We start from the raw sequence: 194,046 nt of genomic DNA on the forward strand, positions 1-194,046 counted from the left end.
CGACTTCGGGGCGCTGCTGCCGTACGACGTGCGGGTCGGCGACGAGCCGATCGCGGACCTTCCGGCGCCCTGGGACCGGCCCTATCCGAGTCCCGCGGGCCGAAGGGTCGCGCTGGCCCGGCACTGCCACGACCTGTTCGGGTTCACTCCGCTGGACTCGATCGACCTGGACGTGCCGGTCGCCGGGATCCGGGGCGTGGCCTACGTCCTGCCGTCGGCGGTCAGCCCGGCCCAGCGCGCGAGCCATCGCGTGCACCTGAAGGGCATGCTGCTCACCGAGCGGGCCGAACAACTGCTGCCCGACTGGGCGTTCTTCGTGCGCTGCGTCCTCGACACGGACAGTCTGCGGCCCACCGCTTCGCGCGAGTCGCTGTACGAGGACGAGACCCTCGCCGCCGTACGGGAGGCGCTGGGCGAGCGCATCCGGTCCTGGCTGACGGGGCTCGCGGCGGGCGATCCGGAGCGACTGGCCGCGTTCCTGTCGGTGCACCACCTGGGCGTTAAGTCGCTGGCGCGGCACGACGCGGAGATGCTGCGCACGATGCTGCCGTGGCTGCCCTTCGAGACGACCGACGGACGGCTGTCCCTGGAGGAGTTCGCGCAGCGTCACCCGGTGGTGCACTTCACCCGGACCGTGGAGGAGTACCGGCAGGTCGCGCCGATCGCCTCCGCGCAGGGCGTCGGAGTGGTCAACGGCGGCTACACGTACGACAGCGAGCTGATCGAGGCGTTGCCGGCCGTGCGCCCGGGGACGGTCGTCTCGGAGCTGGACGCGGACACCGTGACGGCTCACCTGGACGCGGTGGACCCGGCCGAGGAGCTGGCCCTGTCGGCCTTCCTGGGGGTCGCGCGGGCCAGACTCGACCCGCTGAACTGCGATGTGGTCCTGCGCGCCTTCCACCCCCTGTCGGTGCCGGCCCTGCACCTGGACGACCGGGCGGCCCGCCACGAACAGGCCCGCGCGGAGGCCGAGGAGCAGGCGGACGATCTGTGGGCGGGCATTCTCGGCTCGCTGCGCGGCAGCGCCCCGCGCGCGCGTCTGGTCCTCAACCACCTCAACCCGCTGATCCGCAGGATCAGTTCACTCGGCGATCCGGACCTGATAGGCACCGCGACGGAGTCCCTCTACGGACAGGCCCTGCTGATGTCCCAGCGTCCGCTGCGGCCCGCGGACTCGGCGCTCCTCAACCGTGCCTTCATCGGCCTCCTGGAGTGGGCCACGCACACCGACCCCGGAAGGGACGACCGCCGATGAACCCGGCCATGGACTTCGACACGCTGCGCCGGGCGATGGCGGACAACTACGAGCAGCCGGAGGGGCCCGGCCGCAACGCGCGCGCGGAGCAACTGCTCGTGGAGGCCGAGCGGCTGAACATCCCGCTCGCCGTCATCGAGGCGCTCGGACACCAGCTGAAGGTCTACAGCTACAGCTCCGAGAAGGACAAGAGGTTCGTCCCCTTCGCGCGGCTGCTGCGCATGTGGGACGAACGCCCCGAGGACTTCGACGAGTTCGAGATCCACTCGCTGCACTGGGTCTTCAAGTGGATGTCGGCGGGCATGCTCGACCAGCCGCACGTTCCGCTCGCCTCCATAGAGAAGTGGCTCGGCGAGATGGAGCGGCGCTACCGTCTCGCCGGTCACTCCGAACGAGCCGTGCGCAGTGCCGAGTTCAGCGTCGCCGCCCATCTGGGCGACCTGGAGCGCGCCGAGCGGGCGTACACCGCCTGGATGGCCGCGGACCGTGACTCCATGGCCGACTGCCACGCGTGCGAGCTGCACGGGCAGGGCTGGTGGCGGGCGGTGCGTGGCGCGGACGGGGAGGCGCTGGAGCTGTGGGCGCCGGTACTGGAGGGCCAGTACACGTGCGTCCACGAGCCGCACACCGTCCTCGCGTCCTCCCTGCTGCCGCTGCTGCGCCTGGGGCGGGCCGACGAAGCGCGCGCCCATCATCTGCGGGGTTTCCGGCTGGTGCGGGCCATGGAGAGCATGCGGTCCGCGTACGCGGACCATGTGGAGTTCTGCGCCCTCACCGGCAACGAGGCGCGCGCCCTGGAACTGCTCGCGGAGCGCCCGGCCTACTTCACGGACTCCGGGGACCCGCGCAGCAAGCTGGACTTCATGGCGGTGGTGGCGCTCACGATGGACCGGCTGACCGCCCTCGGGCTCGGCGCGCAGCCGGTTCCCGGGCCCGCGGGGCGTGGCTGGACGGCGGCGGAACTCGCCGTCCACGCGCGCGGGGAGGCGCTCGCGCTGGCCGCGCGGTTCGACGACCGCAACGGCACGTCGTACGTCAGCGAACGCGCCGTCGCGCGCATGGACCAGCCCGCGCTCGTGGACCGGCTGCCGCTGGGCGTGCGATCCACGCGCCCGGCGCGCACCGGACTTCCCGTTCCGTCGACGGCCCCCGCTCCCGTGCCGCAGGCCGTGACCGAGGACGCCGTACCCGATCTGGACGCGCTGCTCGCCGAGGCCCGGCGGCTCTCGGCGCGGCGGAACCCGGACGCGGTGGAGGCGTGGGCGGCGGTGTCGCGCGCCGCCGAGGGCCAGGAGCTGCAGGTCCGCGACCGCGCGGAGATCGCCGATCACGCGGCGATGGGCCGAGGGCCGCAGGGCGCCGACCTCTTCCTCCACGCGGCCGAGCTGTACGCCGAGGCGGGCGACCCCGGCGAGGCGCTGGCGGCGCGTTCCCGCGCCGCGTACGTCCGGGCGCTGTCCGGCGGGGCCGCGGAGGCCCTGGGCACCGTCGCGGAGCTGCGCGAGCGGGTGCTGGTCCTCTTCGCGGAGGGCGGGACCGGGGTGTCGCAGACGGCGTCCGTGCTGGTGGGACGGGCGCGGACGCTGATGCATCGGGTGGACGAGCTGGAGGCGGGTGCGGAGGACGGGCAGCCGCTCGCCGACACCGGCTCCGCTTCCGGCACCGACTTCGGTTCCGAGGGCGAGGTCATGGTCGCCGCGGAGGAGGCCGCGCGGGAGCTGCTGGCCCTCGCGGAGCCGCATGCCGGGGACGACGTGGCACTGGCGTCGCGGGCCGCGGAGGCGTACGCGATGCTCGGGGAGCTCGCGGCCCGGGCCGACGACGCCGAAGGAGCCGCCGAATTCCTCTCGCGCGCCGTCGACGGGTTCGTGGCGGCCGGACTCCCGTGGTTCGCCGTCGAGTACGACTCCCGGCTCGCCGGGATCGCGATGCACCTCGGCGACACCGAGGCGGCCGAGCGGGCGACACGCGCGGCGCTGGACCACGGAGGGTCCCACCTGGAGCCGGCCGGCCACGCGCAGCTGCATCTCCGGCTCGCCGAGACACTCGCCGCGACCGGGCGGTTCGGCCCCGCCTCGGAGCACGCCCTGGAGGCCGCGCACTGGGCCGACGAGGCGGGAGAGGCCGCCACCTTCGGTGCCTGGGCGCGCCACCAGCTCGGTGGTTTCCTGGTCCGGCGGGGGCGGTGGGCGGAGGCCGCCGAGATCCTGGAGTCGGCGCTGCCGGATCTGACCGGCGAGATGCACGGCGACGGCGTGATCGTGCAGACGCGCTGGTGGCTCGGCGACTGCCTCACCGAGCTCGGCGGGCACCGCGAGGCCGCCGAGCACTGGCTTCGTGCCGCCGACATCGCCCGGCACTGGCCCGAGCAGCGCGACCACGCGACGCTCGCGCACCTCGCGGCCGAGGCCCTCGGGCACGCCGGGATGACCGCCCAGGCGGATCAGGCGTACGCCCGCGCGGGCGACCTCTGGCGCGAAATGGGCAACGTCCACGGGCTGGTCCGGGCGCTCCGGGCACGCGCCTGGGGCGCGGCCATGCGGGACGGGCGGCTCGACGGGGCGCGGGAGCTGATGGGCGCGGCGGTCCAGGAGTGCGAGTCCGCGATGGAGGGCTGGGCGGCTGCACCGGTCTCGCCGGGCTCGCCGGTGGGCGAACCCTCGGGCGCGCCGGACGGCTCCGCCGCTTCCGGGGCCGAAGCGGGCTCCGGCACCGAGTCCGAAGTCGAAGCCGAATCCGGAATCGGACTCGGACTCGGACTCGGACTCGGACTCGGACTCGGCGATGGGCTCGGAGACGAGGAGGCGCGGCGCCGTATCGTCGCCGAACTCGGGCACACCCACCGTCAGTTCGGGGATCTGGTGGCCCGTTCCGTGCCGAACGACGCGGAGGAGGGCGCTTCGCGGGACGCGTTCGAGGAGGCCGTCGAACACCTCACCCGGGCGATCTCCGTGTTCGCCTCCCTCGGGGACGCCCTGCTCGACGCCCGGACGGGCGCCGAGTTGGCGGCCGGCTGGCTGGAGGCCGACCTGGGGCGGCACGACGCCGCCACGGCACGCGCGCGCACGGTCCTCGCCGCGTGCGAGCGGCTGGACGGGGAGGTCGCCGAGGCCCGGCGGGCCGACGCCGAGAGGATGCTCACGCTGGTGGAGAAGGCCGGCAAGGCCTGACCGGTGCCGAGGCGCGGGATCCCCGCGCCTCGGGGTCGGGTCCCTGCGCCTCGGCCAACCCGGGTGTCGCGGACCGCTGCGCGGGTCTCACCGGCGGATGGCGGAGCTCACCGGCGGATGGCGGGGCTCACCTAGGACCGGTGGCGGGAGTTGTCCCGGCGGCGTCGGAAGCCGCCGCGTCGCCGCCGCGGATCGCCTCCGCCGCGCGGCGCAGTTCGTCGAGCACCGTCCGTACGGCCTTGCGTGCCACGCGTTCGGGACGGTGGAGCACGTCGATGCGCCGTATGGCGTGGACCCCGCTGAGCGGTCTGAGGACCAGGGCGGGATGCGCGGGCGTGGTCCAGCGGGGCATCAGGGCGAGCCCGCCGCCCGCGGCGACGGTCTCCGCGACGACCGCGAACTCGTTGATGCGGTGGACGATGTCGAGCCGCCGGTTCGCGGCCGTCGCGATGGCGTCGATGGTGGCCATCAGCGGAAATCCGTCGTGCACGGTGATCCAGGGCAGGTCCGCGACATCACGCGGGGTCAGCCGCTCCGCGCGGGCCAGCGGGTGGTCGGCCGGCATGGCGACGTCGAGCGGTTCGCGCAGCAGCGTGGTCGCGGTGACGGTGCGCGGCCAGGGCTGCGCGTGCGCGAGGTGATGGGCGAGCACGAGGTCGTAGTCCCGCGTCAGCCGGGGAAAGTGGTCCTGTGCCACGTCCTCGTCGGCGAGCGAGAGGCGTGGCGCCCGCGGGTCCCGGCCGCGCAGCAGGACCGGGAAGAAGGTGGCGGCCGCGCTGTGGAAGGCGGCCACCGACACGTCTCCGGCCGGCTCGTCGACGAACTCGTCCACGGAGTGCCGCGCCCGGGCGAGGGCACTCTCCACCTCGATCGCCGCGCCGGCCAGCGCCCGCCCGGCGTCCGTCAGCACCAGCCGTCGTCCGTCGCGTTCGGTGAGCGGGACGGGGATCGAGCGTTGCAGCAGCCGCAAGTGCTGCGAGATGGCCGAGGGGGTCATCAGCAGCGCCTCCGCCACGGCGGTGACACTGCCCAGCTCACCGAGTTCACGAAGGATCCGCAACTGCCGCTCGTTCATCCGCGCATTGTAGTGATGCTTAAAAGACGGTGAAGAACTTGGCTCTGGGCTTCAGAGTCGGGGTGGGAGAGCGTGTGGGCGTGTCCCGAGTCCGCAGCACCGACACGGTGCTTCTCCTTGTCGCCGCCGTCTGGGGTTCCAGTTATCTGGCCGCCAAGACAGCCACTTCGGCGCTCCCCGTCCTCCTCGTCCTGTTCGTGCGGTACGGCATCTCGGCCGCCGCCTGTGTCGCCCTCCTCGCCGCCCGGCGCCGGACGAGGCGCTGCACGCGTGACGAACTCCGTGTCGGATCGGTCCTGGGGATCACCCAGGCCGCGGTCCTGGTCCTGGAGACGTACGGTGTCGCGCACACCAGCGCGGCCAACGCGGGCCTGATCATCAGCCTCACCGTCGTCCTCACCCCGCTGCTGGACCGCGCGTCCGGCGCGGCGGGGCTGCCGCTTCGCTACTTCGCCGCCACCGGCCTGTGTCTGCTGGCCGTCGGGCTCCTGGTGTCCGGCAGCGGTTTCCACTCACCCCGGAGCGGTGACCTGCTGATCCTCGCCGCCGCGCTGGTCCGCGCGGCCCACGTGGCGCTCGTCGGGCGGCTCACGGCCCGCCGCACCGTACGGCCGCTGCACGTCACCGCCGTCCAGACGGTCGTCGGCACCGCCCTGTTCGCGGTGCCCGTCGCCGGCACCCTTCCGACGCTGGGCGGGGTCGATGCCGCGGGCTGGGCGCGGCTTCTCTATCTCGCCCTGTTCTGCAGCGTGTTCGCCTTCCTCGCCCAGACCTGGGCGGTGCAGCGCGGTTCCGCCAGCCGGGCCAGTCTGCTGCTGGGCACCGAGCCGGTCTGGGCCGTCGCGGTCGGCATCGGCCTGGGCGGCGAACGCCTCACAGCCCTGACCGCCCTCGGCGCCGTGCTCATGGTCGCCGGGACCTACTGGGGGCAGGCCGTCGAACGCGCCCACCGGACGGCCGTACGCGGGGAGTCCTCCCCGCGGGACACGCTTCCCGTGGGCGTCTGATCGCCCCGGGCGGGTCTCCCGCCGCTACTCGACCCCGATCAGCAGCAGCGCGCCCTGGCGCCCGCCCCGGTACACCACGGTGTCCACCGCGAGGTACGACTCCCGTACCCGGGACTCCAGATGCGCGGCGATGGTCTCGGGGGCCTCGTCGCCCAGGACGAGGGTGACCATCTCACCGCCCGCCGAGAGCATGCGGTCGAGGACGGTCTCGGCCGTGGTGGTGAGGTCGGCCCCGATGACGGCGACGTCGCCGTCGATCAGGCCGAGGACGTCCCCGGCCTGGCAGATCCCGGCCATGGTCCAGGACTGCCGCTCGGCGACGGCGACCTCGGCATAGCGGGTGGCGCCGGCCGCCGAGGTCATCGCGACGACGTCCTCGTCGAAGCGGCGCTCCGGTTCGTGCACGGCCAGCGCGGCGATGCCCTGGACGGCGGAGCGGGTCGGGATCAGCGCGACCCGGACGCCCTCGGCGCGGGCCTGTTCGGCGGCCGCCGCCGCGGTGTGCCGCAGATCGGCGTCGTTGGGCAGCAGCACCACCTCGCGCGCGTGGGCCCGCCGTACGGCCTCCACGAGCTCCCCGCTGGCCGGCGGCTCCCCCGGCCGGGCCAGCACGGTGGTCGCCCCTGCCTCCGTGTACAGCCCGGCCAGCCCCTCGCCCGGCACGACGGCCACCACGGCTCGCTGCGCCCGTTCCCGGGGCGGACGCCCGACCCCGGCTCCGGTGTGCACGTCACCGAGCCCGAAGTGGGTGATCCGGATGCGGTACGGCCGCCCCGCCTCGACGCCCGCCTCGACGGCCGCGCCCGCGTCGTCGACGTGCACGTGGACGTTCCACAGCCCGTCGCCGCCGACCACCACGAGGGAGTCGCCGAGTCCGTCGAGCCGGGCCCGGAGACGGTCCACGGCGGCGTCCTCCGCCTCCAGGAGGTAGATCACCTCGAAGGCGGGATGACCGTCCTCCGCCACCCCGTCCGCGCAGGTGCCCGCCACGTCGGCCACTCCGCCCTCCGGCACGTCCGGCCGATCGGCCCCGTACCCGCGCGGACCGGAGGGCCCGCCTGCACCGGCTCCACCGGTTCCAGCGGCTCCGGGACGGGTGTCCGAGGGGTCGACGGTTCCGGGCGCCGGGATGACGGCCGTACCGGCCGCGCCCCTGGCGCCGGGAACGGTCTCCTTCCCCGGTTCATGGCGGGCGGCAGCCCCCGCGGGTGTCCTCGGGGCCTCCCCCGTGAACGTCTCCACCAGGGCCGCGAGCACCGCCACCAGTCCTCGCCCGCCCGCGTCGACCACACCGGCCCGCTCCAGGACGGCGAGCTGGCGGGTGGTCGCGGTGAGCGCCGCGCTCGCTCCCTCGTACGCCGCGAGCGCGACCGTGCCGCAGTCCCCGTCGGCGCCGGATGCGGCGTCGGCGGCGGCGGAGGCGACCGTGAGGACCGTGCCCTCGACGGGGTGCGCGACGGCCTCGCGGGCGGAATCGGCGGCGTTCCGCAGGGCGAGGCGCATGCTCCCGCCGTCGGTGTGAGCCCTCTCACCGTCGGCGGCGAGCACCTGTGCCATGCCGCGCAGAAGCTGGGCGAGGATGGTTCCGGAGTTGCCACGGGCCCCGATCAGGGCTCCGTGCGCCATGGCCCGAGCGGCGTCGGCGAGGGAGACACCGCTCCCTCCGGCGGCCCCGGGCGCTCGGGCGGTCCCTGTTCCGCCGGCCGCCCCGTTCCCTCCGTCGGCCTCGGACGCCGGAGCGGCCACCGCCTCGTACCCCGCGAACACCGCCTCGACCGCCGCCGCCGCCGACTCCACCGTCAGATACAGGTTCGTCCCGGTGTCCCCGTCCGCGACCGGGTAGACATTGATCGCGTCGATCTCCTCGCGCGCGCGGCCCAGGGCCTCCAGCGCGAGCCCGCACCAGGTGCGCACCGCGAGAGCATCGAATGTCTGCGGCACCTGCGGCACCTGCGCCTCCTTGAGCTGCTGGACGTGGGACGCAGCGTAGACCCAGAAAGGGTTACTGCCGGTAGTGGGCCCCGAGGTGGGCGCAGTGGCAACCGGCAGGTCATGGTAGTTTCGTTCTCCGGACGCAGTCGTTGTATGCTGCTCCAGTTGCCCGATCCGATCGGGCCATCCCCTGGCACCGCCACTCAGATCCTAGATCTTGATTCTCGGCATGCCGGGATCAACCGTAAGTGCATCTGAAGTCTTTGGAGTGACCCGTGGCTGCCAACTGCGACGTCTGCGGCAAGGGGCCGGGCTTCGGCAACAACATCTCGCACTCGCACCGCCGTACACCGCGTCGCTGGAACCCCAACATCCAGCGCGTTCGTACCGTGGTGAGCGGGACGCCGAAGCGCGTGAACGCTTGCACCTCGTGCATCAAGGCCGGCAAGGTCACGCGCTGACAACCGCTAGCGCGCGGCCACTGCTGGTACGTCTGCACTGAACCCGTCCACCTCACGGTGGGCGGGTTTTTTGCTGCCCTCGTGCGTCACACCTCGTGCGTCACACCGCGTGCGCCCAGCGGGACCGTCCGCGCCCGTGGACCAGGGGCCGGATCCACCACGGGCCGGCCCCACACTCATGATCGACCGGGGCGCGGGTAACTCGGGCACGGTCCGGAGCAGTTCCACGGCGATCCGCCCAGCGGGCCGACGGCCCGCGTCATTTCATTCTCCGGACCCCGAAGTCCATCCCTCGGACGGCACGTTGGGCGGCACCGCTGGGCGCCGGAGTCACGCCCCGGCGCCGCGGCCTCAGGACTCGATGTCCCCGAAGTGGTCCCAGCCGCCCTTGCTCGTCCAGGGCGCACCGTCCACGGTGACCTGGGGCAGGGCCGACGGATTGAGGACCTCACCGATCACCTTCCAGCGCGCGGGCAGCTTCACGTCCGGCGGGAAGGTCGCGACGATCGCGTGATCCTCGCCACCGGTGAGCACCCACTGGATGGGGTCGACCCCGACGGCCTGCCCGATGTCGTTCATCTGGGAGGGGATGTCGATGTCCCCGGAGCGGACGTCGATGCGCACCTTGCTCGCCTCGGCGATGTGTCCGAGGTCGGCGATCAGGCCGTCGCTGACGTCCGTCATCGAGGTCGCGCCGAGCCCGGCGGCGGCCGGACCCGCGTGGTACGGCGGCTCGGGCCGGCGATGGGCCTCGACGAAGGCGCGCGGCGAGCGGAAGCCCCGGGAGAGCACCGCGAACCCGGCCGCGGACCAGCCCAGCCAGCCGGTCACGGCGACGACGTCGCCGGGCTGCGCGCCGCCCCGGGTGACCGGCTCGTGGTTGCGCAGATCACCGAGCGCGGTGATCGCGATCGTGATGGTCTCGCCCCGTACGACATCCCCGCCGACCACGGCCGCCCCCGCGACCTGGCACTCGTCACGCAGCCCGTCCATCAGCTCGGAGGGCCAGGTGGCCGGGAGCTCGGCGGGCACGACCAGGCCGAGCAGCAACGCGGTCGGGACGGCGCCCATCGCGGCGATGTCGGCGAGGTTCTGTGCCGCCGCCTTGCGGCCGACGTCGTACGCCGTGGACCAGTCGCGGCGGAAGTGCCGTCCCTCGAGGAGGATGTCGGTGCTCGCCACGACCCTGCGGTCCGGCGCTGCCACCACCGCGGCGTCGTCGCCGGGACCGACCCGGACCGCCGGGGTGGTGGTGAGACGCGAGGTGAGCTCTCGGATGAGCCCGAACTCCCCCAACTCGCCCACGGTGCCCTTCATGATCGTCGTGCTCCCTCTGTCGCTGCCCGTGCCCGGTCGCGAGCCGTCTGAGTACTCGGTACGGTCGAGTTGACCGTCAACTTGCGCAGTCCCTCCACCCCGGCGCGCGAGCCCCAGTCACCGCGGGTCTCCCCGCGGCGAGCGGCAACGCGATACCGTGGCGTTCCTTTTCCCCACATGATCCTCGTGGCCGCCCTGGAGGTTCCGTGGTACAGGCGTACATCCTGATCCAGACGGAGGTCGGCAAAGCGTCGACCGTCGCCGAGACGATCAGCAAGATCCCGGGGGTGATCACGGCCGAGGACGTGACAGGACCGTACGACGTGATCGTGCGCGCCCAGGCCGACACCGTCGACGACCTGGGTCGCATGGTGGTCGCCAAGGTCCAGCAAGTGGACGGCATCACCCGCACCCTGACCTGCCCGGTCGTGCACCTGTAGCCCCCGTCTACCCTTGGCCGGTGAACTCCTTCCGTCACCGGCACACCGCTCTCCTCGGGCCGCCCGCTCTCGCGGCGCTGATCGCGATCGCGGGCTGCTCCTCAGCAGACGACAGCGCGTCCGTCGCGGTTCCGAGCCCGGACACGAAGGTCACCGAGCTGTGCCAGAACCTGGACAAGGTGCTGCCGCGGACAGTGGACGGCCAGAGCCGTGAGGACCCGGAGCCCCGGTCCGCGCTGACCGCGGGCTGGGGAAGCCCGGCGATCATACTGCGCTGCGGTGTCGAACGGCCTCCGAAGATGGTCGACCCGAAGGTGGCGACGGGCGACGACCCGAAGGCGGTCGGCGGAGGTGTGAACGGCGTCGACTGGCTGATGGAGAAGCAGGACGACGGGACGACCCGCCTCACCACCGCTTCGCGTCTGGCGTACGTCCAGGTCACGGTGCCCGGAAGTGTCGATGTCTCCGGGGTGCTCGTCGACCTGGCCGCATCCGTCAAGAAGGCGATCCCCAAGGGGATCGCCGACTGACACCGTGGTCCCGCGGGATGCTCAGCGCAGTCCCGTGGACCGCCGCAGCGCCGCCTGGATCAGGCGGTCGACGAGCTCCTGGTAACCGACGCCCGTCTCCCGCCACATGCGCGGGTACATGGAGATCGGCGTGAAGCCCGGCATCGTGTTGATCTCGTTGATCACGAACTCGCCGTCCTCGGTGAGGAAGAAGTCCGCGCGGACCAGGCCCTCGCAGGAGGCCGCTTCGAAGGCCTCGACGGCCAGCCGGCGGACCTCGGCGGTCTGCTCCTCGGTGAGCGGCGCGGGCACGATCCCGTCGGCCGCGTCGATGTACTTGGCCTCGAAGTCGTAGAACGCGTGCGACTGCACGGGCGGGATCTCGGCCGGGACCGAGGCGCGCGGCCCGTCCTCGAACTCCAGGACGCCGCACTCGATCTCGCGGCCGCGCAGCAGCGCCTCCACGATGATCTTCGGGTCGTGCCGCTGGGCCTCCGCGATGGCCTCGTCGAGGCCCGAGAGGTCGTCGACCTTGGTGATGCCGAACGAGGAACCCGCGCGCGCGGGCTTCACGAAGAGCGGCCAGCCGTGCTCACCCGCGAAGTCGACGATCTTCTTGCGGGCGGCGGACTCGTCCTGCTGCCACTCGCGCGGCCGGATCACCACGTACGGGCCCACCTTCAGGCCGAACGAGGTGAACACCCGCTTCATGTAGTCCTTGTCCTGGCCGACGGCCGAGGCGAGCACGCCCGAGCCGACATAGGGGACGCCGGACAGTTCGAGGAGGCCCTGGAGGGTGCCGTCCTCGCCGTACGGGCCGTGCAGCATGGGGAAGACGACGTCGACCTCGCCGAGCGCCTTGGGGACCGAACCGGGTGCGTTGTAGACGACCTCGCGGTTGGCCGGGTCGACGGGGAGCACCACGCCGCCCTCGCTGGACTCGGCGAGCTGCTCGACGCTGGGCTGCTTGCGGTCGACGATCGCCATGCGTTCCGGCTCGTCCGCGGTGAGCGCCCAACGGCCGTCCTGGGTGATGCCGATCGGCAGTACGTCGTACTTCGTACGGTCGATGGCGCTGAGGACGGCGCCGGCCGTGACCACGGAGATCCCGTGTTCGGAGCTGCGGCCGCCGAACACGACGGCCACGCGCGGCTTGCGAGGCGGCTGCTCAGGGTTCTGGGAGAGGTTCTCGGTGCTCATATCGGGTTGAGAGTACCCGGTGGTACGGCGCTGAGTCAGCGCCCCACGGCGGCCGTTGCTCAGCGTCGCACCCACCGTTGCGGAGCGTCGCCCACCTGGGGGTTCGGCCTGGCCGGTTCAGCGGCGTTCGGACTTGGCGCTGCGCGACATCAGCTCCTTGAGGGCGACCACCGGGGGCTTGCCCTCGTGGACGATGCTGACGACCGTCTCGGTGATCGGCATGTCGACGCCGTGCCTGCGGGCCAGATCCAGGACGGACTCACAGGACTTGACGCCCTCCGCGGTCTGCCGGGTGACCGCGATGGTCTCCTGGAGGGTCATTCCCCTGCCGAGGTTGATGCCGAAGGTGTGGTTGCGGGAGAGCGGCGAGGAGCAGGTCGCGGCGAGGTCGCCGAGGCCGGCGAGGCCGGAGAACGTCATCGGGTCCGCGCCCATGACGAGCCCGAGCCGGGTGGTCTCGGCCAGGCCGCGGGTGATCAGCGAGCCCTTGGCGTTGTCGCCCAGACCCATGCCGTCGGCGATGCCGACGGCGAGACCGATCACGTTCTTGACGGCGCCGCCGAGTTCGCAGCCCACCACGTCGGTGTTCGTGTACGGGCGGAAGTACGGCGTGTGGCTGGCGGTCTGGATGCGCCGGGCCACCGCCTCGTCGCGGCAGGCGACGACCGCGGCGGCGGGCATCCGCTGCGCGATCTCCTTGGCGAGGTTGGGTCCGGTGACCACGGCGACGCGGTCCGCGGAGACCTTGGCGACCTCCTCGATGACCTCGCTCATCCGCTTCACGGTGCCGAGTTCGACGCCCTTCATGAGCGAGACGAGCACGGTGTCCGGGGCGAGCAGCGGCACCCATTCCGCGAGGTTCCCGCGCAGGGTCTGGGAGGGCACGGCGAGCACGGTGAAGTCGGCGTCGCGCGCGGCCTCGGCCGGGTCGGCGGTGGCCCGCAGGTTCTCGGGGAGTTCGATCCCCGGGAGGTAGTCCGGGTTCATCCGCGTGGAGTTGACCGCGTCGGCGAGTTCGGGACGGCGCGCCCACAGGGTGACGTCGCACCCCGCGTCGGCGAGCACCATGCCGAAGGCCGTACCCCACGATCCGGTCCCGAAGACGGCCGCCCTGACCGGCTTGCTCACGTGCCCTGCCCTTCTTCCTGTTGTGCTTTGCCCTTGGCCGCGGCCTTGCGGCGCTGCGCGATACGCACCTCGCGCGGGTCGTACACGTTCTCGGGCGCCTTCTCGCCGCGGATCAGCTCCAGCTGCGCGGTGACGGCGGCCATGATGACCTCGGTGGCCTCCTTCAGGAGGTCCGGGTTCATCTCCCTGTCGTAGAAGCGCGAGAGGTCCACCGGCGGCCCCGCGAGCACGTGGTGGGTCTTGCGCGGAAGGACGTTGGGCTTCTTGGCATAGGGGGGCAGCAGTTCGTTGGCGCCCCACTGGGCGACCGGGATCACCGGGCACTTGGTCTGCAGGGCGACCCTGGCCGCACCGGTCTTGCCGGTCATCGGCCAGCCGTCGGGGTCACGGGTGAGCGTGCCCTCGGGGTAGAACGCGACGCACTCGCCGCGGTCCACGGCGTCGATCGCGGCCCGGAAGGCGCTCAGCGCGTCGGTGCTCTCGCGGTAGACGGGAATCTGTCCGGTGCCCCGCATCGCGGCACCGACGAATCCCTTCTTGAAAAGACCGGCCTTCGCCAGGAAGCGCGGAACACGCCCGGTGTTGTACTGGTAGTGCGCATACGCGAACGGGTCCACGTGGGAATTGTGGTTCACCGCGGTGATAAATCCGCCCTCGGCCGGAATGTTCTCCATTCCTTGCCAGTCCCGCTTGATCAGAACCACCAGCGGCGGTTTGCAGAGAACCGCTGCGAAGCGGTACCAGAAGCCGATTCTGCGGCGGGGCACGCGGACACCTTCCTCTAGAGCCTGGGGGGCCGCACAAGTGTCGCCCGAGGCCGCCTGTCTGTCGAGAACACCGTACGCCCCGGCGCCCGGACCGCCAGGGTGACCGGGTCACAATAGGGCGTGACTGGAGAGGGCGGAGCGCTCGTGCGGTGGACCTTGGTCGTACCCCTCAAACCTTTGGCGCGGGCCAAGAGCAGGCTGGCGGACACCGCCTCCGACGTACTGCGCCCCGGCCTCGCCCTGGCGTTCGCGCAGGACACCGTGGCGGCGGCGCTGGCCTGCGCCGCGGTACGGGATGTGGCGGTCGTCACGGGCGACGCGCTGGCCGGGCGGGAGTTGTCCGCGCTGGGCGCCCACATCGTCGCGGACGAGCCGGGAGGGGGTCTCAACGCGGCGCTGGCGCACGGCGCGGGGGTCGTACGGGCCCGGGATCCCGAAAGCGCGGTTGCGGCCCTGAACGCCGATCTGCCCGCTCTGCGGCCTTTGGAATTGGCCCGGGTACTGGCCGCCGCCGGTGAATTCCCCCGCGCTTTTCTGGCCGATGCCGCCGCAATCGGCACCACTCTCCTGGCCGCTTCCCCGGGCATGCAATTGCTCCCCGCTTTCGGCGGCGATTCCCGGGCCCGTCATCGCGCCTCGGGAGCCGCGGAACTCCGTCTCGACGCGGTGGATTCCGTACGCCAGGACGTGGACACCCGGGACGATCTGCGGGCGGCGCTGACCCTCGGCGTGGGGCCGCGCACGGCCGCAGCGGCGGCGCGCCTGCTGATTCCCGGGCAGTAGCCGGCGGCAGGACCGGGCCGGGGGTCCGCGCGCCGATTCGGGGGCCGTGCGGGCCGATTCGGGGTCCGTGCGGCCGGGCGATCCCGCGTCCCTCGCACGGCGCCCCGCGCGGCGGGGTCAGTAGGCTGCCCCCATGCAGGCGACCTCGTACACGTACGACCCCGAGACCCGCAGCGGACAGGTGCTGCTCGACGACGGCACTCCGGTGCCCTTCGACGGGCCGGCGTTCGACGCCGGCGGGCTGCGGCTGCTGCGGCCGGGCCAGCGTGTGCGGATCGAGACCGAGGGCGAGGGCGCGGAGCGCCGGATCACCCTGATCACGCTGCAGACGTTCTGACGCAGACATTCTGAACGTGCCGCGGGCCGGGCTCCCGGTGGGAGCCCGGCCCGGCGCGTGAGGTGCCCCTGCGCCCGGCTTCTAGCGGGCGGTGGCCTTCTTGGCGGTGGTCTTGCGAGCCGTCGACTTCTTGGCGGGGGCCTTCTTGGCGGTGGCCTTCGTCGCCGGGGTCGTCTTGGCCGCGGTCTTCTTGGCGGTGGTCGTCTTGGCCGCGGTCTTCTTCGCGGCGGCCGTCTTCGCCGTCGTCTTCTTCGCCGCCGTCTTCTTCACGGCGGCCGTGGTCTTCTTCGCGACCGTCTTCTTCGCCGTGGTCTTCCTGACCGCCGCCTTCTTGGCGGTGGTGGCCTTCTTGGCCGCGGCCTTCTTCACCGTCGCGGAAGCTCCGCCGGAGAGGCTGCCCTTCGGGGCCTTCTTGACCGCGACATCGTTCTTCGGGAGCTTCTTCGAACCGCTCACCAGGTCCTTGAAGCCCTGGCCGGCACGGAAGCGCGGCACGGAGGTCTTCTTGACCCGAACACGCTCACCGGTCTGCGGGTTGCGGGCGTAGCGAGCCGGACGGTCGACCTTCTCGAAGGAACCGAAGCCGGTGACCGAGACCCGGTCTCCGCCGACAACCGCACGGACGATGGCGTCCAGTACCGCGTCGACCGCGTCGGCGGCCTGCTGACGCCCGCCGACCTTGTCGGCAATCGCTTCTACGAGCTGCGCCTTGTTCACGTCTTCCCCTTCGGAGACATTGCCCGAACGAATGCGTTCAAGCTTTTTCGCACGTTAGGCAGATATATACCGCAAATCAAACACGAAACGGGCTAATCACCCTTGTGCCGCAACGAACTCGGGCCGCAGCGAAGTCCGTCAGCGTTCCTCTTCGAGGAATCGGCCCTCGTCGAGGTCGTTGGTGAACCGCTCCAGACGCCTTGCCGCATCGGCGAGATCGTGCTTGGCCGCGGCCGTAATGACCAGCAGCTTCCGGGTCAGCGCCATCCGTACGCCCTCCGGGACTTGCAGTGCGCGCACTCTTGTGTGCGCTTCCTTGAGTTGGGCGGCGACTGCCGTGTAGAGCTCGAGTTGGCCGTCACCTTCCATGCACAGATTGTGCCATCTGGGGCGAGTTGTCGCCTGCGCAGGGGGTAACTGCCGCCCCCCGGAAGCCTCCTGACCACCCTGGCCGGAAGTCGCCCCTGCGTGCGCATACCCAGGCAACCTCCCTTGTAACTAAGGGAGTTGACATGGTTCTCAAGGGCACGCGGGACCTGTCCGGAAGCGGAAACAGCTGTACCCCCAACCGTCCACGATTGGGGGTACAGAGGGGTGTTGCGGTGGCTGAAATCCGTCTTGACCCGGCCGCGACGGCCGGGAGGTCAGACCTGCAGCGTCTTCGGCTTGTGCGACGGCCGCTTGGCCTCGTACGCCGCGATGTCGCCCTCGTTCTGGAGGGTGATGGAGATGTCGTCCAGCCCGTTCAGCAGCCGCCAGCGGGCGTTCTCGTCGAGCTCGAAGGCCGCGGTGATGCCCTCGGCGCGCACCTCACGCGCCTCCAGGTCCACCGTGATCTCGGCCTCGGGGTCCCGCTCCGAGAGCTCCTGGAGCGCGTCCACGATCTTCTGCTCCAGAACCACCGTGAGCAGGCCGTTCTTGAGTGAGTTGCCGCGGAAGATGTCGGCGAAACGGGACGAGATGACGGCCTTGAAGCCGTAGTTCTGGAGCGCCCAGACGGCGTGCTCGCGGGAGGACCCCGTACCGAAGTCGGGGCCTGCCACCAGAACAGTGGCGCCCTTGCGCTCGGGCTGGTTGAGGATGAAGGACGCGTCCTTGCGCCAGGCCTCGAAGAGACCGTCCTCGAAACCGTCCCTGGTCACCTTCTTGAGCCAGTGGGCGGGGATGATCTGGTCGGTGTCGACGTTGCTGCGGCGCAGCGGGACGGCCCGGCCGGTGTGCGTGGTGAATGCTTCCATGGCTCTCAGACTCCAGCGGGCACAGGGGCGTCGGACAGGTCGGCCGGGGCGGCCAGGCGGCCGGCGACCGCCGAGGCGGCGGCGACCTCGGGCGAGACCAGGTGCGTACGGCCGCCCTTGCCCTGCCTGCCCTCGAAGTTGCGGTTCGAGGTGGAGGCGGAGCGCTCACCGGGGGCGAGCTGGTCGGGGTTCATGCCCAGACACATCGAGCAGCCCGCGTGCCGCCACTCGGCGCCGGCCTCCTTGAAGACCACGTCCAGGCCCTCGGAAACGGCCTGCAGACCGACCCGCGCGGAACCGGGGACGACCAGCATCCGTACGCCGTCGGCGACTTTGCGGCCCTCGACGACCGCGGCGGCCGCACGCAGGTCCTCGATACGGCCGTTGGTGCACGAACCTACGAAGACCGTGTCGACCTTGATGTCACGCAGCGGCTGTCCGGCGGTCAACCCCATGTATTCCAGGGCCTTTTCGGCGGCCATGCGCTCCGAAGCGTCTTCGTACGAAGCCGGGTCGGGGACGTTCGCCGAAAGCGGCGCGCCCTGGCCGGGGTTGGTGCCCCAGGTGACGAACGGCGACAGGGAGGCGGCGTCGATGACGACCTCCGCGTCGAATTCGGCGTCGTCGTCGGACTTCAGGGTCTTCCAGTACGCGACCGCGGCGTCCCACTCCTCGCCCTCGGGGGCGTGCGCACGGCCCTTGAGGTACGCGAAGGCGGTCTCGTCGGGGGCGATCATGCCCGCGCGGGCGCCGGCCTCGATCGACATGTTGCAGATGGTCATCCGGGCCTCCATCGAGAGCTTCTCGATGGCGGAGCCGCGGTATTCCAGGATGTAGCCCTGGCCGCCGCCGGTACCGATCTTGGCGATGATCGCCAGGATCAGGTCCTTGGCGCTGACGCCGTCGGGCAGCTCGCCCTCGACCGTGATGGCCATGGTCTTCGGGCGGGCCAGCGGCAGCGTCTGGGTGGCCAGCACATGCTCGACCTGCGAGGTGCCGATGCCGAACGCCAGGGCGCCGAAGGCACCGTGCGTGGAGGTGTGGGAGTCACCGCAGACCACCGTGGTGCCCGGCTGGGTCAGACCCAGCTGCGGTCCCACCACGTGCACCACGCCCTGCTCGACGTCGCCCAGCGAGTGCAGCCGCACGCCGAACTCGGCGGCGTTCTTGCGCAGCGTCTCCAGCTGGACCCGGGAGACCGGGTCCGCGATGGGCTTGTCGATGTCGAGGGTCGGGGTGTTGTGGTCCTCGGTGGCGATGGTGAGGTCGAGGCGGCGCACCGGGCGTCCCGCCTGACGCAGACCGTCGAAGGCCTGCGGGCTGGTCACCTCGTGCAGCAGGTGCAGATCGATGAAGAGGAGGTCGGGTTCGCCATCGGCGCGCCGGACGACATGGTCGTCCCAGACCTTCTCCGCGAGTGTCCTACCCATCGCTTTCCCTCCGGCCGGCTTGTGTGGCGCCGGCCCAACTAGAGATTTCCGGGGCGGTTGAACGTCCGTACCCCTCGTACCGGACGTCGTCCGCCGGGCCCGTTGGTTCGCGGGCCGCTGTGTCTACAAGGGTGGCGCGTTCCACCGGAAATTGAACTTGCGTTTCACAGAGTGAGACGCGAATATCGTTTCATGGACAACAGTAGCGGCGTCGGCGTTCTGGACAAGGCAGCCCTTGTCCTGAGCGCTCTGGAGTCCGGTCCGGCCACCCTCGCGGGCCTGGTCGCGGCGACCGGACTGGCACGACCCACGGCACATCGCCTCGCCGTGGCACTTGAACACCACCGCATGGTGGCGCGCGACATGCAGGGCCGTTTCATTCTCGGACCCCGGCTCGCCGAACTGGCGGCAGCGGCGGGTGAGGATCGTCTCCTCGCGACGGCGGGCCCGGTGCTCACGCATCTGCGGGACATCACGGGCGAGAGCGCGCAGCTCTACCGCCGCCAGGGCGACATGCGCATCTGCGTCGCCGCGGCCGAGCGGCTGTCCGGTCTGCGGGACACCGTCCCGGTCGGCTCCACCCTGACCATGAAGGCGGGTTCCTCCGCGCAGATCCTGATGGCCTGGGAAGAGCCGGAGCGGCTGCACCGCGGTCTGCAGGGCGCCCGCTTCACCGCCACCGCCCTGTCGGGGGTACGGCGCCGGGGCTGGGCCCAGTCGATCGGTGAGCGCGAGCCGGGCGTGGCGTCCGTCTCCGCGCCGGTCCGCGGTCCCTCGAACCGGGTCGTGGCCGCCGTCTCGGTCTCCGGACCGATCGAGCGTCTGACCCGTCACCCGGGCCGTATGCACGCCCAGGCCGTCATCGACGCCGCAGGCCGCCTCTCCGAGGCCCTGCGCCGCACCGGCTGAACCTTCGCTCCACCGCTCCACTCCCGCGCGTGACGGGACGGGCCGGCCTCAACGCCGCGGCAGGCCCTCCCCGAAGCGCACGTCCCGTACGCGGGGTGTGCCGGCCCCCGAGGCCCGGCGCACCCCGCGCCGTCCTGTCCGGCGTGACCGAACTCATGACGGTGTACGCCGAGTTGATCTCCGGCCGGCGCGGGCGAAGCCGGTCCCCGGCCGACAGCCGGTGCGGGCGAAGCCGGTCTCGACGGCCGGCGCGGCACGGGAACGCGTCCGGGAACGCCGAAAGGGCCCCCACCGAAGTGGAGACCCTTTCGGACCGTGTACCCCCGACCGGATTCGAACCGGCGCTACTGCCGTGAGAGGGCAGCGTGCTAGGCCGCTACACAACGGGGGCCTGAATCGTGCGTTTCCGCAGATCAGAAGCTGGGCTACCAGGACTCGAACCTAGAATGACGGTACCAGAAACCGTAGTGTTGCCAATTACACCATAGCCCATGGTGGTTGAGACCGTACCCCCGACCGGATTCGAACCGGCGCTACTGCCGTGAGAGGGCAGCGTGCTAGGCCGCTACACAACGGGGGCCCTAGCGATCCTGCATGAGGGGCAGCGGGTGCGACCCGAACTGCCTCCCTGGGAAGGATCTGTACCCCCGACCGGATTCGAACCGGCGCTACTGCCGTGAGAGGGCAGCGTGCTAGGCCGCTACACAACGGGGGCGTTGCGGATCTGGATCTCCGCGTGTGCAGATGAGCTCTGCGAGCTGGCCTACCAGGACTCGAACCTAGAATGACGGTACCAGAAACCGTAGTGTTGCCAATTACACCATAGGCCACTGAAACGCAACCCCACAAGGGGATTTTGTTTTAGCTAGCTCCTCCGGGCTCCGGCCTTTCGGCCCGCTCCCGGCGGCGCAGAAGGAACATTACCCGAAGGTGGACCACGCTCCAAAACGGGTATCCGAGCCGAGGACCGCGGGCAACTCGGCCAGCGAGTGGATGCGACGCGGACCCGTCCCCCCGACGGCGCCGGCGGTGTGAGCGCCGCCACGGTCGATCCAGACCGAGAGCAGACCCGCGTCGGCCGCGCCCTGTCCGTCGATCTCCGGATGGTCCCCGACGTAGGCGACCCGGTGCGGCGGCAGACCCAGGGCGTCGCAGGCCGCGTGGAAGGCCTCCGCGGCGGGTTTGGAGACGCCCAGCTCGGCGGCGCACAGGATCGCCTCGAAGCGGTCGTGCACGCCGAGGACGCGCAGCTTGCGGTCCTGCACGAGGAGGCTGGAGTTGGACAGGACGGCGTGCCGGTGGCTGGCGCCGAGCGCGTCCAGGGCGGGCAGGACGTCCGGGAAGAGGGTCCAGGCGCATTCGTAGTGCGTGATGTACCGGTCGAACCACGCGTCGGCCTCGGTGTCGCTCAGCGGCTTCCCCAGGAACACCCGGACGCGTTCACGGCGCTGGCCCGGCCAGTCCGTCTCGCCTGCCGAGTACCTCGCCCACTGAGCGTCGGTGACCTCCCGCCAGCGCGCGAGGGCCTGCTCGACGGGCGTACGGCCGTCGAGCAGGCCCTCGGCCGCGAGATGGTCCCGCATGCCCGCCCGGTCCGCGGCGGTGTAGTCGAAGAGCGTGTCGTCGATGTCCCAGACCACGGCGTCGATGCCCATGGACCGACCGTATCCCCGGGCGCGGCCCGCTGTCCCCCGGCCGGTCCAGTTCGTACGTGCTCGGCCGCCGGTCCAGTTCGTACGCGCTCGGCCGCCGGGCCGGCCGCCACGGGTCCGGGGCGACGGGCCGCCGTACGCGCCGCGCGACACACGACACGCGAAGGGGGGGTGGTGCCCGGTCCGGGCACCACCCCCCTCCTTCCTCCACGTGTTCCGGCTACGCGGCGAGCCGCTCCAGCGCGGCGTCGACGCGGGCCAGCGTCTTCTCCTTGCCCAGGACCTCCAGGGACTCGAAGAGCGGCAGGCCGACCGTGCGGCCGGTGACGGCGACGCGGACCGGGGCCTGCGCCTTGCCGAGCTTGAGGCCGTGCTCCTCGCCGGCGGCCAGGACGGCCTCCTTGAGGGACTCCGGGGAGGACCAGTCGGCCGCGTCCAGCTTCTCGCGGGCCGTGCGGAGCAGGGCGTCGCTGCCGTCCTTCATGGCCTTCGTCCAGGACGCCTCGTCGACGGCCGGCTCCGGCAGGAACAGGAAGTCGACGTTGTCCGTGATCTCGGAGAGCACCTTCATCCGCGACTGGGCGTGCGGGGCGATCGCCTGCCACTTCGCCTCGTCGAAGTCCTCCGGCGCCCAGGGCGCGAAGGGGGCGCGCAGCCACGGGGCGCAGCGCTCGGTGAAGTCCTTCACGTCGAGCATGCGGATGTGGTCGGCGTTGATCGCCTCGCACTTCTTCAGGTCGAAGCGGGCCGGGTTCGGGTTCACGTCCGTGACCTCGAACGCGGCGACCATCTCGTCGATGGAGAAGATGTCGCGGTCCGCCGCGAGCGACCAGCCGAGCAGGGACAGGTAGTTCAGCAGGCCCTCGGGAAGGAAACCGCGCTCCCGGTAGAGGTTGAGCGAGGACTCCGGGTCGCGCTTGGAGAGCTTCTTGTTGCCCTCGCCCATCACGTACGGGAGGTGGCCGAAGGCCGGGGTCTCCTTGGCGATGCCCAGCTCGGTCAGCGCCTTGTAGAGGGCGATCTGCCGGGGGGTCGAGGAGAGCAGGTCCTCGCCGCGCAGGACGTGGGTGATCTCCATCAGGGCGTCGTCGACGGGGTTGACCAGCGTGTACAGCGGCGCGCCGTTGGCCCGGACGATGCCGTAGTCCGGGACGTTCTCCGGGAGGTACGTGATCTCGCCGCGGACCAGGTCGTCGAAGGTGATCGCCTCGTCGGGCATCCGGAAGCGGACGATGGGCTCGCGGCCCTCGGCCTCGTACGCAGCCTTCTGCTCGGCGGAGAGGTCGCGGCAGTGGCCGTCGTAGCCGGAGGGCTTGCCGGCGGCGCGGGCGGCGTCGCGGCGGGTGTCCAGCTCCTCGGTGGAGCAGTAGCAGTGGTACGCGTGGCCCGCGTCCTGCAGCTTGCGGGCGACATCCCGGTAGATGTCCATGCGCTGCGACTGGCGGTACGGCGCGTGCGGGCCGCCGATCTCGGGGCCCTCGTCCCAGTCGAAGCCCAGCCAGCGCATCGAGTCGAGCAGCTGGTCGTACGACTCCTCGGAGTCGCGGGCCGCGTCGGTGTCCTCGATGCGGAAGACCAGGGTGCCTTCGTTGTGCCGGGCGAACGCCCAGTTGAACAGGGCGGTGCGGACCAGGCCCACGTGGGGGTTGCCGGTCGGGGAGGGACAGAAACGTACGCGGACAGTCGCGTTAGCCACGCTTGATCACCTTGTTGGTGAGAGTGCCGATGCCTTCGATGGTGACGGCGACCTCGTCGCCGACGTTCAGGGGGCCGACCCCAGCCGGGGTGCCGGTGAGGATCACGTCGCCGGGGAGCAGCGTCATGGCCTCGGTGATGTTGACGATCAGGTCCTCGATGGAGTGGATCATCTCGCTGGTGCGGCCGAGCTGCCGCTGCTGCCCGTTGACCGTGCACTGGATCGTGAGGTCGGCGGGGTCCAGGTCCGTCTCCACCCAGGGGCCGAGCGGGCACGAGCTGTCGAAGCCCTTGGCCCGGGCCCACTGCTTCTCACGCTTCTGGACGTCGCGGGCGGTGACGTCGTTGGCGCAGGTGTAGCCGAGGATGACGTCCTTGACCCGCTCGCGCGGGACCTCGCGGCACATGCGGCCGATGACGACCGCGAGCTCGGCCTCGTGGTGCAGCTCGCTGGAGAAGGAGGGGTACTGGATCGGGTCGCCGGGACCAATCACCGAGGTCGACGGCTTGAAGAAGGCGAACGGGGCGTCGGGCACCTCGTTGCCGAGCTCCTTGGCGTGCTCCGCGTAGTTGCGGCCGAAGGCCACGACCTTGTTCGGGAGCACCGGCGGCAGCAGCCGGACCTTGCTCAGCGGGACCTTCGTACCGGAGAGCTCGAAGTCCGCGAACGGGATGCCCTTGATGATGTCGAGGACGAGCTCGTCCGGCTTGTCGCCCTCGACCGCGCCGAAAGCGACGTTGCCGTCGATGGAGAATCTGGCGATGCGCACGGGATCCTTGCGCCCCTCACTGAGCTGGCTGGAGTCTGACGCTCCAGGCTAACGCGGCAAGGGCTGTGGGCTTCGCGTATATCCGCCGAGACGGTGAGCGGGGCGGCGGGCAGGGCGGGGAGCGGGGCGGGTCCGTCCGGGCCGTGGACGACCCGAGGGGACCGCGCGCCGGGCGCGGGGCCCCTCGGGTCGGGGACCGTCCGCTTCGCTCACTCCGCGGCGGAGGCCGCGGCCGGGATGTCCATCAGGACGGTGCGGCGGGGGTTGGCCGTCTGCAGGGGGAGGTGGACCGAGTGCTCCGGCCGCTCCGGCGTCCGCAGGGCATCGGCGTCCTCGAGGTGCGCCAGCGTCGTGCGTCGCGGATTGGCTATGTTGCGGAACATCATCGTCGTCTTCACCGTTTTGCTCGACCTTGTCGTCCTGGGCGCCGGTCGGGGTCAAAGAGCCCCACATAGGCGCGGGTTGTCGGATTCGCCATCCCTGTAAAGCGTCAGGCTAAACATTCAATTCCCGGGCGATGCCGTGAAGACGCCATGATCGCCGTGTGAGTTTCCTCACTCACCGAGGAACAAACCGGTCAATCACGACCCTCAACCTGGGCCGACCAAACGGACATTGCTCCACTGAACCAATCATTCCGCTCCTGATCATCGCGACTGGGACAGGGTATATACGCCAACGGCTCGTAGGTATACGCCCGGTATGTACGGGATCCCCTTACACACCTCGTGACGTGGCCCTCACATGCTGTCACGGAGGTCACAGCCTGGTACTCGGCCCTTGTTGGAGATCCTGCACTGTGCTGGAATTCCTCGGACCGCCGCGGAATCACGAATCCGGCGCGCAGGGGCGCTTCGCAGCGCCGAGTGGCGGCGGGATAGGGGGAGCCTGCGCCGGTCACTCAGACCACATACGAGATGCGCATCTGCGTATCCCGTACAACGCCGACACCGTCCCGCCGTTCCAGCGGAGGGGCGCCTGGTCCAGAGGTTGCGACGCTAGTGCAGGGACGTTTCAAGAGGGATGGCAGCGCTTCGGCGGAGCCGGAGCCGCGCGGCGGGACCGACCGCGGTTCCTCGCCCCAGCACGCCCAGAACCCGGGACCGGCAGAGGTCGGCGGCAGCGGTGAACACTCCGCTCGCGCCGGCTCGAAGGCCAAGGCTCCCGCCACGACAACGGACGCCACACCGAAGAGCACACCGGGCCCCGGCTCGCGCGTAGCCCTGCGGAACTGGCGCATCTCGACACGACTGGTGTCACTGCTTGCTCTCCCCGTGGTCGCCGCGACCTCGCTGGGTGCGCTCCGCATCAACCAGTCGATGGACAACATCCAGCAGCTCGACAACATGCGACTGCTGACCGAGATGACCAAGCAGGCCACCGAACTCGCCGCCGCGCTCCAGGCGGAGCGCGACGAGTCGGCCGGTCCGCTGGCACACGGTGCCCTGGCCAACGACTACACCGTCAAGCAGGTGCGCGACAAAACGGACGTCGCGAAGAAGAACTTCCTCCAGGGCACGCAGCAGGTCGACGACGCCACGGCCACGGGCCAGCTGGCCGGTGTGCACGACAGCCTCGTCGGTGTCGTCAGTGAGCTGTACAACCTCAACACGATCCGCCGCGACGCCTACGCCGACCCCCAGAACTCGACCCAGACGGTGGACGCGTACCACCGCCTGGTGACCGAGCTCCTCGCGCTCTCTCAGGACATGGCCGAGGCGACCAGCAACCCGGAGATGATCCAGCGCACCCGTGCGCTGTCGGCCTTCTCCGCGGCCAAGGAGTACGCCTCCGTCCAGCGGGCCGTCATCGCCGCCGCGCTTCCCGAGCAGCCGAAGACCTTCGGTTCCCTCTCCAAGAACGACCAGCAGTACGCGCTCTCCGCGCAGCAGAGCCAGTCCTCGGAAGTGGACTCCTTCAAGAACATCTACGGTGTTGGCAACGCGGAACTGCTCCAGCCGATCGAGGGCGACAACCCGACGATCAAGTCCGCCGACCAGTACGCCAAGCGCGTACTGAGCAACGCCGACGGTCTGAAGACGCAGAACAAGCGCTCTTACAGGGACTGGGTCGACGACGACTCCGCCAAGATCGACCAGATGGCGAAGATCGAGACCACGCTGCTCGGCGAGATGGAGCAGAAGGCCCGTGAGCTGCGCAACCAGTCCCAGAGCGAGGCGATCGTCTCCGGTGTACTGATCCTGCTCGTCCTCGGTGTCTCGCTCGTCGGCGCCTTCGTGGTGGCCCGCTCCATGATCCGCTCGCTGCGCCGCCTCCAGGACACCGCGACCCGGGTCGCCCAGGACCGCCTGCCCGAGCTGGTCAAGCAGCTCTCGGAGTCGGACCCGCAGGACGTCGACACCTCCGTCGAGTCGGTCGGTGTGCACTCCCGGGACGAGATCGGCCAGGTGGCCGCGGCCTTCGACGACGTGCACCGCGAGGCCGTCCGCCTCGCCGCCGAGCAGGCCCTTCTGCGAGGCAACGTCAACGCGATGTTCACCAACCTCTCGCGCCGTTCCCAGGGTCTTATCCAGCGTCAGCTCTCGCTCATTTCCGAGCTGGAGTCCCGTGAGGCCGACCCCGACCAGCTCTCCTCGCTGTTCAAGCTCGACCACCTCGCGACCCGCATGCGCCGTAACGGTGAAAACCTCCTCGTTCTCGCCGGTGAAGAGCCCGGTCGCCGCTGGACCCGTCCGGTCCCGCTGGTCGACGTGCTCCGCGCCGCCGCCTCCGAGGTGGAGCAGTACGAGCGCATCGAACTCGCCTCGGTCCCGACCACCGAGGTCGCCGGCCGGGTCGTCAACGACCTCGTCCACCTGCTCGCCGAGCTGCTGGAGAACGCCACGTCGTTCTCCTCCCCGCAGACCAAGGTCAAGGTCACCGGTCACGCCCTGCCCGACGGCCGGGTGCTGATCGAGATCCACGACACCGGTATCGGTCTGTCGCCCGAGGACCTGGCCGCGATCAACGAGCGGCTCGCCGCTCCGCCCACGGTGGACGTCTCCGTCTCCCGCCGCATGGGTCTGTTCGTGGTCGGTCGTCTGTCCCAGCGTCACGGCATCCGCATCCAGCTCCGTCCGTCCGACTCCGGCGGTACGACCGCACTGGTCATGCTGCCGGTGGACGTCGCGCAGGGCGGCAAGAAGCCCATGCCGAACAAGCCGGGCCAGGGTGCCCCCGGTGGCGGCCCCGCGGCGGCGCAGGCTTCGGCCGGTGTGGCCGCGGCCCGTCGCTCGAACGGCACGCCGAACGGTCCCTCGCTCGGTGCCGGAGCCCCCTCCGCTCCCGGTGGCCCCCTCGGGGCCCCGCCTCAGCGCGGACAGGTCGGCGCCGGCCAGGGTGCGCGGGCCGCACTGCCCGGAAGCAACCAGGGCGGTCGCCCCGGTACTCCCGGCGGAGCACGTGGTCCGCAGGGCCAGGGTGCCGGTCAGCAGGGCAGGCAGGCTCCGGCCGGTGCGAACGCCTTCGGGCAGAGCCCGCAGGGCTACCAGTCCGGCAACGGCGGCCAGCAGGGATTCGGCGGCGGATCGGCTTCTCCGAACGCCTTCGGTGACACGTCCGGCGGCCAGCAGAACTCGTTCGGCAACGGATCCGGCGCCGGGCAGAACGCCTTCGGCGACAGCAACCCCGCGCCCGCCGCTCCGGCGCCCGCGCAGGCACCGGCCAGTGGCAAGGGCAGCCGTCGCCGGCCGCAGCTTCCGGGCCGCGGTGGCGCACGCGCCGAGCTTCCCGGTGGCAACACGGCTTCCCGCACGCCGAGCTGGAGCGACGACAACGCGCAGCCGCCGGTTCCGCGTACGTCCGCCGACACCCCGCGCGGTCACGAGGACCACGACGCCACTTCGCGCATGCCGCGGATCGACGATCGCCAGGGCCCCGCCTCCACCGCGGAGTTCGCCCGTCCCGACTTCGACGCCCCGCGCCCCGGCACGGGTGCGCCGCAGAACAACGGCCAGAACAACGGCCAGTACGGCTACGGCTCCGGCAACCAGTCCTCCGTCGGCCAGAACCCGGCCGGCACGGGGCAGTTCGCCACCCCGGGCTACGGTGCCTCCCAGGACCCGTCGTCCACCGGCCAGTTCGCCCAGCCGGGCTACGCGCCTTCCCAGGACCCCTCGTCCACCGGGCAGTTCGCGATGCCCGGGTACGGCAACGGGCAGGGCTCGTCGTCCACCGGACAGTACGAACGGCCGGCCTCCCCTCAGCCGCCCGTCCGTCAGGAGCCCGAGGCGCTTCCGCCGGCCTCGAACCCCGGTGACGGCCGTACCCCGCTGTACGACACGCTGGAGACCAACTGGTTCCACGGTCAGGCGAACGGCTCGGACGGTGCTCCCACCAACGGCACTCCCCAGAACAACGGGTCCCAGGGATTCGCGCCGGCTGTCCCCCAGCAGCCGCAGACTCCCCCGGCTCCGCAGCAGCGGCCGGCCGCCGCACCGGCCGCTACCACGTGGCGCAGCTCTCCGAACGACGATCTCGTCAAGCAGGCGGAGCGAGCCCGTAAACCGTCGGCAGGCGGGGTCACCACCTCAGGCCTGCCGCGCCGCGTCCCGCGAGCCAACCTCGTCGCGGGCACGGCACAGCAGCAACAGCACCAAAGCGGTCCGCAGGTCTCGCGTGCGCCTGATGACGTACGCGGCCGGCTGACCAATCTCCGTAGGGGCATTCAGCAAGGTCGACAGGCCGCTCCCAACGGCCAGACCGGCAGCTTCCCCAGCCCCACTCACCAGCAGGAGCGTTAGTTGAGCCCGATGAGCCAGGCGGCACAGAACCTCAACTGGTTGATCACCAACTTTGTGGACAACACCCCCGGGGTGTCCCACACCGTCGTCGTGTCCGCCGACGGACTCCTTCTGGCAATGTCCGAAGGCTTTCCCCGCGACCGCGCGGACCAACTGGCGGCCGTCGCCTCCGGACTCACCTCGCTGACCGCCGGGGCCTCCCGGATCTTCGAAGGTGGGGCCGTTGCCCAGACGGTCGTGGAGATGGAACGCGGTTTCCTCTTCCTGATGTCGGTTTCGGACGGATCGTCCCTCGCGGTCCTCTCCCACCCGGAGTGCGACATCGGTCTCGTCGGCTACGAGATGGCACTGCTCGTCGATCGTGCGGGCGCTGTCCTCACGCCGGACCTGCGTGCCGAGCTACAAGGCAGTCTGCTTCACTGACCGCCGCCGGATCCAGACACCGCACGAAATCACCGTCCGGCCGCCACAATCCCCCCACCGGCCCCAACAGACGGCACGACTGACCGACTTGCTGTCCCGCCCGGAGGATTCATGACACCGCCCACCGCCTCTCATGATCCGTACGCTGAGCCGTACGGGGACGAAGGCGACCAGCCGCTGGTACGTCCGTACGCGATGACCGGCGGCCGGACCCGGCCGCGGTACCAACTCGCCATAGAGGCCCTGATCAGCACCACGGCCGATCCGGCCCAGCTGATGGGACTGCTCCCCGAACACCAGCGCATCTGCCACCTGTGCCGGGAAGTGAAGTCGGTGGCCGAGGTGTCGGCCCTCCTGTCCATGCCTCTCGGTGTGGCCAGGATCCTCGTCGCGGACCTCGCGGAGGCCGGACTCGTCGCCATTCACCAGCCTGGCGGCGATGAGAACAACGGCGGCGTGCCGGCCGTGACACTGCTCGAAAGGGTGCTCAGTGGACTTCGCAAGCTCTGACGGAGGCCGGGCGACCACCTCCGCGAAGATCGTCGTAGCGGGTGGCTTCGGTGTCGGCAAGACCACGTTCGTGGGTGCCGTCTCGGAGATCAACCCGCTGCGTACCGAGGCCGTCATGACCTCCGCTTCGGCGGGCATCGACGACCTCACCCACACCGGGGACAAGACGACCACCACGGTGGCCATGGACTTCGGCCGTATCACCCTTGACCAGGACCTGATCCTGTACCTCTTCGGTACGCCGGGCCAGGACCGCTTCTGGTTCATGTGGGACGACCTGGTCCGCGGCGCCATCGGCGCCGTGGTCCTGGTGGACACCCGGCGTCTCGCCGACTGCTTCCCGGCGGTCGACTACTTCGAGAACAGCGGCCTGCCGTTCGTCATCGCCCTCAACGGCTTCGACGGACACCAGCCGTACAACCCGGAGGAAGTGCGCGAGGCCCTTCAGATCGGCCCGGACGCTCCGATCATCACGACGGACGCGCGACACCGTGCAGATGCGAAGAGCGCTCTGATCACCCTGGTCGAGCACGCCCTCATGGCCCGGCTGCGGTAGCAGCAAGTAGACAGCTCCGTATGGAAGTTGTCGTAGACGCATTGGAGCCGACTGTGTCGTTTGACACGGTCGGCGTCAGTGTTCATAACGTTTCGACAGAGAATTTCACCGACCCCGACACGCATCGCGGTCACCCGGTACCACTGCGCTCATGAAAGCCCCGCCTTTTGGCGGGGCTCGCTCTTTATGACCGTTTTATGTGTGGCCGGAGCCACTCGGAATCATCGATTCCGAGTGTTTGGAAGGGCGCCGCTCGACGTGCTGGAATGCGCTGAACTGCCCAGTAGTCAAGGGCGCTGGTAGATACCGCGGCACAACGTAGGTGCCGACGCCGAGAGGTTGTTGGTCGAGTGAGGCGAAGCATGAACGGTCCCGAGCCGTCGGCACGGGGCAACTTCACCCCGCCGCAGCGCGGAGCGGCGCCCGTACAGGTGCCCGGCCCGGAGCCCGTACCGGCGCCCGCGCCGAGCGGCAGTCGTTTCTCCCCGCGCAACTGGCGCGTGCCGACCAGGCTGAACGCGATCCTGCTCATACCCGTGGTGGTCGGCCTCGTCATGGGCGGCTTCCAGGTGAAGAGCTCGATCGACACCTGGCAGGAAGCCCAGGACGCCGAGAAGACGGCCCGCCTGGTCCAGGCCGCGCTGAACTACGGCGACAAACTGTTCGTCGAGCGCGACCTCAGCGCCTATCCGCTGCTGACCGGCGCCGGCACGAAGGACGCCACCGTCGTCAAGGTCCGCAAGCAGACGGACCTGGCCGCCGACGAGTTCGACCAGGCCGCCCAGAACATGCCCAAGACGCCGGGCCTGGAACGCCGCCTGGCCGTCTTCCGCAACGTCGAGCCCGGTCTCGAGAAGCTGCGCAACGAGGCGTACACCAACAAGCGTCCCGGTGTGAGCACCGAAGAGGGCTACCTCCAGATCCAGCACCCGCTGATGGAGTTCGCCAACGAGCTCGGTCTGGGCACCGGAAACATCACCAGCTACGGCCGTACGGTCTACGCGATCTCGCTGTCCAAGGCCGCGCTGTCGCTGGAGCGGTCCATCGGCATGCACATGCTGATCAAGCCGGGTCCCGGTCTGAGCAGCCTCGCCAGCCAGCGCGTCGCCCTCTCCTCGTACGCCTACCTCGAAGGCATCGCCGTCGAGGAGTACATCGGTGGTGGCACCGAGGCCGACGCGAGCAAGCTCGAGGCTGCCCAGTCGCGGATCAAGTCGGATCTGACGGCGCAGGCGCGGGATGCCGCGGCCGCCGACCCGAACTACGTGAAGCCGCCCGCGGAAGCGAACGGCATGGTCACGGCTCTGGCGACGCTCCCGTCCCCGCTGGAGAGCGACCGCGCCGCGTTGGCCGCGAAGGGCGTCACCGCGCAGAACTGGATGGCGGTCAACACCGCCAAGTACAACGCCTACCGGCAGATCGAGTCGGACCTCGCCGACAAGGCGGTGGCCGAGGCCGCTGACATCTCGGACACGGCCAAGACCGACGCCTTCATCACCGGCGCCGTCGTCGTGATCGCCCTGCTCGCCGCGTTCATCCTGGCCGGCATGGTGGCCCGCCAGATGAGCCGCGCGATGCGCCAGCTCCGCAACGCCGCCTTCAACGTCGCCGAGCAGCGTCTGCCGATGCTGGTCGACCAGCTCTCGCGCACCGACCCCGGCCGGGTCGACACCCGCGTGCAGCCGATCCCGATCACCACCACGGACGAGATCGGCGAAGTCGCCCGCGCCTTCGACCAGGTCCACCGCGAGGCCGTACGACTGGCCGCCGAGCAGGCCCTCCTGCGAGGCAACATCAACGCGATCTTCACCAACCTCTCGCGCCGCAACCAGTCGCTGATCGAGGGCCAGCTGACCCTGATCACCGACCTGGAGAACAACGAGGCCGACCCGGACCAGCTGGAGAACCTCTTCCGCCTGGACCACCTCGCGACCCGTATGCGCCGCAACGGCGAGAACCTCCTGGTCCTCGCCGGCGAGGAGCCCGGCCGCCGCTGGGACCAGCCGGTCCCGCTGGTCGACGTGCTGCGCGCCGCCTCCTCCGAGGTGGAGCAGTACGAGCGCATCGAGCTCTCCGGCGTCCCGGAGGCCGAGATCCACGGCCGCTCCGTGACCGACCTCGTGCACCTGCTCGCCGAGCTCCTGGAGAACGCGACCACGTTCTCCTCCCCGCAGACCAAGGTCCGCGTCACCGCGACCCGTCTGCCCGACGGCCGCATCATGGTCGAGATCCACGACAAGGGCATCGGCCTCACCGCCGAGGACTTCGCGGACATCAACCACAAGCTGGCCAACCCGCCGACCGTGGACGCCGCGATCTCTCAGCGCATGGGCCTGTTCGTGGTCGGCCGGCTGTCCGACCGCCACGGCATCCGCGTCCAGCTCCGCCCCTCCGGCGAGCAGGCCGGTACGACCTCGCTGGTCATGCTTCCCGACGCCATCACCCACGGTGGCGGCGGCGAGCACCAGCCGATGCGCGACGAGTTCACCGTGTCCCAGATCATTCCCGAGCAGCAGCAGCAGCAGTCGTTCCAGGGCGAGAGCTTCGGCGGCCAGCAGCAGCAGAAGCCGGTCCTGACCGCCGCGGACCTCGGTTTCGACGACAGCCGCTACGAGGTCCCGGACGACGCCCGGGATCTGGACCCCGTGGGCCGCTCCCTGATGCGCGAGGAGCGCCGTGCGGCCCTGGAGGCCCAGGCGCAGGGCGTGGAGGCCATCGAGGGCCCCCAGGCCTTCAGCGACGGCTTCGAGGCCCAGCCCGCGTACGACAACGGACAGGCGTCCTTCAACGGCGCCCCGGCGTTCGACGGCGCTCAGGGTGTGCACGAGGAGCAGCAGACCACCTACGACCAGCAGACGACGTACGAGGAGCCGCAGCAGGCTGCGTACGACGAGGCGTACTTCCCGTCCAACGGCGGCTACCCTGAACCCTCCTACACGGAGCCGGTCCAGCAGGAGCACGCGGGACTGGGCGGCGCCGCCCCGGAGTCGCTTTCGGCCTTCGGTGAGCCGTCCTACCAGGACGACTGGCCGCAGCAGGACGCGTACCAGGGCGGGTACCGGTCCGACTACGCTCCGCAAGCGGAATCTCCGCAGGTCGCCGACGCGGCCCAGCCGGACAGCGTAGGCTTCAGTCGTCCGGGACCGGCCCCCTCGGCCGCCCACACGATGACCGACGCGGGACTGCCCCGTCGCGGAGCAGCTGCCGCCGGCAACGGCCGGCGCCCCGCGGAGCCGGCCCGTGAGGCGGCGCCCGCCTCCTCCGGGAACGCGGGCGACGACTGGCGATCGTCCAACGACGATCGTTGGCAGCGCGCCGAGCAGCTCAAGAAGCCCAAGGCGGGCGGGGTCACCTCGTCCGGTCTGCCGCGGCGGGTGCCCAAGGCCAACCTGGTCGAGGGAACCGCGGAGTCGACCCCCCAGGGCGGCCCCCAGGTCTCCCGTGCTCCTGAGGACGTCCGGGGCAGGCTGAGCAACCTGCGTCGCGGCGTGGAGCGGGGACGTAATGCAGGTAGTGAGACGAACGGTCAGGGCCTCGGTCCTGACAGCACCTACAACCAGGAGCGTTAGTTGTGAGCCCGATGAGCCAGGCGGCACAGAACCTGAACTGGTTGATCACCAACTTCGTGGACAACACCCCCGGGGTGTCCCACACAGTGGTGGTCTCCGCCGACGGACTCCTTCTGGCCATGTCCGAAGGCTTTCCCCGCGACCGCGCCGACCAGTTGGCGGCCGTCGCGTCCGGTCTGACCTCATTGACCGCGGGCGCGTCCCGTATCTTCGAGGGCGGCCATGTGAACCAGACGGTTGTGGAGATGGAGCGAGGGTTCCTTTTCCTCATGTCCGTTTCGGATGGTTCTTCACTCGCAGTACTTGCACACCCTGAGGCGGACATCGGTCTCATTGGGTACGAGATGGCGCTTCTGGTGGACCGTGCGGGCACGGTCCTCACTCCGGATCTTCGTGCGGAGCTCCAGGGCAGCCTTCTCAACTAATAGACAGACGGTGCGAATTGGCGTCCCGGGGCCGTAAGGTTTCGGGACGCGGTCCCACACGTTGGGTGCCCGGCGCAGTCGGAGGAGGAGAGAAAGTGGTAACACCCCCAGGCGGTTCGTCTTCGGGCAATTGGTCGTACGGCCCCGGCCAGGGGCAGGGCGGCCAGGGTGACGGTTCTCAGAACCCGAACCGGTACAACTTTCCCTCCGCACCCAGCCAGCCGCGGCAGCCTTACCCGCCCCAGGGTCCGCAGGGCCCCGGGCCGTCCCCGTACGACCAGCCGTCGGCACCGCGTATCCAGCCCGTGCAGCCGCAGCGACGCTCACCCGAGCCGTCGCCCGCCGGGTCGGCGAGCAATCCCCTGGTGCGTCCCTACGCCATGACGGGTGGCCGCACCAGGCCCCGCTACCAGCTCGCCATCGAGGCACTGGTGCACACCACCGCGCAGCCGCACCAGATGCAGGGCCAGTTGCCCGAGCATCAGCGCATCTGCAACCTCTGCCGGGAGATCAAGTCGGTGGCCGAGATCTCGGCCCTGCTGACCATCCCTCTCGGTGTAGCCAGGATCCTCGTCGCCGACTTGGCGGAAGCGGGCCTGGTCGCCATTCATCAGCCGGGCGGCGACGAGAGCGCCGGCGGCCAGCCAGCCGTGACATTGCTCGAAAGGGTGCTCAGTGGACTTCGCAAGCTCTAGCGGAGGGCCTTCCCGCTCCACCACGTCCGCGAAGATCGTGGTGGCGGGCGGCTTCGGCGTGGGCAAGACCACGTTCGTCGGCGCCGTCTCGGAGATCAACCCGCTGCGTACCGAGGCCGTCATGACGTCCGCCTCGGCGGGCATCGACGACCTCACGCACACCGGTGACAAGAAGACGACGACCGTCGCCATGGACTTCGGCCGTATCACCCTCGACCAGGACCTGATCCTGTACCTCTTCGGTACGCCGGGCCAGGACCGCTTCTGGTTCATGTGGGACGACCTGGTCCGCGGCGCCATCGGCGCCATCGTCCTGGTGGACACCCGGCGTCTCGCCGACTGCTTCCCCGCGGTCGACTACTTCGAGAACAGCGGCCTGCCGTTCGTCATCGCCCTCAACGGCTTCGACGGCAACCAGCCGTACCAGCCCGAGGAAGTCCGCGAGGCCCTCCAGATCGGCCCGGACGCCCCGATCATCACGACGGACGCCCGCCACCGCGCGGACGCGAAGTCGGCACTGATCACGCTGGTCGAGCACGCCCTCATGGCGCGCCTCCGCTAGCGTCTCCCGCTTCGGCGACAACGGCCCCCGCTTCTCCTCCCGGAGAAGCGGGGGCCGTTGTCCGTTGTCGCCCGCCCGTCGTCAGCCGTCCGCGGTCGGCGTGCGCGCGTGGTCCGCGTGCGCCCGCCCGGTACACGTCGAACGGTCTCCGGCCGAACTCCTGGCCCGTACAGCCCCGTTGGACGGCGGGACGGCCGGGGACACTCGAACACCCGCCGGAAAGCTCCCTGTTGGCCCTGGAGGGCGCCGACGGCCTCCAGGACGCACCGCAGCCCCGCCCTCCATCGGGAGGACGGGGCTGTCGGCGTCAGACCCTCAGTGCCAGCTGTGCGGTGCCCGGAAGCCGGGCTCCCGCTCCAGTCGGCGCCAGCCCGCCTTGCGGTGGGCGCGGTGGGCAGGAGCGGCATCAGTGGGAGCGGCCGCGGCACGGGCCAGGAGGATCGCCGTGATGGCGGCGACCTCTTCGGGCTCGGCGTGACCCTTCTCGACGCGGATGTCAGCGTTGCTCATAGGTTTCAGTCTCCATGAGAGAGGTTTCCGCGGCGGTACCGCGGAGAATCCGCAGGGTTACTGCGGGGGGTTGCCGTGCTTGCGGGAGGGCAGGTCCGCGTGCTTGGTGTGCAGCATCGCGAGCGACTTGATCAGGACCTCGCGGGTCTCGGCGGGGTCGATGACGTCGTCGACCAGACCGCGCTCCGCCGCGTAGTACGGGTGCATCAGCTCGGCCTTGTACTCCTTGACCATGCGGACGCGCATCGCCTCGGGATCGGCGGCATCGGCGATCTGACGGCGGAAGATGACGTTGGCGGCACCCTCGGCGCCCATGACGGCGATCTCGTTCGTCGGCCAGGCGTAGGTGAGGTCCGCCCCGATGGACTGGCTGTCCATGACGATGTAGGCACCTCCGTACGCCTTGCGCAGGATGAGAGAGATCCGCGGCACCGTCGCGTTGCAGTACGCGTAGAGCAGCTTCGCGCCGTGCCGGATGATCCCGCCGTGCTCCTGGTCGACACCCGGGAGGAACCCAGGCACGTCCAGCAACGTGATGATCGGGATATTGAAAGCGTCACACATCTGGACAAAGCGTGCAGCTTTTTCGGATGCCTCGATGTCGAGGACACCCGCCAGGCTCTGGGGCTGGTTGGCGACGATGCCCACCACCTGGCCGTCGAGGCGGGCCAGCGCGCAGATGATGTTGCGGGCCCAGCGCTCGTGGACCTCCAGGTAGTCGCCGTCGTCGACGAGCTCCTCGATGACCTTGGTCATGTCGTACGGGCGGTTGCCGTCGGCCGGGACCAGGTCCAGCAGCACCTCGCTGCGGCGGTCGGCCGGGTCGGCGGAGGCGGCCCGCGGCGGGTTCTCGCGGTTGTTCTGCGGGAGCATCGACAGGAGGTAGCGGACCTCGGCGATGCAGGTCTCCTCGTCGTCGTACGCGAAGTGACAGACGCCGGAGGTCTCCGCGTGGACGTCGGCGCCGCCCAGGCCGTTCTGGGTGATCTCCTCGCCCGTCACCGCCTTGACCACGTCCGGGCCGGTGATGAACATCTGCGAGGTCTCGCGGACCATGAAGACGAAGTCGGTGAGCGCGGGGCTGTAGGCCGCGCCGCCGGCGCACGGGCCGAGCATCACGGAGATCTGCGGGATGACACCCGAGGCTTTGGTGTTGCGCTGGAAGATGCCGCCGTAGCCGGCGAGGGCGGAGACGCCCTCCTGGATACGGGCGCCCGCGCCGTCGTTCAGGGACACCAGCGGCGCACCCGCCGCGATGGCCATGTCCATGATCTTGTGGATCTTCGTGGCGTGGGCCTCGCCCAGCGCGCCGCCGAAGATCCGGAAGTCGTGGGCGTAGACGAAGACCGTGCGGCCCTCGACCGTGCCCCAGCCGGTGATGACACCGTCCGTGTACGGCCTCTTGGCCTCCAGGCCGAAACCGGTCGCCCGGTGCCGGCGCAGCTGCTCGACCTCCTGGAACGAGCCCGCGTCCAGCAGCAGCTCGATGCGCTCCCGGGCGGTCAGCTTGCCCTTGGCGTGCTGCGCCTCGGTCGCCTTCTCACTGGGACCCCGCAGCGCCTCCGCACGGATGGCGTGCAGTTCTGCCACACGGCCACGCGCGTCCGTCGGTTCGCCTGCGGGGATCGTGGAGCTCGCGGTGTCGGCCTCGTCCAAAACGGTCATGTAGCGACCATACGAAGTCCACCAAGGAAACAGGCCCGTCGACTCTGCACAGTCTCCGGACCGTTTTCCTGGTGCCCCTGAACAGAACCGCCATCACATGCAGGCGATCCGACTGCCCAGGGGGGCTTGGGCTTGTTGAGTTCACACAAACCGTTCGGCCGAGAGCCACCTCACATTCATGAGGGGCGCATGCCATCGCCAGGGTGACACGGACCCCCGTTCGGCGGTCCGCGCACCCCCGGGGCGCCGGCTCAGCAGCCGCCGCAGTTGTAGTAGAGGACGTCCCAGTGGTTGCCCTCGTCGGCATAGATGTTGCCGGCACCGGACTGGTACTGCGGCGCGCCGTCACCGCGCAGACCGATGTAGGTGAAGGTGTTCTTGATGTAGGCGGTGACGCAGGTGTTCTTGCCGTAGTCCAGCTTGTAGCCGTTCCAGTGCGAGTAGGTGCCGCTCGCGTGACCGGTCTCGGTGCCGCCGGTGATGTTGAGCGCGCAGCCGCCGGCCCCCTTGAGGGTCTGGGCGCCCTGCGCGGTGGCGAGGTTCAGCTGCTCGAACGACGTACACGTGGAGTTGTTGCGGTCGGAGCAGTTGCCGGAGGAGGACCAGGTGATGCCGGCCTGCCGGAACATCGAGGTGGCGGTGGCGTGACTGATCTTGGTGACGGCGAAGGCATCGGTCGCGGTGCCGACGACGGCGACACCGGGAGCCACGACGAGGGCGAGAGCGGTCAGCGCGGACCTGAACTTCATCTGAGGGGGGACCTTTCCTGCGGAGGACCGTCGGGCGGCCGTAGGGACATACGGCCGTGATTCCTGTGGGGCGGCTGTGCAGGGGGTGCACGCAGATGGTGCCCGAGTTCTCCGCGCGTTCGCCAGAGGCCGGACACGTGTAACCCACCGTGACGCGCGAGACACTCTCCGGATGATGTTGAAAGTTGAACGGAATAGGTCTACGGTTGCCCTTGTTGAGCTCGTTGAACGTTAAACAGAATGACGCCGTGGCCCCTCCGGGAACCGCGGCCCGTCCCCAAAGGAGCACGTCATGGGCATCTTCGGCCGCAAGACCACCGACACCGCCGAGTCCGCGGGCACCGCGACGGCCACCGCCGTCAGCCCGGACCTGGCCGCGCTGACCGGCGACTACACCATCGACCCGGCCCACTCGACGCTCGGCTTCGTCGCCCGGCACGCGATGGTGACCAACGTCAAGGGCAAGTTCAACGACTTCGAGGGCACGCTGCACCTGGACGGCGGCGACCCGGCCAAGTCGACGGCGACCCTCGACGTCAAGATGGACAGCATCGACACCGGGTCCGCGGACCGCGACGGTCACCTCAAGAGCGCCGACTTCTTCAAGATCGACGAGTTCCCGGCGATGACCTTCCGCTCCACCAAGGCGGAGGCCCTGGGCGGCGACGACTACCGGATCACCGGCGACCTGGAGATCCTCGGCACCACCCGCGAGATCGCCATCGACCTGGAGTTCAACGGTTCCGCGAAGGACCCGTTCGGCAACGAGCGCGTTGGCTTCGAGGGCAAGGCCGAGATCCTGCGCTCCGACTGGGGCCTCACCTGGAACGCGGCCCTGGAGACCGGCGGCGTCCTCGTCTCCGACAAGATCAAGCTGAACTTCGACATCTCGGCGATCAAGAACGCCGGCTGAGTCACCGGCTTCCGCCGGGCCGCGTCGGCCGGCACCGGCCGACCCGTTCGCCGCGGCGGCACCCCGAGCGCGCCCGCCCGCCCTCCCCGTACGGAGAGGGCGGGCGCTCCCATGTCCGCACGCGGCCACTTCTCCCGCCCGGCCGCTCCAGGGCGGACGGCGGGCGCCGGGGGCCGGGGGCCGGGCAGCGGAGGCCGGGGGCCGGGCAGCGTCACGGCAGGCGAGCGGTGGCGGGTGGCGTCACGACTGACGCTGGGCGGCAGTCGGCGGGCGGCGCGGCAGACGCTGGGCGGCTGTCGGCTTCACGGCAGGCACCGGGCGGCGTCACGGCAGGCGAGCGGTGGCGGGCGGCCGGCAGGGCACGCCCGTGCGCGGCGCCCCTCAGAAGCCGCCGCCGAAGTCTCCCCCGCCACCGAAGTCGCCTCCCCCGCCACCCCCGAAGCCGCCGCCGAAGTCGCCGGGGTCGAAGTCGGCACCGGAGACGTCGCCGCCGTCGTATCCACCGCCGAAGTCTCCGTAACCGGTGCCGTAGGCGGCCCCGTACCCGGGGCTGGCCATCATGCTGCCGAGCACGGTCCCGACGAGGAGGCCCGGCAGCACGCCGCCGCCGAAGTAGCCGCCCGCCCAGGGACCGTACGCCGGGCCCGCGTCCCAGTACGGGCGGCGTCCGAGGTCGGTCTCGACCTCGCGGATCGCCGGGTCCTCGCCGTCGACGAGGCGGATCCAGTCCGCTTTGCAGACCGGCACCTCGCGGGGCGCGCCCCCGGCCGGTGTCCAGGCCGCGTCGGCGACGGACGGGCCGTGCCGGGGGTCGAAGAAGCAGGGTGCCCGGCGTTCGGGGACCGGGCGGCCCTCGCGGCGCGCGGCGAGCACGGCGAGCGAGAAGCGGCCCTCCTCCAGGGACCGGGTGACGGCGCGTACGTCCTCGGGGCGCTGGGCCTTGGCCATGAAGGACTTCGCCTGTTCGTAGGCGTCCAGACCGCGTTCGTAGTCCGCGCGCATCGCGTCGTCGGCGCCCGCCTCCGCGGGGTGGAAGTCGAGCCGGTCCAGTTCCTCGCCGAAGGCGGTGATGTCCTCGTCCACGACCACGCGGAGCCTGTCGAGCGCCGCCCGCTGTTCGTCCTCCTTGCGGCGCCGCTTGCGCCGCACGACCGTGTAGGCGCCCGCGCCGCCGACGATGGCCACCGCGCCGACCGCGATCAGCGCTCCCGCCGAGACGCCTGTGCCGTTCGCGCCGCCGCCCCAGCTCGCGGGGGCCGAACCGTGGATGTTGGCGAGCGCGCGGTCGGTGAATTCGTTGAGCTGGGCGTTCGCGTCCGACACGCCCTGGACGCTGGTGACCAGGTTCTGCACGGCGGAGCGGGACATCACCGAGGAGTCCGCGCGGGCGTCGAAGCGGTCGCCGAGCCTGATCGCGTAGAGACCGGTGATGCCGGTGGCGGTGCGCAGGTTCTGGAAGAGGTTCTGAGTGGGGTAGTTCGCGGGGAGCACGGCGACGAACACCGGCTTGTCCGCCTTCTTGATCTTGGCGGCGAGAGCGTCGGCCTCCGACGAGGAGAGCTGGGCGGAGGCCGCCGGGTCCACATAGACAGGGCCCTTGCGGAGGGCCGCCGCCACGGTGGAGACGTCGGTGGCCGCGTGCGCCGGGGGCGCCGGGAACCACACCATCGCCAGGGCCGCGAGTGTCAGTGCGACCAACAGGCCTGGAAGTCCTCGGGTGCGTGCGGCCCTCATGCCTTTGAAGCTACCCGAACCAGAGCAAAACTGGACATCGGGAGGGTGGCGTCCCGCTCCGGCCGGGGCCCGGCCCGACCGCTCGGCGCGGGGCCTGCCCGTCGGGGCGCACACCATCGGGCCGACACCCCGCAACGATCCGATTCCACCATCCGGAATCGTGACCTCCGTCACAGCGATTTCTGGCATGGACCTGATGAAGTAACCGGATGGTCGGACTCATCCTTCGCGTTCTCCCGTTCTGGGTTCGCGAGCCGCTGCTCATCGTCGTCGGCTTCCCCTTCAGCGGCGCTCTCTTCTATGGCGCGGCGCGGGACGGGTCGGCCTTCGCCGCGCTCCTCGGTGTCGTGATGCTCCTGGTCAGCGTGTTCCGCGTGTACGTCGTGGTCAAGGCGCTGCAGGCCCGCAAACTGGCCAAGGAACTCCGGAGCGCCGCGGCGACGGCACCCGCCGCGGCGGCCGAACCGACGGCACCGACGGCACCGACGGCACCGTAAAAAAACATGGCCCGGAACGCGGGCCGGCCGGGGCTGATGTCCAGCCCCGGCCGGCCCTCCACGCGTTTTCTCACCCCGCTCGGTACGCCTCCGTCAGCTTGGCCACCGCCTCGGCGTAGTGGCCCGTCAGCAGGAGATGGTCCGCGTCCGCGAAGGGTCCCGCGTTCGCAGCGGTGATCGAGGAGCCGATCTTCCGCTGGACGAGCAGGCGGGCCTTCGTCACGGCCGTCCGGGCGATCCCGTCGGCACCGTGCCGCTCCGCAGCCGACGCCACCAGGGCGAGCGTCCGCAGGGCGGCGGTGCCGCCGCCCGGTACGTCCGTGAGCGTCGTGAGACCCCAGCCGTACGGGAACTGCGGGTCGTAGGGGGTGTCACCGACGTTGATCGGCAACTGGGCCTCCGACTTCGGCCAGGTGACCGGGAGCTGCCCGGTGAAGGCGCGCTTTCCGTAGAGGACGTCCGCGACACCGTCGCCCTCGGTGCCCGGCAGCCAGGAGGCGACGAGGGCGTCGACGGCGCCGAGCCGGTCGCCGATGAGCTGCGGGCGGCCCGAGACGATCAGCACCGCGCACTTCATGGCCGCGCACACCTTGTCGACGGCGGCCTTGTCGGCGGCGGTCAGCTCCAGGTCGTTGCCGTTGCCGACATCGCCGACGCCCTCCGCGTACGGGGTCTCGCCGACGACGACCACACCGACGTCGTAACCGCCGGTCGGCGCCGAGGCGTCCTTGGAGTAGGTGACGTCACCGCCGGCGTTCCGCATGCCCTGGAGGATCGTGGTGCCCTTGGTGTTGTTGCCGGACGAGCCCTGCCAGGTGAGGGTCCAGCCGCCGGTCTGGTTGCCGAGGTCATCGGCGTTCGAACCGGCGACGTACACCTTCTGGGACTTCTTCAGCGGCAGTACGCCGTCCGCGTTCTTCAGCAGGACCTGGGACTCGGCGGCCGCCTGCCGGGCCACGGCCCGGTGCGCGGTGGAGCCGATCTTCGACGCACCGCTCGTGTCCGCGTAGGGCTTCTCGAAGAGGCCCAGCTTGAACTTCTGGGTCAGGATGCGCGACACGGCGTCGTCGATCCGCCGCTCGCTGACGCGCCCGGCGTTCGCCTCGGCCATGAGCGTCGTGCGGAAGTCCTTGTACGAGTACGGCACCATCATCATGTCGACGCCCGCGTTGACCGACGTGCGGACGTGCGAGGCGTAGTCGCCGGGGAGCTGGTCGATGGCGTTCCAGTCGCTGATGACGAAGCCGTCGAAGCCCATCCGGCCCTTGAGCACGCCGTTGATCATGTCGGCGCGGGCGTGCATCTTCACCGGGCCCTGGCCGTCGCCGATGATGTCGAGCGAGGAGTAGGACGGCATGACCGAGCCGATACCGCGGTCGACCGCTGTCTGGAAGGGCGCCAGGTGCACGGCCTCCAGCTGCTGCCGGGTGACCTTGGTGACGCCCTGGTCGAGCGTGTACGAGCCCGTCGTGGACGTGCCGTACCCGGTGCCGCCGTCGCCGACGAAGTGCTTGGCGGTGGCGAGGACCTTGTCGTCGTCCTTCAAGTCCTTGCCGTTGCGGGCGCCTTGGAGGCCCTGGACGATCGTCTCCATGGACTGGACGAGCGCCGGGTCCTCGCCGAAGGACTCGTAGGAGCGGCCCCAGCGTTCGTCGCGGGACACGCACAGGCAGGGGGCGAAGTCCCAGGGGATGCCGGTGGCACGGACCTCGGACGCGGTCACCGCGCCTGTCTTCTCTGCCAGTCGGGGATCACGGGTGGCGCCGATGCCGATGTTGTGGGGCATGATCGTCGCGCCGGCCAGGTTGTTGTGGCCGTGCACCGCGTCCACGCCGTAGATCAGCGGGATCTGGAACCGGGTGGCCTGCGCCCTGAGTTGGTAGCCGTCGACCATCTTCGCCCAGGCTTCCGGGGTGTTGGGGGTCGGCGTGGAGCCGCCGCCGGAGAGCAGCGACCCGAGGTCGTAGGAGGCGATGTCGCCGCCCGCGCCGATCGCGCCGCGCTCGGCCTGGGTCATCTGTCCGGCCTTCTCCTCCAGGGACATCCGGGAGACGAGGTCGGCGACCCGTTTCTTCACGGGCAGTTTCGGGTCCAGGTACGGGAGTCCGTGGGCGTCGATGACGACCTGCGGGGTCTCGGCGGGGGCCTTGGCGCCGGTCACCGTGAGCTTGAGGGGGATCGTCTCGGCCGCCTCGGCGGACCGGTCGCGCAGGGTCGGGACCTTGATGGTGCGGCTCGTGCCGGACGTCGTGCCCGCCGGGAAGGTGACCTCGCCCTTGACCTGGGTGTAGTCCTTGCCCGGCTCGGCGGTGCCGCCCGCGCTCTCGTACCCGACGGTCACGGGCTCGTCGATCGGGGCGGAGCCGGTGGTGGCGACGGAGACCTTCACGGTGGCGGTGCCGCCCTCCCGGACCGGGTAGACGGCGGCGTCGGTGGTGACGGAGGCCCGCAGGGACTGGTCGGCCTTGCCGTACAACTCGACGTCGTCCATGGCGAACTGCCCCTGGACGCCGACCGGGAGGGTGACGGCGTACCCCCACATCTGCGTCAGGCCGAGGACCTGGTCGATACCGCCGACCGGCTGGTAGTCCGTGCGATAAGTGAAGTCGGTGAACGGGATCTCGATCTGTTTCCAGCCGGTGAAGTCATCGGTGAAGGAGGTCGTCCACAGCTCGGAGGCCTCGCCGTTGGCGCCGCCGTCCTTGATCTCGAAGGCGACCTTCTTGGCGTTGTCCCGGCCGTCCCACCAGAAGCGGACGCCCTTGTGCGCCGACCAGTCGTGGGCCGGCTGTCCGGCGGCGAAGTCGTGGGTGAACCCGCCGTAGCCGCTGATGTCGTAGTCGCCGGTGAGGACCTTGGCGCCCTCGGGCGCGTCGGACCGCGCGGTCAGGGCGAGTTTCGGCGGGTCGTCGCTGTCGCCGCCCCAGGTGAAGATGCCGTCGGCGGGCTGGCTCGCGAAGGGCACCTCGCCCTCGAAGCGGTCGACCGGCACGGGCGCCGGATCATCGGCCGCCGCCGCTCCCGCCGAAGCGAGCGGAAGCAGTCCGGCGATCAGCGCGGCACCGGCCAGCAGAGCGGTTCTTCGTACGGAGTTCCGATCGAGCCCGGTCAATGGGGTCCCCCCTCGACTCTCACGTTCTTCTGACGACGTGCTTCTCCTGATGACGTGCTTCTTGACCACGTGCTTCTCGCGATCACTCGCTCTTCTTACGACTTAGATCACGGCGTGAGTTAACTGACGTCCCGGCAACCCGTCAAGACTTCACGTCAGAACCGGTACACACTCAAGTCACGTCTGGATCAGGGCAGTTGTTCCTTCAAAATATGAACGCGCAACCCCTTGACGCGGGCTCCCAGCCGTCATTTACTCACGCCTCGCACGCCCCCCACCCCCCACCCCAGAAGGGCGGCGCTCCATGAGGAGATCCACCAGAAGATCCACCCGGGCGGGCCGGCTGATCGTCGCCGGGCTGCTGGCCACCGCGGGATTCACGGCGGCCGCGCCCGCGCACGCCGCGGGCGAGCAGGTCACGGCCTATCTGACGACCACGGACGACGACGGCGGACGCCATGTCGTGCGGGGGCTCCAGGCCCAGGCGCCGTTCGCCTTCCAGTCGGGCAGCGGCGGCGGCGGCGAGAACATCACCGTCGACGAGAACACCCGGTACCAGACCTTCACCGGCGGGGGCGCCTCCTTCACCGACACCGCGGCCTGGCTGATGAACAGCAGCGGCGCGCTGTCGCAGAGCACCCGAGACGCGACGATGCGCAAGCTGTTCTCGCCGACGGACGGGATCGGGCTGTCCTTCCTGCGCAACCCGATGGGCGCCTCGGACCTCGCGCGCTACGGCTACACCTACGACGACGTGCCGGCCGGGCAGAGCGACCCGAACCTGGCGCAGTTCTCCGTCGCGCACGACCTGGCCGACGTGGTACCGCTGACCAAGCAGGCGCTGCAGCTCGATCCCGCCCTGACGGTGATGGCCTCGCCGTGGACGGCACCGGCCTGGATGAAGGACAGCGGCTCGCTGAACGGCGGCTGGCTCAAGTCCGAGGACTACGGCGCGTACGCCTCGTACTTCGTCAAGTACCTTCAGGCGTACAAGGATCAGGGCGTTCCCGTGTCGTACGTGACCGCCCAGAACGAGCCGACGTGCTGCTCCGGCTATCCGTCGATGAGCTGGAACGCCTCGGGCCTCGCCTACTTCACGAAGAGCGAGCTGCTGCCGAAGCTCAACGCGTCCGGTCTGTCGACGAAGGTGCTGGCGCACGACTGGAACTGGGACGTGTACGACTCCTACGCCGCCCAGACCGTCGACGACGCGGCGGTCCGCTCGAACCCCAACTTCGGCGGGATCGCCTGGCACGGATACGGCGGTGACGTCACCAAGCAGACCACCGTCCACAACCAGTACCCCACCGTGGACGCGTTCGGCACCGAGCACTCCGGCGGCACCTGGATCGCCAACCAGCAGCGCGAGGACATGCTCAACATCGTCGACTACACCCGCAACTGGGCGAAGTCGGTGACCAAGTGGTCGCTCGCCGTGGACCAGAACAAGGGCCCGCACAACGGGGGTTGCGGCACCTGCACCGGGCTGATCACCGTGCACAACGGGGACGGGGCGAGCGGGACCGTCGACTACACGGTCGAGTACTACACGATGGGCCATCTGACGAAGTTCGTGCGGCCCGGGGCGCAGCGGATCGCCTCCACGGCGTCCTCGGCGGTCCCGAACGTCGCCTGGCGCAACCCGGACGGTTCGAAGGCGCTGATCGCCTACAACGACGGCTCGGCCGCCAAGTCGGTCACCATCAACTGGGGTGGCCAGCACGCGACGTATTCACTGCCGGGCAAGACCTCGGCGACGTTCACCTGGAACGGGACACAGTCGGGCGGGGGCAGCGGGTCGGGGGCGTTCGTCGGTCTGGCAGCCAAGTGCCTGGACGTGGCGGGCGGTTCGAGCGCCAACGGCACGGCGGTGCAACTCTACGACTGCAACGGGTCCGCCGCGCAGTCCTGGACCGTGCAGGCCGACGGATCGGTGCGCTCGCTCGGCAAGTGCCTCGACGTCACCTCGGGGTCGACGGCCGACGGCGCGAAGGTGCAGCTGTACGACTGCAATGGAACCGCCGCCCAGCAGTGGTCGTACAACTCCGCGACCGGTGATGTGGTGAATACCGCGGCCAACAAGTGCCTGGACGTCACGGACAACTCGTCGGCGAACGGCGCGCGGGCACAGATCTGGTCGTGCACGGGAGCCGCCAACCAGAAGTGGCACTTGCAGTAGCCGTCCGGTACGACGGGTACGCCCGGCCCGCCGGGCGGCCGAAGCGTGGTGAACGCCGGAGAGGCGCGGTTCTCGGCCCTCCGGCGTTTCGCGCATCCGCCGCCTGGAGCGTTCGGGCACGCGCCCCTCCGGCGTGGGGCACGCGCCCTCCCGCGTTCGCGGACGGTTACGACGCGGGTTCCACCCCCGCGCGCAGCAGTCCGTAGGTGTACGCGTCCTCCAGGGCCTGCCAGGACGCGGCGATGACGTTCTCCGCGACGCCGACCGTGGACCACTCCCCCGTGCCGTCGGACGTGGAGATGAGGACGCGGGTGGTGGAGGACGTGCCGTGCTTGCCCTCCAGGATGCGGACCTTGTAGTCGACCAGTTCCAGCTTGGCGAGCTGGGGGTAGAGCGTCTCCAGGGCGACGCGCAGGGCACGGTCGAGGGCGTTGACGGGGCCGTTGCCCTCGGCGGTGGCGACGATGCGCTCGCCCTTGGCGAAGAGCTTGACCGTGGCCTCGTTGGCGTGGCTGCCGTCGGGGCGGTCCTCGACGATGGCCCGCCAGGACTCGACCTCGAAGTACGTGCGTGCCTTGCCCTCGGCCTCGGCGCGCAGCAGGAGTTCGAAGCTCGCGTCGGCCGCCTCGTACGTGTAGCCCTTGAGCTCGCGTTCCTTGACCCGCTCGACGACCCGGCCGACCAGTTCGCGGTCGTCGCTGATGTCGACGCCCAGTTCCTTGCCCTTGAGCTCGATGGAGGCGCGGCCGGCCATGTCGGAGACCAGCATCCGCATGGTGTTGCCGACCTGCTCGGGGTCGATGTGCTGGTACAGGTCCGGGTCGACCTTGATCGCCGAGGCATGCAGGCCCGCCTTGTGGGCGAACGCGGAAACACCCACATAGGGCTGGTGGGTGGAGGGCGTCAGGTTGACGACCTCGGCGATGGCGTGCGAGATCCGGGTCATCTCGCGGAGCTTGCCCTCGGGCAGCACCTTCTTGCCGTACTTCAGCTCCAGGGCGGCGACGACCGGGAACAGGTTGGAGTTGCCCACGCGCTCGCCGTAGCCGTTGGCGGTGCACTGGACGTGGGTGGCGCCCGCGTCGACGGCCGCCAGGGTGTTGGCGACGGCGCAGCCGGTGTCGTCCTGGGCGTGGATGCCGAGCCGGGCGCCGGTGTCCGCGAGGACGGTGGCGACCACGGCCTGGATCTGCGCCGGGAGCATGCCGCCGTTGGTGTCGCACAGGACGACGACGGAGGCGCCGGCCTCGTGCGCGGCGCGCACCACGGCCTTCGCGTACTCGGGGTTGGCGCGGTAGCCGTCGAAGAAGTGCTCGCAGTCGACGAAGACCCGGCGGCCCTGGGCGACCAGGTGGGAGACGGTGTCGCGCACCATCTCCAGGTTCTCCTCCAGCGTGGTGCGCAGCGCGAGCTCGACGTGCCGGTCGTGGGACTTGGCGACCAGGGTGATCACCGGAGCCCCCGAGGCCAGGAGTGCCTTGACCTGGGGGTCCTCCGAGGCCTTGGCACCGGCCCGGCGGGTCGCTCCGAAGGCCACGAGTTGGGCGTGCTGGAAGTCGATCTCTGCCTGGGCGCGGACGAAGAACTCGGTGTCGCGGGGGTTGGCGCCGGGCCAGCCGCCCTCGATGAAGCCCACCCCGAAGTCGTCCAGGTGCCGCGTGATGGCCAGCTTGTCCGCCACGGTGAGGTTGATGCCCTCGCGCTGCGCGCCGTCGCGCAGCGTCGTGTCGAAGACGTGGAAGGAATCGTCGACTTCGCTGGTTTCCGTCATGGTCTCAAGGCTCCTGTATTGAAACTCGGTCTACCGGAATGACCGGCTCCACCGTCCCCCAATGATCCCTCGCGCTGCGCTCCCGGCTGAAGGTGGGCCAGAAATGCGAAAAACCCCTCGCGGGTGCGAGAGGTCTGCGCGCGGGTCGAGGACGACGGTGTCCGCCCGTACCTGGTCGTACGTGGCGGTCACTGCGGACCGGCGCGCCTGCTGCCAATAATCGTGGCGAACGAGAGCACGGGGGCAGTCTGGCACATACCACCCCCGTGATCACAGGGTGTCTCAGGATGCGAGCACTGGGCTACGGGACAGCGTGGACGTACGACGAACACGTCGGCGACGCCGTCGGTGTCGCCGGGTACCAGATCCTCGGCGGTGGAGGCGAGGTCGACGGCTCGGCCGTTCCGGGTCGCCGCGCCCGGCAGGGCGGTCGCCCCCGCCGGTCCGGCCCAGACGTCCGGCCGACCGTCCGCGAACGCCGTTCAGCCCAGCGACTCGTCGAGGAACTCCCGTACGTGGGACAGGACTTGGTCCCGTCCGGTGCCGCGCAGGCCGATCGCCACATGAATGGAGAAGCCGTCGAGCAGGGCGCGCAGCCGGGAGCCGAAGCGGTCCGGGTCGACGGCGCGGAACTCGCCGCGCGAGACACCCTCGGCGAGCAGCGCGACGAGGTCCCGGTGCCAGGCGCCCTCGATGGCGACCTGTCGTTCGCGGGCGTCGTCGTCCGCGTTCTGGGAGTGGTTCCAGACCTCCAGCCAGAGGGTCCAGTGCGGGTCCCGGTGGCCGTCGGGGACGTACAGCTCGACGTAGGCGTCCAGGCGCTCGCGGGCGGTTCCGTGCGCGGCGAGCAGCCGGCCGCGCTCGGCGCCGAGGCGGCCCTCGCTCCACTCCAGGGTGCGCAGCAGCAGCTCGTCCTTGGAGCGGAAGTAGTAGAGGAGATGGCCGCTGCTCATGCCGACCTCACGGCCGAGCGCCGCCATGGTGAGCTTCTCCAGACCGCGCTCGGCGATCATCTCCATGGCGACGGCGAGGACCTCCTCGCGCGGTGGCGCGTTCTTCCGCGCACCGGCCATCCGTGACTCCCGTTTTCAGACCTTCGGCTGCTGCTGGGTGATGCAGTGAATGCCACCGCCCCCCGCGAAGATCGTACGTGCGTCCACCAGTGTCACGGTCCGCTCGGGGAAGAGCCGTCGGAAGATGCCCGCCGCGATCTCGTCGCGCGGGTCGTCGAAGCCGCACAGGACGACGCCGTCGTTGCACAGGTAGTGGTTGATGTACGAGTAGTCGGCCCAGTGGCCGTCGGCCTCCAGGACGGTCGGGGCCGGCACCTCGACGACCTCGATACGGCGTCCGCGCGCGTCGGTCTGCGCCTTGAGCAGCCCGATGACCTCCCGGCTCACCTCGTGGTCGGGGTGCGCGGGGTCCTGCTGGGAGTGCGCGACGATCACGCCGGGCCGGGCGAAGGCGGCGACGATGTCGACGTGGCCGAGCGTGCCGAAGCCGTACGGGGGGTAGTCGCCGGTCAGACCGCGCGGCAGCCAGATGGCCTTCGTGGTGCCGAGCTGGGCGTGGATCTCCGCCTCGACCTGCTCGCGGGTCCAGCCGGGGTTGCGCTCGGGGCCGAGCTGCACGGTCTCGGTGAGCAGCACGGTGCCCTCGCCGTCGACGTGGATCGCGCCGCCCTCGTTGACCAGCCGCGAGGCGTACGTCTTCGCGCCGGCCAGGTCCGCGAGCTCGGCGCCGATCTTGGAGTCGTGCTCCCAGCGGGCCCAGCTCTGGGCGCCCCAGCCGTTGAACGTCCAGTCCACGGCGGCGAGTCCGCCGTGCCCGTTGGTCAGGAAGGTGGGGCCGATGTCGCGCATCCAGGCGTCGTCGAGTTCCCGCTCGACGGTGTCGACGCCGGGACCGAGGAGGTCGGCGGCGGGCCCGGACTGGCCGGGGCCGCACACGACGGTGACCGGTTCGAAGCGGCGGACCGCGCGGGCGACCGCCGCCCAGGCGGCACGCGACTCGGCGAGGTCCTCCGGGTTGTCGAAGGTGGGGTTGGGGCCCGGCCACGCCATCCAGGTGCGCTCGTGCGGGGTCCACTCGGCGGGCATACGGAAGCCGTCGGCGGCAGCAGACATGGGTGATCCTTACAGGCTGTGTCTATTACAAGAAGTACAGGCGGTTGAGGGAGACCGAGTCGGCGGGGCCGGAGCGCAGCGGGTCGCCGTCGAGGGTGACAAGGCCGGTGCGCTGGTCCACGTCGACCGCTCCGGTACGGGAGTTGAGGCGCAGGTCGGCGGGGCCGATGCCGCGGGTGCCGCGAACCGCCACGCGGCGACGGCGGGTCGGCATGCTGTCGTTGCCCTGGTCGAGCGCCGCCTGGGCCACGAAGGCCACCGAGATCTCGGCGGGCGTCGCGCCGTGCGCCCCGAACTGCGGTCCGAGGACCAGGGGTTCGCAGGTGTCGGTGGCGGCGTTGGGATCGCCGACGACTCCGTAGGCCGGGAAGCCGGACTTCAGGACGAGCTGCGGTTTGGCGCCGAAGTACTCGGGGCGCCACAGCACGATGTCGGCGAGCTTGCCCACCTCGATGGAGCCGACCTCGTGGGCGAGACCGTGCGCGATGGCCGGGTTGATGGTCAGTTTGGCCATGTAGCGCAGGACGCGTTCGTTGTCGTGGTCCTCGGGCGCGCCGAACTGGGCCTTCATCTTCCCGGCCATGGCGAAGGTGCGGCGCACGGTCTCACCGGCGCGGCCCATGCCCTGCGCGTCCGAGGAGGTGATCCCGATGGCACCCAGGTCGTGCAGCACGTCCTCGGCGCCCATGGTCCCCGCGCGGATGCGGTCGCGGGCCATGGCGGCGTCGCCGGGCAGGTCGGTCTTCAGGTCGTGGACGGAGACGATCATGCCGTAGTGCTCGGCGACCGCGTCCCGGCCGAAGGGCAGGGTCGGGTTGGTGGAGGAGCCGATGACGTTCGGCACGCCCGCCATCTTCAGCACGTTCGGGACGTGGCCGCCGCCGCAGCCCTCGATGTGGAAGGCGTGGATGGTGCGCCCTTCGAGCACCCTGAGGGTGTCCTCGACCGACAGGCACTCGTTCAACCCGTCGCTGTGCAGGGCTACTTGGACGTCGTGTTCCTCGGCGACCCGCAACGCCGTGTCCAGGGCCCGGGTGTGGGCGCCCATGTCCTCGTGGACCTTGAAGCCGCTCGCCCCGCCCTCGGCGAGCGCCTCGATCAGGGGCGCGCTGTCGGAGGACGAACCCCGGCCCAGGAAGCCGATGTTGACTGGCCAGGCGTCGAAGGCGCCGAAGGCATGGCGCAGCGCCCAGGGCGAGTTGACGCCGACGCCCCAGACCGGCCCGAACTCCTGGCCGATGATCGTCGTCACCCCGGAGGCGAGCGAGGCCTCCATGATGCGCGGCGAGAGCAGATGGACGTGGGTGTCGACGGCTCCGGCGGTGGCGATGAGTCCCTCGCCGGAGACGATGGACGTGCCGGTGCCGACGACGACGTCGACGCCGTCGAGGGTGTCGGGGTTGCCCGCCCGCCCGATCGAGCAGATCCGGCCCTCGCGGATGCCGATGGACACCTTGCGGATCCCCTGGACGGCGTCGATCACCACGACGTTGCTGATGACGACGTCACAGGTGTCCCGGACGGCGGCGGCCTTGAGGTGCAGCCCGTCGCGCGCGGTCTTGCCGAATCCGGCGAGGAACTCGTCGCCGTGCAGCTGGGAGTCGGACTCGACGCGGACGACCAGCCCCGAGTCACCGAGCCGGACCCGGTCGCCGGCCCGGGGACCGTGGGTGGCGGCGTAGGCATGGGGATCGATGCTCATCGGCCGTCTCCTTCGGCTCCGGGGCGTCTGCCGGGCCCCTCGATACCGCGGCGTCCGCCGGGTCCCTTGGCTCCGGGGCGTGCGCCGGGTCCCTCGAACCCGGGGCATGCGTCGGCTCCTTCCGCTCCGGGCTGTCCGGCGGCCCCGACAGCTCCGGCAGCCTCAGCAGCTCCGGCGGTTCCGGCGGTTCCGGCGGTTCCGGCGGCCCCGGCGGCCCCGGCGGCCCCGGCAGCTCCGGCGGTTCCGGCGGTTCCGGAGTGCCCGGCGACTCCGGCGGCCCCGGAGTGACCGGCAGCTCCGGCGGCCCCGGAGTGCCCGACAGCTCCTACGACTCCGAGATATCCGCAGGCGGCGGCCCTGCGCAGGGCCTCTTCCTTCGCTCCGGGCGCGTCCAGCGGGCCGTCGACCAGACCGGCGAAGCCGATCGCGATCCGTTCCCCGCCGATCGGCACGAAGCCGACCTCGGCGCTCTCGCCGGGGCCGAAGCGGACCGAGGACCCCGCGGGCACGGCGAGCCGCATCCCGTAGACGGCCGCCCGGTCGAAGGCGAGCCGCGGGTTGGCCTCGAAGAAGTGGAAGTGGGAGGTGACGGAGACGGGCACGCTCGCGGTGTTGGTGACCGTGAGCCGCAGGACCGCCGCGGGCTCGGTGTGCGCGGCCCCCGGCAGCAGCGCGCCCGGGGCCAGGTCGCCGAGTCCGCCGCCGATGGGGTCGGAGACGACCGCGAGGCGGGAGCCGTCGTCGAAGACGGCCTCGACGTGCACCTCGGTGACGACGTCCGCGACGCCGGGCAGCACGTCCTCGGGGCCGAGGACGGACCGGGCCGCCTCGATGGCCTCGGCCAGCCGCCTGCCGTCGCGGGCGGCCTCGCAGACGGTGTCCGCGATCAGCGCGGTGGCCTCCGGCACGTTGAGCCGCAGTCCGCGCGCCCTGCGCGCACGGGCCAGCTCGGCGGCCGAGAACAGCAGCAGTCGGTCACGTTCCGTGGGGGTCAGTCTCACGCCACGACACCTCCTCGCTTTCCTCCAGTTAGAGCATCACTCTAAACGTCGGATTCATGGAAGCGAAACATTGACGGGCAACCATCGGAGACGGCACATTGAACGCCGCTCTAACCCTTGGTGCTTCCCGCACCACGCCAGGCGGCCGTCAAAGGAGACCAGCCATGCCGATCGAACAGCGCGGAGTCGACACGATCCCGGACGAGGAACGCACCAGCGGACCCCGCGACCTCGTGTCGATCCTGCTCGGTTCCAACCTCTGCCTCGGGGTGATCATCTTCGGCTGGCTGCCGCCCTCGTTCGGGCTCGACTGGTGGTCCTCCGTGAGCTCGATCGTGGCAGGCACGGTCGTCGGGACGGCGCTCACCGCGCCGCTGGCCCTGGTCTCGCTGCGCACCGGCACGAACCTCTCCACCTCCTCCGGTGCGCAGTTCGGCGTCCGCGGACGGCTGGTCGGCTCGGTCGTCGGCCTGCTCCTGGCGCTCGGCTACACGGCGCTGACGGTGTGGATCGGCGGCGACGTGATGGTGGGCGTCCTCGGCCGTCTCTTCGGTCTGCAGGCGAACGGCCTGGCGTACGCGGTCGTGTACGCGCTGCTGGCCGCCGCCACCGTCGCGGGCGCCGTCTACGGCTACCGCGTGCTGCTCGCCATGTCCCGGGCCCTCTCGATCGGCATGACGGCCCTGCTGGTGGTCGGTGTGATCGCGTACGCCCCGCACTTCAGCACCGCGGCGCTCCCGGAGGCCGGCGGCTATCTGCTCGGCTCGTTCTGGCCCACCTGGCTGCTCGCGGCGGTGGCGGCGGGCCTGTCAGGACCGATCGCGTTCATCACCCTGCTCGGCGACTACACCCGCTACATCTCCCCCGCGCGCCACTCCTCCCGTACGGTCCTGCACGGCACCTGGCTTGGCCTGATCGCCGGCCTGCTGGTCCCGCAGCTCTTCGGCACCTTCACGGCGTACGGGGCCCGCGCGGCCCTCGACTACGCGGGCCCGCTGGTGTCCGCCTCCCCCGGCTGGTACCTGGTCCCGCTGCTGCTCGCCGCCTCCGCGGGCTCGGTGGGCAACGCCGGTCTGATGCTCTACTCGATGGGCCTCGACCTCGACGCGATCCTGCCCCGCGCCTCGCGCGCCCGTGCCACCTGCGCGGTCGCCGTCGTCGCCATGCTCTGCGTGTTCGTCGGCCACTACGCCTGGAACGCCCAGTCCGCGATGACCTCCTTCGTCCTGCTGCTGACCGCGATCGGCACCCCGTGGGCGGTCATCACGCTGATCGGCTTCGTCCGCTGCCGCGGCGTGTACGACCCCGACGCCCTCCAGGTCTTCAACCGCCGTTCCCGCGGCGGCGTCTACTGGTACCGGGCCGGCTGGAACATCCGGGCCACGGCGGCCTGGGCCCTGGGCGCCTTCGTCGGTCTGCTGGCCGTGTCCCTGCCGTCGTACGAGGGTCCGCTGCTGTCCCTGACCGGCGGGGTCGACTGCAGCTTCGTCCTGTCCGGTCTGGTCGGCGGCATCGTCTACCTGACGCTCACACCGAAGCAGGCGTCACACGGCGTCGAGTCCGGGCAGGAACCGGCTCGCGCCGAAAGCCGGCTTTAGATCGCTGAACCAGGTGGCGCACTCGTCGTACGCGGCGAAGAAGAGCCGCCCACCGGCCACCTCCGCCGTCCCGTCCACGCAGAACGTACCCGGCACGCCCTCGACCAGGGGCCTCTGGTCGAGGACCCTGCCCTCCTGGGCGCGGCTGATCAGCGGGCCGATCACGAAGACGGTGAACGCCGACGATGTCGGTGCCGAGGTTGAGGGTGAACAGCAGGTCCCCGTAACCCTGTTGGGGTGACGGGGACCTGCGGGGGCCGCGGAATGCCTAGCCCAGCGGGTGCATCCAGCCGTGCTGGTCCTCGGTGATGCCGCGCTGGATGTCGAGCAGGGCCTCGCGGAGGCGGAGGGTGACCTTGCCGGGCTCGCCGCCGGACTGGTGCCACTCGATGCCGTCGCGCTTGACATTGCCGACGGGGGTGATGACGGCGGCCGTGCCGCAGGCGAAGACCTCGGTGAGGGTGCCGTTCTCGGCGTCGGCCTGCCACTGGTCGATGGAGACGCGGCCCTCCTCGGCGGTGTAGCCGAGGTCACGGGCGACGGTCAGCAGGGAGTCACGGGTGACGCCCTCCAGGATGGAGCCGGTGAGGGACGGGGTGACGATCCTGTCGCCGTACACGAAGTACAGGTTCATGCCGCCCAGTTCCTCGATCCACTTGTGCTCGACCGCGTCGAGGTAGCAGACCTGGTCGCAGCCCTTGGCGGCGGCCTCCTTCTGGGCGAGGAGCGAGGCGGCGTAGTTGCCGCCCGTCTTCGCGTCGCCCATGCCACCGGGAACGGCGCGGACGCGGTCCTCGGAGAGCCAGATCGACACCGGCTTCACACCGCCGGCGAAGTAGGCGCCGGCGGGCGAGGCGATGACGAGGAAGAGGTACTCGTTGGCGGGCTTCACACCGAGGCCGACCTCGGTCGCGATCATGAAGGGGCGCAGGTACAGGGACTCCTCGCCACCGTGCGCGGGAACCCAGTCCCGGTCCTGGCGGACCAGCGCGTCACAGGCCTCGATGAAGGTCTCCACCGGCAGCTCCGGCATGCCGAGCCGGCGGGCGGAGGCCTGGAAACGCTTGGCGTTCTTGTCGGGACGGAAGGTGGCGACGGAGCCGTCGGGCCGGCGGTAGGCCTTGAGGCCCTCGAAGATCTCCTGCGCGTAGTGCAGGGTCATGTTCGCCGGGTCGAGGGACAGCGGTCCGTACGGAACGAGCTGGCCGTCGTGCCAGCCGCGGCCCTCGGTCCACTTGATGGTCACCATGTGATCGGTGAAGTGCCGGCCGAACCCGGGGTTGACCAGAATCGCCTCGCGCTCGGCGGCGGAGAGCGGACTGGCGGAGGGCTTGAGCTCGATCGTGGGCTGCGTCATGAGTGGTTTTGTCCTTCACCGGTTGTATGTGACGGGCCGCGCTCACGCCCGAACTGCCAGTGGCCAGTGTCAGGACGTCCGAGCATTCCCTCATTCCGCGGCTCCGCCCTCGATTATCGCGCGCGCGGAACCGTGGACGAAACGGTGTGAATACGGCCCAGGTTTGACCCAGGGATGACCCAGGGATTGATGGTGTCACCCGGCGAGGGCACAGCAAAAGCCGCCGGGTGCGGATGCGACCCGGCGGCTGCTACGGAACGTAGGCGGAGCGGCGGGTCAGCCGGCTACTCGCACGGCCAGCGCGTCGCCGATTTCCTCGGTGCTGCGGGCGGGCTTGCCGACCCGCTCGGCGAGATCGACGGAGACGGCGTCCTCGATGCGGGCGGCCTCGGCCTCGTAGCCGAGGTGGCGCAGCAGGAGGGCGACGGACAGGACGGTGGCGCTGGGGTCGGCCTTGCCCTGGCCCGCGATGTCGGGCGCCGAGCCGTGCACGGGCTCGAACATCGAGGGGAACTCGCCGCTCGGGTTGATGTTGCCGGAGGCGGCGACGCCGATGCCGCCGGAGACGGCCGCGGCGAGGTCGGTGATGATGTCGCCGAAGAGGTTGTCGGTGACGATCACGTCGAAGCGCTCGGGCTGCGTGACGAGGAAGATCGTCGCCGCGTCCACGTGGATGTAGTCGGTGGTGACCTCGGGGAACTCCTCGGCCACCTTGTTGAAGACGTTGGTCCAGAGGTGGCCCGCGAAGGTCAGCACGTTGTTCTTGTGGACCAGCGTCAGCTTCTTGCGCGGGCGGGCCTGCGCACGGGCGAACGCGTCACGGACGACCCGCTCGACACCGAACGCCGTGTTGACGGAGACCTCGGTGGCGACCTCGTGCGGGGTGCCCTTGCGGATGCTGCCGCCGTTGCCGGTGTACGGACCCTCGGTGCCCTCGCGGACCACGACGAAGTCGATCGCGGGCTGACCGGCGAGCGGGGTCTCGACGCCGGGCAGGAGCTTCGACGGACGCAGGTTGACGTGGTGGTCGAAGGCGAAGCGGAGCTTGAGCAGGAAGCCGCGCTCCAGGACACCGGACGGGACCGAGGGGTCGCCGATCGCGCCGAGCAGGATGGCGTCGTGCCCCTTCAGGGCGTCGAGGTCGGCGTCGGTGAGGGTCTCACCGGTGGCGTGGTAGCGCCGGGCGCCGAAGTCGAACTCCTTGGTCTCCAGCTTCACGTCCTGCGGAAGGACGGCGGAGAGGACTTTGAGCCCCTGGGCCACGACTTCCTGGCCGATGCCGTCACCGGGGATCACTGCGAGATCGATGCTGCGAGACATGACGGCACCGTACTCCTTGTCCCATGGGATGACACGCAATGTCCGCCATACGGACAGGCCGGTGTCGCGGCACGTCTACCCTTCGACGGGAGTTCACCCGTACGTATGAACGCCGTTGGCGCACGATGGGAACTTTCCAGACATGACCGCTCCTTCCAGGGGGACTTCCCCCGGGCTCCCCGTCCCCGATGTCGGCATCCCGCACGAGCTCGCACGCGACCTGAGCATGGCGGAGCAGTACGAGTACCTGAGGACGCGGCTCACCCGGCGCCGGGCGCTCGTGGCGGCGAGCGCGTTCGCGGGCGGCGGGCTGGTGGCCGGCTGCGCCCCGGGCACCAGCATCCCCTCCCGGCGGACGTCCGGCTCCTCGCCGAACCCTGCCACCAGCCGGGCACCCGGCTCCGCCGTCACGCCGTTCGGCCGCCATCTGGCCTTCGGCGCGGACCCGAAGACCCAGATGCGGATCTCCTGGCAGGTGCCGTTCGCGGTCAGGAAGCCGTACATCCGGGTGGGCCCGACGCCCTGGGCGCTGAGCCGCAGGATCGAGGCCGAGGTCCGCGCGCTGCACACCCCGGGTCTCGCCGGGCAGCGGGCGGCATTGGACCAGTACTACCTGCACGCGGCGCTCGACGGGCTGCGCCCCGGGACGACGTACTACTACGGCGTCGGCCACGAGGGCTTCGACCCGGCGAGCAAGGAGCGGCACGCCACGATCGGCCATTTCCGCACGGCGCCCGCGCACCCCGGGACGTTCGTGTTCACCGCTTTCGGGGACCAGGGCGTCACCCCCGACGCGCTGGCCAACGACAAGGTGCTCCTCGGCCGCGGGCCGGCCTTCCATCTGCACGCGGGCGACATCTGCTACGCGGACGGCCTCGGACTCGGCCAGACCTCGGACATCTACGACCCGGCCGCCTGGGACCTGTTCCTCCGGCAGACCGAGACGGTGGCGAAGTCGGTGCCGTGGATGGTGACGACCGGCAACCACGACATGGAGGCCTGGTACGCGCCGAACGGCTACGGCGGCCAGTCCGCGCGCTGGACGCTCCCCGGCAACGGCTTCGACGCCCGGCACGCGCCGGGGGTCTACTCGTTCGTCTACGGCAACGTCGGCATCGTCGCCCTGGACGCCAACGACGTGTCGTACGAGATCCCCGCCAACAAGGGCTACTCGGGCGGCCGGCAGACGGCCTGGCTCGACAAGCGGCTCGGGGAGCTGCGCGGGCAGGTTGATTTCGTCGTCGTCTTCTTCCACCACTGCGCCTACTCGACCTCGACGCACGCCTCCGACGGCGGTGTCCGCGACGCCTGGGTGCCGCTGTTCGCCAAGCACCAGGTGGACCTGGTGATCAACGGGCACAACCACGTGTACGAGCGCACCGACGCCATCAAGGGCGGCAAGGTGGGCAAACAGGTACCGGTGGGCGCCTCGACCGATCCGACCCGGGACGGGATCGTCTACGTCACGGCGGGCGGGGCGGGCAAGAGCCTCTACCGCTTCCCCGTCGGGGTGAAGGACAGCTACGAGGGCAAGGTCACGCGGAGCGAGTCCGTGGAGACCTTCCACTGGACGAAGTCGAAGCAGCGGAAGCCGGACACCGTGGAGTGGTCACGGGTGCGGTACACCGGCTTCTCCTTCCTCTCGGTGGAGGCGGAGGCCGGTCCCTCACCCCGGCTCAAGGTGTCGGCGCTGGCCCAGAGCGGCGAGCGCATCGACCACTTCGAGGTGCGGCGCGGGAGCTGAGCACCCGCGCGTGAGGACGTACTTCGAGGTGCGGCGCGGGGCATGACCCCGCGCCGCACCCCTTCGGGTGCGGCTCCCGGTCGAGAGGGCGGCGGGCCTCAGTGGCCCGTCGCTCCGCCGTTGTCCCTGCGGTCGAGGGCGCGCTGGAGCGCTGCGGCGGCGTTCTTGCGGTCGGACTCGCTGCTCGTGCGAGAGAGGTGACGGACTCGGCGGACGGTCGTCTCGGCCATGATGAATCGACTCCTTGCCTCCGGCGGGACCCACGCGGGCGGCCGGAAGTGCGGTGAGGGGTGTGCGAGACGCCGGAAGGGGCGGGGAGCGGTGCCGCAGGGGTTGCCTGCACGGGGCTCCGGCTCACGACCGCCATTCGCTTGGTCGAGCGAGACGTTCGGCTCCTACAAAGCTAGGCGAGGACCGGGCATCTGTCTCCACAATTACTCGGACTTCCTACTATCTGAGACGGCGGATTACGTCACACCACTCCGACCTGCGCTTTCGGTCAGAGCACGTCACCCTCCCGCCAGTCGAAGACCAGCGCGTACGCCGGGTCGAGGGGGCCCACGGCCGCGCCGGGGCGGACGAAGGTGGTGCCCTCCTCGTCGGGGAGCCGGACGGCTCCGCCCGGAGTGAGCACGCAGATGTGGCCCGGCCAGAGCCGCCAGCCCCGCACCGCGTACAGGGCGGCCCCGTCCTCGCTCGCGGAGAGAGCGCCGAGCCCGTACGCGCCCTCGATGATCCGCTCCAGCTCGCCCATCACCCGTCCGCCGAGCCCCGTGCGGCGCACGTCCTCGCGTACGCCGACCGCCTCCACGTACCCGACCCGCAGCGAGCGGCCGCGGTGCAGGACGCGCCGCTGGATCACCGAGCCGTGCGCCGCCAGACCCCGGTCGTCGTGGACCAGGACGTGCAGGCCGCCGAGTCCGTGATCCCAGTCCTCGTCCCTGAAGTCACCGTCGAAGGCGTCCTCCAACAGGGCGCGGGCGGCGCGGAGTTCGGCGGGTTCGAGATCCGCCGTATGGGCGGTCCGCAGTCGGGTGGCCATGCGGCCAGTATTCACACGCGGGCCTGGAATCCCAGCCCTCCTACCTCGTCGGCCACGCGGACGACGGCCGATACGCACAGCCTTCCGGCCCCCGCATCGATCCAGCCCTTTCAGGACCACGGCGCCCCGATCGGGCTGCGCCTGCCACTCGCGCACCCGGAACGGGTGACCGCGATCTCACGCAGAACGGCGACGCGTACGAGGAGGGGCTGGGCGCCGAGGCCTGGGTGCCGGCGCTGATCGCGGAGCGCACGCCCGAGAGCGAGGCACCGGTCCGCGCGATCAGCAGCCCGGGGGAAGTTCGCCCTGGAGACGCACGCGGACCAGGCGGCCGCGCTGATCCGGGACTCCCTCGGCCGGCACGTGTGAGAGGGCGGCGCGTGCCGCGGGGCACGGGCGCGCCCGTGGATTTGGAACCGCCCCCGCTCCACGGACGGGGGAGACCGTGAGGCGGGGGCGGAGTGGGTGACGGGCGGCCGGCCCGGGGGCCGGCGGCCGCGTCGGGCTGTCAGCCCATGTGGGGGTAGCCGTAGTCGGTCGGCGGAACCAGCGTCTCCTTGATGGCGCGGGTCAGCGTCCAGCGCATCAGGTTCTGCGGGGCCCCGGCCTTGTCGTTGGTGCCGGAGGCACGGCCGCCGCCGAAGGGCTGCTGGCCGACGACGGCGCCGGTCGACTTGTCGTTGATGTAGAAGTTGCCCGCCGCGTAGCGGAGCTTCTCCATCGTGTAAGCGGCCGCCGCGCGGTCGCCGGAGATGACAGCGCCGGTGAGGGCGTAGGCGGACGCCGACTCCATCTGGGTCAGCATCTCGTCGTACTTGTCGTCCTCGTAGACGTGCACGGCGAGGAAGGGGCCGAAGTACTCGGTCGTGAAGACCTCGTTCTCCGGGTCCGAGCACTCGACGACGGTCGGGCGCACGAAGTAGCCGACGGAGTCGTCGTACGAGCCGCCCGCGACGATCGTGCAGGTCGGGTCCGCCTTCGCGCGGTCGATGGCCGCCTTGTTCTTGGCGAACGACCGCTCGTCGATGACCGCGCCGATGAAGTTCGACAGGTCGGTGACGTCACCCATGGTCAGCCCGTCGACCTCGGCCGCGAACTCGTCCTTGAAACCGGAGTTCCAGATGGAGGCCGGGACGTAGGCGCGGGAGCTCGCCGAGCACTTCTGGCCCTGGTACTCGAAGGAACCGCGGGTCAGGGCGGTCTTGAGGACCGCGCGGTCCGCCGACGGGTGGGCGACCACGAAGTCCTTGCCGCCGGTCTCGCCGACCAGACGCGGGTAGGAGCGGTACTTCTCGATGTTGTTGCCGACCGTCTTCCACAGGTACTGGAAGGTCTTGGTCGAGCCGGTGAAGTGGATGCCGGCGAGGTCGCGGTGCTCCAGGGCGACCTTGGAGACCTCGATGCCGTCGCCGGTGACGAGGTTGATGACGCCCTTGGGCAGGCCCGCCTCCTCCAGGAGCTGCATCAGCAGCACGGCGGCGTGGGTCTGCGTCGGGGACGGCTTCCAGACGACGACGTTGCCCATGAGCGCCGGAGCGGTGGGCAGGTTGCCCGCGATCGCGGTGAAGTTGAACGGCGTGATCGCGTAGACGAAGCCCTCCAGCGGACGGTGGTCCATGCGGTTCCACACGCCCGGGGAGTTCGCCGGCGGCTGCTCGGCGAGGATCTGGCGGGCGTAGTGGACGTTGAAGCGCCAGAAGTCGACGAGCTCGCAGGGGGTGTCGATCTCGGCCTGCTGGGCGGTCTTCGACTGGCCGAGCATGGTGGAGGCGGCCAGCGTCTCGCGCCAGGGACCGGCCAGCAGCTCGGCGGCGCGCAGGATGATCGCGGCACGGTCGTCGAAGGCCATCGCGCGCCAGGCCGGAGCGGCGGCGAGGGCCGCGTCGACGGCGTCCTGGGCGTCCTGCTGGGTGGCGTTGGCGTAGGTGCCGATGCGCGCCTTGTGGTTGTGCGGCTGCACGACGTCGAAACGGTCGCCGCCGCCCATGCGCCGCTCGCCGCCGATCGTCATCGGCAGGTCGATCGGGTTCTCGGCCAGCTCCTTGAGCCTGGCCTCCAGACGGACCCGCTCGGGCGAGCCGGGGGCGTAGCCGTGCACCGGCTCGTTGACGGGGGTGGGGACCTGGGTCACAGCGTCCATATTGTCCGTAACTCCTTGAGTCGAGCGGGTGGTTCGGTCTCAGCCCTTGGTGAGGATGGAACGAGCACTGTGCCGGTCCGGGGGACAACCCCCGGACCCCCGGCCGAAGCCGCGGCACAGCCAAGTGGAATCAGCCACGTGTGATCATGCTTCGCAGGAAGAACACGAGGTTGGCCGGCTTCTCGGCGAGGCGGCGCATGAAGTAGCCGTACCAGTCGGTGCCGTACGCGGTGTAGACACGCATCCGGTGGCCCTCGGCGGCGAGCCGCACGTGCTCGTCGCTGCGGATGCCGTAGAGCATCTGGAACTCGTACTCGTCCAGTTTGCGCCCGGCCGTCCGAGCGAGCTCCTGGGCGATCGAGATGAGCCGCGGGTCGTGGGACCCGATCATCGGGTACCCCTCGCCCTCCATCAGGATCTTCAGGATGCGGACGTACGCCTTGTCGGTCTCGGCCTTCTGCTGGTACGCGACCTCGGCGGGCTCCTTGTAGGCGCCCTTCACCAGCCGGACGCGGCTGCCGCTCTCGGCGAGGCGGCGGGCGTCGGCCTCGGTGCGGAACAGGTAGGCCTGGATCACGCAGCCGGTCTGCGGGAAGTCCTTCCGCAGCTCCTCGTGGATGGCGAACATCGAGTCGAGGGTGGTGTGGTCCTCGGCGTCCAGCGTGACGGTGGTGCCGATGGCGGCGGCGGCCTCGACGACCGGGCGGACGTTGGCGAGGGCGAGCTCGTGACCGCCCGGGAATGCAGGGGCGGGCCCGGAGGGCCCTCGGTTGAGGGTGGTGGCGGGCGACGGGAGGGACTGCCCGAACATCGACAGCTTGATCGACATCTCGGCCTTGGTGCCGAGGCCGAGCTCCTTGAGGCGGCCGATCAGCTCCAGGTACGCGTCACGGGCGGCGTACGACTGCTCGGGGGTCGTGATGTCCTCGCCGACGACGTCCATCGTGACTTCCAGGCCCTTGCCCGTGAGGTCCTTGATGATCGGGACGACCTGGTCGACGGTCTCACCGGGGATGAAGCGGTCGACGACCGGCTTGGTCACCGGGGCGGCCGAGATCAGACGGCGCATCTTGTCGCTGCGCGAGGCGGCGAGAATCACGGGACCCAGCACGGGGCACCTCCACAACGAAGTCAGCAGGAGGCCGATCCCGACTGACTCGGGTGCGGCACGGAGAACCACCGTGAAACCTAGGGATCTCTCCGATCCTGGGCCATCGACAGCTGTCACGCATCCCTGCCCCGGATCTCAGACATTTGTATGAAGAGCCCTCGGATATGCGCGAGAATGCCCGGGTGAGCGGTGAATACAGAGGCGACTACCAAGAGCTGGTCGACGAGATCTCGGCGCTCCTCGGCGTCCCCGCGACGCTGGAGAACCGCGATTTCGAGCTGATCGTCTTCGGGGCGTACGACAGCGAGGGCGATCTCGATCCCTCCGCCCTGGACCCCGTGCGCACCCGCTCGATCCTCACCCGCCGGTCCACCACGGCGGTCCGCACCTGGTTCGAGGGCTTCGGCATCACCCGCGCGACCGGTCCCGTCCGCATTCCGCCGACCCCGGAGGCCGGGGTCCACCGGGGGCGGATCTGTCTTCCGGTACGCCATCGGGGCGTCGTCCTCGGCTATGTCTGGCTGCTCGACGACGACCCGGGCCTCACGGACGAGCAGCTGGCCGACGCCATGCAGGTGGCCTCCCGCATCGGCGCCCTGCTCGCGGACGAGGCGCAGGCCGGCGCGGACCTCACCCGCGAGCTGCGTGCCGTGCTGACCGCCGAGCGCGGCTGGCAGCGCGACATGGCCGTGGCCGAGCTGCGCACGGCGCTCGGCCCGCGCGGCGACGGCCTGCACACGGTGGTGTGCGTGGCGCCATGGCCCTCGGCCGACCCGGACGACGCGCCCTCCGCCCGTTCGGTGCCGGGGACGACGGCGCTGTGCACCATCCCGTGGGGCACCACCGGCCAGAGCCTGGCCCTGCTGGTACGGCTGCGTTCGCCGGAGGTCCTGACCCCGGCGGTCACGGCGGCCACCCGGTTCGTCCGGGAGGCGGAGGGCGGGCCCGCCGGCTCAGGGCGTCCGGGATCGTCCACCGAGGGGACACCGGCCTCCGCCCCCTCCGGCGGGACGGCCGCCGCCGGGATCGCCGGAGCCCGGGTGGGGCTCGGGGAACTGGGGGCCGCCTGGCACGAGGCGGCCGCCGCCGCGCGTGCCGCACTGGCGGAACCCCGGCTCGGCCCGGTCGCCGAGTGGGGGGCCATCGGGCCCTTCCGGCTTCTCACCGCGCTCCCCCAGGACGCGGCCCACGACCCTGTCGTACGGGCTCTGTTGGCCCCCGCGCACCGCGAACTCGCCCGCACCGCCGAGGTGTTCCTCGACCGGGCGGGCCAGGCCGGGCGCACGGCGGCCGAGTTGGGCATCCACCGCCAGACGCTCTACTACCGTCTGTCCCGCGTGGAACAGCTCACCGGCCTCGACCTGGACGACGGCGAGGACCGGCTGCTGCTGCACATGGCGCTCAAGGGGGCGCGGCTGTGAGGACCGCCGCGCCCGACGGACGGCGGACGCGTCACTTCGCGGTGGCGGCCTCGATGATCTGCCGGAGGGCCTCCGTCAGCACGTCCCCGTCGGGGGCGGTCTTCGGATCGAAGGTCCACTGCGCGATGACGCCCGTCATCAGGGTCATGTAGAAGCGGCCCAGAGTGTCCGCGGTCTCGTCGGACACCTCCTCCTCCGGCACGCCCATGAGAAGCGCGACCAGGCCCCGCCCGCCCTCCAGCTGGGCGCGGGCCAGATGGTCCCGCACCTCGGGCAGCTCGATGGTCATGACCTCCATGCTGAGCCGCCAGATGGAGCCGGGCTCCCGCATGGTCGCGACGATGTTCGACCACACCTCCCGGAACCGCTCCAGCGAGCCGGGCGCGCCTTCGATCCCGGCTCCCCCGCCCCCCTCGAAGGACATCGCTTCGACCAGCGAGATGTACGCCTGCGCGAGGAGCGCGTCCTTCGACCCGTAGTGGTAGCCGATCGACGCGAGATTCGTCCCCGATTCCTTGACGATGTCGCGCGCGGTGGTGCGCGCGAAGCCCTTCTCCAGCAGGCAGCGCTTGGCGCCTTCGAGCAGATCCTCACGGTGTCCCATGCCGACCAGCCTACCGCGATTCAGACAACCGTCCCATACGCACGTCAAGGACGAACGTATTAAACGCACGTACTAGACAAGCGTTTAAGACGCTCGTACAGTCCCTGGCATGACGAACCCGACGAGCACGACTCCCGCCTCCGGCGCCCTGGCCGGCCGCCGCGAATGGACCGCCCTCGGCGTCCTGATGCTTCCGCTGCTCCTGGTCTCGATGGACGTGTCGGTCCTCTACTTCGCGATCCCCTCGATCAGCGCCGACCTGGAGCCGAGCGGCACCCAGCAGCTGTGGATCTTCGACATCTACGCGTTCGTGCTCGCCGGCCTGCTGATGACGATGGGCTCGCTCGGCGACCGCATCGGGCGCCGCAAGCTGCTCCTGTTCGGCGCCGCCGCGTTCGGCACCGCCTCGGTGCTGGCCGCCTACGCGAACAGTGCCGAGATGCTGATCGCGGCCCGCGCGGTCCTCGGCCTGGGCGGTGCGACCCTGATGCCGTCGACGATGGCGATCATCCGCACGATGTTCACGGACCCGGGACAGCGCGCGAAGGCGATCGGCCTGTGGTCCGGCGTCATGACCGGCGGCATCGCCCTCGGATCGGTGATGAGCGGAGTCCTCGTCGAGTACTTCTGGTGGGGCTCGGTCTTCCTGGTCAACCTGCCCGCGATGGCACTGCTGCTGATCCTCGGCCCGTTCCTGCTGCCCGAGTCGAAGAACCCGGAGCCGGGCCGCTTCGACCTGCTGAGCGTTCCGCTGTCGATGGCCGCCGTCCTGCCGGTGATCTACGGCGTCAAGGAGATCCCGTCCGAGGGCTGGAAGACCGAGTACGTCGTCTCGGTCCTCGTCGGCCTGGTCTTCGCCGCCCTGTTCGTCCACCGTCAGCGCACCGCGAAGTCCCCGATGATCTCTCCCGCCCTGTTCCGCGGCCGCGGCTTCGCCCCCGCCGTCGTGCTCAACCTGATCGCCTCCTTCGGCATGCTGGGCTCCGCGTACTTCACCACCCAGTACCTCCAGTCGGTGCTCGGCAAGAGCTCCATGGAGGCCGCCCTGTGGGCCCTGCTCCCCACGGTCCTGGTCGGTGTCGCCGCGCCGGTCTCCGCGCAGCTCGTGCAGAAGGGCGTCCACCGCGCCCATGTCGTCTCCGGCGGCTTCGTCATCGCCGCCTGCGGCTACGGTCTGCTGGCCTTCGCCGGCACCGGCTCCCTGTGGCTGGTGCTGGCCGGAGCGGGCGTCCTCGCCTCCGGAATGGTCATCGTGATGTCGCAGATGATGGATCTGGCCCTCGGTACCGTCCCGGTCGGCAACGCGGGCTCCGCCTCCTCCCTGCTGGAGACCGGGGCGGAGTTCGGCGGCGCCCTCGGCATGGCCGTCCTCGGCTCCGTCGGCACGGCGGTCTACCGCCACGGCGTCCCGGCCGGCGCCCCGGCCGCGGCCCACGAGACGCTGGGCGGCGCGCTGGCCGTGGCCGGAGAGCTGCCGGGCGACGCCGGGCGGGCGCTGGCGGCAACCGCACGCGAGGCGTTCACCCAGGGCATGCAGGCCGCGGCCGTCGCGGGCACCGTCCTGCTGCTGGGCGCCGCGGTCCTCGCCACGGCGACACTGCGCAAGGTGGCGGTGCGCGAGGCCGACGAAGCCCGTGAGGCCGGGCCCGACGGCCCCTTCGGGGCGGCGACGTCCGAGGGGGCGACGGCCTGACACCCCGGGCGGGCGGCCCGGCGCCTGCCCACCACCAACCCGCCCGGCGGGCCGGACGACTCCGGCCCGCCCGGCACCGGCGCGTGCGGCACTCCGGACGCCCCTCGCCGGCCCGCGCACGCAGAGCCGGTCCATCGTTCCGGCCCACCTCCATCGGCCCGCGTCGGGCCTCGGGCCACCCCGCATCCCCCGCTCGGGGGGAGCGCATTCAGGCCTGACGGGCCCGGACACGCGCGTGAGGAGCCGGTCCCCGTTCCGGTCCCACCCCGCATCGGGCGGGTGTGCGACGCTCGGGATCGCTCCGCGTGCGTTCGTGCGCGTCCAGGGTGCGTCGGGCTGTCACGGCGCGGACTTGACCGAGGCGGGCGCGTACGGAACCGGGCCCGGGAAGCCGATGCCGGGGGCTGTCGGCGGGGCGTGCCAGGATGGGCTTGTGGCACAGACATTCGGCACGCCGTTCATCGGCCGGGGGGACGAACTCGCCCGGCTCACCGGTGTGCTGGAGCGCGCGAGGGAGGGCGACCCGCGCGCGGTCCTGGTGGCCGGGGACGCCGGCGTCGGCAAGACCCGCACGCTCACGGAGGCCGCGGCCCACGCGGCCGCCGCGGGGACGACGGTCCTGACCGGTCACTGCGTGGACCTCGGTGACGTGGGCCTGCCGTATCTCCCGTTCACGGAGATCCTCGGCGCGGCGGCGGCCGACGACCGCTTCGCCCCGGCCCTCGCGGCCCACCCGGCGGTGGACCGGCTGACCGGATCCGGTCCGGGGACCGGCATCGCACCGGACCCCGGCGGCCGGCTCCAGCTCTTCGAGGGCATCGCGGGCCTTCTCGCCGACCTGGCCGATGTCGCCCCGCTCCTGCTGATCCTCGAAGACCTCCACTGGGCGGACCAGTCCTCCCGCGACCTGCTGCGCTTCCTGCTCAGCCGGGGGGTGCTCCAGCGGCCCGTGCCCGGCGGCCCCGCCCGCCGCCTCGCGGTGTTCGCCTCGTACCGCGCGGACGACCTGCACCGCCGCCACCCGCTGCGCCCGCTGCTCGCCGAGCTGATCCGGCTGCCCGCCGTCGACCGGCTGGAGCTGCGGCCGATGGCCGACGCCGACGTGGCCCGGCTCGTGCGCGCGCTCGGCACCGGCCCGGTCTCCGACACCACGGTCCGGCGCATCGTCGAGCGCGCCGAGGGAAACGCCTTCTACGCCGAGGAGTTGCTCGCCGCGCTGCCCGGTGAGAACGGCCCCGCCTCCCCCGCCATGCCCAGCGGACTGGCCGACGTCCTCCTCATCCGCATCGAGCAACTCTCCGACACCGCGCAGCAGGTGCTGCGCACGGCGGCCGTCGCGGGGCGCCGCGTCGAGCACGACCTGCTGCGTGACGCCGTACAACTGCCGCAGGACGAGCTGGAGTCGGCGCTGCGCGAGGCCGTCGGCCACCAGCTCCTGGTGCCCGGGGGCGACGCGACGTACTCGTTCCGGCACGCGCTCAGCCGCGAGGCCGTGTACGCGGACCTGCTGCCCGGCGAACGGGTGCGGCTGCACAGGCGGTTCGCCGAACTCCTCGCGGGGCCCGCCCGTTCGGCGCGGAACGCGGCGGAGCGCGCCCATCACTCACGCGAGAGCCACGACCTGGCCGACGCGCTCACCGCCTCCCTCGAAGCCGCCGACCACGCCCAGTGCGTCGGCGCGCCCGCCGAGGAACTGCGGCAGCTGGAGGCCGCACTCGAACTGTGGCCCGCGGTGGACGCCACCGCCCGGCCCGAGGGCGGCGGCACGGTCGCCCTCACCCTGCGCGCCTCGGCGGCCGCCGCCCGCGCCGGTGAGACCCATCGCGCGGTCCACCTCACCCGCGACGCGCTCGCCCGGGCCGGCTCGGACGCCGACTCCGAGCTCGCCGCCCGGGTGCGGTACACCCTGGCGGGCAACCTGATGCGGATCGACAGCCTGAAGGACGCGTTCACGTACAGCAGCGAGGCGCTCGCGATGATCCCCGCCGAGCCGCCCTCGTACACCTGGGTGTGGGCGGCGGCAACCCATGTCATGGCGGCCCGCTATGTGGGGCGCGACCAGGACGCCGAGCGGGTCGCGCGGCAGGCTCTGGCCACCGCCGAGCGGCTCCGACTTGCCGACGCCCAGGCCGACTTGACGATCTCCCTGGTCGGCATCGAGGCGGACAACCGGCGCACTCCGAAGGGCCGCGAACGGCTGCGCCACGCCCGTGGACTGGCGCACGGTGCCGGGAACTTCCCGGTGGAGATGCGGGCGTTGTTCAACCTGGCCATCGGGTGCTACGAGTCCGGTGACCTGGACGAGTGTCTGGCCTGGCTCGGCGACGGCGTGGACCGGGCCCGCCGCGCCGGTCTCCTCTCCTCGCCGTACGCGCTGGAGCTGCGTTACCTCCAGTCCCTGGTGCTCTACACCCTCGGCCGCTGGGACGAGTGCGCGCGGGCGGCCGCCGCCGACGCCGAACTGCTGCCGGTGGCGGGCGGGTTCGCGACGGGTCCCGCCCTGTACGTCGCCCTCGCCCGCGGCGAGCACGAGGCGGCCGTCAGCAGGGCCCGCGCACTGCTCGACCGGCCGTTCGACTGGATGGCGACGCTCGTCGCGAGCATCGTGCTGACCGACGCGGCCGCGCAGAGCGGCGACGCCGAGGAGTCCGTGCGGCGGCTGCACACCGCGGCGAAGGAGCTCACGGACGTCTCCGGCGCCGACCTGCCCCCCGTCGTGGTGCGGCTCGCCGCGCTCGCACTGTCGGGGGTCGCGGACGCGGCCGAGGAATCGCGCCGGTCAGGCGGGCCGGCGGCCGGCGCCCCCTGGGCGGACATCGCGACCGAGCTGGTGGAGCTGGCCAGGAGCACGGCGGCCCAGGGCGGAAAGGGTGCCGAGCAGGGGCCCGAGGGTCTGGCCTGGCTCGCCCGCGCCGAGGCGGAGTGGCTGCGCGCCCGCAGCGGTCCGGACGTGGCGGCCTGGGAGCGCGCCGTGACGGCGTTCGGCTACGGCGATCCGTACGAGCTGGCCCGGAGCAGACGGCGGCTCGCGGAAGCGCTCCTCGCGGCCGGCCGCCGCGAGGAGGCCGCGGAGCAGGCCCGCGCGGCCCGGGACACCGCCCTGAGCCTCGGTGCGGCGCCGCTGCGCGAGGCCCTGGACGCGCTCGTCCGGCGGGGCGGCCTCGCCGGGGCGCCGGCCGGCGAGGAGCGGATCGCCGCGCTGACCGCCCGGGAGAGCGATGTGCTGCGGCTGCTCGGCCGGGGGCGCACCAACCGCCAGATCGGCGAGGAGCTGTACATCAGCGGCAAGACGGCGAGCGTCCATGTCTCGAACATTCTCGCCAAGCTGGGCGCCGCGAGCCGCACCGAGGCCGTGGCCATCGCCTATCGCGAGGGCCTGATCGAGCCGGATACGACACCGTCCGTATGAGGTGCCGCCGGACGCGCGAGGGCCGGGACACCCTCGGGTGTCCCGGCCCTCTGCTGCCGTGTGAAAGGCCGTCGCGGGTGAACCTCAGACGAGGTTGACCGACCGCGCCGACGTCGCGCCGATCTCCTCGGAGAGCTCGGTGAGGACGGTCTGCGGCACCGTGTCGTCGACGGTGAGGACCGCGAGGGCCTCGCCGCCGACGGCCGCGCGGGCGACCTGCATGCCGGCGATGTTGATACCGGACTCGCCGAGGATGCGGCCGACGGTGCCGACGACACCGGGACGGTCCTCGTAGCTCAGCACGACCATGTGGTCGGCGAGCGCGAGGTCCACGTCGTACTCGCCGACGGCGACGATCTTCTGCAGGTGCTTCGGGCCGGCCAGCGTGCCGGAGACCGCGACCTCCTGGCCGTCGCTGAGCGTGCCGCGCACAGTGACCACGTTGCGGTGGTCGGGGGACTCCGAGCTCGTGGTCAGCCGCACCTCGACGCCGCGCTCCTGCGCGAACAGCGGGGCGTTGACGTAACTCACGGTCTCGTCGACGACGTCCTCGAACACGCCCTTGAGCGCGGAGAGTTCGAGCACCTTGACGTCGTGCTGGGTGATCTCGCCGTACACCTCGACGTCGAGGCGGACCGCGACCTCGCCCGCGAGGGCGGTGAAGATGCGGCCGAGCTTCTCGGCGAGCGGCAGACCGGGCTTGACGTCCTCGGCGATGACGCCGCCCTGGACGTTGACCGCGTCCGGCACGAGCTCACCGGCGAGGGCGAGGCGCACCGAGCGGGCCACGGAGATACCCGCCTTCTCCTGCGCCTCGTCCGTGGAGGCGCCGAGGTGCGGGGTGCAGACGACCTCGTCGAGCTCGAACAGCGGGGAGTCCGTGCAGGGCTCCTTCGCGTACACGTCGAGGCCGGCGCCGGCGACACGGCCCTCCTTGAGCGCCGAGTACAGCGCCTCCTCGTCGACGATCCCGCCGCGCGCGGCGTTGACGATGCGTACCGTCGGCTTGACCTTGTGCAGCGCCTCGTCACCGATGAGACCGAGGGTCTCGGGGGTCTTGGGCAGGTGCACGGTGATGAAGTCCGAGACCTCGAGCAGCTCGTCGAGGGTGAGGATCTTCACGCCCATCTGTGCGGCGCGCGCGGGCTGGATGTAGGGGTCGTAGGCCACGACCTTCATGCCGAAGGCGGACATGCGCTGCGCGACGAGCGCGCCGATACGGCCGAGGCCGACGACGCCGAGGGTCTTCTCGGCGAGCTCGACACCGGTGTACTTGCTGCGCTTCCACTCGCCGTTCTTCAGCGCCGTGTTGGCCTGCGGGATGTGGCGCGCGGTGGCGAGGAGGAGGCCGCAGGCCAGCTCCGCCGCGGTCACGATGTTGGAGGTGGGGGCGTTGACGACCATCACGCCGGCCTTGGTGGCGGCGGAGACGTCGACGTTGTCCAGGCCGACGCCGGCTCGTGCGACGACCTTCAGCTTCTTGGCGGCGGCGACGGCCTCGGCGTCGACCTTGGTGGCCGAGCGGATCAGAATGGCGTCGACGTCGGCGATGGCGGGCAGCAGCTCGGCGCGGTCCGCGCCGTTGCAGTGCCGGATCTCGAAGTCCGGGCCGAGGGCGTCTACGGTCGCGGGCGACAGCTCTTCAGCGATGAGTACGACAGGTTTCGAGCTCACGTGAGTCCTCACAAGTCCAATGCGGACGGCCGTCCCGACGGCCGCAGGCGGTGGAGGGTTTGTAGCGGCCCCGGGGCGTGCCTGCACTTCTTGGGGGTCGCTTGAGCCGCGTGGAAGACGCACGACGCTGTGGGCCTGACGCGTTGTTGATGTGGAGCAGTGTAGTGGCGCCGAACCGGTCGTCCTGCGCCTCCGCGGAAGGATCACCCGTCCGTGGCTGGACGGGATGTCCAACACCGCGGCCCCGGGGGTTACCCGGGGTTCGGCGAAGGGGCCGGAGCGTGCCGCCCCGGCCCCTTCCCACGGGGCTTACGCCTCGTCGTCGTTCACCCACGACATGAGCTTGCGCAGCTCCTTGCCGGTGGTCTCCAGGAGGTGGTTCTCGTCCTGGGTCTTGTACTCGTTGTACTTCTTCAGACCCGAGTGGTACTCGTCCATCCAGTTACGGGCGAACGTGCCGTCCTGGATCTCGGCGAGGATCTGCTTCATCTCGGCCTTGGTGGCGTCCGTGATGATGCGCGGGCCGGTGATGTAGTCGCCCCACTCGGCGGTCTCGGAGACCGACCAGCGCATCTTCTCCAGGCCGCCCTCGTACATGAGGTCGACGATGAGCTTCAGCTCGTGGAGGCACTCGAAGTACGCGATCTCCGGCTGGTAGCCGGCCTCGGTCAGCGTCTCGAAACCGGCCTTCACCAGCGCGGCGGTGCCACCGCAGAGGACGGCCTGCTCACCGAACAGGTCGGTCTCGGTCTCCTCGGTGAAGGTCGTCTTGATGACGCCGGCGCGGGTGCCGCCGATGGCCTTGGCGTACGAGAGGGTGAGCGCGAAGGCGTTGCCGGTCGCGTCCTGCTCGACGGCGGCGATGCAGGGAACGCCGCGGCCCTCCTCGTACTGGCGGCGCACGAGGTGGCCCGGGCCCTTGGGGGCGACCATGCAGACGTCGATGCCGGCCGGCGGCTTGATGAAGTCGAAGCGGATGTTCAGGCCGTGGCCGAAGAACAGCGCGTCGCCGTCGTTGAGGTTGTCCTTGATGGACTCCTCGTAGACCTGGGCCTGGATCGGGTCCGGCACCAGGATCATGATGACGTCGGCCTCGGCCGCGGCCTCCGACGGCGTCACCACGCGCAGGCCCTGCTCCTCGGCCTTCGCCTTGGACTTGGAGCCCTCGTGCAGACCGACGCGGACGTCGACACCCGAGTCGCGCAGCGACAGCGCGTGGGCGTGGCCCTGGCTGCCGTAGCCGATGACCGCGACCTTGCGGCCCTGGATGATGGACAGGTCGGCGTCGTCGTCGTAGAACAGCTCGGCCACTGGGGTTCTCCTTGTTATCCGGTATTTCCGGTGTTGCGTCCCACCGTACGGCGGGCGGGGGAATTGAAGTTCTCTGGTCTCGGTATACGGGCGGACCGGGTGTGCGGCCCGCCCGTGCACCGGCGTTTTCCTGACTTAGGCCGACCGGTCCAGCGCGCGGAGCGACCGATCGGTGATCGAACGCGCCCCGCGTCCGATCGCGATCGTGCCGGACTGGACCAGTTCCTTGATGCCGAACGGCTCCAGCATCTTGCGCATGGCCTCCAGCTTGTCGGCGCCGCCCGTGGCCTCGATGGTGACGGCCTCCGGGGAGACGTCGACGGTCTTGGCACGGAACAGCTGAACGATCTCCACGATCTGGGAGCGCGTCTCGTTGTCGGCGCGCACCTTCACCAGAACGAGTTCCCGCTGAACGGAGGAACCGGGCTCCAGCTCCACGATCTTCAGGACGTTGACGAGCTTGTTGAGCTGCTTGGTGACCTGTTCGAGCGGAAGTTCCTCGATCACGTTCACCACGATGGTGATGCGGGAGATCTCGGGATGCTCGGTGACACCGACCGCGAGCGAGTCGATGTTGAAGCCGCGCCGGGAGAACAGGGCGGTGATCCGGGCGAGGACACCGGGCTTGTTCTCGACGAGGACGGAGAGGGTGTGCTTGCTCATGGGTCTGACTCGGCTCTTTCTCTCAGTCGTCTTCGTTGTCGCCGAAGTCGGGGCGGACGTCCCGGGCGAACATGACCTCGTCGTTGGAGGTGCCGGCGGCGACCATCGGCCACACCATCGCGTCCTCGTGGACGATGAAGTCGACCACGACCGGACGGTCGTTGATCGAGTTCGCCTCCTCGATCACCTTGTCGAGGTCGTCCGGGGACTCGCAGCGGATGGCGTGGCAGCCCATCGCCTCCGACAGCTTGACGAAGTCGGGGACTCGGGTGCCGGCGCTCGGCTGCTTGCCGTCCGCGTCCGGGCCGCTGTGCAGCACGGTGTTGGAGTAGCGCTGGTTGTAGAAGAGGGTCTGCCACTGCCGGACCATCCCGAGGGCGCCGTTGTTGATGATGGCGACCTTGATCGGGATGTTGTTCAGGGCGCAGGTGGTGAGTTCCTGATTGGTCATCTGGAAGCAGCCGTCGCCGTCGACCGCCCAGACCGTGCGGTCCGGCTGTCCGGCCTTGGCACCCATCGCGGCCGGGACCGCGTAGCCCATCGTTCCGGCGCCGCCGGAGTTCAGCCAGGTCGAGGGCTGCTCGTACTGGATGTAGTGCGCGGCCCACATCTGGTGCTGGCCGACGCCCGCCGCGAAGATCGTGCCTTCGGGGGCGAGCTGTCCGATGCGCTCGATGACCTGCTGCGGGGAGAGCGAGCCGTCAGCGGGCTGCTCGTAGCCGAGCGGGTAGGTCTCGCGCCAGCGGTTGAGGTCCTTCCACCATGCGGTGTAGTCGCCGGTGATCCCCTCGGTGTGCTCCTTCTGGACCGCCTGGACCAGGTCGGCGATGACCTCGCGGGCGTCTCCGACGATCGGCACGTCGGCGGCGCGGTTCTTGCCGATCTCCGCCGGGTCGATGTCGGCGTGGACGATCTTGGCGAACGGGGCGAAGCTGTCCAGCTTGCCGGTGACGCGGTCGTCGAAGCGGGCTCCGAGGGCGACGATCAGGTCGGCCTTCTGCAGCGCGGTGACGGCGGTGACCGAACCGTGCATGCCCGGCATTCCCAAGTGCAGCGGGTGGCTGTCGGGGAATGCGCCGAGCGCCATCAGGGTGGTGGTGACGGGCGCTCCGGTGAGTTCCGCGAGGACCTTCAGCTCGGCGGTGGCGTGCGCCTTGAGGACGCCGCCTCCGACGTACAGCACGGGCCGCTTGGCCTGGGTGAGCAGCTTGGCGGCCTCGCGGATCTGCTTGGCGTGCGGCTTGGTCACCGGGCGGTAGCCGGGGAGGTCGCTCTGCGGCGGCCACGAGAACGTCGTCTGGGCCTGCAGCACGTCCTTCGGGATGTCGACGAGGACCGGGCCCGGGCGACCGGTCGAGGCGATGTGGAACGCCTCGGCGATCGCCTTCGGGATGTCCTCGGGCCTGGTGACCAGGAAGCTGTGCTTGGTGATCGGCATCGTGATGCCGACGATGTCCGCCTCCTGGAAGGCGTCCGTGCCGATCGCCTTGGTGACGACCTGGCCGGTGATGGCGACCAGCGGGACGGAGTCCATCATGGCGTCCGCGATCGGCGTCACGAGGTTCGTCGCACCCGGGCCCGACGTGGCCATGCAGACACCGACCCTGCCGGTGGCCTGGGCGTAACCGGTGGCCGCGTGACCCGCGCCCTGTTCATGACGGACGAGCACGTGGCGCAGTCGGCTCGAGTCCATCATCGGGTCGTACGCCGGAAGGATCGTCCCGCCGGGGATGCCGAATACGGTCTCGGCCCCGACCTCCTCGAGCGAGCGGATGAGGGACTTCGCACCCGTGACGTGTTCGGGGGCGGACTGCTGTCCTCCGGAACGGGGCCGCGGCTGCGGATGGTGGGCCCCGGTGGCCTGCTCGGTCATCGGCATTCTCTTCTCGATGCTGAGGGTTTTTGCGTCTTTTGTGCAATGTACGACTGGTGCCTGTGCAACAAAAAACCCCTCGTGCCGTGAGGCAAGCGAGGGGAGCGCGCCGGGTGCGGTCGCTGGGTGTCCCGGACCTTTCCGGTGATCACCTAGCTTCAGCCGACGCGCTTTCCAAGTACGAGAATTCGGGTGCGCATGGCATTGACCCTCCCCCCGGCACGCACCGACTGTCAAGTGGGTGGGACGGGAGTCTCATTATGTGAGCGGAGGGCCGTTCCACCCCCCAGAACAGCGGGCACTGCACTCGTATACGCCCCTGCGCCGCCGCCCGCGAACGCAGGCTCGGCGGGTCCATTGGGCACCGGATAGTGGCCGGAAGAGAGCGCTCTGCGCAGCCGGTACTCGTCCAGCGGACCGGAGAACGCCATGCCCTGCCCATGGGTGCAGCCCATCGCGCGGAGGGCGACGACCTGCTCCGGAAGATCCACCCCGTCGGCCACGGACTGCAGCCCCAGATCGCCGGCGATCCGCAGCAGCCCACTGGTGATCTTGTGCAGCCGGGCGGACTCGACGACTCCCTCGACCAGACTCCTGTCGAGCCGCAGTACGTCGACGGGGAGCCGCCTGAGCGCCGTGATCGCCGCGTAGCCGCTGCCGAAGCCGTCCAGGGCGATCCGCACGCCGAGCCTCCTGAGCGCGTTCAGCCGGCGCTCCAGCTCGTCCAGGGGGACCCGGGGATCGGTGTCGGACAGCTCGACGATCAGGCCGCCCGAGGCGAGCCCGTGCCGGGTGAGCAGGGACTCCACGGAGCCCAGCGGCATCGAGCGGTCCAGCAGGCGCCGGGCGGTCATCCGGACCGCGACCGGCACCGCGACGCCCGCGGCGGTGCGCTCGGCGGCCTGCTCGACGGCCTCGTCGAGCATCCAGCGACCCAGTTCGGCGGTCCTTTCGCTGTCCTCGGCGACCCGCAGGAACTCGGCGGGCGTGAAAAGCACCCCTTGGGAGGAGCGCCAGCGCGCCTGCGCGGTGACCGACGCGATCCGGCCGTTCTCCAGCGACACCACGGGCTGGTGCAGCAGGGCGAACTCACCGTCCTGGAGCGCGGAGCGCAGCCGGGTCGCCAGCTCCGCCTTGCGGACCACGTCCTGCTGCATCTGGGGCGCGTACAGCTCGACGCGGCCCTTTCCGGCCGCCTTCGCTCGGTACATGGCGAGGTCGGCGTTGCGCAGCAGCTCCCCGGCGCCCAGGCCGGGTTCGGCGAAGCCGACGCCGATGGACGCGGCGACCCGGACATCGTTGCCGTCGATGCAGTAGGGCTGGGAGAGCCGGATCCGCAGACGGTCGGCGAGTTCCAGTATCTGCTGCTCACGGGCGGTGCGGTCGCGGCCTCCGTCACCGACGATGAGGGCCGCGAACTCGTCCCCGCCCAGCCGCGCGGCGGTGTCGCCCTGCCGGACGGAGTCCTGGAGTCTGCGGGCGGCCTGGACGAGCAGCTCGTCGCCGGCCTGGTGTCCGATCGTGTCGTTGACGGCCTTGAAGCCGTCGAGGTCGATGAAGAGGACGGCGGTGCCCCGGTCGGAGGAGCGGCGCCCCGACAGGGCCTGCTGGACGCGCCGGGTGAACAGCGCGCGGTTGGGCAGGTCGGTGAGCGGGTCGTGCTCGGCGTTGTGCTGCAGCTGCGCCTGGAGCCGCACGCGTTCGGTGACGTCACGGCTGTTGAAGATGAGGCCGCCGTGGTGCCGGTTGACGGTGGACTCCACGTTGAGCCAGCCGCCGTCACCGGACCGGAACCGGCACTCGATCCGGGTGGTGGGCTCCTCGGCGTGGCTGGCCGCGAGGAAGCGCCGTACTTCGTGGACCACGCAGCCGAGGTCCTCGGGGTGGATGAGGGAGGCGAGCTCGGAGCCGACGAGTTCCTCGGCGTCACGGCCGTAGACACCGGCGGCGGCCGGGCTGACGTATCTCAGGATGCCGTTCGGCGCGGCGATCATGATGACGTCGCTGGAGCCCTGCACCAGGGAGCGGAAGTGGTTCTCCTTCTGGGCCAGCTCCTGGGTGAGGGTGATGTTGTCGAGCAGCATGATGCCCTGGCGGACCACGAGGGCGAGGACGACGAGTCCGGCGGTGACGAGCACCACGCGGTCCACCCGGCGGCCGTTCAGGATGTTGTAGAGGATCCCCAGCGTGCAGACGGCGGCGGCCAGATAGGGCGTCAGCGCGGCCAGCGATCCGGTGATCGGACGCGTCGCCGGGTAGCGGCTCTGTCCCGGGCCCTGCGGGTTCGGGTGCGCGGGTCCGCCCTGCTGCCGCTCGTACGGATCTTCCGGCTCCCTGTGCTGCCCCTGGTGTTCGTGGGACCCGGGGCCCTCCTGCGAGGCCGGCGGTGATCCGTAGGGCGGGTGGGTCCCCTGGGGTCCGTGCGGAGCATGGCTTCCCGGGGGTCCGTGCTGGCCTTCCCTGCGCTGTCCCGGGATGCGCTCGTGCACCACGCGCGCGTGCTCCTCCGCGCCCTGCCCGTCCGGCCCGCGCCGGTCCGGGCTGTGCCGGTCGGGTCCGTACCGGTCCGGTCCATGTTCGTCGGTGTCGTGCTCGTCGGTGTCGTTCCCGTGCCGGGTGACGACCCAGGGGGCGTACGCGAGGAGCAGGGAGCCGGCGAACCATCCCGCGTCGAGGAGCTGACCCGAGTGGTAGCTGTTGTGCAGGAGGGGCGAGGTGAACAGGGCGTCGCACATCACGGTCAGCGCGAGCGCCCCGATCGCCGTGTTCACCGCCGACCGGTTCACCGAGGAGCGCCTGAAGTGCAGCGCGAGAACCATGCTGACCAGCGCGATGTCCAGCAGTGGGTACGCGAGCGACAACGCGGTGTGCGCGACGCTCGGCCCGTCGAACTTCGCGGCCTGGGCGAGCGCCAGACTCCAGGACAGGGTGAGCAGTGATCCGCCGATCAGCCAGGCGTCCAGCGCGAGGCACACCCAGCCCGCCTTGGTGACGGGCCGCTTGGCGAGCACCAGCAGTCCGACGATGGCGGGCGGCGCGAAGCAGAGGAAGAAGAGATCGGCGTAGCTCGGGGTGGGAACGGGGCGGTCGAGGACGACCTCGTACCACCCCCAGACCAGGTTCCCGAGTGAGGCCATCGCCGAGGAGAGCGCGAACAGCAGCCACGCGGGTCGAAAACGGCTGCGACGGCTGCGGGCGTAGAGGAAGCAGGAGACCGCCGCGGTGGCCGCCGCGACGCTCAGTCCGAAGTCGCCCATGATCAGGGCGAGACTCGTGGAACCCCAGCCGAGCGCGGAACCGACGGCGTATCCCGCACACAGCAGGGCCAGCACGAGTTGCGGGAACAGGCCCGTCCCGCCGTCGAAGACCGTCCGACGGGTCAGCAGCGCCCCGGGGGAGCTCACCGGGCCCACCCGGTCCGTGCGCCGGGGTCCACCTGGTCCCGGTGTGCCGGGTGCGCGTGCCTCCGGCGGCCTCCGTGCCTGCGGTGGTGATGGCCGCCGTGACCGCGGCTGTGCGTGGCCGCGCGCCAGGGTCGTCGGCGGCGGCCCCGCCGCGTCGGATCGTTGGTCCATAGGCCGTGCATCGCCCGTCGCCCCCCTCGCAGTCTCATGTCCGTCCCCGGCGCCGAACGGTGCGCGGCGCAGCCCCTGTCGGGACGATACACCAGTCTCGTCACTCAGGGACATAGTTCCTCTACGCTCCGTAACGACCAGGGGCTATGCCGGCACCGCCCGCATTCGGGGAACTGCGGAGGGTGCCCGAAGCGGACCGCGAGCGGACGCGTGGTCGCTCAGGTGCCGGTGGTAAGGACCACGTTGCGCAGCGGCTCCCGGTTCACGAAGAGGGTGAGCTGATCCGCCAGCAGCCGCTTGGCGCGCGGCCAGAAAGCCGAGGTGGGCCCGCCGACGTGGGGGCTGATGAGAACGCCGGGCGCATGCCACAACGGGTGCCCCGGGGGCAGCGGTTCGGGGTCGGTGACGTCGAGGGCCGCGGTGACGCGCCCGCTCTCCAGCTCCTTGAGCAGCGCCGAGGTGTCGACAACGGGGCCGCGGGCCACGTTCACGAGGAGCGCGCCGTCCTTCATCCGGGACAGGAAGTCGGCGTTCACCAGGCCATGGGTGGCGTCGGTGAGGGGCGTGGACAGGACGACGATGTCGAATTCGGGGAGCAGGGAGGGCAGTTCGGTGAGGGGGCGCACGGGACCGCGCGCCGTGGCACGGGAGGAGCGTGCGACGCGCGCGACCCGCGCGAGCTCGAACGGCACGAGCCTGTCCTCGATGGCGGACCCGATCGACCCGTACCCCACGATGAGGACGGACTTGTCGGCCAGCGAGGGACGGAAGCCCGTGCGCCACTCCTGTGCGTCCTGGCCCCGCACGAAGTCGGGGACGCCGCGCAGCGAGGCGAGGATCAGGGTGAGGGTGAGCTCCGCCGTGCTCGCCTCGTGCACTCCGCGCGCGTTGCACAACACCACGCCGGGAGGAAGGGACTTGAGGCTCGGCAGGACGTGGTCGACGCCGGCGGAGAGTGTCTGCACGACCCGGACCGACGTCATTTCGGACATCGGCCGCCGCGAGACGGCGGGCGCCTTCATATAGGGCACCACATAGAACACGCAGTCGCCCGGATCCGCGGGAAACTCCTGGCCGCCGTCCCAGAAGCGGTAGCTGAGGCCTTCGGGGAGTCCGTCGATCTCGTCGGCGCGAAAAGGAAGCCAGACATCGGAAGTCATGGTCAGGAGGTTATGCCAGGCGCCCATGCGCGCAGAGGTTAGGTTGGGGGCCAATCGAGGGAGGATCACGGCCAGGTGGAGCGCAGAACGATCGGGGCCGCGGCGCTCGATGTGGGGGCGGTCGGGCTCGGATGCATGCCGATGAGCTGGGCCTACACCGGGTCGCGACAGCGCGGCGAGGAGTCGCTGCGCGCGGTGAACACGGCGCTCGACCGGGGTTCGACGCTGCTCGACACGGCCGACATGTACGGCCCCTTCACCAATGAACTGCTCGTCGGGCGCGTGCTCAAGGAGCGGCGCTCCGAGGCCTTCGTCTCGACCAAGGTCGGCCTGCTGGTGGGTGATCAGCACCTCGTGGCCAACGGCCGCCCCGGCTATGTGAAGCGGGCGTGCGACGCGTCGCTGCGCCGGCTCCAGACGGACGTGATCGATCTCTATCAACTGCACCGCGCCGACCCGGAAGTGCCGGTCGAGGAGACCTGGGGCGCGATGGCCGAGCTCGTCTCGGCCGGAAAGGTGCGCTCGCTCGGGCTGTGCGCGGTGGGTGCCCGGTCCGCCCGACGAGCGGGGGCGCGGCTGCACGACGGAACGATCCGCCAGCTTGAGCGGGTGCAGCAGGTCTTCCCGGTGAGCACGGTGCAGGCCGAGCTGTCGGTGTGGTCGACGGAGGCGCTGGACGCGCTGCTGCCGTGGTGTGCGGCGCGCGGGGTCGGGTTCCTCGCCGCGATGCCGCTCGGCAACGGCTTCCTGACCGGCACGCTGACCCCCGGCGAGGGCTTCGAGCCCGACGACCTGCGGGCCCGGCATCCCCGCTTCACCGCCGAGATGATGGCCGCGAACCAGCCCATCGTCGTCGGTCTGAGGCGCGTCGCGCGACGGCACGGGGGCGGCGGCCCTCCCGTCACGCCGGCCCAGGTGGCGCTTGCGTGGGTCCTGGCCCAGGGTCCGCACGTGGTCCCGGTGCCGGGGGCCAAACAGGAGCGCTGGGTCACGGAGAACGCGGGGGCGGCCGGGCTGCGGCTGACGGCGGAGGATCTCGCCGAGGTGGCGGGGCTGCCGGGGGCGCTGGGATCCTGGGACTGAGCGGCGCTTCGTATCCCGGCACGGATTGCCTGTCCGTGATCGGGAACCCGTGGAACGCGAGCGGTGTATGAACAGGGGGACCGCCGCGTCGAAGGGACACTGATGGTGCAAGTTCGAGCAGTGACAGTCGTGTTGGCCACGACCGCGCTTCTGGTGACGGCCGGCTGTTCGTCCGGCGGCGGAGGGGGCTCGGCCGGTCCGAGCACGCTCCCGGGCATCGGGAGTACGGCGCCGACGTCGTCGCCCTCACGGAGCGCCACCCCCGAGGAGACACCGCCCGCGAAGGGCTCGGTGAAGGTACTGCGCACCGTCACCGAGGATCTCAACAGTCCCTGGGGCCTCGCGCCGCTGCCCGGAGGCGGTCTGCTGGTGTCCTCGCGGGACAAGGGGACGATCACCCGGATCGACGAGAAGACCGGCGGGAAGACCCTGCTGGGCGAGGTGCCCGGGGTGGCCCCGGCCGGCGAGGGGGGCCTCCTGGGGATCGCGCTCTCCCCCGACTTCGCCGCCGACCACACCATCTACGCGTACATGACCACCGCCTCCGACAATCGCATCGTCCGTGTGCTGTACGACGAGAAGAAGCCGTCCGGCGAGCAACTGGGCGCACCGGACACGATCTTCAAGGGCATTCCCAAGGGCGTGATCCACAACGGCGGCAGGATCGCGTTCGGTCCGGACAAGATGCTGTACGCGGGCACGGGCGAGACCGGTGACCGGGGCCTGGCCCAGGACAAGAAGTCGCTCGGCGGGAAGATCCTGCGGATGACGCCGGACGGCGAGCCGGCGCCGGGCAATCCGTTCCCCGACTCGCCCGTGTACTCGTACGGGCACCGCAACGTCCAGGGTCTCGCCTGGGACGACAAACAGCGGCTGTGGGCCTCGGAGTTCGGCCAGGACACCTGGGACGAGCTGAACCAGATCAAGCCGGGCGACAACTACGGCTGGCCGGTGGTCGAAGGCATCGGCCACAACAGCGAGTACCACGACCCGATCGTCCAGTGGCACACCGACGAGGCCTCCCCGAGCGGGATCGCCTACGCCGGGGGGTCCATATGGATGGCGGCTCTGAAGGGCCAACGCCTGTGGCGCATCCCGTTGAACGGCACCAAGGCGTCCGCGGCACCCGAGGCCTTCCTGAAGGGCACGTACGGCCGTCTCCGCACGGTGGTCTCCGCGGGCGGCGACAGACTCTGGCTGACCACGAGCGAGACCGACGGCCGCGGCACCCCGGTGAAGGGCGACGACCGGATCCTGGAGCTGCAGGTGACATAGTGCTGGATTCCTCTTTGACTGGGTATATGTCCTGGTGGCGGGGTAGTTGATGGTGCTCGGGGGCGGGTGCTGGGCGATGGTTTTATGGGCACGACCGGAGCGTGATGAGGACGAGCGGGCCGTCGTTCGCAGGTTGTCGCGGGCACGGAAGGCTCCTCGGGATGTGGTGATGCGGGCCCGGATGATCGAGCTGAGCTGGTCGGGGCTGCGGGTCCCTGCGATCGCCGTGGAGCTGGACTGCAGCCAGAAAACGGTCCGCTGCTGGCTGCACCGCTTCAACCGCCTGGGCCTGCAGGGACTGGATGATCTGGGCGGGCAGGGCCGCAAGCGACGGATCACCGAGCAGGAACGATCCCGGATCATCTCCCTGGTCAAGACCGTGCCGCCGGGACGACTGCGGTGGGAGCCCGTCGGGGAACTGTGGGCCTTCGACGAGTCCGGACCGCCCGAGTGGACGCTGGATTCCCTGGCCGCAGCAGCACGGGCCGAAGGAATCGAGGTGGGCCGCTCACAGGTCCGCCGGATCCTTCTCGCCGAGGGTGTCCGCTGGCGCCGCACCCGGTCCTGGATGCGATCGAAGGACCCGGACTTCGTCCCAAAAGGACACGGATCATCGGCCTCTACACCCAGCCGCCCGACGGTGCGACGGTGATCTGCGCCGACGAGCTGGGACCGGTGATCCCCCGAACCTTCCCGCCCGCACCCGCCTGGTCACCCGACGGGCACCGGATCAAAGCGGAACTCGACTACAGCCGCGGACCGGAGAAAACCTGGGTCTACGGCGGTCTACGGCCGGCCGACGGCCAGGCCCTGACCATGACCGCGTCCTCCCGCAACAGCATCTTCTACCAGCAGTTCCTGCAACAGGTCGAGGACGCCAACCCGGACAGGGAGATCTGGATCGTCACCGACAACCTGTCCAGCCACAACAGCCTGTCCACCCGGACCTGGCTCGAGGACCATCCCCGCATCCACCACGCATTCATCCCCGTCGGCGCATGCTGGCTCAACCTCCAAGAAGGCTGGTGGCGCATCTTCCGCAAAGCCGCCCTCGCCGGCCGCTCCTTCGCCAACCCCGACGACATCGCCCACGCCACAACCCTCGCAACCAACCAGCTCAACTCCCGTGCGAACCCCTGGATCTGGGGCCGAACCGCACCGCCAACCCGCTCCCTACGACGCCGATACGTGTACCTCGTTTGAGGAATCCAGCAATAGGCGCGCGGCACGGCTACGGGGCTTGCGTCGACTCAGAATCGGGTGCGGACTCGGGCGCCGGCTCGGGCTCCCGCCCCGATGCGGACTCGGGCTCCGGGTCCGGGTCCGGGTCCCGCTCCGATACGGACTCCGGCGCCGGGTTCGGCACCGGGACCTTGACCGTTTCAGGATCCGACCGGCTTTCGGGCCGGTCCCCGGGGCGGGGCTCGGGTCGAGGCTCGGGGCGGGGCTGCCGGTCCTGTCGTGGCACCCGTACGACCACCTTGCCCGAGGTCAGGTCGATCGGGCCGCGGCCCGGGTCGCCGTCGTTCAGGTCGACGCGGCTCAGTTCCAGCCGCTTGCGTTCGTCGTCGGTGTGCTTGCGGCCCGGTGCGAAGAGCTCCTCGAACATGTTGAACACGGCGCCTCCCTCGGCCCGGATCCCTCGCAGCGTAGCCCTCAGCCCGCCGCCCGCGCGGCCGGGGTCTCCGGCGGGAACAGCCGGAGTCTGTGGGCCAGTGCCGCCGCCTCTCCCCGTCCTGAGACGTCCAGCTTGGCCAGAATGTTCGAGACGTGGACGCTGGCCGTCTTCGGGGAGATGAAGAGTTCCTCGGCGATCTGGCGGTTGCTGCGGCCGACGGCGACAAGGCGCAGGACGTCGCACTCGCGGCTGGTGAGGCCGAGTGCGGCCGCGGGGTCGGCGGGAGCGGTCCGGCACCGTTCGGGGGCGTGCTCCAGGGTGAGGCGGGCGCGCTGGGCGAGCAGGGCGACGGCGTCGGCGAGCGGGCGGGCGCCGAGGTGGTCGGCGGCGGCGCGGGACAGCCGCAGGAGTTCCGTGGCCCGGGCGCGCTCGTCGTCGTCCGCACCGGTGAGCAGCAGGGCCTCGGCGAGGCGGAGACGGACCCGGGCGAGGTCGTAGGGGCGCTCCAGGGTTTCGAGCGCCTCGACCACCTCGAACCACTGGTCCGGGCTGCTCACGCCGTCGGCCCGCCGGAGTTCGGCGCGGAGCCATTCGGCGTGGGCGAGCCAGACGGGCGCTCCGGTGGCCAGCGTCTTCGCGGCCGTGCGGATGCGTTCCAGGGTCGGGGCCCGGCCGGGTTCGGCGACGGGCAGACCGCGGGCGTCGGCCTCCGCGCCGGCGGCGGCCAGCAGCAGCGGCCAGGCGTAGCGCTGGGTGCCGGGTGGGAAGCCCGCTTCCAGGGCCTGCTCCAGGGTGCCGCGGGCGTCGAGGAAGCGGCCCTCGCCGGCGGCGATGCCGATGCTGGTGCCCAGCAGCGGCAGGGAATGCTGGGGCATCGGGTCGTGGGTGCCGAAGTGGCCGCGGGCGGCGGCCAGTTGACGGCCCGCCTCGATGAGGTCGCCGCGGGCCAGGGCGACGGGCGCGAGGCGGGACGCCCCCACACCGGAGGCCTTGCCGCCGAGTCCGATGGCCAGGGCGCTGCGGGCGGCTTCGGCGGCCTCGTCCCAGCGGCCGAGCGCGAACAGCGATTCCGACAGATTTCCCCAGACCCAGGCCTGGGTGTCCAACAGGCCGTTCCTGCAAGCGAGTTCGATGCCCTCGTTCAGGATCGCGACGGCCTCGCGGGAGCGGCCGACCGATTCCAGGTGGGAGGGCAGGTTGATGTGCAGACGGCCCACGACATAGGCGGCGCCCTGTCGGTTCGCCCGCTCCCTGACCCGGTACATCTCCGCGAGTCCGGCCTCGACCTGCCCCGCGTCGACCATCAGGCCGCCGAGGGTGAGCCGGGCGTTCAGCTCCGTGTCCCGGGCGCCCACCATGTGCGCGTACTCCACGGCGCGTTCGGCCGCGGAGAGGGCGCCGTGGCCCGGTTGGTGGACCATGCACCAGGCGGCGACCATGGACAGGACCTCGGCGTGCACCTGGGAGGGCGGGAGGCCGCGCACCAGGTCCTGGGCGGTGGCGAGTTCCTTCCAGCCGTCGCCGCGGACCTGCGCCTGGACGAGCCGGGAGCGCTGGATCCAGAACCAGGCGGCGCGCAGCGGGTCGCCCTCGTCCTCCAGGAGGTGCAGCGCCCGCTTGGTCGTCTTCAGGGCGCGCTCGCGCTCCCCGCACAGCCGGCCGGCGACGGCGGCCTCGGCCATCAGGTCGAGGTAGCGCAGCGGTGTGGTCGCGGGGTGGTGGCCGCCGGGGGGCGCCCCGAGCCCTTCGGACAGCGGGGGAGGATATGCCTCCACGTAGTCGATGGGGCGCAGTTCGGCCCGTACGGCGTCGGGGACCGCCTCCCACAGCTCCATCGCCCGCTCCAGGAGCCGCAGTTGCTCGGAGTGGGCGTGTCGGCGGCGGGCTTCCACCGAGGCGTCGAGGACGGCGGGCAGGGCCTTCGCGGCGTCGTGGGCGTGGTACCAGTAGCTGGCCAGGCGGGTCACGCGCTCGTCGGCCGGTACGAGTGCCGGGTCGGCCTCCAGGGCCTCGGCGTAGCGGCGGTTGAAGCGGGAGCGCTCGCCGGGGAGCAGGTCGTCGCTGACGGCCTCGCGGACCAGCGAGTGGCGGAAGCGGTAGCCGTCGCCGCCGGGAGCGGCGATCAGGATGTTGGCGCCGACGCAGGCGCGCAGGGCCTCGATGAGGTCGTCCTCGGCGAGCCGTGCCACGGCGGCGAGCAGGGGGTACTCGACGGTGCTGCCGCCCTCGGCGACGATCCGGGCGACCCGCTGGGCGCTCTCCGGCAGCCCTTCGACGCGGACGAGGAGCAGGTCGCGCAGGGTGTCCGTGAGGCCCGTAGGACAGCCTTCGTGGGCGGCGACGGCGAGTTCCTCGACGAAGAACGCGTTGCCGTCGGAGCGGGCGAAGATCTCGTCGGCCTGGGCCGTGTCGGGTTCGCGGGCGAGGATTCCGGCGATCTGACGGCCGACCTCGGCGCGGCTGAAGCGGCCCAGCTCGATGCGCCGGACCGTACGGAGGCGGTCGAGTTCGGCGAGCAGGGGGCGCAGCGGGTGGCGGCGGTGGATGTCGTCGGCGCGGTAGGTGGCGATCACGACGAGGCGGCCGCTGCGCAGTGTGCGGAACAGGTAGGCGAGGAGATGGCGGGTGGAGGCGTCGGCCCAGTGCAGGTCCTCGAGGACGACGACGACCGTGCGGTCCGCGGCGACCCGCTCCAGAAGGCGGGCGGTGAGCTCGAAGAGGCGGGCCATGCCGTCCTCCTCGTACTGCCGTCCCCGGGTCGTCTGCGCGAGTTCGGGGAGCAGACGGGCGAGTTCCTCCTCCTGTCCGGCCGCGGCGGCGGCGAGCTCGTCGGGCAGGGTGCGGCGCAGGGCGCGCAGGGCGGTGGAGAACGGGGCGAAGGGGAGGCCGTCGGCGCCGATCTCCACGCAGCCGCCGCAGGCGACGACGGCACCCTCGCGGGCGGCGGCGGTGGCGAACTCCTCCAGGAAACGGGTCTTCCCGACGCCGGCCTCGCCGCCGAGCAGCAACGCCTGCGGCTCGCCCGCGGCGGCGCGGGCGAGCGCTTCGTTCAACACTCCCATTTCGTCGGCGCGTCCGACGAACACCGGGCTGACGGACCTGGTCTCCACGGGCCCGAGCATGGCACAGGGGTCCGACAGTGCGGCAGCGGTTATCGGGACGGCGGCGGGTGTCCCGCCCGTCGGCCGGCCGTCGCCCGGCGGGAGACGGCCGGACGGCGGGCGGCCGCCTTCCCGCACACCCCGCGGACGGCCGGGTGCCCCGGGTCTGCCCGCGGGCACCGCGGCACTCATACGGTGCGGACGAACCGGTGCCGACGAGGACGGTCGCTATGGGACTGCTCCTCCTCGGCGCCCTGTGCGGACCGGTGGGCGGCCGCGCGGCGGGCGGCCCGGCGGACGCTCACGGCCTCCTTGGCGAGCCGGTAGGTCTGGGCCTTGCGGATCAGTTCCGCGGACCGGATCTGCTGGAGCTCGTACTCGAACATCTCGTACCCCTCGTGAAGAGTCGGTTTCGGCCTCGCTTGTTCGCGATGCCTCAACCTTCGGCTCCGAGGGGGGTGCGCCACATCGGGAGAGTTCCGCATCTTGGGAACGCGAAGGGCCTTAGGGCGGCGGTCGGTTTCCCGCGCCGGCCCTAAGGCCCCTCAGAGTGGTCGGGACTCAGCCCGCGGAGGGCAGTCCGAGGATGAGGTCGGAGTACTTGGCGACCGCGAGCACCAGTCCGACGACGCCGAGCGAGACGCCCGCCCAGGCGACGGACTTGATCCAGGCGGCCTGCGGCTTGCCGGGGGCGCCGAACGCGGGCCGGACCAGCACGACGACTCCGACGATCAGGGCGGCCAGCGCGAAGAGGCCGCCGATCAGCGCGGTGGTCTTCCAGGCATCGCCGTAGACGGCCTTGACCTGCGCGGCGACGCTGGCGGTCGACGAGGTCCCGAGCTGGCCGACCAGGGTCTCGCGGGCCGCGGCCACGGTGGCGACCCAGCTTCCGGTCAGCGACACCACGCCGAGTCCGGCGGACACCACGGCGGCGGCACCCTGGCCGACACCGGCGTCCCGTCCCGCGTCGGCGGAGTCGTCGCCGGCCACGAGGTCCTCGACCGTCCCGTAGGCCTCGTCGGCCTCGTCCTGCTCCTCGACGTCGGCCGCGGCCTCGTTCCCGTCGTCCGTGGACGCCTCGGCCCGGTCGGTCTCGGTGACGTCCACCGTCTGCTCGTCGCGCTTCGCCTCGGTGCCGGTCTCGGCCCCGGCTTCGTCAACTGTCTTGGTTCCCATGGAGCGCACGGTACGGACGCTGTCTGAGAAGTTCCTTAACGTTCTCTGTGAGCGCCGTCCGAGCGGGCGGCACGCCACGCGGGCGCGAGCACGGACCACACTTCGAGGTCGTGCCGGACCCCGCCGTGGGAGTGCTTCTCCCGGAGCACGCCGTCCCGGCCCATGCCGAGCCGCCGGGCCACGTTCAGGCTCGGGACGTTGCCCGCGGCGGCGACCCACTCCACGCGGTGGATCCCGCGCTCCTCGACCGCCCAGTCGATGAGGATCCGCATCGCCCGGGTGACCAGACCGCGCCCGGAGGCGGCGGGTTCCAGCCAGCAGCCGACCTCGCAGTTGCCCCGTTCCGCGTCGAAGTTCAGGAAGAGGACCCCGCCCACGAGCTTCCCCTCCAGCCACAGGCCGTGCAGGGACCCGGTACCGGCGGCGCGCATGTCGGCGTACCTCTGGAGGTGCGCCCGCGCCGACGGCACGTCCGTGGACGTGGACCCGAAGGGGATGAACCGCCCGATGAACTCGCGCCCCCGGTCCAGGTGGGCCAGGAACTCCTCGGCGTGCCACGGCTCCAGGGGACGCAGTTCCGCTCCGTCGTCACCCAGGGATATCGCGTACATCCCGCGACCGCTCCTTCGTCAGTACGTCCGTCACCTCGGCGTCCGCCGCGGCGCGGCCCAGTACGTCCGCCGCCTCGGCGTCCGTGGCCTCGGCCAGCCTCTCATGCGCGGCACGGCACTCGGGCGGCTCGATGCTGAGTCGCGGCAGCCGCCGGTCGAGCCAGCGCGGCAGCCACCAGTTGGCGTCGCCGAGCAGGTGCATGAGGGCGGGGACGAGGAGCGTCCGCAGGATGAAGGCGTCCAGGGCGACGGCGGCGGCGAGGGCGATGCCGAACATCGCGATGACGCGGTCCCCGCTGAGCACGAAGGCGAGGAAGACCGAGATCATGATGACGGCCGCGGAGTTGATCACCCGGCTGGTCTCGGCGAGGCCGACCCGGACGGCGCGCCGGTTGTCACCGGTCTCCAGCCACTCCTCGTACATTCGGCTGACCAGGAAGACCTGGTAGTCCATGGAGAGCCCGAAGAGCACCGACACCATGATCACGGGCAGGAACGGCTCGATGGGACCGGCGGCGCCGAGGCCGAGCAGTTCGCTCCCCCAGCCCCACTGGAAGATCGCGACGACGACTCCGAAGGCGGCGGCGACGGCGGCGATGTTCATCGCCGCGGCCTTGAGGGGGATGCCGATCGACCGGAACGCGAGCAGCAGCAGCACGCAGCCGAGGCTGATCACGACGCCGACGAAGAGCGGGAGCTTGCCGACGATGACGTCCGCGAAGTCGTCGTAGCTCGCCGTCACACCGCCGACCTGGACGTCGAGGTGGGTGCCCGACTCGGCGCGCGGCAGGACGTCGGTGCGCAGTCGGTCGACGAGATCGCTGGTCTTCTGGGACTGCGGCGCGGAGGCCGGGACGACGGTGAGGAAGGCGGTGTCGCCGGTGCCGTTGTACGTCACCGGGGTCGCCGAGGCGACTCCCTCGGTGGCCCGCAACGTGGTGTCCAGGTTGTCCAGGGCGAGCCTGTCCTCGGCGCCGCCGACCTTGGTGACGAGGGTCAGGGGGCCGTTCACGCCGGGGCCGAAGCCGTGCCCGATGAGGTCGTACGCCTGCCGGGTGGTCGTCGTCCTCGGGTCGTTGCCCTGGTCGGACGTGCCCAGGTGGAGGGAGAACGTGGGGAGGGCGAGCAGGGCCATCACGACGACGGCCACGGCACCGAGCAGCTTGGGGTGGCGCTCCACGAAGGCGGACCAGCGGGCGGCGAACCCGGTGGCCATTTCCGGCTCGGGCCCGTGCTCCTCCAGGCGTCGCCGTTCGCGGCGGCTGAGCGCGCGGGGGCCGATGAAGGAGAGCAGCGCGGGCAGCAGGGTGACGGAGGCCGCGACGGTGAGGACGACGGTCAGGGAGGCGGCGACCGCGACGCCGTTGAGGAAGCTGAGCCGCAGGATGAGCATGCCGAGCAGGGCGATGCAGACGGTGGCGCCGGCGAAGACGACCGCGCGTCCGGTGGTGGCGACGGCGTTCTGCGCCGCCTCGGCCACCGGTAGCCCGCGTTTGAGGCCGCGCCGGTGTCTGGTCACGATGAACAGCGCGTAGTCGATACCGACCCCGAGGCCCACCAGCATGCCGAGCATGGGGGCGAAGTCGGCGACGGTCATGGCGTGGCCGAGGAGCACGATGCCGAAGTACGCCGTGCCCACGCCGACCAGGGCGGTGGCGATGGGCAGCATGGAGGCGGCGAGCGAGCCGAACGCGAGGAAGAGGACCACGGCGGCGACGGCCACACCGACGATCTCGGCGAGGTGCCCGCCGGACGGTTTGGTGAGGGCGATGGCGGTGCCGCCCAGCTCGACGTCGAGTCCCTTGCTCTCGGCGGCCTTCGCGGCGCCGACGACGGCCTGGACCTCGCCCTTGTCGAGGTTCTCGGCCCGGTCGGCGAAGGTGATGGTCGCGTACGCCGTCCGGCCGTCCGAGCTGATCCGGCCGTCGGGGTTGCTCCGTCCCGATCCCTGGTGCGCGTACGGGCTGTCGACGGAGGCCACTCCGGGGAGCTTCTCGATCTTGTCCAGGGCGCGGGTGATCGACTGTTCGACACCGGCGGAGCGCACGGTGCCGGAGTCGGTGTGCCAGACGACGGTGTCGCTGTCGCCGCCGAGGCCGGGGAAGCCGGTTTTCAGGAGCTGCGTCGCGTGGCCCGATTCGGTGCCGGGGACCTCGTAGTCGTTCGAGTACGCGGAACCCGTGACGGCAGCGGCGGCGGTCACACCGCCGAAAGCCAGTAGCCAGAGCAGAACGGCGACGAGGCGATGCTGGACACACCAACGTGCTAGGGCTGCCACGAACGAGCTCCCAGGGGGATTTATGGATCTTTACCGGGAACTGCCCGCAAAGAACACATGACTAATGCGTCATCACTCTTACAGCCGGAAGTGATCCTTTGTCGCATTCGTGGGCTTCCTCACAGGACTGCGACGCAGGTCACAGGACATTCCCGGTGACTCTGCAGCCCCACTCGCCGTCGCTCAGTCGAGCTGGTCACCCACGGCCATGACCATCACACCGGCGATCATCAGCCACAGAGCCCGCCGGGTACGGCCCTTGGCCCCGAGCGCCGAGGCGCCGGCGCACAGGACGGCCCCCGAGGCGTAGGAGAGGGGTATGAGGGCGGTCGTGGAGGTGGTGGAGCGCATCGCCGACGCGGCGAGCCCGGCGACGGTCAGCAGGACCCCCGTCCCGACCGCGGTCCAACGAGCCCGACGCACATCGCCGCCCTCATCGCCGTGGTCGTGGTCGTGGCCGTCGCCGTGGTCGTGGTCGTGGTCGTGGCCGTCGCCGTCGCCGTCGCCGTCGCCGTCGGGATCCTCGCCGCCCTGGCCCTCGTCGTCCGAGTCGACGCCGCCCTGGTCGTCGCCGTCCTGGTCCTCGTCGTCCGGATCCTCGTCGTCCAGAGCCTCGCCGCTCAGGTCCTCAGCGTCCGAATCCTCCTGGCCGTGATCCTCGCGGTCAGCATCCTCCGGGTGGTCCCGACCCTCGCCGTCGGACGTCTCGCGGTCCTGATCTTCACGGCCGGGCGTCTCGGGGTCCCGCTCCTCCTGGTCCTGAACCCGCGGGGCCTGCGTCTCCGGGGCGTGCGTCTCCGGGGTCTGAATCTCCGGGGCCCGGACACTGCCTTCAGGCGTCTCGCGGTCGTGCGCCGTGCGGTCGTACGTCTCGGAGTCGGTGCTTCCACTCATGGCGCGGGAGCGTAGCGCGTTGACCTGAGCACGCCGACACAGACCCCAGGGGGTGCGTCGGTCGCGACGCACCCCCTGGGATGTGGGAAAACCCGGACCTCAGCCTTCGCTGACGCCCAGCTTCTCCAGGATGAGCTCCTTGACGCGAGCCGCGTCGGCCTGGCCGCGGGTGGCCTTCATGACCGCGCCGACGAGCGCGCCGACGGCCTGGACCTTGCCGCCACGGATCTTGTCGGCGATGCCCGGGTTCCCGGCGATGGCCTCGTCGACGGCGGCGGTCAGCGCGCCCTCGTCCGAGACGACCTTCAGGCCGCGCTTGTCGACGACCTCGTCCGGGGTGCCCTCGCCGGCGAGGACGCCCTCGATGACCTGACGGGCGAGCTTGTCGTTCAGATCGCCGGAGGTGACCAGCTCGGCCACCCGGGCGACCTGCGCCGGGGTGATCGGCAGGTCCTCCAGTGCCTTGCCCGACTCGTTGGCGCTGCGCGCCAGCTCGCCCATCCACCACTTGCGGGCGGAGGCGGAGTCGGCACCGGCCTCGATCGTCGCGACGATCGAGTCGATGGCACCGGCGTTGAGCATCGACTGCATGTCGTGGGCGTTGACTCCCCACTCCTCGCGCAGCCGGTTGCGCCGGGCCAGCGGCTGCTCGGGCAGTCCGCCGCGCAGTTCCTCGACCCAGTCGCGGGACGGGGCCACGGGGACGAGGTCGGGCTCCGGGAAGTACCGGTAGTCCTCGGCCTCCTCCTTCACGCGGCCCGAGGTCGTGGACCCGGTGTCCTCGTGGAAGTGGCGGGTCTCCTGGATGATCGTGCCGCCGGAGTTCAGCACCGCGGCGTGGCGCTGGATCTCGAAGCGGGCGGCACGCTCCACGGAACGCAGCGAGTTGACGTTCTTCGTCTCGGAGCGCGTGCCGAACTTCTCGCGGCCGTGCGGGCGCAGCGAGAGGTTCACGTCGCAGCGCATCTGGCCCTGCTCCATACGGGCCTCGGAGACACCGAGCGCCTTGATGAGCTCGCGCAGCTCGGCGACGTACGCCTTGGCGACCTCGGGAGCACGCTCACCCGCGCCCTCGATCGGCTTGGTGACGATCTCGATGAGCGGGATGCCTGCCCGGTTGTAGTCGAGCAGCGAGTGCGACGCGCCGTGGATACGGCCGGTGGCGCCGCCGACGTGCAGCGACTTACCGGTGTCCTCCTCCATATGGGCGCGCTCGATCTGCACACGGAAGACCTCGCCGTCCTCCAGCTGGACGTCCAGATAGCCGTTGAAGGCGATCGGCTCGTCGTACTGCGAGGTCTGGAAGTTCTTCGGCATGTCCGGATAGAAGTAGTTCTTCCGGGCGAAGCGGCACCACTCGGCGATCTCGCAGTGCAGCGCGAGGCCGATCTTGATGGCGGACTCGACGCCGGTCGCGTTGACGACCGGGAGGGCGCCGGGCATGCCGAGGCAGGTCGGGCAGGTCTGCGCGTTGGGCTCGGCGCCCAGCTCGGTCGAACAGCCGCAGAACATCTTCGTCTTGGTGCCGAGTTCGACATGGACTTCGAGGCCCATGACGGGGTCGTACGCAGCGAGTGCGTCCTCGTACGACACCAGGTCGGTCGTGGTGGTCACGGTGAAAACTTCCCTCTCAGCCCAGCAGGACGTCGTCGTCGCCCAGGCGCTTGAGCTCCCGGTAGAGGATGGCGAGGCCTGTGACGATGGCGGCGGCGGACACGGCCGCGTCGATGAGGCGCAGCGTGTCGTGTTCGTTGCGGGCCTTCTTGACCTGCTTCGCGACACCGAAGGCACCGAACGCCGTGCCGGCGATGGACAGATACGTGCCGGACTTGGACTTCTTGAAACCCTTGGCCTTGGACATTGCCTTGCTCACAGCGACGGAGCCTCCTCAAGCAGCGGGTGCCCCCACTTTTCCACGAAGGCGGCCTCGACGGCGGCGCCGACCTTGTAAAGGCGGTCGTCCTTCAGCGCCGGGGCGATGATCTGCAGACCGACCGGGAGGTTGTCCTCGGGCGCGAGACCGCAGGGCAGCGACATGGCGGAGTTGCCGGCCAGGTTGGTCGGGATGGTGCACAGGTCCGCGAGGTACATCGCCATCGGGTCGTCGGCGCGCTCGCCGATCGGGAAGGCGGTGGTGGGCGTGGTCGGCGAGACGATCACGTCGACCTGCTCGAACGCCTTCTCGAAGTCGCGGGTGATGAGCGTACGGACCTTCTGGGCGCTGCCGTAGTACGCGTCGTAGTAGCCGGAGCTGAGCGCGTACGTGCCGAGCATGATGCGGCGCTTGACCTCGGGGCCGAAACCGGCCTCACGGGTGAGGGCGGTGACCTCCTCGGCGGAGTGCGTGCCGTCGTCGCCGACGCGCGCGCCGTAGCGCAGGCCGTCGAAGCGGGCGAGGTTGCTCGAACACTCGGACGGGGCGATCAGGTAGTACGCGGAGAGCGCCAGGTCGAAGGACGGGCAGTCCAGCTCGACGATCTCGGCGCCCAGTTCCTTGAGCATCGCGACGGCCTCGTCGAAGCGCTGCACGACACCGGCCTGGTAACCCTCGCCGCGGAACTGCTTGACGACACCGACGCGCATGCCCGTCACGCTGCCGTTGCGGGCGGCTTCGACGACCGGCGGGACCGGGGCGTCGATGGAGGTCGAGTCGAGCGGGTCGTGCCCGGCGATGACCTCGTGCAGGAGGGCCGCGTCGAGGACCGTACGGGCGCAGGGCCCGCCCTGGTCGAGGGAGCTGGAGAAGGCGACCATGCCGTACCGCGACACGGCCCCGTACGTCGGCTTGACGCCGACGGTGCCGGTGACGGCGGCCGGCTGGCGGATGGAGCCGCCGGTGTCGGTGCCGATCGCGAGGGGCGCCTGGTACGAGGCGAGGGCCGCGGAGGAGCCGCCGCCCGAGCCACCGGGGATCCGGGTGAGGTCCCAGGGGTTGCCGGTCGGCCCGTACGCGCTGTTCTCGGTGGAGGACCCCATGGCGAACTCGTCCATGTTGGTCTTGCCGAGGATGACGACGTCGGCGGCCTTCAGCTTCTTGGTGAGGGTCGCGTCGTACGGCGGGATCCAGCCTTCGAGGATCTTGGAGCCGACGGTGGTCGGGATCCCCTCGGTGGTGAAGATGTCCTTGAGCGCGAGGGGCACACCGGCGAGCGGGCCGAGCTTCTCGCCGGCCGCGCGCTTGGCGTCCACGGCACGGGCCTGGGCGAGGGCGCCCTCGCGGTCGACGTGCAGGAAGGCGTGCACCTTCTCGTCGACGGCCTCGATGCGGGCGAGGTGGGCCTCGGTGACCTCGACGGCGGTCAGTTCGCCCGCCGCGATCTTCCCGGCGATCTCGGCCGCGGTGAGCTTGATGATGTTGACGTTGGTGTCCGTCATGGTGATTAGTCCTCCCCCAGGATCTGCGGCACCTTGAAACGCTGCTGCTCCTGGGCCGGGGCGCCGGAGAGCGCCTGCTCGGGGGTGAGCGACGGACGGACCTCGTCCGCGCGCATGACGTTCGTCAGCGGCAGCGGATGAGAGGTCGGCGGTACGTCTTGGTCGGCGACCTCGCTGACGCGGGCGACCGCGCCGATGATGTCGTCGAGCTGGCCTGCGAAGTGGTCGAGCTCTTCGCCCTTCAGCTCCAGACGCGCCAGCCGTGCGAGGTGGGCGACCTCCTCGCGCGTGATGCCAGGCATGCAGCGATCCTCTGGGGTGAGTGCGGTGTGGTGTGGCCCAATCCTATGGGGCTCGGGCCGATGCCCGCGCCCGGGTTTGCCGGGGCAGGCCCGCGGCCCGGCCTCCGGCCGGTCGTCTCCCACCCGCGCACCACCCGTTCACCGTCCCCCGGCAAGCCGAGCTCACCCGTACGGCCGTCCCGCCGTCGGCCACGATCGGCCGAACGACTCCCCGGCCTCCGGCCGGTGTCTCCCACCCCCGCACCACCCGTGACCGCCTCTGGACAGGCGACCTCTCCCGCCAGGTGACCCGCCGTCGGCCACGACCGGCCGAACGACTCCCCGGCCTCCGGCCGGTGTCTCCCACCCCCGCACCACCCGTGACCGCCTCCGGACAGGCGACCTCTCCCGCCAGGTGACCCGCCGCCGGCGCCCGCCGCGTCCGTGTGGTGCACGCGGCAGGCCGGGGCCGGAACCACGGCGCAGCCGCGGACGCCGACGGCGGGACGCGGAACGGGAGGGCTCGGCTTGTCGGAGGACGGCGAACGGGTGGTGCGTGGGTGGGAGGCGCGTCCGGCCGGAGGCCGGGCCGGCGCTACTCGGCAGCGGGAAGGGCGGCTCGCGGGCGCTGCCAGCCGCGGGAACCGCGGGCCAGCAGCCACGCCGTGGCCTCCTCCGGAGGCATCGCCGCGGCGACCAGCCACCCCTGGACGGCATCGCAGCCGAGATCCCGCAGCCGCTCCCACGTCTCGTCGTCCTCGACGCCCTCCGCCACGACGAGGAGACCCAGTGAATGCGCGAGGTCGACGGTGCAGCGCACGATCTCGGCGTCCTCGGTGTCCACGGCGAGCCGTGCGACGAACGAACGGTCGATCTTCAGCTCGCTGACCGGGAGCCGGCGCAGATGGACCAGAGAGGAGTAACCGGTGCCGAAGTCGTCCAGCGACATCTTCACGCCGTGCGCGGTGAGAGCCGCCAGGGTGTCGGCGGCCCGCTGCGGGTCCTCCAGGAGCACGTGCTCCGTTATCTCCAGTTGCAGCGCTCCCGGGGGAACTCCGTGCCGGGCGAGTCGGGCCGCGACGGCTCCGGCGAACCCCGGTGTGTGGACGTCGCGGGGCGACACGTTCACCGCGACCGGCACGTACAGGCCCTGGGCCCGCCAGCGCGCGACCTGCCCGAGGGCCGTCTCCAGGACGTACTCGGTGAGGTGGGGCATCAGCCCGGACGACTCGGCGATGGCGATGAACTCGTCCGGCGGTACCTTGCCGCGCTCGGGATGCACCCAGCGGACCAGAGCCTCGAGGCCGGCCACCTGTCCGTCGAAGCGGACCTTGGGCTGGTAGTGCAGTTCGACGTCCCCGGTGTCCAGGGCCCGGCGCAGGTCGCCCAGCAGGCCCAGCCGGTCGGGGGTGTTGGAGTCCCGCTTGGACTCGTACACCTCCACGCCCGTGCGGTCCCGCTTCGCCTGGTACATCGCGATGTCCGCACGGCGCAGCAGCCCCTCCGCGTCGAGCGCGTGGTCGGGGAAGACGGCGAGCCCGGCGCTGGCCTCCAGGACGAGGGTGAGTCCGTCGAGGTCGAGCGGCGAGCCGAGGGCGGCGACGAGATTGCGGGCGACCCGCGTGGCCGAGGTGGTGGAGTCCGCGACCGGCAGTAACACGGCGAACTCGTCACCGCCGAGCCGCGCGGCCTCCGCCCCGCGCGGCAGGGCGAGCCGCAGCCGGTCGGCTATCTGGAGAAGGAGCCGGTCGCCGGCGAGGTGCCCCAGGGTGTCGTTCACCGAACGGAAGCGGTCCAGGTCGATCAGCATCAGGGCGGAGCGGGCGCCGATGCGCTCGGCGTCGTCCAGCGCCGTCCAGGTGCGCTCCAGCAGCCACTGCCTGTTGGGCAGCCCGGTCAGCGGGTCGCGCAGTTGCTCCTCGGCCCGTGCGCGGGCTATCCACAGGGTGGAGTCGAGGGCGATCAGCGGGATCGAGAACAGTGGCAGCAGCATCGGCTCGGCCATCGCGACGACCCAGATCAGCGGCGCGATGCCGAGCAGGGCCACGGCGACGAGCCCTTGCCTGACCAGGGCCGTACGGGCGACGGTGGGCAGGCCGCCGCGTGGCGTGTTCAGGTACCAGAGCAGGGCGCGGGTGACGGCCAGGTAGGCGCCGGCGACCAGCACCACCTGGGGGGCGGCGTAGAACGTCCAGGTCTTGGGGTCCCAGGGCGTCTCGACGCTCGGGAACCGCCCGAACGACGCGAGGACCAGGGCCCCGGCGCCGATGCCGAGGATGTCGACCGCGCCGTGCAGGACGCCTTGGCGCCAGCGGTTGCGGCGGGCCGTGCCGACCAGGACGACGACGGTCAGGCTGACCATGCCGGCCGGGACCCAGCCGTAGAGCAGCAGGACCGCGAGGGTGAGGGCCGCGCCGGAGCCGGTGCCGCCCCACCAGCGGGCTCGGCCGAGGGCGACCAGATGGCCGACGATGATGCCGGTGAGCAACGCCAGCGACCAACCGACGGCGCCGCACGGGAAGAGCGCGTGGTGACCGGTGAACGCCCGGTAGAAGCCCGCGCCCAGGACGAACACGGCGGTGGCCACGACCACCGACGGCAGTGCGGGCCAGGACGTACGGCGTTCGGGATCGTGACCGGGGAGCCCTGCGCCGCGCTCGGCGGTGAGGCGGCCGACGCCGGGGACGACGGGAGCGGCGAGCGGTGCGGCGCCGAGTCCGCTCGGGGCCGGGCGCTCCGAAGGCCGTGCCGTCCGCAGGCCCGCCAGCCACGCGCCGGTCATCCGGCGCAGGCGCAGCCGTGAGTCGGGAGCGGCGCTCTCGGTCGGTTCCATTCCCGTCCCTCTCACTGCCGGCGGTGCCCACGCCACGCGGTCCGTTGCCGGCGACAACTGCCAACGGTGCCGCGTCGGAAAACCCTTCCCCTGGCTCGTGCGGAGCAGGGGATGCGCCAACCGCAGCCGGGCACGGCAGGCGCACGCCTCAACAGTAGGCCGCAGAAGGCTTCCACGGGCAGCGGTCGTCGACGGTTGCCCGAATGCGACCGAGTCACCCGTATGCAACGGGTATGCGCCGAACGGGTGGTCTTCAACCGCTATTCCTCGACCGGAAGCGCGGCTTCCGCCGCCGCCTCGGGTCCTTGTCCGAGCAGCACGGCGAAGCCCTCCTCGTTCAGGACCGGAACCTTCAGCTGCATCGCCTTGTCGTACTTCGAGCCAGGATTGTCGCCCACCACAACGAAGGATGTCTTCTTCGAAACAGAACCGGTCACTTTTGCTCCACGGCTCTGGAGTTCCTCCTTCGCCCCGTCCCGCGTGTGGTGTTCGAGCGTGCCCGTGACCACGACGGTGAGCCCTTCGAGCGGGCGGGGTCCTTCGTCCTCCCCGGCGCCCTCGTCCTCCATCCGGACCCCGGCGGCCTTCCACTTGCGGATGATCTCGCGGTGCCAGTCCTCGGCGAACCATTCCTTGAGCGAGGCCGCGATGATCGCCCCGACGCCCTCGGTGGTGGCGAGCTCCTCCTCGGTCGCCGCCTCGATGCGGTCCACGGAGCGGAACTCGCGGGCCAGCGCCTCGGCCGCGACCGGCCCGACGTGACGGATCGACAGACCGGTGAGAACGCGCGCGAGCGGGCTCTCCTTGGCGGCCGCGATGTTCTCCAGCATGGCAAGCGCGTTCTTCTTGGGCTCGCCCTGCTGGTTGGCGAAGACCGTGGCGATCTTCTCCTCGCCGGTCTTGGGGTCGCGCTTGGGCAGACCGCTGTCCTGGTCGAGGACATACGCCTTGATGGGCAGCAGCCGCTCGATGGTGAGGTCGAAGAGGTCGCTCTCGTCCTGCAGCGGAGGCTCGGACGGCTCCAGCGGCTTGGTGAGGGCCGCCGCGGCCACGTACCCGAAGTGCTCGATGTCCAGCGCCTTGCGGCCCGCGAGGTAGAACAGCCGCTCGCGCAACTGGGCAGGACAGCCGCGCGCGTTCGGGCAGCGCAGGTCGACGTCGGCCTCCTTCATGGGCCGCAGCGCCGTGCCGCACTCGGGGCACTCGGCCGGCATCACGAACTCCCGCTCGCTGCCGTCGCGCAGGTCGGCGACCGGGCCGAGGATCTCCGGGATGACGTCACCGGCCTTGCGCAGCACCACCGTGTCCCCGATGAGGACGCCCTTGGCCTTCACCACGTCCTGGTTGTGCAGGGTGGCGAACTCGACCTCGGAGCCCGCGACCGTGACCGGCTCGACCTGGGCGTACGGCGTGACCCTGCCCGTACGGCCCACGCCCACACGGATGTTGACGAGCTTGGTGTTGACCTCCTCGGGCGCGTACTTCCACGCGATCGCCCAGCGCGGTGCGCGCGCGGTGGAGCCGAGCCGGCCCTGGAGGGGGATCTCGTCGAGCTTGACGACCACTCCGTCGATCTCGTGCTCCACGGAGTGCCGGTTCTCGCCGTAGTACGCGATGAACTCCCTTACGCCGTCGAGGTCGTCGACCACCTTGGCGTACCGCGTGGTCGGCAGTCCCCAGGTGTGCAGCAGAGCGTAGGCCTCGGAGAGCCGGCCGAGGCCCTCGAAGCCCTCCAGGGCACCGATGCCGTGGACGACCATGTGGAGCGGCCGGGACGCGGTGACGCGCGGGTCCTTCTGGCGCAGCGAACCGGCCGCCGCGTTGCGCGGGTTGGCGAAGGGCTTGTCGCCCGCCTCCACCAGCCGGGCGTTGAGCTCCTCGAACTTCTCCATCGGGAAGTAGACCTCGCCGCGGATCTCCACGAGATCCGGGACGTGGTCGCCGGTCAGACGGTCCGGGATCTCCGTGATCGTACGGACGTTGGGCGTGATGTCCTCGCCCGTGCGGCCGTCGCCGCGGGTCGCCGCGCGCGTGAGACGGCCGTGCTCGTACGTGAGGTTGACGGCGAGACCGTCGACCTTCAGCTCGCACAGGAAGTGGTGGTCGGAGGCGCCTACGTCCTTGGCGACACGCTCGGCCCAGGCGGCAAGCTCCAGGTCGGAGAAGGCGTTGTCGAGCGACAGCATGCGCTGCCGGTGCTGGACCGAGGTGAAATCCGTGGCGTACGCCCCCGCGACCTTCTGGGTCGGCGAGTCCGGTGTGCGCAGCTCGGGGTACTCGTCCTCCAGCGCCTCCAGGGAACGCAGCAGCGTGTCGAACTCCGCGTCGCTGACGACGGGGGCGTCCTTCACGTAGTACCGGAAGCGGTGCTCCTCGATCTGCTCAGCGAGCTGCGCGTGCTTCTCCCGTGCCTCGGCGGGTACCGATGTGGGCTCTGCGTGCTTGTCGCCGGCCACCGTTGTGTCCTCCCGTTACTCTGGGTTGTCCGCGAGGGATCTCGCCGCCCGGACGCAGTGGGCCAGCGCCTTGCGCGCGAAGTCGGGGGAGGCCCCCGCGAGCCCGCACGACGGAGTGAGCGTGACCGCCTCCGCGAGAAGACCCGGTCGCAGTCCCAGCCTGCGCCACAGTGTCCTGACACCCATGACGCTACCGGCAGGGTCCGACAATGGGACGTCCACGCCGGGGATGACACCGGCGAAGAGCCGGGTACCGCCTTCGACCGCCTCCCCGATCGCGTCGTCGTCACGCTCGGTGAGGAGCGAGAAGTCGAACGAGATCGCCGACACGCCCGCCCGGCGCAGCAGGGCGAAGGGGACGTCCGGCGCGCAGGAGTGGACCACGACGGGCCCGCCGCCGTGTACCCCGACGACGTCCCGGAGCCTGGCCTCGGCGACCTGGCGGTCCACGGCACGGTTCGTGCGGTAGCCGCTGGCGGTCGGCACCTGGCCGCGGAGCACGGCGACGAGGGAGGGTTCGTCGAGCTGCAGGACGATCTGGGCGCCGGGAATCCGCCGGCGTACGTCTTCGAGGTGCAGCCGCAGTCCCTCGGCGAGCGATCCCGCGAGGTCGCGGCAGGCGCCCGGGTCGGAGAGTGCGGACTCGCCGTTCCTCAGCTCCAGTGCCGCGGCCAGGGTCCAGGGACCGACGGCCTGCACCTTCAGCGGGCCCTCGTACCCCTGGGTGAACTCCTCCAGGGCGTCGAGGTCCTCCCCCAGCCACGACCTGGCTCTCTTGGTGTCCCGGCCCGGCCGGTCCCCCAGCCGCCAGCCGCTGGGCTCCACGCGCGCGTACAGCTCGACGAGCATCCCCGCGGTCCGGCCGATCATGTCCGCCCCGGGCCCCCGCGCGGGGAGTTCGGCGAGGAACGGGAAGTCGTCGAGGGAACCGATGACGGTCTTCGCGGCCTCCCGCGCGTCGCCGCCCGGCATGGACCCGACCCCGGTGGCGGAACCGAACCTGAACTCGCTGTTTTCGCTCACCCCGGAAGCGTACGTAATCCCTGGGGGAGGTCAGCCGCCCGGCCGCACCGTCAGGTCGTTGACCTCGGCGTCCCGGGGCAGGTCCAGCGCCATCACGATCGTCGTCGCCACCGACTCGGGGTCGATCCACCTGGCCGCGTCGTACTCCTTGCCCTCCTGCTGGTGGACCTTGGCCTGCATGGGGCTGGCGGTGCGGCCGGGGTAGACGGAGGTCACCCGGACCCCGGCCGCGTGCTCCTCGTGGCGCAGGGAGTCGGCGAGGGCCTTCAGTCCGTGCTTGGAGGCGGCGTAGGCGGACCAGTCGGCGTGGGCGTTCAGGCCTGCGCCGGAGTTCACGAAGACCACGTGTCCCTGGGCGAGGCGGAGCTGGGGCAGGAAGTGGCGGGTCAGCTCGGCGGGGGCGACCAGGTTGACGTTGAGCTGATGGCGCCAGGACTTGGGGGTGAGATCGCCGACCCGGCCGAGGTCGACCACGCCCGCGATGTGCAGCAGGGAGTCGATGCTGCCGGGGAGGGTCTGGTGCGAGAACGCCCAGGAGAGCTTGTCGGGGTCCGCCAGATCGCCGACCAGGGTCTTCGCCCCGGGGAACGCGGCGGCCAGTTCCTTCGCGCGGCCCGCGTCGCGCGCGTGGAGCACGAGTTCGTCCCCGCGCGCGTGCAGACGGCGGGCGACGGCCGCGCCGATGCCGGAACCGGCCCCGGTGATCACATGTGTAGCCATGGACGCCATGCTCGCATCACCGGGGACCGGCCTCGAACCGGGTGCCGACGCGTCACAGGATGCCGACGTCTTCGCGGGACGCGCCGACGTCTCGCGGGCGCGGACGCCTCAGCGGATGCCGAGGCTCTCCTCCAGATAGGCCAGCGCCCCCACCGGCTCCTCGGCGAAGAACACCAGGTCGGTGAGCGGGCGCGGCAGGAAGCCTTCGGCGTCCATCCGGCGGAACTGCTCCTTGAGGCCGTCGTAGAAGCCGGCCGTGTTGAGCAGGACCACCGGCTTCTCGGTCTTCCCGTGCTTCTTCAGCTCCAGGATCTCGGTCGCCTCGTCGAGGGTCCCGGTGCCGCCGACCATGACGACCACCGCGTCGGCCTTCGCGAGGAGCAGTGCCTTGCGCTCGGCCAGGTCACGGGCGACGACCATCTCGTCGGCGCCCGTGCGGGCCTTGGCGGACAGGAACTCCACGGAGACGCCCACCAGCCGCCCGCCCGCCTCCTGCACCCCGTCGGCGACCACCTTCATCAGCCCGACGTCGGAGCCGCCCCACACCAGGGTGTGGCCGCCCTTGCCGAGGAGTTCGGCGAACTCTCGCGCGGGGCGCGTGTAGCGGTCGTCGAGATCGGCGGCGGAGAGGAAGACGCAGATGTTCATGACTTCACCGTACGCGGGAACGATTCGGGGCTCGCGAGCGCTTTCCCGGTATGGCTGAAGGACACACGATCACCATCGAGCAAGGCGCACAGCGCGTCCGCGTCGTGCACGGCGGCCAGGTCCTGGCGGAGAGCGACCGCCCCCTGGTGCTGCGCGAGACCGGCTGTCCGGTGCGTTACTACCTACCGCCCGAGGACGTCCGCCTGGACCTGCTGACGCCCTCCGACACCCACACGTACTGCCCCTTCAAGGGCACCGCGTCCTACTGGTCGCGCCCCGACGCGGCCGACCTCGTATGGGCCTATCCCGACCCCAAGCCCGATGTCGCCGAGATCAAGGACCACCTCTGCTTCTACGAGGTCGACGTGTCCTGAGTTCCGGGTGGACCTGGGCCGACGCGGGCGTGGTGACGCGATGAGTTCCCGGTCGCCCGGCAGTCTCTACAAGCATGGACAAGAAGACGATCTCGCGCGACGGGACCCCCATCGCGTACGAACGCTACGGTGACGGCCCGACGGTCGTCCTGGTCGGCGGCGCCATGTGCACGGGCGCCACGCTGGCGCCCCTCGCCGAGGCCCTCTCGGACCGCTTCGGTGCCGTCACCTACGACCGGCGCGGGCGCGGCGACAGCGGCGACACCTCGCCGTTCGCGGTGGCCCGGGAGATCGAGGACATCGCGGCACTGATCGACGCCTCCGGGGGCGGCGCGGCGCTCTACGGCATCTCGTCGGGCGGCGCGCTGGCCCTGGCGGCGACGGCGAGCGGGCTGCCCGTCCGCGAAGTCGCCGTCTACGAGACGCCGTTCGCCGTCGACGAGGAGGCCGGCAGGCAGCGGGCCGAGTACACCGAGCGGCTGACCGAACTGCTCGGCCAGGACCGGCGCGGCGACGCGGTCGAACTGTTCCTGTCCCTGGTCGGCACACCGCCGGAGATGATCGCCGGAGTGCGCATGTCCCACGCCTGGCCGGGCATGGAGGCCATCGCGCGGACCCTGGCGTACGACGACGCCGCGATGGGCGGGGGCCGGGTGCCCCGCGAGCGGCTGGCCGCGCTCTCCGTGCCGCTGCTGTCCGTCGCGGGCGACGCGAGCCCCGCGTGGATGCGCGAGGCGGCGCGGACCATCGCGGAGGCGGCGCCGAACGGGTCGTACCGCACGCTGGCGGGCCAGACCCACATGGTGGACCCCCAGGTACTCGCGCCGGTGCTGGCGGAGTTCTTCGGGACGAACGGTTAGACGCGGGACGGTGGACGGGCCCGGCGAGCCGGACAGGCCCGAAACAGGCCCGGTGAGCCCGACCGGTTGAACGGGCCCGGTGAGCCGGTGGCCCGGACAGGCCCGGTGAGCCGGACAGGCCCGGTGAGCCCGACCGGTTGGACGGGTCCTAGACGTCCGCCGTCGCGCGTGTCGTCGTCGCGATCGTCGCCGACCCCACCACCCGCGTGCCCTCGTACAGCACGATCGCCTGGCCGGGGGCCACGCCGCGGACCGGCTCGGTGAAGCGGACCTCCAGGGAGCCGTCGACCAGTTCGGCGTTCACCTCGGTCTCGCCGCCGTGGGCGCGGAGCTGGGCGGTGTAGGTGCCGGGGCCCGTCGGGGCCGCGCCGCACCAGCGCGGCTTGACGGCGGTCAGCGCGGACACGTCCAGGGAGGCGGCCGGGCCGACCGTCACCGTGTTGTTCACCGGCGAGATGTCGAGGACGTAGCGCGGCTTGCCGTCGGCGGCCGGGGTGCCGATGCGCAGCCCCTTGCGCTGGCCGATGGTGAAGCCGAACGCGCCTTCGTGGGTGCCGAGCCTGGCGCCGGACTCGTCCACGATGTCGCCCTCGGCCTTGCCGAGCCGGTCCGCGAGGAAACCCTGGGTGTCGCCGTCGGCGATGAAGCAGATGTCGTGCGAGTCCGGCTTCTTGGCGACGGCCAGGCCGCGGCGCTCGGCCTCGGCGCGGATCTCGTCCTTCGTCGTGACCGTGTCGCCGAGCGGGAACAGCGCGTGGGCGAGCTGGCGGTCGTCGAGGACACCGAGGACGTACGACTGGTCCTTGGCCATGTCGGAGGCGCGGTGCAGCTCGCGCGTGCCGTCCTCGCGGACGATCACCTGCGCGTAGTGCCCGGTGGCGACCGCGTCGAAGCCGAGCGCGAGCGCCTTGTCGAGGAGCGCGGCGAACTTGATCTTCTCGTTGCAGCGCAGGCACGGGTTCGGGGTGCGGCCGGCCTCGTACTCGGCGATGAAGTCCTCGACCACGTCCTCGCGGAAGCGCTCGGCGAGGTCCCAGACGTAGAAGGGGATGCCGATGACGTCGGCGGCCCGGCGGGCGTCGCGCGAGTCCTCGATGGTGCAGCAGCCACGCGCGCCGGTCCGGAACGATTGCGGGTTCGCCGAGAGGGCGAGGTGCACGCCCGTCACGTCGTGCCCGGCCTCGGCGGCACGGGCGGCGGCTACGGCGGAGTCCACTCCGCCCGACATGGCGGCGAGGACGCGGAGGGGGCGCTGCGAGGTGTCAGTCATAACCCCTCCAGAGTACGGGGCCGCGGGAACCGGAGCCCGCGAGTATCCGTTGAAGATCGCATGGGGGCGAAAAAGGGGAAGCCGCGGAGCAGTAGAACCGCGGCGGGAGGCAAGGACGCGGACCAGCCGGTCGGGCGCCGGGTGCTGCTCATCGGCGGCGCGCTGGCCGCCGTGAGCGCGGCCGGGATCGCCCGGGAGAAGCTGTCGCACCTGTGGTGGCGGCTGCCGGGTGTGGAGAAGGCGCGGGTCGCGGGGGCCGTGGACTTCCGGGGCGCGCGGTGGGTGGCGGCCTCGGCGGCGAACTGGCGGCGGGCCGACCGTCCCGACGACTACCCGATAGACCGGGTGGTCGTCCATGTCACCCAGGGCAGTTTCGCGGGCGCGGTGCAGGCCTTCCAGGACCCGGGGCACGGAGCGGCCGCGCACTACATCGTCGGCAAGGACGGTCATGTCACCCAGATGATCCGCGAGCTGGACGTGGCGTTCCACGCGGGCAACCGCGCGTACAACGAGCGCAGTGTCGGCATCGAGCACGAGGGTTTCGTCGACCGCGCCGCGTCGTTCACGGACGCGATGTACGAGGCGTCGGCACGGCTGACGGCCGGGATATGCGGGCGGTACGGCATACCCGTGGACCGCGAGCACATCATCGGGCACGTCGAGGTCCCGGGCACGGACCACACGGATCCCGGCCGGTACTGGGACTGGAACCGCTACATACGGCTCGTACGACGGGCGCGCACAACCGGCGCGTAGGCGTGGGAGGGGGACGTCGCAGCGGGGTCACAGGCGGCTGCGCCGAGGGTCCACGGCACCGGAACATGATGCTGTGAGGCAGGTCCGGGAGGCGCGTGTCCGTTGCGTCCCGCGCCGCCACCCTGACCAGTGAGACATCAACTCCCCTTTCACCCAAGGGAGTTGACCCTGACTCTAAGTCATCGGTTTTCACAGCGAAGAAGGCGTTCTCCTAAACCGGCCCCATTCGTCGCACAGCCCGTGGGCCGAGAGTCCACGACCATGACGCACTCCACGCAGCCCGCTTCCGGCGCGGGCAAAGACAAGGGCCGGTCCAGGACCAAGGGCATGCACCGCCGCACGTTCCTCGGCCGAATGGCGGGGGCCGGCCTCGCGGCGGCGACCGCCGGCGGCACCGCCATCGCCGTGCTGACGAACGCGACGCAGAACAAGGCGCACGCGGCGGGCACCACGCTGACCATCCCCGACCTCCTGGAGGGGACCGCCTCGGGCGGCACCACGACGTACACCCTGGAGGCGAAGACGGGCACCAGCGAGGTGCTCAGCGGAGTGACCAGCACGACCGCGGGCTACAACCAGTCGTTCCTCGGTCCCACGATGAAGTGGACCTCCGGCGACACCGTCCTGCTGAACATCACCAACAGCCTCACCGAGGACACCACGGTCCACTTCCACGGCGCGCACGTCCCGCCGAGCATGGACGGCGGCCCGCAGAACGCTTTCGCCTCCGGGAAGACCTGGTCCCCCACCTTCACGGTCAAGGACGAGGCCAAGACGCTCTGGTACCACCCGCACGCCCTGGGCACCACGGCCGAGCAGGCCACCCACGGGCTGGCGGGCATGATCATCGTCGAGGACGACTCCGCCGCGTCCGCGGCCCTGCCCAGCACCTACGGCACCGACGACATCCCGATCATCCTGCAGTGTCTGGCCACCGACAGCGCCGGGGAGATCAAGTACAACCTGACCGGCTACCTCGCCAACGGCCTCGACTTCCCCCTTCTGTGCAACGGCACGAACGTCGACGCCACCACGCTCTCCTTCACCGCCACCAAGAAGCGCACCCGCTTCCGGCTGCTCAACGCCTCACCGTCGGACATCATCACCGTCCAGCGCGGCGACGGCGGGACCCTCACCCAGATCGCCACCGACCAGGGATATCTGACCGAGGCCACCGAGGTGAAATCGATCCGGCTCGTGGCGGGCGCGCGCGCCGAGTTCGTGATGGAGCTCAGCGACGCGGTCACCCTGGAGGCCGTGGTGACGACGGGCTGGGTGCGCGGCGGCAGCGGCACCTACGAGTTCCTGACCGTCACTCCGGACACCTCGGACACCCCGGCGGACCTGCCGACCCTCAACACCATCACCCGGTACGACACCACCGACTTCACCGCCCGGACGATCACACTCGGCCAGAGCGGCACCTCGATGACGATCAACGGCTCCGTGGGGACGAGCATGTCCTCGATGGCGATGATCAGCACCACCCTGGGCGCCGAGGAGATCTGGACGGTCAAGAACGGCACGCAGCTTGAACACTCGTTCCATCTGCATGATGTGCCGTTCCAGTTGATCTCCATCAACGGGGCGGATCCGACGGGTGTCCAGTTGGGCTGGTACGACACGTTCGAGGTGGTCGGCGGCGGCACGATCAAGATCGCCATGAAGTTCACCGACTTCACGGACGACACCTACATGTACATGCTCCACTGCCATCTGCTCCAGCACGAGGACGAGGGCATGATGGCCGGCCTCATGGTGACGGAGAGCTAGGCCGGGCTGGACCCTCACGGCCACGGCGAGGGGGCGGCTCGGCGGTGTCAGGTGAGTCCGGCCATCCGGGCCCGCTCCACCGCCGGGCCGATCGCCCGTGTCACGGCCGCGACGTCCGCCTCCGTGGAGGTGTGGCCGAGCGAGAAGCGCAGGGTGCCCCGGGCGAGGTCCGGGGCGGTGCCGGTGGCGAGCAGGACATGGCTCGGCTGGGCCACACCCGCCGTGCACGCCGAGCCGGTGGAGCACTCGATGCCCTGCGCGTCGAGCAGCAGGAGCAGCGAGTCGCCCTCGCAGCCCGGGAACGTGAAGTGCGCGTTGGCGGGCAGCCGGCCGCCGGGGGCCGGGTCGCCGCCGAGGATCGCGTCGGGCACGGCCTTGACGACCGCGTCGGCCAGGTCGTCGCGCAGGGCCCCGATCTCGCGGGCGAACCACTCGCGCCGCTCGGCGGCCAGCCGTCCGGCGACCGCGAAGGAGGCGATGGCGGGCACGTCGAGCGTGCCGGAGCGGACATGGCGTTCCTGACCGCCGCCGTGCAGCACGGGTACGGGGCTGTACTCGCGGCCGAGGAGCAGCGCGCCGATCCCGTAGGGACCGCCGATCTTGTGGCCGGACACCGTCATCGCGGCGAGGCCCGAGGCGCCGAAGTCGACGGGGATCTGACCGAAGGCCTGGACGGCGTCGGCGTGCAGCGGGATCCCGAACTCGGCCGCCACGTCCGCCAGTTCACGGACCGGCATGACGGTGCCGATCTCGTTGTTGGCCCACATGACCGTGGCGAGGGCGACGTCCTCGGGGTCGCGGGCGATGGCCTCGCGCAGGGCGTCGGGGTGGACGCGGCCGTACGCGTCGACGGGCAGGTACTCGACCGTGGCGCCCTCGTGCTCGCCGAGCCAGTGGACGGCGTCGAGGACGGCGTGGTGCTCGACGGGGCTCGCGAGAACGCGGGTGCGGGCCGGATCGGCGTCTCTGCGGGACCAGTACAGGCCCTTCACCGCGAGGTTGTCGGCCTCGGTGCCGCCGGAGGTGAAGACCACCTCGCTGGGGCGGGCGCCGAGGGCGTCCGCGAGAGTCTCGCGGGCCTCCTCGACCGTCCGCCGGGCACGGCGGCCGGCGGCGTGGAGGGAGGAGGCGTTGCCCGTGACACTCAGTCGGTCGGTCAGGGCCTCTACTGCCTCGGGGAGCATGGGGGTGGTCGCGGCGTGGTCGAGGTAAGCCATGGTGGGCTCGATTCTACGGGCCCGTTCGCCCCTCGCCGCGGCCCCCGTCGGCGTGGCCGCCCGCCCCGGCTCGCACAGGGGGTCGTGACGCCCTCACCGGCTTCGTCTCCGGGCCCTGGCCCGGCGTGCCCGGCCGCCACGGGCCGCGCTGGAGCCCCGGCCGTCGCGACCGCCTCAGAAGCTCCAGGACACCGTGTTGTCGAACTGCATGAAGGCGACCAGGACGGCCAGGTCGGCGATTCCCAGGCCGAGGCCGAGGAAGGCGCGGCCCCGGCGGGCCGTGCCGCGCCAGAGGGCGACGGAGGCGAGGACGATGGCGACGGGGCCCAGGAAGACGTTCAGCACCAGGAGCCCGACGAGGCCGAGGATGAAGGAGGCCACGGCCATGCCGTCCGCGTCCTGGACGGCGGTCCGGCGCGTGGAACGGGCGGCCTCGGTCGAGTCGGTGGTACCGGTGATGCGGGTCGTGCCGGTGGTGCGCGTGGTGAGTTCCATGACGTGCGTCAGCTCCCAACGGTCAGGTTGGTGAAGGTGTGGACCGACGGCCGGTCGGCAAAGGTGCCGGACCGACGGTCAGTTGGCGGAGGGGTGGCGTCGGCGGGCGCCGCGCTCACGGAGCGCGAAGATCACCAGCCAGACGCCGATGACGGCTGCGGCGACGAGGCTGACGGACAGTGGCGCGTGCGCCACGGAGCCCATCACAACGCCGAGCAGCAGGAGTGCGGCGACGAGGAACAGCATGAGATGCCTCTCGAAGAAGTCTCGAAGTCCTGTCCCGGAACCGTCCGGGACCTCAACGGTGAGGCCCTTGTGTTTCCGGGACTTGACGACTCAGTGAACGGTTGTAGTAACACTTGTTCACTGACTCTTGAGTCTAGCGCGCTCCACGGCTTTAAAATTCCAGAGAACAGTTGTTAACTGCATGGTATGAGTCACACTCTCGGCATCCGCCAGGCGCAGAAGCAGAAGACCCGACAGGCGCTGCTGGAGGCGGCGTTGGCGCTTCTCGAGGAGCAGAGCCTGAGCAGCTTGGGGCTGCGCGAGGTCACCCGCGCCGTCGGAGTCGCCCCGACCGCCTTCTACCGGCACTTCCGCTCGACGGCGGATCTCGGCGAGGCGCTGGTCGAGGAGGCTCTGGGCAGCCTGCACCCGATGATCGAGGACACGCTGTCCGCGGCGGGCGACAGCGACGAACGCATCGCCCGTGCCGTGGAACTGATCGCCCACCATGTGGGTACGCACCCCGCGCACGTCCGCTTCATCGCGCGCGAGCGGCACGGCGGGGTCCAGCCGGTGCGGGACGCGATCCGCGAGCAACTGGCCCGGTTCGCCGAGGAGGTCAAGGACGCGCTGGCCGAGCATCCCGAGTCGGCGGGGTGGAGCGACGACGATCTGCTGATGCTCGCGGGCCTGTACGTCGACCACATGCTGATGGCCGCCTCGGCGTTCCTGGAGGCGCTGGACGGCTCCGCTGCGGAGCGCGAGCGGGTGGCCCGGGTGGCGAGCCGTCAGATGCGGCTGATCAGCATCGGCCGCCGCCACTGGCTCGGCTGACGGCCCCGGCAGGCCGGCGGACGGCCGCGCGCGGCACACCGCACGCGGCACCGCCGTACGTCGTACGCCGCGGGAAGGCGGGCCTCCCGGTCCGTCAGCCCTGAGCGGCGGCCGACTGGCCCTGCCCCATCCGCCCGCCGCCGGGGCCGCCCCCGCAGCCGCCCTGGCCGCCGCCCATACCACCGCCGGGAGCGCCGCTCGGCATGCCCGAGGGATTGCCGGAGGGGGCCTTGCCGGTAGGCATGCCCGAAGGGGCGCCGGACCGCGAGGGCATGCCCGAAGGGGCGCCGCTGGGGCGCCCGGAGGCGCCGCCCGGCATCCCGGAGGGGCGTGTGCAGTTCTGCCCGCCGGAGGTCTTGGTGTTCGAGGACGACGTGTCACCGGAGCCGCAGGCCCCCAGCAGGGGCGCGAGTGCGAGAAGGGCGACGATTGGAACGAGTCGGGCACGACGGTTCATGGGGCAACTCCCGGTCAGGTCACGTGGGCCGGTCGGCGAAAGCCGGACGAGCGGGAGCCAGAGCACCAGATCCACGTAGGGCCGCGCTGTGCCGGGGCTGTGCCTTGCTGTGCGGCACGGCCCCGGCGCCGGCACTCAACCCCCCTCGTACACCGCGCTGATGGCGGCGGCCGTCGCGGCCAGCTCCGCCCGTGCCTCGGCCGGCGCGAGGACCTCCAGGGCGTCCCCGAAGGCCAGCAGCGTGCGGGTTTCCCGCACCGAGCCGAGATTGAGGCGCACGGTCACCCACTCGTCGGCGCCGTCGTCCTCGGGCAGCTCCGCGAGGGAGGCGGCGTGGAGGCGTACGAACATGTCGAGACGGGAGCGCTGTACCCGAACCGTGACATCGACACCCCCCGGCCGCTCCTCGACCTGGCGGCGCAACACCTCCCAGGCGTCGGCGAGTTCGACACCAGGACGGCGCCGCACCGGGTCCGGGAGCAGGGTGGCCGCGCGGACCCGGTCGGCGCGGAACAGCCGTGGGCTGCCGCGCCGGTCGGCGACCAGGTACCAGACACCGGCCTTGGAGACGAGCCCGTACGGGTCGACGGTGTAGGTGCGCGGTTCGGCGTCCCCGCCGTGCCGGTAGCGCAGCCGCAGCCGGCGGTCGGTGAAGACGGCGTCCTGCAACACGTCCAGATCGACGGCCCGTCGGGGCCCGCCCTTCCAGCGTGTGGCGTCGACCAGGACCCGTCGGCTGGTGACCTCGGCGGCCGGCCGGAAGGGCGCGGGCAGCGCGGCCATCACCTTGCGCAGCGCGGAGCCGAGCGCCGCGTCGAGGCCGAGGGCGGCGTGCGCGCCCTGCGCGGCCAGGATGAACAGCGAGCGGGACTCGTCGGCGGTCAGTCCGGTGACGTCCGTACGGAATCCTGCGAGCAGTTCGATGCCGCCGTGCCGCCCGCGTTCGGCGTAGACCGGGACGCCTGAGGCGGACAGCGCCTCGATGTCCCGGTAGACGGTGCGTACCGACACCTCCAGCCGGTCGGCGAGTTCGTGCGCCGGGACGCGGCCGCGGGTCTGGAGCAGCAGCAGGATCGAGAGCAGGCGGTCGGACTTCACGCGCCCAGGATCGCGCCCGCCGGGACCGTCCGCAAATGTTGACGGAAGCTGTCAGGTTATGCGGCGACAGTGAGGGCACATCGACCCCACGGAAGAGGCAGTCATGAACGCCATGGACCCCCGCCCCCTGTACACCCGCGCCGCCGGGCAGATCGCCTCGCTGATGGCGACCGTCCGGCCGGAGCAGTTGGCCGGCGCCACCCCGTGCGACGGGTTCGACGTACGGCTGTTGCTGTCGCACATGGTCGGCGGCACCCGGCGAATCGCCGTGATCGGGGCGGGCGGCGACGGGCTCGCGATGCCGCCGTTCGCCGACGGGGTACCGGACGACGGCTGGAGCGCCGCGTACGACGCGGCACGGGCCGAGGTCCGCGCGGGATGGGCGGACGAGGCCCGGCTGGACGCGCTCGTCCAGGTGCCCTGGGGCGAGGCCCCCGGGCGCATCGCCCTCGCCGGGTACGTCATGGAGGCCGTCACGCACACCTGGGACCTCTCCGAGGCGCTCGGCCGGCCGCTCGAACTCGATCCGGAACTCGCCGAGTTCGCGCTCGCCATCGCCGGCCGCGTACTGCCCGACGAGGGGCGCGAGGACCCGGAGCTGCCCTTCGGCCCGGTGGTGCCGGTCCCCGAGGACGCCGGCGCCTACGAGCGGCTGGCGGCCTGGACGGGCCGCCGTCCGCTGGTGACCGCCTGACGGCCCGGGACATCGTCACCGAGGACGGGACGGGGACACCGGCGAAGGACACCCCGAGACCGCCACCGCCACCGGCACCGGCACCGGCACCGGCACCGGCACCGGCACCGGCACCGGCCAATGGTGCGGCCGCACCGGCGACACCGGCACAGGCGGCCGGCGCCGCCGAAGGGCACCCCGGCCAGGACGGGAGCGCCGCCCCGTACGGCCGAGGCGGGAACGCCCGGCCGGCACAACCGGGCGGGGATACCCGGGGCGGGTCGACGTCGGCACAGCCGGGGCCGCAGCACCGGCACAAGCGGCCGGGGCCGCCGAAGGGCACCCCCGGCCAGGACGGGAGCGCCGACCCGCACGGCCGAGGCGGGAACGCCCGGCCGGCACAGCCGAGGCCGGGGCGTCCGGCCCGTGGAGCTGGGCCGGGCCCCGGGGCGGGTCAGCGCAGGCGGGCGCGGGCGAGTTGCCTGGACTGGGCGACCAGACGGTCCGCGCTGTCCCAGACCTCCGCGTCCTCCTCCAGGAAGCCCCCGGCGAGGTTGCGGGTGGTGATCGAGACGCGCAGCGGGCCGGGCGCCGGGCGGGACCGTACGTGCACGGTCAGCTCGACGGTCGGCACCCAGCCGGACAGACCGATCTCGAAGGCCGTCGGCGGCAGCGCGTCGACCGCGAGGAGCAGCGAGAGCGGGTCGGCGTCCCGGCCGTCGGCGAGTCCGAACCACGCCCGCATCTCGCCCTTCCCGGACGGAGCGCCGAGCGCCCAGCCGAGGGTCGCGGGGTCGAGCTTGAGGAACAGCCGGTCGGTGATCGCCGAGCTGCCGGGGATGGGGGCGGGCGCGTCCTGCGGGCCGAAGCACTGGTCCATGGGCGGGATCTCGGGCGGCCGCGCGGTCGTCCGGACGTCGTCGGGCAGGGCGTCGAGATCGCCGTACGAGGCGAGCACACGGATCCGCTCGGTCTCGCGGCCCTCGCCGTCGTACTGGAAGAGCGACGCCTGTCCGGTCGACAGCGTCCGGCCGGTGCGTACGACGTCCGTGCGGATGACCGCGGGGCCCGGCTGGGACGCGGTCAGATAGTGCGCGGAGATCGTGAACGGGTCGGAGTGCGGGAGGGCGTCGGCGAGCGCGCGGCCGAGGACGGCCAGCAGATAGCCGCCGTTGACGGCGTTGATGATCGTCCACCCGGCGGAGAGGTCGACGTCGTAGACACCGGCCTCGCGCGGGGTGACGGCGGTGTCCCGGTCGAACTCACTGTCGCCGATCGTGGCCCGCACGGCCTGTACCGAAGCTGCTTCTGGCATACGTGAACGGTACAACAGGAAATTACTAAGCGGTAGCTTTCACTGTTTCGGGCGTATGAACCCCGCGCCACCCTTCCATTCAGGTGAGGATTCGGCAATTTCTTGTCAAGTGTCCGCAATCACCCGTGACCAATCGGTCCGGGTTCTCCTCTGAAGGGACATGAGCCTCACCGGGACACCTTTCCTCCTGACCTCGTTCGTGCTGTGCGCCGTCGCCCTCCTGCTGCCCCTGGCCCTGTGGTCCCGGGTGCCCGGACCGGCGCCGGTCCGCGGCGCGGCGCGGCTCCTGATGCTGATGTTCGCCCAGGGGACGGCGATCAGCCTGGTGTTCGTCCTCGTGAACAACGCCAACAACCTGTACGACAACTGGGCCGACCTCCTCGGCACCGGCAACCACGTCCAGCAGGCCGCCGACCTCGGCGTGGACGGCACCGGAGGGATCTCGCTGAAGAGCCTGCCCCGGATGCGGCAGACCTTCCGGCCGGCCGACGGGCCGCGTATGCGACAGGCCGGGGGTGTGCGCGTCACCGACCTGAAGGGACGGGTGTCGGGGGTGAACGCGGAGGTCTACGTCTGGCTGCCGCCCCAGTACAACGAACCCGCCTACCGGCACCGGAAGTTCCCCGTCGTCGAACTGCTGCCGGGATATCCGGGCTCCGCGAAGGCCTGGTTCGGATCGCTCAGGGTGCACCAGCAACTGCTGCCGATGATGCTCGACGGGCGGGTCGCGCCGTTCATCCTGGTCGCGCCGCGCACCAACCTGCTGGCCCGCGCGGACACCGGCTGCGCGAACATCCCGGGCACCGTGAACGCGGAGAGCTGGCTCAGCATCGACGTGCCGAGGATGGTCATGGACAACTTCCGCGCCGAGTCCGCCCCGAACGGCTGGGCCACCGCCGGGTACTCGGCCGGGGCGCACTGCGCCACCAAGCTGGCCGTCGCCCACCCCGACCGCTTCCGCGCCGCGGTGAGCATGTCCGGCTACAACGACCCCAAGGGCGAACGCAGTTCACTCGCCGGCCGGAGCCTGGAACTGCGCCGCCGGAACAATCCCTACCTGATGCTGCGCGCCGACCGGATCCACCCCCGGATCGCCCTCTACTTCTCCGGCGAGTCCGGTGACGGCTACCAGGCGGGCGTGGCCATCCAGGCGGTAGCGAAGCCGCCGACGAGCGTCGACGTGGTGCTGCTGCCGCGCAGCGCGGGCGGCCACGACATGGGGCTGTGGCGGCCGCAGCTCCCGGAGGTGTTCCGCTGGCTGACCGAGCAGTTCGACGCCGGACCGGGAGGCACGCCCGGCTCCGGACGCGCCCCCGGAACCGGAACCGGCGGCACGGGCAGCCCCGGGGGCGCCGGCGGCGCGGTCGGCGCCGACCGGGTCAGGACGTCTCGTCCTCCCGCACCGTCGAGCGGCGGTTCCACGCGCGCGGCGCTCGCCAGTGGAACCGCATCGCGAAAAGGCGCAGCACGAAGGCCATGACGATGGCGAGGCCGCTGGTGAACGGGGTGAGCGCGTCGTAGCGGATGCAGAGCACCACCATCGTGGCGCCGACGATCGCCGGGACCGCGTAGAGGTCACGGTCCCAGCGCAGCAGGGAGGGGACCTCGTTGGCGAGGACGTCCCGCAGCACACCGCCGCCCACGGCCGTCGCGAGGCCGAGGGCGGCGGAGGCCGTCAGACCGAGCCCGTAGTCGTACGCCTTCACGGTGCCGGTGACGCAGAACAGTCCGAGCCCGGCCGCGTCGAAGACGTTCACGCCGACCTGGATGCGCTCCACCTGGGGATGCAGGAAGAACACGAGCAGGGCGGCGACGAGCGGTGTGGTGAAGTACCCCAGGTCGGTGAAGGCCGCCGGGGGTACCGCACCGATGATCACATCGCGCAACAGCCCTCCGCCCAGCGCGGTGATCTCCGCGAGGACGGCGATACCGAAGACGTCGAAGTTCTTGCGGACGGCCAGCAGAGCGCCGGAGATCGCGAAGACGAAAATGCCGATCAGGTCGAGCGTGTGCTGGACGGAGGGGCTGAAGAGTTGCTGAAGCACCCCCATATTCTCACCTGTCGCGGGGAGTGCACCTTACAAAGGAAGGCTCAGACGGCCGGCTTGCCTGTGGTGAACAGCCAGGTGTGGAAGAGGTCGTCGAGCTGCCGGCCGGAGATCCGCTCGGCGAGGGCGATGAAATCGGCGGTACTGGCGTTGCCGTACCGGTGCAGTTTCGTCCACGCGGGCAGCAGCTTGAAGAAGGCGGTGTCCCCGATGCGCTCGCGCAGCATCTGGAGCGTCATGGCGCCCCGCTGGTAGACCGCCGAGGCGAACATCGTGTCCCGCTGCGGATCGGCGACCTCGGTCTGCCAGAAGGAGGAGTCCGCGGGCCGCTGGTCGTACCCGGCGACGAACGAGTCGTGCGCGGAGCGGATGCCCTTGTGCTCGGCCCACAGCCACTGGGCGTAGGTCGCGAAGCCCTCGTTCAGCCAGACGTCCTTCCAGTGCGCCACCGAGACGGAGTCGCCGAACCACTGGTGGGCCAGCTCGTGCACGATGGTCGACTCCGAACGGACGGCCGAGTACGCGGGCTTGGACTGCACCTCCAGCGAGAAGCCCGCCTCGGGCATGTCGTCGACGATCGCGCCGGTCTCCTCGAACGGGTACGGGCCGAAGACCTGCGACCAGTAGTCGGTGGCCTCCGCCGTGACCGCGTACACGTCGACGCTGTTGCTGTTCGCGAGCACCGGGTCGATGGCGACGTAGATCGGTGTCCCGGCGGGGGTCCTGCCGGTCTTCACGTCGAACTTCCCGATGGTCGCCGTCGCGAGATAGGTGGCCATGGGGCGGCTCTCACGCCAGTGCGTGACCGTGACGGCGCCCTTGTCGCGGGTCGATATCAGACGCCCGTTGGAGACCCCCGTGAGGCCCTTGGGGGCCGTGATGCGGATGTCGTAGGTCGCCTTGTCGGACGGGTGGTCGCTGGAGGGGAACCAGGTGGAGGCGGCGTTGGGCTCGCAGGCCACGAAGACGCCGTCGGTGGTCTTCATCCACCCGTAGTCGGAGCCGAACACGATCGGACCGTTGAGGGCTTCGGGGACTCCGCCGTAGGTGACGGTCACCGTGAACGTCTTGCCTCTGGCCAGCGGGCCGCGCGGGGTGATGTGGATCTCGTCGCCCTCCCGCGTGAAGTGCGCCGCTCTGCCGTTCACCTCGATCTTCGTGACGTCCAGCTTCTGGAGGTCCAGGTCGAAGGCGGAGAGGTTCTGGGTGGCGCGGGCGGTGAGGGTCGTACGACCGTCCAGACGGTCCGTGTCCGGGTTGTACGCCACGTCGAGGGCGTAGTGCCGGGCGTCGAAGCCGCCGTTGCCCAACTGGGGGAAGTAGGCGTCACCGATGCCGTCGGCGCCCGGGGTGGGGGCGGAGGAGGCGGCGATGAGGAGTAAGGAGGCCATCGCGGTCGCGAGAGCCCCCGAACGTGCCGAACGGGAGAGTGCCATCAGCGTCCCTTTCGTACGTGTTCCGATCATTTCTGATCAGACGGACACGCAGGACTCTGCACTCTCCCGTTCGAACATGTTCATGACTTTGCCAAGTCGTCACGGCCTACTTGCCGGTTGACTCCTGACGATCGGCTTCCGCGGCCTCGGAGTCCGACGCGGAGCCGGCCTCCCCGGCGGTGGCGGCGACCTCGGCCGGAGCCTTGCCCGACACCTCGGCGGAGTCCACGGCGGAGACCAGCTCCACCGCTTCGCGCGCCGCCGACAGCAGGACGACATCCTGCGGCGCCTGGTCCGCGGCGTTCTCCGGATGGTGGCAGGCGACCTGCTGGCCGGGCTTCAGCTCGATGAGCGGCGGCTCGGTCGTCTTGCAGATCTGCGTGGCCTTCCAGCACCGGGTGTGGAAGCGGCAGCCGCTCGGCGGGGCGATCGGCGAGGGGACGTCGCCCTTGAGCAGGATGCGCTCGCTCTTGGCGCCCCGGCGCTTGGGGTCCGGCACCGGCACGGCCGACATCAGGGCCTTGGTGTACGGGTGCATCGGCGCCTCGTACAGCGAGGAGCGGTCGGCGAGCTCGACGATCTTGCCGAGGTACATCACCGCGATGCGGTCCGAGACATGGCGCACGACGGAGAGGTCGTGAGCGATGATCACGTACGTCAGACCGAGCTCGGACTGGAGGTCGTCCATCAGGTTGACGACCTGCGCCTGGATCGACACGTCGAGCGCCGAGACCGGCTCGTCCGCCACGACCAGCTTCGGCTTCAGGGCGAGCGCGCGGGCGATGCCGATGCGCTGGCGCTGACCGCCGGAGAACTCGTGCGGGTAGCGGTTGTAGTGCTCGGGGCTCAGACCCACCAGCTCCAGGAGCCGCTGGACCTCCCTCTTCACACCGCCCTCGGGCTCCACGCCCTGGAGCCGGAACGGCGCCGAGACGATCGAGCCGATGGTGTGACGGGGGTTCAGCGACCCGTAGGGGTCCTGGAAGATCATCTGGATGTCGCGGCGCAGCGGACGCATCTTCGAGGCGCTGAGCCGGGTGATGTCCTGGCCCTCGAACTCGATGCTGCCGCCGGTCGGGTCCTGGAGACGGGTGATGACCCGGCCCATGGTCGACTTGCCGCAGCCGGACTCGCCGACGACGCCGAGCGTCTCGCCCTTGCGGACCTCGAAGTCGATGCCGTCGACCGCCTTGACCGCGCCGACCTGACGCTGGAGAACGCCCTTCCGGATGGGGAAGTGCTTCTGCAGCCCCTGGACCCGGAGCAGGACCTCGCGGTTCTCCGAGGACTTCGCGCGGTGCTCGGGAGCCGCCGCCTGCTGCGGGATCACCGCGCCTCCGCCGTCCGTCTTGTTCGTCTCACTCACAGCTTCGGCGCAATCTCTTCGGTCCAGATCCGCGTGCGGTCCTCCTGCGAGAGGTGGCAGGCCGTGTAGTGGCCGGTGCCGACGAGCTGCAGTTCGGGACGCACGGTGCGGGTGACATCGCCCTTGGGCAGGTCCGCGTACGGGCAGCGCGGGTGGAAGGCGCAGCCCGAGGGGACGTTGATGAGGCTCGGCGGCTGGCCCTTGACCGGGATGAGCCGGTCGGACGTCTCACGGTCGATACGCGGCATCGAGCCGAGCAGACCCCAGGTGTACGGGTGCTGCGGCTGCTCGAAGACCCGCTCGACGGAGCCGCGCTCGACGCACCGGCCGCCGTACATCACCAGCACCTCGTCGGCGATCTCCGCCACCACACCCAGGTCGTGGGTGATGAGGACGACCGCGGAGCCGAACTCCTTCTGCAGGTCGCGGATGAGGTCGAGGATCTGCGCCTGGACGGTGACGTCGAGGGCGGTCGTCGGCTCGTCCGCGATGAGCAGCTCGGGGTTGTTGACGAGCGCCATCGCGATCATCGCGCGCTGCCGCATACCGCCCGAGAACTCGTGCGGGTAGCTGTCGGCGCGCTTGGCCGGCTCCGGGATGCCGACGCGGTCGAGCATCTCGATCGCCCGCTTGCGGGCGGTCTTCTTGTCGACCTTGTGGTGCGTGCGGTACGCCTCCACGATCTGGTTGCCGATCGTGTAGTACGGGTGCATCGCGGACAGCGGGTCCTGGAAGATCATCGCCATCTCGCGGCCGCGGAGCTTGCGCACCTCGTCCGGGTCGGCGCCGACCAGTTCCTTGCCGTCGAGCCAGATCTCGCCCGACATCTGGACGTTCTTGCCGCGCGCGCCGAGCCGGTGCAGGCCCATGACCGCGAGCGAGGTGACGGACTTGCCGGAGCCCGACTCACCCACGATGCAGAGGGTCTTGCCCTTCTCCACCGAGAAGGTGAGCCCGTCGACGGACTTGACCAGACCGTCGTCGGTCGGGAAGTGCACCTTGAGGTCGCGCACTTCGAGGAAGGAGCGCGGAGCGTTCGAGGACGAGGTGACGGGCTCGCCGACCGCGGCGCCGGTCTTGGAAAGTTCGGTCATGAGAGCCTCACCCGCGGGTCGGCGGCCGCGTACAGCATGTCCACCAGAAGATTTGCGATGACGACGAAGAACGCGGCGAGGAGGGTCACTCCGAGGATCTTCGGCAGGTCGTTGTCAGTGATGCCGGCCACCGCGTACTCGCCGACTCCGTGCAGGGAGAACACGGTCTCGGTGATCACGGCACCGCCCAGCAGCAGACCGAGGTCCATGCCGAAGACGGTGATGATCGGGGTGAGAGCGGCGCGCAGTCCGTGCCGGACCACGACCTTGCTCTCGCGCAGGCCCTTGGCGCGGGCCGTGCGGATGAAGTCCTCGTTCATCGTCTCCATCATGCCCGAGCGGGTGAGCCGCGCGTAGATGGCGGAGTACAGGAGCGCGAGAGAACACCAGGCGGGGAAGAGGGTGTTGGCCCACTGCGCGGGATTCTCGCTGAACGGGACGTAGGTGCGGCCGAAGATCGGCCACTGGTAGGTGAAGAGCAGCAGCGCCAGGTTGCCCGTGAAGAACATGGGCAGCGAGACACCGGCGAGCGCGACGCCCATGAAGGTGCGGTCGAAGAACGAGCGCGGCTTGAGCGCGGAGATCACGCCGACAGCCACACCGGACACGAGCCACATCACCGCGGCACCCGCGGCGAGCGAGAGGGTCACCGGAAGGCGGGAGGTGAGCTCCGGCCAGACGGCCTGGTGGGTCTTGAAGGAGTACCCGAAGCACGGCGCGCCGCAATGCGCCTTGGTGGGACCCAGGTCATAGGTAGCGCCGCTGACGATCCCCTTGATGAAGTGCCAGTACTGGACGTAGACGGGCTGGTCCAGACCGAGGTTGTGCTTGACCGCGAGAATGTCGGCCTTCGTCGGGCTCTTCCCGATGTACTGCTGCGCGAGCTGGTCGGCGGTCTGGCCTACCAGTCTTGGCAGCAGGAAGAAGATGGCGAAGGTGACCGCGGAGACGACCAGGAGCAGGATCGCTGCCGCTGCCGTCCGACGGAGGATGTACGAGATCACGGGGATCGGCGCTGGTGCCCGCGGGCCGCTAAGCCCGCGGGCACCAATGCCTTCACCTGCCTTCCGGGGCTGCTACTTCTTCGTGGTGCCGATGTTGAGGTAGTCGTACTGACCGCTGAAGGCCGCCGTGGAGACCAGGTTGGTCGCGTACTGCGGGCGGGCCAGCAGAACCTTGAAGTAGGTCAGCGGCACGAGGACGGCGTCGTCCATGGTCTTCTTGTCGATCTCGGTGTACAGGCCGTTGCGCGCGGTGTCGTCCTGCGTGCCGATCGCCTTCTCGAGGAGGGCGTTGACGTCCTTGTTGTCGTACTGCGACAGGTTGGTGTTACCCGAGGCGCCGATCGCGCTGCCGTTCAGGATCTGCTGCAGGAAGCCGTAGCCGGAGGGCCAGTCGGCACCCCACTGCATCATGATCAGGCCGATGTTCTGCTTCTCGGTGAACTTCGGGACACCCGCGTAGTCGGTGAAGTACTTGCCCGACGGGTACTGCTTCAGGGTGGCGTTGATGCCGGCCGCCTTCAGAGAGGCGATGATCGCGGTGGCCGCGTCGATCTCCTGCGGGCGGTCGCTGCGCGCGGTGATGTTGGTGCTGATGGTCGACTTGCCACAGGCCTTGAGCTGGTCCTTGGCCTTGGCCGCGTCACCCTTGTTGCCGGCGGACGCGTAGACGTCCGACTTGGCGTAGCCCGGGATGTCGGGCGGGAGAACCGTGGAGGCCACGTCGCCGCGGATCGGGCCGCCCTCGGCGGTCTGCACCGAGACCTTGTCGATCGCGAACTGCACGGCCTTGCGGCACGCGACGTTGTCGAACGGCTTCACCTTGGTGTTGATCGCCATGTAGACGAGACGGCCACCGTAGGTGTTGTCGGTGTTGGCCTTCTTGTCGGCGGAGGTGAGCAGCTGCGCCTGGGTCGCGGCCTGGACACCGCCACCACCGAGGTCGATCGCGTCGCCCGCGAGGACGTCCTTGTCGATCGTCTCGGCGTTGACCTTCAGGTTGACGACGATCTTGTCCGGGTACTGCTTGCGCAGCGGGTCGGACTTCGCGTCCCAGTTCTCGTTGCGCACGAGGACGGCCTGCTTGCCGTCCGAGTAGCTCTGGAACTTGTACGAGCCCGAGGACACGATGTTCTTGACGTAGTCGACGCCGTTGTCCTTGGCCTGCGGGACCGGAGCCGTCTGCGGCGAGGCGACCAGGTAGTCGAACTCCTGGAACGCGGTCTTCAGGTGGAAGACGACGGTCGTGTCGTCAGGGGTCGCGATCGAGTCGAGGCCCTTGCCGCTCTTGTCCTTGTAGGGACCCTGGTACTTGTCGCCGCCCACGAGGAACTGCTGGAAGTAGTTCGGGCCGAGGGAGAGCACGTCACGCGCGAAGTTCGAGCGCTCCACCGCGTACTTGACGTCCTTGGACGTGATCGGCGTGCCGTCCTGGTACTTCAGGCCGGTACGCAGCTTGTACGTCCAGGTCTTGCCGCCGTCGCTCGGGACGCCCTTGCCGGCCGCGAGGTCGGGGACAAGGGTGTTGCCCTTCTGACCGGCGCCGGGCTGGAACGTCATCAGCGGGCGGGCGTACAGCCGGCTGAGGTTGTACATGTACGCGTAGTACGTGTTGCCCGGGTCGAAGGAGTCCGGGACATCGGAGTACTCGTACGTAACCGTGCCCCCCTTCTTCGTGGAGGCGTTGACGACGCCCGTGGTTGCTGCGTTGGCCCCAGCTGATTTGGCGGTGCCGTCGTTCTTGTTGTCATCGGCCTTGCTGCAGCCTGCAACGAGCAGACTCGCGGAGCCGATGGCCGCTATAGCGGCCAGCGCTGACCTTCGCATAATGGGCGGGTTCCCCTCCATTGTCGGAAACTTGGTGATCTCTCGGTGTCCGTCAGACATCAACGGCTGCGCGGGTCGAGAGCGTCGCGGAGACCGTCGCCGAGCAGGTTGAACGCGAGGACGGTCACGAAGATGGCGAGGCCGGGCACGATCATGAACTGCGGGTCGACCTCGTAGTAGGTGACCGCATCCCTGAGCATGCCGCCCCAGGACGCCTGCGGGGGCTGGATGCCGACCCCGAGGAAGCTGAGGGACGCCTCGAAGAGGATGTTGGTCGGGATGAGCAGCGTCGAGTAGACGATGATCGGGCCGACCAGGTTGGGCAGCAGCTCCCGGAACACGATGTACGGGCCCCTGGCGCCCATACCGCGGGAGGCGTCCACGAATTCCCGCTCACGCAGGGCGAGCGTCTGGCCTCGGACGATCCGGCCCAGGTAGGGCCAGTTGAAGAAGCCGATCACGAAGATCAGAACGCTCAGGTGGAGCGGGAGCCCTTCGAGGCCGAACGCGCCGCCCTGAAGGGTGGCGGAGATGGCGATCGCGAAGAGCAGGAGGGGGAAGGCGAGGAAGGTGTCCATCAGGCGGCTGATGATCGAGTCGACCCGCCCGCCGTAGAAGCCCGCGACGACGCCCAGGATCGCGCCGATCACGTTCGACAGGATGGTGGCGCCGAAGGCGACCACCAGCGACACCCAGGAGCCCTCCAGGATGCGGGTGGCCAGGTCGCGCCCGAACTTCGGGTCGACTCCGAGCGGGTGGTCCGCGCTCATGCCACCCGAACCGCCCGTGGGCAGCGAGGTGTTGGGGTCGATCAGGTCCTGGTGGAAGGCGTTCGGGTCCAGCCCCAGCATCGACTGGAGGGGCCGGGCGAGGATCGCCAGCAGGATGAGCAGTACGACGATGACACCGCCGGCGACCGCCACCTTGTCGCGCTTGAAGCGCGTCCAGGCGATCTGTCCCAGGGAACGGCCCTCGATCTGCCCCTTGCCGACCCCGGCAAGCACAGCCTCTGGCTGCGCTTCCGTTGCCGCCGCGGTGGTCTCGATCGGTGCGGTCACAGTGACCCGACCCCTCTCGCCGGTGGTGACCGGCCTACGCCTGCCGCTGTCTGCGGCTTGGTTCACTTGCTCGCCGGGAAGTTGACCGCAGGTGGTGCGGCCCGATGGCCCGGCTGATGATTCGACTTGCATTCGCTCACAGGACCGAAGACCCCGTGTCTGTTGGGGGAGTCTTCAGTGCCGCCACGATCGGGTGCCAGGCCTCATGGGGAAAGTATGCGCAACCGTGATGCTTGTTGAGGGATTCCGTTATCCGAACAGTGGGTAACAGGATCCGGACGGTTGCCAATTGACACCAAAGTGACCAAAAGGGTCTTTTCGGTCTCAAGTGCCACCAAATCGGGACACTCGGCACAAACGCCCACTTCCCCGCAGGTCAGCAGCATGGGACGCACGACATATGAAGGCCGTGTGCAGGGTCATGATGCCAGCCGAACTCGCACTGGCATCCGACAGGTCCGGGATTCGGGACGCCCTCAGTAGCCGCCACGGGCCGGCGGATAGCCGTAGCCGCCCGCCATCGGCGCCTGTGCGGGAGCCGCGTGCGCCTCACGGTCGTAGAACGGCCGGGCATGGGCGCGCAGCCACATCGCCACCGGGTCGAACTCGTCCGACATCGCCACGGTGGAGACGGGCAGCCCGTCCGGGACCGCGCCGATGGACTGCTGCATCATCGCCCGCACCGAGTCCACAGCGGGCGGTGAAGTGTCGTACACGTCAAGGCCGATGGCCAGATAAGGCGCCCCGAGCGAGGGCTGCACCCAGGCCCGGCGCAACGAGCGCACGGCCGGGGTCAGATGCGCGTTCTGGGTCAACAGGGCGTAGAACTGCGGGATTTCGATGCCGGGCTCGGAGAGCCGGAGCGGGCCCGCGGGCTGCCGCTCCAGGCCCGTGGCGATCCGGCGCAGATCCAGCCAGGGGATGCCGAGACCGCCGCCGGGGGCGTGTGGATTGAGCCACAGGCCGAACTGGTCGGGGTACAGGGTGCGGGCGACGTCCAGCCCGTCCACGACTTCGTACGAGCGGTTCCAGCCACTGGCCGAGAGCTCCTGGGCCGAGGTGACACAGGGCGCGTACCCGAAGCCCTCCACCTGCATGTTCCCGTACTGGGCGTCCGGAGAGCCGGCCTGGCCGTGCCAGAGCAGCATCCACACCTGGCCGGACGACGGGGTCGCGAGCGCGCGAAGGAGCGCCTCGTAGGCGTCGTAACGCCCGGGAGTCACCTGGCGCAGCATGTGCTCGACCTGCCCGGCCGCGGCCGTGCCCGACGCGCTCACCCTCAACCGCCCCTTCGCGAACAATTCACGACGAACTCATCCCTTACGCCCGAGGCGCCGGTTACGAACATGCGTCAACACCTCGACCAGGCCATGAAACCAGCTTATGCGGCGTTCGCGCTCCGCCGGGGGAAGCCGTCGAGAGCGCCGGCCCGCCGCGTGCGGGGCGCCGCGGGCCCCGCGCGGCCGGGCGCACGGTCTCCCGGGCGCCCCGGAGCGGGCGGCGTTCAGAGACCGTGCTGGTAGAAGGGGCGCACCTGGGCTCGCATCCAGTCGCCGACCGGATCCTGCGTCACGTCGAGGAGAACCAGGTTCACCGGAATGTTCATCGGGACGCGGCCGAGGGCCCGGCCCAGCGCGTCGAGGGGCAGGGCGCGGGCCTCGCCCTCCCACACCGAGAGTTCGACACCGATGAACATGACCGGATCGTCGCCCTCGATGCTGGCCAGACAGCGGCGGGCGCTCAGGACGACGCCGGTCCCGGCGAACTCGGCCGAGGCCGCGGCGAGGAAGTCCATCGGGTCCTCCTGCCAGTCGGGCTCGAAGAGCCGCACCCGGCCACCGCCCGCCCCGTCCAGCGGGGTCCGCCCGGCCCGGCACAGCTCGGCGACGGCCATCGGGGGCAGCGGTACGCCGACCACACCGTCCGGGTTGACCGCGATGCCGACCTGCGGCGGAAGTCCGCGGGCGAACTCCACGGCGGGCGCGATCGTGAACGACATGTGACCGCCGGTGACCTGGCGGAACTGCTCCTCGGAGCTGAAGACCGGGACGTAGACCTGGCCCCCGAGGTCCATCGTGGGCAGATCGAGCGGACCGCTCTGCGGGCCGCCGCCGTTGGGCAGCGGCACCCACACGAAGCTGCGGCCGAGCACCTCGACGATACGAGCGGCCGACGAGGGGCCCGCGGGCATGCCGAGGGAGGAGGACAACACCTCCTCCAGCTCGTTGCCGGGCCAACCGCCGTGCGGATGGGGGTGCGCCTGTGCCGGAAAGTCCATCTGTCTACCGCCCGCTTCGAACCACTGTTCCGGCTGGAAAGGTTAGTGGGCCACCGCAACCGGTCAGTGGCCGAAGTCGATCCTGCGCAGGACGCCCGCCGCGTCCCGGTCGATGAGCACCGCCGAGCCGCACCCCGGAGGCAGGTCTCCCCTCTCCGCGGAGCGCAGCAGCCGGGCGACCGCGCCGCGATGACGGGCGAAGGCGTAGCGCGAGACGCCCCGGCCGCGCTCGCGCTGCCCGCGCCGTGCGGTGCCCGGCGTGACGTCGAGCAGCACCAGGTGCAGCGCGCCGCCCCGGCGCCGGGCCTCGCGGGCGAGCCAGCGGCGCACCCAGGCCTGTGTACCGCAGTCGTGCACGACGAGTCCGCCGCCGCCCCGCAGCGCGCGGCGCAGGCCGGCGTAGTGCGCGAGGCGGACGAGGGGACGGTAGAACGCGTACGGCAGATGGCGGGCCATCCGGCCGTCCCAGCGGTCGCGGGTGTCCTGCGAGTCGACGCGCGCGCCCCGCACGGCCCGCCGCATCAGCGTCGACTTGCCGCTGCCGGGCAGTCCGGTGACCACGACGAGGTCGCGCGCCCCGAAGCGGAGACCGTGCGGACTGTGTCCGAGCCGGTCGCGGAGATCCCGCACGACGGGCGCCGGATGCGGGCCGCGCGCCTCCCGGGCCGGTGCTCCGGGCTGCTCGGGCAGCGCGAGACCCGAGGTCGTCGCGTACGCCGTGGTCCTGTTCACCGTGACCGTCCTCCCCTTGGGTGTGGAGTCCCATCCCCGTCGACTGTAAAGAGAAGGTAATGCCCGGCGCTTCCCCTTTTCATGCGCGGACTGCCACAGCCCGGTTACAGATGCCGGGCTGCCGGGATCGGACGGCGCGTGCGATGATGGCCGCGCCAACTGCATACCGGCCGCTTGAATCCGCGCGGGAGAGTCCTGGGTACGTGTACCCGGGCGCCGAAGGAGCAAGTCCCTCCCTTGAATCTCTCAGGCCCCGTTACCGCGCGGGCGAGGCACATCTGAAAAGCGGGCCACTCACCGGTGGCTCCACCCAAGGTGCAAATCAGGACCACCGTTTCGTGGGGTCTTGATGAACCTCTCAGGTTCCGATGACAGATGGGGAGGAACGACCTCGCCGTCATGCCTTGGGAGCCAGACCGATGAGCAGCACCGCACCCCGTCACACCGCGCTCGATGCCCTGCATCGCTCGCTGGGCGCGACGATGACCGACTTCGCAGGCTGGGACATGCCCCTGCGCTACGGCTCGGAGCGCGACGAGCACCTCGCCGTCCGCACGAAGGCCGGCCTCTTCGACCTCTCCCACATGGGCGAGATCACCGTCACCGGCCCCGAGGCCGCCGCTCTCCTGAACCACGCGCTGGTCGGCAACATCGCGACCGTCGGCGTCGGCCGCGCCCGCTACACCATGATCTGCCAGGAGGACGGCGGCATCCTGGACGACTTGATCGTCTACCGCCTCGCCGAGCACGAAGCCGGTTCCTCTCACGCCCCGTCTCCTCACTACATGGTCGTCGCCAACGCCTCCAACGCCCAGGTGGTGCTGGACGCGCTGACCGAGCGCGCCGCCGGTTTCGACGCCGTGGTGCGCGACGACCGTGACGCGTACGCGCTGATCGCCGTGCAGGGGCCCGAGTCCTCCGGCATCCTCAAGGCGGTCACCGACGCGGACCTGGACGGCCTGAAGTACTACGCGGGCCTGCCGGGCACGGTGGCCGGCGTTCCGGCCCTGATCGCCCGCACCGGCTACACCGGTGAGGACGGCTTCGAGCTGTTCGTCGCCCCCGCCGACGCCGAGAAGGTGTGGCAGGCGCTGACCGACGCGGGCACCCCGGCCGGGCTGGTCCCCTGCGGTCTGTCGTGCCGCGACACGCTGCGCCTGGAGGCCGGCATGCCGCTGTACGGGCACGAGCTGACCACCTCGCTGACCCCCTTCGACGCCGGTCTCGGCCGGGTCGTGAAGTTCGAGAAGGACGGCGACTTCGTGGGGCGCGCGGCGCTGACCGAAGCCGCCGAGCGTGCCGCTTCCGAGCCGCCGCGGGTCCTCGTCGGCCTGATCGCCGAGGGGCGTCGCGTGCCGCGCGCCGGGTACTCGGTCGTCGCCGACGGCAAGGTGATCGGCGAGATCACCTCCGGTGCCCCCTCCCCCACGCTGGGCAAGCCGATCGCCATGGCGTACGTCGACGCCGCGCACGCGGCGCCGGGCACCGCGGGTGTCGGTGTGGACATCCGGGGCAGCCACGAACCGTACGAGGTCGTGGCGCTGCCGTTCTACAAGCGCCAGAAGTGACACTGGTCCGCACGGGCCGGACGTGACACCGGTCCGCAAGGGCCGGACATGACACGGATGCCCGTCGGGCTCCGGCACTGACGGGCGAGCCCGTCGGGCGCCGGACGTGACCCTGGGCACATCCGCCCGGGTCACCCACGCTTCCTTCCATCAGCACTCCACCGCGTACAGGAGAATTCAGGTCATGAGCAACCCCCAGCAGCTGCGCTACAGCAAGGAGCACGAGTGGCTGTCCGTCGCCGAGGACGGCGTCGCGACGGTCGGCATCACCGAGTTCGCGGCCAACGCGCTCGGCGATGTGGTCTACGCCCAGCTCCCGGCGGTCGGTGACACGGTGACCGCGGGCGAGTCCTGCGGCGAGCTGGAGTCGACCAAGTCGGTCAGCGACCTGTACTCCCCGGTCGACGGCGAGGTCGTCGAGGCCAACCAGGACGTCGTGGACGACCCGTCGCTCGTGAACTCCGCGCCCTTCGAGGGCGGCTGGCTGTTCAAGGTGCGCGTCGCGGGCGAGCCCGAGGACCTGATGTCCGCCGACGAGTACACCGCCTTCACCGCCGGCTGAGGAGTCACCGCATGTCGCTTCTGAACACCCCCCTTCACGAGCTGGACCCGGACGTCGCGGCCGCCGTCGACGCCGAGCTGCACCGCCAGCAGTCCACCCTGGAGATGATCGCCTCGGAGAACTTCGCTCCGGTCGCGGTCATGGAGGCCCAGGGCTCGGTCCTGACCAACAAGTACGCCGAGGGTTACCCGGGCCGCCGCTACTACGGCGGCTGCGAGCACGTCGACGTGGTCGAGCAGATCGCCATCGACCGGGTCAAGGCGCTGTTCGGCGCCGAGCACGCGAACGTGCAGCCGCACTCGGGCGCCCAGGCCAACGCGGCCGCGATGTTCGCGCTGCTCAAGCCGGGCGACACGATCATGGGTCTGAACCTCGCGCACGGCGGGCACCTCACCCACGGCATGAAGATCAACTTCTCCGGCAAGCTCTACAACGTGGTCCCGTACCACGTGAGCGACGAGACCGGCCAGGTCGACATGGCCGAGGTCGAGCGCCTCGCCAAGGAGTCCCGGCCGAAGCTGATCGTGGCCGGCTGGTCGGCCTACCCGCGGCAGCTGGACTTCGCGGAGTTCCGCCGTATCGCCGACGAGGTCGGCGCGTACCTCATGGTCGACATGGCGCACTTCGCGGGCCTGGTGGCCGCGGGGCTGCACCCGAACCCGGTGCCGCACGCCCACGTCGTCACGACGACGACCCACAAGACCCTCGGCGGCCCGCGCGGCGGCGTGATCCTCTCGACGGCCGAGCTGGCCAAGAAGATCAACTCCGCGGTCTTCCCCGGCCAGCAGGGCGGTCCCCTGGAGCACGTGATCGCCGCCAAGGCCGTCTCCTTCAAGGTCGCCGCCTCGGACGACTTCAAGGAGCGCCAGCAGCGCACGCTGGACGGCGCGCGCATCCTGGCCGAGCGTCTGGTCCAGGACGACGTGAAGGCCGTCGGCGTGGACGTCCTGTCCGGGGGCACGGACGTGCACCTGGTCCTGGTCGACCTGCGCAACTCCGAGCTGGACGGGCAGCAGGCCGAGGACCGCCTCCACGAGGTCGGCATCACGGTCAACCGCAACGCCATCCCGAACGACCCGCGCCCGCCGATGGTCACCTCGGGCCTGCGCATCGGCACGCCCGCCCTCGCCACCCGCGGCTTCACAGCCGAGGACTTCACCGAGGTCGCGGACATCATCGCCGAGGCGCTGAAGCCGGCCTACGACGTGGAGGGCCTGAAGGTCCGCGTGTCCGCTCTGGCCGACAAGCACCCGTTGTACCCCGGCCTGAAGTAGTTCCGTAGGCTTTCTGTCATACGTTGTATTCACCCGTACGGTTCCTTTCGTACGGACATCCGGGGCACCGCGCACACTGGAAGAGCGCGGTGCCCCGTTCCATGCGGTCCCGCACCACCTCCGCCGGACAACGGCGTCCGGCGAAACCACCTAGGAGTTCCCGTGGCCATCTCGGTCTTCGACCTGTTCTCGATCGGCATCGGCCCGTCCAGCTCCCACACGGTGGGCCCGATGCGCGCCGCGCGCATGTTCGCCCGGCGGCTGCGCAACGAAGAGCTGCTCGCCCCCGTCACCGCGATACGCGCCGAGCTGTACGGCTCGCTGGGCGCGACCGGCCACGGCCACGGCACCCCCAAGGCGGTGCTGCTCGGCCTGGAGGGCGCCTCGCCCCGGACGGTGGACGTGGAGGGCGCCGACGAGCGCGTCGAGCAGATCAAGGCCTCGGGCCGGATCAACCTGCTCGGCGAGCACGAGATCGACTTCAACTTCGACGACGACCTGGTCCTGCACCGCCGCAAGGCCCTGCCGTACCACGCGAACGGCATGACGATCTTCGCGTACGACGCCTCGGGCGAGCTCGTCATGGAGAAGACGTACTACTCGGTCGGCGGCGGCTTCGTGGTCGACGAGGACGCGGTCGGCGAGGACCGCATCAAGCTCGACGACACGGTCCTGAAGTACCCGTTCCGCACGGGCGACGAGCTGCTGCGGCTCACCAAGGAGACCGGGCTGTCGATCTCCGCCCTGATGCTGGAGAACGAGCGGGCCTGGCGCACCGAGGAGGAGATCCGCGAGGGGCTCCTCGGCATCTGGCGCGTCATGCAGGCCTGCGTCTCGCGCGGCATGGCCCGCGAGGGCATCCTGCCGGGCGGCCTCAGGGTCCGCCGCCGCGCCGCCCTCTCGGCCCGCCAGCTCCGCGCCGAGGGCGATCCGCTGGCCCACGCGATGGAGTGGATCACCCTCTACGCGATGGCGGTCAACGAGGAGAACGCGGCGGGCGGCCGGGTGGTCACCGCCCCCACCAACGGCGCGGCGGGCATCATCCCGGCGGTGCTGCACTACTACATCAACTTCGTGCCCGGCGCCGACGAGGAGGGTGTCGTACGGTTCCTGCTCGCCGCCGGGGCGATCGGCATGCTCTTCAAGGAGAACGCCTCCATCTCGGGCGCCGAGGTCGGCTGCCAGGGCGAGGTCGGCTCGGCCTGCTCGATGGCGGCCGGCGCGCTCGCCGAGGTGCTCGGGGGCAGCCCCGAGCAGGTCGAGAACGCCGCCGAGATCGGCATGGAGCACAACCTCGGCCTGACCTGCGACCCGGTCGGCGGCCTGGTCCAGATCCCCTGCATCGAGCGCAACGGCATGGCCGCGGTGAAGGCCGTCACGGCGGCCCGGATGGCCATGCGCGGCGACGGCTCCCACCTGGTCTCCCTCGACAAGGTCATCAAGACCATGAAGGAGACCGGCGCCGACATGAGCGTCAAGTACAAGGAGACGGCCCGGGGCGGGCTGGCTGTGAACATCATCGAGTGCTGAGGCGGAGGGCCTGACCGGTCGGCCCGGCCGGGCGGCCGCCCGGCCCCGCCCCGGTCAGTCCGGTCGTTTGTTCTCGGGGTCAGGCGCCGGGCCCGAGCCGACCAGGACGTCGCTGTGCGGGGAACGGGCCTTGGCCGGCGGGGGGACGGCCGGTCCCGGGGTGCCGGCGGGGTCCGGGTACAGCAGGCCGTGGAGCCGGCGGGCCTCGGCCGCGGCGTCGGAGCGCGGCACCAGCGTGTGTTCGGCCCGGCCGTCCGCCCGCAGGGCGGTGACCAGCCGCAGGCCGTCGAGGCGGCGCGCGGTCCGCAGATGCGGGGCCGCGCCCCGCGCTCCGGCCGGCACCGTCAGACACGCCTCGCTCGCGGTGTCGAACTCGGTGACCGTCAGGCCCTCGGCCCGCAGCCGCCCCCCGACCGCCCGGCGTTCCCGGCCGGACCGGAAGCACCACACGTCGCTGTCCTTGTGGACGACGACCGCGGCCGCCTCCGGACCCGTCCCGACGGCGGTCCCGCCGTCCGGGCCCTCGCTCCAGGGAAAGGGACGGCACAGCAGCCGCACCCCTCCGCGCTCCGCCCAGTCCACGGCGCCCTCGTGGACGACCTTGGCGCCGTGCCGGGACATCCGGCGCACTCCCTCGTAGCTGATCCGGGCAAGGGTGCGCGCCTCCGGCACCAGATAGGGGTCGGCGGTGCACACACCGGGCACGTCGGAGAAGAGCTCGCACGTGTCCGCGCCCAGCGTCGCGGCCGTCGCCGCCGCCGAGAGATCCGAACTGTTGCGGCCCAGCATGACGGTCCGCCCGGACGCGTCGACGGCCTGTCCGCCGGGCACGACCGCGATCGGGCAGTCGGCCAGGGCCCTGGACAGCGCCTCGGGACCGGCGGAGACGAGTTCCGCCCGGTCGCCGGGCCCCTCGGCCAGGAGCCCGGTGGCCGCCGCCGGCAGCGGGCACGCGGGCACACCCGCGGCGCCGAGCGCCGCCGCGAGCAGGGCGACGCTGACCGTCTCGCCGGCGGTCAGGAGCATCGCCGCGGCGTCGGCGGGCGGGTCGGCGGTCACGGCGTCCAGGGTCTGCTGGAGTCGGCCCGTCGTACCGGACATCGCGCTCACCACGACGACCAGCGGGCGCCCGTCCTCGGTGCTGCGGCGCACCGCGTACCGGGCCACGCGGTGGTAGCCGTCGAGGTCGGCGAAGGCGGAGCCGCCGAATTTCAGCACCAGTGGACGGCGCCGCGGCGCGGGACGGCCCGTCATCCCAGCCACCCGTTCTTCAGGGCGAGTTCCACGATCTGCAACGCGTTCAGCGCGGCCCCCACCCACAGGTTGTCGGCGACCACCCACAGCGCCACCGCCCGGTCGTCCTCGGGCTCGACGCGGATACGGCCGACATGGACCAGGGCCCGTTCCCCGGCCCGGGCGAAGACGGTACGGGGCATCGGGTACGAGGGGGTCTGCGTCCGGCGGTAGACCCGCAGGCCGGGCGTCGCGGCCAGGGCGTCCTCGACGGACGCGGTCGTGACCGGCTCGCGCAGCCGCAGGTGCACGGCCTCGGAGTGGCAGTCGAAGACCGGCACCCGTACCGCGGTGGCGCTCACCCTCAGGTCCGGCAGGCCGAGGATCCTGCGTGGCTCGCGGACGAGTTTGCGTTCCTCGTGCGTGAACCCCGTCTCGTCCTGCAGCCCTATCTCGGGGACGAGGTTGAAGGACAGCGGCTGCCCGAAGCGCCCGCCGGGGACGCCCTCGGCACGCGGGTCGTCCAGGATGTCCCTGGAGCCCTCCGCCAGTTCCCGCAGACCGCGCACTCCGCCGCCGGACGCCGCCTGGTAGGTCGCCACCACGACGCTCTCCAGGCCCGCGAGTTCGTGCACCGGATGCAGGGCGCGCACGAGCTGGATGGTCGAGCAGTTGGGGTTGGCCACGAGGCCGGACGCCGGCCGGCCGTCGAGAGCCCCCGGGTTGACCTGGGGGACGACGAGCGGCACGTCCGGCCGCATCCGGAAGGCGGAGCTGTTGTCGACGACCAGGACCCCGGCCGCGGCCAGCCGCTCCGCCTCCCGGGCGCTCACCTCCGCGCCCGCGGAGAAAATGGCGACATCCAGACCTCGGGGATCCAGTTCGTCCAGGGTGACCAGGTCCGCCACGGGGAGGGACAGCGCCAGTTCGGTGCCCAGGTCCCGGCCGACGCTGCGCGCCGATCCCACGGGCACGACCTGTTCCACGGGCACGATCCCGCCGTCGAGCAGGGCCAGGCACTCCCGGCCCACCGCTCCGGTGGCGCCCACTACCGCGATGCGCAGCATTCCCGTCCTCCTGTCGCCCCGCGCGGGGGCTCAGTGCGTGGTCGTGTCGGGTGACCGGCCGCGGAAGGCACGCCGGTACGCGTTGGGCGTGGTGTTGAGGAAGTGCACGAACTGGTAGCGCAGGGCGGCCGCGTTGGCGAACCCCGTACGGGCCGCCACCGCCTCCATCGTCTCGTCGGTGTTCTCCAGCAGCCGCTGGGCACTGAGCACCCGCTGGGCCAGCAGCCACCGGTAGGGGGTGGTCCCCGTCTCCGCCCGGAACCGGCGGGCGAAGGTGCGCGGCGACATGCAGGCCCGCGCCGAGAGCTGTTCGACGCTGATCTCCTGGTCCAGGTGTCGCTCGGCCCAGGTCAGCACCTCGCGCACACCGTCCTCCCCGTACTGCGCCACCGGCCGTTCGATGTACTGGGCTTGGCCGCCCTCCCGGTGCGGGGGCACCACCATGCGCCGGGCGATGGCGTTGGCGACGTCGCTGCCCTGCAGCTTGCGCACGAGGTGGAGGCAGGCGTCGATCCCCGCGGAGGTGCCGGCCGAGGTGAGGATCGGGTCCTCGTCGACGTAGAGCACTCCCGGTTCGACATGGGCCTTGGGATAGCGCTCGGCGAGTGCGTCGGCATACCGCCAGTGGGTGGTGCAGCGCCGTCCGTCGAGCAGCCCGGCGGCCCCCAGGACGAAGGCGCCGACACAGACACTGACCACCCGGGCCCCCCGGGCCACCGCCTGGCGCAGGGCCTCCAGGAGAGCGGGCGGAAAGTCGCGGGTGTGGAAGTCGTCCCCCACCGGTATGGCGATGAGGTCGGCCTCCTCCAGCCGGTCGAGTCCGTAGGGCGTGCTGATGGTGAACCCCGGCACCGCCCGGACCGACGGGGATTCCGCGGCGACGAGAGCGAAGTCGTACGCGGGCAGTCCCTCTTCCTGGCGGTCGATCCCGAATACCTCACATACGACACCCAGCTCGAAGGGATGGACGTTGTCGAGCAGGACCGCGGCTACGTTCTTCAGCATGTTTTCCAATGTGGCAGTAATACATGGAGTTCTGACAGTCCCTCTGCTGTCCCCTGGCCGGATCAGCCCTCATACTCACGGCATGGACCCCGAAGCGGTGGTGATTCACTCACTCGCGCTCATGGGCGGAGACACACCATTGACGGGCCCGCCGATGGACACGATCCCGCTGCGGATACCCATGACGACGGCCTGCGTTCGATCGGACGCACCGACCTTCATGAAGACCGCGGACAAATGGTTCTTCACCGTCTTCTCGGATATGCCAAGTTCCTTGGCCACGCGCCGATTCGAATTTCCCTGGGCGATGAGCACCAGAATCTGCCGTTCACGCGCGGTCAGCAGGGAGAGGGCCTCCCGTGTCGCGAGCGCTTCCTCGGAGGGCGGCGGGGCGGCGAGGGACGTCCGGCGGCCGTCGGCCCGTAAGTCCTCGATCAGCTGCTCCTGTGCCTCCAGGGCGTCCTGTGCCTCGCCCAGGGCCTTGTGCACCTTGGCGACGCCTTCGGCCAAGGCCGTCACGGGCTGCCTCGGCGCCCCACAGACCTCGCAGCACTGGCGCCCCCTCAACTCCTCGACCGACCCGCGCACAACAGGCGACATCAGATGAACTCCCTCCACCGATGTGAATTGACCGAACCGCACTTCTCCGTAGGGCTGAGGGTCTGCGGGAAAACCGACGCGACGGGTCAGGAAGGAAGCTCCGCGTGGATCGCCACCGTCTTGCACCGCGTGTATTCGCGCAGCGCCTCCAGCCCCTTCTCCACTCCGATTCCCGAGCGCCGGTAGCCGCCGAACGGCAGCTCGACTCCCCCGGCCGCGCTGTAGTTGTTCACGAACACCTGCCCCACCCGGAGCCGCTGGGCGAGCCAGTGGGCGGTGGTCACGTCGGACGTCCACACTCCGGCCGCCAGTCCGTACGTGGTGTGTTCCGCGAGTCCGACCGCTTCTTCCAGCGAGTCGAAGACCGATACGCACAGGACCGGACCGAATATCTCCTCGTTGAACACCCGGTGTTCCGGGGTGACCTGATCGAGGATGGTGGGCTCCACGTAGAAACCCTCGCCGTACTTCTGCCCTTCGGGGACCCCGCCGCCCGTCCGGACCACGGCGTCCCGTCGGCCCTCGGCCAGGTGGCCGAGCACCCTGTCGCGCTGTTTCGCGGAGATGAGCGGTCCCATGTCGGGATCGCTCGCCCCCGGCCCGATGGTCAGGGCACGGAACCGTTCGACGAGCGCGTCCACCAGTTCGTCGTGAACGGACCGGTGGACGAGCAGCCGGCTCCCGGCCGAGCAGTTCTGCCCCGCGTGCTCGGTGATCGACTCCACGATCTGCGGCACCGCACGGGCGGCGTCGTAGTCGGGGAGCACGAGGTGCGGGGACTTCCCGCCGAGCTCCAGGGTGACCGGCACGATGGTGCGCGCGGCCGCGGTCATCACGGCTTCGCCGACCTCCCGCGAACCGGTGAAGGCCAGGCGGTCCAGGTCGGGATGCGCGGCGAGTGCGGCGCCCGCTTCCGCTCCGTAGCCCGGCACGATGTTCAGGGCCCCCGTCGGGAGTCCCGCTTCCTCAACGATGTCGGCCAGCCGGAGCGAGGTCAACGGCGCGTCCTCGGCCGGCTTGAGGACACAGCAGTTTCCGGCCGCGAGGGCGGGTGCCAGGGTTCTGGCCGCGATCTGCAGCGGGTAGTTCCAGGGAATGATGTGCCCGCACACGCCATAGGGCTCGCGCAGGGTGAAGGCCAGCCGGCCCGGCTGCTGCTGGATCGTTTCGCCGCCGAGCGCCTCGACAGCGTTGCCGTAGAAGTCGAAGTACCGGGCGGCGACGTCGGCGTCGACCAGCGACTGGCTGAGCGGCTTGCCGGTGTCGAGCGTCTCCAGTGCGGCGAGCTCCTCGCGCCGGGCGCGCAGGGCCTCGGCGATGCGATGACAGACACGGGAGCGCTCCACCGGTGTGGCGAACCGCCACACCGTCTCGTAGGTGTGGCGGGCCGCCTCCACGGCCGCCCGGACCTCGGCCGGGCCACAGCGGGCGACGCGGGCGACGCGGCGGGCGTCCGAGGGATCGAGGACGTCGATCCACCGCGCCGTGGGAACCTGCTTCCCCGCGATGACAGCCGTGTACTCCGGTACCTCCGGTTTTGACGCATCACTCACGGGTGCATCCAGCTCCTTGGCGTGGGGGCCGCACTGCTTCGGTGTCAGGAGGTCATCGAACCGGCGATCACTCTCTCGAGATCGCGGGCGGCGACGTCACGCGGGCAGCAGACCAGCAACCGCCGCTGTTTGAGCGCGCCTTCGACGAGTTCGGGCAGATCCTTGGTGGAGTAGCCGAAGTCCCGCAGCCCGGCGGGCCCTCCGGTGTCCGCCACGATGCTCAGCAGCGTGGCCGGAAGAACGTCCGAACCGTTCGCCTCGGTCACACCGTTGAGATTCGCGCCGAGCAACTCGGCGGCGCGCAGATGACGTTCGGGGGACGTCGGGTACGTGAACTCGAAGGCCGCCGCCGCTGTGGAGACGACCGCCGCCCCGTGCGGCACCATCGCGTGGTCGACCTCGTACCCGTCCGGCCGGTAGTCACGCACCATCCCGGCGATGGGATAGGCGCAGGCGTGCGGAATGTGGGTTCCGGCGTTGCCGAAGCCCATCCCCGCGAAGCTCGCCGCCCGGCTCATTCCGGTACGGGCCTCCAGATCGGCCGAGTTGAGGACGGCACGTCTGAGGTAGCGGCCGACCAGCTCCAGGGCCTGCTGCGCCCACACGTCGCTGATCGGATTGGCGCCGATGTACAACGGACGGTCCCCGGGCGTGGGGTACGGGGGGCGCCGGTCGTAGGCGCGGGCCGTGTACGACTCACAGGCGTGCGTCAGGACGTCGTACCCCGAGGAGGCGGTGACCGCCGGGGGCAGCGTCAGGGTGTTCGCCGGGTCGACGACCGCCAGGGAGGGCATCAGCCGCAGGTCGCTGATGCCCGTCTTCACGTTCAGGCCCGTGACGCCGAGGGCAACCATGGCGGTGCACTCGCTGCCGCTGCCGGCCGTGGTGGGGACCGCCACCAGGGGCTTGAGCGGGCCGGGAACCGGGGCTCCGGCGCCGATCGGCGCGTTCAGGTAGTCGCGTACCGGGCGGCCGGGGTAACTGAGCAGCAGGTTCAGCATCTTGGCGGTGTCGATCGAGCTGCCGCCGCCGAGACCGACGTAACCGTCCACCTGCAGGGTTTCCAGTTCACGGGCCGCCTCGGCGCAGCTCTCGTCGGTGGGTTCCACCCGGGCCCGGTCGAACAGGGTGACCGAGATGCCGTCCTGCTCGATCTGCTTGGCCACGCGTGCCGGCAGGCCGAGACCTGCCAGGCCCGGATCGGTCACCAGCAGCACCGACGCGATACCGGCCCTGCGCAGTTCATGACCGATTTCCCGGGTGGCGCCGACACCGAATTTCAGCGGTGGAGCCTGCCAGCTCACTATTCGTTCATGCTCCGGCGCTTCTCCACTCCACCCGAGCGATTCCACAGTCCGTCCCCCGCCTTCATTGGCTTGATCTGGAAATCCGACCGAGAAAATGACACGGCGAACGGCGACGCGCCCAGACGTATCGGCCGACTCGGCGAAATCGACGTCGCCTTCACTCACATTTTCGACCGGGCGAGGGCCACAGTAGCCAGTCGCCCTGGGTCCCGCCATAGGTCCCTTGCCCTATGACAGAAACGGCTCAATCCCTACCAGTGGCGCATTTCGGAAGCGGGCGGACCAACACCCCGGTACGCGCCCCGGCGGCACGCAGTCGGTACCCCTGCCCCAGGGCGCCGACTGGCAGTAAATCGTGGCTGTGTGTCCGTTCCGCCACTGTCGCCGCGGGTACTCCGGCCAGCAGAGTTGAGTCATGAAGTCCACTGGGCGGCGGCACGTGATCGTCGTAGACGGCTACCACATCAGGGACGGAGACGACCGGGGCTTCGCCAGCGCCTTCCGGGCCCGGGGCGTGCTGCCGGTCACCGTCATGAGCACCCCACAGCCTCTGGCGAAATTCGTCAAGAAGAACATCTGGTACCCCGACGACTTCGAGGCCGTGCACTATTACGACGGCGACTTCGAGGCCATGGTGAAACTCGTCGAATCATACGACCCGGTGGGTATCGTCACCGGCAACGAGAGCGGTGTGGAATTCGCCGCCAAGCTCGTCGAACGCCTCATGCCGCAGTTCCAGAACGTACCCGGCAGCGCCAAGGCCCAACGTCACAAAGGGGAGATGGCACTCGCCCTGGAGCGTGCCGGAGTTTCCGGGCCGCTCACCCTGTCGACCGCCGACCCCGCCGAGGCCGCCGCCTGGATCGAGGCCAACGGGCTCACCGACCGGCCGCTCATCCTGAAGCCGCCGCACAGCGCCGGGACCGACAACGTGCACTTCGTGCCGGCCGGCGGCGAGTGGCTCGGCTACTTCACCCACATCCTCGGCCAGGTCAACGGGTTCGAACTCCGCAACGACACCGTCATCGTGCAGGAGTTCCTCGAGGGGCCCGAATACATCGTCGACCTGTACTCGGTGGACGGGCGGCACGGTCTGGTCGACACCTGTGTCTACGCCAAGCACGACCGGGGCCCCCGCATCGGCATCTACGACATCGCCGACTTCCTGGCCCCGGACCACCCCGACGTGGCGGTCCTCGCCCCCTACGTGATGCGTGCCGCCGACGCGGTCGGCATCCGCAACGGCTCCACCCACGCGGAGGCGATCATGACGGCGGACGGCCCCCGCCTGGTGGAACTGGCCGCCCGCTACTCGGGAAGCTGCATGATGATCTCCGGTTCCCTCGCCACCGGCGACAACCAGATCGAGCGCACCGTACGGCACGTCCTCGACGGGGAGTTCGTCCCGTCCTTCGAGCTCGTCAAAGAGGTCCGTACGCTCTGGCTCTGCTCGGACCAGGCAGGCCCCGTGCGGAACATGGAGATCCTCCGGGCGATCGCCGACCTGCCCACCACGTTCTCCCTGTCGATCCCGCCCGAGGGCCGGGAGATGCCGCTCACCAACGACGTGACCACCAGCCTGGGCTGGGTCATCCAGGGCGCCGACGACTGGGACGCCATCGAGAAGGACTCGGCCCGCATCCGCGAGCTGGAACGAGCGTGGAACGCGGCCGCGCAGGACGCGGCCGACACCGGGGGGACCGCCTGACATGCAAGGCCGGCACTACGGGGCCCCTGTGCCCCACCTTCTGCTCATCTGTCCGCGCCACGACATCCTCGGCAAGTTCGTCGGCCTGCCGGTCGCCCTCACCGTGGTCCACCGCCCGGGCGGGGACCGGGCGTTGGAGGAGTCGCTCGCCCTCGCGGTGGTCGACGCCGACTTCACCGACCCGCACGCGCTGCTCACCGTCGCCCGCGAGGTGCACGCCCGGCGCCCGGTGGACGCGGTGCTCGGGCTCACCGAACTCTCCCTGCGCCCGGCGAGCGTGGTGGCCGAGGCACTGGGCGCGCGCGGCAACTCGCCCACCACGCTCGCCCTGACCCAGGACAAGGCCGCCATGCGCGGGCACCTGCGGGACCACGGCCTCGATACGGTCGCCCACCAGGTGTGCGCCACCGCGGACGAGGCCCGCGCACTGCTCCGCCGCTGCCCGACCGGCGTGATCCTCAAGCCGGTCGACGGCAACGGCGGAACGGGCGTGCATCTCGTGCGTACGGAGGAGGAGCTGGCGAAGGCATGGGCCTGGACCAGCGGTGCCAGAACCGGTTTCGCCTGGCCGCAGGGCGAGTCCGCGTCCACCGTGCTGGCCGAGGAGTTCCTCACCGGCCAGGAGTTCAGCGTCGAGTCCCTGTCGGCCGCCGGGCGCCACCGGGTCCTCGCGGTCACCCGCAAGCACACCTCGGGCGGCCCGCACTTCGTGGAGACCGGCCACGACCTGCCCGCGGATCTGCCGGCCGCCCGGTACCGGACGATCGTCGACGCGGCGCTGAACGCCCTGGACGCCGTCGGCTACGCCTGGGGCCCCTGCCACACCGAGGTCATGCTCGCCGAGGACGGCGAACGTGCCACCGTGGTCGAGATCAACGCCCGGCAGGGCGGCGACCAGATCTGGGAGCTGGTGCACCACGTCACCGGCATCGACATGCTGCAGGGCGCCGTCCTCGCCCTCGCCCACGGCGTACTGCCGGGTCCCGCCGCCGGCCAAGCGGGCGGCGCCTCGATCCGCTACCTCACCCCCCGGCCAGGCCGGGTCACCGAGGTGACGGGCCTGGCCGAGGCCCTGGCCATGGAGGGTGTGATCCGTGTCGGTGAACTCCCCGCAGTGGGAGACCGGTTGGCGTCGCTCGGCGACTCCTGGAACCGGGCCGGGCATGTCGTCGCCGCGGGCCCCGACCCCAAGGCCGCGGCCGACGCGGCCGAGGCGGCGGCGGCCAGGATCGTCATACACACCGACGGAGAGGTGGCGCGGTGACCTCCGAGAAGGGAGACGGGGTGACCCTCGCCGGGACCCCCGGAGCGGACGCGGAGCACACCCCGAAGGCGCGGACCGGCCGTTTCGTCACGGGCCGCGGTCCGGCCTACGTCGTCATCCTCGGCCGCTTCACCACCAACATCGGCTTCTTCATGGTCGTGCCGTTCCTCGCGGTGCACCTGACCAAGGACGAGGGACTGAGCAGCTTCCAGACGGGTCTGCTCTTCGCCGTCATGGAGTTCACCCGGCGCGGGCTCGGCATCCCGTCCGGCTGGGTCAGCGACCGCTTCGGTGCCGCCCGGATCCTGACCCTGGGTCTCGCCGTCGAGGCGGGCGCGTACGTCGTGTTCACCGTGGCGGGCGGCAGCGTCGGCGTCTGGGGCGCGGCGGTCGCCCTGCTCGGCGTCGGCGGCTCCCTCAACAACAACGGCGCCCGCAGTGTCCTCGCCTCCAGCAAGTCCGGCGGGGTCGCGGCCAACCTCAGCCGCTACTACGTGTCCATCAACGGGGCCGCCCTGATCGGCCCGCTGATCGGCACCGCGCTGATGGCCGGGGGCGCGATGAAGGCCGGGTTCCTGATCGCGGCCGCGCTGCATCTGGCCTTCGCCGTGACCTCCGCCGTGCTGCTGCGCGGTCTGCACGCCACGAACGCGGCGCCCATCAAGGCCGCCGCCATGGCCGAGGCGCTGCGTGACCGCCCGCTGATGATCTTCTGCTCGCTCGCGGTCGGCGGCTGGTTCCTCATCACCCAGTACCGGGTCGCGCTGCCGCTGACCGTCGTCCACCAGAAGCTCTCCTCCGACCTGGTCGGCTTCCTCACCGCGGGCAACGCCGTCGTGGTGATGCTGACCGTGTGGCTCCTCGGCTCCCGGATCGAGAAGCGCTCCACGATCGGCCGCCTCGACATGTTCATCGCGTCCGGGGTGCTGCTCGGCGGCGGCTGGCTGCTGTGCTCGGTCGACGGGATCAGCCCGATCGTCGCCGCCGTCATCGTCACCTCGATCGGCGAGTCACTGTTCTGCGGCGTGGTCGACGCGGTCGTCGCGGGCCTCGCCACCGAGGGCCGTACAGGCCTCTATCTGGGCTACTCCACCATGGCCTGGGGCGTCGGCGGCATGCTCGGCGGCTTCGTCGGCGGCGGCTTCGACCTGGCCGCCGGCCACGGCGCGCTGACCCTCTTCTGGCTGGTGCTGGCCCTCGTGGGGATCGGGTACGGGGCGGGCACCCGCGTGGTGCGCCGCTCGCTCGCCGGCGAGGTGGAACGGCGCCGGACCCCCGAGCCCGCGCCGGCCGGCACGCCGTCCCCCGCCGACACGCCGTCAGCGTCCGGCTGACCGCCGCGCGGACCAGGTCCGCGCGCCTCGGGTGCTCGTACGCAACGACCCGGAACATCCGAAACCACCGACCGAGAAGGAGGCCGCATGCCGCCCAAGGCGTTGCGCGCACGGGTGCACGAACTGATGGGCCGGGCTCAGGAGGACCTGCGGGACCTCGTCGCGCACCGGTCCGTCGCCGACCCCCGGCAGTACCCCGTGGAAGAGTGCGAGCGTGCTGCCGTACTGGTCGCACGGCTGTTCACCGAGGCCGGCATCCCCGGCATGCGCCTGCTGGACACGCCGGACGGCAGCAAGGCCGTGTTCGGCCATCTGCCGGCCGCCCCCGGCTTCCCCACCGTCCTCCTCTACAGCCACTACGACGTGCAGCCGCCGCTGGACGAACCCGCCTGGACCACCCCGGTCTGGACCCTCACCGAGCGCGCCGACGGCCGCTGGTACGGGCGCGGGGCCGCCGACTGCAAGGGCAACATCGTCATGCAGCTCACCGCCCTGCGGGCGCTCGGCGACCTGACCCGGCTGGGCGTCGGCATCAAGGTCATCTCGGAGGGCGCCGAGGAGCAGAGCACCGGTGGCCTCGCCGCGCTGATCCGCGAGAACCCCAAACTCCTGTACGCCGACACGGTGCTGGTGTGCGACACGGGCAACTCCGAAGCGGGCGTGCCCACATCGACCACCGACCTGCGGGGCGTGGTGCACGCCACCGTCACCGTTCGCTCGCTGGCCGGCCCCGTCCACTCCGGCTCCTTCGGCGGTCCCGCCCCCGACCCGCTCAACGCGCTGATCGCGATGCTCGCCACGCTGCACGACGCCGACGGCAACACCACGGTCGACGGCCTGGACAACAGCGGGCGCTGGCAGGGCGCGGAGTATCCGGCCGAGCGCTACCGCCAGGACATCGGGGTGCGCGAGGGCGTCCGCCTGGTGGGCGACGGCAGCGTGGCGGACATGCTGTGGGCCAGGCCCGCCCTGACCGTCGTCGGCATCGACTGCCCGCCGGTGGTCGGTTCGGCCCCCGCCGTGCTCGGCGAGGTCACCGCCAAGCTCAATCTGCGCATCCCCTACGGAACCGAGCCCGACACCGCCTGGCGGGCGCTCAGCGCGCACCTGACGCAGAGCGCCCCCTGGCAGGTCGACGTGGAGACCGTCCGGCTCTCCTCCAGCCGCCCGTTCCGTGCCCGTACCGACGGCCCCGCCTACGCGGCGCTGGCCGAGGCGATGCGGGAGGCGTTCGGGCGCGAGCTGACGACCGCGGGGCAGGGCGGTTCGATCCCCACCTGCGACGCGCTGCAGGAGACCTTCCCGGACGCCGAGATCGCCCTGATCGGCGTCGAGGAGCCCCAGTGCCTCATCCACGCGCCCGACGAGAGCGTGGACCCGGAGGAGATCGAACGCATGGCACTCGCCCTCGCTCTCTTCCTGGAGCCCACGGAGGAGCGCTCGTGACCGATCTGACGGAACGTCACGTACGGTTCGGCGAGGCCGACATGGCGGACCACCTGAACCGACTGGGCCGGGCGGCACCCGACCTGCACGCGTGCGTCGACCCGGAACGGGCCCGGGCCTGGGCCCGTCGGCTGGCCCGGACCGCCGACCTCAAGGACGACTTCGGCGAGGACGAGGACGGCGGCAGGGGCGCCTCCTACATCCGCGCGCAGGCCCGCAACCTCACCGCACGCGCCCAGGGCATCCAGCACCTGCTCTCCCTGGTGCCGGCCCGGGCCGACCACCGGCCCGCCGTCGTCGTGGACGTGCTCGGCGGCGACGGTCTGCTCCGCAGGGTCGCGAACGCCCGACGCCTCACCGGCCTGTCCCTGCTGACCTGCGACGCGTCCCCGTACATGGTGCGCGCGGCCTGGGCGGCCAACTGCCCGGCGCTGGTGCAGCGCGCCGACCGGCTGCTCATGCGGGACGGCAGTGTCGACGCGGTCCTGGTCGCCTACGGATCCCACCACATCGCCGCCGAGGACCGCGCCGAGCTCGTCCACGAGGCGTACCGGGTGCTGCGGCCCGGCGGCGTGCTGCTGCTCCACGACTTCCTCGTCGGGTCCCCGATGGACGCCTGGTTCCGGGACGTGGTCGACCCGTACTCGCGCACCGGCCACGCCTTCGACCACTTCACCCGGGAGGAGCTGTGGGGCTATCTGACGAAGGCGGGCTTCGAGTCGGGTGAGGTGACCGAGATGGCCGATCCCTATGTCGCGACCGCGGCCACCGCCCCGGAGGCCGAACTGGAGCTGGGGCGCTATCTGTTGGACATGTACGGCCTCACCGGCATCGAGCGGAGGCACCCGGCCGACGCCCCTCGCCACACGGTGGAGCTGGCCAAGACGATCTTCCGTGACGAGCGCGCGGACGGGTCCCTGGAAACGTACTCCGTCGTGTACGACACCACCGCCCGGGCGTGGACGTGCACGATGCCGCGAACGGCGGTGCTCGCGATCGGCCGGAAGGTTCCCTGAGGCCGGGCACCGGTCGGGCCGGAGGTGGACGCCCCGGCCCGACCGGCGCCCGTCGGCGACCACTGCGAGGCCGGTGGGTCCTCCGGCACGGAACACGCGACACGCAGGCGGCGACCACCCCCGGGGTGGTCGCCGCCTGCGGTCACCGGCGCGGTGCCGGCCGGGTCACCCGGCTTCCCACGGCTTGGCGTCGGCGAGGCCGGCGAGGGCCTGGTCGAAGACCTCGCGTGCCCGCTGGAGGACCCGCTCGCGCCAACGGGCGTCCTCCGCGGGGCAGAAGGCCTCGCGGATCAGCCGTTTGAGGTCGGAGCGCACCGCGTCGGCCGGCGGACGGTGCCGGTGCAGCCAGGCGTCGGCGCACAGCGCGAGCAGCACCTCGGGGCCCGGCTGGGTGCCGAACTCCAGGGTGATCGCGGTCAGCCGGCTCCCGGAGCCTAGGCCGTCCGCCACCGCGGTCGCCGTGTTGCCCACGATCGGCGTGGAGGAGGAGGTGCCCTGCTCCGAGGCGGTGAGCGCGTCGCCGTACCACCGGCGGGCCCGCTGGTGGGCGTCGGCGTCACGGCCGCCGCGGAAGATGGGTTCGCCGACGCCTCGGTCGCCGAGCCCCGTGTGCAGGTCGATGTAGCCGACGTGGCCGGCGCCGGCGATCTGTTCGGCCACCACGGTCTCGAACACCCGCCGGGACCAGGTCGGAGCGTGTCCGCCGTAGAACAGTCCGTCGGGGTGGCGGTACTGGCCGCGGGTCACGGCCTCCTGGAGCCGCTGCGGGCCGAGCCGTTCACGGAGCCCGGTGAGGCCCGCGACCAGCTCGCCGGGCGCGAACCCGACGGCGTCCGGCGGCACCAGCGTGGGGTGCACGGCGTCGTAGGCGTCGTTGTGCGGCGGGGCGTCGTGGTCGACGAAGTTCCGGTTGAGGTCGATGTTGTCCTCGTTGACGCGCCGCAGATAGGCGAAGCCGTACGGGTTGAGGGAATGGACGAGCAGCACGCCGGTCGTGGGCCCGACGGCCGCCTTCGCGACGCCTTCGCGCAACAGGATGCCGGTCTGGCAGGCCGAGCCGCAGAAGCCCTCGATGCCATGGGTCCCGGACACCGTCACCAGGAGCTTCGCCGGGTCGGGCGGCCCCAAGTACGCGGTGTCGACGCAGAGTTCGCCGCCGTCGGGGCCGCGGTACCTGGGCAGGGGGAAGGTCCTCAGGCGTGCGCCCGCCTCCTCGGCGGCGCCCAGGAAGGCGGCGCGGGCCCGGGAGTAGTCGAGGGGAAATGTGTCCGCCATGCTGCCTCGCGTTCCTGGAGAGCCTGGAGTGCTTGGTGTGCCTGGAGTGCGGGTGCTTCCCCCGGAGGAGGCCACGGGCGACGGGCCGGAGCCTCTGACGGGCGCCGGACCCGGCCGGTCGAGCGGTGTCAGCTCCGCGCCGAGGGCAGCGGCACGCCCAGGGCCGTGAGGATCGCGTGCGCCCCCGCCTGTGTGGGTATGTGCAGCAGGCACAGCACCCTGTCGCCCGGCTCCGTGTGCTCGGCGAAGTACCGGTTGGCCTCGGGCACATGGCTCAGCGGCCGCTCCCGGTAGAGGTCGAGCGGGCGCCCGATGCCCGGGATGACTCCGCGCGCCGCGTCGAAGCCCGCCCGGGGGGCGAGTGCCCCGGCCACCTCGGCCGCCAGGGACTCCTGGCTGTCGTCCTTGCCCGTGAGGTCCGGGTACATGCTGATGTCCGGATGGCCGCTGAACGCCGACATCGCGCAGTGCACCACGGGGTTGTACGTCTTGAGCGCGATCACCTCGGGGAACGGGCCGCCGTCGGCCAGCAGCCGGCCGAAGTGCTGGGCCCAGCTCTCCTTGAATACAGCGCCGTTGCGGTACGCGTCACCCACGAACTGGATCATGATGTGCAGACAGGGCCGCCCCGACGGGATCTGCGCCCACCGGGAGGTGAGCAGCGAGACGACCCGGTCGCGCTCCCGGTCCACCCCTACGACGACGTGGTCGGCCTCGGTCAGCATCTCGCGCCGGAGCGTGAAGAGCTGCCGGGTGTGGAGTCCCGGCATGGCGAGGACCAGACCGTCCACGATCCACTTCTCGGTCTCGGTCGGCAGCTCCCGGCCGGGCGGCAGGGTCAGTACCTCGACCCCCCGCCGCCCGCCGGGCCGCGTGGCTCGGTCGTCGTCGGCCACCGCTGCCCCGCTCAGACCTCGGCCGAGGTGGGCAGCGGGACCTGGCCGTCGCTCCTGCCGAGCACGGTGAGCTGGTGCAGCTCCACGAAGTAGAGCTTCCACAGCCAGTAGACGTTGTTGAGGTGCTCGACGACCTTCCGCTCGTCGGCCTCCGAGGTGATCAGCGTGGACAGCACGCGCCACACGAAGTCGTCGTGGTCGTCGTCGAGGTCGGTGTTGACGTGGGCGCGGGCGCCCTTGACGTTCTCCTCGCCGAGGACGTCGCCCAGGTTGTCCAGCCAGTCGGGCTGGGTGCGCGTGGTGACGTACTCGACGAAGTACACGCTGGTGATCAGCGCCATCGGGCTGTCCTCGAACTCCATGCCGTACTGGAGGTATCCGGTGAGCAGCTTGGTGGAGAGCAGCGGCTCCGTGGAGTAGATCTGGTCCTTGGTGACCCCGACCTTGGCGAGGTCGGCGGCGAACAGCCGGTCGTGCAGCATCTCGTCGTCGGTGTAGTGCGCCCACGCCTTGGCCTGCACCGGGTCCACCTTGGTGAAGTACTTGATGGCCAGCGCGTCCACGGTCCTCTTGCGGCGCAGCCGCAGGATCGTCTCGATGTTGTGCCGCTTGTAGTAGTCGAGGTTCAGCTCGGAGGCGTTCTTCTGGTGCTGGGCGTACGGGACCGTCTCGTAGAAGTCCTTGATGAAGGTGTCGAGGACCGCGTCGACCTTCTTGCGCAGTTCGGGGTTGATCGTCATGGCGTGTTTCCTCCCTTGGGTCAGTGGCAGCCGCAGTTCGCGCTGGAGACGCGCTGCATCCGGCCACGGCGTACCGCCTTGCGGGCGCCGAGGACGGCGGTTCCGTCCGATGTCACCAGTGAGCTGCGGGGGCAGAGGAAGGCCAGGGCGAAGCGCGTGGCCGGCGTGATCCCCAGCCCGAGGTTCACGACCCCGCTGGTGGCGCCGTACACCTCGTTCGGGCCGCAGTTCGCCGGGATGATCTCCGTGGTGGTGTTGATCCCGAAGCCGAGCTCCCAGATGACGCGGTAGCGCGGATCGTCGGTGAGGAGCTTCTCCAGCTCCATGGCGGCCGACGTCGCCGCCGACGTCTGCGGGGTGACGCCCTCGATGGTTCCGGCGGCGACGTGCAGCGTCACGGCGTTGGAGACGAGCGGCGTGAGCGCTTCGAACAGCCGCTGCTGGTCGGCGCCGTCGGCCGGGTCCTGGTGGCGGTGGACGATCGGCCACCCGCGCAGGGTGAGGTCGCCGTCGAGGCCGAGCAGCCGGGCCTCCGGTTCGAAGGTGGTGATCTCGGCGGCGGTGACGCTCAGTTTGCCCGAGGGGAAGATCTGCTGGTCCCCCTCTTCCAGGACGCCCGCCTGCATGTTCCAGACGCACTCGCCGACGGTGTGGTCGAACTCGGCCTCGGTGCCGGAGGCGTCGTCGACGATGGTCAGCCGGTCGCTGTCGCCCACCAGGTCGAAGAACTCCTCGGCCACACGCGCGTGTTCGGCGACGTCGGTGCGGGCGGCGGTGCGCAGGAAGTAGCGGACGTGCTCGTCGGTCAACGGCGTGGACCCGGCCGGCAGCACGGCCAACTTGCGCCCGCCCAGCTCCTGCGGGGTCGGCGAGTCGAGGAACCGCCCGGGGCAGACCGCCAGCACGTGCGCGTCCGGGGGGACGCTCCGCGCGATCAGCTCACCGAGGCGTGTGCCGGGCGGAAGCGTCAGGTGGAGCACCCGGGAATACCCGTCACCGGAATTCAGGGAGAAGAGCTCGCCGTGCTGTTCGCTCGTGATCAGACAGAAGGTCTCGACCGGCCTGCCGAACTGATCGAAGTCGCTTGTCGTGAGATCCAGCGGTGACACGGGCGCACTCCCTGGTGAAAGACAAAAGGGGAACCCCGCGGCGGGGGATCGTGAAATGCCCCGCCGCGGGTCGGTACTCAGCCCAGGAGCGTGCCCAGGTAGTTGCGGTTCTTCTGCACCTTGATCTTCTTCATGGGGAGTCACCTCCTGTTGGGTGTATTGCCTTGTATTCACCCCGGCCGGCCGGACGGTCGAGCACCGCTATTCGGCGGGCACGACCCTCTCGACGGTGGGGTGGTCCGGGTGGCCGATCACCGCGACTCCATTGCTGGTCAGCACGCGGGTGTCGGGCGAAATGATGTCCAGGTGGTACTGGGTGTACGGAGTGAGGCCGAGGCCGAAGTGCAGGCAGCCTTCCGTGCCGCCGTACACCTCGTTCATGGCGTGGTTTCCGGGCAGGATGTCGTGCGAGGTGTTCAGGGCGTGGCCGATCTCCCACACGATCCGGTAGCGGGAGTCCACGGCGAACATCTGCTCCAGCATCGCCACGGCCGGCGCCGCTCCGGCGTCCAGCGCCTCCAGGCGCGTGATCCTGCCGTCCTCGACGGTGGCCTTGATCGCGTTGTCGTGCATCGCCCAGAGCCGGGAGTGGATGCGGGCCTGGTCGGTCCGGGAGAAGGAGGGGGTGCCGTTGTGCAGGATCGGGTAGCCGCGCAGCGTGATCTCACCCTCCAGCGGCAGCTTCAGGGCCTCGTCGAACTCCCTGATCTCGACCGGCAGCACGCTGATCTCACCGGACGGGACGATCTGCTGGTCGCCCCAGTCCAGCGGGCCGGCCTGCTGGTTCCACACCAGACCCTCGCGCAGATGGTCGAGGGTGGCGCGGGTGCCGTGCACCGGGTCGACGTACACCAACTGGTCCGAGTCCTCGGCGAGTTCGAAGAAGGTGTCGCAGAACGCGGCCTGGTCGGCAGCCGAGGTCCGTTCCATCACACCGAGGAAATGCCGGATCTCGTCGAGACCGGTGGGCGTCGAATTGCACGCCATGCCCATGATCTTCCGCTGCCCCACCAGATCGGGGTCGGGTGATTCGAAGAACCGGTGCGGCGAGACCACCAGGACGTGCGCGGGTTCCGGTATCTTCTTCTCGAGTATTTCCTCGAACCGGTCCCCGGCGTCCAGCGTAATGGTGAGGAACTCCCGGTACGGTGCCGTTTCGACGACTTCGAACCGGTCCACCAGCTCGGAATTCGTGATCAGACAGAAGGTGCTTCCGGTGGCTTCACCGAACTGGCTGAAGCGGCCGGGATCAATTGCTATCTGCGCGGACACGATCACTCCCGTCATGACCTTTGACCTTTTCTCGCCGTGGTCACCAATTTGACGGGTCACCGGGTCCGGGGGCTATAGGACGATGGTCCCTGCCCCTGTTCCACGGCTAGTACTTCCGCCTGGTCCCCATGTGAGCGGAGACGTGAGCGAGCACGTAAGCGGGCACGTGAGCGCCGGGGCCGACGCGGTCGGCGCCGGTGAGCCTTTCCGTACCCGGCAGCCCGCAGGACGGGGTGCGCCGCGCGCTCAGGACGGAAGCGAGGGGAGCGAGATAGGGCCGGAACATGAGAGCAGGGCCCGGATCGTGATGATCCAGGCCCTACCGTGGTCCGCGAGTCGGCGGTGCGGCTCGTTCTGGAGACAGCGAGGAAATCAGGTCACTCCCTCGCCGCGTCCTCGGCATTCGCCTTGGCGAAGAAGTCGTCGGCGATGGCGCGCGCCCGGGGCAGGTCACCGAGCGGCTCCCCGACCATGCGACCCGCGAGCTCGGTCGCCAAGGTGAAGACACCCTCGCGCAGTTCCGCCTCGGCGATGATGCAGTCCGCTTCGAGCTGCGCCCTGGCCGCCGCCACAAGGTTCTCGCGCTGCTTCCGGCCTTCGTCACGCAGTGTGGCGAGAAGGCCGGCTCCCTCTTCCGTGGCGCTCTGTCGAACCTGTGCCGCCTCATGGCGGGCCGCACTGAGTTCTTCCTGGTACTCGGCGTAAATACGCCGAGCCTCCTCCTGAACGGCTTCCGCGCGCTCCATGGTGCCCTCGATCGCATCTTCGCGTTCCGTGAGGGTTCCCTGGATACGCGGAACCAGTAACTTCGCGAACACTCCGAAGACCGAGAGGAAACAAATCAAGCCAACAACAAGCTCGGGGTGAAATGGATTCAATGGTCCCATACCACGGATGATAGCAGCGCACTTTCCATGGCATTTCGCCGCATTCCTTGGGGCGTCAAGACGTGATTCCCGAGATGAAAATGGAGACTTGCAGTCCATTTGCTGGATGCGCCTTTCCCCAGGACAGAGCAAGAAGACGACGGCCGACCGGCCGCACGGCGTGGTTCCGTCGGGGTTGTCGCGGCCGTGCCGGCCCGTGCGGGGGTGGCGGTCAGGCGTGCGAGCGTGGGAGGGGCGAAGTGGGGGAATCCCAAAGGCAGTTGTCCCCCACGAGCTGTCCCCCCACGGACAGCGGCGTTTGTTCCCCTCGGACACCGGGCGTCGCCCCGTGTGGCCCGTCCCCCACGCACGGAGGCTCCACCCATGCTGCGAGGCATCGACGTCAGCGCCTACCAGTCGTCCGCGTACGGCACGGCCGGTCTCTCCTTCGTCTTCGTCAAGGCGACGGAAGGACGCTCGTACGTCAATCCGAAACTCACCGCGCAGGTGAAGACCGCCCGCGACGCCGACTGCGTCGTGGGCTTCTACCACTTCCTGTGGCCCGGCAACATCAGCGCCCAGGCCGCGTACTTCGTGAGCAAGGCCCCCGAGAAGGCCGGTGATCTGCTCGCCGTCGACTGGGAGACCACCGGCGACGGCACCCACGCGAGCAACGCGGAGAAGGACCGCTTCATCCGCAGGGTGAAGCAACTGCGCCCGGACAACCGTGTGGTGCTCTACACCAACCGCGACTTCTGGCTGAACATCGACACCACCTCGTACAGCGGAGACGGACTCTGGATCGCCGACTACGTGACCGCCGGCAAACCCCGCATCCAGGCGACGTGGCGCTTCCACCAGTACACCGCCGATCCGGTGGACAGGGACGTCGCCGACTTCGAGAGCGAGGCCGCCCTGCGCGCCTGGGCCGGCACTGCCTAGGGGCCGGCACCGCGCCCGGGACGAGGACCTGTCCGGTCCCTGGAGTCCGGCAGTCGGCCGGCGCGCCGGCCGCCGTCGGCCGGTCCCCGGCGCCCGGCGCGGACGCCCGGTGCCGGTGGTCCGTCGGCACCCGCGTCGCCCTGACCGCCGGGCCGTCTCCTGAGCTCAAACGAGCGGCGGCCGGTCCGCGAACGGGACCGGAGTACGGTGGCCGTACCGAGCGCACCTCGCACGCCGCCATCCATCGCGGCGTCGCCCTCGGGGAACGGCAAGGCCGGAGCACATCGCGTCCGGCCGGAGATGAGCCGCCCCACATGAGTCCGATGAGCCTCGGAGTACTCGCCTCCTCCCGCAAGGAGAACGAGTTCCGTCTGCCCCTGCACCCCAGCCACCTCGGCCGGATCGCCCCTGACGTACGCGAGAGGATCTTCCTCGAACGCGGCTACGGCGAGCGGTTCGGCGTGACCGACGACGCGCTGCGTCCCCTCGTGGCGGGCCTGCGCTCCCGCGAGGAACTCGTCGCCGCGTGCGACATCATGCTGCTGCCCAAGCCGACGCACGACGACATCGCGGAGCTGCGCGACGGCCAGGTGCTGTGGGGATGGCCGCACTGCGTGCAGGACGAGAAGATGACCCAGATCGCCATCGACCGGCGGCTGACACTGGTCGCCTGGGAGGCCATGAACCACTGGACCTCCACGGGCGCCTTCAGCGTCCATGTGTTCCACAAGAACAACGAGCTCGCGGGCTACTGCTCGGTACTGCACGCCCTGCAGCTCGGCGGGCTGACCGGCAGCTACGGGCGCCGCCTGCGCGCGGTGGTCATCAGCTTCGGCGCCACGGCGCGCGGAGCGGTCACGGGCCTGGGCGCCATGGGGGTTTCCGACGTCACGGTGCTCACCCAGCGCGCCGCCGCGGCGGTGGCCTCGCCGATGCCCTCGGTCGTGATGGGCCACTTCGAGGAGCAGGACGGCGACCCGTCCCGCCTGCAGGCCTCCACTCCGGCGGGGCCCGTGCCGCTGGCGGAGTACCTGGCCGGGTTCGACATCGTCGTCAACTGCATCCTGCAGGACACCGACGCGCCGCTGATGTTCGTCACCGACGAGGAACTCGCCCGGTTCCGGGCGGGGACCTTCTTCATCGACGTCGCCTGCGACGAGGGCATGGGATTCTCCTGGGCCCACCCGACCACCTTCGGCGATCCCATGCCCACCGTGGGAGCGGGCTGCCACTACTACGCGGTGGATCACAGCCCGTCCCACCTGTGGAACTCCGCCACCTGGGAGATCAGTGAGGCGCTCCTGCCCTACCTGCGCACGGTCATGAGCGGCCCCACGGCCTGGGACGCCGACGTCACGGTCCGAAAAGCCATCGAGATCCGCGACGGCGTCGTCCAGAACCCGAAGATCCTCTCCTTCCAGCACCGCTCGGCCGCCTACCCCCACACCCCGAACATCCCGGCGCCCGCGCTGAGCCCGGCGCTCTAGCGAGCGTGTGGGGCGGACTAGCCGCGGAAGTCCGCCGAGCGTTCCGGGGAGGCCTCCGCCAGCGCCTTCGTCACCGCGTCGAGGCCTTCCTGGAGACCGTAGACGGGGCTGCCGGGCTGCTGGCGCCAGGAGTCGTCCAGCCCTCCGGCGTCGACGGTGTCGAAGCCGATCTCGTCGATGAGGTCGCGCACGCGCCGCTTCGCCGCCGCGTCGTCACCGGCCACCGGGAGGGCCATGCGGTCGGCGGCGCCGGCCGGGCGGGCGCGGTCCAGGAGGTCCTGCGCGTAGGTGCCGTTGAAGGCCTTGATGACCGTGTGGCCGATCTGCTGGGCGGTCCAGCGGCTCTCGGTGAGGCCGTCGTCCTCGATCCCGGCGATCCTGCCGTCGCGCTGCTGGGGGTAGTAGTTGCCGGTGTCGATGACGGCGACGTCCTCGGCGGCTCCGTCCAGGATGCCGTCCGGCAGGTTGGGTACGGCCTTGAGCGGGATCGTGACGATCACGACGTCCGCGCCCTGTGCCGCCTGTTCGACCGTGACGGGGGTCGCCCCGGTCTCGTCGGCGAGCGCGCCGAGCGTCTGGGGACCGCGGGAGTTGGCGACCGAGACGTCGTGACCGACGGCCGTGAGCCGCCGGGTGAGGTTGCCGCCGATGTTGCCCGCGCCGATGATGCCGATCTTCATGAGACAGACCCTTCCGGGGTTGACGCTCCTGATGCGCATCACCAACTCCCGGGGCGCACGCGCTATTCCGGGACGTACGGCATCCGGGTGACCGGTACCCGGAACGCCGGGCTCCGCAGACCCCGGGCTCCGCACCGACGGGCCGCCGGACCTGCCCTCCCTGCCCGCTCTCCCCTGCTCTCCCCGCTCTGCCCGCTCTGCCCGCTCTGCCAATGGGTTCCGGCACGCCGAAGGGGCGCCCTCCGGAAGACCGGCGGGCGCCCCTTCGGCGGGCGTCACTTGCTCAGGTGGATCCAGAACTCGTCGAACGAGAGGACCTTGTCGCCGTTGAGGTCGCGGCTGGCGATGACGGCCTCCGCCACCGACTCGGTGACGTTCCAGTCGCCGCCCTGGGCGAGAGCGGTCTTGAACTCGGCCGCGGTGATGAACCCGTCACCGTCCGTATCGATCCGCTCGAACTGCTTGCGTGCTTCCTCGATGTCGGCCACCGATCCGCCCCTTCGTCGTGCATCACTGCATGCGTTACTGCCTTGTGTACGGAGGTCAGATTAACGGTCCGCGCGAGGGCGCAGTACGGCGACCACCCAGGCGAACTCCTCGCGGTGCTCCGACAGCGGGCCGAGGCCGCGGAGCGGTGCCGTCCGCTCCCTGGAGCGAGCCGTCCCGGCAGGCGCCGCGGATGCCGTGCGCGCGAGGACCGCAAACCGGCCGGTGTCGCCTGGCGGTCCGCCGGGCACCTGGTCCTCCTCCGGTGACCCGGGGCCGGCCCCCCGCGTCGGCGCCTCGCCCGCCGGCCGCTCCGGGCGGCTCATGGACCACGGGAACGTGCCCGTGTTCGGCGGCCGACAGCCGCGCCTGTCTGGTCATCCGTGTCAGCTCCTGCGCGGTCGAACCGCGTCGTGCCACGGTCGACAGCACCGCCCGGGCCACCTTCAGCGACCTGATCTGCGCGTCCAGCTCGGCCACGTGGGCGGCGGCCACCTCCGCCACCGTCGCCTCGCCCGCCAGCACCCTGCGCACGTCCCCTAGGCCGAGACCGAGTTCGCGCAGGGTCCGGATCAGCTCCAGGCGGGCCACGGACCCGGCGTCGTACAGGCGGTAGCCGCCCGCGGACCGGGTCACCGGGGGCAGCACGCCCTCGTCCGACCAGAAGCGGACGGTCCGGACGGTCAGGCCGGTCCTGCGGGTCAGTTCGCCGATGGTGAAAAGGCCGGTGCCGTCGTCGATCATGTCTGCGAGTGTGGGCCTTCCAGTAGGTGGAGACTCAAGGGCCGGGGACCATCATGCCCAGTACGCTCGGCGGCATTCTGGACGCCGCCGCCCATGGCGTCTTCCCGCCGCCCGACGGCGCCACCACGGTCGTACGCCAGGACTCCCCCCGCGACGCCGGCGTCCTCGCCTTCACCGCGCACTCCGTCGTCTTCACCGACGAGGACGAGGGGTGGGTCCGCGCGGCGCTGGGGGCCGTCGACTGCGACGCGCTCGCCGCGGCCATGAATCCCCGGTTCCTCGCCGCGTTCATGGAGCGGACGGGGCGGTCGAACGACACGATCGACCTGCTCTCCGTCGCCGCCCCGCTCCCCGGCCCCGCGGCCCTCGCGCTCACGGAGATCGACGACCTCGGTCACCCGCGGGTCGCCGGGTCCCGAAGACGGCGCGACGATGTGCGGGCGTGGGCCGCGGACGGCGGGGTCCTCGTCCTCGGGCGCGGGGTCGGCGGGCGCCTGGAGGCCGCGGTCGAGGTGGACGAGGGCGTACGGCACCGGGGGTTGGGCCGGGCGCTCGCGTCGGCGGCGCGGCACCTGGCGGGCGAGCCGGTCTGGGCGCAGGTGGCGGCGGGCAACGCCCGCAGCCTGCGGGCGTTCCAGGCGGCCGGTTACCGCCCCGCCGGAGCGGAGGCCCTGCTCAGCCTTCGCTGAACCGGCGCGCACCGAACCGGCGCGTACTGAACCGGCGGGCACGAACCGGCCGGACTGAACCGGCCCTGTCGAACCGGGCCGTACCGAACCGACGCGCACCGAACGGACACGCACCGAACCGACGCGGCGGTCTTCGCGCCGACGGCCGCCAGGAACCGGCCGACGGCAACGGCCCGCCGCCACAGGCGGGTTGTGATCGCGCGGAGCACGATCACGGCGCCGCGGCGACGGGTCGTGGAACGTCGCGGTACGACGGCAGGTGAGCCGTTGCCGGTCGACGGGCGCCGTCCTAGCGGAAGATGCCGGTGTGGCCGAGCGAGTACCGGCCCGGCTGGGGGTAGACGGCGAGGCCGTGCGGACCACTGCCGACGTGGATGCGGGCGAGCTGGACACCGGTGCGGGTGTCGATGGCGTACACCTCCGAGTTGTAGCGGCCGGAGAGCCACAGGACCTTGCCGTCCGCCGAGACGCCGCCCATGTCGGGGCTGCCGCCGCCGGGCAGACGCCATTTCTTGGTGAGTTTGTTCTGGGTGAAGTCGAAGATGGAGATGGTGCCTTCACCGCGGTTGGAGATGTACATCTCGCGCGAGTCCCGGCTGACGTAGAGGCCGTGCGCGCCCTTGCCCGTGTGCAGCAGGGTCGGCCGGGTGAACTTGTCGCCGTCCAGGACCCACACGCCGTCGGCCATCATGTCGGCGATGTAGAACTTCTTGCCGTCCGGGGAGATCTTCACGTCCTGCGGCATCGCCCCGTGGAACGGCAGCTTCTCCTGGCCGATCACCTTCATCCGCTCGGTGTCGACCTTCAGGATTTCGCCGCTGAACTCGCAGGACACGATGAAGTAGCGGCCGTCCGGGGAGAAGTCGGCGTGGTTGACGCCGTAGCAGCTGACCGGCTCCGTCCTGACGGTCTTCATGGTGTGCGCGTCGCGGAAGACCAGCTCGCGGTCGAGGGAGGCCATGACGATCGCGTACTTGCCGTTGGGCGTGAAGTAGAGGTTGTACGGGTCGTGCACGTCGACCGGCTTGCCCGCCTCGCCGGTCTTCGGGTCGATGGGGGTGAGGGTGTTGCCCCGGTCGTTGTTGACCCACAGGGTCTTCATGTCCCAGGAGGGGACGACGTGCTGGGGCTGGACGCCCACCGGGATCGTCTCGATGACCTTGTACGTCTTCGGGTCGATGACCGAGACCGTGTTGGAGTTGGTGTTCGGCACGTAGACGCGGGACGGGAAGTCCTTGACCACCGGGGAGAGCCGGTTCGGGCGGTCGGCGGCGTAGACGTCCGCTGGGTCCAGCAAGGGGGGCATGCCGGGCAGGCCCTGGACCGTCCGCTGCTTCGGCTGGGCGGGCTGGACGGCGGCCGCCTTGGTGCCGAGGGCTTCGTCGGCGTGGGACCGGGAGGGGCCGCTGCAGCCCGTGAGGGAGACGAGCGCGGTGAGGGCGGCGCCGGCGATCAGGACGCGGCACGGGAAGGAGGGTGGCGTCAGCATCAGCTCAGCAGCTCCGTGGTGGTGACCGCGCGCAGGCCGCGGCGGTCGAGTTCGTGCAGGAGGGCGGGAAGGGCGGCGACCGTGTCGGCGTATCCGAAGTGCAGGCTCACGACGGAGCCGGGGCGGACTTCGGCCAGGACCTTGCGGGTGACCGCGGTGGCTCCCGGCGAGGTGTAGTCGAGGGAGTCGACCTCGTAGGAGAGCGTGTGCGGGTAGCCCGCGTCGCGGGCGAGGCGTTGGACCAGGGGCGAGGCCCGGGGGCTGCGGGACGGCCTGAACCAGGTGCCGATCGAACCGGTGAGCCGCTTGAGGCGGTCCGCGCAGCCCCGGATCTCCGCGGCGGCCTCGGTCGCCGGCATCGCGTTGATGTCGAGGTGGCGGAGGGTGTGGTTGCCGAGGTCGTGTCCGCCGTCGAGGATGCGGCGGGCGACGTCCGGATGCTCGTCCAGCCAGGTGCCGACGGCGAGGACGGTGACCCTGGCGCCGGCCTTCTCGGCCTCGCCGAGAAGCGAGTTGGCGACGGCGGGGTCGCCCTGGCCGTGGAAGGTGAGGGCCACCTTGGACGGGTGGGTGCGGGGACCGTGGGTGATTTCGGAGGGCTGGGCGGGGTAGCGGCGGGGGGCGGGGGCGAGTACGGGAACTGCGCGGGTCGCGGTGGCGGGGGGTGCGCTGGGCGCGGCCGGAGGCGTCGTGAGGTTGCGGGGGTGGGCGGGGCGCGGGGTGGAACAGCCTGTGGTCGCTCCGGCGGCGAGGGTTCCTGCGGTGAGCGCGATTCCGGTGAGCAGGGCCGCGCGCCGGGGCGGGGCGGGGGCTGCGTGGTCTTCGGCGGGCGTGGTCACCGGACCATTTAAGGGTGAATCGGCCGAAAAACCGGCGATTGGTCCGACCGGGTGGTGGTGCGGGTCGCTTTGCCGCACCCGGATACAGGGCCGCGCGGGGGTGGCGGGACCCATAAGCGGAGGGGGAACCCCTACTTTTGGATCAGTCGGCCGTGTCTGCGATAGTCGGCGATGCGACCTCCACCCATTGACCCGGGCCACGGTTGTCGCCGGTGGCGCGGTTCACACCCCAATTCGTTCCGCGACACCCCGCAGGCCCCGGCTGTCACACGGCCGGGGCTTTCGCGTTCGGGCCGGAACCGGTGGGTCAGCGGTCGGCGACGCGCATCTCGAACCAGGTGGTCTTGCCGCGGGGCAGGAGATCGACGCCCCAGCGGTCGGAGAGCTTGTCGACGAGGAAGAGTCCCCGGCCGCTCAGATCCATTTCCTGGACCGGCATGAGACAGGGAAGACCGCGGGAGGGGTCACGGACCTCGATACGGATCCAGCCGCGACGGCGGCGCATACGGAGTCCGAAAACGCGGGCGCCGGTGTGCCGCACGGCGTTGCCCACGAGTTCGGAGACGAGTAAGACCGCGTCCTCGGTCATCTTCGGGGACAGGCCCCAGTGCCGCAGCACCACGACCTGGGTGAGCCGCCGCGCGGTGGCCGCGGACTCCGGGCGGGACGGCAGCGGCACCTCTCCCTCGGTGGGATTGCCGAACAACTCCAGTGCCTTGAGCGCCCGTTCGTCCTCGACCGCAGGCGTCCAGCGCGCCGCGGTCGCACTTCCGTGCCGCCGCGGCTGTTCGATACCCTCCAGCCCCGCCATGCCCCCATCATGGCCGCCGAGAGCCCGCTTCGGGGCCGTTCCGGAGGAATACGCCCCCCGGAACGCGACATTCCACACCATCCGATCGGCATATGCCAAAGGCAGTTCGGATAGCGCGGGGACCCGTCCGACCTGCCACGACAGGCCCGTCGAGGGCAATCGCCGACTTCTCGCGACAAGGTGCGCTTAAGGTTCCCTTAAGTCTGGGATAAACCGCTCCAACGGGGGACGCCGGGTAGGACATCGCGTCAACCGCAAGTGGATCAGCGGGAATCACGAGGGTGACACCGGCCGCGCCGGCGGCCGTCGGCCGGCCGGCCCGGGGAGGCCCGGAGGCCGTGTCCCGGGCCGGCGCGGCGGACGGGTCAGAGGAACTTCGCCTTGCCGGGGCCCTCTTCCACGAAGCTCCGCATGCCCCGCTCGCGGTCCTCCGTCGCGAACAGCCCGGCGAACCAGTTCCGCTCGATGGTCAGTCCGGTCTCGATGTCCGTCTCCAGGCCCGCGTCGATCGACTCCTTCGCCGCGCGCAGCGCGATGGCCGGGCCCTGCGCGAGCCGGGCGGCCCAGGCGTGCGCGGCGGTGTAGACCTCGGCGGCGGGGACGACCCGGTCGACCAGGCCGAGCGCGAGGGCCTCGTCGGCCTTGACCATGCGGCCGGTGAAGATGAGGTCCTTGGCCTTGGAGGGGCCGATCAGCCGGGACAGCCGCTGGGTGCCGCCGGCGCCGGGGATCAGACCCAGCAGGATCTCCGGCTGGCCCAGCTTGGCGTTGTCCCCGGCGATGCGGTAGTCGGCGCAGAGGGCCAGTTCGCAGCCGCCGCCGAGCGCGTATCCGGTGACGGCGGCGACGACGGGCTTGGGGATGCGGGCGACGGCGGTGAAGGAGTCCTGCAGGGCCCGGGACCGTACGACCATCGCGGCGTGGTCCATCGCCTGCATCTCCTTGATGTCCGCGCCCGCCGCGAACACCTTCTCCCCGCCGTACAGCACCACCGCGCGGACGTCCGGCCGGTTCGTGGCCTCCTCGGCCAGTTCCTTGAGGCGGTCCTGCGTCGCGACGTCCAGGGCGTTCATGGGAGGGCGGTCCAGGCGGATGGTGCCCACGCCTTCGGCCACTTCGAGATGCACAGTCATGGAATCAGGTTAGTGGCCGTTAACGACAACGGGCCGGGTGTGCTGAGTCACAGCACACCCGGCCCGGTGAGGAGCCGTCACCCCGCCCGGTCCGGAGCGGTTGCCCGGTCCGGTCCGGAGCGGTTGCCCGGTCCGGTCCGGAGCGGTTGCCCGGTCCGGTCCGGAGCGGTTACTTGATCCAGTCCGCCCAGGACATGTTCCAGCCGTTGAGGCCGTTGTCCGGGGCGACCGTCTTGTCGTGGGAGTTCTTCACGATCACCACGTCGCCGATGATCGAGTTGTCGAAGAACCAGGCCGACGGCACCTTGCTGTCGTAGCCGCCGCGCACATCGCGCAGACCGACGCAGCCGTGGCTGGCGTTGTAGTTGCCGAAGGCGCCGCCACCCCAGTAGTTGCCGTGGATGAAGGTTCCCGAGTTGGTCAGGCGCTGGGCGTGCGGCACGTCCTTGATGTCGTACTCGCCGCCGTAGCCGACCGTCTCGCCGTTCATACGGGTCACCTTGAGGCGCTCGCTGATGACCATCTGGCCGTTCCAGGTCTCGTAGCCCGGCTTGCCCGTGGTGATCGCGAGTGTCCTGAGGACCTTGCCGTCGCGCTTGACGACCATCTTGTGGGTCTTGGCGTCGACGGTGCTGACCTGGCTGCGGCCGATCGTGAACTTCACGGTCTTCGCCTGCTTGCCGTAGACCCCGGGGCGGCCCTCGACACCGTCGAGGTTGAAGCTGACGGTGACCTTCGTACCGGCCTGCCAGTAGTGCTCGGGACGGAAGTCGAGACGGTCGTTGCCGAACCAGTGGCCCTCGACGTCGACCGCCGGCTCGGTCTTGAAGGTGATGGCCTTCTTGACGTCGTCGGGGTGCGTGATGCCCCGGGTGAAGTGGATCGAGAAGGGCATCCCGACACCCACCTTGGAACCGTCCTCGGGCGTGTAGATGCCGACGAACGTGTTCTTCGGGGTCAGCGTGGTGAACGCGGCCTCCTCGGCCGCCTCACGGCCGCTCGAGTCCTTGGCCACCGCGTGGACCTTGTACTTGGTGGCCGCGGAGAGGTGGGTCGAGGGCGTCCAGGTGGCGCCCCCGTCCGTGATGCTGCCCGCGACCGCCCTGCCCTTGGTGTCCTCGACCTCGACCTCGGTCAACTTGCCCTTGGCCGCGGTCACCTTGAGGGCACCGCTGGTCTTCACGTCGGCGGCGCCGTCCTTCGGGGCGATGGTCACCACGGCCTGCGAGGCCTTGGTGTCCGCCTTGGCGCCGGCGCCCTTGCCCTTGCCGTCGCCGGAGCCGGACCCCTGGTCCGAACTCCCTCCCCCGCCGCAGGCGGCCACGGCGAGCAGCAGAACTCCCAGCAGCAGCGCCAGGATTCCGTTGCTCCCGCGGGTCCGCGCGCCAACCGACGCCCCCGATATCGGTCGCCCGTTCAAAATGGTTTCTCCCCTCGCACGGCCTGATCAGGCCCGCACTCCAGCGCGTCCCACGCGCGTATCGCGCTAATTAATCACACGACCTGGAGTGATGGCTCCCCGGGAAGGTCACCGTTCAGTCCCAACTTCGGCCGTACGGGGCGCGGCTGGAGCCCGTAGTGCGCATACCCGTATATCGGGTTACTTCACCGCCCCACCCCTTTTCCACTGCTTCCAGCCCATGTTCCAGCCGCCGAGCCCGTTGTCGGGGGCGACCAGCTTGTCCTTGCTGTGGACGACCTCGATGACGTCCCCGATGAGGCTGCGGTCGAAGAACCAGCCCGCCGGGGTGTCCGAGCTGCCGCCCTTCACGTCCCGCAGACCCACGCAGCCGTGGCTCACATTGGCGTTCCCGAAGGCGTCCGGCGCCCAGTAGTTGCCGTGCAGGAAGGTTCCGGAGTCGGTCAGGCGCATCGCGTGCGGAACGTCGGGGATGTTGTACTCGCCGCCGAAACCGACGGTCCGGCTGTTCATCCGGGTCACTTCGAGCATCTCCGTGACGACCATCTTGCCGTTGTACGTCGTCGTCTTCGGCGCCCCCGCCGTGATGGGAACCGTGGCGATGAGGTTGCCGTCGCGGCGTACCTGCATGGTGTGCGCGCCTGCGTCGACGAGGGACGTCTGGCTGCGGCCGACGGTGAACGAGAAGGCCCTGGACTGGAGTCCGTACACGCCCGGCGCCCCTTCGACGTCACGCAGCCGCAGCGCCACGGTGACCTTCGTGCCCGGCTTCCAGTACTGCTCGGGACGGAAGTCGACGCGGTCGTCGCCGAACCAGTGCGCGCGGATCTCCACCGCCGGCCGCGCCCGCACCTGGATGGCGCGCTCGACGGCGGCCCGGTTCACGATCTCCCGGTTGAACGACAGCGAGACGATCATTCCGGTGCCGACGACCGACCGGTCCTCCGGAGTGACGTATCCGATGAACCGCTCGTCGGGGACGGCCGTCGTGAACGTGGTGTGCCGCGCCGAGCGGTGCCCGCTCCCGTCCAGGGCCACGGCGTCGACGGTGTACTTGGCGGCCAGCGCGAGCCGCGTCCCGTCCGGTCTCCAGGACAGGCCGTCGTCGCTGATGCGCCCCGGCACCGGGGACTCCTCGGCGTCCTGGGACCTGACGACCTTCACGGACTCCAGGCGCCCGCTGGGCACCCGTACCAGCAGCGCCTCCTGCGGGCGTACGCCCTTGGTGTTGTCGTCGGGGGAGACGTGGATGACGTCCTCGGGCGACCGTGGTCTGCCGAACGCCTCCCCGATCCCCTTCGGGATCCCGCCGGAGGTGCAGCTGGAGGCTCCGGCCAGCAGGCCGGCCCAGGTCAGTACGGCGGCCAGCGCGGCCCCTGCGCGCCGCGCGCGCGTCTGTACGTGCTTCACAAGGGACCCAACGACGCCGCCCCTCCGGGGAAACGTGAGTGCGAGCCACGCTCTGGGCAGAACAGTGGGGAGGACGACGCGACAAGGAGCTGCGGCCGGGACGCCGCGCACCCTTTTTCGTGCCGTTCCACGAGCCGTGGGAGGCTGACCGGTGTCGAGCGCACCCGAGCAGGAGGCGGTCCAGGAGGGACGTGCCGCGGGCGGCGGGCTGCCCGCGCAGACCGCCGCGGACCCGGCGGGACCGTCCGCCGCCGCACCGCCGGCCACGGACCCCGCGGTGGAGCCCGCCGCTCCCCCGGTGAACGGCGCGCGGCGGCGCCCCGCTGCGCCCCCCGTCTCCGTGTGGCCGGGTGCCCCGACTCCCCTCGGAGCACGCTTCCGGGTCGGGCCGGACGGCACCACGGGCACCAACTTCGCGCTGTGGGCGGGCGGCGCGGAGGCCGTCGACCTGTGCCTCTTCGACGAACAGGGCGCCGAGACCCGCGTCCCGCTCACCGAACTCACCCACGAGATCTGGCACGGCTTCGTGCCCGGCGTGCGGCCCGGCCGCCGCTACGGCTTCCGGGTGCACGGCCGCTGGGACCCGTGGACCGGCGCCCGCTGGAACCCGGCGAAGCTGCTCCTCGACCCGTACGCCCGTGCCGTGGACGGCGACTTCGGCTTGCCGCCGGAGGTGTACGGGCACGTCCGGGACTGGCCCCAGCAGCAGGTCGCCGACACCGTGCGCGACGACCGCGACTCGGCGCCCTTCGTCCCCAAGGGCGTCGTCGTCCAGGACGACGACGACTGGTCGGACGACCACCGCCCGAAGACCCCGTGGGCCGACTCGGTGATCTACGAACTGCACGTGCGCGGATTCACCCGTCTGCACCCGGGGATCCCCGAGGACCTGCGCGGCACGTACGCGGGCCTCGCGCACCCGGCCGCGATCGAGCACCTGGTGAACCTCGGGGTGACGGCGGTGGAGCTGCTGCCGGTCCACCAGTTCGCCCACGAGGACCACCTGCTGCGCCGGGGCATGAAGAACTACTGGGGCTACAACTCGATCGGCTACTTCGCCCCGCACGCGGGCTACGCCGCCTCCGGCACGACCGGCCAGCAGGTCGGCGAGTTCAAACGGATGGTGCGCGCGCTGCACGCGGCCGGGATCGAGGTCATCCTCGACGTGGTCTACAACCACACCGCCGAGGCGGGCGAACTCGGCCCGACGCTGTCGCTGCGCGGCATCGACAACCGCGGGTACTACTGGCTCCAGTCGGACGCCCGCCGCTACGCGGACTACACGGGCTGCGGCAACACCCTGCACGTCGTACAGCCGCAGGTGCTGCGGCTGATCACGGACTCACTGCGGTACTGGGTGACCGAGATGGGCGTCGACGGCTTCCGCTTCGACCTGGCGGCCGCCCTGGCCCGGTCCATGCACGACGTCGACATGCTGTCGCCGTTCCTCGCCGTCATCGCGCAGGACCCCGTGCTGCGCCGGGTCAAGCTGATCGCCGAGCCGTGGGACGTGGGTTCCGGCGGCTACCAGGTGGGCGCCTTCCCGCCCCTGTGGACCGAGTGGAACGACCGCTACCGCAACGCCGTCCGGGACTTCTGGCGCGGCGCGCTGCCCGACGTGCGGGACCTGGGCTACCGGCTGTCCGGGTCGAGCGACCTGTACGCCTGGGGCGGCCGGCGTCCGTACGCCTCCGTCAACTTCGTGACCGCGCACGACGGTTTCACCCTGCGGGACCTCGTGTCCTACGAGCGCAAGCACAACGAGGCGAACGGCGAGGGCAACCGGGACGGTTCCGACGACAACCGGGCCTGGAACGGCGGGGCCGAGGGCGAGAGCGAGGACGAGGACGTACAGGCCCTGCGGCGGCGGCAGTTGAGGAACCTGCTGACGACGCTGCTGCTGTCGACCGGCGTGCCGATGCTGGTCGCCGGGGACGAGTTCGGGCGGACCCAGCGGGGCAACAACAACGCCTACTGCCAGGACAACGAGATCAGCTGGGTCGACTGGTCGCAGCTGAACGACCCCGGCTGGCGGGCCCTGTTCGAGCTGACGTCCCGTCTGATCGCGCTGCGGCACGAGCATCCCGTGCTGCGCCGCCGGGCGTTCTTCTCCGGGCGGGCCCATTCCGTCGACGGACTGCGGGACCTGGCCTGGTTCACCGAACGGGGCACCGAGATGACGGAACGGGACTGGTACGCGCCCGCCGCGACCCTCGGCATGTATCTGTCCGGCCGGGACATCCCGGGCCGGGACGACCGCGGTACCCCGGTCGTCGACGACAGCTTCCTCGCCGTGCTGCACGCCGGGGACCGGCCGGCCTCCTTCGACCTGCCGGGGGCGCCCTGGGCCGAGCGGTACGAGGTGGTCGTGGACACCTCGCGGGAGGAGCAGGCCGAGGTGCCCCGGGTCGAGCACCGGGCGGGCACCGCGATCACGGTGCCGGCGCGGTCCGTACTGCTGTTGAAGGTCCACTGAGGGCCCGCCGGCAGAGACCGGGGCGCGACCCGGTCAGCCGAGGATCCCCCGCTCGTACGCCGTCGCCACCGCCGCCGCACGGTCCTTGACGCCCAACTTGGCGTACAGGTGAGTGAGATGGGTCTTCACCGTCGCCTCGCTGATGAACAGTTCGCGGGCGATCCCGCGGTTCGAGGTGCCCTTGGCGACCATCGCCAGCACCTCCCGCTCACGGGCGGAGAGCGGCTCGTTGCCCGGGGCGCGGACGGCGCTGACCAGGCGGGAGGCGACGGCCGGGGAGAGGACGGTGCGGCCCTGGGCGGCGGCGCGCACGGCGGTGAACAGCTCGTCGCGGGGCGCGTCCTTCAGCAGATAGCCGGTCGCGCCCGCCTCGATCGCGGGCAGGGTGTCGGAGTCGGTGTCATAGGTGGTGAGGACGAGGACCCTGGCGCGGGCGCGTCGTCGGGTCAGTTCGGCGATGGCGTCCACTCCCCCGCCGCCCGGCATGCGCAGGTCCATCAGGATCACGTCCGGGTCGAGGGCGGCGGCCCGCTCGACCGCCTCGACCCCGTTCACCGCCTCGCCGACGACGGTGAAGTCGGGCGCGGACTCGAACATGCCGCGCAGACCGTCGCGTACGACGGGATGGTCGTCGACGATCAGCAGCGAGATACGGGGGTCTGTTTCATGACGCATGGCGTACCAACGGTACGCGAGCCGAGAGTGCCGTGCCGTGGCCCGGTTCGGACTCCACGGCGAGGGAGCCGGCCATGCGTTCGGCACGCGCCCGCATGCCGTCGAGACCGAATCCGCCGGCGCCGGTGCGGGCGGGCACGGCGAGCGGATCGAAGCCCCGGCCGTCGTCACGCACGTCGAGGGTGACCTCGTCGCCCATGAAGCTCAGCGTCACTCCGACACGGGCGGCGCGGGCGTGCCGGGAGGCGTTGGAGAGGGCCTCCTGGGCGATGCGCAGGAGGGTGGCCGAGACCTCGTCGTGGAGCTGCTCGCTGGTACCCGTCACGGTGAACTCAGCGCGTATGCCAGTGCGTTCACCCCATTCGGCGACCGTCTTCTTCAGCGCCTCCGGCAGACCGTCGTCGGCCAGCGCCACGGGGGCCAGGTTGTGCACCGACCGGCGGGCCTCGCCGAGGCTGTGGCGGGCGAGCGCCGAGGCCCGTTCGAGGTAGGTGCGGGCGACGGCCAGGTCGGGGGCGTTCGCGACGACCTGGAGCTGGGCGATGATGCCGGTCAGGCCCTGGGCGATGGTGTCGTGGATCTCGGCGGCCAGCCGGCGCCGCTCGTCGGCGACCCCCGCCTCCCGCGCCTGGACGACGAGTTGGGTGTGCAGGGCGACGTTCTCGTCGAGGGCCTGTTGCAGGGCCGCGTTGGTGCGTTCCAGTTCCCCGATGGTCGCGGCCCGTTCGCGGGAGCGCCGTTCCTCCTGCTCGGTGAGGTGCGCCACCACCGTCTGCAGGCCGGAGTTGGCGGCCAGGAGCCCGCCGAACGCGAGCCACTGGGTCACGCTCTCGGGCGGCAGCCCGCCGCTCTGCGCGCCGGCCACGGTGATCGCGCTGGCGAACAGCCCGAGCCGCCGCCACATGCCCGGGATCAGTTCGTCGGCGTCCATGTAGCCGGTGGCCGCGTAGAACGCGAAGAACCCGCTGCTCCAGGTGAGCGTGAAGGCGATCGCCCAGCGGACGACGTAGTACGCCGTCCCGGCCCGGGACGGGGTCCGGCCGTGGGCGGGGCGGCGGGAGCGGGTGCCGTTCCACCACACCTGGAGCAGGACCGCGGCGACGACCAGGCCCGCGTCCAGCTCCCACTCGGCGGGGCCGTCCATCTGGCCGGTGCTGACGGCCGCGAGGACGACGCTGATGCCGAGCAGTCCGTACGGCCCCCAGGCGTGCACCTGCTCCCAGCGTCGCTCGATCCGTCTGTCCGTCGCGGTCATGTCCCCAGTCTGCACAGGCCCTCCCGGACAGTTCCTATTCCCAGCGGAACCAGCGGGAGGCGCCCGCCGTGAGCAGCACGGTCCAGGCGACCAGCACCCCCAGGTGCGACCAGCCCGGCCAGTTCCCCGCCGCCGCCTGGTTCAGCGCCTGCGCGGCGGCGCCGAACGGTGTGCAGCCGACGATCCGGGCGAGCGTGTCCGGCATGGCCTGCACCGGAATCCACACGCCCGCGCAGAACATCATCGGGAAGAACACGACCGACCCGATCGCACCCGCGATCTTCGTCGTCCGGGACAGCGCGGAGACCACCGCGCCCAGGGCGAGCGCGGCCAGGACCGCCAGGAGCAGGGCCAGGAGATAGCCGTACGGCTGCTCGGGCAGTCGTACGCCGAAGGCGAGACGGCCGACGACGAGGGCGCACAGGGCGGAGAGCAGGGCCGCCGCGCCGTAGACCAGCATCTGCGCGAACAGCAGGGCGGACGGCCGTACCGGCGTGGTGGACATCCGGCGCAGGATGCCGCGTTCGCGGTAGCCGGTGAGGGTCTGCGGCATCGACTGCAGCCCGCCGACGATCATGCCGAGCAGCACGGCGATCGGGACGTACGCGTCGATCGTGCGCAGGCCGCCCAGCTCGGCGTGGTGGTGGCGGAAGGACGGGACGGAGCCCAGGATCACCAGGAGCAGGGTGGGGAACAGCAGGATCCAGAAGACGGCGCCCGGTTCGCGACGGAAGAGGCGCAACTCGGTGCGCAGGACGGCGGTGTTGACGCGCGGAACAGCGGTGTTGTCGCGCAGGACTGCGGTGTTCATACGGCGACCTCCGTCAGGTCCAGGAACGCGTCGTCCAACGTGGCTTCGGTGACGCGGAGTTGGTGGGCGGTGATGCGGTGCCGGGCGAGCAGCGTGATGACGGCGTTGACGGTCTCGTCGGTGCCGGACAGCGTGAGCCGGCCGTCCTTGCGCTCCACCGAGGCGAGCGCGGGGAGTCCGGCCAGGTCACCCTCGTCCAGCGGCGCCGACGGCGTGAAGCTGATGACGGTCGAGCCCGTCGAGCGGCGGATCAGACCGGCCGGGGTGTCCAGGGCGGCGACGCGCCCCCTGTCGATGACCGCGATCCGGTCGCACAGCCGCTGCGCCTCCTCCATGAAGTGGGTGACCAGGAGGACCGTGACGCCCTGGGCGCGGATGTCCTCGATGAGCTCCCAGGTGTCGCGGCGGGCCCGTGGGTCGAGCCCGGTGGTCAGCTCGTCGAGCACGACCACGCGCGGGTTGCCGATGAGCGCGAGCGCGATGAACAGGCGCTGCCTCTGGCCGCCGGAGAGCTTGCCGAAGCCGGTGCCGAGCCGGTCGGTCAGGCCGAGGCGTTCGGCCAGTGGGCGCCAGTCGGCCGGGTCCGGGTAGAGGGCGGCGTACAGCTCCAGTGCCTCGCGCACGGTGAGTTTCGCCTGGAGTTCGCTCTGCTGGAGCTGGGCGCCGAGGACGCGGCTGGTGGCCCGGCGGTCGGTGAAGGGGTCGAGCCCGGCGACCCGGACGCGGCCGGCGTCCGGGACCCGCAGCCCCTCGACGCATTCGACGGTGGTGGTCTTGCCCGCGCCGTTCGGGCCGAGGATCCCGAAGATCTCGCCCTCCTCGACGGTGAAGGAGACACCGTCGACGACGGCCCGGCCGCCGTAGGACTTGCGCAGTCCGCTCACTTCGATGACTGACATGGTCCGAGAGTCCCAGCGGGGCCCGGGCCGGCACATCGGCCATCGCGCTCGAACCGGCATCAGCCGATCGGTTGACGCGGCGGTACGACTCCTCGAACGCCCGCCCCGGCAGTGACCGCGAGCGAGGCTCCCGTGCCCTTCGAACGATTCAGGTGCGCCGAAAACTCGGTGGGCACTGTCAGTGGTGAAACGTAGGCTCGCACGTGATGTCCACACCAGATGCAGCCGCCCTCGACCACCCCGACCGTTCGACCGTCCGCAGCCTGCTGCGCCTGTGGCCGTATGTGCGCCCGGTGCGGGCGCGGCTGTTCTGCGCCGCGTTCGTCGCGGTGGTCGCGTCCTGTCTCGCGCTCGTGTTCCCGCTGATCCTGAAGTGGATGGTGGACGGTCCGGTCACCGGGCACGATCCGGCGGGTGTCTGGCTCGGGGCGCTGTATCTGCTGCTGCTCGGCATCGCCGAGGCCGTTCTGTTCGGGCTGCGCCGATGGCTGGTGGCCCGCCCGCTGGCCGGGGTCGAGGCGGCGATGCGGGCCGATCTGTACCGGCATCTGCAGCGGCTGCCGGTCGCCTTCCACGACCGCTGGGCCTCGGGTCAGCTGCTGTCCCGGGCGACCACCGATCTGATGCTCGTCCGCATGTTCCTGGCGTTCCCGCTGACCTTCCTGCTGGTGAACGCCGTGACGATCTCCGCGGGCATCGCCATCATGCTGGCCCAGGAATGGACCCTCGGGCTGGTGCTGCTCGCCCCGGCCGTCCCGGTCATGATCGTCTGCTGGCTCTTCGAGCGGCGCTACGCGGAGGTGGCGCGGCGGGCGCAGGACCAGGTCGGCGACCTCACGACGGTGGTCGAGGAGAGCGTGCTCGGCATCCGGATCATCAAGGGGTTCGGACGCCATCGCAGCCAGGCGCGCGCGTTCCGCGAGCTGTCCCGGACGCTGCGCGGCACGGAGCTGGTCAAGGCCCGGCTGCTCGCCGCCATCTGGGGCGTCATCGTCACGCTGCCCGAGTTCGCCATCGGTGCGGCGCTCGTGCTCGGCACGGTCCAGGTCGCCGACCACCGGCTCTCCGCCGGCACGCTGGTCGCCTTCCTGTCGACCGCGCTCGCCCTGCGCTGGCCGGTCGATTCCATCGGCTTCCTCCTCGCGATGAGCCAGGAGGCGGGGACGGCCACGGAACGGTACTTCGAGGTCATGCACGCGACACCGGAGCCGGAGCTGACGTCCACGCCGGCGGCCGTGCCCGGGCCCGCGTCGGCCGAGGCCAGGGAAGCCGACGCCACGGCCGCCCAGGACGACGGCGGAAGCACCGGGCAGGACGACGACGGGACCGCCGGGCAGGGTTCCCGTGCGGCCGAGGCCGACGCCGGACTGCGGTTCCACGGTGTCGAGTTCCGGTATCCCGACGCGCCCGCGGACACACCGCCCGTGCTGGTCCACATCGACCTGCACATCCGCCCCGGCGAGAGCATGGCGCTCGTCGGCGCCACCGGCACCGGCAAGACCACCCTCACCGCGCTCGTCCCCCGCCTCCACGAGGTGACCTCCGGCCGGATCACCCTGGACGGCCGGGACATCACCGAGATGCCCCGCGCGGAACTGCGCGAACTCGTCGCCGTCGCCTTCGAGGAACCCACCCTCTTCTCGGCCACCGTTGGGGAGAACGTCCTGATGGGCGCCGCGGAGGGCGCGGGCCGCGCGGAGCTGGACCGGGCCCTCGCCGTCGCCCAGGCCGACTTCGCGCACGCGCTGCCCCAGGGCACGGCGACGCAGGTCGGCGAGCAGGGCCTCAGCCTCTCCGGCGGGCAGCGGCAGCGGCTCGCGCTGGCCCGCGCGGTGGTCGGCAGGCCCCGCTTCCTGGTGCTCGACGACCCGCTGTCGGCGCTGGACGTGCACACGGAGGCGGCGGTCGAGGCCGCCCTGCGCCGGGTGCTGGCCGAGACGACCGCGCTGATCGTGGCCCACCGCCCGTCCACGGTCCTGCTGGCCGACCGGGTGGCCCTGCTCTCCGGCGGCCGGGTCACTGCGGTCGGCACCCACCACGAACTGCTGCGCACGCATGCCGAATACGCCCACCTGATGTCGGGTGCAGAGGAGGACGGCCGATGACGGCGGCGCCCAGGACCACCGCGCCGGACAAGGAACCCAACGAGGAACCGGGCAGCGGACCGGGCAAGGAACCGGACCGGCGACCGGACAGGGGACCCGACGAGGGACCGGGCAAGGGACCGGACGGGGAATCTGCCGACGGACCGGGCGAGGACGGAGACGACGGACCGGGCGGCGGACGGAATGCCGGACGGGACGGAGGGCGGGATCGCGGGCGGGATGGCGGGCGGATCGGCGGGCGGGGGCGCGGGCGGCGGAAGGAACGGGCGGGCACGGAACCCGAGCCGTACCAGGACCCGTTCGACCGCGACACCCTTCCCACTCCCCCGGGCGCGACCGCGACGCTGCTGCGCTCGCTGCTCGCCCCGCTCAGGGCCCAGGTGGCCGTGACCACCGTCCTGCTGCTGCTCCAGCAGGCCGCGGTGCAGGCGGGCCCGCTGCTGGTGGCGTACGCCATCGACCGTGCCGTGCCGGCGTTCCGCCAGGACGACCACGGGCCGCTGATCGCCGTCGGTGCCGCCTACCTGCTGTGCTCGGCGGCCTCCGGCGCGCTCCAGTACGCCTTCATCATCGCCTCGGCCCGGGTCAACCAGGACGTGCTGCTCGATCTGCGCGGCCGGATCTTCCGGCATGCCCAGGCGCTCAGCGTCGACTTCCACGAGCGCTACACCTCGGGCCGGCTGATCTCCCGCTCCACGACGGATGTCGAGTCGCTGCGCGAACTGCTCAGCGAGGGCCTCCAGGAGCTCGTCACGGTCATCCTGTCCTTCGTCTACATCTCGGCGATGCTGCTGTGGCTGGACGCCGGCCTGGGCGCGGTCGCGGTGGTCTCCTTCGTGCCGCTGTATCTGCTGATCCGCCGCTACCAGCGCCGGGCGGGCCGGATCTTCGCCGTCCGCTCGACGACGATCGCCGCGGTGATCGTGAAGTTCGCGGAGACGATGAACGGCATCCGGCCGGTGCGCACGTTCCGCCGGGAGGCCGCCAACGAGGCCGAGTTCGGGGTGCTCAACCGGCGGCACGAGAAGACGAACGGCGACGCCCTGCTGGAGATGGCCCGCTATGTCGTCGGCTCCCGGCTCGTCGCCAACACGGCGGTCGCGGGCATCGTGCTGTGGGGCGCCTACCGGGTGGCCTCGGGTTCGCTGGCGCTCGGCGTACTCGCCGCGGCGGTGCTCTATCTGCGCCGGCTGTACGACCCGATCGACCGCCTCGGGATGTTCCTGAACTCCTATCAGTCCGCGGCGGCCTCGCTGGAGAAGATCGCCGGCCTGCTGGCCCAGACGCCGTCCGTGCCGGAACCGTCCGTACCACGGCAGTTGCCGTCACTCGCCTCCGAACACCCCGGCCGCGAGGTCGTGTTCGACGAGGTCCGCTTCGCGTACCGCACCGGTGGGGAGGTCCTGCCGACCTTCTCGCTCACGCTGCCGGCCGGCCAGACGGTGGCCGTGGTCGGCTCGACCGGCGCGGGCAAGTCGACGCTCGCCAAGCTCCTGGCCCGGTTCTACGACCCCTCCGACGGTCGGGTCCTGCTCGACGGCGTCGATCTGCGCGAGCTGTCCGTGCCCGAACTGCGGCGCGGGGTGGTGATGGTGACCCAGGAGGCGTTCCTGTTCTCGGGCACGGTCGCCGAGAACATCGCGATCGGCCGCCCCGAGGCGTCCCGCGAGGAGATCGAGCGGGCCGCGAAGGCGATCGGCGCGCACGACTTCATCAGCGCCCTGCCCGACGGCTACGACACGGACGTACGCAAGCGCGGCGGCCGTATCTCGGCGGGTCAGCGTCAACTCGTCGCCTTCGCGCGGGCGTTGCTCGCCGACCCGGCCGTCCTGATCCTGGACGAGGCGACCAGTTCCCTGGACATCCCGGGCGAACGGGCGGTACAGCGCGCCATGTCGACCGTTCTGCGGGGCCGTACGGCGGTGGTCATCGCGCACCGGCTGTCGACGGTGGCCATCGCCGACCGGGTGCTGGTGATGGAGCACGGGCGGGTCGTCGAGGACGGCACACCCGACGAACTCGTCGCGGGCACCGGCCGGTTCGCGGATCTGCACCGGGCGTGGCGCGACAGCCTCGTGTAGCGGTGGACGGGCGCGGTGGACAGACGGACAGACCGACCGGCGGGCAGAGGGGCGAAGAGAGCGGATGATCGACACGTACGCGGACCCGGGGACACCGGACCGCCGGGGCGGCTGGCGGTTCCTGTGGTGGCTGGTCGCCCGGCAGGCGGGCCGGTCGGTCACCGGCGCGGTGGTCGCCAGCGTGTGGATGGGGCTCACGGCGCTGACGCCGTATCTGCTGTCCCGGGCGATCGACGACGGTCTGGAGCCGGGCGACGGGGTGGCGCTGACCGGCTGGACGGCCGCCGTGCTGGGCGCCGGGGTGATCAACGCCGGTCTGGGTGTCGTACGGCACCGCACGATGACCCAGGTCCGGATGGACGCCAACTTCCGTACGGTCAAGCTCGTCGTCGAGCACGCGGCCCGGCTCGGCGCCGCACTCTCGCGGCAGATCGGCACGGGCGAGATCATCACGGTCGGCGTCCGCGACGTGGACACGATCAGCAGGTCGCTGACCGTCGTCGGGCCCGGTCTGGCCGCGGTCGTCACCTACGCCGTGGTGGCCGCTCTGCTGCTGCCGGTCTCGGTGCAGCTGTCCGCGGTGATCCTGCTCGGGGTGCCGCTGATGGCCGTCCTCGTCGGGCCGTTGATGAGCCGGCTCCAGGGGACCGAGACGGGGTACCGGGAACGGCAGTCCGTACTGACGGCACGCATCGGCGATCTCGCGGGCGGTCTGCGCGTCCTGAACGGGCTGGGTGGCAAAGGGCTGTTCGCGGACGCGTTCCGCCGTGACTCGCGGAAGCTGCGGGAACAGGGGTACCGGGTCGGCTCGGTGACCAGTTGGATCCAGGCGCTGGGCATGGGGCTGCCGTCCGTCTTCCTGGCCGCGGTGACCTGGATCGCGGCCCGGCTGGCCGCTCAAGGAGCGATCAGCATCGGCGAGTTGGTGTCCGTGTACGGGTATGTCGCGGTCCTCGTCCTGCCGGTGTACTTCTTCATCGACTGCGCCTACGAACTCTCCCGGGCCGTGGTCGCCGCCCGGCGCGTCGTACGGTTCCTGTCCCTGGAGCCCCTCGCCTCTCCCCCCGACGCGCTGGACGCTCCGGGGTCCCCGGCCGTGCTGCACGATCCGGAGTCCGGGGTCCGGGTGGTCCCGGGGAGGCTGACCGCGCTGGCCGGGGCCCGCCCCGCGGAGTCCGAGGCCGTGGTCGACCGGCTCGGCCGGTACGCCGTCTCGGACGTGACCTGGGGCGACGTACGGCTCGACGAGGTCGCCCTGCCCCAGGTGCGCGAACGGATCCTGGTCGCCGACCACGAGGCCGACCTGTTCGCGGGCACCCTGCGCGAACTGGTCCGAGGACGCCGGGACCCCGACGAGGAGGGCATCGCCCAGGCCGTGCGCGCGGCCGTCGCCGACGACATCGTGCTCGGCCTGCCGGGCGGTCTCGACTCGGCCGTCGACGCGCAGGGCCGGAGCCTGTCCGGCGGACAGCGGCAGCGGGTGCGGCTGGTGCGCGCGCTCCTCGCCGACCCGGAGGTGCTGCTCGCCGTCGAACCGACCTCGGCGCTGGACGCCCACACCGAGGCGGCGGTCGCGGCCCGGCTGCGCGCCGCGCGCTCGGGCCGTACGACCGTCGTGACCAGCACGTCGCCGCTCGTGCTGGACCGCGCGGACACCGTCTGCTTCCTGGTCGACGGCAAGACCGCGGCCACCGGCACCCACCGCGAACTCCTGAGATCGGAACCGGGATACCGGGCTCTGGTGGCCCGCGACATGGAACCCGACGGGGCTACGGAGACGGGCGGGGAACGGGACGCGGGCCCGGTGGCGGGCGTGGACGAGGAGGTCGTGCTGTGAGTGTCCATCTGCCGGTCGCGGGGCGCGCCGACGTGCGGCGGGCGGCGGTGCGGCTGATCCGGGCGGACGGGCGGGTGTTCGCCGCCGTGCTCGGTCTCAACGCGCTGGCCGCCGCGGCCGGTCTGGTCGGCCCCTGGCTGCTCGGACGGATGATCGACGACGTGCGGAGCGGCGGCGGCGTGGAGGTGGTGGACGGGCCGGCGCTCGTCATCCTCGTGTCCGCGCTGGCGCAGCTCCTGCTGGCGCGCTGGGCCCGGTTCGTGGGGTACCGCTTCGGGGAGAGGACCCTCGCGCGGGTACGGGAGGAGTTCGTGGAGCGGACGCTGACACTGCCCGCGTCGGTCGTGGAGCGGGCGGGCACCGGCGATCTGACGGCCCGTGGCACCGGCGACGTCACGGAGGTCGGCAACACACTGCGGGACACGGGACCGCAGCTTCTGATCTCCGGAGCGCAGGCGCTGTTCATCCTGGTCGCCGTCTTCGTCATCGACCCGCTGCTCGGCGCCTGCGGGGTGCTGGGCCTGGCGGGCATCGGGTTCGCGCTGCGCTGGTATCTGCGCCGGGCGCGCGCCGCTTACCTCGCTCAGGGCGCCGCCACCTCGGAGGTCGCCGAGATCCTCGCCTCCACCGCGTCCGGCGCCCGTGCGGTGGAGGCGTTCGGACTGCGCGAGCGCCGGATCCGGGCGAGCCGGGACGCGCTGGAGGTCTCCCGGCTGACGCGGATGGGGACGCTGTTCCTGCGCAGTGTGTTCTTCCCGGCCGTGGACATCTCGTACATCGTCCCGGTCGTCGCCGTACTCCTGGTGGGCGGCGCGCTGCACGCCCACGGCGCGCTGAGCCTCGGCACGGTGGTCGCCGCGGCGCTCTATCTGCACCGGCTCGCCGAACCGCTCGACCAGGTCCTGAACCAGGTCGAGCAACTGCAGAGCGGCGGAGCATCGTTCGCCCGGGTGGAGGGGCTGGCCCGCGCGCCGCGCGCCGCCCCGGCCGACTCACCGGTACCGGTGGACGACCGGATCGACGTCACCGGCGTGCGGTACGCCTACGACCGCGGCGGGGAGGTGCTGCGCGGGGTCGACCTGACGGTGCGTCCCGGGGAGCGACTGGCCGTCGTGGGTCCCTCCGGCGCCGGGAAGACCACGCTGAGCAGACTGCTGGCGGGCGTCGACGCGCCGGGCAGCGGGACGGTGACGGTCGGGCGGGTACCGGTCGTCGACCTCGACCCCGAGCAACTGCGCCGGCACGTCGTCCTCGTCACCCAGGAGCACCATGTGTTCCTCGGTACGGTCCGCGAGAACCTGCTCATCGCCGAACCGGCCGCCGGCGAGGCCGAGTTGTGGGCGGCGCTCGCCGCGGTCGGCGCCGAAGACTGGGCCGGGGAGCTCCCGGACGGTCTTGACACCGAGCTGGGTCCCGAGGCCCTGCGCGTCGACGGCTCACGGGCCCAGCAGCTGGCACTGGCCCGCGTGGTGCTCGCCGACCCGCACACCCTGATCCTCGACGAGGCCACGGCGCTCCTCGACCCGACGACGGCCCGGCACACGGAGCGCGCGCTGGCCGCCGTCCTCGAGGGCCGGACCGTCATCGCGATCGCCCACCGGCTGCACACCGCCCACGACGCCGACCGGGTGGCGGTGATGGAGGACGGCCGGCTGACCGAACTGGGCACGCACGACGAACTGGTGGCGGCCGAGGGCCCGTACGCGGCGCTGTGGCACTCGTGGCACGGGGACCCGCGTCCCGCCGACGGCTGACCGGACCGCCGCGGCCCGGCGCGGCCCGGCGCGATCCGCCGGGGCCCGGCGCGATCCGCCGCGGCCACCTTGTCCGCAGCGGTCCGGCGCCGTCCGCCGCGGACAAGGTGGCGAGCGTCCTCCGGTTGCCCCCTAGGGCCTCTCCCCGATTCCCGTGAAGGCGCCGTCCGGCTAGCGTCGAACGCAGTGGCGCTTTTCGGCCGACCGATCAATGTCCGCACCTCACGGGTGCTTTACGGAGTTCCGATGAAAGCGATCGCCCAGGACCGGTACGGCTCTCCCGACGCACTGGAGCTGAGGGAGTTCGACACACCGGTGCCGACGGGAAACCAGGTGCTCGTACGGGTGAAGGCGGTCTCCCTCAACGCGTACGACTGGCATCTCATGCGCGGCGATCCGTATCTGGCGCGGCTGTCCTTCGGCGCCCGCCGGCCCCGGCAGCGGATCCGCGGGCGGGACTTCGCGGGGCTGGTCGAGGCGGTCGGCGGCGATGTGAAGCGGCTGCGTCCCGGGGACGAGGTGTTCGGTGAGGCCGACGGGGCGTTCGCCGAGTACGTGTGCGCCCCGGACGACGTGGTGGAGCGGAAGCCGGCGGGTCTGACCTTCGAGCAGGCCGCCGCGCTGCCGCTGGCGGGGAACACGGCCCTCATCGGGCTGCGCGACGTGGCACCGCTGCGGCCCGGACTGCGTGTGCTCGTCAACGGAGCTTCGGGGGGTGTCGGCACGTTCGCGGTACAGATCGCCAAGGCGTACGGCGCCGAGGTGACCGGCGTGTGCAGCGCGCGGAACGCGGACCTGGTGCGGTCCCTCGGCGCGGACCGCGTCATCGACTACGGCACGGTGGACTTCACCCGCGAGGGGCTGCGCTACGACGTCGTGCTCGACCTGGTGGGCAATCGCTCCCTGACCGCGTTCCGGCGCGCGCTGACGCCCAGGGGGACGCTCGTACTGTCCGGCGGCGGGGTGTCCGAGGGCGGCAGTGTCTTCGGGCCGATGGGGCTCATCCTGAGAGGACCGGTGCTGTCGCGCTTCGTCGGTCAGCGGATCCTCACCCTGACCGCGAGGCAGTGCGCGGAGAACCTCGCGACCCTGCGGGAACTCGTCGAATCCGGGAAGATCGCCCCGGTCGTCGACCGGACGTACGCGTCCCTGAGCGAGGTGCCGGAGGCGATCCGCTATCTGGAGGTGGAGCACGCCCGCGCGAAGGTCGTCGTCACCGTGTGAGCCGCGACGGCCCTCGGCTAGCCGGGACCGTCCCTCTCGCCGCTCTCCTAGCCGGGCCCCTCTCGCGGCTTCTCCCCGGCCTCCTCGCCGGGCCCCTCTCGCGGCCTCCCGCCGGCCTCCTCGCGTGCTCGGCGGCGCAGCTCGGCGAGGGCCCGCTCCAGTTCCTCGTCCGCCTGCCGTTGCAGGGCCTCGGGGTCGCGCCCCTGACCGGCCGGTGCCGCGGGCGGGGGTTCCGGGGCGGACGGCTCCCCGGCGATGAGACGGTCGTGGATCCATCGGCAGGCCTCGCCCTCGTCGGCGAACCGCTCGAAGACCTGGTGGGTCCCCCGCTCGTGGACGCCCACGGTCCAGTCCCCGTCGTGTCCTTGGAGGAAGTAGCGGTCGGCCGCGCGGTGGCCGCCGGGGCAGTCCACGATCTCGTAGGACGCGGCGGGAACCCCGGCCGCCGCGAGGGCCCGGCACAACGCGAACCGGTCCATGCCGTGAGCCTTCCGCCGGGGCGGAAGCCGGGCCCGGTCACAGCCGGGGCCGGCTTCCGCGCGGTGTCGCGCACCCCCGGGGGAGGGGGCGGGGTCAGTGGCCGATCCGCACCAGCGTGCCGTTGCTCACCAGGTCACCCACCGTGGTGCGGGGGATGTCCGGGCAGAACTTGCTCGACGTCACGTACTGGGTGCCGAGGCCAGGCTGCTCGAACCCGGGGGCGGTCTTGCCCGCGCAGACCGTCACGTCCTTGGCCAGCCGGTAGAGGTGGTAGTTGTACGGGTAGCGCGGGTCCATCGTGTTGAGGCTCGACGGCGGGATGGACCGCTTCCCGTACTTGGTGCCCGCGGGGGCGAGGAAGCGGCCCGACTCGCCGCCGACGCGGTCGAGCTTCAGTCCGGCGTGCAGCAGCAGAGGGGCGGCCAGCACCGTCTGGTTCTGGTGGGTGAAGCCGTCGTCCGGCGGGTAGCGCCAGTCGCCCTGGCCGGAGTCGAGGGCCGGGTCCCACCACTTGTCGAGGAATTTCACGGCGGTGAGACCGCCGAGCCGGTTGTACCCGTCGAGGATCCTCCCCACCGGACCCCGGGTCGGCAGCCGCCTCGGGCCCAGCCGCCAGTCACCGCAGAAGAAGAGGCGCTCCAGTCTCGGCGGGATGGGATCCGGCACGAGCCCCTCGCACACCCGCGCTTCTTCGTAAGGGCCGTGCTCGTCGCCCGGCTTCACGTGGCCGGGCGCCGGCTTCGGCACCGGGGTGGCGGACAGGGCGTGCGCGACGCCGTTCGTACGGCTGTCGTCCGGCTGCGCGGACGCGGCGGACGAGACGGAGGCGCCGAGCATGAGGGAGCCGGTCAGAGCTCCCAGAGCGGCCAGGCTCGCACACCAATGTGACCTTCTCACCAAACCTCCTGCGGGATTACGTGTCCGGATCGCACCGCCTCGCGCGGCTGAGCGGCTGAGGGCGACGGGAGCGGCCCGGAATGTCGGGGATCACTCAAACCGCAGGGGCCGGAGGCAGGCGAGCGGACGTGCCGGAACACGCCCGAAAGGGTCTGGGCTTCATTCCGTTGCTGCCGGCGGCCCGGTCATCTGGCGGTACGCACCGTCGGCCCGGCGCCCCGCCCCCGGTCGGCGCGAAGAGCGCGGCGTGCCGCTGCACGCCGAGACGAACACCCGAAGGACAGTCCGTATATCGAACATGACTAACCGGACAACGAACCGTTTCCGGCCATTTTGGTGACGCGGTCCTGACAGAAAGGGTTATCTCCTGCCACTCTTCCCACGGCTACTTCACAGCAACCTCACAGCTACGTCCGCTGTGTTGGGCCGTACGACCCCATGCACCTGGTTCCGCGTAACGCCCAGTTCTGCCCGGACGGGTCATCCATCGTCCGGTCTCCCCTGGCCGCGCGACCCGCGGCCATGCAGAAGGAGTCAGTGTTGAGCAGCAGTTCTCCCCACAGACGCACCTCCCACATCACCAAGCGCCGTGTCGCCGGTGTCGCCCTCGTCGGCGTCTCCGCCCTGCTGGCCGCGGCCGTCCAGTCGGGCGCCGCGAGCGCCGCCCCGGAACAGGCTCCCCGGGCGGGCAGGATCAACCCGGGCGCCGTCGCCATGAAGCTCACCGCCTCCCAGCGCGCCGAGCTGATACGCGACGCCGACGCGGCCAAGGCCACGACCGCCAGGGACCTGGGTCTCGGCGCCGGCGAGAGCCTCGTCGCCCGTGACGTCATCAAGGACCACGACGGCACCGTCCACACCCGCTACGAGCGGACGTACCGAGGACTGCCGGTCCTCGGCGGCGACCTGGTCGTCGACACCTCCAAGTCCGGGAGGACCGGGCACGTCTACAAGGCGACGAAGGCCTCCCTCAAGGTCGCCACGCTCAAGCCCGCGGTCGCCGCCGGCAGCGCGGAGAAGCAGGCCCTGTCCGCCGCCAGGGCCGCCGGCTCGAAGAGCACCGCCGCCGACCACGCGCCCCGCAAGGTGATCTGGGCGGGCAGCGGCCGGCCGGCCCTCGCCTACGAGACGGTCGTCGGCGGGCTCCAGGACGACGGCACCCCCAACCAGCTGCACGTCATCACCGACGCCGTCACCGGCAAGAAGCTCTACGAGTACCAGGGCATCGAGACCGGCGTCGGCAACACCCAGTACAGCGGCCAGGTGACCCTGACGACCACGCAGTCGGGCTCCAACTTCACGCTGAACGACAGTGCGCGCGGCGCCCACAAGACGTACAACCTGAACCACGGGACGTCGGGCACCGGCACGCTGTTCTCGCAGACCAGCGACACCTGGGGCAACGGCACCACGTCGAACGCCGCCACGGCCGGCGCCGACGCGCACTACGGCGCCGCGGTGACCTGGGACTTCTACAAGAACACCTTCGGGCGCAGCGGCATCAAGAACAACGGCGTGGGCGCCTACTCGCGTGTGCACTACGGCAACTCGTACGTGAACGCGTTCTGGGACGACAGCTGCTTCTGCATGACGTACGGCGACGGGTCCGGCAACAACGACCCGCTGACCGCGCTCGACGTGGCCGGCCACGAGATGAGCCACGGCGTCACCTCCAACACCGCGGGTCTCAACTACTCGGGCGAGTCCGGCGGTCTCAACGAGGCGACCTCCGACATCTTCGGCACCGGCGTGGAGTTCTACGCCAACAACTCGACCGACGTGGGCGACTACCTCATCGGCGAGAAGATCGACATCAACGGCGACGGCACACCGCTGCGTTACATGGACAAGCCGAGCAAGGACGGTGGCTCCGCGGACAGTTGGTACTCCGGAGTCGGCAACCTCGACGTGCACTACTCGTCGGGTGTCGCCAACCACTTCTTCTACCTGCTGAGCGAGGGCAGCGGCGCCAAGGTCATCAACGGCGTCAGCTACAACTCACCCACCTCCGACGGGCTTCCGGTCACCGGCATCGGCCGCGACAAGGCGCTGCAGATCTGGTACCGCGCGCTCACCACGAAGTTCACCTCGACCACCAACTACGCCTCGGCCCGCACCGGCACGCTCGCGGCGGCGGGTGAGCTGTACGGCACGACGAGCGCCGAGTACACGGCGGTGCAGAACGCCTGGGCGGCCGTGAACGTCGGTTCACGTCCGGGCGGTGGCGGCGGCGGAGGCACCTCGTTCGAGAACACGACCGACGTATCGATTCCGGACAACGGTCCGGCGGTCACCTCGTCGATCGCGGTCACCGGCCGAACGGGCAACGCCCCGTCGAACCTCGCGGTCGCCGTGGACATCGTGCACACCTGGCGCGGTGATCTGGTGATCGATCTGGTCGCCCCGGACGGCTCGACGTACCGCCTGAAGAACTTCAGCTCGTCCGACTCGGCGGACAACGTGAACACGACCTACACGGTCAACGCGTCCTCCGAAGTCGCCAACGGCACCTGGAAACTCAAGGTCCAGGACCAGGCGGCCCAGGACACCGGCTACATCAACAGCTGGAAGTTGACCTTCCCGTAAACCGCGGCGGAAGTCCGCGCGCGGACTGGGTGCCAGGGCGCCGTCCCGGAGTTTCGACTCCCCGGGACGGCGCCCTCCTTTGCCCCGAAGAGGGTTTGCGTTGACCCGTGCTTGGCGTCGGCCGGCCCGACGCCGAGGAACCCAACTGTTCACCTGATCGACGATTTTCGGCCAAGGTCCTTATGGCCTCCTGACATGTACGCGCCCGGGGTGGCACGCTTCCACCGCACGGCTCACCCGCACCGCAACTTCACAACCGTCCGTCCGGCCACCCCACGCCGTTCGGACGCCCCCACAAAAGGAGCTTGCGTGACCCCCCTCTACGCGCGTCACAAGCGCACCACTCTGGCCGTCGCCACCGCCGTCGCCGCCGGAGCCCTGCTCGCCACCGGTCTGACCACCGGTGCCGCCGCCCAGACCGCGGCACTCCCCGCCGGCAAAACCACCCCCCTCGCCGGTTCGCAGGTCCTGCTCTCCAACTCCGCGCGCACCGCGCTCATCAAGAAGGCCGACGCCGCCACGGCGGAGACGGCCCGGCAGATAGGCCTCGGTGCCAAGGAGAAGCTGGTCGTCAAGGACGTCGTCAAGGACGCCGACGGCACCGTCCACACCCGTTACGCACGCACGTACAACGGACTTCCGGTCCTCGGCGGCGACCTCGTCGTCCACGAGTCCAAGGCCGGCAAGACCGAGGGCGTGACGAAGGCGACCAAGACGTCCATCAAGGTCGCCTCGCTCAAGCCGCTCGTCACGACCGCCAAGGCCGAGAAGCAGGCGCTGACCGTCGCCAAGGCCGCGGGCTCGGACAAGACCGCCGCCGACCAGGCCCCCCGCAAGGTGATCTGGGCCGCCACCGGCAAGCCGACCCTCGCCTACGAGACCGTCGTCGGCGGCCTCCAGGACGACGGCACCCCCAACGAACTTCACGTCATCACCGACGCGGCCACCGGCAAGAAGCTCTACGAGTACCAGGGCATCGAGACCGGTACCGGCAAGACCCTCTACTCGGGCACGGTCACCCTCAACACGACCCTGTCGGGCTCGACGTACAGCCTGACCGACAGCACCCGCGGCAGCCACAAGACGTACAACAAGTCGCACACCACGAGCTCCTCCGCGGGCACGCTGTTCACCGACGCGGACGACGTGTGGGGCACCGGCGCGGCCTCCAGCTCCACCACCGACCAGACCGCGGCCGCCGACGCCGCGTACGGCGCGCAGGAGACGTGGGACTTCTACAAGAACACCTTCGGCCGCAGCGGCATCAAGAACAACGGCGTCGGAGCGTACTCGCGCGTCCACTACGGCAGCTCGTACGAGAACGCGTTCTGGGACGACAGCTGCTTCTGCATGACGTACGGCGACGGCGCCAGCAACACGCACCCGCTGACCTCGCTGGACGTGGCCGGCCACGAGATGAGCCACGGCGTCACCGCCAACACCGCGGGCCTGAACTACTCGGGCGAGTCCGGCGGTCTCAACGAGGCGACCTCCGACATCTTCGGCACCGGTGTCGAGTTCTACGCGGGGAACTCCTCCGACGTGGGCGACTACCTCATCGGCGAGAAGATCAACCTCAACGGTGACGGCACCCCGCTGCGCTACATGGACCAGCCCAGCAAGGACGGCGGCTCCGCCAACTACTGGTCCTCCAGCGTCGGCAACCTGGACGTGCACTACTCGTCCGGCGTCGCGAACCACTTCTTCTACCTCCTCTCGGAGGGCAGTGGCGCGAAGACGATCAACGGCGTCAGCTACAACTCCCCGACCTACAACGGCTCGACGGTCACCGGCATCGGCCGGGCCGCGGCGCTGCAGATCTGGTACAAGGCGCTGACCACGTACTTCACGTCCACCACCAACTACAAGTCCGCCCGCACGGGCACCCTCTCGGCGGCGGCCGCGCTGTACGGCTCCGGCAGCACCCAGTACAACGCGGTGGCGGCGGCCTGGACCGCGGTCAACGTCAGCTAGTACTAGTACTAGTACGAACGTAATCGAACTGAGGCGGCACCCGGCACCGACCAGTGCCGGGTGCCGCCTTACGCTTGCCCCCATGCCCTACACGTACGAGGACGTGGGCGCGACCCGCGAGGACCGCTGCCCCCCGGGCTTCCACCGACTGCATGTCCGCTCCCGGATCGGCGAGGGCGAGGCCGTGTTCCGGCGCGCCTCCGAAGCCCTGATGACCTGGGAACTGCACCGCGCCATGGGAATCAACATGGTCTCCGACGCCGACAAGGCGGCGCCGGGGGTCGCCGTCACCGTCGGGATCGGCCCGATCAAGGCCCCCTGCCGCGTCGTCTGGACCGCCGAGGAATACCGGCGGACCGCCTGGGCGTACGGAACGCTTTCCGGCCATCCCGAGTGCGGCGAGGAAGCCTTCGTCGTCTCCCGTACCGGCGACGGCACCGTCTGGCTGACGATCACGGCCTTCAGCCGCGCGGCCAAGTGGTACGCCCGCGCGGGCGGTCCCGCGGTCCGGGGCCTCCAGCACGCCTACGCCCAGCGGTGCGGGAAGGTGATGCGACGGCTGTGCGCGGGGCTCGACAGCTGAACCCTCCCGCGAACGCCGGACCGAAGGGCCGGACGTGGCACGGGCCGAGGGCGTCCGCGCCGAGGGCGGGCCATGGCGCATGGCCCGCCCCTGGCGGTCGCGACCCGGCGCGTCACCGCATCAGCACGCCCGCCCCCTCCCCCAGCTCGTCCGAAGGCACCGCCACCAGCCCCAGTTCCGCGCCGGAGGCCAGCAGGCGGTGGGCCGGCAGGATGCGGACCGTGTAGCCGAAGGAACCCGTGCGGTCGAGGGACAGCGGGCCCTCGTACACCCAGCGGCCCTCCAGGTCGGAACCGCCGGTCGGCTTCAGCGGGACACAGACCGCGTCCGCGATGCGGTCGTCCGTGTCGACGCGGCCCGCGACCGCCTGGACCTCCACGTCGTCGGGGGCGAGGTCGGCGAGGCCGACGCGGACCCGCAGCGACAGGGTGGTGCCGAGTTCGGGGGTCGTGGTGGCCGAGGACGCCTCGACATGGTCGACGGTGATCCGCGGCCAGGCGGTCCGGACCCGCGCCTTCCAGGCGGCCAGTTCGCGGGCCGTCTCGGCGGTGAGGGAGCGGTGGGCCTGGGCCGCGGGTGCGTACAGGCGCTCCACGTACTCGCGCACCATCCGGCCCGCCAGGACCTTGGGGCCGAGGTGGGTCAGGGTCCGGCGGACCATCTCGATCCAGCGGTCGGGCAGATCCGCCTGGCCGCGCTCGTAGAAGCGGGGGGCCACCCGCTGTTCGAGCAGGTCGTACAGGGCCCCGGCCTCCAGCTCGTCCCGGCGGTCGTCGTCGGTCGCGGTGCCGTCCGCGGTCGGGATCGCCCAGCCGAAGTCGGGCTGGAACCACTCGTCCCACCAGCCGTCCAGGACGGAGAGGTTGAGGCAGCCGTTGAGCGCCGCCTTCATCCCGCTCGTACCGCACGCCTCCAGCGGGCGCAGCGGATTGTTGAGCCAGATGTCGCAGCCCGGGTAGAGCTTCTGGGCCATCGCCATGCCGTAGTCGGGCAGGAAGACGATCCGGTGGCGTACCCGGGGGTCGTCCGCGAACCGGACCAGCTCCTGGATCAGCCGCTTCCCGCCGTCGTCGGCGGGGTGCGCCTTGCCCGCCACGACGATCTGGACCGGCCGCTCGGCGTGCAGCAGCAGGTCCATGAGCCGGTCGCGGTCGCGCAGCATGAGGGTCAGCCGTTTGTACGAGGGGACCCGGCGCGCGAAGCCGATGGTGAGGACGTCCGGGTCAAGGACCCCGTCGATCCAGCCGAGTTCGGCCGTTCCGGCGCCGCGCTGGCGCCAGGACGCCCGGAGCCGGTCCCGTACCTCCAGCACCAGCTGTTCCCGCAGCACCCTGCGCAGGTCCCAGATCTCCTGGTCGGCGATCTCGGCCACCGTGTCCCAGCGGTCCGAGCCGCCGACGGTCAGCGCGTCCTCGGTGCGCTGCGCGCCGATCTGCCGGGCGCCGAGGCGGAAGACCTCGGGCGCCACCCAGGTCGGCGCGTGGACGCCGTTGGTGACCGAGGTGATCGGCACCTCCTCGGGGTCGAAGCCCGGCCAGAGCCCGGAGAACATCTCCCGGCTGACCTGGCCGTGCAGCAGCGAGACCCCGTTCGCCCGCTGGCCGAGACGCAGGCCCATCACGGCCATGTTGAAGAGGTTCGGCTCGCCGCCGGGATAGGTCTCCATGCCGAGGGCGAGGACGCGCTCCACGTCGATGCGCGGGAGTTCGGCGTCGGCGCCGAAGTGGCGGGCCACCACCTCCCGGTCGAAGCGGTCGATGCCGGCGGGCACCGGGGTGTGGGTGGTGAAGACCGTGCCGGCCCGCACCGCCTCCAGCGCCGGCGCGAAGTCCAGCCCCTCGTCGGCGAGTTCGGCGATCCGCTCCAGGCCGAGGAACCCGGCGTGCCCCTCGTTGGTGTGGAACACCTCGGGCTGCGGGTGCCCGGTCAGCCGGCAGTACGTCCGGACCGCCCGCACCCCTCCTATGCCGAGGAGCATCTCCTGCAGCAGACGGTGTTCGCTGCCGCCGCCGTACAGCCGGTCGGTGACCCCGCGTTCGCCGAGGTCGTTCTCCTCGACGTCGGAGTCGAGCATGAGGAGCGGGACCCGGCCGACCTGGGCGAGCCAGATCCGGGCGCGCAGGGCGCGGCCGCCGGGCAGCGCGAGGGAGACCAGGGCGGGTGTCCCGTCGTCCTCGCTCAGGGGCACCACGGGCAGTTCGTTCGGGTCGAGGACCGGATAGTGCTCCTGCTGCCAGCCCTCGCGGGACAGGGACTGACGGAAGTAGCCGTGCCGGTAGAGCAGACCCACACCGATGAGTGGGACACCGAGGTCACTGGCGGCCTTGAGATGGTCGCCCGCGAGGATGCCGAGGCCCCCGGAGTACTGCGGGAGCGCGGCGGTGATGCCGAACTCGGGCGAGAAATAGGCGATGGCGGCGGGCAGGTCGGAGGTCTGCGTCTGGTACCAGCGGTCGCCGGTCACGTACTCGCGCAGATCGGCGGAGACCGCGGCGAGACGGCGCAGGAAGCGGCTGTCCTCCGTGAGCTCCGCGAGCCGGCCGGCCGACACGCTGCCGAGCAGTCGTACGGGGTCGCCGCCGCACGCGGTCCAGCGCTCGGGGTCGACGGACTGGAAGAGGTCACGGGTCTCGGCATGCCAGGACCAGCGGAGGTTGCGGGCCAGGTCGCTGAGCGGGTGAAGGGCTTCGGGGAGAACGGGTCGGACGGTGAATCTGCGGATCGCCTTCACGAGTTCCACCTTCACACAGGACGTACGCGGCAGAGGGACGCACGGCGTTGTGCGGCCTTCGTCACCCACGACGTTAGCGGCGAGGATGCCTTCGCGACACGGCGCATCGCGGCACGGCCCCGGATGGGGCCAAGCGTGTGACGTCGGCGAGAAATCGACGCAACCTTCACGGACACCCCTTGGACGGTATGGCCGATTCCGCCCTCATGGGCGGCCTTGTGGTGCTTCGCACCGCACGAGAGGCTCACCGGGTGACGTACGGCCGGACCCCGCCCGCGGCGGCCGGCTCCGGCCTCGGTACGTCGAGTTGAGGAGGGGAACTCAAGTCATGGCACGGACGAGGAAGTGGCGTCTGCGCTGGGCGGCGGGTCTCACCGCGGTCACGACGGCCGCGGTGCTTTCGGCCATCGCCCCACCCGCGCAGGCGGCCCCGGAGGGTCGGATACTCGGAGCGGGGGAGCCCGGCTCCGTCAGCGGGAGCTACATCGTGACGCTCAAAGGGGGTACGCGGGCTCCGTCGTCGGCCGGAACGGGCATTGCCGAGCAGTACGGGGCAAGAATCAGCCACACCTACGGTACGGCTCTGAACGGCTTCGCCGTGCGCGTCGACGAGAGACGGGCCCGGCGGCTCGCAGCGGACCCGCGCGTGGCCTCGGTCGTCCAGGACACCCGCGTGACGTTCGACCGCGTCCAGGGGAACCCGCCCTCGTGGGGCCTGGACCGGATCGACCAGCCGAGCCGGCCACTGGACAAGCGGTACACGGCACCCGGATCGGCGGGTTCGGGGGTCACCGTGTACGTCATCGACACCGGCATCCGCATCACGCACCGGGACTTCGGGGGCCGGGCGAGCTACGGCTGGGACTTCGTCGACAACGACGGGACGGCGCAGGACGGCAACGGCCACGGCACCCATGTCGCCGGAACCGTCGCCGGAACCGCGTACGGCGTCGCCAAGAAGGCCCGGGTCGTCGCCGTCCGCGTCCTCGACGACAAGGGGGCCGGTTCCACCGCCCAGGTCATCGCGGGCATCGACTGGGTCACCCGGCACGCGAGGAAGCCCGCCGTGGCCAATCTCAGCCTGGGCGGGTACGCCAACGCCCAGTTGGACGCGGCCGTCCGCAACTCCATCGCCTCCGGCGTGACCTACACGGTCGCGGCGGGCAACTCCGGGCGGCCGGCCTCGCTCTACTCCCCGGCCCGGGTGGCGCAGGCGCTCACCGTCGGCGCGAGCGACCGCAGCGACGCGCGGGCGAGCTTCTCGAACACCGGATCGTCGCTCGACCTCTTCGCGCCGGGGGTGGACATCACGTCGGATGCGTACACCGGCGATTCGGGCAGGGCGACGTACTCCGGTACGTCGATGGCGAGCCCGCACGCCGCCGGCGCGGCCGCGCTGTATCTGGCGGACCATCCGGGGGACGCACCGGCCCAGGTGGTGAAGTCGCTGGTCACGCGGGCGGTCTCGGGAAGGCTGTCGGGCGTCGGCCCGGGTTCACCGAACAAACTCCTGCAAGTCGGCCGGCCCTGGTAGGACGCTGGTACAACCAGGGTGATTCGGCCACACCGCACCGGCCTCGCCTGCCCGGGACGAGGCCGGTCTTGTGTGTAGACATACGCGTGAGTAGTTAACAAAGTGCCGGAATGCTCACCCGCATAGGGTGGGAAGGCTCCTCCGGTACACCCGCAGGCCCCACCTCCCCACACCCTCATCCGCCCACCCACGTTGACGCGGACAGGAGCGGTCATGCCCGCCACGCACCACACGTCGCCACCCCCGACGACCACCCCCGAGACACCCCGAACACGCAAGGCCGAAGCCGGTCCGCGTCCCCCTGAGAAACCGTCGGCCGCCCCCGGCGGCAGCAGCCCGGCCACCCCCGGCCCGGCCGACTCCACCACACGCTCCACGACCGCCGGCTCCGCCGCCCCGGGCACCGACACCCCCGTCGCCGGTACGTCCGCCACCGATACGCCCGTCACCGGTAAGCCTGCCTCCGGTGCTTCCGGTGCCTCCGTCGCGGTCACGTCCGCCCCGGGCACCTCCGCTCCCGTCACGTCCGCTCCCGTCGCCTCCGCGCCGGACGCGTCCGCTCCCCGCGGCACCGCGTCCAAGTCCAAGCCGGCCGGGTCCCGGCCCAGCGGGGCCAAGCCCGCGGCCAAGACGGCCAAGTCCGCCGCCAAGACGGGCAAGGCCGCTCCGAAGGCGGCCAAGGCCACGCCCAGCACCGGCAAAGCCGCCGCCAGGGCGGCCAAGGCCGCCGTGCCCGCCACCCGCACCCCCGAAGCCCCCTTCGCCCCCGCCGCCGTTCCGGCGACGGCCGTCGGGCGCATCCCCGTCCTCGACGTCCGCCCTGTCGTACAGCACGGGCGTCGTCCCGCGAAGGCGGTGGTGGGCGAGGAGTTCGAGGTCTCGGCCACGGTCTTCCGCGAGGGCCATGACGCGGTCGCCGCGAACGTCGTGCTGCGCGACCCGGACGGCCGCCCCGGCCCCTGGACGCCGATGCGCGAGCTGGCCCCCGGCACCGACCGCTGGGGCGCCGGGGTGAGCGCCGGCTCGGAGGGCCGCTGGACGTACACAGTGGAGGCGTGGGGGGATCCGATCACCACCTGGCGGCATCACGCGGGGATCAAGATCCCGGCCGGGATGGACACGGAACTGGTGCTGGAGGAGGGCGCCCTGCTGTACGAGCGGGCGGTCGCCGCCCTGCCGAAGGGTCCCAAGGGCAAGCGGGGCAGGGACACGGTCCTCGGGGCCGTCGACGCGCTGCGCGACACCGGCCGTCCCGTCGCCTCCCGCCTGGCCGCCGCCCTCACCCCCGAGGTGGACGAGGTGCTGGCCCGGCATCCGCTGCGCGACCTGGTGACGTCCTCCGAGCCCCTGCCGTTGCTGGTGGAGCGGGAGCGGGCGCTGTTCGGTTCCTGGTACGAGTTCTTCCCGCGCTCGGAGAGCGGTCGGTCCGGTCGGAGCGGTCCTGCGGTGCACGGCACGTTCCGCACCGCCGCCGAACGTCTGCCCGCGATCGCGGAGATGGGCTTCGACGTCGTCTACCTCCCGCCGATCCACCCCATCGGCACGACCTTCCGCAAGGGCCCCGACAACACCCTGTCCGCCCGCCCCGAGGACGTCGGCGTGCCCTGGGCGATCGGCTCCCCCGAGGGCGGACACGACGCGGTCCACCCCGACCTGGGCACGATCGACGACTTCGACGCGTTCGTGCGCCGGGCCGCATCCCTGGACCTGGAGATCGCACTCGACTTCGCGCTCCAGTGCTCCCCCGACCACCCCTGGGTGGAGAAGCACCCGGAGTGGTTCCACCACCGCCCCGACGGCACGATCGCCTACGCGGAGAACCCGCCGAAGAAGTACCAGGACATCTACCCGATCGCCTTCGACCAGGACATGCCCGGCCTGGTCCGCGAGACCGTCCGGGTGCTCCGCTTCTGGATGGAGCACGGCGTACGGATCTTCCGCGTCGACAACCCGCACACCAAGCCGGTGGTCTTCTGGGAACAGGTGATCGCGGACATCAACGGCACCGACCCCGACGTCATCTTCCTGGCCGAGGCGTTCACCCGGCCCGCGATGATGCAGACGCTGGCCGCGGTCGGCTTCCAGCAGTCGTACACCTACTTCACCTGGCGCAACACCAAGCAGGAGCTGACGGAGTACCTCACCGAGCTGTCCGGTGACTCGGCCGCCTGCATGCGGCCCAACTTCTTCGTCAACACCCCCGACATCCTGCACGAGTTCCTCCAGCAGGGCGGCCGGCCCGCCTTCGAGCTGCGTGCCGTCCTCGCCGCCACCCTGTCCCCCACCTGGGGCATCTACAGCGGTTTCGAACTCTGCGAGAACGTCCCGCTGCGCGAGGGCAGCGAGGAGTATCTCCACTCCGAGAAGTACCAACTCCGCCCACGGGACTGGGAGTCGGCGGAGCGGGACGGCCGGAGCATCGCGCCGCTGGTGAGCGAGCTCAACGCGATCAGGCGACGCAGTCCCGCGCTGCGCCGGCTGCGTGATCTGCACTTCCACCACGCCGACCAGGAGGCGGTGATCGCCTACTCCAAGTCCGTCACGGACGCGCGTGGTTCGAACACGGTTGTGGTGGTGGTCAACCTCGACCCCCACCACACCCAGGAGGCCACGGTCTCGTTGGACATGCCGCAACTCGGCCTGGAATGGCACGAGTCCGTACCGGTGCGCGACGAGCTCACCGGCGAGACCTACACCTGGGGCAGGACCAACTATGTGCGCCTGGAGCCGGGATCCCGGCCCGCGCACATCCTCACCGTCCTGCGACCGTCCTCACCGCAGATCGGAGGGTCACCCACCACATGATCGTCAATGAGCCCGTCCCGGACACGTTCGAGGACACCCCGGCCAAGGACCGCGATCCCGAGTGGTTCAAACGAGCCGTCTTCTACGAGGTCCTGGT

General features: G+C 70.9%; 156 protein-coding genes, 5 tRNA genes, 2 pseudogenes and 1 riboswitch (1 of these 164 running past the window's edge). Of the genes and pseudogenes, 59 read left to right on the forward strand and 104 right to left on the reverse strand.

The features are described from left to right. Positions 1 to 1,255, forward strand: partial view of an HSP90 family protein gene (locus ACIQRL_RS29640; RefSeq protein WP_401337261.1) — the 3' portion only. 584 nt of this gene lie to the left of the window's left edge; only the last 1,255 of its 1,839 coding nucleotides appear in the window; the start codon falls outside the window, past its left edge; it ends in the stop codon at positions 1,253 to 1,255. Then, positions 1,252 to 4,425: a tetratricopeptide repeat protein gene (locus ACIQRL_RS29645; RefSeq protein WP_401337262.1), complete on the forward strand. Its 3,174-nt coding sequence runs from the start codon at positions 1,252 to 1,254 to the stop codon at positions 4,423 to 4,425. Before ACIQRL_RS29640 ends, ACIQRL_RS29645 begins: the two co-directional genes overlap by 4 nt. A gap of 127 nt (positions 4,426 to 4,552) precedes the next feature. Here ACIQRL_RS29645 and ACIQRL_RS29650 read toward each other — a convergent pair whose 3' ends face one another. Beyond that, entirely contained in the window at positions 4,553 to 5,500 is a 948-nt protein-coding gene (locus ACIQRL_RS29650) for a LysR family transcriptional regulator (protein WP_401337264.1), read from the reverse strand. Between the two features lie 80 nt (positions 5,501 to 5,580). Here ACIQRL_RS29650 and ACIQRL_RS29655 point away from each other — a divergent pair, with 80 nt between their 5' ends. Beyond that, entirely contained in the window at positions 5,581 to 6,507 is a 927-nt protein-coding gene (locus ACIQRL_RS29655) for a DMT family transporter (RefSeq protein ID WP_401337265.1), read from the forward strand. 24 nt (positions 6,508 to 6,531) lie between these two features. Here ACIQRL_RS29655 and ACIQRL_RS29660 read toward each other — a convergent pair whose 3' ends face one another. Next, positions 6,532 to 8,457 carry a DAK2 domain-containing protein gene (locus tag ACIQRL_RS29660; RefSeq protein ID WP_401337267.1) on the reverse strand — a complete coding sequence of 642 codons (1,926 nt, stop codon included), beginning with the start codon at positions 8,455 to 8,457 and terminating at the stop codon, positions 6,532 to 6,534. A 257-nt stretch (positions 8,458 to 8,714) separates the two neighbouring features. Between ACIQRL_RS29660 and rpmB the strand changes: the two genes are divergently transcribed. Further along, complete coding sequence (rpmB, locus tag ACIQRL_RS29665; protein WP_330307541.1) at positions 8,715 to 8,900, forward strand: 50S ribosomal protein L28; 186 nt, start codon at positions 8,715 to 8,717, stop codon at positions 8,898 to 8,900. Positions 8,901 to 9,251: 351 nt separating this feature from the next. On the opposite strand, the gene ACIQRL_RS29670 is transcribed toward rpmB, so the two are convergent. Continuing rightward, positions 9,252 to 10,217, reverse strand: coding sequence for a thiamine-phosphate kinase (locus ACIQRL_RS29670; protein ID WP_351123739.1), 966 nt, complete (start codon positions 10,215 to 10,217; stop codon positions 9,252 to 9,254). 206 nt (positions 10,218 to 10,423) lie between these two features. Between ACIQRL_RS29670 and ACIQRL_RS29675 the strand changes: the two genes are divergently transcribed. Together ACIQRL_RS29675 and ACIQRL_RS29680 are read left to right on the forward strand one after the other, a co-directional pair. Then, a complete protein-coding gene (locus ACIQRL_RS29675) occupies positions 10,424 to 10,657 on the forward strand; it encodes an Lrp/AsnC ligand binding domain-containing protein (RefSeq protein WP_328553205.1) in 234 nt (77 codons plus the stop codon). A gap of 20 nt (positions 10,658 to 10,677) precedes the next feature. Beyond that, positions 10,678 to 11,187 carry a DUF3515 domain-containing protein gene (locus ACIQRL_RS29680; RefSeq protein WP_401337270.1) on the forward strand — a complete coding sequence of 170 codons (510 nt, stop codon included), beginning with the start codon at positions 10,678 to 10,680 and terminating at the stop codon, positions 11,185 to 11,187. A gap of 21 nt (positions 11,188 to 11,208) precedes the next feature. On the opposite strand, the gene ACIQRL_RS29685 is transcribed toward ACIQRL_RS29680, so the two are convergent. From ACIQRL_RS29685 to ACIQRL_RS29695, 3 genes are all read right to left on the reverse strand, one after another. Further along, positions 11,209 to 12,366, reverse strand: a complete 1,158-nt coding sequence (locus ACIQRL_RS29685) for a D-alanine--D-alanine ligase family protein (protein ID WP_401337272.1) — start codon at positions 12,364 to 12,366, stop codon at positions 11,209 to 11,211. Between the two features lie 117 nt (positions 12,367 to 12,483). Further along, a complete protein-coding gene (locus ACIQRL_RS29690; RefSeq protein WP_401337274.1) occupies positions 12,484 to 13,494 on the reverse strand; it encodes an NAD(P)H-dependent glycerol-3-phosphate dehydrogenase in 1,011 nt (336 codons plus the stop codon). Beyond that, positions 13,491 to 14,261 carry a lysophospholipid acyltransferase family protein gene (locus tag ACIQRL_RS29695; protein ID WP_401337276.1) on the reverse strand — a complete coding sequence of 257 codons (771 nt, stop codon included), beginning with the start codon at positions 14,259 to 14,261 and terminating at the stop codon, positions 13,491 to 13,493. The genes ACIQRL_RS29690 and ACIQRL_RS29695 overlap by 4 nt, the downstream gene beginning before the upstream one ends. A gap of 144 nt (positions 14,262 to 14,405) precedes the next feature. Between ACIQRL_RS29695 and cofC the strand changes: the two genes are divergently transcribed. Together cofC and ACIQRL_RS29705 are read left to right on the forward strand one after the other, a co-directional pair. Next, complete coding sequence (gene cofC, locus ACIQRL_RS29700) at positions 14,406 to 15,044, forward strand: 2-phospho-L-lactate guanylyltransferase (RefSeq protein WP_401337278.1); 639 nt, start codon at positions 14,406 to 14,408, stop codon at positions 15,042 to 15,044. A 133-nt stretch (positions 15,045 to 15,177) separates the two neighbouring features. After that, positions 15,178 to 15,381 carry a hypothetical protein gene (locus ACIQRL_RS29705; RefSeq protein WP_261708243.1) on the forward strand — a complete coding sequence of 68 codons (204 nt, stop codon included), beginning with the start codon at positions 15,178 to 15,180 and terminating at the stop codon, positions 15,379 to 15,381. An 81-nt stretch (positions 15,382 to 15,462) separates the two neighbouring features. Here ACIQRL_RS29705 and ACIQRL_RS29710 read toward each other — a convergent pair whose 3' ends face one another. The 4 genes from ACIQRL_RS29710 to leuC all read right to left on the reverse strand — a co-directional run bounded on the left by ACIQRL_RS29710 (position 15,463) and on the right by leuC (position 18,766). Continuing rightward, positions 15,463 to 16,098 (reverse strand): HU family DNA-binding protein, encoded by a 636-nt coding sequence (locus ACIQRL_RS29710; RefSeq protein WP_401337280.1) that lies wholly within the window; start codon positions 16,096 to 16,098, stop codon positions 15,463 to 15,465. A gap of 138 nt (positions 16,099 to 16,236) precedes the next feature. Then, complete coding sequence (locus ACIQRL_RS29715; RefSeq protein WP_401337282.1) at positions 16,237 to 16,467, reverse strand: hypothetical protein; 231 nt, start codon at positions 16,465 to 16,467, stop codon at positions 16,237 to 16,239. A 275-nt stretch (positions 16,468 to 16,742) separates the two neighbouring features. Next, positions 16,743 to 17,336 carry a 3-isopropylmalate dehydratase small subunit gene (leuD, locus tag ACIQRL_RS29720; RefSeq protein WP_401337284.1) on the reverse strand — a complete coding sequence of 198 codons (594 nt, stop codon included), beginning with the start codon at positions 17,334 to 17,336 and terminating at the stop codon, positions 16,743 to 16,745. 5 nt (positions 17,337 to 17,341) lie between these two features. Then, positions 17,342 to 18,766: a 3-isopropylmalate dehydratase large subunit gene (gene leuC / locus ACIQRL_RS29725; protein WP_401337286.1), complete on the reverse strand. Its 1,425-nt coding sequence runs from the start codon at positions 18,764 to 18,766 to the stop codon at positions 17,342 to 17,344. 192 nt (positions 18,767 to 18,958) lie between these two features. Between leuC and ndgR the strand changes: the two genes are divergently transcribed. Next, positions 18,959 to 19,675, forward strand: a complete 717-nt coding sequence (gene ndgR, locus ACIQRL_RS29730) for an IclR family transcriptional regulator NdgR (protein ID WP_028806673.1) — start codon at positions 18,959 to 18,961, stop codon at positions 19,673 to 19,675. 318 nt (positions 19,676 to 19,993) lie between these two features. On the opposite strand, the gene ACIQRL_RS29735 is transcribed toward ndgR, so the two are convergent. The 9 genes from ACIQRL_RS29735 to ACIQRL_RS29775 all read right to left on the reverse strand — a co-directional run bounded on the left by ACIQRL_RS29735 (position 19,994) and on the right by ACIQRL_RS29775 (position 24,190). Then, positions 19,994 to 20,066, reverse strand: a tRNA-Glu gene (locus ACIQRL_RS29735). Between the two features lie 29 nt (positions 20,067 to 20,095). Further along, positions 20,096 to 20,167: transfer RNA gene (locus ACIQRL_RS29740), tRNA-Gln, on the reverse strand. A 15-nt stretch (positions 20,168 to 20,182) separates the two neighbouring features. Continuing rightward, a tRNA-Glu gene (locus ACIQRL_RS29745) sits at positions 20,183 to 20,255 on the reverse strand. A gap of 62 nt (positions 20,256 to 20,317) precedes the next feature. Next, positions 20,318 to 20,390 (reverse strand) — tRNA-Glu (locus ACIQRL_RS29750). A 43-nt stretch (positions 20,391 to 20,433) separates the two neighbouring features. Continuing rightward, positions 20,434 to 20,505: transfer RNA gene (locus ACIQRL_RS29755), tRNA-Gln, on the reverse strand. Between the two features lie 90 nt (positions 20,506 to 20,595). After that, on the reverse strand, positions 20,596 to 21,330 hold the full coding sequence (locus ACIQRL_RS29760) for an HAD family hydrolase (protein WP_401337288.1): 735 nt from the start codon (positions 21,328 to 21,330) through the stop codon (positions 20,596 to 20,598). A gap of 217 nt (positions 21,331 to 21,547) precedes the next feature. Further along, a complete protein-coding gene (gene gltX, locus ACIQRL_RS29765) occupies positions 21,548 to 23,023 on the reverse strand; it encodes a glutamate--tRNA ligase (protein ID WP_401337289.1) in 1,476 nt (491 codons plus the stop codon). After that, on the reverse strand, positions 23,016 to 23,792 hold the full coding sequence (locus ACIQRL_RS29770; RefSeq protein ID WP_401337291.1) for a fumarylacetoacetate hydrolase family protein: 777 nt from the start codon (positions 23,790 to 23,792) through the stop codon (positions 23,016 to 23,018). Before ACIQRL_RS29770 ends, gltX begins: the two co-directional genes overlap by 8 nt. 209 nt (positions 23,793 to 24,001) lie before the next feature. Further along, entirely contained in the window at positions 24,002 to 24,190 is a 189-nt protein-coding gene (locus ACIQRL_RS29775) for a hypothetical protein (RefSeq protein WP_401337293.1), read from the reverse strand. A gap of 603 nt (positions 24,191 to 24,793) precedes the next feature. Between ACIQRL_RS29775 and ACIQRL_RS29780 the strand changes: the two genes are divergently transcribed. The 8 genes from ACIQRL_RS29780 (at position 24,794) to ACIQRL_RS29815 (ending at position 35,274) form a co-directional block, all read left to right on the forward strand. Continuing rightward, positions 24,794 to 28,534 carry a nitrate- and nitrite sensing domain-containing protein gene (locus tag ACIQRL_RS29780; protein WP_401337294.1) on the forward strand — a complete coding sequence of 1,247 codons (3,741 nt, stop codon included), beginning with the start codon at positions 24,794 to 24,796 and terminating at the stop codon, positions 28,532 to 28,534. A gap of 9 nt (positions 28,535 to 28,543) precedes the next feature. Next, positions 28,544 to 28,957 carry a roadblock/LC7 domain-containing protein gene (locus ACIQRL_RS29785; RefSeq protein ID WP_266765867.1) on the forward strand — a complete coding sequence of 138 codons (414 nt, stop codon included), beginning with the start codon at positions 28,544 to 28,546 and terminating at the stop codon, positions 28,955 to 28,957. A gap of 111 nt (positions 28,958 to 29,068) precedes the next feature. Beyond that, on the forward strand, positions 29,069 to 29,467 hold the full coding sequence (locus ACIQRL_RS29790; protein WP_365873159.1) for a DUF742 domain-containing protein: 399 nt from the start codon (positions 29,069 to 29,071) through the stop codon (positions 29,465 to 29,467). Then, positions 29,448 to 30,023, forward strand: a complete 576-nt coding sequence (locus tag ACIQRL_RS29795) for an ATP/GTP-binding protein (protein ID WP_028802395.1) — start codon at positions 29,448 to 29,450, stop codon at positions 30,021 to 30,023. The genes ACIQRL_RS29790 and ACIQRL_RS29795 overlap by 20 nt, the downstream gene beginning before the upstream one ends. Before the next feature lie 350 nt (positions 30,024 to 30,373). Continuing rightward, positions 30,374 to 33,592 carry a nitrate- and nitrite sensing domain-containing protein gene (locus ACIQRL_RS29800; RefSeq protein WP_401337296.1) on the forward strand — a complete coding sequence of 1,073 codons (3,219 nt, stop codon included), beginning with the start codon at positions 30,374 to 30,376 and terminating at the stop codon, positions 33,590 to 33,592. A gap of 11 nt (positions 33,593 to 33,603) precedes the next feature. Then, positions 33,604 to 34,017 (forward strand): roadblock/LC7 domain-containing protein, encoded by a 414-nt coding sequence (locus ACIQRL_RS29805; RefSeq protein ID WP_261709979.1) that lies wholly within the window; start codon positions 33,604 to 33,606, stop codon positions 34,015 to 34,017. Between the two features lie 95 nt (positions 34,018 to 34,112). Then, the gene (locus tag ACIQRL_RS29810; RefSeq protein WP_401337298.1) at positions 34,113 to 34,712 is read left to right on the forward strand and encodes a DUF742 domain-containing protein; all 600 of its coding nucleotides are present in this window, start codon (positions 34,113 to 34,115) and stop codon (positions 34,710 to 34,712) included. Continuing rightward, positions 34,693 to 35,274, forward strand: a complete 582-nt coding sequence (locus ACIQRL_RS29815; protein ID WP_151472110.1) for an ATP/GTP-binding protein — start codon at positions 34,693 to 34,695, stop codon at positions 35,272 to 35,274. The genes ACIQRL_RS29810 and ACIQRL_RS29815 overlap by 20 nt, the downstream gene beginning before the upstream one ends. Positions 35,275 to 35,589: 315 nt before the next feature. Here ACIQRL_RS29815 and ACIQRL_RS29820 read toward each other — a convergent pair whose 3' ends face one another. The 3 genes from ACIQRL_RS29820 to ACIQRL_RS29830 form a co-directional block, all read right to left on the reverse strand. After that, positions 35,590 to 35,784 (reverse strand): acyl-CoA carboxylase subunit epsilon, encoded by a 195-nt coding sequence (locus ACIQRL_RS29820; protein WP_261709981.1) that lies wholly within the window; start codon positions 35,782 to 35,784, stop codon positions 35,590 to 35,592. Positions 35,785 to 35,841: 57 nt separating this feature from the next. Beyond that, on the reverse strand, positions 35,842 to 37,449 hold the full coding sequence (locus ACIQRL_RS29825) for an acyl-CoA carboxylase subunit beta (protein ID WP_401337299.1): 1,608 nt from the start codon (positions 37,447 to 37,449) through the stop codon (positions 35,842 to 35,844). A gap of 251 nt (positions 37,450 to 37,700) precedes the next feature. Next, positions 37,701 to 38,198 carry a hypothetical protein gene (locus ACIQRL_RS29830; protein ID WP_401337301.1) on the reverse strand — a complete coding sequence of 166 codons (498 nt, stop codon included), beginning with the start codon at positions 38,196 to 38,198 and terminating at the stop codon, positions 37,701 to 37,703. Positions 38,199 to 38,490: 292 nt separating this feature from the next. Between ACIQRL_RS29830 and ACIQRL_RS29835 the strand changes: the two genes are divergently transcribed. Next, positions 38,491 to 39,111, forward strand: a complete 621-nt coding sequence (locus ACIQRL_RS29835) for a YceI family protein (RefSeq protein WP_401337303.1) — start codon at positions 38,491 to 38,493, stop codon at positions 39,109 to 39,111. Positions 39,112 to 39,492: 381 nt separating this feature from the next. On the opposite strand, the gene ACIQRL_RS29840 is transcribed toward ACIQRL_RS29835, so the two are convergent. Further along, positions 39,493 to 40,845 (reverse strand): hypothetical protein, encoded by a 1,353-nt coding sequence (locus ACIQRL_RS29840; protein WP_401337305.1) that lies wholly within the window; start codon positions 40,843 to 40,845, stop codon positions 39,493 to 39,495. Positions 40,846 to 41,054: 209 nt separating this feature from the next. On the opposite strand from ACIQRL_RS29840, the gene ACIQRL_RS29845 reads away from it, so the two are divergent. After that, positions 41,055 to 41,342 carry a hypothetical protein gene (locus ACIQRL_RS29845; protein ID WP_401337307.1) on the forward strand — a complete coding sequence of 96 codons (288 nt, stop codon included), beginning with the start codon at positions 41,055 to 41,057 and terminating at the stop codon, positions 41,340 to 41,342. Positions 41,343 to 41,412: 70 nt separating this feature from the next. Here ACIQRL_RS29845 and ACIQRL_RS29850 read toward each other — a convergent pair whose 3' ends face one another. Beyond that, the gene (locus ACIQRL_RS29850; protein ID WP_401337309.1) at positions 41,413 to 44,454 is read right to left on the reverse strand and encodes a glycoside hydrolase family 3 protein; all 3,042 of its coding nucleotides are present in this window, start codon (positions 44,452 to 44,454) and stop codon (positions 41,413 to 41,415) included. Between the two features lie 304 nt (positions 44,455 to 44,758). Here ACIQRL_RS29850 and ACIQRL_RS29855 point away from each other — a divergent pair, with 304 nt between their 5' ends. Beyond that, positions 44,759 to 46,633 (forward strand): ricin-type beta-trefoil lectin domain protein, encoded by a 1,875-nt coding sequence (locus ACIQRL_RS29855; protein ID WP_401337311.1) that lies wholly within the window; start codon positions 44,759 to 44,761, stop codon positions 46,631 to 46,633. A gap of 166 nt (positions 46,634 to 46,799) precedes the next feature. Here ACIQRL_RS29855 and cimA read toward each other — a convergent pair whose 3' ends face one another. The 5 genes and pseudogenes from cimA to ureA all read right to left on the reverse strand — a co-directional run. Further along, complete coding sequence (gene cimA / locus ACIQRL_RS29860) at positions 46,800 to 48,404, reverse strand: citramalate synthase (RefSeq protein WP_401337313.1); 1,605 nt, start codon at positions 48,402 to 48,404, stop codon at positions 46,800 to 46,802. A gap of 482 nt (positions 48,405 to 48,886) precedes the next feature. Further along, positions 48,887 to 49,477, reverse strand: a complete 591-nt coding sequence (locus ACIQRL_RS29865; RefSeq protein WP_401337315.1) for a TetR/AcrR family transcriptional regulator — start codon at positions 49,475 to 49,477, stop codon at positions 48,887 to 48,889. Between the two features lie 15 nt (positions 49,478 to 49,492). After that, positions 49,493 to 50,530: an agmatine/peptidylarginine deiminase gene (locus ACIQRL_RS29870; protein ID WP_401337316.1), complete on the reverse strand. Its 1,038-nt coding sequence runs from the start codon at positions 50,528 to 50,530 to the stop codon at positions 49,493 to 49,495. 25 nt (positions 50,531 to 50,555) lie between these two features. Next, positions 50,556 to 52,232, reverse strand: coding sequence for an urease subunit alpha (locus ACIQRL_RS29875; RefSeq protein WP_401337318.1), 1,677 nt, complete (start codon positions 52,230 to 52,232; stop codon positions 50,556 to 50,558). Between the two features lie 329 nt (positions 52,233 to 52,561). Continuing rightward, positions 52,562 to 53,233, reverse strand: a pseudogene (gene ureA / locus ACIQRL_RS29880) (urease subunit gamma); the annotation flags it as partial. A 164-nt stretch (positions 53,234 to 53,397) separates the two neighbouring features. On the opposite strand from ureA, the gene ACIQRL_RS29885 reads away from it, so the two are divergent. Beyond that, positions 53,398 to 54,831 (forward strand): cytosine permease, encoded by a 1,434-nt coding sequence (locus ACIQRL_RS29885; RefSeq protein ID WP_401337320.1) that lies wholly within the window; start codon positions 53,398 to 53,400, stop codon positions 54,829 to 54,831. Here the strand turns inward: ACIQRL_RS29885 and ACIQRL_RS29890 are convergent. The 3 genes from ACIQRL_RS29890 to ACIQRL_RS29900 form a co-directional block, all read right to left on the reverse strand. Further along, positions 54,778 to 54,996: a hypothetical protein gene (locus ACIQRL_RS29890; protein WP_401337322.1), complete on the reverse strand. Its 219-nt coding sequence runs from the start codon at positions 54,994 to 54,996 to the stop codon at positions 54,778 to 54,780. The genes ACIQRL_RS29885 and ACIQRL_RS29890 overlap by 54 nt on opposite strands. A gap of 103 nt (positions 54,997 to 55,099) precedes the next feature. Beyond that, the gene (locus ACIQRL_RS29895; RefSeq protein ID WP_401337324.1) at positions 55,100 to 56,188 is read right to left on the reverse strand and encodes a branched-chain amino acid aminotransferase; all 1,089 of its coding nucleotides are present in this window, start codon (positions 56,186 to 56,188) and stop codon (positions 55,100 to 55,102) included. A 276-nt stretch (positions 56,189 to 56,464) separates the two neighbouring features. Beyond that, positions 56,465 to 57,508, reverse strand: a complete 1,044-nt coding sequence (locus ACIQRL_RS29900) for a 3-isopropylmalate dehydrogenase (protein WP_401337325.1) — start codon at positions 57,506 to 57,508, stop codon at positions 56,465 to 56,467. A gap of 142 nt (positions 57,509 to 57,650) precedes the next feature. Here ACIQRL_RS29900 and ACIQRL_RS29905 point away from each other — a divergent pair, with 142 nt between their 5' ends. Next, a complete protein-coding gene (locus ACIQRL_RS29905) occupies positions 57,651 to 59,252 on the forward strand; it encodes a purple acid phosphatase family protein (protein ID WP_401337327.1) in 1,602 nt (533 codons plus the stop codon). Positions 59,253 to 59,350: 98 nt separating this feature from the next. On the opposite strand, the gene ACIQRL_RS29910 is transcribed toward ACIQRL_RS29905, so the two are convergent. The 4 genes from ACIQRL_RS29910 to ACIQRL_RS29925 all read right to left on the reverse strand — a co-directional run bounded on the left by ACIQRL_RS29910 (position 59,351) and on the right by ACIQRL_RS29925 (position 63,545). Beyond that, positions 59,351 to 59,482, reverse strand: a complete 132-nt coding sequence (locus ACIQRL_RS29910; protein WP_103550476.1) for a hypothetical protein — start codon at positions 59,480 to 59,482, stop codon at positions 59,351 to 59,353. Positions 59,483 to 59,751: 269 nt separating this feature from the next. Further along, entirely contained in the window at positions 59,752 to 60,294 is a 543-nt protein-coding gene (locus ACIQRL_RS29915; protein ID WP_401337329.1) for a GNAT family N-acetyltransferase, read from the reverse strand. Positions 60,295 to 60,802: 508 nt separating this feature from the next. Then, positions 60,803 to 62,434, reverse strand: a complete 1,632-nt coding sequence (gene pruA, locus ACIQRL_RS29920; protein WP_401337330.1) for an L-glutamate gamma-semialdehyde dehydrogenase — start codon at positions 62,432 to 62,434, stop codon at positions 60,803 to 60,805. Between the two features lie 130 nt (positions 62,435 to 62,564). Continuing rightward, positions 62,565 to 63,545, reverse strand: coding sequence for a proline dehydrogenase family protein (locus ACIQRL_RS29925; RefSeq protein WP_401337332.1), 981 nt, complete (start codon positions 63,543 to 63,545; stop codon positions 62,565 to 62,567). Between the two features lie 164 nt (positions 63,546 to 63,709). On the opposite strand from ACIQRL_RS29925, the gene ACIQRL_RS29930 reads away from it, so the two are divergent. Next, complete coding sequence (locus ACIQRL_RS29930; RefSeq protein WP_401337333.1) at positions 63,710 to 64,966, forward strand: PucR family transcriptional regulator; 1,257 nt, start codon at positions 63,710 to 63,712, stop codon at positions 64,964 to 64,966. 31 nt (positions 64,967 to 64,997) lie between these two features. Here ACIQRL_RS29930 and ACIQRL_RS29935 read toward each other — a convergent pair whose 3' ends face one another. Continuing rightward, a complete protein-coding gene (locus tag ACIQRL_RS29935) occupies positions 64,998 to 65,570 on the reverse strand; it encodes a TetR/AcrR family transcriptional regulator (protein WP_401337334.1) in 573 nt (190 codons plus the stop codon). A gap of 109 nt (positions 65,571 to 65,679) precedes the next feature. Between ACIQRL_RS29935 and ACIQRL_RS29940 the strand changes: the two genes are divergently transcribed. Both ACIQRL_RS29940 and ACIQRL_RS29945 read left to right on the forward strand, forming a co-directional pair. Next, the gene (locus ACIQRL_RS29940) at positions 65,680 to 67,263 is read left to right on the forward strand and encodes an MFS transporter (RefSeq protein ID WP_401337336.1); all 1,584 of its coding nucleotides are present in this window, start codon (positions 65,680 to 65,682) and stop codon (positions 67,261 to 67,263) included. A 394-nt stretch (positions 67,264 to 67,657) separates the two neighbouring features. Then, a complete protein-coding gene (locus ACIQRL_RS29945; protein WP_401337518.1) occupies positions 67,658 to 70,672 on the forward strand; it encodes an AAA family ATPase in 3,015 nt (1,004 codons plus the stop codon). A gap of 84 nt (positions 70,673 to 70,756) precedes the next feature. Here the strand turns inward: ACIQRL_RS29945 and serA are convergent, their stop codons facing one another. From serA to ACIQRL_RS29975, 6 genes are all read right to left on the reverse strand, one after another. Continuing rightward, positions 70,757 to 72,346 (reverse strand): phosphoglycerate dehydrogenase, encoded by a 1,590-nt coding sequence (serA, locus tag ACIQRL_RS29950; RefSeq protein WP_401337338.1) that lies wholly within the window; start codon positions 72,344 to 72,346, stop codon positions 70,757 to 70,759. 309 nt (positions 72,347 to 72,655) lie between these two features. Then, positions 72,656 to 73,657: a ketol-acid reductoisomerase gene (gene ilvC / locus ACIQRL_RS29955; protein WP_365876357.1), complete on the reverse strand. Its 1,002-nt coding sequence runs from the start codon at positions 73,655 to 73,657 to the stop codon at positions 72,656 to 72,658. A gap of 135 nt (positions 73,658 to 73,792) precedes the next feature. Then, positions 73,793 to 74,320 carry an acetolactate synthase small subunit gene (ilvN, locus tag ACIQRL_RS29960; RefSeq protein WP_401337339.1) on the reverse strand — a complete coding sequence of 176 codons (528 nt, stop codon included), beginning with the start codon at positions 74,318 to 74,320 and terminating at the stop codon, positions 73,793 to 73,795. Positions 74,321 to 74,342: 22 nt separating this feature from the next. Next, positions 74,343 to 76,193 carry an acetolactate synthase large subunit gene (locus ACIQRL_RS29965; RefSeq protein ID WP_401337341.1) on the reverse strand — a complete coding sequence of 617 codons (1,851 nt, stop codon included), beginning with the start codon at positions 76,191 to 76,193 and terminating at the stop codon, positions 74,343 to 74,345. A gap of 233 nt (positions 76,194 to 76,426) precedes the next feature. Beyond that, a complete protein-coding gene (locus ACIQRL_RS29970; protein ID WP_401337342.1) occupies positions 76,427 to 79,768 on the reverse strand; it encodes an EAL domain-containing protein in 3,342 nt (1,113 codons plus the stop codon). A 218-nt stretch (positions 79,769 to 79,986) separates the two neighbouring features. Beyond that, positions 79,987 to 80,928 (reverse strand): 2-hydroxyacid dehydrogenase, encoded by a 942-nt coding sequence (locus tag ACIQRL_RS29975; protein WP_401337344.1) that lies wholly within the window; start codon positions 80,926 to 80,928, stop codon positions 79,987 to 79,989. Between the two features lie 75 nt (positions 80,929 to 81,003). Between ACIQRL_RS29975 and ACIQRL_RS29980 the strand changes: the two genes are divergently transcribed. The 4 genes from ACIQRL_RS29980 (at position 81,004) to ACIQRL_RS29995 (ending at position 84,489) form a co-directional block, all read left to right on the forward strand. Then, positions 81,004 to 82,011, forward strand: a complete 1,008-nt coding sequence (locus tag ACIQRL_RS29980; RefSeq protein ID WP_401337346.1) for an aldo/keto reductase — start codon at positions 81,004 to 81,006, stop codon at positions 82,009 to 82,011. Positions 82,012 to 82,113: 102 nt separating this feature from the next. Further along, on the forward strand, positions 82,114 to 83,286 hold the full coding sequence (locus ACIQRL_RS29985) for a PQQ-dependent sugar dehydrogenase (RefSeq protein WP_401337348.1): 1,173 nt from the start codon (positions 82,114 to 82,116) through the stop codon (positions 83,284 to 83,286). A 169-nt stretch (positions 83,287 to 83,455) separates the two neighbouring features. After that, a complete protein-coding gene (locus ACIQRL_RS29990; RefSeq protein ID WP_401337350.1) occupies positions 83,456 to 83,938 on the forward strand; it encodes a helix-turn-helix domain-containing protein in 483 nt (160 codons plus the stop codon). Further along, the gene (locus ACIQRL_RS29995) at positions 83,935 to 84,489 is read left to right on the forward strand and encodes a transposase (protein ID WP_401337352.1); all 555 of its coding nucleotides are present in this window, start codon (positions 83,935 to 83,937) and stop codon (positions 84,487 to 84,489) included. Before ACIQRL_RS29990 ends, ACIQRL_RS29995 begins: the two co-directional genes overlap by 4 nt. Positions 84,490 to 84,517: 28 nt before the next feature. On the opposite strand, the gene ACIQRL_RS30000 is transcribed toward ACIQRL_RS29995, so the two are convergent. From ACIQRL_RS30000 to ACIQRL_RS30075, 16 genes are all read right to left on the reverse strand, one after another. After that, positions 84,518 to 84,895, reverse strand: a complete 378-nt coding sequence (locus ACIQRL_RS30000; protein ID WP_401337520.1) for a DUF6191 domain-containing protein — start codon at positions 84,893 to 84,895, stop codon at positions 84,518 to 84,520. Positions 84,896 to 84,942: 47 nt separating this feature from the next. Next, the gene (locus ACIQRL_RS30005; RefSeq protein WP_401337353.1) at positions 84,943 to 88,026 is read right to left on the reverse strand and encodes an AAA family ATPase; all 3,084 of its coding nucleotides are present in this window, start codon (positions 88,024 to 88,026) and stop codon (positions 84,943 to 84,945) included. A gap of 167 nt (positions 88,027 to 88,193) precedes the next feature. Further along, the gene (locus ACIQRL_RS30010) at positions 88,194 to 88,391 is read right to left on the reverse strand and encodes a hypothetical protein (protein WP_401337355.1); all 198 of its coding nucleotides are present in this window, start codon (positions 88,389 to 88,391) and stop codon (positions 88,194 to 88,196) included. A gap of 175 nt (positions 88,392 to 88,566) precedes the next feature. Further along, positions 88,567 to 89,181, reverse strand: coding sequence for a hypothetical protein (locus tag ACIQRL_RS30015; protein ID WP_401337357.1), 615 nt, complete (start codon positions 89,179 to 89,181; stop codon positions 88,567 to 88,569). 35 nt (positions 89,182 to 89,216) lie between these two features. Beyond that, a complete protein-coding gene (locus ACIQRL_RS30020; RefSeq protein WP_401337358.1) occupies positions 89,217 to 89,792 on the reverse strand; it encodes a GNAT family N-acetyltransferase in 576 nt (191 codons plus the stop codon). After that, positions 89,770 to 92,070, reverse strand: coding sequence for an MMPL family transporter (locus ACIQRL_RS30025; protein WP_401337359.1), 2,301 nt, complete (start codon positions 92,068 to 92,070; stop codon positions 89,770 to 89,772). Before ACIQRL_RS30025 ends, ACIQRL_RS30020 begins: the two co-directional genes overlap by 23 nt. 183 nt (positions 92,071 to 92,253) lie before the next feature. After that, positions 92,254 to 92,964: a hypothetical protein gene (locus tag ACIQRL_RS30030; protein WP_401337361.1), complete on the reverse strand. Its 711-nt coding sequence runs from the start codon at positions 92,962 to 92,964 to the stop codon at positions 92,254 to 92,256. 99 nt (positions 92,965 to 93,063) lie between these two features. After that, complete coding sequence (gene gatB, locus ACIQRL_RS30035; protein WP_401337362.1) at positions 93,064 to 94,578, reverse strand: Asp-tRNA(Asn)/Glu-tRNA(Gln) amidotransferase subunit GatB; 1,515 nt, start codon at positions 94,576 to 94,578, stop codon at positions 93,064 to 93,066. A 16-nt stretch (positions 94,579 to 94,594) separates the two neighbouring features. Beyond that, positions 94,595 to 94,825, reverse strand: coding sequence for a hypothetical protein (locus tag ACIQRL_RS30040; RefSeq protein ID WP_401337522.1), 231 nt, complete (start codon positions 94,823 to 94,825; stop codon positions 94,595 to 94,597). Between the two features lie 8 nt (positions 94,826 to 94,833). Continuing rightward, positions 94,834 to 96,339: an Asp-tRNA(Asn)/Glu-tRNA(Gln) amidotransferase subunit GatA gene (gene gatA / locus ACIQRL_RS30045; protein ID WP_401337363.1), complete on the reverse strand. Its 1,506-nt coding sequence runs from the start codon at positions 96,337 to 96,339 to the stop codon at positions 94,834 to 94,836. Positions 96,340 to 96,344: 5 nt separating this feature from the next. After that, on the reverse strand, positions 96,345 to 96,641 hold the full coding sequence (gene gatC, locus ACIQRL_RS30050; RefSeq protein WP_015036350.1) for an Asp-tRNA(Asn)/Glu-tRNA(Gln) amidotransferase subunit GatC: 297 nt from the start codon (positions 96,639 to 96,641) through the stop codon (positions 96,345 to 96,347). A 574-nt stretch (positions 96,642 to 97,215) separates the two neighbouring features. After that, the gene (locus tag ACIQRL_RS30055) at positions 97,216 to 99,453 is read right to left on the reverse strand and encodes a putative bifunctional diguanylate cyclase/phosphodiesterase (RefSeq protein WP_401337365.1); all 2,238 of its coding nucleotides are present in this window, start codon (positions 99,451 to 99,453) and stop codon (positions 97,216 to 97,218) included. 260 nt (positions 99,454 to 99,713) lie between these two features. After that, complete coding sequence (gene ligA / locus ACIQRL_RS30060) at positions 99,714 to 101,909, reverse strand: NAD-dependent DNA ligase LigA (RefSeq protein WP_401337367.1); 2,196 nt, start codon at positions 101,907 to 101,909, stop codon at positions 99,714 to 99,716. 15 nt (positions 101,910 to 101,924) lie between these two features. Beyond that, positions 101,925 to 102,932: a methionine synthase gene (locus ACIQRL_RS30065; RefSeq protein ID WP_401337368.1), complete on the reverse strand. Its 1,008-nt coding sequence runs from the start codon at positions 102,930 to 102,932 to the stop codon at positions 101,925 to 101,927. A gap of 30 nt (positions 102,933 to 102,962) precedes the next feature. Further along, positions 102,963 to 103,661, reverse strand: coding sequence for an SDR family oxidoreductase (locus ACIQRL_RS30070; protein ID WP_401337370.1), 699 nt, complete (start codon positions 103,659 to 103,661; stop codon positions 102,963 to 102,965). Positions 103,662 to 103,760: 99 nt separating this feature from the next. Further along, positions 103,761 to 104,300, reverse strand: a complete 540-nt coding sequence (locus ACIQRL_RS30075) for a TIGR00730 family Rossman fold protein (protein ID WP_401337372.1) — start codon at positions 104,298 to 104,300, stop codon at positions 103,761 to 103,763. A gap of 50 nt (positions 104,301 to 104,350) precedes the next feature. On the opposite strand from ACIQRL_RS30075, the gene ACIQRL_RS30080 reads away from it, so the two are divergent. Together ACIQRL_RS30080 and ACIQRL_RS30085 are read left to right on the forward strand one after the other, a co-directional pair. Beyond that, positions 104,351 to 104,674 carry a DUF427 domain-containing protein gene (locus tag ACIQRL_RS30080; RefSeq protein ID WP_401337374.1) on the forward strand — a complete coding sequence of 108 codons (324 nt, stop codon included), beginning with the start codon at positions 104,351 to 104,353 and terminating at the stop codon, positions 104,672 to 104,674. 74 nt (positions 104,675 to 104,748) lie between these two features. Further along, the gene (locus ACIQRL_RS30085) at positions 104,749 to 105,534 is read left to right on the forward strand and encodes an alpha/beta fold hydrolase (protein WP_401337376.1); all 786 of its coding nucleotides are present in this window, start codon (positions 104,749 to 104,751) and stop codon (positions 105,532 to 105,534) included. Positions 105,535 to 105,682: 148 nt separating this feature from the next. Here the strand turns inward: ACIQRL_RS30085 and mnmA are convergent, their stop codons facing one another. Continuing rightward, positions 105,683 to 106,804, reverse strand: coding sequence for a tRNA 2-thiouridine(34) synthase MnmA (mnmA, locus tag ACIQRL_RS30090; RefSeq protein WP_401337377.1), 1,122 nt, complete (start codon positions 106,802 to 106,804; stop codon positions 105,683 to 105,685). A gap of 60 nt (positions 106,805 to 106,864) precedes the next feature. Here mnmA and ACIQRL_RS30095 point away from each other — a divergent pair, with 60 nt between their 5' ends. Together ACIQRL_RS30095 and ACIQRL_RS30100 are read left to right on the forward strand one after the other, a co-directional pair. Further along, positions 106,865 to 107,560 (forward strand): N-acetylmuramoyl-L-alanine amidase, encoded by a 696-nt coding sequence (locus tag ACIQRL_RS30095; RefSeq protein WP_401337379.1) that lies wholly within the window; start codon positions 106,865 to 106,867, stop codon positions 107,558 to 107,560. Positions 107,561 to 107,821: 261 nt separating this feature from the next. Beyond that, the gene (locus tag ACIQRL_RS30100) at positions 107,822 to 109,333 is read left to right on the forward strand and encodes a multicopper oxidase family protein (RefSeq protein ID WP_401337381.1); all 1,512 of its coding nucleotides are present in this window, start codon (positions 107,822 to 107,824) and stop codon (positions 109,331 to 109,333) included. A 47-nt stretch (positions 109,334 to 109,380) separates the two neighbouring features. Here ACIQRL_RS30100 and ACIQRL_RS30105 read toward each other — a convergent pair whose 3' ends face one another. From ACIQRL_RS30105 to ACIQRL_RS30115, 3 genes are all read right to left on the reverse strand, one after another. Further along, complete coding sequence (locus tag ACIQRL_RS30105; RefSeq protein ID WP_401337383.1) at positions 109,381 to 110,550, reverse strand: cysteine desulfurase family protein; 1,170 nt, start codon at positions 110,548 to 110,550, stop codon at positions 109,381 to 109,383. Between the two features lie 174 nt (positions 110,551 to 110,724). Next, positions 110,725 to 111,045 carry a DUF4190 domain-containing protein gene (locus tag ACIQRL_RS30110; RefSeq protein ID WP_401337384.1) on the reverse strand — a complete coding sequence of 107 codons (321 nt, stop codon included), beginning with the start codon at positions 111,043 to 111,045 and terminating at the stop codon, positions 110,725 to 110,727. Positions 111,046 to 111,123: 78 nt separating this feature from the next. Then, a complete protein-coding gene (locus tag ACIQRL_RS30115; RefSeq protein WP_401337386.1) occupies positions 111,124 to 111,291 on the reverse strand; it encodes a hypothetical protein in 168 nt (55 codons plus the stop codon). A gap of 186 nt (positions 111,292 to 111,477) precedes the next feature. On the opposite strand from ACIQRL_RS30115, the gene ACIQRL_RS30120 reads away from it, so the two are divergent. Further along, the gene (locus tag ACIQRL_RS30120; RefSeq protein ID WP_401337388.1) at positions 111,478 to 112,104 is read left to right on the forward strand and encodes a TetR family transcriptional regulator; all 627 of its coding nucleotides are present in this window, start codon (positions 111,478 to 111,480) and stop codon (positions 112,102 to 112,104) included. 94 nt (positions 112,105 to 112,198) lie between these two features. On the opposite strand, the gene ACIQRL_RS30125 is transcribed toward ACIQRL_RS30120, so the two are convergent. Together ACIQRL_RS30125 and ACIQRL_RS30130 are read right to left on the reverse strand one after the other, a co-directional pair. Next, entirely contained in the window at positions 112,199 to 112,561 is a 363-nt protein-coding gene (locus ACIQRL_RS30125) for a hypothetical protein (protein ID WP_401337390.1), read from the reverse strand. 135 nt (positions 112,562 to 112,696) lie between these two features. Continuing rightward, complete coding sequence (locus ACIQRL_RS30130) at positions 112,697 to 113,659, reverse strand: helix-turn-helix transcriptional regulator (RefSeq protein ID WP_401337392.1); 963 nt, start codon at positions 113,657 to 113,659, stop codon at positions 112,697 to 112,699. Between the two features lie 103 nt (positions 113,660 to 113,762). On the opposite strand from ACIQRL_RS30130, the gene ACIQRL_RS30135 reads away from it, so the two are divergent. Next, complete coding sequence (locus ACIQRL_RS30135; RefSeq protein WP_401337394.1) at positions 113,763 to 114,353, forward strand: TIGR03086 family metal-binding protein; 591 nt, start codon at positions 113,763 to 113,765, stop codon at positions 114,351 to 114,353. 433 nt (positions 114,354 to 114,786) lie between these two features. On the opposite strand, the gene ACIQRL_RS30140 is transcribed toward ACIQRL_RS30135, so the two are convergent. Next, positions 114,787 to 115,647 (reverse strand): thioesterase family protein, encoded by an 861-nt coding sequence (locus ACIQRL_RS30140; protein WP_401337395.1) that lies wholly within the window; start codon positions 115,645 to 115,647, stop codon positions 114,787 to 114,789. 160 nt (positions 115,648 to 115,807) lie between these two features. On the opposite strand from ACIQRL_RS30140, the gene ACIQRL_RS30145 reads away from it, so the two are divergent. Next, positions 115,808 to 117,127, forward strand: a complete 1,320-nt coding sequence (locus ACIQRL_RS30145; RefSeq protein ID WP_401337397.1) for an alpha/beta hydrolase — start codon at positions 115,808 to 115,810, stop codon at positions 117,125 to 117,127. On the opposite strand, the gene ACIQRL_RS30150 is transcribed toward ACIQRL_RS30145, so the two are convergent. From ACIQRL_RS30150 to ACIQRL_RS30195, 10 genes are all read right to left on the reverse strand, one after another. After that, on the reverse strand, positions 117,027 to 117,692 hold the full coding sequence (locus tag ACIQRL_RS30150) for a trimeric intracellular cation channel family protein (RefSeq protein ID WP_401337524.1): 666 nt from the start codon (positions 117,690 to 117,692) through the stop codon (positions 117,027 to 117,029). The two genes, ACIQRL_RS30145 and ACIQRL_RS30150, sit on opposite strands and share 101 nt — an antisense overlap. A gap of 47 nt (positions 117,693 to 117,739) precedes the next feature. Next, positions 117,740 to 119,131, reverse strand: a complete 1,392-nt coding sequence (locus tag ACIQRL_RS30155) for a M1 family metallopeptidase (RefSeq protein ID WP_401337399.1) — start codon at positions 119,129 to 119,131, stop codon at positions 117,740 to 117,742. Positions 119,132 to 119,237: 106 nt separating this feature from the next. Continuing rightward, entirely contained in the window at positions 119,238 to 120,497 is a 1,260-nt protein-coding gene (locus ACIQRL_RS30160; RefSeq protein WP_401337400.1) for an ABC transporter ATP-binding protein, read from the reverse strand. Next, entirely contained in the window at positions 120,494 to 121,591 is a 1,098-nt protein-coding gene (locus tag ACIQRL_RS30165) for an ABC transporter ATP-binding protein (RefSeq protein ID WP_401337402.1), read from the reverse strand. Before ACIQRL_RS30165 ends, ACIQRL_RS30160 begins: the two co-directional genes overlap by 4 nt. Further along, the gene (locus tag ACIQRL_RS30170; protein WP_401337403.1) at positions 121,588 to 122,595 is read right to left on the reverse strand and encodes an ABC transporter permease; all 1,008 of its coding nucleotides are present in this window, start codon (positions 122,593 to 122,595) and stop codon (positions 121,588 to 121,590) included. The genes ACIQRL_RS30165 and ACIQRL_RS30170 overlap by 4 nt, the downstream gene beginning before the upstream one ends. Before the next feature lie 72 nt (positions 122,596 to 122,667). After that, positions 122,668 to 124,440, reverse strand: a complete 1,773-nt coding sequence (locus ACIQRL_RS30175) for an ABC transporter substrate-binding protein (RefSeq protein ID WP_401337404.1) — start codon at positions 124,438 to 124,440, stop codon at positions 122,668 to 122,670. Positions 124,441 to 124,478: 38 nt separating this feature from the next. Further along, positions 124,479 to 125,477 carry an ABC transporter permease gene (locus ACIQRL_RS30180; protein WP_401337406.1) on the reverse strand — a complete coding sequence of 333 codons (999 nt, stop codon included), beginning with the start codon at positions 125,475 to 125,477 and terminating at the stop codon, positions 124,479 to 124,481. Positions 125,478 to 125,953: 476 nt separating this feature from the next. Beyond that, positions 125,954 to 126,754, reverse strand: coding sequence for an enhanced serine sensitivity protein SseB C-terminal domain-containing protein (locus tag ACIQRL_RS30185; RefSeq protein WP_401337408.1), 801 nt, complete (start codon positions 126,752 to 126,754; stop codon positions 125,954 to 125,956). A 227-nt stretch (positions 126,755 to 126,981) separates the two neighbouring features. Then, positions 126,982 to 127,755, reverse strand: coding sequence for an enhanced serine sensitivity protein SseB (locus ACIQRL_RS30190; protein ID WP_401337410.1), 774 nt, complete (start codon positions 127,753 to 127,755; stop codon positions 126,982 to 126,984). Positions 127,756 to 127,818: 63 nt separating this feature from the next. Then, positions 127,819 to 128,487 (reverse strand): AAA family ATPase, encoded by a 669-nt coding sequence (locus ACIQRL_RS30195; RefSeq protein ID WP_401337411.1) that lies wholly within the window; start codon positions 128,485 to 128,487, stop codon positions 127,819 to 127,821. 175 nt (positions 128,488 to 128,662) lie between these two features. Continuing rightward, positions 128,663 to 128,759: riboswitch (glycine riboswitch) on the forward strand. A gap of 147 nt (positions 128,760 to 128,906) precedes the next feature. Between ACIQRL_RS30195 and gcvT the strand changes: the two genes are divergently transcribed. The 4 genes from gcvT to ACIQRL_RS30215 all read left to right on the forward strand — a co-directional run bounded on the left by gcvT (position 128,907) and on the right by ACIQRL_RS30215 (position 133,421). Beyond that, positions 128,907 to 130,055, forward strand: coding sequence for a glycine cleavage system aminomethyltransferase GcvT (gene gcvT, locus ACIQRL_RS30200; RefSeq protein WP_401337413.1), 1,149 nt, complete (start codon positions 128,907 to 128,909; stop codon positions 130,053 to 130,055). Between the two features lie 184 nt (positions 130,056 to 130,239). Further along, positions 130,240 to 130,617: a glycine cleavage system protein GcvH gene (gcvH, locus tag ACIQRL_RS30205; RefSeq protein WP_401337415.1), complete on the forward strand. Its 378-nt coding sequence runs from the start codon at positions 130,240 to 130,242 to the stop codon at positions 130,615 to 130,617. An 11-nt stretch (positions 130,618 to 130,628) separates the two neighbouring features. Continuing rightward, positions 130,629 to 131,891 (forward strand): serine hydroxymethyltransferase, encoded by a 1,263-nt coding sequence (glyA, locus tag ACIQRL_RS30210; RefSeq protein WP_401337417.1) that lies wholly within the window; start codon positions 130,629 to 130,631, stop codon positions 131,889 to 131,891. A 162-nt stretch (positions 131,892 to 132,053) separates the two neighbouring features. Beyond that, a complete protein-coding gene (locus ACIQRL_RS30215) occupies positions 132,054 to 133,421 on the forward strand; it encodes an L-serine ammonia-lyase (protein ID WP_401337419.1) in 1,368 nt (455 codons plus the stop codon). A 54-nt stretch (positions 133,422 to 133,475) separates the two neighbouring features. Here the strand turns inward: ACIQRL_RS30215 and ACIQRL_RS30220 are convergent, their stop codons facing one another. The 6 genes from ACIQRL_RS30220 to ACIQRL_RS30245 all read right to left on the reverse strand — a co-directional run bounded on the left by ACIQRL_RS30220 (position 133,476) and on the right by ACIQRL_RS30245 (position 140,183). After that, the gene (locus ACIQRL_RS30220) at positions 133,476 to 134,675 is read right to left on the reverse strand and encodes a hypothetical protein (protein WP_401337421.1); all 1,200 of its coding nucleotides are present in this window, start codon (positions 134,673 to 134,675) and stop codon (positions 133,476 to 133,478) included. Continuing rightward, on the reverse strand, positions 134,672 to 135,721 hold the full coding sequence (locus ACIQRL_RS30225; RefSeq protein ID WP_401337423.1) for an aspartate-semialdehyde dehydrogenase: 1,050 nt from the start codon (positions 135,719 to 135,721) through the stop codon (positions 134,672 to 134,674). Before ACIQRL_RS30225 ends, ACIQRL_RS30220 begins: the two co-directional genes overlap by 4 nt. 30 nt (positions 135,722 to 135,751) lie before the next feature. Beyond that, positions 135,752 to 136,726 carry a GlxA family transcriptional regulator gene (locus ACIQRL_RS30230; RefSeq protein ID WP_401337425.1) on the reverse strand — a complete coding sequence of 325 codons (975 nt, stop codon included), beginning with the start codon at positions 136,724 to 136,726 and terminating at the stop codon, positions 135,752 to 135,754. Positions 136,727 to 136,831: 105 nt separating this feature from the next. Beyond that, positions 136,832 to 137,236: a response regulator transcription factor gene (locus ACIQRL_RS30235; protein WP_401337427.1), complete on the reverse strand. Its 405-nt coding sequence runs from the start codon at positions 137,234 to 137,236 to the stop codon at positions 136,832 to 136,834. A 176-nt stretch (positions 137,237 to 137,412) separates the two neighbouring features. Further along, positions 137,413 to 138,879 carry an aldehyde dehydrogenase family protein gene (locus ACIQRL_RS30240; RefSeq protein WP_401337429.1) on the reverse strand — a complete coding sequence of 489 codons (1,467 nt, stop codon included), beginning with the start codon at positions 138,877 to 138,879 and terminating at the stop codon, positions 137,413 to 137,415. Between the two features lie 44 nt (positions 138,880 to 138,923). Continuing rightward, positions 138,924 to 140,183 carry a hydroxyacid-oxoacid transhydrogenase gene (locus ACIQRL_RS30245; RefSeq protein WP_401337431.1) on the reverse strand — a complete coding sequence of 420 codons (1,260 nt, stop codon included), beginning with the start codon at positions 140,181 to 140,183 and terminating at the stop codon, positions 138,924 to 138,926. 418 nt (positions 140,184 to 140,601) lie between these two features. Between ACIQRL_RS30245 and ACIQRL_RS30250 the strand changes: the two genes are divergently transcribed. The 5 genes from ACIQRL_RS30250 (at position 140,602) to ACIQRL_RS30270 (ending at position 146,954) form a co-directional block, all read left to right on the forward strand. Further along, the gene (locus ACIQRL_RS30250; RefSeq protein WP_401337432.1) at positions 140,602 to 141,894 is read left to right on the forward strand and encodes an ATP-grasp domain-containing protein; all 1,293 of its coding nucleotides are present in this window, start codon (positions 140,602 to 140,604) and stop codon (positions 141,892 to 141,894) included. A gap of 28 nt (positions 141,895 to 141,922) precedes the next feature. Continuing rightward, a complete protein-coding gene (locus ACIQRL_RS30255; protein WP_401337434.1) occupies positions 141,923 to 143,158 on the forward strand; it encodes an ATP-grasp domain-containing protein in 1,236 nt (411 codons plus the stop codon). Then, complete coding sequence (locus ACIQRL_RS30260) at positions 143,155 to 144,492, forward strand: MFS transporter (protein WP_401337436.1); 1,338 nt, start codon at positions 143,155 to 143,157, stop codon at positions 144,490 to 144,492. The genes ACIQRL_RS30255 and ACIQRL_RS30260 overlap by 4 nt, the downstream gene beginning before the upstream one ends. 87 nt (positions 144,493 to 144,579) lie before the next feature. Next, the gene (locus ACIQRL_RS30265) at positions 144,580 to 145,938 is read left to right on the forward strand and encodes a dipeptidase (protein WP_401337437.1); all 1,359 of its coding nucleotides are present in this window, start codon (positions 144,580 to 144,582) and stop codon (positions 145,936 to 145,938) included. After that, positions 145,935 to 146,954 (forward strand): class I SAM-dependent methyltransferase, encoded by a 1,020-nt coding sequence (locus ACIQRL_RS30270; RefSeq protein WP_401337439.1) that lies wholly within the window; start codon positions 145,935 to 145,937, stop codon positions 146,952 to 146,954. Before ACIQRL_RS30265 ends, ACIQRL_RS30270 begins: the two co-directional genes overlap by 4 nt. A 165-nt stretch (positions 146,955 to 147,119) precedes the next feature. Here the strand turns inward: ACIQRL_RS30270 and ACIQRL_RS30275 are convergent, their stop codons facing one another. The 6 genes from ACIQRL_RS30275 to ACIQRL_RS30300 all read right to left on the reverse strand — a co-directional run bounded on the left by ACIQRL_RS30275 (position 147,120) and on the right by ACIQRL_RS30300 (position 153,133). Continuing rightward, positions 147,120 to 148,229, reverse strand: a complete 1,110-nt coding sequence (locus tag ACIQRL_RS30275; RefSeq protein WP_401337441.1) for a M14 family metallopeptidase — start codon at positions 148,227 to 148,229, stop codon at positions 147,120 to 147,122. 128 nt (positions 148,230 to 148,357) lie between these two features. Then, positions 148,358 to 149,125: a hypothetical protein gene (locus ACIQRL_RS30280; protein WP_401337443.1), complete on the reverse strand. Its 768-nt coding sequence runs from the start codon at positions 149,123 to 149,125 to the stop codon at positions 148,358 to 148,360. Positions 149,126 to 149,136: 11 nt separating this feature from the next. Then, positions 149,137 to 149,865, reverse strand: coding sequence for a hypothetical protein (locus ACIQRL_RS30285; protein WP_401337445.1), 729 nt, complete (start codon positions 149,863 to 149,865; stop codon positions 149,137 to 149,139). 20 nt (positions 149,866 to 149,885) lie between these two features. Next, a complete protein-coding gene (locus ACIQRL_RS30290) occupies positions 149,886 to 150,974 on the reverse strand; it encodes a hypothetical protein (protein WP_401337447.1) in 1,089 nt (362 codons plus the stop codon). Positions 150,975 to 151,175: 201 nt separating this feature from the next. Continuing rightward, the gene (locus tag ACIQRL_RS30295; RefSeq protein WP_401337449.1) at positions 151,176 to 152,261 is read right to left on the reverse strand and encodes a hypothetical protein; all 1,086 of its coding nucleotides are present in this window, start codon (positions 152,259 to 152,261) and stop codon (positions 151,176 to 151,178) included. Positions 152,262 to 152,623: 362 nt separating this feature from the next. After that, positions 152,624 to 153,133: a hypothetical protein gene (locus tag ACIQRL_RS30300; protein WP_401337451.1), complete on the reverse strand. Its 510-nt coding sequence runs from the start codon at positions 153,131 to 153,133 to the stop codon at positions 152,624 to 152,626. Between the two features lie 363 nt (positions 153,134 to 153,496). On the opposite strand from ACIQRL_RS30300, the gene ACIQRL_RS30305 reads away from it, so the two are divergent. Together ACIQRL_RS30305 and ACIQRL_RS30310 are read left to right on the forward strand one after the other, a co-directional pair. Further along, on the forward strand, positions 153,497 to 154,054 hold the full coding sequence (locus tag ACIQRL_RS30305; RefSeq protein WP_401337452.1) for a glycoside hydrolase family 25 protein: 558 nt from the start codon (positions 153,497 to 153,499) through the stop codon (positions 154,052 to 154,054). Between the two features lie 314 nt (positions 154,055 to 154,368). Further along, positions 154,369 to 155,541, forward strand: a complete 1,173-nt coding sequence (locus ACIQRL_RS30310; protein ID WP_401337454.1) for a N(5)-(carboxyethyl)ornithine synthase — start codon at positions 154,369 to 154,371, stop codon at positions 155,539 to 155,541. 17 nt (positions 155,542 to 155,558) lie between these two features. Here the strand turns inward: ACIQRL_RS30310 and ACIQRL_RS30315 are convergent, their stop codons facing one another. The 3 genes and pseudogenes from ACIQRL_RS30315 to ACIQRL_RS30325 all read right to left on the reverse strand — a co-directional run bounded on the left by ACIQRL_RS30315 (position 155,559) and on the right by ACIQRL_RS30325 (position 157,451). Beyond that, a complete protein-coding gene (locus ACIQRL_RS30315) occupies positions 155,559 to 156,221 on the reverse strand; it encodes an NADPH-dependent F420 reductase (RefSeq protein WP_401337456.1) in 663 nt (220 codons plus the stop codon). A 275-nt stretch (positions 156,222 to 156,496) separates the two neighbouring features. Beyond that, positions 156,497 to 156,709: an EF-hand domain-containing protein gene (locus ACIQRL_RS30320; protein ID WP_401337458.1), complete on the reverse strand. Its 213-nt coding sequence runs from the start codon at positions 156,707 to 156,709 to the stop codon at positions 156,497 to 156,499. A 60-nt stretch (positions 156,710 to 156,769) separates the two neighbouring features. After that, positions 156,770 to 157,451 (reverse strand): annotated as a pseudogene (locus ACIQRL_RS30325) (MerR family transcriptional regulator). 53 nt (positions 157,452 to 157,504) lie between these two features. Here ACIQRL_RS30325 and ACIQRL_RS30330 point away from each other — a divergent pair. Continuing rightward, the gene (locus ACIQRL_RS30330; protein ID WP_401337460.1) at positions 157,505 to 158,140 is read left to right on the forward strand and encodes a GNAT family N-acetyltransferase; all 636 of its coding nucleotides are present in this window, start codon (positions 157,505 to 157,507) and stop codon (positions 158,138 to 158,140) included. A gap of 289 nt (positions 158,141 to 158,429) precedes the next feature. On the opposite strand, the gene ACIQRL_RS30335 is transcribed toward ACIQRL_RS30330, so the two are convergent. From ACIQRL_RS30335 to ACIQRL_RS30360, 6 genes are all read right to left on the reverse strand, one after another. Further along, positions 158,430 to 159,629: a YncE family protein gene (locus ACIQRL_RS30335; protein ID WP_401337461.1), complete on the reverse strand. Its 1,200-nt coding sequence runs from the start codon at positions 159,627 to 159,629 to the stop codon at positions 158,430 to 158,432. After that, on the reverse strand, positions 159,629 to 160,468 hold the full coding sequence (locus ACIQRL_RS30340) for a polysaccharide deacetylase family protein (protein ID WP_401337463.1): 840 nt from the start codon (positions 160,466 to 160,468) through the stop codon (positions 159,629 to 159,631). Before ACIQRL_RS30340 ends, ACIQRL_RS30335 begins: the two co-directional genes overlap by 1 nt. A gap of 307 nt (positions 160,469 to 160,775) precedes the next feature. Then, complete coding sequence (locus tag ACIQRL_RS30345) at positions 160,776 to 161,384, reverse strand: ATP-binding protein (RefSeq protein ID WP_401337526.1); 609 nt, start codon at positions 161,382 to 161,384, stop codon at positions 160,776 to 160,778. Between the two features lie 260 nt (positions 161,385 to 161,644). Continuing rightward, complete coding sequence (locus ACIQRL_RS30350) at positions 161,645 to 162,412, reverse strand: enoyl-CoA hydratase/isomerase family protein (protein WP_401337465.1); 768 nt, start codon at positions 162,410 to 162,412, stop codon at positions 161,645 to 161,647. Positions 162,413 to 162,581: 169 nt separating this feature from the next. Continuing rightward, positions 162,582 to 163,832, reverse strand: coding sequence for an Ig-like domain-containing protein (locus ACIQRL_RS30355; RefSeq protein WP_401337467.1), 1,251 nt, complete (start codon positions 163,830 to 163,832; stop codon positions 162,582 to 162,584). 180 nt (positions 163,833 to 164,012) lie between these two features. Next, positions 164,013 to 165,242 carry an Ig-like domain-containing protein gene (locus ACIQRL_RS30360; RefSeq protein ID WP_401337469.1) on the reverse strand — a complete coding sequence of 410 codons (1,230 nt, stop codon included), beginning with the start codon at positions 165,240 to 165,242 and terminating at the stop codon, positions 164,013 to 164,015. A gap of 151 nt (positions 165,243 to 165,393) precedes the next feature. On the opposite strand from ACIQRL_RS30360, the gene glgX reads away from it, so the two are divergent. Continuing rightward, the gene (gene glgX / locus ACIQRL_RS30365; protein ID WP_401337471.1) at positions 165,394 to 167,718 is read left to right on the forward strand and encodes a glycogen debranching protein GlgX; all 2,325 of its coding nucleotides are present in this window, start codon (positions 165,394 to 165,396) and stop codon (positions 167,716 to 167,718) included. 33 nt (positions 167,719 to 167,751) lie between these two features. Here the strand turns inward: glgX and ACIQRL_RS30370 are convergent, their stop codons facing one another. Genes ACIQRL_RS30370 through ACIQRL_RS30385 form a run of 4 tightly spaced genes read right to left on the reverse strand, consistent with a single transcriptional unit; the run spans position 167,752 to position 171,358 of the window. After that, positions 167,752 to 168,393 carry a response regulator gene (locus ACIQRL_RS30370; protein WP_401337473.1) on the reverse strand — a complete coding sequence of 214 codons (642 nt, stop codon included), beginning with the start codon at positions 168,391 to 168,393 and terminating at the stop codon, positions 167,752 to 167,754. After that, positions 168,383 to 169,648, reverse strand: coding sequence for a sensor histidine kinase (locus ACIQRL_RS30375; protein WP_401337474.1), 1,266 nt, complete (start codon positions 169,646 to 169,648; stop codon positions 168,383 to 168,385). The genes ACIQRL_RS30370 and ACIQRL_RS30375 overlap by 11 nt, the downstream gene beginning before the upstream one ends. 34 nt (positions 169,649 to 169,682) lie before the next feature. Then, on the reverse strand, positions 169,683 to 170,459 hold the full coding sequence (locus ACIQRL_RS30380) for an ABC transporter permease (protein ID WP_401337476.1): 777 nt from the start codon (positions 170,457 to 170,459) through the stop codon (positions 169,683 to 169,685). Then, positions 170,456 to 171,358, reverse strand: coding sequence for an ATP-binding cassette domain-containing protein (locus ACIQRL_RS30385; RefSeq protein WP_401337478.1), 903 nt, complete (start codon positions 171,356 to 171,358; stop codon positions 170,456 to 170,458). The genes ACIQRL_RS30380 and ACIQRL_RS30385 overlap by 4 nt, the downstream gene beginning before the upstream one ends. A 206-nt stretch (positions 171,359 to 171,564) precedes the next feature. Here ACIQRL_RS30385 and ACIQRL_RS30390 point away from each other — a divergent pair, with 206 nt between their 5' ends. From ACIQRL_RS30390 to ACIQRL_RS30410, 5 genes are all read left to right on the forward strand, one after another. Further along, positions 171,565 to 173,463, forward strand: coding sequence for an ABC transporter ATP-binding protein (locus ACIQRL_RS30390; RefSeq protein WP_401337480.1), 1,899 nt, complete (start codon positions 171,565 to 171,567; stop codon positions 173,461 to 173,463). Beyond that, positions 173,460 to 175,544: an ATP-binding cassette domain-containing protein gene (locus tag ACIQRL_RS30395; RefSeq protein ID WP_401337482.1), complete on the forward strand. Its 2,085-nt coding sequence runs from the start codon at positions 173,460 to 173,462 to the stop codon at positions 175,542 to 175,544. The genes ACIQRL_RS30390 and ACIQRL_RS30395 overlap by 4 nt, the downstream gene beginning before the upstream one ends. Positions 175,545 to 175,608: 64 nt before the next feature. Next, positions 175,609 to 177,381 (forward strand): ABC transporter transmembrane domain-containing protein, encoded by a 1,773-nt coding sequence (locus ACIQRL_RS30400; protein WP_401337484.1) that lies wholly within the window; start codon positions 175,609 to 175,611, stop codon positions 177,379 to 177,381. Then, entirely contained in the window at positions 177,378 to 179,135 is a 1,758-nt protein-coding gene (locus tag ACIQRL_RS30405) for an ABC transporter ATP-binding protein (protein ID WP_401337486.1), read from the forward strand. Before ACIQRL_RS30400 ends, ACIQRL_RS30405 begins: the two co-directional genes overlap by 4 nt. Before the next feature lie 246 nt (positions 179,136 to 179,381). Then, positions 179,382 to 180,359 carry an NAD(P)-dependent alcohol dehydrogenase gene (locus ACIQRL_RS30410; protein ID WP_401337488.1) on the forward strand — a complete coding sequence of 326 codons (978 nt, stop codon included), beginning with the start codon at positions 179,382 to 179,384 and terminating at the stop codon, positions 180,357 to 180,359. A gap of 47 nt (positions 180,360 to 180,406) precedes the next feature. Here ACIQRL_RS30410 and ACIQRL_RS30415 read toward each other — a convergent pair whose 3' ends face one another. Then, positions 180,407 to 180,838, reverse strand: a complete 432-nt coding sequence (locus ACIQRL_RS30415) for a hypothetical protein (RefSeq protein WP_401337490.1) — start codon at positions 180,836 to 180,838, stop codon at positions 180,407 to 180,409. Positions 180,839 to 180,932: 94 nt separating this feature from the next. After that, positions 180,933 to 181,736, reverse strand: coding sequence for a TNT domain-containing protein (locus tag ACIQRL_RS30420; RefSeq protein WP_401337491.1), 804 nt, complete (start codon positions 181,734 to 181,736; stop codon positions 180,933 to 180,935). 540 nt (positions 181,737 to 182,276) lie between these two features. Between ACIQRL_RS30420 and ACIQRL_RS30425 the strand changes: the two genes are divergently transcribed. From ACIQRL_RS30425 to ACIQRL_RS30435, 3 genes are all read left to right on the forward strand, one after another. Next, on the forward strand, positions 182,277 to 184,322 hold the full coding sequence (locus tag ACIQRL_RS30425; protein WP_401337493.1) for a M4 family metallopeptidase: 2,046 nt from the start codon (positions 182,277 to 182,279) through the stop codon (positions 184,320 to 184,322). Positions 184,323 to 184,631: 309 nt separating this feature from the next. Then, positions 184,632 to 186,296: a M4 family metallopeptidase gene (locus ACIQRL_RS30430; RefSeq protein WP_401337495.1), complete on the forward strand. Its 1,665-nt coding sequence runs from the start codon at positions 184,632 to 184,634 to the stop codon at positions 186,294 to 186,296. A gap of 82 nt (positions 186,297 to 186,378) precedes the next feature. Then, entirely contained in the window at positions 186,379 to 186,879 is a 501-nt protein-coding gene (locus ACIQRL_RS30435) for a DUF1990 family protein (protein WP_401337497.1), read from the forward strand. 112 nt (positions 186,880 to 186,991) lie between these two features. On the opposite strand, the gene ACIQRL_RS30440 is transcribed toward ACIQRL_RS30435, so the two are convergent. Beyond that, positions 186,992 to 189,610 carry a glycosyltransferase family 1 protein gene (locus tag ACIQRL_RS30440; RefSeq protein ID WP_401337528.1) on the reverse strand — a complete coding sequence of 873 codons (2,619 nt, stop codon included), beginning with the start codon at positions 189,608 to 189,610 and terminating at the stop codon, positions 186,992 to 186,994. A gap of 328 nt (positions 189,611 to 189,938) precedes the next feature. On the opposite strand from ACIQRL_RS30440, the gene ACIQRL_RS30445 reads away from it, so the two are divergent. Next, on the forward strand, positions 189,939 to 191,144 hold the full coding sequence (locus tag ACIQRL_RS30445; protein ID WP_401337498.1) for a S8 family peptidase: 1,206 nt from the start codon (positions 189,939 to 189,941) through the stop codon (positions 191,142 to 191,144). Positions 191,145 to 191,357: 213 nt separating this feature from the next. After that, positions 191,358 to 193,949 (forward strand): maltotransferase domain-containing protein, encoded by a 2,592-nt coding sequence (locus ACIQRL_RS30450; RefSeq protein ID WP_401337500.1) that lies wholly within the window; start codon positions 191,358 to 191,360, stop codon positions 193,947 to 193,949. The last annotated feature ends 97 nt before the right edge of the window (positions 193,950 to 194,046 follow it).

Source organism: Streptomyces sp. NPDC091209, assembly GCF_044757755.1.
Taxonomy (GTDB): Bacteria; Actinomycetota; Actinomycetes; order Streptomycetales; family Streptomycetaceae; genus Streptomyces.

What these genes read in the sequence shown, in the direction of transcription:
- ACIQRL_RS29645 (WP_401337262.1), top strand. Translation starts at nt 1,252, where the DNA reads ATGAACCCGGCCATGGACTTCGACACGCTGCGCCGGGCGATGGCGGAC.
- ACIQRL_RS29650 (WP_401337264.1), bottom strand. Translation starts at nt 5,500, where the DNA reads ATGAACGAGCGGCAGTTGCGGATCCTTCGTGAACTCGGTGAGCTGGGC.
- ACIQRL_RS29670 (WP_351123739.1), bottom strand. Translation starts at nt 10,217, where the DNA reads ATGAAGGGCACCGTGGGCGAGTTGGGGGAGTTCGGGCTCATCCGAGAG.
- ACIQRL_RS29685 (WP_401337272.1), bottom strand. Translation starts at nt 12,366, where the DNA reads ATGAGCACCGAGAACCTCTCCCAGAACCCTGAGCAGCCGCCTCGCAAG.
- ACIQRL_RS29705 (WP_261708243.1), top strand. Translation starts at nt 15,178, where the DNA reads ATGCAGGCGACCTCGTACACGTACGACCCCGAGACCCGCAGCGGACAG.
- ACIQRL_RS29715 (WP_401337282.1), bottom strand. Translation starts at nt 16,467, where the DNA reads ATGGAAGGTGACGGCCAACTCGAGCTCTACACGGCAGTCGCCGCCCAA.
- leuD (WP_401337284.1), bottom strand. Translation starts at nt 17,336, where the DNA reads ATGGAAGCATTCACCACGCACACCGGCCGGGCCGTCCCGCTGCGCCGC.
- leuC (WP_401337286.1), bottom strand. Translation starts at nt 18,766, where the DNA reads ATGGGTAGGACACTCGCGGAGAAGGTCTGGGACGACCATGTCGTCCGG.
- ndgR (WP_028806673.1), top strand. Translation starts at nt 18,959, where the DNA reads ATGGACAACAGTAGCGGCGTCGGCGTTCTGGACAAGGCAGCCCTTGTC.
- ACIQRL_RS29760 (WP_401337288.1), bottom strand. Translation starts at nt 21,330, where the DNA reads ATGGGCATCGACGCCGTGGTCTGGGACATCGACGACACGCTCTTCGAC.
- ACIQRL_RS29785 (WP_266765867.1), top strand. Translation starts at nt 28,544, where the DNA reads ATGAGCCAGGCGGCACAGAACCTCAACTGGTTGATCACCAACTTTGTG.
- ACIQRL_RS29790 (WP_365873159.1), top strand. Translation starts at nt 29,069, where the DNA reads ATGACACCGCCCACCGCCTCTCATGATCCGTACGCTGAGCCGTACGGG.
- ACIQRL_RS29805 (WP_261709979.1), top strand. Translation starts at nt 33,604, where the DNA reads ATGAGCCAGGCGGCACAGAACCTGAACTGGTTGATCACCAACTTCGTG.
- ACIQRL_RS29820 (WP_261709981.1), bottom strand. Translation starts at nt 35,784, where the DNA reads ATGAGCAACGCTGACATCCGCGTCGAGAAGGGTCACGCCGAGCCCGAA.
- ACIQRL_RS29825 (WP_401337299.1), bottom strand. Translation starts at nt 37,449, where the DNA reads ATGACCGTTTTGGACGAGGCCGACACCGCGAGCTCCACGATCCCCGCA.
- ACIQRL_RS29830 (WP_401337301.1), bottom strand. Translation starts at nt 38,198, where the DNA reads ATGAAGTTCAGGTCCGCGCTGACCGCTCTCGCCCTCGTCGTGGCTCCC.
- ACIQRL_RS29835 (WP_401337303.1), top strand. Translation starts at nt 38,491, where the DNA reads ATGGGCATCTTCGGCCGCAAGACCACCGACACCGCCGAGTCCGCGGGC.
- ACIQRL_RS29840 (WP_401337305.1), bottom strand. Translation starts at nt 40,845, where the DNA reads ATGAGGGCCGCACGCACCCGAGGACTTCCAGGCCTGTTGGTCGCACTG.
- ACIQRL_RS29845 (WP_401337307.1), top strand. Translation starts at nt 41,055, where the DNA reads ATGGTCGGACTCATCCTTCGCGTTCTCCCGTTCTGGGTTCGCGAGCCG.
- ACIQRL_RS29855 (WP_401337311.1), top strand. Translation starts at nt 44,759, where the DNA reads ATGAGGAGATCCACCAGAAGATCCACCCGGGCGGGCCGGCTGATCGTC.
- cimA (WP_401337313.1), bottom strand. Translation starts at nt 48,404, where the DNA reads ATGACGGAAACCAGCGAAGTCGACGATTCCTTCCACGTCTTCGACACG.
- ACIQRL_RS29865 (WP_401337315.1), bottom strand. Translation starts at nt 49,477, where the DNA reads ATGGCCGGTGCGCGGAAGAACGCGCCACCGCGCGAGGAGGTCCTCGCC.
- ACIQRL_RS29870 (WP_401337316.1), bottom strand. Translation starts at nt 50,530, where the DNA reads ATGTCTGCTGCCGCCGACGGCTTCCGTATGCCCGCCGAGTGGACCCCG.
- ACIQRL_RS29875 (WP_401337318.1), bottom strand. Translation starts at nt 52,232, where the DNA reads ATGAGCATCGATCCCCATGCCTACGCCGCCACCCACGGTCCCCGGGCC.
- ACIQRL_RS29885 (WP_401337320.1), top strand. Translation starts at nt 53,398, where the DNA reads ATGCCGATCGAACAGCGCGGAGTCGACACGATCCCGGACGAGGAACGC.
- ACIQRL_RS29895 (WP_401337324.1), bottom strand. Translation starts at nt 56,188, where the DNA reads ATGACGCAGCCCACGATCGAGCTCAAGCCCTCCGCCAGTCCGCTCTCC.
- ACIQRL_RS29900 (WP_401337325.1), bottom strand. Translation starts at nt 57,508, where the DNA reads ATGTCTCGCAGCATCGATCTCGCAGTGATCCCCGGTGACGGCATCGGC.
- ACIQRL_RS29905 (WP_401337327.1), top strand. Translation starts at nt 57,651, where the DNA reads ATGACCGCTCCTTCCAGGGGGACTTCCCCCGGGCTCCCCGTCCCCGAT.
- ACIQRL_RS29910 (WP_103550476.1), bottom strand. Translation starts at nt 59,482, where the DNA reads ATGGCCGAGACGACCGTCCGCCGAGTCCGTCACCTCTCTCGCACGAGC.
- ACIQRL_RS29915 (WP_401337329.1), bottom strand. Translation starts at nt 60,294, where the DNA reads ATGGCCACCCGACTGCGGACCGCCCATACGGCGGATCTCGAACCCGCC.
- pruA (WP_401337330.1), bottom strand. Translation starts at nt 62,434, where the DNA reads ATGGACGCTGTGACCCAGGTCCCCACCCCCGTCAACGAGCCGGTGCAC.
- ACIQRL_RS29930 (WP_401337333.1), top strand. Translation starts at nt 63,710, where the DNA reads ATGCGCGAGAATGCCCGGGTGAGCGGTGAATACAGAGGCGACTACCAA.
- ACIQRL_RS29935 (WP_401337334.1), bottom strand. Translation starts at nt 65,570, where the DNA reads ATGGGACACCGTGAGGATCTGCTCGAAGGCGCCAAGCGCTGCCTGCTG.
- ACIQRL_RS29940 (WP_401337336.1), top strand. Translation starts at nt 65,680, where the DNA reads ATGACGAACCCGACGAGCACGACTCCCGCCTCCGGCGCCCTGGCCGGC.
- ACIQRL_RS29945 (WP_401337518.1), top strand. Translation starts at nt 67,658, where the DNA reads ATGCCGGGGGCTGTCGGCGGGGCGTGCCAGGATGGGCTTGTGGCACAG.
- ilvN (WP_401337339.1), bottom strand. Translation starts at nt 74,320, where the DNA reads ATGAGCAAGCACACCCTCTCCGTCCTCGTCGAGAACAAGCCCGGTGTC.
- ACIQRL_RS29965 (WP_401337341.1), bottom strand. Translation starts at nt 76,193, where the DNA reads ATGACCGAGCAGGCCACCGGGGCCCACCATCCGCAGCCGCGGCCCCGT.
- ACIQRL_RS29970 (WP_401337342.1), bottom strand. Translation starts at nt 79,768, where the DNA reads ATGGACCAACGATCCGACGCGGCGGGGCCGCCGCCGACGACCCTGGCG.
- ACIQRL_RS29975 (WP_401337344.1), bottom strand. Translation starts at nt 80,928, where the DNA reads ATGACTTCCGATGTCTGGCTTCCTTTTCGCGCCGACGAGATCGACGGA.
- ACIQRL_RS29985 (WP_401337348.1), top strand. Translation starts at nt 82,114, where the DNA reads ATGGTGCAAGTTCGAGCAGTGACAGTCGTGTTGGCCACGACCGCGCTT.
- ACIQRL_RS29990 (WP_401337350.1), top strand. Translation starts at nt 83,456, where the DNA reads ATGCGGGCCCGGATGATCGAGCTGAGCTGGTCGGGGCTGCGGGTCCCT.
- ACIQRL_RS30000 (WP_401337520.1), bottom strand. Translation starts at nt 84,895, where the DNA reads ATGTTCGAGGAGCTCTTCGCACCGGGCCGCAAGCACACCGACGACGAA.
- ACIQRL_RS30005 (WP_401337353.1), bottom strand. Translation starts at nt 88,026, where the DNA reads ATGCTCGGGCCCGTGGAGACCAGGTCCGTCAGCCCGGTGTTCGTCGGA.
- ACIQRL_RS30010 (WP_401337355.1), bottom strand. Translation starts at nt 88,391, where the DNA reads ATGTTCGAGTACGAGCTCCAGCAGATCCGGTCCGCGGAACTGATCCGC.
- ACIQRL_RS30015 (WP_401337357.1), bottom strand. Translation starts at nt 89,181, where the DNA reads ATGGGAACCAAGACAGTTGACGAAGCCGGGGCCGAGACCGGCACCGAG.
- ACIQRL_RS30020 (WP_401337358.1), bottom strand. Translation starts at nt 89,792, where the DNA reads ATGTACGCGATATCCCTGGGTGACGACGGAGCGGAACTGCGTCCCCTG.
- ACIQRL_RS30030 (WP_401337361.1), bottom strand. Translation starts at nt 92,964, where the DNA reads ATGAGTGGAAGCACCGACTCCGAGACGTACGACCGCACGGCGCACGAC.
- ACIQRL_RS30040 (WP_401337522.1), bottom strand. Translation starts at nt 94,825, where the DNA reads ATGTCCAAGGCCAAGGGTTTCAAGAAGTCCAAGTCCGGCACGTATCTG.
- gatA (WP_401337363.1), bottom strand. Translation starts at nt 96,339, where the DNA reads ATGACGGACACCAACGTCAACATCATCAAGCTCACCGCGGCCGAGATC.
- gatC (WP_015036350.1), bottom strand. Translation starts at nt 96,641, where the DNA reads ATGCCTGGCATCACGCGCGAGGAGGTCGCCCACCTCGCACGGCTGGCG.
- ACIQRL_RS30055 (WP_401337365.1), bottom strand. Translation starts at nt 99,453, where the DNA reads ATGGAACCGACCGAGAGCGCCGCTCCCGACTCACGGCTGCGCCTGCGC.
- ACIQRL_RS30070 (WP_401337370.1), bottom strand. Translation starts at nt 103,661, where the DNA reads ATGGCGTCCATGGCTACACATGTGATCACCGGGGCCGGTTCCGGCATC.
- ACIQRL_RS30075 (WP_401337372.1), bottom strand. Translation starts at nt 104,300, where the DNA reads ATGAACATCTGCGTCTTCCTCTCCGCCGCCGATCTCGACGACCGCTAC.
- ACIQRL_RS30080 (WP_401337374.1), top strand. Translation starts at nt 104,351, where the DNA reads ATGGCTGAAGGACACACGATCACCATCGAGCAAGGCGCACAGCGCGTC.
- ACIQRL_RS30085 (WP_401337376.1), top strand. Translation starts at nt 104,749, where the DNA reads ATGGACAAGAAGACGATCTCGCGCGACGGGACCCCCATCGCGTACGAA.
- mnmA (WP_401337377.1), bottom strand. Translation starts at nt 106,804, where the DNA reads ATGACTGACACCTCGCAGCGCCCCCTCCGCGTCCTCGCCGCCATGTCG.
- ACIQRL_RS30095 (WP_401337379.1), top strand. Translation starts at nt 106,865, where the DNA reads ATGGGGGCGAAAAAGGGGAAGCCGCGGAGCAGTAGAACCGCGGCGGGA.
- ACIQRL_RS30100 (WP_401337381.1), top strand. Translation starts at nt 107,822, where the DNA reads ATGACGCACTCCACGCAGCCCGCTTCCGGCGCGGGCAAAGACAAGGGC.
- ACIQRL_RS30105 (WP_401337383.1), bottom strand. Translation starts at nt 110,550, where the DNA reads ATGGCTTACCTCGACCACGCCGCGACCACCCCCATGCTCCCCGAGGCA.
- ACIQRL_RS30110 (WP_401337384.1), bottom strand. Translation starts at nt 111,045, where the DNA reads ATGGAACTCACCACGCGCACCACCGGCACGACCCGCATCACCGGTACC.
- ACIQRL_RS30115 (WP_401337386.1), bottom strand. Translation starts at nt 111,291, where the DNA reads ATGCTGTTCCTCGTCGCCGCACTCCTGCTGCTCGGCGTTGTGATGGGC.
- ACIQRL_RS30120 (WP_401337388.1), top strand. Translation starts at nt 111,478, where the DNA reads ATGAGTCACACTCTCGGCATCCGCCAGGCGCAGAAGCAGAAGACCCGA.
- ACIQRL_RS30125 (WP_401337390.1), bottom strand. Translation starts at nt 112,561, where the DNA reads ATGAACCGTCGTGCCCGACTCGTTCCAATCGTCGCCCTTCTCGCACTC.
- ACIQRL_RS30135 (WP_401337394.1), top strand. Translation starts at nt 113,763, where the DNA reads ATGAACGCCATGGACCCCCGCCCCCTGTACACCCGCGCCGCCGGGCAG.
- ACIQRL_RS30140 (WP_401337395.1), bottom strand. Translation starts at nt 115,647, where the DNA reads ATGCCAGAAGCAGCTTCGGTACAGGCCGTGCGGGCCACGATCGGCGAC.
- ACIQRL_RS30145 (WP_401337397.1), top strand. Translation starts at nt 115,808, where the DNA reads ATGAGCCTCACCGGGACACCTTTCCTCCTGACCTCGTTCGTGCTGTGC.
- ACIQRL_RS30155 (WP_401337399.1), bottom strand. Translation starts at nt 119,131, where the DNA reads ATGGCACTCTCCCGTTCGGCACGTTCGGGGGCTCTCGCGACCGCGATG.
- ACIQRL_RS30165 (WP_401337402.1), bottom strand. Translation starts at nt 121,591, where the DNA reads ATGACCGAACTTTCCAAGACCGGCGCCGCGGTCGGCGAGCCCGTCACC.
- ACIQRL_RS30175 (WP_401337404.1), bottom strand. Translation starts at nt 124,440, where the DNA reads ATGGAGGGGAACCCGCCCATTATGCGAAGGTCAGCGCTGGCCGCTATA.
- ACIQRL_RS30190 (WP_401337410.1), bottom strand. Translation starts at nt 127,755, where the DNA reads ATGGACTTTCCGGCACAGGCGCACCCCCATCCGCACGGCGGTTGGCCC.
- gcvT (WP_401337413.1), top strand. Translation starts at nt 128,907, where the DNA reads ATGAGCAGCACCGCACCCCGTCACACCGCGCTCGATGCCCTGCATCGC.
- gcvH (WP_401337415.1), top strand. Translation starts at nt 130,240, where the DNA reads ATGAGCAACCCCCAGCAGCTGCGCTACAGCAAGGAGCACGAGTGGCTG.
- glyA (WP_401337417.1), top strand. Translation starts at nt 130,629, where the DNA reads ATGTCGCTTCTGAACACCCCCCTTCACGAGCTGGACCCGGACGTCGCG.
- ACIQRL_RS30220 (WP_401337421.1), bottom strand. Translation starts at nt 134,675, where the DNA reads ATGACGGGCCGTCCCGCGCCGCGGCGCCGTCCACTGGTGCTGAAATTC.
- ACIQRL_RS30225 (WP_401337423.1), bottom strand. Translation starts at nt 135,721, where the DNA reads ATGCTGCGCATCGCGGTAGTGGGCGCCACCGGAGCGGTGGGCCGGGAG.
- ACIQRL_RS30230 (WP_401337425.1), bottom strand. Translation starts at nt 136,726, where the DNA reads ATGCTGAAGAACGTAGCCGCGGTCCTGCTCGACAACGTCCATCCCTTC.
- ACIQRL_RS30250 (WP_401337432.1), top strand. Translation starts at nt 140,602, where the DNA reads ATGAAGTCCACTGGGCGGCGGCACGTGATCGTCGTAGACGGCTACCAC.
- ACIQRL_RS30265 (WP_401337437.1), top strand. Translation starts at nt 144,580, where the DNA reads ATGCCGCCCAAGGCGTTGCGCGCACGGGTGCACGAACTGATGGGCCGG.
- ACIQRL_RS30275 (WP_401337441.1), bottom strand. Translation starts at nt 148,229, where the DNA reads ATGGCGGACACATTTCCCCTCGACTACTCCCGGGCCCGCGCCGCCTTC.
- ACIQRL_RS30285 (WP_401337445.1), bottom strand. Translation starts at nt 149,865, where the DNA reads ATGACGATCAACCCCGAACTGCGCAAGAAGGTCGACGCGGTCCTCGAC.
- ACIQRL_RS30295 (WP_401337449.1), bottom strand. Translation starts at nt 152,261, where the DNA reads ATGACGGGAGTGATCGTGTCCGCGCAGATAGCAATTGATCCCGGCCGC.
- ACIQRL_RS30300 (WP_401337451.1), bottom strand. Translation starts at nt 153,133, where the DNA reads ATGGGACCATTGAATCCATTTCACCCCGAGCTTGTTGTTGGCTTGATT.
- ACIQRL_RS30305 (WP_401337452.1), top strand. Translation starts at nt 153,497, where the DNA reads ATGCTGCGAGGCATCGACGTCAGCGCCTACCAGTCGTCCGCGTACGGC.
- ACIQRL_RS30310 (WP_401337454.1), top strand. Translation starts at nt 154,369, where the DNA reads ATGAGTCCGATGAGCCTCGGAGTACTCGCCTCCTCCCGCAAGGAGAAC.
- ACIQRL_RS30315 (WP_401337456.1), bottom strand. Translation starts at nt 156,221, where the DNA reads ATGAAGATCGGCATCATCGGCGCGGGCAACATCGGCGGCAACCTCACC.
- ACIQRL_RS30330 (WP_401337460.1), top strand. Translation starts at nt 157,505, where the DNA reads ATGCCCAGTACGCTCGGCGGCATTCTGGACGCCGCCGCCCATGGCGTC.
- ACIQRL_RS30335 (WP_401337461.1), bottom strand. Translation starts at nt 159,629, where the DNA reads ATGCTGACGCCACCCTCCTTCCCGTGCCGCGTCCTGATCGCCGGCGCC.
- ACIQRL_RS30350 (WP_401337465.1), bottom strand. Translation starts at nt 162,412, where the DNA reads ATGACTGTGCATCTCGAAGTGGCCGAAGGCGTGGGCACCATCCGCCTG.
- ACIQRL_RS30370 (WP_401337473.1), bottom strand. Translation starts at nt 168,393, where the DNA reads ATGCGTCATGAAACAGACCCCCGTATCTCGCTGCTGATCGTCGACGAC.
- ACIQRL_RS30375 (WP_401337474.1), bottom strand. Translation starts at nt 169,648, where the DNA reads ATGACCGCGACGGACAGACGGATCGAGCGACGCTGGGAGCAGGTGCAC.
- ACIQRL_RS30380 (WP_401337476.1), bottom strand. Translation starts at nt 170,459, where the DNA reads ATGAACACCGCAGTCCTGCGCGACAACACCGCTGTTCCGCGCGTCAAC.
- ACIQRL_RS30385 (WP_401337478.1), bottom strand. Translation starts at nt 171,358, where the DNA reads ATGTCAGTCATCGAAGTGAGCGGACTGCGCAAGTCCTACGGCGGCCGG.
- ACIQRL_RS30390 (WP_401337480.1), top strand. Translation starts at nt 171,565, where the DNA reads ATGTCCACACCAGATGCAGCCGCCCTCGACCACCCCGACCGTTCGACC.
- ACIQRL_RS30395 (WP_401337482.1), top strand. Translation starts at nt 173,460, where the DNA reads ATGACGGCGGCGCCCAGGACCACCGCGCCGGACAAGGAACCCAACGAG.
- ACIQRL_RS30400 (WP_401337484.1), top strand. Translation starts at nt 175,609, where the DNA reads ATGATCGACACGTACGCGGACCCGGGGACACCGGACCGCCGGGGCGGC.
- ACIQRL_RS30410 (WP_401337488.1), top strand. Translation starts at nt 179,382, where the DNA reads ATGAAAGCGATCGCCCAGGACCGGTACGGCTCTCCCGACGCACTGGAG.
- ACIQRL_RS30415 (WP_401337490.1), bottom strand. Translation starts at nt 180,838, where the DNA reads ATGGACCGGTTCGCGTTGTGCCGGGCCCTCGCGGCGGCCGGGGTTCCC.
- ACIQRL_RS30435 (WP_401337497.1), top strand. Translation starts at nt 186,379, where the DNA reads ATGCCCTACACGTACGAGGACGTGGGCGCGACCCGCGAGGACCGCTGC.
- ACIQRL_RS30445 (WP_401337498.1), top strand. Translation starts at nt 189,939, where the DNA reads ATGGCACGGACGAGGAAGTGGCGTCTGCGCTGGGCGGCGGGTCTCACC.
- ACIQRL_RS30450 (WP_401337500.1), top strand. Translation starts at nt 191,358, where the DNA reads ATGCCCGCCACGCACCACACGTCGCCACCCCCGACGACCACCCCCGAG.